The sequence below is a fragment of the Burkholderia mayonis genome (assembly GCF_001523745.2).
In the GTDB taxonomy this organism is placed as follows: Bacteria; Pseudomonadota; Gammaproteobacteria; order Burkholderiales; family Burkholderiaceae; genus Burkholderia; species Burkholderia mayonis.
The window spans coordinates 575,205-802,453 of record NZ_CP013386.1 but is presented as its reverse complement, the minus strand read 5'-3'; the positions used below and the strand labels follow the sequence as shown (position 1 = coordinate 802,453).

Below are 227,249 nucleotides of genomic sequence, written 5' to 3'. Positions count from 1 at the left end.
AGGCGCTTGCGGGCGACGCGCTGGTCTACCGCGTCGACGCGTTCGTCGAGAAGCCGGATGCGCCGACCGCCGAGCGCTTCGTCGCGGACGGCGGCTACTACTGGAACAGCGGGATGTTCATGCTGAAGGCGTCGGCGTATCTCGACGAGCTGCGCCGTCACGCACCGGACATCGCGCGCCAGGCCGAGCTCGCGCTCGACGCGGCGACGCGCGACCACGACTTCCTGCGCCTCGATCCGGGCGCGTTCGGCGCGAGCCCGAACGTGTCGATCGACTACGCGGTGATGGAGAAGACCGAGCGCGCGGCCGTCGTCGCCGCCGCGGATCTCGGCTGGACCGACATCGGCTCGTGGAGCGCGCTCGCCGACATCGCGGCCACCGACGCGCAGCGCAACGCGCTGATCGGCGACGTGTACACCGACGCGGTCGAAAACTCGTACATCCGTGCCGAGCATCGGATGGTCGCCGTGATCGGCATCGACAACATCGTGATCGTCGAAACCGCGGACGCCGTGCTCGTCGCGCATCGCGACAGGGCGCAGGACGTGAAGAAGGTCGTCGAATGGCTGAACGCGTCGGGACGGCGCGAGTCCGTCACGCATCGCCGCGTGATCCGGCCGTGGGGCTCGTACGAAGGTATCGACGAAGGCGACCGCTTCCAGGTGAAGCGCATCGTCGTCAATCCGGGCGCGCATCTGAGCCTGCAGATGCACCACCATCGCGCGGAGCACTGGATCGTCGTCAAGGGTACCGCGCTCGTCACGAACGACGGCAAGGAAATCATCCTGACCGAAAATCAGTCTACCTACATACCGCTCGGCGCGACGCACCGCCTGAAGAACCCCGGCAAGATTCCGCTCGAGCTGATCGAGGTCCAGTCGGGCTCGTATCTCGGCGAAGACGACATCGTCCGCTTCGAGGACACGTACGGACGCACGTCCGCGACGTGACGTGACGTGACGCGCGGCGTCGCGCTTCGCGCGAGCGTGAGCGCGCCGCATCGAGGCGGCTGCGCCGACGACGAGCCGCATGCACGCACATGCGGCTCGTTTCGTTTCGCGCGCAGCGGCAGACCGCGAGCCGCCGCGCGGCAGACCCGGCAGAAATCGGCTAGGCTTTGCGCATCGCAGTCTGCACGGCCGGTCTCGCCGATCACGACGACAGGCCCGCCGTGCACGTCAGACGGAGGTGCTCACGATGTGCCGCTGGCTCGCTTACACCGGCAATCCGATCCAACTCGAAACCGTGCTGTTTCGCGCGAAGCATTCGCTGATCGACCAAAGCCTGCATTCGACGATGGGCGTGACGACGACCAACGGCGACGGCTTCGGCATCGGCTGGTACGGAGAACCCGACGAGATTCCGTTCATCTACCGTTGCGTGAGCCCCGCATGGAACGATCGCAACCTGCGCGAGGCAGCGCGCGCGATCCGCTCGCCGCTCTTCATCGCGCACATTCGTTCGGCGACCGACACGCCCGTGCAGGAAACCAATTGCCATCCGTTCCGCCGCGGGCGCTGGCTGTTCGCTCACAACGGTCTCATCCGCCGCTATCACACGCTGCGGCGCGACCTGATGATGCGCATCGATCCCGCCCTCTTCCCGTCGATCGAAGGATCGACGGACTCCGAAGTGATGTTTCATCTCGCGCTCACGTTCGGGCTCGAGCACGATCCGCTGTCCGCGCTCGAACGGATGGCCGGGGCGATCGAGGATGCGGGCGCGCGTCACGGCGTCGATGCGCCGCTCAACATGACGGTCTGCGCGACGGACGGCGAGCAGGTCGTCGCGGTCCGTTACTCGAGCGAACGCGAGTCGCGCTCGCTCTTTCACAGCGCGTCGTTCCGTCATCTGCACGAGCTCTATCCGCACGATCCGCGCATCCGGGCGATCGGCGACGACGCGTTCCTCGTGCTGTCCGAGCCGCTCGTCGACCTGCACGACGCGTGGGAGAAAATTCCGGAAAGCACCGCGATCATTGCACGCCGCGGCGACGTCCGGCAGGTTCCGTTCACGCCCCGCCGCTCGACGTAGCGCGCCGCTCGCGCGGCGAAGGTTGCTCCATCGCCGCGAGTCGGTTATAAAAAGCCCCTTTCGCGTGGCTTCACGGCCGCCTCCGTTCAATTCATTTGGAGACCTCATCGTGGATCTCGCCTCCGTGCAAACCTTCATCGTCACTCGCGGCATCGACTTCGGCCTGCAGGTCATCGCGTCGATCGCACTCTGGATCATCGGACGCTGGGCGATCCGGATCCTCACGAACGTGATGGGCAGGATCATCCGCAGAAGCGGGAAAGTCGACGCGACGCTGTCGCACTATCTGACGTCGGTCATGAGCGTGCTGCTCACGGTGCTCCTCATCCTCGCGATCCTGCAGGTGTTCGGCGTGCAGACGACTTCGTTCGCTGCACTGCTCGCGGGCCTCGGCCTCGCGGTCGGCACCGCGTGGGGCGGCCTGCTCGCGCACTTCGCGGCCGGCGTGTTCATGCAGGTGCTGCGCCCGTTCAAGGTCGGCGACGTGATTTCGGCGGGCGGCGTAACGGGCACGGTCAAGGAGCTCGGCCTCTTCGGCACGACGATCGTCACGGCTGACAACGTCGTCACGCTCGTCGGCAACAACAAGATCTTCTCCGACAACATCGCGAACTACAGCGCGACGTCGACGCGCCGCGTCGATCTGACGGCGAAGATCGCGAACGGCGTCGACGCGGTCGATGCGATCGAGCGCTTGAAGGCCGCGATCGCGAAGATCCCGAACGTCGTCACGGAGCCGACGCCCGACGTCGGCGTGCTGTCGTTCACGCCGGAAGGCCCGCTCCTCTTCGTGCGTCCGTCGACGCAGCCCACGAACTACTGGCAGGTGTATTGCGACACCAACCGCGCGATTCTCGACACGTTCCGCGAAGCCGGCTATCCGACGCCGGAAACGCCGGTCGCACATCGCACGGCGTCGTGATGCGCAGGTCGCCGCGCCGCTTCTTTTCGTGGACCTGACCGATGCGCGCGCTCAGCGGCCGCCGCTCTTCCCGGTGTCCGCGTGCGACTTGGTGCGCAACAGCTTCCACATCGCGCCGATCGCGACAGGGATCACCGCCGCGCCGATCCCGACGAGCACGATCACGTTCAGGTAATGGCGAATGAACGGAATATTGCCGAAGAAGTAACCGAGGAACACGAGGAGCAGCACCCAGATCAGCGCGCCGATCATGTTGAACAGCTGAAAGCGCGCGAAGCGCATCGTCGACGCGCCCGCGACGAACGGCGCGAACGTGCGCACGACCGGGATGAAGCGCGCGAGCACGAGCGTCTTGCCGCCGTGCCGCTCGTAGAAATTGTGGGTTTTCTGCAGCGCCGCGCGGTCGAGGAAGCGTTCGAGCCCCGGAATGTGCGTGTTGAAGACCTTCGGACCGATCGCGCGGCCGATCAGATAGTTGACCGTATTGCCGCCCACCGCCGCGACGAGCAGCAGCACGATGAGGCCCGCGAGCGTCATCTCGCCCGCCGCCGCGAACGCGCCCGCGATGAAAAGCAGCGAATCGCCCGGCAGGAACGGGAAGATCACGAGCCCGGTCTCGCAGAAAACGATCAGGAACAGCACCAGATAGACCCAGGCGCCATACTGCCGGATGAAATCGCCGAGAAATGCATCGATGTGCACGACGAGACTGACGAAATGAAGCAGCGTTTCCAAATGCGTTTCCTTGTGTCCGTGACGAAGTGAGCGCGCGCCGGCCTTCCAGGGCCGGAAGCGAAAAAAACAACGCTGTCATGATACCGAAAGTACCTTGAGCGACCGTGAAATTTGGTCGACGAGCGACGTCGCGCACCGAACGCGTCGGGCGACGCGCCGCGCGGCCTCGCTATAATTCCGCCATGTCCGAATTCACCGAATCCGCCGCGGGCGCGACGCCCGACGAGTCCGCATCCGCGCCGCGACGCCCGCGCGCGATCCAGCCGCTGCCCGACCAGCTCATCAGCCAGATCGCGGCGGGCGAAGTGGTCGAGCGGCCCGCGTCCGTCATCAAGGAGCTCGTCGAGAACGCGCTCGACGCCGGCGCGAGCACGCTGCGCATCGTGCTCGACGAAGGCGGCGTCAAGCGCATCTCGATCACCGACGACGGCTGCGGGATCCCCGCGGACGAGCTGCCGCTCGCGCTGATGCGCCACGCAACGAGCAAGATCCGCTCGCTCGCCGAGCTCGAGGCGGTCGCGACGCTCGGGTTCCGCGGCGAAGCGCTCGCGTCGATCGCGTCGGTCGCCGAGATGTTCGTCACGAGCCGCACCGAGGACGCCGCGCACGCGATGCGCATCGACGCGCAGACGGGCGTGCTCGCGCCCGCCGCCGGCTCGCGCGGCACGACGATCGAAGTGCGCGAGCTGTACTTCAGCACGCCCGCGCGCCGCAAATTCCTGAAGAGCGAGCAGACCGAGTTCGGCCACTGTCTGGAGATGATTCGCCGCGCGGCGCTCGCGCGGCCGGACGTCGCAATCTCGGTGCTGCACAACGGCCGCGCGGTCGAACACTGGAACGCGAGCGAGCCTGCCGCGCGCGTCGCGAAGATCCTCGGCGAAGGCTTCGCGACCGCCCACCTGCCGCTCGACGAAAGCGCCGGGCCGCTCGCCGTCTATGGCTGCGCGGGGCTGCCGACCGCGAGCCGCGGCCGCGCGGACCAGCAATACTTCTTCGTCAACGGCCGCTTCGTGCGCGACAAGCTGCTCGCGCACGCGGTGCGCGCCGCATACGAAGACGTGCTGCACGGCGACCGCTATCCGTCGTACGTGCTGTTCCTCGATCTGCCGCCCGAAGCCGTCGACGTGAACGTCCATCCGTCGAAAATCGAAGTGCGCTTCCGCGATTCGCGCTCGATCCACCAGTTCGTGTTCCACGCGGTGCAGCGCGCGCTCGCACGGCATGCGGGCGCGTCGCCGGAGACGACGGCGGGCGGCCACGCCGCGCATCTCGCGCCGGTCGGGCCGGCGTCGCCCGAATCGTCCGCCGCGCCGAGCGCGTCGTTCGTCCGCTCGGGCCCCGCGGCAAGCGCCGGCCAGCCGACACCCGGCAACACGTGGCTGCGGCAGTCGCGGATGACGCAGGGCACGCTGCCCGTCGCGCAGCCGCTCGCGCTGTACGACGCGCTCTTCGGCCGCAAGGACACGGGCGCGGGCACGCCGCCGGGCACCACGGGCACCACGGGCGCCGCGCTCGAAGCGCACGACGCGCCGGACGCACCGCTCTTCGCGACCATGCCGGGCGGCGCCGCCGCGACGCCCGAGTTCTCGGCAACGCATGCATCCGACCCCATGATGCACGACGAGCAGCCGCTCGGCTTCGCGGTCGGCCAGATCCACGGCATCTACGTGCTCGCGCAGAACACGCGCGGCCTCGTGATCGTCGACATGCACGCGGCGCACGAGCGAATCCTGTACGAGCAGTTCAAGCGCGCGCTCGCCGACCGCGCGGTCGCCGTGCAGACGCTGCTGATTCCGGTGTCGATGACGGCGACGCCCGTCGAGGTCGGCACGGCGGAGGAGGAGCGCGAGACGCTCGACGCGCTCGGCTTCGACCTCGCGGTGCTGTCGCCGACGACGCTCGCGATCCGCGCGGTGCCCGCGCTCCTGAAGGACGCCGATCTGCAGGCGCTCGCGCGCGCGGTGCTCGCGGACCTGCACGCGTTCGGCGGCTCGCGGGTGTTGACCGAGCGCCAGCACGAGTTGCTCGGCACGCTCGCGTGCCATCACGCGGTGCGCGCGAACCGGCGCCTGACGCTCGACGAGATGAACGCGCTGCTGCGCCAGATGGAAGCGACGGAACGCGCGGACCAATGCAATCACGGCCGGCCGACCTGGTACCAATTGACGCTCGGCGACCTCGACCGGCTTTTCATGCGCGGCCAATGAACGAACGCACCGCGGCATCCGTGCAGACGGTCGCGTGCCTGCTCGGCCCGACCGCGTCCGGCAAGACGGCCACCGCGCTCGCGCTCGCCGCGCGCCGGCCGATCGAGATCGTCAGCGTCGATTCGGCGCTCGTGTATCGCGGAATGGACATCGGCACCGCGAAGCCGACGCGCGACGAGCGCGCGGCCGTGCCGCACCATCTGATCGACATCGTCGACCCGGCCGACGCGTACTCGGCCGCCGAATTCCGCGCCGACGCGCTGCGCGTCATCGCCGAGATCGCCGCGCGCGGCCGCACGCCGCTCCTCGCGGGCGGCACGATGCTGTACTACAAGGCGCTGACGCAGGGCCTGAACGACCTGCCGGCAGCCGATCCCGACGTGCGCGCGACCCTCGACGCCGAGGCCGAGCGCGATGGCTGGCCCGCGCTGCACGCGCGCCTCGCGCGCGTCGATCCGGCTACGGCCGCGCGGCTCGCGCCGAACGATTCGCAGCGGATTCAGCGCGCACTCGAGGTATATCGGCTGACGGGGCAGCCGATGTCGGCGCTTCTCGCCGCGCCGCCGCGCGAAGACGACATGGCCACGGGGCTGCGGTTCGTGCCCGTCGCGCTCGAGCCGTCGGACCGCGCGGTGCTGCATACACGTATCGCCGCGCGCTTCGACGCGATGCTGGAAGCGGGCTTCATCGACGAAGTCGAGCGCCTGCGCCGGCGCGACGACCTGCATCTCGGCCTGCCGTCGATCCGCTGCGTCGGCTACCGGCAGGCGTGGGAGTATCTCGACGGCGCCACCGACTACCGGACGATGCGCGACAAGGGCATCTTCGCGACCCGGCAGCTCTGCAAGCGGCAGCTGACGTGGCTGCGCGCGATGCCGGAACGGATCGTCGTCGACTGCTGCGCGGCGGACGCGACCGCACGCGCGGCCGATGCGCTCGAACGGGTGCTGGACGACGCGCACGCGGGCTGAGCCGGGCCCCGGCTCGACGGCGCACCGTCGAGCAACGCGCTCACGCGCGGGATTCGTACCAACGCCGCGAACGATTCACGACGCCGACGACGAGCAGCATCACCGGCACTTCGATCAACACGCCGACCACCGTCGCGAGCGCGGCGCCGGACTGGAAGCCGAACAGGCTGATCGCGGTCGCGACCGCAAGCTCGAAGAAATTGCTCGCGCCGATGAGACTCGACGGCCCGGCGACGCAGTGCGCGACACGAAAGCGCCGGTTGAGCAGATACGCGAGGCCCGAGTTGAAGAACACCTGCACGAGGATCGGGACCGCGAGCAGCGCGATGACGAGCGGTTCGTCGACGATCGCCCGCCCCTGGAACGCGAACAGCAGCACGAGCGTCGCGAGCAGCGCGCAGATCGACCACGGGCCGAGCGCCGCGACGGCGCGCTGCAGCGCGGCTTCGCCGGTCGCAAGCAGCACGCGCCGCGCGAGCTGTGCGACGATCACCGGCACGACGATGTAAAGACCGACGGACACGATGAGCGTATCCCAAGGCACCGTGATCGCGGACAGGCCGAGCAGCAGCGCGACGAGCGGCGCGAACGCGACGATCATGATCGCGTCGTTGAGCGCGACCTGCGACAGCGTGAAATACGGATCGCCCTTGCAAAGCTGCGACCAGACGAACACCATCGCCGTGCATGGCGCGGCGGCGAGCAGGATCAGGCCGGCGACGTAGCTGTCGAGCTGGTCGGCGGGCAGCCAGCGCGCGAACAGGTGACGCACGAACAGCCAGCCGAGGAACGCCATCGAGAACGGCTTGACGAGCCAGTTGACGGCGAGCGTCACGCCGATTCCGCGCCAGTGCCGGCCGACCTGCGACATCGCGCCGAAATCGATCTTGATCAGCATCGGCACGATCATCACCCAGATCAGCAGGCCGACCGGCAGATTGACCTGCGCGACCTCCATCCGGCCGATCGCCTGAAAGACGCCGGGCAGCCACTGGCCGAGCACGATGCCGGCGACGATGCAAAGCGCGACCCACGCGGTCAGATAGCGCTCGAAGAAGCCGATCGCCGGGCGCGCGGCGGCGGCGCGCCGCTCAACGCTGCTCATCGGGCGCCTCCTCGGCCGGCCGGGCGCCGATCGCGCGCATCTCACGCTGGATCGCGGCGCGGTCGAGCACGTGCAGCGGCAGATTCACGAACTGGCCGACGCGATTCAGGATCTGCCGGTACACCTTGTCGAACGCGCGACGCTTCTCGTCGTCGGCGCCCGCGACCGCCGCCGGATCCTCGAAGCCCCAATGCGCGGTCAGCGGGTGGCCGGGCCAGATCGGGCATGCCTCGCCCGCCGCTTGGTCGCAAACCGTGATCACGAAATCCATCTGAGGCGCGCCGGGGCCGCCGAACTCGTCCCAGCTCTTGCTGCGCAGTTGCGATGCGTCGTAATCGAGCGCCGCGCAGCGTTCGAGCGCGAACGGATTGACCTTGCCGCTCGGATGGCTGCCCGCGCTGTACGCGCGGAACCGGCCGCCGCCCATCGTGTTGAAGAGCGCTTCCGCCATGATGCTGCGCGCGCTGTTGCCCGTGCAGAGGATGAGGACCGAGAAGGGTTTGTCGCTCACGAGCGGCTCCGATGGAACTGAATTGCCGACACGGCGGGGGCGCAGCACGCCGATCGTGCGGCCGCGTCGTGCGGCTGGCCGAACACGGGCGCGCTGTCGAGCGTCCGGAAGGTCTCCCATGCGACGCCTTGCGGGTCGACCGTCCACACCTTGTCCGATTGCGCATAACAGCAGGTCGTCGCGGTCTGCTCGTGACTCGGCAGCCCAGCCGCCGCAAGACGCGCGTTCATCTCGTCGAGCTCGGCGTCCGTCTCGACCTGGATGCCGACGTGATCGACGCCCGGCGGCGCGCCGCGTTGCGAGATCGCGAAATTGACGGCCGGGTCCGTCAGTTCCCATTTGCAGTAGTCGTCCTTCAGGACGGTGGGCTCGGCGCCGCCGAACAGCGCACGGTAGAACCGGATGCTGTCGGCAAGATCGGCGACCGATACGTGGATGTGCATGCGTTTCATGATTGCGCCTCGGAGCAAGAAGCCGGACCACACACGCCGCACGGCGCGCCCGCGCAGCAGTTTTCGGTCAGAAAGCCGATCAGCCCGTTCATCGCGTCGAAATTGGCCATGTAGATCACGAACCTGCCTTCCTGGCGCGACTTCACGAGTTCAGCGTGCGAAAGATCCTTCAGATGGAACGACAGCCGCGACGGCGCGAGTTCGAGCCGCTGGGCGATTTCGCCCGCCGGCAGCCCGTCCGCCCCCGTGACGACGAGCAGGCGAAAGATCGCGAGGCGCGATTCGTGAGCGAGCGCGCCGAGCGCGCGGATGGCGAGAGTCGAGTCCATGCGCGCAGCATAGCGCCGTCATTTCAATATTTCAAGATTTATTGAAACAAATATCCGCTCGCGGCTTTCCGTTCGGTCCCCGCCTGCTCTCCCGGCGCACCGCGATCGGATGACGACAGACAGCGGAGCGGAACCGCGCCGGTCCAGCCGGCTTGCGAACGAAAAAAAGCCCGGCTCGCGATGAGCCGGGCTCGTGTTCGATCCGCCCTTCCCCAGCCGCTCAGGGCCGGCGAGGGACGGCGGGCGCGATGCGCTCAGACCACGACCGTCTGCGCCTCGCCTTCGCGGCTCGCGCGCACGGTGCCGATCTTCCACACCTGCTCGCCCGCGTCGGACAGCTGGCGGAGCGCTTCGTCCGCATCGGCGGCCGACACGATGACGGCCATCCCGATCCCGCAGTTGAACACGCGGTGCATCTCGGCGTCGGCGACACCGCCATGCTGCTGCAGCCACTGGAACAGCGGCGGCAGCGGCCATGCGTTCTTGTCGAGCTCGGCCGTGAGACCGTCGCGCAGCACGCGCGGAATGTTCTCGACGAGGCCGCCGCCCGTGATGTGCGCCATCCCCTTCACCGCAATTTTCTCCATCAGCGCGAGGAGCGGCTTCACGTAGATGCGGGTCGGCGCCATCAGCGCGTCCGCGAGCGAACGGCCGTGGAAATCGGCCGACAGATCCGGATTCGCGCGCTCGATGATCTTGCGCACGAGCGAGAAGCCGTTCGAGTGGATGCCGCTCGACGCGAGGCCCAGCACGACATCGCCGCCGGCGATCGTGCTGCCGTCGATGATCTTGCTCTTCTCGACCGCGCCGACCGCGAAGCCCGCGAGGTCGTATTCGCCGTCCGGGTACATGCCCGGCATCTCGGCCGTCTCGCCGCCGATCAGCGCGCACCCCGACAGCTCGCAGCCCTGCGCGATGCCCTCGACGACCTTCGCCGCCGTCTCGACGTCCAGCTTGCCGCACGCGAAATAGTCGAGGAAGAACAGCGGCTCGGCGCCCTGGACCAGGATGTCGTTGACGCTCATTGCGACGAGATCCTGCCCGACCGTGTCGTGCTTGTTCAGATGAAAGGCGAGCCTGAGCTTCGTGCCGACGCCGTCGGTGCCCGACACGAGCACCGGCTCGCGGTACTTCTTCGGCACCTCGAACAGCGCACCGAACCCGCCGATGCCGCCGAGCACGCCGTCGCGCAGCGTTTTCTTCGCAAAGGGCTTGATCTTGTCGACGAGCGCGTCGCCCGCATCGATGTCGACGCCCGCGTCACGGTAGGACAGACCCTGGGCGTCAGGAGCGGATTTCGGAGGATTCATGGGGGAATGCGAGAAGGTCGGTAAAATGCGATTTTACCCGAAGCCGGCCGGGCGGCCGGAATTCCCCGCATCGATTCATCAGGGAAAGCATCTTGCCCCATTCGTTACCGTTTTCGCCGCTCGAGCGGCTGCGCCCTCGCTTGGCCGGCGCAGCCGTACGGCACGCCGCGCGCGCCGCCCACCCGTCGCGCGCAGACGCATGCCGGGGCGGCGCGCGCAGCCGCGCACACGGGCGCTTCCCGACGATGCCGACCACGCGCCGCCGCTCTTCGGGCATGCAACACCGGACCTGATTCGCACCGTGACTGTATCCCGTCAACTGACGCTCGATCTCGGCACCCCGCCGCCCGCGACGTTCGACAACTTCTACTCGGGGACGAATGCCGAGCTCGTCACGCGCCTGCGCGAGCTCGATCTCGCGCTCGCGGCCGGCCCCGTCGCCGATCGCACGTTCTACGTGTGGGGCGAAGCGGGCAGCGGCCGCAGTCACCTGCTGCAGGCGCTCGTGCACGACACGACGTACGGCCATGCGCGCTATGTGAGCCCGCAAAGCGGGCTCGACGCGTTCGTGTTCGATCCGCGCGCGTCGCTCTACGCGGTCGACGACTGCGACGCGCTCAACGACGCGCAGCAGATCGCGCTCTTCAACCTGTTCAACGAAGTGCGCGCGCATCCGACGAGCGCGCTCGTCGCCGCGGGGCCGGCCGCGCCGCTCGCGCTCGACGTCCGCGAGGACCTGCGCACCCGCCTCGGCTGGGGTCTCGTTTTCCATCTCGCGCCGCTCACCGACGAAGGCAAGGTGGCCGTGCTCAAGCACGCGGCGAAGGAGCGCGGGATCGCGCTCGCCGACGACGTGCCGTCGTACCTCCTCACCCATTTCCGCCGCGACATGCCGAGCCTGATGGCGCTCCTCGACGCGCTCGACCGCTTTTCGCTCGAGCAGAAACGCGCGGTCACGCTGCCGCTCCTGCGCGCGATGCTGGCCGCGCCGGAGCGCGACGAGGTCGCTCCGGGCCGGTTCAAGTAGCTTCAAGTAAAATGCCCCTCCATGACTAATTTGGCACTTTTCGACCTGGATCACACACTGATCCCGACAGACAGCGACCACGAATGGGGCCGCTTCATGGTCAGGCTCGGCATCGTCGACGCGGACAGCTTCTCGCGCCAGAACGACAGCTTCTACGCCGACTACAAGGCGGGCAAGCTCGACATCCACGCGTACCTCACGGCGATGCTCTCGCCGCTCGCGAGGTATTCGCGCGCGCAGCTCGCGCAGTGGCACGACGAGTACATGCACGAGGTGATCCGGCCGGCGATGCTGCCCGCCGCGCTCGAGCTCGTGCGGCGGCACCAGGATGCGGGAGATCTCTGCTGCATCGTCACCGCGACGAACGAATTCATCACGCGTCCGATCGCGACCGCGTTCGGCGTCGACACGCTGATCGCGTGCGAAGTGGAAACCGTCGACGGCCATCCGGACTCCGCGTTCACCGGCCGACCGGCCGGCACGCCGAGCTACCGCGAGGGCAAGATCACGCGCACGGAAGCGTGGCTCGCGTCGCTCGGCAAGCGCTGGGAAAACTTCGATCGCAGCTACTTCTACAGCGATTCGCACAACGACATTCCGCTTCTCGAAAAAGTCACCGACCCGATCGCGACCAATCCCGACGACACGCTGCGCGCATACGCACGCGAACACGGCTGGCGCATCCTCGACCTCTTCCAACCGTCGTGATCAAAAAACTCATCCGCAAGCTGCTCGGGCAGGACGCCCGCGCGTCGCAAGACGCGCCGCAGGACACCGCCGCCCCGCAGGAAGCCTCGTCGGGGGACGCCTCCGCCTCGGCCGCGCCCGCTGCCCCCCGCCGCGCGAAATCCGCGCGCGGCGCCGCCAAGAAGGCCCGCAACGGCGAGCCGAACGCCGTGTCCGCGAACGTGCACGGAATCGATCCCGCGCTCATCTCGAAAAACGCGATCCGCGTCACCGACACGCTGCAACAAGCCGGCTTCCGCGCATTCATCGTCGGCGGCGCGGTGCGCGACCTGCTGCTCGGCATCGCCCCGAAGGATTTCGACGTCGCGACCGACGCGACGCCGACCCAGGTCCAGCATCTGTTCCGCCGCGCGCGGCTGATCGGCCGGCGCTTCCAGATCGTCCACGTGCAGTTCGGGCAGGAGCTGATCGAGGTGTCGACCTTCCGCGCGCTCGTCGACGCCCCGCAGGAGCCGCCCGCCGAAACCGCGCCCGCGAAGCGCCTGAAGCGCGACGAGCTCGACCGCCGCACGCACGCGGTCGACGCGAGCGGCCGCGTGCTGCGCGACAACGTGTGGGGCGAGCAGCACGAGGACGCGGCGCGCCGCGACTTCACGATCAACGCGATGTACTACGATCCCGCGACGCAAACCGTGCTCGACTATCACGACGGGATGGCCGACATGCGCGCGCGCCTGCTGCGGATGATCGGCGATCCGGCGACGCGCTTCCGCGAGGATCCGGTGCGGATGCTGCGCGTCGTGCGCTTCGCGGCGAAGCTCGGCTTCGAGATCGAGGAGAACACGCGCGCGCCGATCAAGGAGCTCGCGGATCTCATCAACAACGTGCCGGCCGCGCGCCTCTTCGACGAGATGCTGAAGCTGCTGCTGTCGGGCCACGCGCTCGCGTGCCTGAAGCAGCTCCGCAAGCAGGGGCTGCATCACGGGCTGCTGCCGCTCCTCGACGTCGTGCTCGAGCAGCCGCAGGGCGAAAAGTTCGTCACGCTCGCGCTCAACAACACCGATGCGCGCGTGCGCGCGGGCAAGCCGGTGTCGCCCGGCTTCCTGTTCGCGACGCTCCTCTGGCACGACATGCGCCAGCGCTGGGAGCAATACGCCGCGGACGGCGAGTACCCGGTCCCCGCGATCAATCACGCGATGGACGACGTGATCGACATGCAGACCGAGAAGCTCGCGATCCACAAGCGCTATTCGGCCGACATGCGCGAGATCTGGGGGCTGCAGTTGCGGCTCGAGAAGCGCTCCGGCCGCAGCGCGCTGAGGCTCCTCGAACACCAAAGATTTAGAGCGGGGTATGATTTCCTCCTGTTGCGCTGCGAATCCGGCGAGCTCGATCCCGCCGTCGGACAGTGGTGGACGGATTTCATCGACGGCGATGCCGCGACGCGCGAGGCGCTCCTCACGCAGGGCGGCAGTCGGGACAAGGCGCCTCGCAAGCGGCGCCGCCGCAGCGGTCGCAGCCGCCGCGGGGCCGAAGGTGCCGAGAGCACGGAAGGCGCCGCGCGCGGCGAGTCCGACGCGAACGACTGACGCTTGCGCCGTCGAACGACGTAGGAAGGAAAGCCATGACGGTTGCTTATCTCGGGATGGGGGCCAATCTCGGCGACGCGCGCCAGGCCTTGAAGGACGCAGTGGTCTGCCTCGCCCAGCAGCACGCCATCACGGTGCTCGGCAAGTCGAGCCTGTATCGGACGGCGCCCGTCGACGCAGGCGGCGGCGATTACTACAACTGCGTCGTGAAGATCGACACGACGCTCGCCGCGCGCGCGCTCCTCGCGCTCTGCCAGAAGATCGAGCACCACTTCGGCCGCGAGCGGCCGTACCGGAACGCACCGCGCACGCTCGACATCGACATCCTGCTCTACGGTGAACAAACGATCGACGAGCCCGACCTCGTCGTCCCGCATCCGCGCCTGACCGAACGTGCGTTCGCGCTCGTGCCGCTCGTCGAGATCGAGCCCATGCTCGCGATCCCCGCGCGCGGCCGCGCCGAGGCGTTCCTCGCGGACGTCGCGCACCAGCGCATCGAGAAGGTCCAGACTTGCCAGTGCTTGGCGATGCGGGCCGCCGCCGAAAAGAACCGCTGCCGATGAACTCGACACCGCTCACCGTCACAGCCCCCGATTGGCGGCCGCCGTGCCGCTACCTCGCGATCGAAGGACCGATCGGCGTCGGCAAGACGACGCTCGCAACGCTGCTCGCCGAACGCTGGTCGATGCGCGCGCTCCTCGAACGCCCGCAGGACAACCCGTTTCTCGAACGCTTCTATCGCGACACCGCGCGCTACGCGCTGCCGACGCAGCTCGCGTTCGCGCTGCAGCGCGAGCGCCAGGCGCGCGAGATTGCTGCCGCATACGAAGCGAACACGCCGATCGTTGCGGACTTCATGCCGCAGAAGAACGAAATCTTCGCGCGGCTCACGCTGCCCGACGACGAATGGCAGCTATATCGGTCGCTCGCCGCGCATCTCGACGCGCCCGCTCCGGCGCCCGATCTCGTCGTCTATCTGCAGGCGAGCCCCGAAGTGCTGTTCGCGCGAATCCAGAAGCGCGGCCAGCCGATGGAGCTGCAGATCGGCGACGCGTACCTGCGTTCGCTTTGCGACGCGTACAACGATTTCTTCTATCACTACGACCGCACCCCCGTGCTGACGGTCGCAGCCGAGCACCTGAATCCGCTCGACTCCCCCGACGACCTTGCCCTGCTCGTCGACCGCATCGCGTCGATGCGCGGCCGCAAGGAATTCTTCGTCAAAGGCGGCGGCGCGCGCTGACGGACGCGCGCGCGGTCGCTCGCTGCGACGCCGCCCTTTCTCTCACCATCGAATCGGACCTCCCATGACCTACCTTCAGGAATCCAGCCGACCGGCCGTGACGGTGCCCAAACTGCAGGCGATGCGTGAAGCCGGCGAGAAGATCGCGATGCTGACGTGCTACGACGCGAGCTTCGCCGCCCTCCTCGACCGCGCGAACGTCGACGTGCTGCTGATCGGCGATTCGCTCGGCAACGTGCTGCAGGGCCAGACGACGACGCTGCCCGTCACGCTCGACGACATCGCGTATCACACCGCATGCGTCGCGCGGGCGCAGCCGCGCGCGCTCGTCGTCGCAGACCTGCCGTTCGGCGCCTACGGCACGCCCGCCGATGCGTTCGCGAGCGCGGTGAAGCTGATGCGCGCGGGCGCGCAAATGGTCAAGCTCGAAGGCGGCGAATGGCTCGCCGACACGGTGCGCTTCCTCGTCGAGCGGTCGGTGCCCGTATGCGCGCACGTCGGGCTCACGCCGCAGTCGGTGCACGCATTCGGCGGCTTCAAGGTGCAGGGCAAGACGGAAGCGGGTGCCGCGCAATTGCTGCGCGACGCCCGCGCGGTCGAGGAGGCGGGCGCGCAGCTCGTCGTGCTCGAAGCGGTGCCGACGCTCGTCGCGGCCGAAGTCACGCGCGAACTGACGATTCCGACGATCGGCATCGGCGCGGGCGCGGATTGCTCAGGCCAGGTGCTCGTGCTGCACGACATGCTCGGCATCTTCTCCGGCAAGCGGCCGCGCTTCGTCAAGGACTTCATGCAAGGGCAGCCGAGCATCTTCGCGGCGATCGAGGCATTCGTGCGCGCGGTGAAGGACGGCAGCTTCCCCGGACCCGAGCATTCGTTCTGATGACGAAGTGACGGCCTGATCGTGCGCGGCGCGGCGTCGCTCGCACGCCACGCTTCGTATTCGGGCGCTGCGGCACTCGAAAAAAAGCGGCATTCGACGTGTGCGGATGCCACTTTTTCATGTCGACAGCCGAACGACGCGGCAATGCCAAGCAAGCGATATACGACAAGCGACACGTCGTCAAGCATGAGGCGCGCCCGGTTCCCCGGTTCGATGCCGGCATATCGTCTCGCCGCCGCTACGCTGCCCCGAACGAGCGGCAGCGGCCGCGCACTGCGCAGCGCGTTGGCCGGCGTCAGCGCATCGGCGCGCGACCCGCCGTCGAGCGCCAGCGCGCCTCCGCCTCCATCCTCTCGTCGTCAGGCCACCGCTGCGCCGCCTCGCACGAGCCGCGCCGGCACCGCGCCGCGCAGCGCGTTGGTCAGCATCAGCGCATCGGCGCGCAGCAGGTCGTCGAGCGTGAGCACGCGCTCGGTCGCCTGCAGCGCCGGATCGCCGAGCAGCACGCCGCGCATCACGCCCGGCAGCACGCCCGACGACAGCGGCGGTGTGAACCAACGCCCGTCGAGCTTCACGAACACATTCGTCCGCCCGCCCTCCGTCAGCTCGCCGCGCTCGTTGAAGAACAGTATGTCAAACGCATCGCGCGTCTCGGCGTCCTTCCACGCACGATCGTAGTCGGCACGGCGCGTCGTCTTGTGCGCAAGCAGCACGTCGCCCGAGTGCATCTGTGCGAAGCCGTGTTCGGGCGCGAGCAGCACGCCGACCGCGTCACGCGCGAGCGGCGCAAGCGGCGCGGCCGTGATGTCGAGCGCGCCGTCCTTCGCCAGCGCGACGCGGAAACGATGTTCGCCGTCGCCCAACTGCGCGCAGCGCTCGTCGATGCGCCGCTTCGCGGCCGCTTCGTCGAGCGCGAAGCCGAGCGCATCCGCGCTCGAACGCAGCCGCGCGAGATGGCGGTCGAGATGACGCACACCGGCATCGCGCGTCGCGTACATCGTCTCGAACAGCTGGAAGCCGGGATCGGCGTCGGTCAGGAATCGCGCCTTCAATTCGCACTCCGCGTATTCGTCGGCGGCGACGCTGTCGAGCACGATCCCCGCACCGACGCCCATCGTGCCGCATCGGTGGCCGTCGGCTGCCGGCGCGTCGAGCGTCAGCGTGCGGATCGCGACCGACAGGCAGAAGTCGCCGCAGCCGCATGCCGCACTCGGCGGGCGGACGGCCTTCGAGACGTGCCCCGAGGAGGCGTTGTCCGGGGCCGCTCTTCGGGGGAATGCCTTCGAGGCGCCCCCCAAGGAGACTTCTTCCGGAACACCCCGCCCGGGGGCTTCTTGCGAGGGGTCGCCCGATATCGCATCGAGCCAGCCGATCGCGCCCGTGTAGAGCCCGCGCGGCGTCGTCTCGATCGCGTCGATCAGTTGCATCGTCCTGTGCTTCGGCGCCCCGGTGATCGAGCCGCACGGAAAGAGCGCGCGCAGCACGTCGGCGAACGTCGCGCCGTCGACGAGGCCCGCTTCGACCGTCGACGTCATCTGCCACACTGACGCATACGGCTCGACCGAGAAGAGCGCCGGCACCGTCACCGACCCCGTTCGCGCGATGCGCGCGAGGTCGTTGCGCAGCAAATCGACGATCATCACGTTCTCCGCGCGGTTCTTCGCGTCATTCGCGAGGAACTCGGCCGCGGCTGCATCCGCGCGCGGATCGTCGGAGCGCGGCGCGGTGCCCTTCATCGGCCGCGCGCGCAGCAGCGCGCCCGACTTCTCGACGAACAGCTCCGGCGAGCACGACACGACCCACGCATCGCCCGGCAGCGCGATCAGCGCGCCGTAGCGCACCGGCTGACGCGCGCGCAGGCGGCGGTACAGCGCGAGCGGCGCGCCGAACGCATCGAAGCGCAGCCGATACGTGTAGTTGATCTGATACGAGTCGCCCGCGCGCAGCGCGTCATGGACCGCGGCGATCGCCGCGTCGAACGCGCCGCGCGTCACGCTCTTCGTCACGTGCGCGACGCCCGCGGCCGACGGCTCGGCCGCGCCGCCGTCGCGCGCAGCGAGCCACGCGTCGGCTTCGTCGCGCGAGAGCTTCGCGCATTCGGAGAACAGCAGAAACCGCAGCGCGCCGCCGCCCCGCTTCCCGAACTGCAGGTCGCGCCCGAATTCGTAGTCGCCGAGCACGACCGCGTGCAGACCTCGCCGCGCATCGTCGACAACAGCCGCGCACACCGCATCGAGCCCGGCCGGCTCGGCGCAGACGCGCTCGTGCGAGAAGCCCAAATACAAACGACTCGACCGCGCTGCCGCAGTCGAGTCGCAATCGTCGAAGAGCGCGAACACCGCGCCCGATTCGTCAGTCATCCTGCATCACCTGCGTGCTACGTGCCGCCCGTCACTCGAAGAAGCTCTTCACGCGATCGAACCAGCTCTTGCTTTGCGGGCTGTGGCGCGGGCCGCCTTCCGCGAGCGATTTCTCGAACTGCTTGAGCAAATCGCGCTGCTGCTCGGTGAGCTTCACGGGCGTCTCGACCTGCACGTGCACGTACAGATCGCCGGCGATGCTGGAACGCAGCCCCTTGATGCCCTTGCCGCGCAGACGGAACGTCTTGCCCGACTGCGTGCCTTCCGCCACCGTGAACGACGCGCGGCCGGCGAGCGTCGGCACTTCGATCTCGCCGCCGAGCGCCGCCGTCGTGAACGGAATCGGCATCTGGCAGTGCAGGTCGTCGCCGTCACGCTCGAACACCGAGTGCGGCTTGATGTGGATCTCGACGTACAGATCGCCGGACGGCCCGCCGTTGATGCCCGGCTCGCCGTTGCCGGCCGAGCGGATCCGCATGCCGTCGTCGATGCCCGCCGGAATCTTCACTTCGAGCGTCTTGGTTTCCTTCACCTTGCCGGAGCCGTGGCAGTGCACGCACGGTTCCGGGATGTAGGTGCCGGTGCCGTGGCACTTCGGGCAGGTCTGCTGGATGCTGAAGAAGCCCTGCGACATCCGCACCGTGCCCTGGCCGTGACAGGTCGGGCAGGTTTCCGGCTTCGTGCCCGGCTTCGCGCCCGAGCCGTGACAGACGCCGCACGACGCCCAGCTCGGCACGCGGATCTGCGTGTCGTAGCCGTGCGCCGCCTGCTCGAGCGTGATCTCCATGCTGTAGCGCAGGTCCGCGCCACGGTACACCTGCGGACCGCCGCGGCCGCGGCCGCCGCCCGCAGCCGCCTGGCCGAAGATATCGCCGAAGATGTCGCCGAACGCGTCGGCGAAACCGCCGAAGCCTTGCGCGCCGGCCGCTCCCACGTTCGGATCGACGCCCGCGTGGCCGTACTGGTCGTACGCCGCCCGCTTCTGGCCGTCCGACAGCATCTCATAGGCTTCCTTCGCTTCCTTGAAATGCTCTTCCGCATCCTTGCTGTCCGGATTGCGGTCGGGGTGGTACTTCATCGCGAGCTTGCGATATGCCTTCTTGATTTCGTCGTCGCCTGCATTCTTCGCGACGCCCAGAACCTCGTAGTAATCCCGTTTCGCCATATCGTTTCAATGCCGCCGCGCGAAGCGCGCGCAACGGCTCCTCTCGCTTCCGGTAAAGTCTTGCGACTGGTTGAGCGCCGCGCCGGCCGGCCCGCAGAAGCCGGTCGGCGCAGCGCTCGCCATAAAACAAATGTGCCCGGAGAGCCGCGAGGCCCGCCAGGCGCAAGTATGATCCGCCAATTCGGCAGTGAAGAAACGGACCCGGGAAGGCCGCGCCGCGCACCTCGCATGGGTGCCCGGCACGACCCGACCTCGACCCGGCTTAGTCCTTCTTTACTTCCTTGAAGTCGGCGTCGACGACGTCGTCGGCCGTCTGCGCGCCGCCCTGCGCCGCGCCTTCGGCTGCCGCACCGGCAGCGCCCGCTGCGCCGGCCTGCTGCGCCTGCATGTCGGCGTACATCTTCTCGCCGAGCTTCTGCGATGCCGTCGCGACCGCTTCGATCTTCGCATCGATCGCCGCCTTGTCGCTCGACGCGCTCTTCAGCACGTCCTCGAGCTCCTTCAGCGCGGCTTCGATCTTCTCCTTCTCGCCCGCGTCCAGCTTGTCGCCGTACTCGGCGAGCGCCTTCTTCGTGCTGTGGACGAGCGCGTCGCCCTGGTTGCGCGAATCGGCCAGCTCACGCAGACGGTGATCTTCTTCCGCGTTCGCTTCCGCGTCCTTCACCATCTTCTCGATCTCGGCTTCGGACAGCCCCGAGTTCGCCTTGATCGTGATCTTGTTTTCCTTGCCGGTCGCCTTGTCCTTCGCGCCGACGTGCAGGATGCCGTTCGCGTCGATGTCGAAGGTCACTTCGATCTGCGGCACGCCGCGCGGTGCGGGCGGGATGCCTTCCAGGTTGAACTCGCCGAGCAGCTTGTTGCCCGCCGCCATTTCGCGTTCGCCCTGGAACACCTTGATCGTCACGGCGCCCTGGTTGTCGTCCGCCGTCGAGTACACCTGGGCGTGCTTCGTCGGGATCGTGGTGTTCTTGTTGATCATCTTCGTCATCACGCCGCCGAGCGTCTCGATGCCGAGCGACAGCGGGGTCACGTCGAGCAGCAGCACGTCCTTGCGGTCGCCCGACAGCACTTGGCCCTGGATCGCCGCGCCCACCGCGACGGCTTCGTCCGGGTTCACGTCGCGGCGCGGGTCCTTGCCGAAGAATTCCTTCACCTTCTCCAAGACCTTCGGCATGCGGGTCTGGCCGCCCACCAGGATCACGTCGTCGATGTCCGATACCTTGACGCCCGCGTCCTTGATCGCGATGCGGCACGGCTCGATCGTACGCTCGACCAGCTCCTCGACCAGCGCTTCGAGCTTCGCACGCGTGATCTTCAGGTTCAAGTGCTTCGGACCCGACGCGTCCGCCGTGATGTATGGCAGGTTGATTTCGGTCTGCTGGCCCGACGACAGCTCGATCTTCGCCTTTTCGGCGGCTTCCTTCAGGCGCTGCAGCGCGAGCACGTCCTTCGACAGGTCGACGCCCTGCTCCTTCTTGAACTCGCCGATGATGTAATCGATGATGCGCTGGTCGAAGTCTTCGCCGCCGAGGAACGTGTCGCCGTTCGTCGACAGGACTTCGAATTGCATTTCGCCGTCGACATCCGCGATCTCGATGATCGACACGTCGAACGTGCCGCCGCCCAGGTCGTACACCGCGATCTTGCGGTCGCCCTTCTCGGCCTTGTCGAGGCCGAACGCGAGCGCGGCAGCCGTCGGCTCGTTGATGATCCGCTTGACTTCGAGGCCCGCGATGCGGCCCGCGTCCTTGGTTGCCTGACGCTGGCTGTCGTTGAAGTACGCCGGCACCGTGATCACGGCTTCCGTGACCGGCTCGCCGAGGTAATCCTCAGCGGTTTTCTTCATCTTGCGCAGCACTTCGGCCGAAACCTGCGGCGGCGCGAGCTTCTGGCCATGCGCTTCGACCCACGCGTCGCCGTTGTCGGCCTTGGTGATCTTGTAGGGCATCAGGCCGATGTCCTTCTGAACTTCCTTCTCTTCGAAGCGGCGGCCGATCAAGCGCTTCACCGCGAAGAGCGTGTTCTTCGGGTTCGTCACCGATTGACGCTTGGCCGGCGCGCCGACGAGGACCTCGTTGTCGTCCATGTAGGCGATGATCGACGGCGTCGTGCGCGCGCCTTCCGAGTTCTCGATGACCTTGACCTGATTGCCTTCCATCACGGCGACGCACGAGTTCGTGGTGCCGAGGTCAATACCGATGATCTTTCCCATTTTTCCTAATCTCCAGAAATCCCTGTTCGCTGCGGCGTTGGCGGGTTGCTGCCCGCTGCGCCGCGCCAAATTCGACTCTGCACTCGAAATAAGTGCGGCCGCGTCGTTTTCAAGACCCCGAAGGCGATGCGGCCATTAAATTTTTTCAATCGGCGGGACGGTCCGCTTTGCCTGCGACGGCGGCCTCCGCCTTCGCGCGCGCCGCGGCGACGGCCGCCTCGAACTGCGCGAGCCCGCGCCAGCCGGTCGCCCGGCCGAGCCGCTTGCCGCGCCGGAAGAAGAACCAGGTCGGCACGCCGTGCAGCGCGAAGCGCCGCGCAAGCTCGCGATGTTCGTAGACGTTGCTGTGAAACCATTCGAGGCCGAGCGCGCGGATCGCGTCCGGGTTCGCGAGCATCGCCTTCTTCGCGATTTCGCAGTTGAGGCAGTCGACGCCGCGAAGCAGGTCCCCTTGAGGCGCGCCCCAGAAGAAGACGACGGCGAGCGCGTCGCCTGCGCTCGCGAGTCCGGCGTCGAAGCTCTCGGCGTCCAGTTCCTGCATGTCGAACGCCGCGAACGCAGTCGCATCGACGCCCGTGCCCGCCATCGCCGCCCCTTACTTCGGTTGCGCGACCGTCACGAGCGCCGGACGCAGCACGCGGTCGGCGATCGTGTAACCCTTCTGCAGCACGGCGACGACCGTGTTCGGCTCCTGGTCGGCCGGCACCATCGAGATCGCCTGGTGCAAATGCGGATCGAATTTCTCGCCGACCGGATTGAGCGCCGCGACACGGCCCTTCTCGAGCGCGCTCTGCAGTTGGCGCAGCGTCAGCTCGACGCCTTCGCGGACCTTCGCGAGATCGCCGGACGTGTCGCCCACCGCCGCCTCGAGGCTGTCGAGCACGGGCAGCAGGTTTTCGGCGAAATTCTCGATCGCGAATTTGTGCGCCTTCGTGACGTCGTCCTGCGCACGGCGGCGCACGTTTTCGGTTTCCGCCTTCGCGCGCAGGAAGCTCTCCTGCAGCTCGGCGAGCTTGGCTTGAGCCTCGGCGAGCGCGGCTTCTGCAGCCGGCGCCGCGTTTTCCGCGGCCTGCGCCTCGCGACCGGTTTCTTCAGTCGTTTGGTCAGTCGGGTTCTCTTGCGTGTTTTCCATATCGCTAGAAAGTCGGTTTAGAGGTTAAAGCCAAAACGGCAGCCGGCTTCGCGCCTTTTTCACGCAAACGGCCGACGCCGCACAATATCGGTGCAAATGGGGCCCCAGGCAACGATTTCAAGTGGGTTTTCCGCAAGAATCGCGCCCCCGCCGGAGGCATCGCGCCGCGCCGCAGTGCGCCGCGGCCGCCGCCCCGGATTCAGTCCGAAACGGCCTGTAACAACCCTTACCGGCCGGTCGCTGGATCGCGCCAGTGCGCTGCACTACACTTCCCAAAGGCGCGTCGAGGACCATGTATACCCTGACCCGACAACGCCCGACACCGGACCAGAGGCCCTTTCACCCGTCTTCTCGAGGGGGAGTACCGTGAAACTGACCTTCGCTATTTCGGCAGTCGCGCTGGTACTCATCGCCGGCACGACGACCATCTGCCTATCGGGCGCCGTCACCGAACGCACGACGGAATACGGCAGCGCGCGCGCGACGTTCGATCAGCTATTCAGCTCCCATTCGAAAATCTGTCGATGACCCGGCGGTCCCGCTTCGTCGGCCGCCCTTGCAGCTCGGCCGCCGGCTCGCGGAAACGCCGGCGCCGGTCGAGTTCCGCGAGCCGCTTCTCCCGCCCCGCTTCCGTCTCCGCATAGAGCGTCTGCGCGACGCTCGCCGGTCCGCGCACGTCGCATACGCCGACCACGTCGACCTGCCAGACGACGCTCTCGATCGTCACGTCGACCCGATCGCCGACGCGCACTTCCTTCGCCGGCTTGACGATCGCGCCGCCGATCTTCACGCGCCCTTTTTCGACCGCGTCGGCCGCGAGCGAACGGGTCTTGAAGAAGCGCGCGGCCCAGAGCCACTTGTCGATGCGCAGCCGCGCACCGGGTTCAGTCGATATCTTGTAGTTCATCGCAGTCAGCTCACGACCTCCGGCGCCGCCGCGACGCGCACCGGCCAGCCTTGCAGGTTTTCGGCGGCGATCTCGCCGAGCGCCGCGATCCAAGCGGGCGACGCGTTCAGGCACGGAATCCGGTGAAATTCCTTGCCGCCGCCGTGCAGGAACTCGTCGCGCACCTCGATCCCAATCTCCTCGACCGTCTCGAGGCAGTCGGCGGTGAAGCCCGGGCAGAACACGTCCGCGCGGCACACGCCCGCCGTGCCCAGTTCCTTGAGCGTCGGCGCCGTATAAGGCTGCAGCCATTCGGCCTTGCCGAAGCGCGACTGGAACGTGACACGGCACTCGAACGTCGTCAGGCCGAGCGCGGACATCAGCAACGCGGCCGTCTGCTGGCATTGCTCGTGGTATGGATCGCCGAGATCGAGCGTGCGCTTCGGCACGCCGTGAAAGCTCAGCACGAGCTTGTCGCCCGAATCGAATGCCGGCCTGCCGTGCGCCGCCCAATACTGGCGGACCTGCTCGGCAAGCGCGTGGATGTAAGCGGGGTGGTCCGCGTAGTGACGCACCGTACGCACCTCCGGCTGGTTGCGCATCCGGCCGAGCGCGGCGAACGCGGCGTCGAACGCAGTGGCTGTCGTCGACGCCGAATATTGCGGATACATCGGCAGCAACAGCACCCGCTCGGCGCCCGCGCGCTTCAACTGCGAGAGCACGTCGGCGATGCTCGGCGTCCCGTAGCGCATCGCGAAATCGACGATCACCCGGTAGCCGTTCGCCGCGAAGAGCGGCCGCAAGCACTCGGCCTGGCGCTCCGTATGGACGCGCAGCGGCGAGCCCTCGGACATCCAGACGGCCGCGTACTTCTTCGCGGACGCGCGGCCGCGCAGCGGCAGGATCATCGTGCGCAGGATCACCTGCCAGACGACCTGCGGGATCTCGACGACGCGCGGGTCGGACAGGAACTGCGCAAGATAGCGGCGCACCGCGCGCGGCGTCGGCTCGTCGGGCGTGCCCAGGTTGACGAGCAGCACGGCGACGCGGTGAGCGGCCGACGCATGCGACGGCGGTTCGAGGTCAAAACGCATGGAAAGATCGTGCCGGAGCACCGAATCGAACGACACTCATTATAGCGGGGCGGCCCGGGCCCACCAGTCGGCCGTCCGGCCGATTGCGCGGCGAGCGGCGGGGCAGCACGATGCGGTGACGGACTCGATCGAGGGAAAACGGCGCAGGACGCCGCAAAAGTGTGATGAAACGGCGATGAAGCGCGTGCGGAACCGGTTACTGCTGGCTGAGCGTCAGCGACAGGAGGCGCGCGGTGATGTCGACGATCGGAATCACGCGGTTGTAGGCCATCCGCGTCGGCCCGATCACGCCGAGCGTGCCGACGATCTTGCCGTTGACCTCGTACGGGGCCGTCACGACGCTCATTTCGTCGATCGGCACGAGCGTCGATTCGCCGCCGATGAAGATCTGCACGCCCTGCGCGTGGCTCGACACGTCGAGCAGTTGCAGGAGACTCGTCTTCTGGTCGAACACGTCGAACAGCTTGCGCAGCCGCGCCATGTCGGACGAAAGATCCGCCACTTCGAGCAGGTTGCGCTCGCCGGAGATCAGCACGGTGTCCTCGTCGTCGGCCTCCTCGGTGCTCGCCGTGACGGCCGCGTGCATCAGCGCCGTCATGTCGCCGCGCAGCTCGTCGATCTCCTCGCGCAGCCGGCGGCGCACCTCGTCGAACGACAGGCCGGCGAAGTGCGCGTTGATGTAGTTCGACGCCTCGGTGAGCTGCGCGGGCGTGTAGTCGCGCTGCGTCGCGATCATGCGGTTCTGCACATCGCCTTCGGGCGTCACGATGATGAGGAGGATCCGCTTGTCCGACAGGCGCAGGAACTCGATCTGCTTGAACACGTGGCTGCGGCGCGGCGTCAGCACGACGCCCGCGAACTGCGACAGGTTCGACAGCACGCTCGCCGCGGCCGCGACGACCTTCTGCTGCGGGTCGCCCGCCTGCAGCGTGGTCTGCACGAGCCGCGTGACGGCGGCGGCGTCGATCGGCGACTCGACCGTCAGCATCGTGTCGACGAAGAGGCGGTAGCCGCGCGGCGTCGGCACGCGCCCCGCCGACGTGTGCGGGCTCGACACGAGGCCGAGCTCCTCCAGGTCGGACATCACGTTGCGGATCGTCGCCGGGCTCAGCTCGAGCCCCGAATAACGAGACAACGTGCGCGATCCGACCGGCTGACCGTCGGCGATATACCGCTCGATCAGCGTCTTGAGGAGGGTTCGTGCGCGTGGATCTAACATGACGGAAAATTTTAGCGCAACCGGGCGGCGCCCGCGAGCGTCCCGCGCGCATCGTCCGTTCCCCACCCGTTTTGCCGCCCCCGGGCCGGCGGGCGGTTCTTTTCGTCATCGAGCTATGGTGTAATGCCGGCATGAAAATCGGCCACCAATTCCATACCGTCGCGCTCGTCGGGCGCAGCAACACGCCTGGCATCGCCGAGCCGCTGACGTCGCTCGCCGCGTGCATCGCGAAGCGCGGCTTCGAAGTCGTGTTCGAGGCCGACACCGCGCAGGCGATCGGCAGCACGGGCTACCCGGCGCTCACGCCCGCCGAGATCGGCGCGCGCGCCGATCTCGCGGTCGTGCTGGGCGGCGACGGTACGATGCTCGGCATCGGCCGCCAGCTCGCGCCGTACAAGACGCCGCTCATCGGCATCAACCACGGCCGGCTCGGCTTCATCACCGACATCCCGGCGTCCGACATGCAGGACGTCGTGCCGATGATGCTCGCGGGCAGCTTCGAGCGTGAGGAGCGCACGCTGCTCGAGTCCCGCATCGTGCGCGACGGCGAGCCGATCTACCACGCGCTCGCGTTCAACGACGTCGTCGTGAACCGCAGCGGCTTTTCCGGGATGGCCGAGCTGCGCGTATCGGTCGATGGCCGCTTCATGTACAACCAGCGCTCGGACGGCCTCATCGTCGCGACGCCGACGGGCTCGACCGCGTACGCGCTGTCGTCGTCGGGGCCGATCCTGCATCCGCAGCTACAGGGATTCGTGCTCGTGCCGATCGCGCCGCACGCGCTGTCGAACCGGCCGATCGTGCTGCCGGACGATTCGAAGATCGCGATCCAGATCATCGGCGGGCGTGACGTGAACGTGAACTTCGACATGCAGTCGTTCACGGCGCTCGAGCTGAACGACACGATCGAGGTGCGCCGCTCGAAGCACACGGTGCCGTTCCTGCACCCGGTCGGCTACAGCTACTACGCGACGCTGCGCAAGAAGCTCCACTGGAACGAACACCCGTCGAGCGAAGAAGACGACGACGCATAAGTCCTGACGCCACCTTCCGACCGCCACTCATGCTCCGCCACCTCTCGATCCGCGACTTCGTCATCGTCGCCGCGCTCGACCTCGAATTCGACAGCGGCTTCTCCGTCTTCTCGGGCGAAACGGGCGCCGGCAAATCGATCCTGATCGATGCGCTCGCACTCGCGCTCGGCGAACGCGCAGACGCGAGCGTCGTGCGCACCGGCTGCGCGCGCGCCGACATCAGCGCCGAATTCACGCCGCACGACCGCGTCGCACGCTGGCTCGACGAGCATGCGTTCGACGCCGACGATACGGTGATGCTGCGGCGCGTCGTCGACGCGAACGGCCGCTCGCGCGCCTTCATCAACGGCACGAGCGCGACGCTCGCGCAACTGCGCGAAGTGGGCGAGATGCTCGTCGACATCCACGGCCAGCATGCGCACCAGCTGCTGATGCGCACGGACGCGCAGCGCGAGCTGTTCGACGCGCACGCGGGGCTCGTCGCCGACGCGGCCGCCGTCGCGCGCGGCTTTCGCGCGTGGCGCGACGCGACGCACGCGATCGAGGCCGCGCAGGCGCACGAGCGCGAGCGCCAGCTCGAACGTGAAAAGCTCGCGTGGCAGCTCGCCGAGCTCGACAAGCTCGCGCCGCAGCCGGGCGAATGGGACGAAATCAGCACCGAGCACAAGCGCCTCACGCATTCGGCGAACCTGATCGACGGCGTCCAGGGCGCGCTCGATGCGATCTCCGAATCCGACGACGCGATGCTCACGCAGCTCGGCGCGATCGTGTCGAAGCTTCGCAGCCTCGCCGAGTACGATCCGGCGCTGAACGACGCGCTCGCGTCGCTCGAGCCGGCCGAGATCCAGCTACAGGAGGCGTCGTACTCGCTGTCGCACTATGCGCAGCGGCTCGATCTCGATCCGGACCGCCTCGCACAAGTCGAATCGCGGCTCGACGCGCTGCACTCGACCGCGCGCAAGTTCCGGCTGCCGCCCGAGACGCTGCACGACGAGCACGAGGCGCGCCGCGCGCAGCTCGCCGAGCTCGACGCCGCCGCCGACCTGACCGCGCTGCAGGCGATCGCCGACAAGGCGAAGGAAGCGTATCTCAGCGACGCGAAGAAGCTGTCGAAGGCGCGCGCGCAGGCGGCGAAGGCACTCGGCGCGGCGGTGACGACGGGCATGCAGGAATTGTCGATGGCGGGCGGGAGCTTCGAAGTCGCGCTCGTGCCGCTCGCCGACGGCAGCGCGCACGGTCTCGAGCAGGTCGAATTCCGCGTCGCGGGCCATGCTGGCGTGCCGCTGCGTCCGCTCGCGAAGGTCGCGTCCGGCGGCGAGCTCGCGCGGATCAGCCTCGCGCTCGCGGTAATCGCGAGCGCGGCGAGCCCGACGCCGACGCTCATCTTCGACGAAGTCGACACGGGCATCGGCGGCGGCGTCGCCGAGGTGGTCGGGCGGCTGCTTCACCAGCTCGGGCAGATGCGGCAGGTGCTATGCGTCACGCACCTGCCGCAGGTCGCCGCGCGCGGCGATCACCATTTCCAGGTCGCGAAGGGGCAGGACGGCGACGGCGGCGCCGTATCGACGGTCGTGCCGCTCGACAAGGCGAGCCGGATCGAGGAAGTCGCGCGGATGCTCGGCGGCCTCGAAATCACCGCGACGACACGCAAGCACGCGAAGGAGATGCTGACCGCATGACGCGGCGCACGCGCGCGCCGGGTGCGGCGTTCCGCACGTCGCGGCGGCGGTCTGTCCCCGCGACGTCTCGGACCGGCGGTCTTGCCGCATCGCCCCGGCGCTCGGCGCGCCCGGTCGGATCGCGCGGCAGCCGACACACGGCGGCCCGGCAGGGCCGTCGCCCGATGTCGCGAGCGTCCGGTCGGCGGCCGACGACGGCGCGCCCGATCAAAGGTCGACGCCGTGTTCGGAAAAGGACGAGGCCAGATGAAAACGCGAAACAACCCGGTTTTCGGCTGTCGCTTTCCTCGACCCGCGCGACCGCCAAGCCAATGGGGATGATCCGAAGGGCCGCGTTTTTCGACTCGAGCGTTCGGATGCGTTCGCCCACTCCCGGACGGTTGGCGCGGCATGCCGGACGCAGCCGGCGTGCTCCGCGCCCTTCCCGCTACGCGCCGAACACCCGATTCCACAGCGCGACCACCGCATCCCGCTCGGCCGCGACCCGCTCCGGCTCGACGCGCGCCTTCTCCATGCCGTCGAGCCGCAGCCGGTGCTGCAGCTTGCGGTAGGTCCGGTAAGCCGCGCCGACCGTCTCCGCCTCGTCTTCGCTCATCAGCCCGAAGCGCGACACCTCGCGCAGCAGCGCGATATTGCCGGTGTTGCGGATCATCTCGGGATGGCGCGCTGCGTGCAGCAGCACCCAGTACTGGACGACGAACTCGATGTCGACCATTCCGCCGCGGTCGTGCTTCAGGTCGAACAGCTCGCTCGTGTTCGGATGCCCGGCGAACACCTTGTCGCGCATCCCGGCGATCTCCTTCGCGAGCACCGCCGCGTCGCGCGGCGTCGTCAGCACCTGCACGCGGATCGCCTCGAACGCCGCGCCGATCTGCGCGTCGCCCGCGCTGTAGCGCGCGCGCGTGAGCGCCTGGTGCTCCCACACCCACGCGGTGTTCGCAGCGTCGCCCTCGCGCAGCTGGTAGCGCCGGAACGCGTCGAGGTCGGTGACGAGGAGGCCCGCCTCGCCGTTCGGCCGCAGCCGCAGGTCGATGTCGAATAGCGTGCCCGCGCCCGTCGCGGTCGTGAGCCATGTGATCAGGCGCCGCGTGAACGTCGTGTAGACGTCGGCCGCGCGCTCGTCCGGATCGTCGTACAGGAAGATCAGATCGAGATCGGACGCGTAGCCGAGCTCCTTGCCGCCCAGCTTGCCGTACGCGATCACCGCGAAACGCGGCGTGTCGCGGTGGCGCTTCGCGAGCTGCGACCAGACGACGTCGATCGTCACGTCGAGCATCGCGTCGGCGAGCTCCGACAGGCGGTCGCTCACGTGCTCGACCGACAGCTTGCCGGCCAGATCGAGCAGCAGGATCCGGAACACTTCCGCGTGGTGCGCGTGGCGCAGCAGGTCCATCTGATGCTCGGCGCCGTCGGCGGCCGCGAGTCGCGTGCGCAGCGCATCCTTGAACGCCGGCCAGTCGAACGGGCTCTCGATCGCCTCGTCGTCGAGCAATTCATCGAGCAATTGCGGATGCCGGATCAGGTAGCCGCCGCCCCAGCGCGTCGCGCCGAGCACCGACAGCACGCGCCGCAGCGCCGCCGGATATTCGGTCAGGAGCGCGAGGTACGCGCCGCGCCGGCCAACCGTCTCGAGCAGGTCGAAGCAGCGCACGACGGTCTCGTCGCGATGCGCGGCGTCGATCCGCGGCGCCGCCTCGAGCGCGCGCTGCGCGACGCGGTCGAACCGCACGCGGCTCGATTCCGGCAGCCCCGTGTAGCGCGACGAGCGCCATACCGCCTGCAGCCGCGCGAGCACCGCCGCCGGATCGGCGAAACCAAGCTCGGCGAGGCGTGCGGCGAGCGCGTCGTCGGCGCCGTCGTCGGCGAGCGCGCCGCTCCAGATGCAACCTGCCGCGCCTTCGTCCGCGCGGCGCTTGCCGCCGCTCGCCTTGTCGGCGAACACCTGGTCGAACTGCGCCTCGACGAACGCGCGGTGCCGGTCGAGCTCCGTCATCAGCGCCGCATAGCCGGTGAACCCGAGCGACGCGGCGAGCGCCGCGCGCTCGGCCGGATCGACCGGCATCGCGTGCGTCTGCGCGTCGTTCCGGTATTGCAGCCGGTGCTCGAGCGTGCGCAGGAACAGATAGGCGTCGGCGAGGCCCGCGCGCACCTCTTCGGCGATCAGCCCGCTCGCGCTCGCGTGGCGCAGCACCGCGAGCGTCGGCCGCACCCGGAAGCCCGCGTCCTGGCCGCCGCGAATCAATTGAAACACCTGCGCGCTGAACTCGATCTCGCGAATCCCGCCGCGGCCGAGCTTGATGTCGTCGGCCTTGTCGGGCCGCATCGTCGCACGCCGCCGCGCCTCCTGGCTGATCTGCTCGTGCAGCGACCGGATCGCGCCGATCACGCCGAAATCGAGATAGCGCCGGTAGACGAACGGCTTGACGATCGCGTCGAGCTGCTGCGAAAGGCGCCGCGCGGCGTCGCTCGCGCGCTCGGTCACGAGCCGGCCCTTGATCCACGCGTAGCGCTCCCACTCGCGCCCCTGCACGTAGAAATATTCCTCGAGCATCCCGAGGCTGCAGACGAGCGGGCCCGAGTCGCCGTTCGGGCGCAGCCGCATGTCGACGCGAAACACGTAGCCATCGGCCGTCGCCTCGGACAGCACGCCGATCAGGCGCCGCCCGAGCCGCGTGAAGAACTCGTGCGCGGAGATCGGCGTGCGGACGCCGCCCGCCGTCTCGCCGTCGTCCTCGTAGACGAAGATCAGGTCGATGTCGGACGACACGTTCAGCTCGCGGCCGCCCAGCTTGCCCATCCCGACGACGCCGAGCGCGAGCCGCTCGCCCGACGGGCCGCGCGGCTCGCCGTACAGCGCTTCGAGTTCCGCCGACAGCAGCGCGACCGCGCGCTGGATCGCGACCTCCGCGAGGTCGCTCATCGCGCCGGTGACTTCGGCGACGTCGGCGCGCCCCGACAGATCGCGCTCGGCGACCGCGCCGAACGCCTCGATGCGCAGTTGCCGCAGCGCCTTCTTCAGCGTGTCCTCGGACAGCGGCTGGCCGCCTTCGGCGAGCAGCGCGTCGAGGCGCGCGTCGAGCGCCGCGCGCGCGACGGGCGCGGCCGCCCACGCGGCGATGCGCTCGGCGAGCGCCGGCCGCGCCGCGGCCGCGCGGGCGAGATAGTGCGAATAGGAAAGGGACAGCAGATCGGAGGCGTCGGTCATCGTCAAACGCGCGTCGCGCGGTGAAAGGCCGCGGGCCGCCGCGCGCGGGCGGCGCACGGAGCAGGCACGCGGCCGGCCGGACAGCCCGCACGAACGGCGTCGCGAAAGCCGTCTGCGGGAACCCGTGTGATACATTTGAACGTCAGTCCGCAAAACTACCATATCGCCGCCCCTTCGCCGCATGTCCGACCGTCAGGATTCCGCCGCAACGACCGAAGCCGGACCTCCGCAGCACGATCACCCGGTCTTGCGTCGCGTGTTCAAGGGCGTGCTGGCGATCGCGCTCGCCGCTTACTTCATCGCGGCCGCCCTCTTCCTCGGGCTGCGCTACCTGCTGCTGCCGCGCATCGACGAGTACCGTCCGCGGATCGAAACCTTCGTCTCGCAAAAGCTCCACGCCGAATTGCGGATCGGCCGGCTCGCGCCGCACTGGTCGGGGATGCAGCCGGGCGTCGACATCAGCGACCTGACGATCCGCGGCCGCGACGGCCGCGTCGCGCTGTCGGTCCCGCACGCGACGGCCGCGCTGTCGTGGCGCTCGCTCGCGCGCTTCGCGCCGACGCTGTCGAGCCTCGTCGTCGACAATCCCGACCTGCTGACCGAGCGCCGCGCGGACGGCTCCCTTTTCGTCGCGGGCGTCGCCGTGCCGACGACGAAGACGGGCGCCGACGACACGTTCAGCGCGTGGCTGCTGAAGCAGGAGGCGATCGTGCTGCGAGGCGGCACGCTGCGCTGGCGCGACGCGCAGCACGACGCGCCCGAGCTCGCGTTGAAGGGCATCCGCATCGCGGTGCTGAACGACGGCATCGTCCACCGGATCGCGCTGCAGGCGCCCGCGAACGGCACGCTGTTCCATGGCCCGCTCGACTTCCGCGCGCGCTTCGTCCACAAGGCGCTCGCGCCGATCGGCAAGCCGTCGAACTGGACGGGCGACGCGTACCTGTCGACGGGCCCCGTCGACCTGCCGACGCTCGCGCGCTATGCGAACATCCGTCTGACCGCGTACGCGGGCCGGATCGACAACGCGATCTGGGCGCATTTCGCCGACGGCCATCTGTACGGCGCGGGCGGCGAGCTGCGCGGCTACGACGTCGCCCTGCGCGTGCGCCCGACGCAGCCGCGGCTCGACATCCCGGTCGCGCGCTTCGGCTGGGACGTCGCGATCGACCCGAAGCGCGACTACACACTGCACCTGTCGCGGCTGCACGCGGAGCTCGGCCAGCCGCCGCTGCCCGACGGCACGCCGGTCTCCCGCGCGCTCGCGCTGCACACGCTGACGGCGCGCTACCGCGTGCCGAGCGTCGACGAAGGCCAGTTGCTGAGCGTGTCCGGCGACCGAGTCGATCTCGGGATCCTCGCCGAATTCATCCGCGGGCTGCCGCTTCCGGCGCGACTGCGCAACGAGCTCGTGCGCTTCGATCCGCGCGGGCTCGTCGCGAACTACGCGATCGAGGTCGAGCGCGCGAAGCCGGCGAGCGCCGAATTCGTCGACGAAGAACGCCAGAGCGGCACCGCGCCGATCATCCGCTACCGGTTCCAGGGCGACCTGCGGGGGATCAGCTTCGAGGCGCAGGAGCCGCCGCCCGGGCTGTCGCCGCACGGCCACCCGCGCGCGGGGATTCCGGGCGTCGAGAACCTGTGGGGCCACGTCGACGCGGACGAGAAAGGCGGCGCGGCGAGCTTCGACACAGTCGACGCGGCCGTCACGGTGCCCGGCGTGTTCGACGAGCCGCGCCTCGCGTTCGACCGGCTGCGCGGTCGCGCGAACTGGACCATCACGCCCGCGCCGGGCGAGCGGCATGCGCGGGTCGACGTCGCAGTGCCGGAGTTCCATGTCGAGAACGCCGACGCGGCGATCGCGGTCGCGGGCAGCTACGCGAACCCCGGCCACGGCCGCGGCTCGCTCGACCTGAAGGCCGACTTCGAGCGCGCGGCCGTCGCGCGCATCACCCGCTACCTGCCGACGAGCCTGTCCGACCACCTGCGCCTGTACCTCGGCCACGCGCTGCAGGCGGGCCAGGTGAAGAAAGGCGCGACGATCGTCGCGAAGGGCCCGCTCGAGACTTTCCCGTACGAGCACGATCCGAAGGCGGGCGTGTTCCACATCGTCGCGCCGTTCTCGGGCGGCAAGTTCGAGCCGACGCCGCAGCCGCCGCGCACGCTAGCGAACGGCACGCCGAACGTGTGGCCCGCGCTCGACGGGATCGACGGCGTATTCGAGCTCGAACAGAACAAGCTGCGCTTCGACATCGACCGCGCGCACTACAAGGGCGTCGCGCTCACGAAGGTGACGGGGCGAATCGACGATCTCGGCCGCCCCACGCATTCGCCGCTCGTGATCGAAGGCCGTGCGCACGGCCCGCTCGCCGATCTGCTCGACTACGCAAACCACAGCGCGGTTGCCGGGATGACGGGCCACATCGGCAACCTCGTGCGCGCGCAAGGGCCGGCGACGCTCGCGCTCAAGCTCGACATCCCGCAGCACGTTCAGCATCCGCACGTCGGCGTCGACGGCGTGCTCGGCTTCGCCGGCAACACGCTCGAAGCCGACGGCGTGCCGCCGTTGACGCGGCTGCGCGGCAACCTGCGCTTCACCCAGCACACCGCGACGGTCGACCGGCTGACCGCGCGCTTCCTCGGCGGCGACGTGCGCGCGAGCGGCTCGCTGTCGGCGAACGGCCGCTATGCGTTCGATGTCGACGGCCGTCTGTCGGTCGACGCCGCGCGCGGGCTGAACCTGCGCGGCGCGGCGGCGGCCGCGCTCGAGCGCGTCGTCGGCGAAGCGCCGTATCAGCTCGCCGTGCGCGGTGCGAAAGGCGGCCTGCCTGACATCACCGCGAGCTCCGACCTGACGGGCGTCGCGCTCGACTTCCCCGCGCCGTTCGCAAAGCCGGCCGGCACGCCGATGCCGTTCAGCTTCGCGCTCGCGCCCGAGCCGCAGGCGGGCGCCAAGCCGCTCGAGCGCGCGGACCTGAAGCTCGGCCCACTCGCCGCGACGTACCTGCTCGACGTCGAGCGCGGCCAGCCGGTGCGCGCGGTGCGCGGCGCGATCGGGATGAACCGGATGCCCGACATGCCGCAGGAAGGCGTGAGCGCGGCCATCGACGTACCCGAGCTCGATGCGGATGCGTGGCAAGCGTTCGCGCAAGGCTTCGGCAAGTCGCCCGCCGCACGCGAAAAGCCGGCCGCCGCGCCGATCGATCTCGCGAGCTTCGCGCCGAAGCGTTTCGCGCTGCACTTCGGCACGCTGAAGCTGCTCAAGCGCAACTGGGAGAACGTGATCGTCGGCGCGTCGCACATCGACGACCTGTGGCAGGCGAACATCGCGTCCAACCAAGTGTCCGGCTATCTGTCGTGGGCGCCGGGCGGCGGCCCGACGGGCGCGGGCGTGCTGAGCGCGCGGCTCGCGAAGCTCGTGATCCCGGCAAGCGCCGAGCACGATCTCGTCGGCCGCGCGATCGATTTGCCGACGCCCACCAACCATGCGATGCCGGCAATCGACCTCGTCGTCGACCAGGTCGTCGCGCGCGGCCACGACATCGGCCGGCTCGAGGTCGACGCGCGCAACATCGACGAGAACGGCATTCCCGTCTGGCAGCTCGACAAGCTCGAGCTCGCGAATCCGGCCGCGAAGCTCACCGCGACCGCGAACTGGCGCACGTCGCGGCGCGCGCTCGCGCGCGGCGTCGACGAGGACGACGCGCCGCGCCGCACCGTGTTCGACTTCACGCTCGCGATCGACGACGCGGGCGCCCTCCTCGACCGCGTCGGCCTGCCGAGGACCGTCGAGAATGGGCGCGGCACGCTGTCGGGCAAGGTCGCGTGGCGCGGCGGTCCGACCGCGATCGACTATCCGACGCTGAACGGCCGCCTGTCGCTCGATCTCGCGCACGGCCAGATCCTGAAGGTCGATCCGGGCGCGGCGAAGCTGCTCGGCGTGCTGAGCCTGCAAGGCCTCGCGCGCTTCCTGACGCTCGACTTCCGCGACGTGATCGGCAAGGGCCTGCCGTTCGAGACGATTACGGGCACGGGCAGGATCGAGAACGGCATCGCGCATACGCAGGATTTCGAAATGAAGACGCCGCCCGCGAAAGTGACGGTAACGGGGGCGGTCGACCTCGCGCACGAGACGCAGGACCTGAACGCGCACATCGCGCCGAAGGTCAGCGCGAGCGCGGCCGCGATCGGCGCGGCGATTTTCAATCCGCTCCTCGGCCTGGGCGTGCTCGCCGCGAACCTCGCGCTGTCGCAGACGCTCGCGCACGCGTTCGCGGTGAACTACGCGATCACGGGATCGTGGGCGCATCCGCACATCGAGCGTGTCGGCAACGATCGGGGTAAGATGGGCTACGCGCCCGCGGCCACCGAGCACTGACGCGGCCGCCGGGCCCGCACTTTTTTTCGGCTATCGAATCCGCCATGACCGACCGCCATGCTTTAGCCACGCCGTTTCGGGTCGCCGCGCTGCAAATGGTCAGCACGCCCGATCTCGAGCGCAACCTCGCCGAAGCCGGGCGGCTGATCGCCGACGCGGCGGCGTCGGGCGCGCGGCTCGTGCTGCTGCCCGAATATTTCTGCTTCATGGGCCACACCGACGCCGACAAGCTCGCGCTCGCCGAGCCTTACCAGGACGGCCCGATCCAGCGCTTTCTCGCCGACTGCGCGAAAGCGCACGGCGTCTGGGTGATCGGCGGCACGCTGCCGCTGAAGGCGCCCGAGCCGTCACGCGTGCTGAACACGACGCTCGTGTTCGACCCGCAGGGGCGCGAAGCGGCCCGCTACGACAAGATCCACCTGTTCAACTTCGAGAAGGGCGACGAGTCGTTCGACGAGGCGCGCACGATCCGCCCGGGCGACGCGGTGCGCACGTTCGACGCGCCGTTCGGCCGGGTCGGCCTGTCGGTCTGCTACGATCTGCGCTTTCCGGAGTTGTACCGGAAGATGGGCGACTGCGCGATGATCGTCGTGCCGTCGGCGTTTACGTACACGACGGGCCGCGCGCATTGGGAGACGCTCCTGCGCGCCCGCGCGGTCGAGAATCAATGCTACGTGCTCGCCGCCGCGCAAGGCGGCAAGCACGAAAACGGCCGCCGCACGTGGGGCCACAGCATGCTCGTCGATCCGTGGGGCGAAGTCGTCGCGGAGCGCGACGAAGGCGCGGGCGTCGTCGCGGGCGATGTCGATCCCGCGCGGATCGCCGACGTGCGGCAGAGCCTGCCCGCGTGGCGGCACCGCGTGCTCGCATGAGCGCCGGATCGCCGGACCGCCGCCATTGAAAGACGGCCGCCGCGATCCATCTAACCGGAAAGAAGGCGCGTCCGACAACCGTTTCAGAATTTGAGAATCCCCGAATCCGCATGAACATCATCGAACCCGGCATCCGCAATCTCGCACTCGCGAAGGACGTCCTGCTCACGCCGTACGGCCTCGACGAAACCCTCCTGACGCGCACGCTCGCGGACATCTTCACGCATCGCGTCGACTACGCGGACCTGTACTTCCAGGCGACCCGCAGCGAGGCATGGAGTCTCGAGGAAGGCATCGTCAAATCGGGCAGCTTCAGCATCGACCAGGGCGTCGGCGTGCGCGCGGTCGCGGGCGACCGCACCGCGTTCGCGTATTCGGACGACCTGTCGCCCGACGCGATCCTCCAGGCGGCCGCGGCGACGAAAGCGATTGCCGCCGCGGGCGGCGGCAAGCAGAAGATTCGCGCCGCGTCGTCGCTGAAAGGCATCTCGGGCCGCGACCTGTACCTGCCCTCCGATCCGCTCGCGTCGCTTGACGCGACCGCGAAAGTGAAGCTCCTCGAGCGCGTCGAGCAAATGGCGCGCGGCCGCGACCCGCGTATCACGCAGGTGATGGCGGGCCTCGCGGGCGAATACGACGTCGTGCTCGTCGCGCGCAGCGACGGCGCGCTCGCGGCGGACATCCGCCCGCTCGTGCGCGTATCGGTGACCGTGATCGCCGAGCAGAACGGCCGGCGCGAGATCGGCTCGGGCGGCGGCGGCGGCCGCTTCGACTACGACTACTTCACCGACGACGTGCTGTCGCGCTACGTCGACGACGCGGTGCACGCGGCGCTCGTGAACCTCGACGCGCGTCCCGCGCCCGCGGGCGCGATGACGGTCGTGCTCGGCCCGGGCTGGCCCGGCGTGCTGCTGCACGAAGCGATCGGCCACGGCCTCGAAGGCGACTTCAACCGCAAGGGCTCGTCGGCGTTCGCGGGCCGCATCGGCGAGCAAGTCGCGGCGAAGGGCGTGACGGTCGTCGACGACGGCACGCTGCCAAACCGCCGCGGGTCGCTGAACATCGACGACGAAGGCAACCCGACGCAATGCACGACCCTCATCGAGGACGGCATTCTGAAGGGCTACATCCAGGACACGCTGAACGCGCGGCTGATGAAGATGCCCGTCACCGGCAATGCGCGGCGCGAGTCGTATGCGGCGCTGCCGATGCCGCGGATGACGAACACGTACATGCTGAACGGCGACAAGGATCCGCAGGAGATCATCGAGTCGGTCAAGCATGGCCTCTATGCGGTGAACTTCGGCGGCGGCCAGGTCGACATCACGAACGGCAAGTTCGTGTTCTCGGCATCCGAGGCGTACATGATCGAGAACGGCAAGGTCACGTACCCCGTGAAGGGCGCGACGCTGATCGGCAGCGGCCCGGAATCGCTCAAGTACGTGAGCATGATCGGCAACGACATGAAGCTCGACACGGGCGTCGGCGTGTGCGGCAAGGAGGGGCAGAGCGTGCCCGTCGGCGTCGGCCAGCCGACGTTGCGGCTCGACAACATGACGGTCGGCGGCACTGCGTCGTAATGCGGCATTGCCGCATCTTGGCGCAGACAATTCGCGCGAATTGCCGAAATCGCGCGGATCGTCCGCATTTTTAAGGTCACAGGATTGCCAGCCGCGCGCCGACCAGGTATAAATCTCGTTCTGTTATCGCTTCATTGATGAACCGCATCTCCGCCATGTCCGCAAAGTTTTACTTTTACTTTTTTTGGCATCTCAGACCGCTGGCGGATCGAGAGGAGTGATGGCGCGCGAAGCGCAACCGAATTCCCGAAAAACCGCCGGCGAACCCGGCGGTTTTTTTTCGCCCCGCCGGTTCGCAGCAGCGGCAGACGGAACGATCCACCGGCTTTTCCGAACAACCCGATTTGTCGAATTGAATCGCTAGCCGCACCCGCGTTCGCCGGGCGGCGCCCCGAACTGGAGAACTCAAGCATGCCCCCGCACAATACCGACGACGTCCGCATCCGAGAACTCAAGGAACTGATTCCGCCTGCGCACCTGATCCGCGAATTCGCGCTGAGCGAAGCGGTGTCGGAACTCATCTACAACTCGCGCCAGGCGATGCACCGGATCCTGCACGGGATGGACGATCGCCTCATCGTCATCATCGGGCCGTGCTCGATTCACGACACCAAGGCGGCGCTCGAATACGCGGGCCGGCTCGTCAAGGAGCGCGGGCGCTTCGAGAACGAGCTCGAGATCGTGATGCGGGTGTACTTCGAGAAGCCGCGCACGACGGTCGGCTGGAAGGGGCTCATCAACGATCCGCACCTCGACAACAGCTTCAAGATCAACGACGGCCTGCGCACCGCGCGCGAGCTGCTGCTGCAGATCAACGAGATGGGGCTGCCCGCCGGCACGGAGTACCTCGACATGATCAGCCCGCAGTACATCGCCGACCTGATCTCGTGGGGCGCGATCGGCGCGCGCACGACGGAGTCGCAGGTGCACCGCGAACTCGCGTCGGGGCTGTCGTGCCCGGTCGGCTTCAAGAACGGCACCGACGGCAACGTGAAGATCGCGGTCGACGCGATCAAGGCCGCGTCGCAGCCGCACCATTTCCTGTCGGTGACGAAGGGCGGGCATTCGGCGATCGTGTCGACGGCCGGCAACGAGGACTGCCACGTGATCCTGCGCGGCGGCAAAGCGCCGAACTACGACGCGGACAGCGTGAACGCCGCATGCGCGGACATCGGCAAGGCGGGTCTCGCCGCGCGTCTGATGATCGACGCGAGCCACGCGAACAGCTCGAAGAAGCACGAGAACCAGATCCCGGTCTGTGCGGACATCGGCCGCCAGATCGCGGCGGGCGACGAGCGGATCGTCGGCGTGATGGTCGAATCGCATCTCGTCGAGGGCCGCCAGGATCTGAAGGAAGGCTGCGAGCTGACCTACGGCCAGAGCATCACCGACGCGTGCATCAACTGGGACGACAGTGTGAAGGTGCTCGAAGGCCTCGCCGAATCGGTGAAGGCGCGGCGCGTCGCGCGCGGCAGCGGCAACTGATCCCCTCGACGATCGAGCACGCCCCCGGGCACCGCCCGGGGGTTTCATATCCGATGTGGCATCACGGACCGCGTGTCCGTGCTCCGATGACAAGCCGTCCGCGACAAACGCGAGCGCGGCGAATGACCCGGCAACGGCCCGCCGCCATCTCGTGCTGCCATGAAGGAACGCGTTCTTCCGGCGTGACATCGCCCCCTTGTCTTCGGCACCATGTCGAACCGGTTCCTGCACTCCTCTGCCTATTGCAAATGATGCAAATCCCGCAGGTGCGCCGGCGCAGACGGACGCGTCACGAGGCGGCGACCGCAATCGAACACAATGAAAACAAGCGGTTAGCAACCGACCTGTCGTAACGAAAAAACTCGAAATTCGCAGATCGACATCGCCGCGGCGTTCCCCGGCTTCCAACGTATCGGAAGTGAGACGTTCCCCACCGCTTCCGAAGCATATCTTGTTTCCTGTCTGGTTCGAACGCGCCCGAACGGTTGCCGGGACACAAGTGGCACGCCGCTCGCATGGATGCCACAGTCGATTGGACTCCGTAGCGGGCACGACGCGCCCCATCGCTTCGTGCGGGTAACAATCCAGAAAACTCCCTCGGTCAACCGAATGCGCCACTGCCGCCCGGCAACGCGTTGGCCGTCTCGTGTCAGCACGTTCGTGCATCGCCCACCCGATTCCAGTCGCCCCCGAACCACACTTTGGCAAGCTGGAGGCCACCATGATCGATTTCGCCCCACTCATCAAGCAGGCATTGCACGCCGCAATAGTCGTTTCGCTCGCGACCGCGCTCAGCGGCTGCGGGGGAGGCAGCGGGAGCGACGGTGCGACTCCCGCTGCAGTCGTCCATGACTCCGTCGCGCCGGCAGCGGTGGCAAGCGTCAACATCGTCCCGCCGGACGCGATGTTCGAAGGCCAAACCTATGCCCAGTGGTCGACGGCATTCTGGCAATGGGCTCTGGCGTTGCCGCTCGCCAATCCGCCGCATCCGTTTCTCGATTGCAACAACCGTCCCATCTCAGCCGCGCAAACGGGCAATGTCTGGTTTTGGTCCGCACCCAGTCTGGCTCCCGACGGATCGCCGCTGGTCTGCAACCAGTCGGCGACGATCATTCCGGCCGGCAAAGCAATATTCCTGACCATGCTCGACATAGAAGCATCGTCGCTCGATAGTCCGCCTTTCTTCGCCACCACGGCAGTCGGCCAACAAGCAATCGCGCAAAAGTTCTTCAGCCGCATCGGCGATCTGTTCTGCACGATCGACAACGTCCCGATCAGCAATCTTCAGAATTACCACGCCCTCACGCAGCAATTCCACTTCCATGCCCCGACGCCATGGATTTTCAATAGCACTGGAGGAAACGGCACGTCGGTGGCCGATGGCTATTACCTGATGCTTCAACTGCCGCCCGGCTCGCACACGATTCATTACGGCGGAACGTTCCATTTGCTTGCCAACGATCTGTATCCGGGATCGGCGCCGGTTAACTTGCCGATGGACGTCACCTTGCTCGTCACGATGGGCAAATAGCGCTTGGCCGCATGCCCACGTGCCCGAAAATGCCACCACGAAAATTTCGTCGGTGACGCAATACGGCTGCGGGCGCGCTCGTCGTCGGCGAACGCCGAGCTATCGAGAGCGCGGTATCGACTGCCGCCTGTCAACGAAAAGCCCGGCTCGAGCCGGGCTCCAACGTCCGCAACGATCGACGGCGCTTACTCGAGCGCGCCCGAACCGAAGATCTCGGTCTGCACCCGCTCCGGCGCGACGCCGAGCGCGACGAGCGCGTCGCGCTGCTGCTTCATGAACGCGATCGGGCCGCAGACGTAGTAATCGGCATCCGGCACGAGCGCGTGACGCTCGAGCGCCGCCGTCGTGATCCGCCCTTCGCCGTCGTGATCGACGCCCGGCCGGTCGTTCGCGCCGACCTCTTCGTAGAACACCGCGCGCTTCACGTTCGGATGCGCGTCGGTCGTATCGTTCAACCAGTCGCGGAACGCGTGCACGCGCGCCGACCGGCAAGCGTGGACGAAGCGCACTTCACGCTCGCTGCCCGACGCGACGAGCGTCGTCGCCATCGACACCATCGGCGTGATCCCGACCCCGCCCGAGATCAGCACGACGGGCGTCGACGCATCGCGATTCAGCGCGAAGTCGCCCATCGGCGCGGTGACTTCGACGATCGAATCAACGTCGACGCCATCATGCATCAGCGTCGACACCTTGCCCGCCGGCACGTCCTCGCTGCGCCCCGCTTCGCGCTTGACCGAGATCCGCAGCCACTTGCCGTGCGGCGCGTCGGACAGGCTGTACTGGCGCGGCTGATCGACGCCCATGTCGCCGACGAAACGCTTCACCGAAATGTACTGACCCGGCTCGAACTCGGGCGCCGCGCCGCCGTCGGCCGGCGTCAGGCAGAACGACGTGATCTCGTCGCTCTCGCGCACTTTCTTCGCGACCTTAAACGGACGGAAGCCGCTCCATGCGGCGTTCTCGTACAGATTCGCCTCCGCGCCGATCAGGATCGTCGCGAGCTGGCCGTACGCGACGCGCCACGCTTCGAGCGTGTCAGGATCGACCGCGTCGCCGAGCACCTCGACGATCGACGCGAGCAGGTTCTCGCCGACGATCGGATAGTGCTCCGGCCGGATGTTGAGGCTCGCGTGCTTGTGCGCGATCCGCGACACCGCGCCGCCGAGCGCGCCGAGATTGTCGATGTTCGCCGCGTACGCGTAGACCGCCTTCGCGAGCGTCTCCGGCTGGCTGCCCGTCTTCTGGTGCGTCTGGTTGAAAACGTTCTTCAGCTCGGGATGGCGCCCGAACATCCGTTGATAGAAGTGCTTCGTGATCGTCGCGCCGTGCTCCGCGAGAACCGGTGCGGTCGCTTTCACTCGGGCCATCTGCTCGGCGGTCATCTGCGTCATGAAAGTATTCCTCCGTTAAACATTCTCAAACAATACATGTTTATGGGCGCGCCTCCGGCGGTCAAATTGTCGCACTTCGACACAACGGGTTAGCGATTGCAATGATGCGCATCAACGCGTTGAGCGCGCGCGCGTGCGGTCCCACAGCACGTCGGCGCCGCCCGCCGCACGGTTCAGCACGCGCGCGAGCACGAACAGCAGATCCGACAGCCGGTTCACGTAGCGGCGCGGCGGCGCGTTGAGCGCCTCGTGTGCACCGAGCGCGACGATCGAGCGCTCCGCGCGCCGGCACACGGTCCGGCACACGTGCGCGAGCGCCGCGCTGCGCGCGCCGCCCGGCAGGATGAACTCCTTCAGCGGCAACAGTTGCCCGTTGTAGTGCGCGAGCCAATCGTCGAGACGCGCGAGATGCGCGTCGGTGATCGCCGCGTGCCCCGGGATGCAGAGCTCGCCGCCCAGGTCGAACAGGTCGTGCTGGATCGTCGACAGCGCCGCGCGGATATCGCCCGGCAGCGGTTCGGCAAGCAGCACGCCAATCTGCGAATTCAATTCGTCGACGTCGCCGATCGCCGCGATCCGCGCGTCGTCCTTGCGCACGCGGCTGCCGTCGCCGAGGCCCGTCGTGCCGTCGTCGCCCGTGCGGGTCGCGATCTTGCTCAAGCGATTGCCCATTCGTGTCCCCATGGTCAGCGGCGGCGCGCGCCGCGTCGGTGAAATCGTCATTATCGCAGCCGCCTTGGCGGCGGCGCGCATGCTTTCGAGCGTAAAATGATCTGGCCGCCTCGCCGCGGCGCCTGCCATAAAGTAAAGTCCGCCCCCCAGGAGACTCGCGTGAACCACCCCGCCCCGCCGCATCGCCCGCTTCCCGCAGCGTTCGTCGACGCGCTCGCCGCCCGGTTCGCCTCGCGCATGTCGACTGCGGAAGCCGTGCGCGCCCATCACGGCCGCGACGAGTCTCCTTTCGATCCGCAACTGCCGGACGCCGTCGTGTTCGCGCACGCGGCCGACGACGTGCGCGACGCCGTCCTCCTCTGCGCGCGGCACGACGTGCCGCTGATCCCGTACGGCGTCGGCTCGTCGCTCGAAGGCCATCTGCTCGCCGTGCGCGGCGGCGTGTCGCTCGATCTGTCGGAGATGAACCGCGTGCTGTCGATCGACGCCGACGATCTGACCGCGACCGTCGAGCCCGGCGTCACGCGCCGCACGCTCAACGACGCGCTGCGCGACACCGGTCTCTTCTTTCCGATCGACCCGGGCGCAGACGCGAGCATCGGCGGAATGACCGCGACGCGCGCATCGGGCACGAACGCGGTGCGCTACGGCACGATGCGCGAGAACGTGCTCGGCCTCACCGTCGTGCTCGCGGACGGCCGCATCGTGAAGACCGGCACGCGCGCGCGCAAGTCGGCGGCGGGCTATGATCTCACGCGGCTTTTCGTCGGCTCGGAAGGCACGCTCGGCGTGATCACCGAAATCACGCTGCGATTGCATCCGCAACCCGAGGCGGTATCGGCCGCCGTGTGCGCATTCGAGTCGATGAGCGCCGCCGCGCGCACCGTGATCGAGACGATCCAGATCGGCGTGCCGATCGCGCGCGTCGAATTCGTCGACGCGCTCGCCGTGCGCGCGATCAATCGCAACGCGCATCTCGGGCTCGCCGAGGCGCCGACGCTCTTCTTCGAATTCCACGGCACGGAATCCGGCGTGCGCGAGCAGGCCCAGCAAGTCGAGGCGCTCGCCGCGCAGAACGGCGGCCAGGACTTCGAATGGGCGACGCGTCCCGAAGATCGCACGCGTCTCTGGTCCGCGCGCCATCACGCCTATTTCTCGATGCTGCAATTGAAGCCCGGCTGCCGCGCGGTGACGACCGACGTCTGCGTGCCGATCTCGCAGCTCGCCGCGTGCGTCGAGGAAACCGAGGTCGATCTGAACGCATCGTCGCTGCCGTGCCCGATCGTCGGCCACGTCGGCGACGGCAACTTCCACGTTGCGATCCTGATCGATCCTTCGAAGCCCGAAGAACTCGCCGAAGCCGAAGCGCTCAACGACCGGATCGTCGAGCGCGCGCTGCGGATGGGGGGCACCTGCACGGGCGAGCACGGCATCGGGCTGCACAAGATGCGCTTTCTCGCGGCCGAGCACGGCGAGAACGCGGTCGACGCGATGCGCGCGATCAAGCTCGCGCTTGATCCGAACAATCTGATGAATCCCGGCAAGATCTTCACGATCGACGCATGACGAAAACGAAGCCAGCGACGAGACCGGCGAACGACCTCGCGCCGTCCGTCGCGGACCAGGAGGAGACATGAACGCCCCCGCCGAACTGTCGGCCGATCTGCGCGCGCAGCGCCAGCGCGAAGTCGTGCAGGCGCTGATGGCCGTGCTGCCGACCCACTGCCTGCTGTACCGCGACGAGGACACGGCCGCGTACGAGTGCGACGCGCTTTCCGCATACCGCCGGCTGCCGCTCGCCGTCGTGCTGCCGGAGACCGAATCGCAGGTGCAGCGGATCGCGCAGATCTGCCGGCGGATGAACGTGCCGATCGTCCCGCGCGGCGCGGGCACGAGCCTGTCGGGCGGCGCGCTGCCGATCGGGCACGGCGTCGTGCTGTCGCTCGCACGCTTCACGCGGATCGTCGAAATCGATTCGTACGCGCGCACGGCGACGATCCAGCCGGGCGTGCGCAATCTAGCGATTTCCGAAGCCGCCGCACCATACGGGCTCTACTACGCACCCGATCCGTCGTCGCAGATCGCATGCACGATCGGCGGCAACGTCGCCGAAAACTCGGGCGGCGTCCATTGCCTGAAGTACGGGCTCACGTGCCACAACGTGCTGCGCGTGCGCGGCGTGACGAGCGACGGCGAGATCGTCGAGTTCGGCTCGCTCGCGCCCGACACGCCCGGCCTCGACCTGCTCGCCGTCACGATCGGCAGCGAAGGGATGTTCGTCATCGTCACCGAGGTCACGGTCAGGCTGATCCCGAAGCCGCAGGCCGCGCAACTCGTGATGGCGAGCTTCGACGACGTCGTCAAGGGCGGCGAGGCGGTCGCTGCGATCATCGCGTCGGGCATCATCCCCGCGGGCCTCGAGATGATGGACAAGCCGGCGACGCAGGCGGTCGAGGCGTTCACGCACGCGGGCTACGACCTCGACGCGGCCGCGATCCTCCTGTGCGAATCAGACGGCACGCCGGAAGAAGTCGCCGAGGAGATCGTGCGGATGACCGCGGTGCTGCGCGAGCACGGCGCGACGCGCCTCCAGATATCGCGCAGCGAGGCGGAGCGGCTGCGCTTCTGGTCGGGCCGCAAGAACGCGTTCCCGGCCGCGGGCCGCATTTCGCCCGACTATTACTGCATGGACGGCACGGTGCCGCGCCGCGCGATCGGGCCGCTCCTCGCGCGCATCGAGCAGATGGAGACGAAATACAGGCTGCGCTGCATCAACGTGTTCCATGCGGGCGACGGCAACATGCATCCGCTCATCCTGTTCAACGCGAACGATCCCGACGAGCTGCACCGCGCGGAAGCGTTCGGCGCGGACATCCTCGAGAGCTGCGTCGAATTCGGCGGCACGGTGACGGGCGAGCACGGCGTCGGCGTCGAGAAGCTGAATTCGATGTGCGTGCAGTTCTCGCGCGAGGAATGCGACGCGTTCTTCGCGGTCAAGCGCGCGTTCGATCCGCCCGAGCTGCTGAATCCGGACAAGGGGATTCCGACCCGCGCGCGCTGCGCCGAATACGGCCGGATGCACGTGCGCGGCGGGCTGCTGCCGCATCCGGACCTGCCGCGCTTCTGACGCTGCGCGCGGTCCAGGGCCTGATTGGGCGCACATGCCTTGCTGCCGCCATGCGGCCGGCAAGGCGTGTTCGCGAGCCCGTTTTTAGCGTGAACGCGCTCTAAGGGGTTCGCCCGAATGCGCGATTTCGCCACCCCGGTAAAATCGACCGAAACGAACAACGACACAGAACGCCATGGAAGAGGACGACATCGTCGCAGGCTGGGCGGCTCGCATCCGCGACGCCGCGGCGAGCGGCCGCGCGCTGCGCATACGCGGCGGCGGCACGAAGGACTGGTACGGCCAGGCGCTCGACGGGGAAATTCTCGACACGCGCGCGCATCAGGGCATCATGTCGTATGACCCGGCGGAGCTCGTCGTCACCGCGCGCGGGGGCACGCCGCTCGCCGAGCTCGAGGAAACGCTCGCCGAGCGCGGCCAGATGCTGCCGTTCGAGCCGCCGCACTTCGGGCGCGGCGCGACGATCGGCGGCGCGGTCGCGGCGGGCCTCGCCGGCCCGCGCCGCGCGACGACGGGCGCGCCGCGCGATTTCGTGCTCGGCGTGACGCTGCTGAACGGGCGCGGCGATGTCCTGCGCTTCGGCGGACAGGTCGTGAAGAACGTCGCGGGCTACGACGTGTCGCGCCTGATGGCGGGCTCGCTCGGCACGCTCGGGTTGATGCTCGATCTGTCGATCAAGGTGCTGCCCGTCCCCGCCGCCGAAGTCACGCTGAAATTCGACATGAGCGCAACCGACGCAGTCCGCAAGCTCAACGAATGGGCGGGCCGCCCGTTTCCGCTGTCGGCGAGCGCGTGGCGATACGGCACGCTCGTGCTGCGCCTGTCCGGCGCGGAGGCGGCCGTGAAGAGCGCGAAAACCGTGCTCGGCGGCGAAGTCGTCGACGCGGTCGAGGCCGAGCGCTTCTGGGACGGCGTGCGCGAGCAGAGCGATCCGTTCTTCTCGTCGCTCGCGCCGGGCCACGCGCTGTGGCGCCTGTCGCTGCCGTCGATCACTGAGCCGATGCAACTGCCCGGCACGCAGATGATGGAATGGGGCGGCGCACAGCGCTGGTGGATCACGGACGCCGACGCGCAGACGGTGCGGATGAGCGCGAAGCAGGCGGGCGGCCACGCGACGCTCTTTCGCGCGAGCGGAAGCTACGACCGCAGCGCGGGCGTGTTCACGCCGCTGCCCGCGCCGCTGATGAAAATCCACCGCGGCCTGAAGACCGCGTTCGATCCGGCGCGCATCTTCAACCGCGGCCGGCTCTACCCCGATCTCTAAAGTGCGATGCAGACGAACCTCGCCGATTTCATCCGCAATACGCCCGACGGCGACGACGCCGACGCGATCTTGCGCAAGTGCGTGCACTGCGGCTTCTGCACCGCGACCTGCCCGACCTATCAACTGCTCGGCGACGAGCTCGACGGCCCGCGCGGACGCATCTATCTGATCAAGCAGATGCTCGAAGGCGCGGACGTCACGCGCAGCACGCAGCAACATCTCGATCGCTGCCTCACGTGCCGAAGCTGCGAGACGACCTGCCCGTCCGGCGTCGAGTACGGCCGGCTCGTCGACATCGGCCGCAAGGTCGTCGAGACGAAAGTGTCGCGGCCGCTGTCGCAGCGGCTCACGCGGCGCCTGCTCGCGAGCTTCGTGCCGAACGCCGCCGTGTTCGCGCCCGTGATGCGGCTCGGCCAGCACGTGCGGCCGCTGCTGCCGAAGCGGCTGCGCGACAAGGTGCCGCCGCGCGCACGCCTCCTTGCGTGGCCGACCGCGCAGCGCGAGCGCCGCGTGCTGATGCTCGCAGGCTGCGTGCAGCCGTCGATGATGCCGAACATCAACATCGCGACCGCGCGCGTGCTCGACGCGCTCGGCATCGAAACGGTGGTCGCGCCCGAAGCCGGCTGCTGCGGCGCGATCCGGCTGCACCTCGGCTATCACGACGAAGCGCTCGACGACGCGCGCCGCAACATCGACGCATGGTGGCCGCACGTCGAGCGCGGCGTCGAGGCGATCGTGATGAACGCGTCCGGCTGCGGCGCGACGGTGCTGGAATACGCGCACCTGCTGCGCGGCGACCCGGCTTACGCGGACAAGGCGCGCCGCATCGTTGCGCTGACGAAGGATCTGTCCGAGCTGCTCGGCGGCTTCGAGGCCGAGCTGATCGCGCTCACGCGCCGGCGCGGGATCCATACGGTCGCCTATCATCCGCCGTGCACGCTGCAGCACGGCCAGCAGTTGCGCGGCAAGGTCGAGCGGCTGCTGGAAGCGCTCGGCATCGAAGTGCGCCTGCCTGCCGACAGCCATCTGTGCTGCGGCTCGGCGGGCACCTACTCGCTCACGCAGCCGTCGCTCGCGTACAAGCTGCGCAAGCAGAAGCTCGCGAAGCTGCAGGCGACCGAGCCGCAGATGATCGTCTCGGCGAACATCGGCTGCATCGCGCATCTGCAAAGCGGCACGCAAGTGCCCGTCGTGCACTGGGTGCAGCTCGTCGAAAACCTGCTGTACGGTTGACTCGGCGCGGCCGATGCGCCGCGCGCCGCTTCGCGCGCGCCGGTTGTCCGTATAATCTCCGCATCCGTCGCGCGCAGCGGCACGCCGCCCGGCGCACGCCCCACGTTTCGTCCGTCCCGACATGTCCGATCTCGCCGCCCGCCTCGCCTCCGTTCATCACCGCATCGAAGACGCCGCGCGCGCGGCCGGACGCGAGCCGCGCGCAGTCACGCTGCTCGCGGTGTCGAAGACGTTTCCCGCCGACGCGGTGCGCGCCGCGCATGCGGCCGGCCAGCGCGCGTTCGGCGAGAACTATGTGCAGGAGGCGATCGACAAGATCGATTCGCTCGCCGATCTGCGCACCGAGCTCGAATGGCATTTCATCGGTCCGCTGCAGTCGAACAAGACGCGGGCCGTCGCCGAGCGCTTCGACTGGGTGCACACGATCGACCGGCTGAAGATCGCGCAGCGCTTGTCCGAGCAGCGGCCCGCGCACCTGCCGCCTCTCGATGTCTGCGTGCAGGTGAACATCAGCGGCGAGGCGTCGAAGAGCGGCGCCGCGCCCGCGGACGCCGCCGAGCTCGCACGCGCGGTCGCCGCGCTGCCCGCGCTGCGGCTGCGCGGATTGATGACGATTCCCGAGCCGGCGCACGACCCCGATGCGAAGCGCGCGCCGCATCGCGCGCTGCATGCGCTCCTCGAACGACTGCGCGCCGACGGGCTCGCGCTCGACACGCTGTCGATGGGCATGTCGGACGATCTCGAGGCCGCCGTCGCCGAAGGCGCGACGATCGTCCGGATCGGCGCCGCGATCTTCGGCGCGCGCGACTATTCCCACTGAACCGTCACTTCTCCAAACGACCTCATCATGAAAATCGCATTCATCGGCGGCGGCAACATGGCAGCCGCGTTGATCGGCGGACTCGTCAAGCGCGGCGTTCCGGCAGGCAGCCTGCTCGCCGTCGACGTCAACGAAGATGCGCGCAAGCGTGCGGAAGCGCAGTTCGGCGTGCGCACGGCCGCCGCGATCGACAGCGCGCTCGCCGGCTACGACGCGATCGTGCTCGCCGTGAAGCCGCAGGTGCTGAAGGACGTCGCGGCCGCGCTCGCGCCGCATCTGTCGACGCAGCTCGTCGTCAGCATCGCGGCCGGGATTCGCGGCGCCGACCTGTCGCGCTGGCTCGGCGGCTACCCGCGCGTCGTGCGCACGATGCCGAACACGCCGGCGCTCGTCGGCCTCGGCGTGACCGGCCTCTCGGCGCTGCCGGACGTCGACGCGGCGGGCCGCGATCTCGCGTCGAAGGTGCTTGGCGCGGTCGGCGAGGCCGTCTGGTTCGACGACGAATCGCAGCTCGACGCCGTCACCGCGATCTCGGGCAGCGGCCCCGCATACGTGTTCTATTTCATCGAGGCGCTGCAGGAAGCGGCGCGCCAGCTCGGGATGAACGACGAGCAAGGCCGCGCGCTCGCGGTCGCGACGTTCGCGGGCGCCGCGCAGCTCGCGGTGCGGTCGGGCGAGCCAGCGAGCGTGCTGCGCGAGCGCGTGACGTCGAAGGGCGGCACGACGGCGGCTGCGCTCGCGTCGTTCGACGCACAGGGCGTGAAGGAAGCGATCGTGCGCGGCGTGCTCGCCGCGCAGGCGCGCGCGAAGGAAATGGGCGACGAGCTCGGCGCGGCGTAATCGGTGGTTCGTCGAGCTCGGGCGCGATCTACTCCGTCCGAGCTCGACCGGCGGGCGATGTCCCCGCCTTTTTCGGACGGCAAGCCCTCGGTTCGATAACGGGCGCACCGGTTCCCGCTCGCGTAACGCTTGCGATAAGCGCTCGACGCTTCCTCCTCGGTGTCTCCACTTTCCGCTTTGCTCCTGACGCGCCGGCAACGCCATACGCCTCGCGGCACCGAGCATCGTGCGGCCGTGCTGATCCTGCAGTCGATCTCGGACGCCGATCCGTCGTCACGCCGCACGCCGCCGCGCTACATGACATGACGCGCTGCCTCGCGATGTCACGCTGCTTACAGCGCCGGTAGCTCACCGCGCATCGCGACGCATCCGGAATCCGCATACTGTCTCGACGCGATTGCCCCGCAATTGCCCATCCTGCACGCGCGCGTCGACGGCTGCCGCAGCGCAACCGCGTACAGCCGGTTCCGCCACGCGTCGCGCACGCTCACAGTCGATATCGCGCATCGATTTCGCGGAAATCGGCCCGGGGTTATTCGGGTTTTCGGCAGAATTAAAATATGAATTGTCGACAATATTCGACAAATATCTTCATCAATAAACACAATCCACCTGCAAGCAATTCATTTTAAATTGAATTTTTTCCAATAAATTGTCAGCCAGAATATTCACGGAAGGCGTTACGGATCACAATCAAACACTAAATATCCTCTATCAAACATCGTCCGCGAGAACGGAACGCGACACCCATGACATCCTGTCCAGAATCACGGCAAAACTCGGCTTCGATTACTTCTTTTACGGAACGTATTCCGACATCGACAGACAGGAAAGTCCGGTCAAGACGATCTCGAATTACCCGACGGCCTGGCAAGAAAAGTACAAGTCATCCGAATACATCCGAGCCGATTCGATCGTGCAGCACTGCGGGCACTGCCTGATTCCGCTGCGGTGGCACGACGGCATCCGCCACTCCCGCGAACAGCGGAACTTCATGGAAGACGCTCTCGGTCACGGGCTCGTCGCGGGCGCGAATTTTCCGGTGCATTCGAGGCATGGCGAGGCCGGCATATTGAGTCTCGCGTCGCGCTCGGCCGGCGGAACGACGAGCCTGTCCGCGAAACATGCGCCGACGACCTTCGCGCAAAGAGCGCTCGCCGCTGCTTTCGTTCGCGAAGACATGGAGCGCATTTCGAACCGGCCGGACCATGAGCCGGCCGCGCCATTGACCCATCGCAAATTCGAATGTCTGAAATGGATCGCCGCCGGAAAATCGAGCTGGGAAATCGCAATGATACCCGGTATATCGGAGAACGGCGTGCTTTATCACATGAAGAAATTGATGGCGAAATTCGATGTTCAATCGAGGCATCTCGCCGTATTGAAAGCGATGGCCTCCGGTGTGGTGTAAATGAATTTCGACGATCGGCCGATTTCCGCCGAAAGCCCTATATCGGCAGGCCATTTGACTGAGCAGACAATCATCAATTAGAGTGAGGCGATCCCTCTCGTTGCCCCAATATCGGATCGGCGAAATGATCAGCTATGTCGGTGGATTGGTGTTGCTGGCAGCAGTGCTGCACGCGTCATGGAATGCGATTCTGCACAGCAACCGGGATCGCTTCCTGTCGATGACGTGGATGAGCATCGGAATCGCCGCCGTCGCGATCGTCTTCGTCGCGTTCCTGCCCGCTCCCGCCGCTCCGTCCTGGCCGTACATCGTCGCTTCGGGGTTCGTCCACATCGGCTACAACCTGAGCCTCGTCTATGCGTATCGGCACGGCGATCTCGGCGAGGCTTATCCGATCGCCCGCGGTTCGTCCCCGCTCCTCGTCACGCTCGGCGCGGCGCTCTTCGCCGGCGAGCGTCTCGGCACGCTTCACGTGATCGGCATCGCACTGGTTTCGGTCGGGATCATCAGTCTCGCGTGGCAGCGCAGCAAGGTGTCGTACGCGAACGCCGCAGCGGCGCTGCTGACGGGCGTCACGATCGCGCTATACACCGTCATTGACGGCATCGGCGTGCGCCTGTCCGGCGATTCGACCTCATATGTCGCGTTGACTTTCGTGTTCTATGCGTTGATGCCCGTCGTGTTCGTGATGAACCGGGGCTGGAGCGCGCTGAGGGCGCCCAGGATCGACATCGGCTCGTCGGTCGCCGGCGGGATCGTGTCGATCGTCGCGTACGGCATCGTCGTGTGGGCGATGCAATTCGGCGCGATGGGCGCGGTGTCCGCGATCCGGGAAACGAGCGTCGTGTTCGCCGTGCTGATCGGCCGGATCTTCCTGAACGAACAGGTTACCGCGAAGCGATTTGTATCCTGCATCGTGATCGCGACCGGTGCGATTTGCATTAGCGCTTGAGATTGCGCGCACGATGAAAGCCGATCAATCTCCTGGCATCCTGGCGACGCACCGCACGCCCGACGCCACGCTCGATGTCATTCGACGCGAGTTCCCGGGCCCGGTCGATCTCTCGGGCCCGCATGCAACCCTCCGCGGCGCCGGGCATGCGAAGGTCCTGCTGACCGTCGGCCGGATCGGCGCCACCCGGGACGCGACGACGCGGCTGCCGAACCTGTCTTTGATCTGCTGCTGCGGCTCGGGATTCGGACGTGTCGATCTCGCCGCCGCGCGCGATCGCGGCATTGTCGTCGCCCACTGCCCTGACGCCAATGCGCCGGCAGTCGCGAAATTCGCGATCTGCCTGCTGTTGGCATGCGTGCGACAGCTTCCCGATCTGCATCGATTCGTCGCCGGCGGGAACTGGGGAGTCGCGCGCCCGATCCCGTTCGCCGGCGGACGCGGCCTTGCCGGCGCATGCGTCGGCGTCGTCGGTTTCGGTGCGATCGGACGACGGATATCATCGCGACTCGTCGCGATGGAAGCGCAAGTCGGCTACACCGCATTGCGGGCGAAGCCCGAGTCGGCGCTCCCGTTCTTTTCCACCACGCTCGACCTCGCGCAATGGGCCGATCATCTCGTCGTCGCGTGTCGGGCGGACGAGCGCAACCGCGGCCTCGTCGTCCGTGACGTCATCGATGTGATCGGGCCGGCCGGGGCCACCGTCAACATCGCCCGCGGCTCGCTCGTCGACGAAGCCGCGCTGATCGGCGCGCTGTCCGAACAAAGACTCGGCTGGGCCGGGCTCGACGTATTCGCCGACGAGCCGAACGTCGCCGAAGGCTTGCGGCGCCTGCCGAACGTCACCCTCACGCCGCACGTTGCGGCGGAGACGCAAGAACCCCAGCATGCGGTCGCGAGGATGGCGCTCGAGAACGTCAGGCCGCATGTTGCCGGGGTGCCGGTGCCCTACCCGGTTCGATCGATCGCGGAACGCACGCGAAACTGAAGCGGATATTGCGCCATGCGCCGATGGATTCGCTCGAACGAAGGGGACCGGGCGATGCGGATGCCGGGCGAGGTCATCGCCGATCCTTGAGGCCGCGCGTATGCCGTTAAAGCGATTCTCATGGATCGCGAAGACGCAGATGCGGCATTGGACTCGAGCCTGGTCTCGGTCTCGGATGCGGATGGGAGGTGTCAGGAATTGCGTGTGCTGAGGCCGGTTAAAAATCTCAGTTGACGGCGGCAGTGAACTGCTCGCCGAACAGGATGGCGAACTGATCGACAGCTTCCTTCAGATTCGCAATCACCCTCGACACCCTTGCCGTTCGGCTAACACTTCCCCTTGCCGGGCGCATCCAAAAAAGAAAGCGGCCCAACAGAGCCGCTTTCGGACCCGTGCCGCACGGGCAAGCGCCCGCCGACGCGAGCCTACAGCACAGTCAGCGCGTAGTGCGCGACGATCCCCGCGAACAGCGCGCCGCCAAGCCAATTGTTGTGCTTGAACGCGGCGAAGCACGCCATCCGCTCGCGGTCCTTGATCAGCGTGTAGTGATAGATCGAGCAGCCGACCGCGGCCACCCAGCCCGCCCAGTACGGCCAGCCGAAATGCAGCGTCGCGCCGACCCACACGTAGATGCCGAGCATCGCCGCGTAGCAGAGCATGATCGCGAGCACGTCGTGGCGACCGAACGTGATCGCCGACGTGCGCATGCCGATCTTCAGGTCGTCGTCGCGATCGACCATCGCGTACGCGGTGTCGTACGCGACCGACCAGCAGACGTTCGCCACCAGCATCATCCATGCGATCGTCGGCACCGTATCCTGCACGGCCGCGAACGCCATCGGGATCCCAAAGCCGAACGCGATGCCAAGGTACGCCTGCGGAATCGCGAAGAAGCGCTTCATGAACGGATAGGTCGCCGCGACGAACACCGCGACGACCGATAATTCCTTCGTCAGCGTATTGAGCGGCAGGATCAGCAGGAACGACACGAGCGCGAGACCGACGGCAATCGCGATTGCCTCCCACGCGCGGATCTTGCCCGACGTGAGCGGCCGGTCGGCGGTGCGCTTCACGTGGCGGTCGAAATCGCGGTCCGCGTAGTCATTGATCGCGCAACCGGCCGAGCGCATCAGCAGCGTGCCGAGCGCGAAAATGACGACGAGCGACGGCGCCGGATGGCCGTCGGACGCGATCCACAGCGCGTTCAGCGTCGGCCAGAGCAGCAGCAGGCTGCCGATCGGCTTGTCCATCCGGATCAGCCGCAAATAGAGAGGGAAACGGGCGAGCATCGGGGCGAACGGGCGGGAGCCCGGAAACGTAACCCCGGCATTGTAGAACCGCACGGGATTTGCGGCAAAAATGCAAGCCTTGCGCTTTTGCCCCTTTTTTGCGTTCCTTTGCGCGCTGCTCGCCGGCCCCATTCGAAATGCAGGCGGCGCAAACACGTCCGCGCCGGCGGATCACTTCGTCGCTTCGTCGTTTCGGCGTTTCGGCGTTTCGGCGTTTCGGCGTTTCGGCGTTTCGGCGTTTCGGCGTTTCGGCGTTTCGGCGTTTCGGCAGCCAGCGCCTCGACCACGACGCCGACAGCGCCGCCCCATCCAGCCCCGCGCGAAAGCTACTGCTCGCCGCCCGAACCGAGTTTGTCGACGACCGCATCCTCCGGCCGCAGCACGCGGCCGCCATGCGTGCGCGGCGCCATCGCGGCCACCGGCCGGCCGCTGCGCCGCTCGACGAGGCGCAAATGACGCTCGCCCGCCGCGAACAGTTGCGACTCGCCCCACTGCCGCAGCGCGACGACGACCGGAAAGAGCGCGCGCCCCTTGTCGGTCAGCACGTACTCCTGGTACGTGGAGCCGTCGGACGCGGGCGCCGCCGCGAGCACGCCCGAATCGACGAGCGTCTTCAGCCGGTCGGCGAGCATGTTGCGCGCGATGCCAAGGTTGCGCTGGAATACGGTGAAACGGCGCACGCCGTCAAACGCGTCGCGCACGATGAGGAGCGACCAGCGATCGCCGATCGCGTCCACCGCGCGCGCGACGGGGCAGTCGTCGGCGCTCATGTCTCTACGTCGGGCCATGGCTTGCGGGAATCGGGAAAGTCTTGAAGTGCGGCGCCGAGCCGCGCGCATTGCAGACGATGAGTTGCATTCTAAAACCGTCGACGCGGCTCGCCAATCGCCGCGCGAGCGTCGGGCCACGACGCGTTCTCGCGCGTGCCGGTCCCGAATCCGGCGCGCCGCCCATGCGAAAGAGCCTCCCGCGGCCGGGCCGCGAGAGGCTCTCATCGAGTCGATCGGGATCGAAATCGGGATTCGGGCCGGCTCGGCGCCGGCCTCCCGAGCACGCGCCGCTCAGGCGAGCAGCGAGCGCAGCATCCACGCGGTCTTCTCGTGCGTCTGCAGCCGCTGCGTCAGCAGATCGGCGGTCGGCTCGTCGCTGGCCGCGTCGGCGTCCGGGAAGATCGTCCGCGCAGTGCGCACGACGGCCTCGTGCCCCTCGACGAGCTGGCGGATCATGTCCTCGGCGGCCGGCACGCCGTCCGCCTCGGGAATCGACGACAGCTTCGCGAATTCGCGATACGTGCCCGGCGCGACGACGCCGAGCGTGCGGATGCGCTCCGCGACGAGATCGACGGCGAGCCATAGCTCGTTGTACTGCTCCTCGAACATCAGGTGCAGCGTGTTGAACATCGGGCCCGTCACGTTCCAGTGGAAGTTGTGCGTCTTCAGGTACAGCGTGTACGTGTCGGCGAGCAGACGGGACAACCCTTCCGCGATCTTCTTGCGATCCTTGTCGCTGATGCCGATGTTGATTTGAGTTGCGTTGCTTTTCTTGGCCATCCTCGAGACTCCTTGTCCGATGGTTCGAACCGGCGAAAATGCATCGAAAAATCCGCATGCCGAATGCGACATGCGCGTTTGCGACATGCGCGTTTGCGACATGCGCGTTTGCGACATGCGCGTTCGGGCCGCACAAGTTTAGCTTAGATCGCGATCGGGCAATTTGCGCGAATCGGATGAGCGCTCAACCGCCCGCGACAGCCACGATGTGATGCGCGGCCTGAGCGATCAGCACGGCCGCGCCGCCGCCCGCGATCGCGAAGCCGACCAGCCGCCGCAACGCGACGGCGCGCGCGCGCCTGGCCGGCGCAGCGAGCGCCACGCGCACGTCGAGCACCATTTGCGTCATGACCGTCACTCCTTGAAACGATATCGGCGGCCCGGAGGGAGACGGCCGGTCCTGCGACCGGCCGTCTCCCGTTCCGTTGCCGCGTCAGCGGCACGATGCCGCGATCACGCGAGATCGAAGCGGTCGAGGTTCATCACCTTGTTCCAGACCGCGACGAAGTCGCGCACGAACTTCTCCTGCGCGTCCGCGCTGCCGTAGACCTCGGCCAGCGCGCGCAACTGCGAGTTCGAGCCGAACACGAGGTCGACGCGCGTGCCCGTCCACTTGACCTGCCCCGTTGCGCGGTCGCGCCCTTCGAACACGTCGTTCGCGGCCGACACGGGCTTCCACTCCGTGCCCATGTCGAGCAGGTTCGCGAAGAAGTCGTTGGTCAGCGCTCCCGGACGCGCGGTGAACACGCCGTGCTTCGCATCCCCGACGTTCGCGCCCAGCACGCGCAGGCCGCCCAGCAGCACCGTCATCTCCGGCGCGGTCAGCGTCAGCAACTGCGCCTTGTCGACCAGCAGCACCTCGGCCGGAATCGTGAACTTGCCCTTCAGGTAGTTGCGGAAACCGTCCGCAACCGGCTCGAGCACGGCCATCGCTTCGACGTCGGTCTGCTCCTGCAACGCATCCATGCGGCCCGGCGCGAACGGCACCGTCACCGCGTGGCCCGCGTTCTTCGCAGCCTGCTCGACGCCAGCCGCACCGGCCAGCACGATCAGGTCGGCGAGCGACACCTTCTTGCCGCCCGTCTGCGCATCGTTGAACGCGCTGCGGATGCCTTCGAGCGTCTCGAGCACCGTCGCGAGCCGCGCGGGCTGGTTCGCTTCCCAGTCCTTCTGCGGCGCGAGGCGAATGCGCGCGCCGTTCGCGCCGCCGCGCTTGTCGGAACTGCGGAACGTCGACGCCGACGCCCATGCCGTCGACACCAGTTGCGACACGGACAGCCCCGACGCGAGAATCTTGCCCTTCAGCGCGGCGACGTCGGCGTCGTCGATCAGCTTGTGGTCGACGGCCGGAATCGGGTCCTGCCACAGCAGTTCCTCGGCCGGCACTTCCGGGCCGAGATAGCGCGCGCGCGGCCCCATGTCGCGGTGCGTCAGCTTGAACCATGCGCGCGCGAACGCGTCGGCGAACTGGTCGGGGTTCTCGTAGAAGCGGCGCGAGATCTTCTCGTACGCAGGATCGAAGCGCAGCGACAGATCGGTCGTCAGCATCGTCGGCAAACGCTTCTTCGACGGATCGAACGGATCGGGAATCACCGCGTCGGCGCCCTTCGCGACCCATTGGTGCGCGCCGGCCGGACTCTTCGTCAGCTCCCATTCGTAGCCGAACAGATTCGCGAAGAAGCCGTTGCTCCACTGCGTCGGCGTGGTCGTCCACACGACTTCCAGCCCGCTCGTGATCGCATCCGCGCCCTTGCCCGAGCCGAAACGGCTCTTCCAGCCGAGGCCCTGCTCGTCGAGCCCGGCCGCTTCAGGCTCGGGACCGACGAGCGACGCGTCGCCCGCGCCGTGAGTCTTGCCGAACGTGTGCCCGCCCGCGATCAGCGCGACCGTTTCTTCGTCGTTCATCGCCATCCGCGCGAACGTCTCGCGAATGTCGCGCGCGGCGGCGACCGGATCGGGGTTGCCGTCCGGACCTTCGGGGTTCACGTAGATCAGGCCCATCTGCACGGCGGCGAGCGGGCTCTCGAGGTCGCGGTCGCCCGAGTAGCGGCTGTTCGGGCCGCCGCTCAGCTCCAGCCAGATCTTTTCCGAGCCCCAGTAGACGTCCTCGGGCTCCCACGTGTCCGCACGGCCGCCGGCAAAGCCGAAGGTCTTGAAGCCCATCGATTCCAGCGCGACGTTGCCGGTCAGGATCAGCAGGTCGGCCCACGAAATGTTGCGGCCGTACTTCTGCTTGATCGGCCATAGCAGCCGGCGCGCCTTGTCGAGGTTCGCGTTGTCGGGCCAACTGTTGAGCGGCGCGAAGCGCTGCTGACCTTCGCCCGCGCCGCCGCGGCCGTCGGCCGTGCGGTACGTGCCCGCGCTGTGCCACGCCATGCGGATGAACAAGCCGCCATAGTGGCCGAAGTCGGCCGGCCACCAGTCCTGCGACGTGGTCATCAGCGCATGGAGATCCTTCTTCACGGCCGCGAGGTCCAGCTTCTCGAACGCTTCCGCGTAGTCGAAATCCTTGTCCATCGGATCGGACAGGGACGAGTGCTGATGCAGGATCTTCAGGTCCAGTTGATTGGGCCACCAGTCCTGGTTCGACGTGCCGCTGCCCGCGGTGTGATGGAACGGGCACTTCGCTTCATTCGACATGCGATTTCTCCTTTGTTCGGGTACGCCCACGCGGCCCGGCGTCGAAGCCGGACACCGTTCGTGGAGCGTCATTGCGGGGCAAAAAACAGGTTGATCCCTCCTGCGTACGACGCGGCGAATGGTTCGGAAACGCGAGCCGGCATGCGGCGGCGCTCAGCCGCCATATGCGCGGTCCGCCAGGTAAGCGAACGCAATCGGACACAGGCTCCGGATGGCAGCCCTGGCACGATTGACGACCGTCATGCGCGGCGCGATGTTCCGCCGCGCGCGCTGCAATGCCGATTGCATCATGACATCCTCCTTTGACGCTTGCGCTAACCGTCCGGATCGGCCGGCGGCGCCGCGCCGATCCATGCAGAGGATTCTATATAAAACTATTGAAAATTAAAATTTAATAAATTTTATCTATTCTATAGGTAAAAATAAACGGAGCCGCAAGGCCCCGTTCATGCGCGGCGTACGACCGGTCGCACGCGCTGCGCTTCAATTCACCGTCGCCGGGATGTCGAGCTTCGATACGCCGGGCAGCTCGCACGCGGTGATCGCCTCGCTGATTGCGTCGATCGCCGGCATCCGCGTGAAGCTCTTGCGCCAGACGAGCACGACACGCCGATCCGGCACCGGGTCCTCGAACGGCACGTACGACAGCAGTTCGGCATCCGGGCCGTTCGCATGCGGCCCCACTTCGGCGACCGACATTCGCGGCAGCACCGTGATCCCGACGCCGCTCGCGACCATATGGCGGATCGTCTCGAGCGACGAACCCTCGAAAGTCTTCTGGATCCCGTCCGCGGTCTGCGAGAAGTGCATCAGTTCGGGGCACACGCCGAGCACGTGATCGCGGAAGCAATGGCCGTTGCCCAGCAACAGCATCGTCTCCTGCTTCAGGTCGGTCGCGTCGATCTTGCGGCGCGCCTCCCACGGGTGCCCGGCCGGCAGCGCGACGACGAACGGCTCGTCGTACAGCGGCCGCACCATCAGGCCCGTTTCGGGAAACGGCAGCGCCATGATCGCCGCGTCGATCTCGCCCTGCTTCAGCAATTCGAGCAGCTTGAGCGTGTAGTTCTCCTGCAGCATCAGCGGCATCTGCGGCACCCGGCGGATCATCTGCTTGACGAGCGTCGGCAGCAAATAGGGGCCGATCGTATAGATCACGCCGAGCCGGAACGGCCCGATGAGCGGGTCCTTGCCCTGCTTCGCGATCTCCTTGATCGCGAACGTCTGCTCGAGCACGCGCTGTGCCTGCGTGACGATCTGGTCGCCGATCGGCGTCACGCTCACCTCGCTCGCGCCGCGCTCGAAGATCTGCACGTTCAGCTCGTCTTCCAGCTTCTTGATCGCCACCGACAGCGTCGGCTGGCTGACAAAGCAGGCCTCGGCCGCCCGGCCGAAATGGCGTTCGCGCGCGACCGCGACGATGTACTTCAGTTCAGTAAGCGTCATTGCGGGTTAATCAATCATTTCATGACGATAGATTAAATTTATACACCGGTTGGGCCGATTCGCCAACCTTCGTCGACAAGATCTCCACTGTTGCGCCGCGCAACGAACGCCGCTCGAAAGCCGCTCGCCGCGTGCTCAGGCCTTCAGGTACTGCTCGCGCGCGCCGAGCCAGCGCGCGAGGTGCTGCGCGACGACGTCCGGGTAGCCGGCGAAGAGGCGCGCGGCCGCCTCCCGCGCCGGCTCGATCAGCCAGCCGTCGTTCTCGAGATCCGCGAAGCGCAGCATCGCCGCGCCCGACTGGCGCGCGCCGAGGAACTCGCCGGGGCCGCGGATCTCCAGGTCGCGGCGCGCGATCTCGAAGCCGTCGGTCGTCTCGCGCATCGTCTTCAGGCGTGCGCGGCCCGCGATCGACAACGGTCCGCTGTACATCAGCACGCACACCGACGCGGCGGTACCGCGCCCGACCCGCCCGCGCAGCTGGTGCAACTGCGCGAGCCCGAAGCGCTCCGCATGCTCGATCACCATCAGCGACGCGTTCGGCACGTCGACGCCGACTTCGATCACCGTCGTCGCGACGAGCAATTGCACGTCGTTGCGCGAGAACGCGTCCATCACCGCGGCCTTCTCCGCAGGCGCGAGCCGGCCGTGCACGAGTCCGACCTTCAGCTCCGGCAGCGCGGCGGCGAGCGTCTCGTAAGTCTCGACGGCTGTCTGGAGCTGCAGCGTCTCGCTTTCCTCGATGAGCGGGCATACCCAGTACACCTGGCGGCCCGCGAGCGCCGCCTCGCGCACGCGGCCGATCACCTCGTCGCGCCGCGCGTCGGCTACGAGCCGCGTCAGGATCGGCGTGCGGCCGGGCGGCAGCTCGTCGATCGTCGATACGTCGAGGTCCGCGTAGTACGTCATCGCGAGCGTGCGCGGGATCGGCGTCGCCGACATCATCAGCTGGTGCGGCTGGAAGCCCGCCGCGCCGTCGGCCGCGTTCGCCGCCTTCGCGCGCAGCGCGAGCCGCTGCTCGACGCCGAAGCGGTGCTGCTCGTCGACGATCACGAGCCCGAGCCGCGCGAACTCGACCGTGTCCTGGATCATCGCGTGCGTGCCGATCACGAGCCGCGCGGTGCCGAGCGCGGCCGCCTCGAGCGCCGCGCGCTTCTCCTTCGCCTTCAGGCTCCCGGCGAGCCACGCGACCGACACGCCGAGCGGCTCGAGCCAGCCGCGCAGCTTGCGCGCGTGCTGCTCGGCGAGGATTTCGGTCGGCGCCATCAGCGCGGCCTGGTAGCCGGCGTCGATCGCCTGCGCGGCGGCGAGCGCTGCGACGACCGTCTTGCCGCTGCCGACATCGCCTTGCAGCAGGCGCTGCATCGGGTGCGGCTGCGTGAGATCGCGCGCGATCTCGGCGACGACGCGCTCCTGCGCGGCCGTCAGCCGGAACGGCAGCGCCGCGTAGAGGCGCGCCGACAACGACGCGCCGTCGTCGCGCGCGCGGCGCGGCATCGCGGGCGCGGCGCGCGTGCGGCGCTCTTCGTGCGCGCGCTTGAGCGACAGCTGCTGCGCGAGCAGCTCGTCGAACTTGATTCGCGTCCACGCCGGGTGCGTGCCGTCGATGAGGGCCGTCTCGTCCGCGCCGACGCCGGGGTGATGAAGGAGGCGCACCGCGTCGGCGAGCGGCGGCACGTCGAGCGGCGCCAGATACGCGCGCGCGACTTCGGGCGGCAGCAGCTCGGGCAGCGGCGTGCGCGTGAGCGCGTTGTCGATCGCCTTGCGCAGATACGCCTGCGACACGCCCGCCGTGCTCGGATAAACGGGTGTCAGCGCCTGCGGCAGCGGCGCGTCCGCTTCGACGACCTTGACCGTCGGATGCACCATCTCCAGGCCGAAGAAGCCGCCGCGGACGTCGCCGCGCACGCGCAGCCGCTGACCGACCGCCATCTGCTTGACCTGCGAGCCGTAGAAGTTCAGGAAGCGAAGCACGAGTTCGGCGTCCGATTCGTCGCGCAGCTTCACGAGCAATTGGCGGCGCGGGCGATAGGCGATCTCGTTGTCGAACACGACGCCTTCCGTCTGCGCGATCTCGCCCGGCAGAAGCTCGCGGACCGGCGTGAGCGTCGTTTCGTCCTCGTAGCGCATCGGCAGATGCAGCACGAGGTCGATGTCGCCCGTGAGGCCGAGCTTCGCGAGCTTGTCGGCGGTCTTGACGGGCTTCGGTGCGGTCTTTGCGCCGGCCGCGTCGGCGGAGGATTTCGATGTGGATTTCGCCGCGCGCGTCGCAGGCTTCGCCGTTGCGGCCGGCGCGTCGTCGCGATCGGCCTGTGCCGCCTGTGCCGCCTGCGCGGCGGCCGGCACGACACGGCCGTCGGCCGTGCGGCCGCGCGGCGAGGCCGCACGCGGCCGCGATCGCGCGCCGACGGCGGCGTCGAATTCGGCCGGGGCCGCCGCGCGCGGCGCCTGCGCCACATCGGCCGCATCAGCCGCATCAGCCGCATCGCGCACGCCGTCGGCTCGCGCGGCGTCCGCCCCGCTCGACGCCCGACGACTGCCGCCCGACGCCCGCCCACCTCGCGCGGCCCCCGCGCCCTGCGCATCGCGCGTTTCACTCGCGCCCGCGCTCGTCCCGTCCCGCGCCGCGCCGCGCACGGCGGCGCCCGGCGCGGCGTCTTCGGCGAAGGCGTCGGCTTCGACTGGATCGGCAACGGAATGGCGAACGGGCACTGGCATCGGGTAGAAGGCTAGCAAGTACAATAGCGGCTTTCACGCCGCACGAACGAGCGACGCCGGCAAGCCGCGCAACCCCGCCATCATAGCGGCTCGTGCGCGCCGTGACGCGCTTCGCCCGTCAGGCCGGCCGCCCCGACCCCGTTTCGCATGCTCACGCTTTCCGATTTCGATTTCGATCTGCCGCCCGAGCTGATCGCGCAAACCGCGCTGCCCGAACGCAGCGCGAGCCGCCTGCTCGAGGTGGACAACACGAGCGAGCCCTCGCGCCTCGTCGACCGGCGCTTCGCCGAACTGCCCGCGTGTGTCGCGCCGGGCGATCTGCTTGTCTTCAACGACACCAAGGTGCTGAAGGCGCGCTTCTTCGGCCACAAGGCGAGCGGCGGCAGGATCGAAGTGCTGATCGAGCGCGTCACGGGCGCGCGCACCGCGCTCGCGCAGATCCGCGCGAGCAAGCGCCCCGCGCCCGGCACGGCGCTCACGCTCGCCGACGCGTTCGACGTGACGGTCGGCGAGCGCGTCGAGCCGTTCTTCACGCTGCACTTCCCTGAAGACTGCCTCGTGCTGATCGAGCGCTATGGCCGGCTGCCGCTGCCGCCGTACATCGAGCACACGCCCGACGCGACAGACGAGACCCGCTATCAGACGGTGTTCGCGGCGAACCCGGGCGCCGTCGCCGCGCCGACGGCCGGCCTGCACTTCGACGACGCGGTGCTCGCCGCGCTCGATGCGCGCGGCGTCGAGCGCGCGACGCTCACGCTGCACGTCGGCGCGGGCACGTTCCAGCCGGTGCGGGTCGAGAACCTCGCCGAGCACAAGATGCACAGCGAGTGGTACGAGCTGACCGACGCGCTCGTCGAGAAGATCGCCGCGACCCGCGCGCGCGGCGGCCGCGTGATCGCGGTCGGCACGACGTCGATGCGCGCGCTCGAAGCGGCCGCGCGCGACGCCGAGGCCGCCGGCCGGCCGCTTTCCGCGACGCACGCGGAAACCGACATCTTCATCACGCCGGGCTACCGTTTTCGCATCGTCGACCGGCTCGTGACGAATTTCCATCTGCCGAAGTCGACGCTCCTGATGCTCGTGTCGGCGTTCGCCGGCGTCGATACGATCCGCGCCGCGTACCGGCACGCGATCGACGCGCGCTACCGCTTCTTCAGCTACGGCGACGCGATGCTGCTCACGCGGCGCGACGACGCGCGCTGACGCATGCCGGCGCGCGGCGCCGTGCGCAGGCACGCGAAGCGACACCCGTTTTTTCCCCGCCGCCGGCTTCCCCGGCGGCGTCTTCAACATGCGCCGGACTTGTCGATCCGGAGTCAGCGCTTTAGCGCATACTCCGGTCCCATGCAAAGCTATTCCGGTGGCAAGGAGTCCCACAGATGACCGAAGGTTCATCGCACGATACGGCCGCGGGCATCCGCCCGCACGGCGGCCTCAAGTTCGAATTGCTGACGACCGACGGCCGCGCGCGCCGTGGTCGCGTGACGCTCAACCACGGCGTCGTCGAGACGCCGATCTTCATGCCGGTCGGCACGTACGGCACCGTGAAGGCGGTGCAGCCGCGCGAGCTCGACGAGATGCGCGCGCAGATCATCCTCGGCAACACGTTCCACCTGTGGCTGCGCCCCGGCCTCGAGACGATCGCCGCGCACGGCGGGCTGCATCGCTTCATGGGCTGGGACAAGCCGATCCTGACCGATTCGGGCGGCTTCCAGGTGTTCTCGCTCGGCGATCTGCGCAAGATCACCGAAGACGGCGTCACGTTCGCGTCGCCGATCAACGGCGACCGGCTGTTCCTGTCGCCGGAAGTGTCGATGCAGATCCAGAAGACGCTGAATTCCGACATCGTCATGCAGTTCGACGAATGCACGCCGTATGCGACGAACGACGTGCCGACGACGCACCAGGAAGCGGCCGACTCGATGCGGATGTCGCTGCGCTGGGCGAAGCGCTCGCTGGCCGAGTTCGATCGCCTCGGCAACCCGAACGCGCTCTTCGGGATCGTCCAGGGCGGGATGTTCGAGGACCTGCGCGACGAATCGCTCGCCGGGCTCGCCGAGCTCGGCTTCCACGGCCTCGCGATCGGCGGGCTCTCCGTCGGCGAGCCGAAGGAGGACATGATGCGCGTGCTCGAGCACGTCGCGCCGCGCCTGCCCGCCGACAAGCCGCATTACCTGATGGGCGTCGGCACGCCGGAGGATCTCGTCGCGGGCGTCGCCGCGGGCATCGACATGTTCGACTGCGTGATGCCGACCCGCAACGCGCGCAACGGCTGGCTCTTCACGCGCTTCGGCGACGTGAAGATCCGCAACGCGACGCACAAGAACTCGCTGAAGCCGCTCGACGAAACCTGCGGCTGCTACACGTGCCGGAACTTCTCGCGCGGCTACCTGCACCACCTGCACCGCGTCGGCGAGATCCTCGGCGCGCAGCTCAACACGATCCACAACCTGCACTATTACCTCGAGCTGATGCGCGAGATCCGCGAGTCGATCGAGACACACACGTTCGACGCGTTCCAGAAGCGCTTCGCGGAGGACCGCGCGCGCGGCGTCGACTGACGGGACGCGGCGCGGCGCGGCACCGCGTCGCGGGTCGCGCACCGCAAACGCCCGCCCGGCATGCGCCCGCGTCATGCCGGGCGCGCGGCGCCGGGACGCTGCCGGACGACCGCCGGTGCCGCACCTGCCCCGCAAAACCTTACAATTATCTTTCGCAACACGCGCGAACGCTGCCGGATCGAGGTTAACAGCTTGAAACCAAAGCGCATTTGCGCGGCTGTCGCGGTAAGGGCCGGTGGTAGAATAACCGGCTTATTTTTCGATCTTCCCTAACGGAGAGACCAACGTGTCGTTCATTTCCAATGCCTATGCGCAAGGCGCAGCGGGCGGCGCCGAATCGAGCCTGATGAGCTTCCTGCCGCTCATCCTGATGTTCGCGGTGCTCTACTTCATCATGATCCGTCCGCAAATGAAGCGGCAGAAGGAGCATCGCAGCATGCTCGCCGCGATGGCGAAGGGCGACGAGGTAGTGACGAGCGGCGGACTCGTCGGCAAGGTGACGAAGGTGTCGGAAGCCTACATCGGCGTCGAGATCGCCGAAGGCACCGAGATCACCGTGCAGAAGGCCGCCGTCACGACCATCCTGCCGAAGGGCACGATCAAATCGCTGTAAGCCCCGCCCCGCGTCCGGCCACCCATCGCCCGCGCCGCGAAGCGCGCGGCCGCGAGCGGCGCCGGACGCGACGCCATTCCAGCCAACCATCCCGTTCGGCCCCCTCATGAATCGTTATCCAATCTGGAAATATGTGGTGATGGTCGTGGCGCTCGCCATCGGCTTTCTGTACACATTGCCCAACTTCTTCGGCGAAGCGCCGGCGGTGCAGATATCGAGCGGCAAGGCAACGGTCAAGCTCGGCGCCGGCACGCTCGCGCAGGTCGAAGACGCGCTCAAGGCCAACCAGGTCCCGGCCGACGACGTCACGTTCGACAATTCCAGCGCCAACGCGACGATCCGCGTGCGCCTGAAGGACACCGACACGCAGTTGCGCGTGAAGGACATGCTGCAAAAGGCGCTGAACGCCGACCCGAACGATCCGCAGTTCGTCGTCGCGCTGAACCTGCAGAGCGCGTCGCCGCGCTGGCTGACCGCGCTGCACGCGCTGCCGATGTATCTCGGCCTCGACCTGCGCGGCGGCGTCCACTTCCTGCTGCAAGTCGACATGACGGGCGCGCTGACGAAGAAGCTCGACTCCGACGCATCCGACGCGCGCACGCTGCTGCGCGACAAGGGCATCCGCGACGGCGGCGTGAACCGCGTCGACCAGACGGTCGTCGCGAACTTCGCCGACCAGGACACCGCCGAGCAGGCACGCAAGCTGCTTGCTTCGTCCGTCTCCGAACTCCAGTGGGCGACGCAGCCGGGCGGCGGCGGCTATCAGGTCGTCGGCACGTTCACGCCGGCCGTCCAGAAGGCCGTCGAGGAAGCGGCGCTCAAGCAGAACCTGACGACGCTGCACAACCGCGTCAACGAGCTCGGCGTATCCGAGCCGATCCTCCAGCAGCAAGGCAACGACCGCATCGTCGTCGAGCTGCCGGGCGTGCAGGACACCGCGAAGGCAAAGGACATCATCGGCCGCACGGCGACGCTCGAAGCGCGCCTCGCCGATCCGCTCAACACGCACCCGAACCCGAACGATCCGGTGCCGCCGGGCGAAGAGCTGTTCACGCAAGGCAACCAGGCGCCCGTGCTGCTGAAGAAGCAGGTGATCTTCACCGGCGATCGCATCATCGACGCGTCGGCGGGCTTCGACGAGCATCAGCGCCCGTCCGTGAACATCCGGCTCGACGCGGCGGGCGGCCGCGCGGTGCGCGCGGTGTCGCGCGAGAACATCGGCAAGCCGATGGCGATGGTGCTGTTCGAGAAGGGCAAGGGCGAGGTGCTGACCGTCGCGACGATCCAGTCGGAGCTCGGCGACCGCTTCCAGATCACGGGCCAGCCGACCCCGCAGGCCGCCGCCGACCTCGCGCTGCTCTTGCGCGCGGGCTCGCTCGCCGCGCCGATGGACATCATCGAGGAACGCACGATCGGTCCGAGCCTCGGCGCGGACAACATCAAGATGGGCTTCCACTCGGTCGTCTGGGGCTTCGTCGCGATCGCCGTGTTCATGATCGCGTACTACATGCTGTTCGGCATCGTGTCGGTGGTCGGCCTGTCGGTGAACCTGCTGCTGCTCATCGCGATGCTGTCGCTGATGCAGGCGACGCTCACGCTGCCCGGCATCGCCGCCATCGCGCTCGCGCTCGGCATGGCGATCGACTCGAACGTGCTGATCAACGAGCGCATCCGCGAAGAGCTTCGCAACGGCGCGTCGCCGCAGATCGCGATCCAGCAGGGCTACTCGCACGCATGGGCGACGATTCTCGACTCGAACGTGACGACGCTGATCGCCGGTCTCGCGTTGCTCGCGTTCGGCTCGGGTCCGGTGCGCGGCTTCGCGATCGTGCACTGCATCGGCATCCTGACGTCGATGTTCTCCGCGGTGTTCTTCTCGCGCGGTCTCGTGAACCTCTGGTACGGCGGCCGCAAGAAGCTGCAGTCGCTCGCGATCGGCCAGGTGTGGCGCCCCGCCGCCGCCGAAGCCGCCGAAGCCGCCGCCGCCCCGCAGCTCGGCCAGGATGCGCGCGCGAACGCGCCGCAACCGGGCGCGCGCGTCGCCGCGCCGAAGCAGCCGGCCGGCGCGCCGCGCACCGGCAAGCCGGTCGCGCGCCGCCGCTCGGGGCCGGGCGTGCCGCCCAAGCAAGGCTCGTCCAATTAAGCGCCGGAGACGAACATGGAATTTTTCCGCATCCGTAAAGACATCCCGTTCATGCGGCACGCGTTGGTCTTCAACGTGATTTCGCTCGTGACGTTCCTCGCCGCCGTGTTCTTCCTGTTCCATCGCGGGCTGCATCTGTCCGTCGAGTTCACGGGAGGCACGGTGATCGAGGTCCAGTACCAGCAGGCCGCGCAGCTCGAGCCGGTGCGCGCGACGCTCGGCACGCTCGGCTACGCCGACGCGCAGGTGCAGAACTTCGGCACGTCGCGCAACGTGCTGATCCGCCTGCCGCTCAAGCAGGGCCTGACGTCCGCGCAGCAAAGCGATCAGGTGATGGGCGCGCTGAAGGCGCAAAGCGCCGACGTGACGCTGCAGCGCGTCGAGTTCGTCGGCCCGCAGGTCGGCAAGGAGCTCGCGACCGACGGCCTGCTCGCGCTCGCGTGCGTCGTGGTCGGCATCGTGATCTACCTGTCGTTCCGCTTCGAATGGAAGTACGCGGTCGCCGGCATCATCGCGAACCTGCACGACGTCGTGATCATTCTCGGCTTCTTCGCGTTCTTCCAGTGGGAGTTCTCGCTGTCGGTGCTGGCCGCCGTGCTCGCGGTGCTCGGCTACTCGGTCAACGAGTCGGTCGTCATCTTTGACCGGATCCGCGAGACGTTCCGCCGCGAGCGCAAGATGACCGTGCAGGAAGTGATCAACCACGCGATCACGAGCACGATGTCGCGGACGATCATCACGCACACGTCGACCGAAATGATGGTGCTGTCGATGTTCTTCTTCGGCGGCCCGACGCTGCACTACTTCGCGCTCGCGCTGACGGTCGGCATCATGTTCGGCATCTACTCGTCGGTGTTCGTCGCCGGCTCGCTCGCGATGTGGCTCGGCATCAAGCGCGAGGATCTCATCAAGGAGAAGAAGACCGCGCACGATCCGAACGATCCGAACGCAGGCGCGCAGGTGTAAGCGCACTGTCGCACGAAAGAGCCGGTTCCTCGCGAACCGGCTTTTTTTCGCCTGCGAATCGCGCGCGAAACGCGCCGCGCGATTCGCGCCGCCCCGCTCGCTTCCCCGGTTCGCCGCCGCGCCGACGCGTACCCGCACGCGCCCGCGCGCGCGACGCCGGACGCGAGCGCCCCGCTACCGGAACCCGAAGCGCCGCCGCAGCACGACGAGCGCCGCGACGCTCACGAGCGCGGCAAAGATCAGATAGAAGCTCGGCGCGGTGCGCGTGCCCGTCGCGCGAATCAGCCACGCGATGATGAACGGGCCGAACCCGCCGAAGATCGTCACCGCGACGTTGTATGCGAGCGACATGCCGGTCGTGCGCGTCTCGACCGGAAAGATCTCCGACAGCAGGCCCGGCAGCGCCGCGAAATAGCCGGTCATCAGGAACGCGAACACGATCTGCACGGCGATCAGCGCGCCGAACGTCGGATGCGCGGCGAGCCACGCAAACGCCGGATAGATCAGCACGAGGATCGCAAGCGCGGGCACGAACATCGTCCGCACGCGGCCGTGGCGATCGGACCAGTGTCCGACCACCGGCGCGAAGACCATCTGGATCGCGCCGACGACGAGGATCGCGGCAAACGCGGCCGACGGCGCGAGCCTCAGCTCCTTCACGCCGTAAGTCGGCATGAACAGCACGAGATAAGTCGCGACGGTGCCGAGCACGACCGCGCCGATCGCGGCGGCGAGCCGCCCCTTGTGCGCGGCGAACGTATCGCGCAGCGGGTTCGCCGTGCGCTCCGACGCGAGGAATTCGGGCGTCTCGTCGACCTTCGAGCGGATGTAGTAGGCGACCGGCCCGAGCAGCAACCCGAAGAAGAACGGCACGCGCCAGCCCCAGGACGCCATCTGCGCGGGCGTGAGCCACACGTTGAGCGATGTGCCGAAGATCGCCGCGAGGAGCGTCGTGAGCCCCTGGCTCGCGACCTGCCAGCTCGCGAAGAACCCGCGCCGCGCCGGCACGTGCTCGGCGAGGAACGCGGTCGCGCTGCCGAACTCGCCGCCCGCGGAAAAGCCCTGCATCAACCGCGCGCCGACGAGCACGAGCGGCGCCGCGATCCCGATCGTTTCGTAGGTCGGCAGCACCGCGATGACGAGCGTGCCCGCCATCATCAACAGGATCGACAGCGTGAGCGCGGCCTTGCGGCCGTTGCGGTCCGCGTACGCGCCGAGCACGATCGCGCCGAGCGGACGCATGAAGAACGACACGCCGAACGTGCCGAGCGTGACGAGCAGCGACACGGCGTCGTTGCCGGTCGGGAAGAACAGCCGGGAAATCGTGACGGCGAAGAAGCCGTAGACGACGAGATCGAACCATTCGAGCGCGTTGCCGATCGACGCGGCGACGACGGCCCGCCACACGCGCGGGGAGACGGTATCGGTCGCGGGCAAGGCCGCGTCGGCTGCGTGCATGGTGTCTCCTGATCGTTGTCGTCGATGTCCGTCGCGGGTGCGCCGGGCGCACGCGCAAAAGCGGCGCGGAATCGGCGCGGAATCGGACGACGAACGCCGACGACGAATGCGGACGATTATAGGCACGCGCCACACGCGCCAAAAAAGAAAACCGCCGCGTCCGATGCGGGACGCGGCGGTTCGTCGGCACGACGCGGCCACCGCGCATCGCACGCGGCGCGCGGCGGCTTCGCGAGCGCTTACTGCTTGACTGCTTCGGCCGTAATGAGCAGCTTCGTCTTCATCTTGAAGCCGTACTGCTTGCCGTAGTCGAGGCCGAAGTCGTCGCGGTTGAACTCGCCGACCGCGTCGACGCCGCACACTTCCTTCTTCAGCATCGGGTGCGGCATGCACTTGAACGAATCGATCTTGAGCGTCAGCGGCTTCGTGACGCCGTGCAGCGTCAGATTGCCGACGACTTCGGCCGGCTTGTCGCCTTCGAACTTGATCGTCCCCTTGTAGGTCGCTTCCGGGTATTTCGCCGCATCGAAGAAGTCCGGCGTCTGCAGGTGCTCGTCGAGCTTCTGGCTGCCGGTCGCGATCGACGCGACCTTCGTCGTCACGTCGACGGTGCCCGTCTTCGCCGCGCGGTCGAGCGTCACGGTGCCGCTCGACTGGTCGAACTTGCCGCGCCACACCGACAGGCCGCCGAAGTGATCGGCCTCGAAGCTTGGGTACGTGTGGCTCGGGTCGAACTGGTACGTCGACGGCGCCGCGTACGCCGAGAACGACAGTGCGGCAGCGAGCGCGCCCGCCGCGATCATCAGTTGCTTGTTCAAATCAATCTCCTTATGACAGCGCCGCGCTCTCGAGCGGCGCAGGGGTGGTGCGAACCGCCGCCTGCGTTATTTCGCGGCGACGATGTGAAACTTGATCTGCACTTCGTCGGCGACGACGGACGTGTCCTTCCACTCGCCCGTGCCGACGTTGAACGTCGAGCGCTTGATCGGCAGCACGCCGTCGAAAACCTGCGCCGCGCCGTTCTGCGTGATCGTCACGGGCACGGTCACGGGCACCGTCTTGCCCTTGATCGTCAGCTTGCCCGACACGTTGTACTTGTTGCCGCCCGCAGGCGCGATCGCGGTCGACACGAAGGTCGCCTGCGGATGCGCCTTCGCATCGAACCAGTCCTTGCCCGCGACCTGGTCGTTGTACATCTGGTCGCCGAGATCATAGCTCGCGACGTCGATCGTCATCTGCGCGCTGCCTTGCGCGGCCTTCGCCGGATCGAACTTGATCTGCGCGGCGAACTTCTTGAACACGCCTTCCGTCGGCACGTTCATCTGCTTCGAGACGGCCGATACCTTGCTCTTGCCGAGATCGACCTGTGCGAACGCGGCGCCCGACACGGCGACCGAAGCGGCGGCGAACGCCGCGAGCATGTAGCGGTAGAACGAGACTTTCATGACGATCCTTGTTATTTGAGGAAGGGAAGCATCCGCGTCAGCACGCCGTCGCGGTCGAACCATTGGTGTTTGACGGCCGCCGCGACGTGCGCGGCGACGAGCGCGAGCAGGCCGTAGTTGAGCGCGATGTGCGCGCTCTTCAGCACCGCCTTCAGCGCGGGATCGGGGTCGATCAGGCGCGGCAGCGGCACGAGCCCGAGATAGACGACCGGAATGTTCGCCGCCGAGCTGTACAGGTAGCCCGTCACGGGAATCGCGAACATCAGCACGTAGAGGAGCGCGTGCACCACGTGCGCGCCTGCGCGCTGCCACACGGGCATGCCGGCCGGCATCGGCGGCGGCACGTGGGTCGCGCGCCACAGCGCACGCACGATCGCGAACGCGAACACCGTGACGCCGATCCATTTGTGCCACGAATAATATTTGAGCTTCGTCGGCGTGAAGCCGGGGATGCTCGTCATCACCCAGCCGAGCGCGAAGCCGCACACGATGAGCAGCGCGATCAGCCAATGGAGCGCGATCGCGGTGCGCGTGTAAGCTGCGGGTGACGTCGAAGACGAAAACGATGCCATGAATTCCTCAGTTCAGCGAAAAGCCGCGCCGACGCTGCTGCATTCGTCCGACGCATGCCACGGCCGCCATGCTACCGCAACCGGCCGCGAATGGCAGAATCCCGGAACCGCCTGCGCGGCCGGCCGCTCCGCCGGGCAAGGCGCCCGGCGCAGTCGGCCGGTCGCCTGCACTTGACACCGCAAAAATCGCCTTTTGGTAAGATTGGCGCGGGTTCTGGCCCTGTGAACGCGTCCCTGCGATGCCGCGAACCGTCCTTCCATATGGAACGAAACACCCTGATTGCCTGTCACGAATGCGACGCACTGTTGCACAAACCGCGCCTTAGCGGCAAAGATACCGCCCGCTGTCCGCGCTGCGACGCGCTGCTCTACCGGAGCGGCTCGGCGCAGGTCGACCGCATCTGCGCGCTCACGCTCGGCGCGCTCATCACTTTCCTGATCGCGCAAGGCTTCCCGATCCTCGAAATGGACGTGAACGGGATGCGCGTGCAGACGACGCTCTTCGGCGCGCTCGAGGCGATGTGGAATCAGGGGATGCCGCTCGTCGCCGTGATGGTGTTCTGCTCGACGCTCCTCTTTCCGCTCGTCGAGATGGCCGCGCTCCTCTACGTACTCTTTCCGCTGCGCGCGGGCGCGATCCCGCCCGGCTTCAACGGCGTGCTGCGCGCGATCCAGCTCGTGCGCCCGTGGGGGATGATCGAGGTCTTCATGCTCGGCATCCTCGTCACGATCGTCAAGATGGCGAGCCTCGCGCGCGTGATCCCGGAGGCCGCCCTCTTCGCGTTCGCGGCGCTCACGCTGATGCTCGCCGTCGTCGTGATGTTCGATCCGCGCACGCTGTGGGACATCGCCGATGCGCTGCGCGGGCGAGCGGCCGGCGCGTCGCCCGGCACGACCGACGAGGCGCAGGCGCGATGAGCGAAATCGTCACTGCGTCGCGCGCCGGCATGGCGAGCTGCCACGCGTGCGGCCACGTGCAGAAGCTCACGCGTCCGTCGCCGGACTCGCTCGGCTCGCTCGGCTCGCACGAGAAGCCCGAGCACTGCGCGCGCTGCGGCGCCGCGCTGCACCTGCGCACGCCGGACAGCATCGCGCGCACCTTGGCGCTCCTGCTCGCCGCCGCGATCCTGTACATCCCGGCGAACCTCCTGCCGATCATGCGAACGGCGTCGATCGTCGGCTCGCAGGAGGACACGATCATGAGCGGCGTCGTCTATTTCTGGACGTCGGGCGAATGGCCGCTCGCCGTCGTCGTGTTCGTCGCAAGCATTCTCGTGCCAATGCTGAAGCTCGGCGTGCTCACGATCCTCGTCGTCACCGCGCAACGCCGCTCCGCGTGGCGCCCGCACGAGCGCACCCGGCTGTACCGGATCGTCGAGCGGATCGGCCGCTGGTCGATGCTCGACATCTTCGTCGTCACGCTGACGGTCGCGCTCGTCCATTTCCGCTCGCTCGCGGTGATCACGGCGGGCCCCGGCGCGCTCGCGTTCGGCTCGGTCGTGATCCTGACGATGCTCGCGTCGATGCAGTTCGACCCGCGCCTCATCTGGGACAACGTAGAAAACTCAGGGAATCCTCATGAATAGACCGCAAGGCCCGCAGCACGACCCGAACGCGGCCCCTCCGTCCCCACCCGGCGGCGAACCGCCGGTACTCCCCGATCCCGTGATCACGCGGCGCTCCGGCTGGCTGCCGTCGCTCGTGTGGCTCGTGCCGCTCGTCGCCGCGCTGATCGGCATCGGGCTCGTCGTCAAGTCGGTGCTCCAGCGCGGACCGGAGATCACGATCAGCTTCAAGAGCGCCGAGGGCCTCGAGCCCGGCAAGACGCAGGTCAAGTACAAGGACGTCGAGATCGGCATGGTCAAGACGATCACGCTGTCGAAGGACCTGTCGCACGTGCTCGTCGACGTGCAGTTGAAGAAGGAAGCCGAGGACTTCGCGGTGAAGGGCTCGCGCTTCTGGGTCGTGCGGCCGCGGGTCGGCGCGACCGGCGTGTCCGGCTTGAGCACGCTGCTGTCCGGCGCGTACATCGGCGTCGACGCGGGCCGCTCGGACGAGACCGAGAAATCGTTCACCGGGCTCGAGACGCCGCCCGCCGTCACGGGCGACCAGAAAGGCACCCAGTACGTGCTGCGCGGCGATTCGCTCGGCTCGATCGACATCGGCTCGCCGATCTACTACCGGCGCGTGCCGGTCGGCCAGGTCGTCGGCTTCTCGCTCGACAAGGACGGCACGGGCGTCACGTTCCAGGTGTTCGTCAACGCGCCGTACGATCAGTACGTCGGCCTCAACTCGCGCTGGTGGCAAGCGAGCGGCGTCGATCTGCGGCTCGATTCGAGCGGCTTCAAGCTGAACACGCAGTCGCTCGCGACCGTGATCCTCGGCGGCATCGCGTTCCAGTCGCCGCCGAACCAGTCGGCCGGCTCGCCCGCGCCGAACAACATGACGTTCCGGCTCGGCGCCGACGAAGGCGACGCGATGCGCGAGCCGGACGGCGAGCCGGTGCAGGTCGTGATGAACTTCAACCAGTCGCTGCGCGGGCTGTCCATCGGCGCGCCCATCGACTTCCGCGGCATCGTGCTCGGCCAAGTGACGAACATCGGCATCGACTACGACCCGAAGACGAAGACCTTCACGATGCCGGTGACGATGAACGTGTACCCCGACCGGCTCGGCCGGAAGTTCCGCGAGGCGGCGCAGGGCAAGGGCTCCGCGGCGCGACGCGACGTGCTGTCGCGGCTGGTCCAGCACGGGCTGCGCGGCCAGCTTCGCACGGGCAACCTGCTGACGAGCCAGCTCTACGTTGCGCTCGACTTCTTCCCGAAGGCGCCGCCCGTGAAGATCAACCTCGACCGCGAGCCGGTCGAGCTGCCGACCGTGCCGAACACGCTCGACGAACTGCAGCTGCAGGTCGCCGACATCGCAAAGAAGCTCGACAAGGTGCCGTTCGACCAGATCGGCGCGAACCTGAACAGCGCGCTCGCGAACGCGGACAAGCTGTTCAAGCGGCTCGACACCGAGGTCGCGCCCGAGGCGCGCGACACGCTGTCCGCAGCGAAGCAGACGTTCACGACTGCGGAGGCTACGCTGCAGCAGGATTCGCCGCTGCAATCGGACGTGCGCGGCGCGCTGAAGGAGCTGACGCGCACGCTGCAATCGTTGAACGCGCTCGCCGACTATCTCGAGCGGCATCCCGAATCGCTGCTGAAAGGCAAACCAGGAGATCAGAAATGACCGCACGCTCGCTCCGGCCGGCGCGCCTCGCGTGCGCCGCGCTCGCCGCCGCGGCGGCGGCCACGCTCGCGGCGTGCTCGTCGTCGCCGCCCGCGCGCTTCTACACGCTCGACGCCGCGGCCGCGACGGCCGCCACCGCGCAAAACGCGAGCGCCAATCCCGCGTTCCTGATCCAGGTGCCGTCCATCGGCGTGCCGGAGCAGGTCGCGAAGAATCAGCTGGTCGTCCAGAAGAACGCCGCGCAAGTCGACGTGCTCGAAGAAGAGCGCTGGGCGTCGCCGCCCGCCGACGAGATCCGCCGCGCGCTGTCGTCGGCGCTCACGCGGCGGCTCGACACGATCGACGTCGCCGACGCCGCGTATCCGGCGAACGTGCCCGTCTATCGGGTCAGCGTGAACATCCAGCGCTTCGAGTCGTGGCCCGGCAAGCACGCGGCGCTCGCCGCCGTCTGGAGCGTGCGCGCGCTGCCGAGCCAAGCGGTGATGACCTGCCGCACGGACGTCATCGAGCCAGTGCAGTCGGGCTACGACGCGCTCGTCGCTGGCCACCGGCAGGCGATCGGCGAGCTCGCCGACCGGATCGCGGCCGGCGTGCGCGCGATGGCGGCCGCGCGCGCGCCCGTCGCGGCGCGGGCCGCGACGAACGGTGCGGCGGCCAAGAAAGCCACGACTGCGACAAAGGATGCGGCGGCCAACGACGCGTCGTCGCTCGCGACGCCGGTCGTCCGCTGCCCGGCGAGCCCGTCCGCGGCGGACACGCAGCGCGTCGGCGACGCGCGGTGACGTATGTGGCGTGCAGAGGACCGTGGGGCGCGAGGTCGGCGAGGGGTGAGACTCGTGAAATGTGGGATTCGCAAAGCGCGAGGTCTGTGAGGCGTGAGATCTGTGAGGCGTGAGGTTCGCGAGGCGCGAGGGCCGTGAGGCGTGAGGGCCGTGAGGCGTGAGGGCCGAGAAACACGGGGGCCGCGAGGCGTAAGAGTCGAGAGACACTAGGGCCGCGAGGCGTGCGCTCCGCGAGTTGAGCCGGCCCCGGCGACCGATGCGTCCGCATTCGTCGCAACAATCGGCTCGACCGGGGAACTCGACCGCCTTTGCCAACTCGACCGAGTCAGCCGAGTCAGCCGAGTCAGCCGAGTCAGCCGAGTCAGCCGAGTCAGCCGAGTCAGCCGAGTCAGCCGAGTCAGCCGAGTCAGCCGAGTCAGCCGAGCCGCCGACCATTTGACACTGTTTGTCGATTCGCACGAGGAACCGACAGCGCCGCCGACGGTCGCCTTGCGTTTTTCGTGTCGATTGACGATCCTACGCACCTTCCGGCGAGCCGGGGGCCAGCGCGCCGTGCTGCGCCACCCCGCCGTCGCCCCGGACCGTGCCGGTCCGTCATCGCGCCGCGAACCGCGGCGCCGCGCATTCGACGAACGCCAGAACGATTGCATGACCGACCGAACCGCCGCGCGCGCCGCCTTGCGCCGCGCCGCCGGTTTGCGCAGCATCCCGACAGAACCCAGCCCTTCTGGGCGCCCGATATCCTGCTTATGTTCGAATCCCTGACGACCCTGATCAAGAAGTGGCGCGCGTCGCGCAGCGCGAGTCACCAGCTGGACGCACTCCTCGCGACAGCGGACGCCGACGCGCCGTACGCGGAACGCGCCGAATGGCTGATCGAGCTCGCGCACTGGCTGCGGCGCGACGGCGCGATGCTGGCCGCCGCGCCCGCGCAGGCCGCGTCCGGTGAACGCACGTTCACCGCGCACGCGCGGCTGCGCTACGTGTTCCACGTGCTCGACCGCAATCCCGAATGGAGGACGAACGTCGCGCGTCTGCTGCGCGGCGTGCTGCGCGAGAGCGACGGCATCTCGCTGCTGTGCGACGCCGGGATGCCCGTGCATTCGGGCTTCTTCGGCGCGCTCGTCGAGCGGATCGACTCGTCGCTGATCCCGCCCGCGCCGAACCGCCGCGAGCTCGCCGCGCTCTTCACGCTGATGTTCCCGTCGACGGCCGACGCGCAGTGGATCGACGCGCTGCCCGACGACCTGCTCGCGCGGCTCGCCGATCTGTTCGCATTCGACGTGACGGAAAAAGAGCGCCACCAGCCCGGCTCGTTCTCGCGCGACCTGCTCGCCGCGCTGCACAACCTCACCTGCCAGATCAGCTCGACGGGCCTGTCGCAGACGGTGCGAAGCCGCCTGTCGGACGAGGACGCGCGCACGCCGCTCGAAGCGCAGCCTTTCTATCGGCTGACGCGCGCGATGCTCGCCGTCGAGACCGCACACGCGGCGCTCGACGACGGCGGCGATCCGAGCAAGCTGCTGCACGAAGTCAACTATCTGCGCGTGCTGCTCGACGAGTGCCGCGTGTCGATCGACGACGTGTTCTCGCATCTGTACCGCAACGGCGTGTCGGTCGACATCGTGTTCCAGGTCGAGCGGATGCGCATGCGCATCCTGCGCGCGGAGACGCTCCTGAACGCATGGATGACGCGCGACGATCTGCGCGGCCTCGCGCACCTGACGGCCGAGCTCGTCGACGCGAACCAGAACAGCCAGAGCGTGTCGTACCTCGTGCGCAGCAACTTCGCCCTCTTCGCGCGCAAGCTCGTCGAGACGAACGCCGACACGGGCGAGCACTACATCTCGCGCGGTCGCGCCGAGTATCTGAAGATGCTGCGGATGGCGGCGGGCGGCGGTCTCGTGACGGTCGCGACCGTCTGCATCAAGTTCGGAATCACGGGCATGCATCTGCAGTCGATGCTCGAAGGACTGCTCGCCGGCATCAACTACGCGGCGAGCTTCATGCTGATGCACTTCCTGCACTACACGCTCGCGACGAAACAGCCCGCGATGACCGCGCCGACGATCGCGCGCGAGCTCGACGGCACCGGCCACGACGAAGGCGTAAAGCAGTTCGTGTCGTCGGTGATCGCGCTGATCCGCACGCAGGCGGCTGCGATCTGCGGCAACGTGCTCGTCGTGCTGCCCGTCTGCTTCGCGGTGCAGATGTTCGCGAGCAGCGTGCTGCACGCGAACGTGATCTCGCCCGAGAAGGCGCACGCGACCTTGAAATCGTTCTCGCTGTTCGGCCCGACGCCGATCTATGCTGCGCTGACGGGTGTGCTGCTGTGGGCGTCGAGCCTCCTCGCCGGCTGGGCCGACAACTGGTTCGTGCTGCATCGCGTCGGCGACGCGCTCGCGTACAACCGCCGCCTGCGGATCACGCTCGGCATCGCGGGCGCGGCGAAGCTCGCGCATTTCTGCCGGTCGAACGTCGCGGGCGTCGTCGGCAACGTCGGGCTCGGACTGATGCTCGGCCTCGTGCCGGCGATCGTCGGCGCGTTCGCGTTCTCGTTCGAAGTGCGGCACGTGACGCTGTCCGCCGGCTCGATCGGCGTCGCGCTCGGCGTGCTCGGCAAGGAAACGCTGCACTCGGCCGAGCTGTGGTGGGCGGTCGCGGGCGTCTTCAGCATGGCGATCCTGAACGTCGCGGTAAGCTTCGCGCTCGCGTTCACGATGGCGGTGCGCTCCCGGAGCCTCAGGCCGACCAAGGTGCGCGCGCTCGTCGCCGCGATCGGCCGCGCGGTGCTCGAGCGTCCGGTCAGCCTCGTCTGGCCGCCGCGCAGCAGCGGCGCGGCGAGCGAATCGCGCGCGCATTGAGCGCGGCGGCAGCGCCAGCGGGCGGCGGGCGGCGGGCGGCGGGCGGGCGGGCAACGATGCCGCAGGGCCGCCCGGCGGGCAGCCGCACGACGATGCGACGGCACTGACGGACGGCGAGCGGCAACGCGTCGCCAGGCGGCAGCCTGCCGGCTGGCGACGAGCCGAGCCGAACCAAGCTGAACCGAGCCGTCGCCGATGCAACAGCCGGCCGGCGCACGACGACACGCCCCGCCATCGATACCGACAGCAATATCGACACCGGCGACACGAACCGCCCCCGCGCGGCCCGAAGCGGCGAGCGCGCCCACCCCGCGTACAATGGCGTACTTTTGCACGCATCCGCCCGCCTTATGTCCTCGCCGACCCTATTCGACTTCTTCGCTCCCTGCCCGCGCGGGCTCGAAGCCGCGCTCGCCGCCGAGCTCGCGGAAATCGCCGCACGCCACGCGATCGCTCCGTACGACGCGGGCGCGCAGGTGCCGGGCGGCGTCCATTTCCGAGGCGGCTGGGCGGCCTGCATGGCGGCCAATCTGCATTCGCGAATCGCGAGCCGCGTGCTGCTGAAGATCGCGCACCGGCCGTACCGCAACGAGCAGGACGTCTACGCGCTCGCGCTCGAACAGCCGTGGGAGCGCTGGTTCGCGGCGGCGCAGACATTGCGCGTCGACATCACCGCGATCAAGTCGCCGCTGAAGAGCCTCGAATTCGCGACGCTGCGCGTGAAGGACGCGATCTGCGACCGCCTGCGCGACAAGACGGGCGCGCGTCCGAGCATCGACACCGCGCAGCCGGACGTCCGTGTGTTCGCGTTCCTGACGGCGGGCGACTGCACGCTCTATCTCGACACGTCCGGCGAGCCGCTCTTCAAGCGCGGCTGGCGCCTCGACAAGGGCGCCGCGCCGCTGCGCGAGAACCTCGCGGCGGGCATCCTGCGCCTGACCGGCTGGACGGCCGGCACGCCGCTCTACGATCCGATGTGCGGCAGCGGCACGTTCGTCGCGGAAGCCGCGCAGATCGCGCTCGGCGTAGCGCCAGGCATCGAGCGCCGCTTCGGCTTCGAGAAACTGAAGCAGTACGACATCACCGCGTGGCAGGCGCTGAAGGTCGCCGCGATGGACACGAAGCGCGCGGCGCGCGGCAAGCGCGACGATCTGCTGATCTTCGGCAGCGACATCTCCGGCGACATGCTCGATAAAACGCGCGCGAACCTCGAGCGCGCGGGCGTGCCGCCACTGTGGCTCAAGCAGCTCGATGCGCGCAACATGACGCCGCCCGTCGCGACGCCCGGCGTGATCGTCACGAATCCGCCGTACGGCGAGCGGATCGAGGTGCGCGGCCGCGGCCCGCGCGGCGACGCGCGCGAGACGGGCAAAAGCCGCGGCGGCGACGATGCGTTCCGCCGCACGCACACCGACGCGCCCGACGGCGAGTTCTTCCGCGCGGTCGGCGACGCGCTCAAGCAGCGCTTCACCGGCTGGCAGGCGTTCATGCTGAGCTCGGACCGCACGCTGCCGGGCCAATTGCGGCTGCGCGAATCGGCGAAGACGCCGCTCTTCAACGGCGCGCTCGAATGCCGGCTGTTCCGCTTCGACCTGATCGCGGGCAGCGTGCGGCAGCGCCCGGCAACGGCCGACGGCGAATAACGCGCGGCGCGTTCGCCGCGCAATGCACGCGCCGATTCGGCACCGCCGCGCGATCGCCTGCGCCGCGCGTCGCGCGCCCGGTCGTGGAGCGCCGCGCGTCGGCATGCGCACCGGCGCGGCACGCATCGGAAGCCGCGCGCGAGCCTCGGCCGTTCTTACACCTTGGCCGCCGCGCATGACGGCGCGGCGCGCGATCCTCACTTCTTCTCTGCGCCGTCGCCGTGCCAGCGGCGCGCCGTCATCGCGAGCGGCCGCCCCGTCTCGAGCAGCGTCTTCAGGCTCGACAGCACGACGGGCCACCCCATCCGGATCCCGCGATCCATGTCCGAATCCGGCACGAGATTCTCGTGTGTCACGGTGAGCCGCACCGCGTCGTCCATGAACGGCTCGACGGCGAACGTCACGCGCGTGTCTTCGCCGCCGGCCGGAAACCGCCACGAGATCACGAGCCGGTTCGGCGGATCGTTCTCGATCACGTCGCCGACGAGATCGATCGTGTCCGGATCGTCATAATCCTGATGCTCCCAGCGCGAGCCAGGCTTCCAGTCCGGCGACGCGTTGCGGTGCCGGCACCAGTACTCCTTCGTCAGTTCCGCGTCGGTGAGCGCGTCGAACACGCGCTCGGGCGTCGATGCGATGTACGTCACGTACACATAAGCGGGGTCAGCCATCGTCGTCTCCATCGGTGCGGGCCGCTTCGAGTCCGCGTTTCAGTTCGGCGAGCGCCTGCAGGCGGCGACGCTCGAACGTGCCGATCCGGCGCTCGGCGATCTCGTGGATCGGCACGGGGTTCAGGCAGTGCGATTTCTCGCGGCCGCGCCGCACGGTCGCGACAAGATTCGCGTCCTCGAGGCGCGCCGGATGTTCGCTGACCGCCTGGCGGCTCATCGCGAGTCCTTCGCCGAGCTCGGGCAGCGTCTCGCCGTTTCGCGCGCGCAGCAAATCGAGCAGGCGGCGGCGCGTCGCGTCCATGAGCGCTTTGAATACGAGGTCCATCGGATATCGGCCGGTATCGCTTCATTGTGCAACCTCGAAGTTGCACGTCAAGCGCCGTTACGCTGCTGACAGTACGTTGTCAGCAGACCCCGCGCACACTGCGATGCCGTCGCGCTGCGACGCGGGTTTCCGGGACGGTTTCCCCGCATATCAACGTACAAGGAGCTTGCAATGACTACCGCAAACAGCGAAAGCGTAATCGCCTGGTTCGACATCCCGTCAATCGATTTCGATCGCGCGATCCGCTTCTACGAAGCGGTGCTGCAAACGGCGTTGCAGCGAGAAGTGATCGGCGGGGTGCCGACCGCGGTCTTCGTGCATCCGGAGGCGGCCACAGGCGGCGCGGTCGTCTACGATCCGCAGCGGCTGAAGCCGGGCCCGGACGGCGCCGTCGTCTACCTGAATGCGAACGGCCCGGTGACGGCCGCGCTCGAGCGCGCGAAGCGCGCGGGCGGCATCGTGCAGGGCTCGGTGATCGAGTTGCCGAACGGCTATGGCTACATCGGCTATCTCGTCGACACCGAGGGCAATCGCGTCGGCCTGCACTCGCTCAAATGCAGCTGAGCGCGGCGACGCGGGAACGCATGCTCGCGCGTGCCGGCGCAACGGCCGCCGCGCGAACCGTGACGCGCTACGCCGCCGCGGCCGCGGCGACGGCGATTGCCGCGGCCGCGCGTCTGCCCGCGTCGCGAGCGGCGGCAGTAGCGGAGGCGGCAGTAGCGAAGACGGCGGCGGCAATAGCAGAGGCGGCATCCGCGCACGTGCAACCGTGCGCGATCGTAATCGCGCGGGCTGAGCCGACGACGAAAACCGCGCGTGCCCGCTGTCGCGCGCGGCGCTATCATCGCGGCATTCCCAATCCCGTCCCCACTCTCGGAGCCCCGCGATGACGCGTCGCGCCGACCGCCTGTTCCAGATCGCCGAATTGCTGCGCGGCCGCCGCCTGACGACCGCGCAGCAGCTCGCCGACTGGCTGTCGGTATCGCCGCGCACCGTGTACCGCGACGTGCGCGACTTGCAGCTGTCGGGCGTGCCGATCGAAGGAGAAGCCGGGATCGGCTACCGCCTGAACCGCGCGGCGAGCCTGCCGCCCCTCACGTTCACCGCGGAGGAGCTGGCCGCGCTCGCGGCGGGCGCGCGGATGCTCGAGACGTGGGGCGGCGCGCGCTTCGCGGGCGGCGCGCGTTCGGCGCTCGCGAAGATCGCGTCGGCGATGCCCGCCGACAAGCGCGCGACGCTCGACCGGCTCGCGGTATTCGCGCCGTCGTTTCACATCGACCGCGCGTTCTCGGAGAAAGTGGATGCGCTGCACGAAGCGGTCGACGGCCGCCGCATCGTGAGCTTCGCGTACTGCGACCGGCTCGGCGCGCAGACGACGCGCCGCGTATGGCCGCTCGGGCTCGTCTACTGGGGCGGGCGCTGGACGATCGGCGCATGGTGCGAGCTGCGCGAAGACTTCCGCACGTTCGACATCGCGCGAATGAACGAAGTCGCAGTGCACGCGGCGTTTCCGGATCAGGAGGGCAAGCGGCTCGCCGACTATCTGCGCAAGGCGAACGCGCCCGTGCGTTGACGCGCGGCGCGACGGCAAGCGCACGAGCGATCGTCGCGCGAACGCAACCCGAACGATCCGTGACGGCGTCGAATCGCTCGAATCGCATGTGGCGATCCGCGACGTACATGCGTCAGCCGCAGACAAAAAGAAAAACGCCGAAACGATGCGCCGCCCCGCGGGCCGCGCGCCGATCGGCGCCCTGTACGCGAACGGCGAGCGCCCCGGCCGACGCCGGCGCGCCCGCGCATCGCTTACTCGACCGACTTCACCATGTCCTCGATGACTTTCTTCGCATCGCCGAAGACCATCATCGTCTTGTCCATGTAGAAGAGCTCGTTGTCGAGGCCCGCGTAGCCCGCGGCCATCGACCGCTTGTTGACGATCACGGTGCGCGCCTTGTACGCCTCGATGATCGGCATCCCCGCGATCGGCGATTTCGGATCGTTCTTCGCAGCCGGATTCACCACGTCGTTCGCGCCGAGCACGAGCACCACGTCGACCTGCCCGAACTCGCCGTTGATGTCCTCCATCTCGTGGACGATCTCGTACGGCACTTCCGCTTCCGCGAGCAGCACATTCATGTGGCCCGGCATCCGCCCCGCGACCGGATGGATCGCATAGCGCACGTCGATGCCCTTCTCGACGAGCTTGTCGGTCAGCTCCTTCAGCGCATGCTGCGCACGCGCGACGGCAAGCCCGTAGCCCGGCACGATCACGACCGTTTCGGCGTTGCCGAGCATGAACGACGCGTCTTCCGCGGAACCCGACTTCACCGGCCGCTGCTCCTGCGAGCCGCCGCTCGCCGCCGTGCCCGGCTCGGCGCCGAAGCCGCCCAGCAGCACGTTGAAGAACGAGCGGTTCATCGCGTGGCACATGATGTACGACAGGATCGCGCCCGACGAGCCGACCAACGAGCCCGCGATGATCAGCATCGCGTTGTTCAGCGAAAAGCCGATGCCCGCCGCCGCCCAGCCCGAATACGAGTTCAGCATCGACACGACGACCGGCATGTCCGCGCCGCCGATCGGGATGATGATCAGCACGCCCAGCGCGAACGCGATCGCCGTCATGATCCCGAACGGCAGCCACGACTGCGTCACGAAGAACAGGATGCCGAAGCCGAGCATGCCGAGCGCGAGCATCAGGTTGATCAGATGCTGCCCCGGATAGACGACGGGCGCGCCCTGAAAGAGCCGGAACTTGTACTTGCCCGACAGCTTGCCGAACGCGATCACCGAGCCGGAGAACGTGATCGCGCCGACGAACGTGCCGATGAAGAGCTCGATCCGGTTGCCGAACGGAATGAAGTTCGGCGACGCCGCATCCTGCGGCACGAGCCCGAACGCCTCCGGCTCGGCCACGACCGCGACCGCGATGCACACGGCCGCGAGACCGATCAGCGAGTGCATCGCCGCGACGAGCTCCGGCATCTTCGTCATCTCGACGCGCGCGGCGATCACCGCACCGACCGCGCCGCCGATCACGAGCGCGCCGAACACGAGCCCGAGGCCGAGCGGCAGGTTCGCGCCGAGCCAGGCGGCCTGCTTGACGATCAGCGCGACGGTCGTCAGGATCGCGATCGCCATCCCGACCATTCCGAATAGATTGCCTCGTCTAGCGCTCTTCGGATTCGACAGGCCCTTCAGCGCCTGGATGAAGCACACCGACGCAACGAGGTACAGCAGCGTGACGACGTTCATGCTCATCGCGCGCCCTCCTTCGCCTTGCCGTTCGCCTGCTTCGGCTCTTTCTTCTTGAACATCTCGAGCATGCGCCTCGTCACGAGAAAGCCGCCGAACACGTTGACGGCCGCGAGCGCGACGGCGAGCGTGCCGAAGAACTTGCCGACGCCGCCCAGCGTCAGTGCGGCCGCGAGCATCGCGCCGACGATCACGATCGCCGAGATCGCGTTCGTCACCGCCATCAGCGGCGTGTGCAGCGCGGGCGTCACGTTCCAGACCACGTGGTAGCCGACGTACACCGCCAGCACGAAGATGATCACGTTGATGACCGTGTGATTGATGATCTCCATCCCGCCTCCCGTTATTTGCGCGCGACCTCGCCGTCGCGACACAGAAGCATCGCGGCGACGATGTCGTCCGAAAGATCGATGTTGAGCGCGCCTTCCTTCGTGACGATCAGCTTCAGGAAGTCGAACAGATTGCGCGCGTAGAGCGATGACGCGTCGGCGGGCACCATCGCGGCCAGGTTCGTGTAGCCGGCGATCGTCACGCCCTGATGGACGATCACCTGGTCGGCGACGGTGAGCGGGCAGTTGCCGCTCTTGCGGCCGTCGAATTCGGGGCCGCGGCCCGCCGCGAGATCGACGAGCACCGAGCCCGGCTTCATCGACTGCACGGTCTCGACGGAAATCAGCGTCGGCGCGGGACGGCCCGGAATCAGCGCGGTCGTGATGACGATGTCGGCCTGCTTCGCGCGCTCGTGCACGAGCGCCGCCTGACGCCCCAGCCACGACGCCGGCATCGGCCGCGCGTAGCCGCCGACGCCTTCGGCCGCGTCGCGCTCTTCTTGCGTTTCGTAAGGAACGTCGAGGAATTTCGCGCCGAGCGATTCGATCTGCTCCTTCACTGCGGGACGCACGTCGGACGCTTCGATGACGGCGCCGAGGCGCTTCGCGGTCGCGATCGCCTGCAGCCCTGCGACGCCCGCGCCGAGGATCAGCACGCGCGCGGCCTTCACGGTGCCCGCGGCCGTCATCAGCATCGGAAAGAAGCGCGGATACAGCGCCGCGGCGACGAGCACCGCCTTGTAGCCGGCGATGTTCGCCTGCGACGACAGCACGTCGAGGCTCTGCGCGCGCGTCGTGCGCGGCGCGGCTTCGAGCGCGAAGCCCGTGACGCCCGCCGCCGCCAGACGCGCCGCCTGCTCGGCGTTGAACGGCTCGAGCATCCCGACGAGCGTCGCGCCGCGCTTCAGCTGCGCGGCCTCCGCATCGGTGGGCGCCTGCACCTTCAGCACGATGTCCGCGCCGAACGCGGTGGCCGCGTCGGTCAGCTCGGCGCCGGCGGCCGCGTATGCGTCGTCCGGAAAGCTCGCGGCCACGCCTGCGCCGCGCTCGACCGTCACGCGGTGGCCGGCCGCCGCGTATTTCTTGACCGTCTCCGGCGTCGCCGCCACGCGCGCCTCGTTCGCCCGCGTTTCGGCAGGCACTCCGATATGCATCGTCGATCCCTCCTCTTCGTTTGTTCTACTGCGACGGCGAGCCGGACGACTGACATACCGGCTCGAAGGCAACGGCTGTTTCAGGCGCCACTTTAACCGAAAGCGGCGACGAATCAGCAATGCGACCCCTTCCCGGTCGACTGGCGTGTGCACGTGGGCAACGCCCGGAGTTGCGTCGGGGTCGGAACCGCGCTATACGCGAATCCGGCAGCAGCGCGGCGCAACCGGTAAAATGCACGGCTATGAAACCCGAAATCTGGACCCCGCACGTGACGGTCGCCGCGATCGTCGAACGCGACGGGCGCTTTCTCGTGATCGAAGAACATACGTCGTCCGGCCTGCGCATCAATCAGCCGGCGGGCCACCTCGAAGCCGGCGAGACCCTCGTCGAAGCGGTGATCCGCGAGACGCTCGAGGAAACCGCGCATCCGTTCGAGCCGGACGCGCTCGTCGGCGTGTATCTCGCGCACTACGCGCGCCCGGCGAGCGCCGGCGCGACCTACCTGCGCTTCACGTTCTGCGGCCGCGCGGGCGACGCGCTCGCCAATCACACGCTCGACGACGGCATCGTCCGCACGTTGTGGATGACGGCCGACGAACTGCGCGCCTGCGAGGATCGCCATCGGTCGCCCGCCGTGATGCGCTGCGTCGACGACTACCTCGCCGGCCGCCGCGTGCCGCTCGATTTCGTGCATACGCATTCGGTCGCGCCGTATCGCGCGGCCCCGGATCATCAGGCGGCGGGCAAATGACGAAGCGCCGAGTCGTGGTGGGCATGTCGGGCGGCGTCGATTCGTCGGTCACCGCATGGCTGCTGAAGGAACAGGGCTACGACGTCGTCGGCCTCTTCATGAAGAACTGGGAAGACGACGACGACGGCGAATACTGCTCGACGCGGCAGGACTGGATCGATGTCGTGTCGGTCGCGGACCTGATCGGCATCGACGTCGAGGCGGTGAACTTCGCTGCCGAATACAAGGACCGCGTGTTCGCCGAATTCCTGCGCGAATACTCGGCGGGCCGCACGCCGAATCCGGACGTGCTGTGCAACGCGGAGATCAAGTTCAAGGCGTTCCTCGATCACGCGATGTCGCTCGGCGCCCAGACGATCGCGACCGGCCATTACGCGCGCGTGCGCGAGCGCGACGGCCGCTTCGAGCTCCTGAAGGCGTTCGATCATACGAAAGACCAGTCGTACTTCCTGCATCGCCTCAATCAGGCGCAGTTGTCGAAGACGCTGTTCCCGCTCGGCGAAATCCCGAAGACGAAGGTGCGCGAGATCGCCGAGCAGATCGGGCTGCCGAACGCGAAGAAGAAGGATTCGACGGGCATCTGCTTCATCGGCGAGCGCCCGTTCCGCGATTTCCTGAACCGCTATCTGCCGACGAAGCCCGGCCCGATGAAGACGCCCGACGGCAAGACGGTCGGCGAGCACATCGGCCTCGCGTTCTACACGTTCGGCCAGAGGAAGGGCATCGGGCTCGGCGGCAGCAAGGACGGCAGCGGCGAGCCGTGGTTCGTCGCGGCGAAGGACATTGCGTCGAACACGCTCTACGTCGTGCAGGGCCACGATCATCCGTGGCTGCTGTCGCGCGAGCTCGTCGCGGGCAATGTCAGTTGGGTCGCGGGCGAACTGCCCATCGACGGCTTCGCGTGCGGCGCGAAGACCCGCTATCGGCAGGCCGACGCGGCTTGTATTTTCGGCCGGGCCGCGTCAGGCCGGGCCGCGTCGGGCGGCGGCGCGGCGAGCGGCGTTGCAGCCGACGCAAGCGGCGAGCGCTTCTCGCTGACGTTCGACGAGCCGCAATGGGCGGTCACGCCCGGCCAGTCGGCGGTGCTGTACGACGGCGACGTGTGCCTCGGCGGCGGCATCATCGAATCCGCGGCAACGGGACGCCCCGACGCCGCGCACGCGGGCGGCGCGCCCGCGCTCGCCGAAGCGCGCTGACCCCCGATCGGTTTAGACTTGCGGCACGCGACGGACGGCGCGCCGGCACGTCCGCGTCCGCGCCCGCCGCCGCGCCGCTCGTCGACGCATGGCGGCATCCGAAAAACGATATGGAGTCCCCATGCTTTCTCGACGTTATCTCGCGATGTGGTGCGCGGTCGCCCTCTTCGCGGCCGTCGCCGTGCTCGCGGCCCGGCATGCGATCTCGTGGCTGTGGATCGCGCCCGTCGCCGCGCTCGTCGCGCTCGGCCTGTACGACCTGAAGCAGGACCGCCACGCGATCCTGCGCAATTACCCGCTGTGGGGCCATCTGCGCTTCCTGTTCGAATTCATCCGTCCTGAAATCCGCCAGTACTTCGTCGAAGACGACACCGACGAAAAGCCGTTCTCGCGCGCGCAGCGCAGCCTCGTCTATCAGCGCGCGAAGAACGTCGCCGACAACCGGCCGTACGGCACCGAGCTCGACGTGAAGGCGGTCGCGCACGAATGGATCAGCCATTCGCTCGCGCCGACGAAGCTGGCCGGCCACGATTTCCGGGTCCGCGTCGGCGCGATGCGCCAAGCGCCGTACGACATCTCGATCTTCAACATTTCGGCGATGAGCTTCGGCGCGCTATCGGCGAACGCGATCCGCGCGCTGAACCTGGGCGCGAAGCAAGGCGGCTTCGCGCACGACACGGGCGAAGGCTCGCTGTCGAAATATCACCGCGAGCACGGCGGCGACATCATCTGGGAGATCGGCTCCGGCTACTTCGGCTGCCGCCGCGACGACGGCACGTTCGATCCGGACAAGTTCGAGAAGCAGGCGCGCGACCCGCAGGTGAAGATGATCGAGGTGAAGCTGTCGCAAGGCGCGAAGCCCGGCCACGGCGGCGTGCTGCCCGCCGCGAAGATCACGCCCGAGATCGCCGAGACGCGCGGCGTGCCGATGGGCAAGGATTGCGTGTCGCCCGCCGCGCATTCGGCGTTCTCGACGCCGCGCGGGTTGCTCGAGTTCGTCGAACGGCTGCGCGAGCTGTCGGGCGGCAAGCCGACGGGCTTCAAGCTGTGCGTCGGCCATCCGTGGGAATTCTTCGGGATCGCGAAGGCGATGCTCGAGACGGGCATCGTGCCGGACTTCATCGTCGTCGACGGCGCGGAAGGCGGCACCGGCGCGGCGCCCCTCGAATTCACCGATCACGTCGGCGTGCCGCTGCAGGAAGGGCTCCTCCTCGTGCACAACACGCTCGTCGGGATCGGGCTGCGCGATCAGGTGAAGCTCGGCGCAAGCGGCAAGATCATCACCGCGTTCGACATCGCGCGCACGCTCGCGATCGGCGCGGACTGGGTGAACTCGGCGCGCGGCTTCATGTTCGCGGTCGGCTGCATCCAGGCGCAGCACTGCCATACGGACCGCTGCCCGACGGGCGTCGCGACGCAGGACCCGGTGCGCCAGCGCGCGCTCGTCGTGCCGGACAAGGCGGAGCGCGTCCACGGCTTCCATCGCAACACGCTGCACGCGCTGCAGGAACTCGTGCAGGCGGCGGGGCTGTCGCATCCGTCCGAGCTGCGCGCGCATCACATCGTGCAGCGCGTCGCGCCGCACGAAGTGCGACTGATGTCGCAGTTGCTCAAGTATCTGGAGCCGGGTGCGCTGCTGAACGGCGACCATTGCGGCTTCTCGCTGTACGAGACATGGTGGCCCGTCGCGCGCAGCGACTCGTTCTCACTCGGCGAGAGCGGGTACGCGCGCATCGGCGGAAGCGCGCCGGCGCGCGCCTAGTTCGACAGAAAAACGCCCCTCGGAAGGGCGTTTTCTCGTAAGTCGCCGCGGCGTGGCGCACCGCGATCGCGAGCAGCCGGCGAGCTTGGCCGTCGGCTCGCGCATCGAAACGTCGCGCGCCGCCCACGCGCCGCGCGTCAAACGAAAAACGCCCCGGTAACGGGGCGTTTTGTCATCGACGCCGCGCGCGGCGTCGCGTCACTGCGGCACTGTGTCGACGAACGGCTGGCGCTGCGACAGCTTCACGAAATGCTTGTCGAGATTCGGATGGCGCTCGCGCCAGTTGATTTCGGGCATCCGGAAATCGAGGTAGCCGAGCGTGCAGCCGAGCGCGATGTCGGCAAGCGTGTAGTGATTGCCGACGCACCACATCTTGCCGCCCAGGCCCTGCGACATCGCGACGAGACCGTCGTCGATCTTGCGCTGCTGGCGCGCGATCCATGCGTCGCTGCGCTGCTGCGGCTCGCGCTGCGTGTGCTCGATACGAATTGCGACCGACGCGTCGAGCACGCCGTCGCCGAGCGCCTCCCAGCACCGCACCTCGACGCGCTCGCGTCCGGACGGCGGGATCAGCTTGCCGACGGGCGAAAGCGTGTCGACGTATTCGCAGATCACGCGCGAATCGAACACGGCGGCGCCGTCCTCCATCACGAGGCACGGCACCTTGCCGAGCGGGTTCGACGCATGGATGTCGGTGTCCGGCGCCCAGACGTTCTCGAGCTCCAGCTTGTAGTCGATCTTCTTTTCAGCGAGCACGATTCGCGCCTTGCGGACGAACGGGCTGCTGAGCGAACCGATTAATTTCATCATCTGTCTTCTGTCGGGAATACCGCCCGAGAGTATACGTTGTCGCCGATCATAACCGGCCGTTGCGTCTCCGTTGATAATCGGCCATCCGGCCTGTGGATGGTTTGCAACAATCGCGGCCGCCGCGCGGGCCGCGCGACCGGGCAAGACAGCGGAGGTTGCGCCGTGCGGTTTCGCGTTGCGGCCGTCCGGCTTTTGCCGCGGGCCCGAGCTGCCGTTTTGCGCCGGCGCGTGCCGGCCAAGCGTGATTTCCCGCGGACCGCACGGCATCGCGCCGCGCACGGTGCGTCGTTGCGTGCGCGCCGTGGCGGCCGCATCGCCGCCGCACGACCGACGGCCCGCCGCCCCCACCCGCCGCCCCCACCCGTCGCGCGCGACCCGCGCGACGGCGCTACAATCGCATGATGAATCAACCGACCGAACCCGCCATCGCCCTCGACGTCTACCGCCAGCGCCGTGACCGCGTGCTGGCATCGCTGCGCGCGCAAGGCGGCGGCGTCGCCATCGTGCCCACCGCGCCGGAAGTGCTCCGCAATCGCGACAGCGGCTATCCGTACCGGCACGACAGCTACTTCTACTACCTGACGGGCTTCACCGAGCCCGACGCGCTCCTCGTCCTCGACGCGTCGGCGACGGACGACGCGCCGCGTGCGATCCTGTTCTGCCGCGCGAAGAATCCCGAGCGCGAAATCTGGGAAGGGTTCCATTTCGGGCCCGAGGCCGCGCGGGACGCGTTCGGCTTCGACGCCGCGTTCCCATACGACGCGCTCGACGCCGAAATGCCGCGCATCGTCGCCGATGCGCACGCGCTCTTTTATCGCTTCGGCGTTTCGACCGAATTCGACGGCCGCCTGAACGGCTGGCTTGACGCGGTGCGCTCGCGCGCCCGCGCAGGCGTCGCCGCGCCAGGCGCCGCGTTCGATCTCGGGCCGCTGCTCGACGACATGCGGCTTGTCAAGGACGCGCACGAGCAAGCGATCATGCGCCGCGCGGCCGGGATTTCCGCGCTCGCGCACCTTCGCGCGATGGCCGCATGCCGACCTGGCATCCGCGAATACGAACTCGAAGCCGAGTTGCTTTACACGTTCCGCCGCCACGGCGCGCAATCGCCCGCGTACGGCTCGATCGTCGCGACGGGCGCGAACGCGTGCGTGCTCCACTACCCGGCGGGCGACGCGATCGTCGAGGACGGCGACCTGATCCTGATCGACGCGGCATGCGAGCTCGACGGCTACGCATCCGACATCACGCGCACGTTCCCGGCGAACGGCCGCTTTTCAGGCCCGCAGCGCGCGCTCTACGAGATCGTGCTCGCCGCGCAGGAAGCGGCGATCGCGGCGACGCGCGCGGGCGCCGCATTCGACGCGCCGCACGACGCCGCGGTGCGCGTGCTCGCACAGGGCATGCTCGACACCGGCCTCGTGCCGAAGACTCGCTTCGCGAGCGTCGACGACGTGATCGCCGAGCGCGCGTACACGCGCTTCTACATGCACCGCACGGGCCACTGGCTCGGGATGGACGTGCACGACTGCGGCGACTACCGCGAGCGCCGCGCGCCGCGCGACGACGACGGCGCGCTGCCGTCGCGCGTGCTGCACGCGGGGATGGCGCTCACGATCGAGCCGGGGCTGTACGTGCGTCCGGCCGACGACGTGCCGCAGGCATTCTGGGACATCGGCATCCGGATCGAGGACGACGCGTTCGTCACGCCGACGGGATGCGAGCTGATCACGCGCGACGTGCCGGTGGCCGCGGACGAGATCGAGGCGCTGATGCGCGATGCGCCGACCCAGACCGTCCGCCCGCAGCCGTGACCCGCACCCGCTGCTTCCCACCGAGACCCACGATTCACGAACGATGACGACCGCCGCCCCTTCGCCTGCTTTCGACTTCGATATCGCGATCGTCGGCGCCGGGCCGGTCGGGCTCGCGCTCGCCGGCTGGCTCGCGCGCCGCAGTGCGACCCGTGCGCTGTCCGTCGCGCTGATCGACGCACGCGATCCCGACGCGAGCGCGAACGATCCTCGCGCGATTGCCGTGTCGCACGGCAGCCGGATGCTGCTCGATACGCTCGGCTGGCCGGGCGACGCGACGCCGATCGAGCACATCCACGTGTCGCAGCGCGGCCACTTCGGCCGCACGCTGATCGATCGCGACGAGCACGACCTCGCCGCGCTCGGCTACGTCGTGCGCTACGGCTCGATCGTGCAGGCGCTCGCGCGCGCGGTGCGCGGCACGCGCGCGCACTGGTTCACGTCGACGTCCGCGCATTCGCCGACGCAGGACGCCGACGGCGCGACGATCACGCTCGACACGCTGCAAGGCACGCGCGAGTTGCGCGCGCGCGTGCTCGTCAACGCGGAGGGCGGCCTCTTCGACGACCGGAAGCGCAAGCTGACCGAGAGTGCGAAGAGCCGCGACTACGGGCAGACGGCGCTCGTCGGCACCGTCACGGTGTCGGCGCCGCGGCCGCGCGTCGCGTGGGAGCGCTTCACCGCCGAAGGCCCGCTCGCGCTGCTGCCGCTCGGCGGCCCGCGGCAGGCGGACTACGCGCTCGTCTGGTGCTGCGCGCCCGATGTCGCGCGGCGGCGCAGCGAATTGTCCGACGACGCATTCCTGCAGGAACTCGGCGCGATGTTCGGCGCGCGGATGGGACGCTTCACGCAAATCGTCGGGCGCGCGGCGTTCCCGCTCGGACTCGCTGCGGCGGAAACGCTCGTCGACAGACGGATCGCGATCGTCGGCAACGCCGCGCAAACGCTGCACCCGGTCGCGGGCCAGGGGCTCAACCTCGGGCTGCGCGACGCGCACACGCTCGCCGAGACGCTGTCCGAACACGGCGCGACACCGCTCGCGCTCGCGACGTTCAACGCGCGCCGCGCGCTCGACAGGCGCCTCACGATCGGCGCGACCGACACGCTCGCACGCCTTTTCACCGTCGACTCGCGACCGCTCGCCGTGCTGCGCGGCGCGGCGCTCACCGCGCTCGAATTCGTGCCGCCGCTCAAGACCGCGATCGCGCGGCAGATGATGTTCGGGCAGCGGCGGTGAGGCAGGTGGCGTCGACCATTCAGCGTCGAGCGGCTGGCTGACGATCGGATTGATGGCCGATTCCGTTGAAAAACGCCGTTTCCGAAACCTCGCTTGCCATTCGCGAAGAATCGACCCGTCAGGTCGCTCGACAAGCCACGCTTGGGCGCCTGCCAAGGAAGAGGGCTCTTGAGAATCTGGCTCCGCCCATGGTCAGCGCGTTTTTCGACAGAATCGGCTGACGGCTGACATCCAGATTCTCATCTCTCACCTCGCGTACGCTTTCCGCCACGCAGCCTATGCCGGCACGCACGCGGCAACGCCGCACGACGCATCGGCGCGACCGCAAAGCACGCGCGCACGGCATCGTCGGCGACATCGCTCGCATGGCCGGTTCGCGCGTCCCGAAACGACCTCCCGACGCATCGCGTGTACTCCGCTTTGCAGCCACGCACGATGCGCCATCCCACATTCACGCAATATTCATCGACGATTTAACGATTGCCGACAGTTGCCTAATTCGGCGGCACCAGCGGTTACGGTAAAATGCGCGTTTTCCCTTTCGCCTGCCCCCCGCCCGCGCCCCGCGCGGGCGCTCCCATTGCGATGCCCGTCCTAGGCTCTCACGTCCTGCGCAACAATCTGTTCGTCGCCCCGATGGCGGGCGTCACGGACCGGCCGTTCCGCCAGCTGTGCAAACGGCTCGGCGCGGGCTACGCCGTGTCCGAGATGGTCGCGTCGAACGCGCAGTTGTGGAAGAGCGAGAAGACGATGCGCCGCGCGAACCACGCGGGCGAAGTCGAACCGATCGCAGTGCAGATCGCGGGCGCCGATCCGGTGATGATGGCCGAGGCCGCGCGTCACAACGTCGCGAACGGCGCGCAGATCATCGACATCAACATGGGCTGTCCGGCGAAGAAGGTCTGCAACGTCGCCGCCGGCTCCGCGCTGCTGCAGAACGAACCGCTCGTGCAGCGAATCGTCGAGGCGGTGGTCGCCGCGGTCGGCACGGGGCCTGATGCGGTGCCCGTCACACTGAAGATCCGAACCGGCTGGGACCGCGAACACAAGAACGCGATCATGGTCGCGAAGCTCGCCGAGGCAGCCGGCATCTCGATGCTGACCGTGCACGGCAGAACCCGCGCCGATCTGTACCGCGGCGACGCCGAATACGACACGATCGCTGCCGTGAAGAGTGCGGTGCACATTCCGGTCGTCGCGAACGGCGACATTACGTCGCCGCAGAAAGCGAAGGCGGTGCTCGAAGCAACGGGCGCCGACGCGCTGATGATCGGCCGCGCGGCGCAAGGAAGGCCATGGCTTTTTCGAGAAATCGGTCATTTCCTGCAAAGCGGCGAGCTCCTGCCGCCGCCGCGCATCGACGAGATCCGCCAGGTGATGAACGAGCACCTCGAGGATCACTACGCGTTCTACGGCGAATTCACGGGAGTCCGTACTGCGCGCAAGCACATCGGCTGGTACACTCGCGGCCTTTCCGGTGCCAACGGATTCCGGCACCGGATGAATACGCTCGATTCCACGCGCGAGCAACTTGCCGCCGTCAACGAATTCTTCGACGCGCAACAGGCATTGTCCGACCGCCTCGTCTACGTGGACGAAGAAGACGGCGGCCGCGGCGAGCCGGGCGATCCTAACCAATTAGCAGCATGAGCAAGCACAACATCGAACAATGCGTCCGCGACAGCCTGGGTGGCTACTTCCGGGATCTCGACGGCTCCAATCCGCACGACGTCTACGAGATGGTGATGTCGTGCGTCGAAAAGCCTATGCTCGAAGTCGTGCTCGAACAGGCGGGCGGCAACCAGTCGCTCGCCGCGGAGTACCTCGGCATCAATCGCAACACGCTGCGCAAGAAGCTGCAGCAGCACGGCCTGCTGTAGGCGGCCGCCCCGTCCCCGTTTTCTGGCTATTGGTGGTTCCATCATGATCAAGCAAGCGCTCATTTCCGTTTCCGACAAGACCGGCATCGTCGACTTCGCAAAAGCGCTGTCCGAACTCGGCGTCAAGCTGCTGTCGACGGGCGGCACCGCGAAACTGCTCGCCGACGCGGGCCTGCCCGTCACCGAAGTGGCCGACTACACCGGCTTCCCGGAAATGCTCGATGGGCGCGTGAAGACGCTGCACCCGAAGGTGCATGGCGGCATCCTCGCTCGCCGCGACCTGCCCGAGCACATGCAGGCGCTCGAAGCGCACGGGATTCCGACGATCGATCTCCTCGTCGTGAACCTGTATCCGTTCGTCCAGACGATTGCGAAGGACGACTGCACGCTCGCCGACGCGATCGAGAACATCGACATCGGCGGCCCGACGATGCTGCGCTCGGCGGCGAAGAACCACCGCGACGTGACGGTCGTCGTCGATCCGGCCGACTACGCGGTCGTGCTCGACGAGATGAAGGCGAACGACAACACGGTCGGCTACAAGACGAACTTCCGCCTCGCGACCAAGGTGTTCGCGCACACCGCGCAGTACGACGGCGCGATCACGAACTATCTGACGAGCCTGACGGAAGACCTGCAGCACGGCTCGCGCAACCCGTACCCGGCGACGCTGAACCTCGCGTTCGACAAGGTGCAGGACCTGCGCTACGGCGAAAACCCGCACCAGAGCGCTGCGTTCTACCGCGACATCGCGACGCCGGCCGGCGCGCTCGCGAACTACCGCCAGTTGCAGGGCAAGGAACTGTCGTACAACAACATCGCCGATTCGGACGCCGCGTGGGAATGCGTGAAGACGTTCGACGCGCCCGCATGCGTGATCATCAAGCACGCGAATCCGTGTGGCGTCGCGCTCGGCGCGGATGCGGCCGAAGCGTACGCGAAGGCGTTCCAGACCGATCCGACGTCGGCGTTCGGTGGCATCATCGCGTTCAACCGCGAAGTCGACGAAGCCGCCGCGCAAGCGGTGGCGAAGCAGTTCGTCGAAGTGCTGATCGCGCCGTCGTTCTCGGATGCGGCGAAGCAGGTGCTCGCGGCGAAGCAGAACGTGCGTCTCCTCGAGATCGCGCTGGGCGACGGCCACAACGCGTTCGACCTGAAGCGCGTCGGCGGCGGCCTGCTCGTGCAGTCGCTCGATTCGAAGAACGTCCAGCCGCGCGAGCTGCGCGTCGTCACGAAGCGCCACCCGACGCCGAAGGAAATGGACGACCTGCTGTTCGCATGGCGCGTCGCGAAGTACGTGAAGTCGAACGCAATCGTGTTCTGCGGCAACGGGATGACGCTCGGCGTTGGCGCGGGCCAGATGAGCCGCGTCGATTCGGCGCGCATCGCTAGCATCAAGGCGCAGAACGCGGACCTCACGCTCGCCGGCTCGGCGGTCGCGTCGGACGCCTTCTTCCCGTTCCGCGACGGCCTCGACGTCGTCGTCACGGCGGGCGCGACCTGCGTGATCCAGCCGGGCGGCTCCGTGCGCGACGACGAAGTGATCGCCGCAGCCGACGAGCACAACATCGCGATGGTGCTGACGGGCGTGCGCCACTTCCGTCACTGATTCTCGCGACGCGTCGTTTTCAGCGAAACCCGGCGGTGTCTCACCGCCGGGTTTTTTATCGGACGTGCGATCTCGACGGGGCACGCGGTGATTTTTCGGCGCAGTGGCTTTTCGGTTCGGCGATTGCGCCCCGCCTTCGCCGAGATCCCGCGTCATTCGTGTAGTATCGGACGCAGACAGCTTTTCCGTTTTTTCATGCGAATCATCGGCATCGACCCCGGCTTGCGCGTCACGGGCTTCGGCGTGATCGACGTCAGCGGCCATCAGCTCGCGTACGTCGCAAGCGGCGTGATCAAGACCCCCACGGCCGACCTGCCCACGCGGCTCGGCACGATCTACGACGGCATCTCGACGTTGATCCGCGAGCACACCCCCGATCAGGCGGCGATCGAAAAAGTGTTCGTCAACGTCAATCCGCAATCGACGCTGCTTCTCGGCCAGGCGCGCGGCGCGGCGATCTGCGGGCTCGTGTCGGGCGGCCTGCCCGTCGCCGAATACACGGCGCTGCAGCTCAAGCAGGCGGTGGTCGGCTACGGACGCGCGACGAAAGAGCAGATGCAGGAAATGGTCGCACGCCTGCTGAGTCTGTCCGGACGGCCCGGCACCGACGCGGCCGACGCGCTCGGGATGGCGATCTGCCACGCGCACGGCGGCGACACGCTCAACACGCTCGGCGGCATCGCGCCCGCGCTCGCGAAAAAAGGGCTGCGCGTTCGGCGCGGACGGCTCGTCGGGTAACGCGGATGTCCGGCGACGCATTGCGGACGCCGGCACCGCCTCCGCTCGAATCAATCGTCGTCGATCACCCCCCATCCATTGCCTCAAACGCGCCGGACGCGCCGGCAATTCCAACACTCCCGGCAACGCCAACCACGCCTGCCGCTCGAGCCGCCCCCACGCAGCCCGGATACTCCGAACGCGCCCGGCGCACCGTCCCGTCGGCCACGCTCGCCGCACGCAACCCGCAGCCCGCTGGCGATCTTCCGGCCGTCCCGCTGCCGCGCGCGCACTGCGGTGCGCTACACTCGCGCTTTCCGTTCCGTCCCGCACTCGCCATGATCGGTCGCATCGCCGGCACCCTGCTCGAAAAGAATCCCCCGCACCTCCTCGTCGACTGCAACGGCGTCGGCTATGAAGTCGACGTACCGATGAGCACGTTCTACAACCTGCCGCACACGGGCGAGAAGGTCGCGCTGCTGACCCAACTGATCGTCCGCGAGGACGCGCACCTGCTGTACGGCTTCCTGACGCCGCAAGAGCGCTCGACGTTCCGCGAACTGCTCAAGATCACAGGCGTCGGCGCGCGGATGGCGCTCGCCGTGCTGTCCGGGATGAGCGTCGCGGAGCTGTCGCAAGCGGTCACGCTGCAGGACGCCGCGCGCCTCACACGCGTGCCCGGCATCGGCAAGAAGACGGCCGAGCGCCTGCTCCTCGAACTCAAAGGCAAGCTCGGCGCCGATCTCGGCCCGCTCGCCGGCGCGGCGTCCCCGTCCGACCACGCGACCGACATCCTCAACGCGCTCGTTGCGCTCGGCTATTCGGAAAAGGAAGCGCTCGCCGCGATCAAGAACGTGCCGGCCGGCACCGGCGTGTCCGAAGGCATCAAGCTGTCGCTCAAGGCGCTGTCGAAGGCGTAACGGCGCGTCGTTGGAAACAGCTTCTCACGCCGGTCGCCAGGCGGCGACTCGGCCGTTCGGCCAGGTTGGCCGGACCGCGCCGCGCGGTACAATGGCCGCATGATCGAAACCGACAAACTCGCCACCGAGCGGATCATCGCCGCCACGCCCGTGTCTTCGCACGAAGAAGCGTTCGAACGCGCGCTGCGCCCGCGCCAGCTCGACGAATACGTCGGCCAGGAGAAGGTGCGCGACCAGCTCGAGATCTTCATCGAGGCCGCGAAGCGCCGCTCCGAAGCGCTCGACCACGTGCTGCTGTTCGGGCCGCCCGGCCTCGGCAAGACGACGCTCGCGCACATCATCGCGCGCGAGATGGGCGTGAACCTGCGCCAGACGTCCGGCCCCGTGCTCGAGCGCGCAGGCGACCTCGCCGCGCTCCTCACGAACCTCGAAGCGAACGACGTCCTCTTCATCGACGAAATCCACCGACTGTCGCCTGTCGTCGAGGAAATCCTGTATCCGGCGCTCGAGGATTACCAGATCGACATCATGATCGGCGAAGGGCCGGCCGCGCGCAGCGTGAAGCTCGACCTGCAGCCGTTCACGCTCGTCGGCGCGACGACGCGCGCGGGCATGCTGACCAATCCGCTGCGCGACCGCTTCGGAATCGTCGCGCGACTCGAGTTCTACGACGCCGAGCAGCTATCGCGGATCGTGCGCCGCTCGGCCGCGCTCCTCAACGCGCCGATCGATCCGAACGGCGCGCTCGAAATCGCGAAACGCTCGCGCGGCACGCCGCGGATCGCGAACCGCCTGCTGCGCCGCGTGCGCGACTACGCGGAAGTGAGAGCCGACGGCAACATCACCGCTGCCGTCGCGGACGCCGCGCTCGCGATGCTCGACGTCGATCCGGTCGGCTTCGACCTGATGGACCGCAAGCTGCTCGAGGCGATCCTGCACAAATTCGACGGCGGGCCGGTCGGCGTCGACAACCTCGCCGCCGCGATCGGCGAGGAACGCGACACGATCGAGGACGTGCTCGAGCCGTACCTGATCCAGCAGGGGTTCTTGCAGCGCACGCCGCGCGGCCGCGTCGCGACGCTCCTCACGTACCGGCACTTCGGACTCTCCGCGCCGGACGCCGCGAGCGCCGTGTGCAATCTCTGGGACACGCCGGACGCTCAGCGCTGACGCCGTTCCCGTTCCGACGAGCCAATCGATGTCCGCCCCGCTACACGACCGCCCAGCACGCTCGACGATCGGCCGTCCGCTCGTCGAGCGCGTGCGCGCGCGCGTCGCAGGCGGCGTCACGCATCTGACGGCAGGCAGCGGCCCGTCGCTCGACTACTCGTCGCCGCCCGGCGACCCTGGCCTCTTCGGCCCCGACGCGGTGTGCTGGAAAGTGCACGCCGATTTCACGTCGATGATGACGGGCGGCATCTCCGCACTGCTGCTGCAAGCGCTGCAGCCGCTCGCGCTCGCGGGCGTGTGGGACCATTCGACGTTCCGCACCGACATCCTCGGCCGCCTGCGCCGCACCGCGACGTTCATCTCCGGCACGACGTACGGCAGCCGCGCCGACGCGCTGAAGCTGATCGAGCGCGTGAAGGCGATCCACGAGACCGTCACCGGCACGGGGCTCGACGGCCGCCCGTATCGCGCGAGCGACCCGGCGCTGCTGACGTGGGTGCACGTCGCCGAAGTGTCGAGCTTTCTCGCCGCGCACTTGCGCTACATGAATCCGCTGCTGTCGGGTGCCGACCAGGACCGCTACTACGCGGAAACGGCGCGCGTCGCCGAACTGCTCGGCGCGACGAACGTGCCCAAGACGCGCGCCGACGTCGCCGCGTACTTCGCCGCGATGCGCCCCGAACTGGAAGCGAGCGAACGCACGCACGAGGTGGTGCGCATCCTGACGAACGTGCCGGTGCCGAAGCCGGCGATGCGCCCCGCCGCCACGCTGCTGTTCAACGCCGGCGTCGATCTGCTGCCGACTTGGGCGCAGCAGATGCTCGGCCTGTCGGCTCTCGCTCCCGTGCGCCGCGCGCTCGTGCGGCCCGGCGTGCGGATCGTCGCGCCGGTGATCCGCTGGGCGCTCGTCAACGGCGTGTCGAAGCGCGCCCGCCGGCGCGTCGCCGCGTCGCCCCAGCAGCCCGGCCGCACCGGCAAGTAGCCAAATCCGTCGATTTCATTTCAAATACCTGTCACATCGATTCGCGATGCTGACGGGTCCGCGCACGCGCGTCAGCCGCGCGCCGCCGCCCAACCCATTGTCGACGCCATTGCCCGATGCCCCATCCGCTCTCCCGCCTCGTCGCCGTTACCGCCTTTTCGCTCATTGCCGCGATCGCCGCATGCGGCGGTGACGGCACGGCCTCCGTCGCCCCGATCGCCGCCGTCGAAGCCGGCGCAAACGGCTCCACACCAGGCAGTGCAACGGCCCCGGGGAGCGCCGGCAATCCGTCGCCATCGACGCCCGCGCCCGTGCAGGGCAAATGGAAAAGCGTGCGCACGGGCGACATGCTCGACGTGGTGCTCGGTGAGCTGCGTCCGACGCAAGGCGCGCTCGGCTACGACCAGATCTACTACAAGCTCGGTCGCTACGAGCGGCAGCCCGACAAGAAATTCGACGATTTCTGCGCAGACGAAGGGCTCGGCGGCGTCGCGTCGGACGGCTACACCGCGCAATCGATGCTGCGCGACGCCGCGAGCTACGCTTGCGCGACCGGCGCCGACGCGCGCGACCGCACGGTGCTCAATCCCGTCGTCGTCGGCCCGAACGGCGACGCGCTGTACGTGACCGACGGTCACCACGGCCTGTCGACCTATTACGAGACGCCCGACGGCGGCCCGACGCTCCACGTGCACGTCGTCGTCAAGGACAACCTCAGCGACTACTCGGGCGCGGCGTTCTGGCGGCAGATGCAAAGCCGCGGCTACACGCGCCTGAAGGACGGCGACGGGCGGCCGATCGCGCCGGATCAGTTGCCCGCCGGACTCGGGCTCACGCTCGGCATGCAGGATGACCGTTACCGGTCGCTCGTCTATTTCACGCGCGACATCGGCTACGCGAAGCCCGCGCAAGCGACCGACTACCTGGAATTCTACTGGGCCGACTGGCTGCGCGGGCAGCCGGCGACGTTCTCGCTCGCCGGCTACGACCTGGCGCGCGCGGGCGCGACTGATCCCGACCCGGCAGCGGCCGATACGGGCTACCTGAATGCGGTATGGAATGCGTCGGCGAGAATGGTCGCGTCGACCGATCCGGTGATCGACGGCAAGACAGGCGCCGACCTCGGGCGCGCCGATCAGATCAACGGCGGCAAGAAATACGGCAAAGGGGAATTCGACAAGCTGCGCCAGCCGATCACGGCCGACAAGCCCGGCAAGATCGCGTATGCGCTCGATTACAAGGCGCGCCACGGGCTGCGCTGACGCTGACGGCCGTCGCCGGCGCGCCGCGACGGCCGAACAGCCTCGCGGCCAAGCGCGCACTCGCGCACACGAGCCGCGCTACGGCGTCACAGAACCTTCCGATAGCCGTCGTCGTCGCTCGCTTCGCTTAAGTGACCGACGTCGGCCCAGCGAACGACGCGCGCGCGGCCGCCATCGTAATCGACGACGTTGACGCTCGTGTTCAGGAGCGCGTGCTTGCGCGGCGCGTCGAGCGGCAGATCGTTCGCGAACCGGTACACGCAGTCGAGCACGCCGCCGTGCGCGACGCACGCGATGCGCGCACCCGGATGGGCGGCGACGATCCGCTCGACCTCGTGCAACACGCGGTGATGGAACGCGCGGTGCGATTCGCCGCCTTCCGGCTCAAAGCCGGGATCGCGCGTCTGCCACTGCGCGAACGCGCCGGGAAAGCGCGCCTCGATCTCGGCGCTGTCATGACCCTGGAACACGCCGTACGCGCGCTCGCGCAGCCCTTCGCGCAGCACGAGCGGCAGGCCGAGCGCGTCGGCCGCCGGCTGCGCGGTTTGCTGCGCGCGCGACAGATCGCTCGAATAGATCGCGTCGATCCGCGCGCCGGCGCGTGCGTCGCGCGCGAGACGCTCGGCCAGTTGCCGCGCCTGCGCGAGCCCCGTGTCGGCGAGCGGAATGTCGATGTGGCCTTGAATCCGCTTGATGCGGTTCCAGGCTGTCTCGCCGTGGCGGATGAAGAGGATCTGCGTCGTGGCCATCGGGGCGGTCTCGAATCGAAGCATCAGGGGCGCGTCTGCAGCCAGAACGTCACAGGGCCGTCGTTCACGAGCGACACCTGCATGTCGGCGCCGAACTCGCCCGTCGCGACGATCGGATGACGCTCGCGAGCCGCGCGCGCGAAGTAGTCAAAGAGGCGCGCGCCCTCGTCGGGCGGCGCAGCGGGCGTGAAGCTCGGGCGCAGGCCGCTGTTCGTGTCGGCCGCGAGCGTGAACTGCGACACGAGCAACAGGCCGCCCGCGCCCCCCGTGCCGTCGATGTTCGACACGGGCAGGTTCATCTTGCCCGCCGCGTCGCTGAACACCCGGTAGCCGAGCACCTTCGCGAGCAGCTTGTCGGCGGCGGCCTCGGTGTCGCCGCGCTCCGCGCAGACGAGCGCGAGGAGGCCCGGGCCGATTTCGCCCGTCACGCGGTCGCCGACACGCACGTCGGCGCGCTTCACGCGCTGGATCAGCGCGATCATGTGCGCGCCTCCGCCGCACGCGCGGCGCGCAGAACGCTCAGTCGAATCGTGGGCCGCGCGCTCATGCGGTGAGCGTCACGCGCGCGAAGCGGCGCTTGCCGACCTGCACGACGAACTCGCCCGCTTCGACCTTCAGCGCCTTGTCGGACACCGTTGCGCCGTCGATCTTCACGCCGCCCTGCTCGATATTGCGCAGCGCCTCGCTCGTCGACGGCACGAGCCCCGCCTGCTTCAGCAACTGGCCGATCGCGAGCGGCGCGCCGGCGAGCGTCACCGTGGCGATGTCGTCGGGCACGCCGCCCTTCGCACGGTGATTGAAGTCTTCGAGCGCGCGCTCGGCATCGGCGCGCGAATGGAAGCGCTCAACGATCTCCTGCGCGAGCATCACCTTGAAGTCACGCGGATTGCGCCCGCCTTCGGCTTCGGCGCGGAACTGCGCGATCTCGTCGAGGCTGCGGAACGACAGCAGCTCGAAGTAGCGCCACATCAGCACGTCCGAGATGCTCATCAGCTTGCCGAACATGTCGTTCGGCTTCTCGCTGATGCCGACGTAGTTGCCCTTCGACTTCGACATCTTCTCGACGCCGTCGAGGCCTTCGAGAAGCGGCATCGTCAGGATGCACTGCTGCTCCTGCCCGTACTGCTTCTGCAGTTCGCGGCCGACGAGCAGGTTGAATTTCTGATCGGTGCCGCCGAGCTCGAGATCGGCGTTCAGCGCGACCGAGTCGTAGCCTTGCATCAGCGGGTACAGGAATTCGTGGATCGAGATCGGAATGCCGCCCTGGAAGCGCTTCGTGAAGTCCTCGCGCTCGAGCATTCGCGCGACCGTGTAGCGCGACGCGAGCTTGATCATCCCGTCCGCGCCGAGCGGCATCGACCATTCGCTGTTGTAGCGGATCTCGGTCTTCTCGCGGTCGAGCACGAGCGCCGCCTGCTCGAAGTAGGTCTTCGCGTTCGATTCGATCTGCTCGCGCGTGAGCGGCGGGCGCGTCGCGTTGCGGCCCGACGGATCGCCGATCAGCGACGTGAAGTCGCCGATCAGGAAGATCACCGTGTGGCCGAGATCCTGCAACTGGCGCATCTTGTTCAGCACGACCGTGTGGCCGATGTGGATGTCGGGCGCGGTCGGATCGAGGCCCAGCTTGATGCGCAGCGGCTTGCCCGTCGACGCGCTTTTCGCGAGCTTCTGCGCGAACTCTTCCTCGATCAGCAGTTCGTCGACGCCGCGCTTCGTGACGGCGAGCGCGTGGCGGACCTCATCGGTGATCGGGAAGGCGGGCTTGGAAGTGGGATCGGTGCTCATCGGTGCAAGAGGAAGAAATGTCGCAAAAAAAGCAATTTTCCCATAAGTTGCGCGCGGACCGCTTAACGACGCGCGCGCTTGCGCGGATAATCGGGCACGACGGCGCGCAGCAAGCCTTCCGCGCGCATCCAACCTCGATTCCGGAGCAATGACGTGGCGCCCAACCGCATGCAACCCGGCCATCCCGCGGATGGCGTGTATTTCGGCCTGATGTCGGGTACGAGCATGGACGGCGTCGACGGCGTCGCCGTCCGTTTCGAGACGGGCAAGCCGCCCGCGGTGCTGTCCGAAGCGTTCGTCGGCTTCGCCGATACGCTGCGCGACGCACTCTTCGCGCTGCAGCAGACGGGCGACGACGAGATCGAGCGCGAAGCGCTCGCCGCGAACGCACTTGCCGCGCGCTACGCGGCGTGCTGCCACGAACTGCTGCGCGCCGCGGGCCTCGCGCCCGAGAACGTACGCGCGCTCGGCGTGCACGGACAGACGGTGCGGCACCGGCCCGAGCGCGGCTACACGCGGCAGATCAACAACGCGGCGCTGCTCGCCGAGCTGACCCGCATCGACGTGATCGCGGACTTCCGCAGCCGCGACGTCGCCGCGGGTGGCCAGGGTGCGCCGCTCGTGCCGGCGTTCCACGCGACCATGTTCGGCTCGTCGAACGAAACGCGCGTCGTCTGCAATCTCGGCGGCATCAGCAACATCACGATCCTGCCCGCCGCGCGCGACGCGCGGGACGAATCGGTGCGCGGCTTCGACTGCGGCCCGGCGAACGCGCTGATCGATGCGTGGGCGGAACGCCATCTGAAGCAGCCGTTCGACGAGGGCGGGCGCTTCGCGGCGCGCGGCACGGTCGACGACGCGCTGCTCGCCGCGCTGCTCGATGAGCCGTATTTCCGCCAGAACGCGCCGAAAAGCACGGGGCGCGATCTCTTCAACACCGATTGGCTCGACACGAAGCTCGCCGGTTTCTCGCGCCTCGCGCCCGAAAACGTGCAGGCGACGCTCACCGTCCTGACCGCGGCGACCATCGCCGACGAGATCGCGCGGCATGCAAGCGACTGCCGCGCCGTCTACGTGTGCGGCGGCGGCGCACGCAATCCGGTGCTGCTCGCCGCGATCGCGGCCGCGCTCGCGGCGCGCGGGCTCGATGCGCCGGTCAACACGACGGCTGCGCTCGGCGTGCCGCCGCAGCAGGTCGAGTCGCTCGCGTTCGCGTGGCTCGCGTACCGCTTCAACGCGCGCGCGCCGGGCAACGTGTCGGCCGTCACGGGCGCGGCGGGCGAGCGCGTCTTGGGCGCGCTCTATCCGCGCTGAAGCGCCAACGGCGCGCGCCGTCGTGCGAGTCCCGTCCGGGTCGCCCGGGGACAGCCGCACGCCGAATCGCCACATCGCATCGCGCGCGCATAAAAAACGGGGCATGAAGCCCTAATGCCGTTCAGTCAATATGCGTGGTTCGCAGTGGCCTAGCCTTGCAGAACCAACGAAAAAGGCCGCTCCGGTATCAATCGGAGCGGCCTTTTTGATTCAACTGAACGACATTAGGGCATGAAGCCCCGTTTTTTTGAACGGACGACGTGCGTCCGTTCGAGCGACCGGATCGGTTCGGTCAGACCGAGAACGACGAGCCGCAGCCACAAGTCGTGGTCGCGTTCGGGTTCTTGATGACGAATTGCGCGCCGTTCAGATCGTCCTTGTAGTCGATCTCGGCGCCGACGAGGTACTGATAGCTCATCGCGTCGACGAGCAGCACGACGCCGTTCTTGTTGAGCACGGTGTCGTCCTCGTTGACTTCCTCGTCGAACGTAAAGCCGTACTGGAAGCCGGAGCAACCGCCGCCTTGCACGAATACGCGCAGTTTAAGTTCAGGGTTGCCTTCTTCGTCGATCAATTGCTTGACCTTATCGGCCGCCGCGTCGGTGAAGACGAACGGAGCCGGCATCTCGGTGGTTGCCGCGGATTCGGTGACAGCGTTCATGCGAACTCTCCAAAAAGCCATTGCCTGCTATTGTAGGGCCGATCCTTAGATCGTGCTGACGCAGGCGAAATCAAGAGGCGCGCCGGCGTTTTTCGCGCATTCGTTGCACAAACGCAAGCTGCGTTCACATAAAAAAACCGCCAGCGCGAAAACTGGCGGTTTTTCTTGCAGTGACGCCGCCCGAAAGCGGCGCGCAGCACGAGCGATTAACGCTTCGAGAACTGCTTGGCGCGGCGTGCCTTGTGGAGACCGACCTTCTTGCGCTCCACTTCACGCGCGTCACGCGTGACGAAGCCCGCGCTCGACAGCGTCGGCTTCAGCGTCGCGTCGTAGTCGATCAGCGCGCGGGTGATGCCGTGACGCACTGCGCCCGCTTGACCCGTTTCGCCACCGCCCGACACGTTCACCTTGATGTCGAACGTCTGGCTGTGGCTCGTGAGCTCCAGCGGCTGACGCACGATCATCAGCGACGTTTCGCGCGAGAAGTAGTCAGCGATGGGCTTACCGTTGACGATGATGTCGCCCTTGCCAGCCTTGATGAAGACACGAGCGACTGCGCTCTTGCGGCGGCCCGTACCGTAATTCCAGTTACCGATCATGTGGGCTCCCCTTAGATCTCGAGCGCCTTCGGCTGTTGCGCCGAATGCGGATGCGTGGCTTCAGCGTAGACCTTCAGCTTCTTGATCATCGCGTAGCCGAGCGGGCCCTTCGGCAGCATGCCCTTGACCGCCTTCTCAAGCGCGCGGCCCGGGAAGCGTTCCTGCATCTTGCCGAACGTCGTTTCATAGATGCCGCCCGGGTAGCCCGAGTGACGGTAGTACTTCTTGTCCAGCGTCTTGTTGCCCGTGACCTTCAGCTTGCTCGCGTTGATGACGATGATGAAATCACCGGTGTCGACGTGCGGGGTGAACTCGGGTTTGTGCTTGCCGCGCAGACGGCGTGCCACTTCGCTGGCGACACGGCCGAGAACCTTATCCGTCGCGTCAATCACGTACCATTCGCGCGTCACCTCATGGGCTTTTGCGGAAAACGTCTTCATGATCGATCCAAAATTGATTGCTTATGCCCAAGCGTTCTTCCCTGCTTGTCTGCTCTTGGCAGGCGCTTCGTGGCGCGATGCAGGCTCTCCCTGTTCTTTTTCCGTGGGCATGATTGCGGAAAAGCCCTGAATTATAAAGGAATTCGTTCCGGGAGGTCAAAGGAATCCGACATTCGCCGCCACACCCCGGCGCGAAGCGCGCATCGCGGGCGCGAAACCGCTGGCGAGAGGCCGCCGAAACTTGCATTGGACGAAAAAAAGCCCGAACCGCTGGTTCAGGCTTAATCCACCAAAGGAGGAGGGTGGAGGAGACATGCGGAGGTTGCCGCAGCGCGACAACCAATGATTGCCATTATACGAACCCGGTCTCGTCAGCACAAGAAAAACCGCATGGAGAAATTCATTCTCATAATACGGAAAATTACCAGACATCTCCCAACATAAATTTCCACTTTATAATCAATAAGATATGCTAACTTCTATGAGGTGACACTTTTTTCGTCTAGAGCAAAACCCCTAAAGATCGGAGGGCATTCGGTGCTGTCGGGATCACATGCGAAGCTCCGCCGGACACCGCCTTTCACTGTCTTGCAGCGCATCAGCCGACTGTTTCGGGCGGGGCTACAATGCCGGTTCACAATTGAATCAAGCAACGCTGGAGCTCGTGCATGGAATGCAAAGTAAGCTGGATGGGGCAGGATGGCATGGCATTCGCCGCCCAAACGGGCAGCGGCCACCTCGTCACGATGGACGGCGCGCCCGAAGGCGGCGGACACAATCTCGCGCCGCGTCCGATGGAGATGGTCCTCGTCGGCACGGGCGGCTGCACGGCCTATGACGTCGTGCTGATCCTCAAGAAGAGCCGCCAGGAAGTGACGGGCTGCTCGGTGACGCTGCAGGCGGAGCGCGCGAGCGAAGACCCGAAGGTATTCACGAAGGTCCACTTCCATTTCACGGTGACGGGCCGCAACCTGAATCCCGCGACCGTCGAGCGTGCGATCAATCTGTCGCACGACAAATACTGCTCGGCGTCGATCATGATCGCGAAGACGGCTGAGCTGTCGCACTCGTTCGAAATCGTCGCCGCGTAACGCGCCGCTCGCGGCGCGAGCGCGAGGCCATGCAGGGCCCGAAAGGAAAAGGCCTGCGCCGCATGCGGCGCAGGCCTTTCGTCATCGTGCGGCAAAGCGGGCCGATAAGCCGGATTCTGTGCGCGCCGCGCGCCCGAAGACACGTGGCCCGTGGCAGCCATTCCTCTAGGCGCGCCATTGCTGACGCGCTCAAGCTTCCTACCCGCAGACGAGGCGGGGGCACCGCCCTGCATCCGAGGATGCGCGTCTGCCTACTTGGAATTGCTCCGGGTGGAGGTTACCGTGCCGGTCTGCGTCGCCGCAGCCGCGGTGCGCTCTTACCGCACCGTTTCACCCTTACCTGATCCCGGCTTGCGCCGGGCCATCGGCGGTTTGCTTTCTGTTGCCCTGTTCCGCGTGTCGCCACGGATGGCCGTTAGCCATCACCCTGCCCTGTCGGAGTCCGGACTTTCCTCGCCCTTCGCGGCGAACCGCAAAGGCCGCGACTGCCTGGCCTGCTTTGCGAGCGGGATTTTAGCACCGTGGGGCGGCGGTCGCTCGGGACTCGCTGTTTTGCGGTAGCGCTTGTCGCTTGTCGCTTGTCGCTTGTCGCTTGTCGCTTGCAAATGATCGGCTGACCGCTTGATTGGACGACCGATCAGCGTCCTTCGCCTCAGCCGGCGCGGGAGCGGCGGCCGCTGCGGAACACCTGCGGATCGTCGTAGAACGACGGCGACTCGTTCGCAGGCCACCAGCCCGGTATGCCGAGCACCGGCAACGGCGCGAACGCGCGGCTCGTCGGCTCGGCCCCGGCGAGCGCCGCCGCGACACGTTCGTCGAGCCACGCGCAACGCTCGGCATCGGCCCACTCGAAATATGCGGCCGGCGCGTCGACGATCCACGCGTGCGCGGTGCAGCCCTTGTATGGATCGACGAGCTTTTCGAGCAGCGCATGGCCGACGATCCGCGCTTCGCAGCCCGCCCCCCATGCGGCGCGCGACGCGCACATCAGCGTCGGCCAGTCGAACCCGCGCAGCGCAGCCGCGAGCGCCGGATTCGATGTCGCGAAAAGCGCCGCGTTCTCGTCGAACAGCGTGAGCGCGTCGCGGACAGCACCGCGCACGGGGCCGACGCCCGTCGCGTCGATCGCCGCGGCCTGGTGCGCGTTGAGCGTCGCCTTGATGCGCGGATACGCGAACCAGACGAGCGCGTTGAAGAGGTCGTGCAGGTTGTGGCGGGTCGGGACGGCGCCCGTCTCGGCGATGTGCGTCTCGTACGCGACGCCCGCCGGCAGCGCCGCCTGTTCGATGAAGCGCAGCGGCAGGCAGCGGCCCGTCGCGATGCGCTCGGCTTGCGCGTCGTCGTTCAACATGCGCAGCCACGCCGCCTCGCCTCGCTGTGCAGCCTGCGTCCATCGCCTGCCGCGCGCGGCGAACGGCGCGAGCCACGGCGCGGACCAGTCGATTCGTTCGAAAACGGAGCACGTGGGGACCGAATCCGGCGCGCCTCGGTCGCCCGAAGCGCGCGATTCGCCCGCGCTTTCCGTGCCGCCCGCGGCGGCCGGGCGATCCGCAACCGGCAGCTCGCCGGCGCCGCGCGCATCGCTAGCGCGGCCGGCGGCGCTCGTCTCGCCCGAACGCGGCAGGCCCGCCGCGCCACACGCGCCGGCCGGCAGGTCCGCATCATTCATGCCGTCCGTATCGCCCATCTCGCTCACACCGAATCCGCCGAGCGCGGCAACCGTGCCGACCGCCGCGCTCCGCGCGTCAGGTAAGCCGCCAGCCGATCGGCTCGCCGCCGCGCAGCGGCACGACAGACGCGTCGCCCGCGCCGATCTCGCGCGGCAACTCCCACGTCTCGCGGCGCAGCGTCACCATCTCGCCGCCGCGCGGCAACCCATAGAAATCCGCGCCGAAGAAGCTCGCGAAGCCTTCGAGCTTGTCGAGCGCGCCCGCCTGGTCGAACGCCTCCGCATACAGCTCGAGCGCGTGCAGCGCCGTATAGCAGCCCGCGCAGCCGCACGCGGCCTCTTTCGCGCCCTTCACGTGCGGCGCGCTGTCGGTGCCGAGGAAGAAGCGCGGATTGCCCGACGTCGCCGCGGCAATGAGCGCGACCCGGTGCGTCTCGCGCTTCAGCACCGGCAGGCAGTAGTAATGCGGCCGGATCCCGCCAACAAACATCGCGTTGCGGTTGTACAGCAGATGATGCGCGGTGATCGTCGCGCCGAGGAGGCCGGGCGCCGCGTCGGCGTCGCGCACGTAGTCGGCCGCGTCCTTCGTCGTAATGTGCTCGAACACTACCTTGAGCCCCGGCAGCGCGCGGCGCAGCGGTTCCATTACGCGGTCGATGAACACCTTTTCGCGATCGAACAGGTCGATCGACGCGTCCGTCACCTCGCCGTGCACGAGGAGCGGCATCCCGACTTCCTGCATCGCCTCAAGCGTCTTCGCGCATTTGCCGAGCAGATCGGTCACGCCGGCGTCCGAGTTCGTCGTCGCGCCCGCCGGATACAGCTTCACGCCGTGCACGAAGCCGCTTTCGCGCGCGCGGCGGATCTCGTCGGCGGGCGTGTTGTCGGTCAGGTACAGCGTCATCAGCGGCTCGAACGTCATGCCGGCCGGCAGCGCGGCCAGGATGCGCTCGCGGTACGCCTGCGCCTGCGCGGTCGTCGTGACAGGCGGCTTCAGGTTCGGCATGATAATCGCGCGCCCGAACTGGCGGGCGGTGTGCGGCAGGACGGCCGCGAGCATCGCGCCGTCGCGCACGTGCAAGTGCCAGTCGTCGGGGCGTGCGAGGGTCAGCGTGGCGGGAGCAGGAGCATTCATGATGTCGTGGGAATGGCGCGCGGCGACGGGCGATGCGCGACGCGCCGGCCGCGCGCGGCGCCGATTGACGGCAAACCGCAACACGGAACCGCTTGCGCGCGGTTTTCGCCTTTTGCCGCTTTGGGCTCGGTGATATGCTTGAAGCCAACATTGTACCGGTTCCGTCCGGTGTACTCCTCGCCAGCCCCAGCCGCACCCGCGATATGTGCCAACTCTTCGGAATGAACTGCGCCGAGCCGACGGACGTGACGTTCTCGTTTACGGGCTTTGCGGCCCGCGGCGGGCTCACCGACCACCATGCCGACGGCTGGGGCATCGCGTTCTTCGAGGACAAGGCGTGCCGCCTCTTCATCGACCAGCAGTCGTCCGCGACGTCGCCCATCGCCGAGATGGTCAAGCGCTACCCGATCAAGTCGAAGAACACGATCGCGCACATCCGCAAGGCGACGCAGGGGCACATCCTGCTCGAGAATTGCCATCCGTTCATGCGCGAGCTGTGGGGCCGCCACTGGATCTTCGCGCACAACGGCGATCTTCAGGGCTACGCGCCCGATCTCGAAGGCGGCGTCTATCAGCCGGTTGGCACGACCGACAGCGAGAAGGCGTTCTGCAAGCTGATGCAGGGGCTGCGTGACGCGTTCCCCGGCGCGCAGCCGCCGCTGCCCGAGTTGTTCGAGCAGGTCGGCGAGCTCACGCGCGACATCACGCGACACGGTGTCTTCAACTTCCTGATGTCGAACGGGCAGGCGCTGTTCGCGCACTGCTCGACACGCCTGCATTACCTCGTGCGGCGCTGGCCGTTCTCGACCGCGCACCTGATCGACGAGGACATCTCGATCGATTTCGCGAAATACACGACGCCGGAAGACCGCGTCGCGGTGATCGCGACGCAGCCCCTCACCGACGACGAAGTGTGGACCGCGCTCGAGCCGGGCGAACTCGTGATGTTCCAGTGCGGCGACGTCGCGGCGACGATGCGCATCCCGGTGCCGGAGGCCGTGCTCGACAAGCTCAGGAATCCGGAGCTGGACGCGTCGGCGTCGGCGCCGCGCCATACGGCCGCGCTCGCGGCGGGCGGCGATCTCGGCGACGATCCGGTCGATTTCTGATTCCACATCGCTCGATTGGACACGTCAGCGGCGGCGCATGCGCTGTTGAAACCGTCCGGGTTGCCGCACGCGGCGGCGTGTCGAGCGACGCGCGCAACACGAATGCGATGTCATGATGCCGACTTGCAAGCGGCGGCCGTCGCACATCCGCGTTGCTGAGCGTAGCGCGACGGCGCGCGGCGCGCGTTCGTTCGAATGAAGGCTGCGAAGCGACTGCCAACTCCCTCTTATCTCGCACGCGAAATGTCGCGTCGATGGCGATGGCGATGGCGATGGCGATGGCGATGGCAAGCCGAACACGCCAACTACGCCGCATGCGCCTCCCTGCTCCACCTCTTGCTCCGCCGCCCGCCGCCACATAAAGATCATTCCGCTCAAACCACAGCAAGACCGGCCCGCCGATTCAGCTCGGCCACGCACCGCCATCCAGTCAACAAAAAAGCCGCCCGGCTCTCGCCGGACGGCCTTCGCATCGCGAGCGACGCGGCGGCGGCTCACGTGCGCCGCACCGCCGCCCAAGCAATCAATGCAGGATCTTCGCCAGAAAGTCCTTCGCGCGATCCGACTTCGGATTCGCAAAGAAGTCTTCCTTGCGGTCGTCCTCGACGATCAAGCCCTGGTCCATGAAGATCACGCGATGGGCGACCTTCTTCGCGAAGCCCATCTCGTGCGTGACGACCATCATCGTCATGCCTTCCTTCGCGAGCTCGACCATCACGTCGAGCACCTCGTTGATCATCTCCGGATCGAGCGCCGACGTCGGCTCGTCGAACAGCATCGCGATCGGATCCATCGACAACGCGCGCGCGATCGCGACGCGCTGCTGCTGGCCGCCCGACAACTGCCCTGGATACTTGTGCGCATGCGCCTTCAGCCCGACGCGATCGAGCAGCTTCAATCCCTTCTCGGTCGCCTCGTCCTTGCTGCGGCCGAGCACCTTGATCTGCGCGAGCGTCAGGTTCTCGGTGATCGACAGGTGCGGAAACAGTTCGAAGTGCTGAAACACCATCCCGACCTTCGAGCGCAGCTTCGACAGGTTCGTCTTCTTGTCGCCGACCGACTGCCCATTGACGAGAATCTCGCCTTCCTGGAACGGCTCGAGGCCGTTGACCGTCTTGATCAGCGTCGACTTGCCCGAGCCCGACGGCCCACACACGACCACCACTTCACCTTTATTCACTTCCGTCGTGCAGTTGGTCAGCACCTGGAACTGGCCGTACCACTTCGACACGTTCTTAATGGAAATCATCTTGTGACCTTTTTCTGGAGACCTTTGACCAACGCGGATGCGACCGAGCACACGACGAAATAGCATGCGCCCGCGAACAGGATCATCTCGACGCTCGTGCCGTCGCGATCGCCGATGTTCGCGGCCGTGCGGAAGAAGTCCGCCAGGCTGATCACGTAGACGAGCGACGTGTCCTGGAACAGCACGATCGCCTGCGTGAGCAACAGCGGCACCATCGCGCGAAACGCCTGCGGCAGGATCACGAGGCGCATCGCCTGCGCGTAGTTCATGCCGAGCGCGAACGACGCATTGACCTGCCCGCGCGGCACCGACTGAATGCCGGCCCGAATGATCTCCGAATAATACGCGGCCTCGAACAGCGAGAACGCGACCATCGCCGATGCGAGCCGGATGTCGATCGTCGGCGACAGGCCGAGCACGCCCTGCAGCACCTGCGGCACGATCAGGAAGAACCACAAGAGCACCATCACGAGCGGGATCGAGCGGAACACGGTCACGTAGCCCTGCGCGAACCACGCGAGCGGCTTGACGCCCGACAGCCGCATCAGCGCAAGCAGCGTGCCCCAGACGATCCCGACCACGATCGCGAGCAGCGTGATCTGCAGCGTGATGATCGCGCCGGTCCAGAGCGTCGGCAGCGCGCCGGGAATACTACTCCAGTCGAACTGATGCATCACTTGCCTCCGATGTAGCCGGGCAGCCGGGACTTGCTCTCGACCCAGCGCATGAACGACATGACGACGAGGTTGATGAGCACGTACGCAAGCGTGACGGCGATGAACGACTCGTAGGTCTGCGCGGTGTAGTCGACGAGCTGGCGCGCCTGCGCGGACAGGTCGAGCAGGCCGATCGTCGACGCGACCGCCGAGTTCTTGAAGATGTTCAGGAATTCCGACGTGAGCGGCGGCACGATGATCCGGTAGGCGACCGGCAGCAGCACGTAGCGATACGTCTGCCATTGCGTGAAGCCCATCGCGAGGCCGGCGGCGCGCTGGCCCTTCGGCAGCGCGTTGATGCCGGAGCGCACCTGCTCGCAGACGCGCGCGCCGGTGAAGAGGCCGAGACAGACGATCGACGCCGTGAAGAACTGCGTGCCGGGCGGCAGCTGCTTGATCCAGGTGCCGATCGACACGGGCAGCAATTCGGGTACGACGAGGTACCAGACGAAGAACTGCACGATGAGCGGGATGTTGCGGAAGATCGATACGTAGACTGTGCCGATCGCCGAGAGCCACTTGTTCGGGACGGTGCGCAGCACGCCGAACAGCGAACCGACGACGAGCGCGATCAGCCACGCGACGAGCGACACCTTGACCGTCACCCAGAATCCCGACATCAGCCAGCCGAGATAGGTCGTCGGTTCGCCCGTCGAAACGGGGCTCAGGAAGATGCCCCAGTTCCAGTGGTAAGACATAGCCAGACTCCAACAAAAAGAAACGGAAGAAGCCGTGCCTCTTCCGTTTCGTCAGCGCTTGTTAGCTCGAACCGCCGCGCGCTCAGTCGAGCGCCTTGTCGTTCGGGTTCGCGTAGAGCTTCTTCATCTCGTCGGAGAGCGGGAAGTTCAGATTCAGGCCCTTCGGCGGAATCGGATTCTCGAACCACTTCGAGTAGATCTTCGCCGCTTCGCCCGACTTCTCGACCTGGGTGATCGCGTCGTCGACGACCTTCTTGAACGCCGGATCGTCCTTGCGCATCATGCAGCCGTACGCCTCCTGCGATTGCGGCTTGCCGACGATCACCCATTCGCCCGGCTGCTTCGCCTTCGCGCGCTCGCCCGCGAGCAGCGCGTCGTCCATCATGAACGCGACCGCACGGCCCGTCTCGAGCGTCTGGAACGAATCGCCGTGATCCTTCGCGCTGATGATGTTCATCCCCATCTGATTCTTGTTGTTCATCTCGCGCAGCAGACGCTCGGACGTCGTGCCCGCCGTCGTCACGACGGTCTTGCCCTTCAGGTCGGCAAAGTCCTTGACGCCCGAATCCTTCTTCGTCATCAGGCGCGTGCCGATCACGAAGATCGTGTTCGAGAACGCCGCCTGCTTCTGGCGATCGAGGTTGTTCGTCGTCGAGCCGCACTCGATGTCGACCGTGCCGTTCTGCACGAGCGGAATGCGGTTTTGCGACGTCACCGGAATGTTCTTCACCTGCAGGTTCGGCAGATTCAGCTTCTTCTTGACCGCATCGACGACCTTCATCTGGAAGTCGCGCGAGTAGCCGACGACCTGCTGGTTCTGGTCATAGTACGAGAACGGAATCGACGATTCGCGGTGCCCCAGCGCGATCACGCCCGTGTCCTTGATTTTCTTCAGCGTGCCCGTTTCTTGAGCGATGGCGCCGCCGGCAAACGTGCTCAGCGCCGCGACCATCAGCATTGCTTTCGGGAATTTCATCGTTGTCATCTCCTTGGCGAAAACCCGCGCCAGTTTAGCAAAGTAATTTTTATGAAAGTAATGGTTGTTAACCACACTTTTGACCGGGTGGCGCGCGCATCGCCGAACGCGTGCCGCGTCCGCATGCGCACGCGGGCGGCACCGGATCCGGTGCCGCCCGCGGATAAATCACGGCGCGGTTCGTCGAGCCGCGCCGTCGATCGACCGAAACCGATCGATCAGGGGTACAGGCCGCGCATTTCGCGCGCCATCAGGATACGCTTGCACGCAACGATGAACGCCGCGGTACGCACCGACACCTTGTGCTCTTCCGCGACCGCCCACACGCCGGCGAACGCTTCGCGCATCACGCGCTCGAGACGATGGTTGATCTCGTCTTCCGTCCAGAAGAAGCTCGAGAAGTCCTGCACCCACTCGAAGTACGACACGGTCACGCCGCCCGCGTTCGCGATCACGTCGGGAATCACGAGCACGCCGTTCGCGTTCAGGATGTCGTCCGCGGCCGTCGTCGTCGGGCCGTTCGCGCCTTCGACGATGATCTTCGTGCGGATCTTCGACGCGTTCTTCTCGGTGATCTGGTTTTCGAGCGCGGCCGGGATCAGGATCTCGGTCTCGACCGTCCAGAACTCGTCGTTCGGCATCGGTTCCGCGCCTTCGAAACCGGCGACGCCGCCCGTGTTCGCGACGTGCTCGAGCAGCTTCACCGTATCGACGCCCGCCGGCCGGTAGATCGTGCCCGTGTGATCCTGAACCACGATCACCTTCGCGCCCGCTTCCTGGAACAGGCGCGCGGCGATCCCGCCGACGTTGCCGAAGCCTTGCACCGCGATGCGCGCGCCTTCGACCTCGACACCCTTCTTCTTCGCGGCTTCGCAGCCGACGACGAACACGCCGCGCCCCGTCGCTTCCTTGCGGCCGAGCGAACCGCCGAGGGAAATCGGCTTGCCGGTCACGACGCCCGTCGCGGTCTGGCCCTGGTTCATCGAGTACGTGTCCATCATCCACGCCATCACCTGTTCGTTGGTGTTGACGTCAGGCGCGGGAATATCGGTGTTCGGGCCGATGATGATGCCGATTTCGCTCGTGTAGCGGCGCGTGACGCGCTCGAGCTCGCCGCGCGACAGCTTGCGCGGGTCGACGCGGATGCCGCCCTTCGCGCCGCCGTACGGCACGTTCACGGCAGCATTCTTCACCGACATCCACGCGGACAGCGCCATGACCTCGGAGAGCGTCACGTCCTGGTGATAGCGCACGCCGCCCTTGCCCGGGCCCCGCGACACGTTGTGCTGGACGCGATAGCCCTCGAAGTGCGCGACGGTGCCGTTGTCGAGCTCGATCGGCACGTCGACGATCAGGATGCGCTTCGGGCGCTTCAGCGTTTCGAGCCACCGCGACAGCGAGCCGAGATACGGCGCGACGCGGTCGACTTGCTGCAGATAGTTGCCCCAGGGGCCGAGATCGTCTGCGTGCAGGTAAGACGGAATGGATTGCACAGCGGACGGAGACTGCGATTGCGAAGACATGGAATCTCCAACGGTCGAAGAATGCGCACATTGTCGAAAAAGCGAATTTCGAAATCCAATGCCGTTTGCTTATTCGATTATGCGTTTCGTGCATGATCGGGCTTTTGCGCGAAAAACCGTGCGTTCGCCGTTCGAACGGCGGCAATCCCGATGCGATTCGTCGGCGCAACTTTCGTACGCGCCATCACGCGCACGCGCCGAGCGGGTGCGAAGTGCGCGCCGCACCGGCCGTGCGAAGCGGTCCAATCCGCGCGCCGGCTCGCGCCGCGGCCTCGTCAGGCCGCGCCGAGCTCCTCGCGCACCACGTCCCAGAGCTCGCGCACGAGCTTCTGGCGCGGCTCGTCGCCCTGTACGGCGAGCTTGTCGCGATAGAGCCGGATTTCCATCGTCAGCGTGAACGGCTCCGCGCCGCCCTTCGCCGCGCGGCCGAGCCGGACGAGGCGCCCGCCCGCGACCGCGTCCTCGACCGCGCTGTGCGGCAGGAACGCGACGCCGTGGCCGGCGAGCGCCATCGCCTTCAGCGCCTCGGCCATGTCGGTCTCGTAGACCTTGTCGAGATAGAGCGGTGCACGAGCGTTCGCGATGATCACCTCGGTCATCCGGCCGAGATACGCGTTCGGCGTGTACGACAGATACGGCACGGGCGCGTCGGCCGCGCCGGGCAGCGAATAGCGCGCGCGGCCGCCGCGGCCGGGCGCCGAGAACGGGCTGATCGGCTCGGCGCCGAGCGTCAGCATGTCGTAGCGGGCCGGATCGAGCGCGACGGGATGGCTCGGATGGTGATAGCCCATCACGAGATCGCAGCCGCCCTCGACGAGCGACAGCACCGCGTCGTGCACGTTCAGCGCGCGCAGCCGCGTGTGGACCTGCCCCATCTTCGCCTCGATCCGCTGCAGCCAGCGCGGAAAGTACGTGAGCGACAGCGTGTGCGGCACCGCGAATTCGATCGTCGGCACCGGCGCGCCGACGTGGCCGCGCAGCAGCGTGCGCGCCTCGTGCGCCTGCGACAGCATCACGAGCGCCTGCTCGTAGAACACCTGGCCCGCCTGCGTGAGGCGGGTCGGATAAACCGAACGATCGATCAGCTCCGTCGCGAGCCACGCTTCGAGCGCCTGTATCCGGCGCGAAAACGCGGGTTGCGACACGTGCCGCAGCTCGGCCGAGCGGCTGAAGCTGCGCGTTTCCGCGAGCGACACGAAGTCTTCGAGCCATTTGAGTTCCATGCGTGCCTTTGCTGCGGGAAGCGGGTGCGGGAAAGAAGCACGCATTTTAACGGCCGGGGGCGTCGGCCGCTCCATGCGCGGGCGTGCGGCGCTCGCAGGTCGAAACCGGCGGCGCCATTCGCTCCAGCGAGCGACCCGGCGCCGCGCGGCCGCATCGCCACGTTCCTGATTCTTCACACTTTCCGCACCGCACTGCACCGCACCAACGCCGCGCCGCGCGCACAGGCGCGGTGCCGCGGGCCATCGCGCGCGCCTGCCGCCGGTGCGCGCGAGCGCGGCGCCCTTGCGTACGGCAGCCCGCCTCCCGGCTTCGCCGCTTTTACCGCGAGCCTTGCCCGGCAAGCGATCGCGCCATTTGGATGGAAACATGCATTTCATTGGCATAAAGCTTGCGGAACAGCGTGTCGGCCTGTTTCGCGCATCGCGAAACGGCTTTTCGCCCCTTTCCACCACCCGCCGTCGACCGGCATACGCGAGGCTTCACCGATGGATACTTTGCGCACCTCCCTCCGGAGCGGCAACTGGCGCTCGCTTCTGGCGTGCTTCCTCTACTTCGATACGGGCTTCACCGTCTGGGTGCTGTACGGCCCGCTCGCGCCGTTCATCAGCAAGGACATCACGATGACGGCCGCGCAACAGGGCTTTCTCGTCGCGGTGCCAGTGCTCGCGGCGGCCATCCTGCGCGTCACGCTCGGCAACCTGTATCAGTCCGCCGACGGCCGGCGCATCTCGCTGATGGGCGTGCTGCTGTCCGCCCTGCCCGCCGTCGTGCTGCCGTTCCTGCCCGGCACGCCGTCGTACACGCTGCTCCTCGTGCTCGGCGTGTTCCTCGGGATCGGCGGCGCGAGCTTCGCGGTCGCGCTGCCGATGGCGGGCAGCAGCTATCCGCCGAAGGTGCAGGGCCTCGTGCTCGGCCTCGCCGCGGCAGGCAACATCGGCGCGGTGCTCGACGGCTTCATGTTCCCGCACATCGCGGCCGCGCTCGGCTGGAAGTTCTCGACGGCGGCCGCGCTGCCCCTCCTCGCGATCGCCGGCTTTGCGCTCTTCGCGTGGGCCGACGACCGCGGCGAGAAATCGGGCAGCGCGAAGCGCGCGTTCGGCGCATTCGGGCTCACGCTCGTCGGGCTGATCGCACTCGTGCTCGCCGTGCACGAAGGCGTGTTCGGCGCGGGCAAGACGGGCGTGCTGCTGCTCCCCGTGATGGGCGCGCTCCTCGCGATCGCCGTGCTGCCCGGCCGCTACCGCGCGGTGCTCGCCGAGCGCGACACGTGGGTCATCATGCTGATCTACAGCATCACGTTCGGCGGCTTCGTCGGGATGTCGTCGTACGTGACGCTGCTCCTCACGACGCTCTACCAGATGCCGAAGATCGAAGCGGGCCTCTTCATGTCGCTGCTCGCGTTCCTGGGCGCGATCGTACGCCCGTTAGGCGGCCACCTCGCCGACCGCATCACCGGCGTGCGCGCGCTGATGGTCATCCTCGCGGCGATCGCCGCCGCCGACTTCGCGTTCGCGGCCGTGATGCCGCCGCTCGCGGGCGGAATCGCGCTCCTCGTGTGCCTGTACATCGCGTTCGGCCTCGGCAACGGCTCGACGTTCCAGCTCGTCCCACACCGCTGGAAAGGCAAGACGGGCCTGCTGTCCGGCATCGTCGGCGCGGCGGGCGGCGTCGGCGGCTTCTATCTGCCCGTCGTGATGGGCATCGCGAAGGAAAGCACGGGCAGCTATCAGCTCGGCTTCGCGACGTTCGGCGCGCTGTCGACCTGCGCGCTCGTCGCGCTCGTCATGCTGCGCGCGCAGTGGCTGCGCTGGGCGTCGCCCGAGCTCGCAGCGGCCGCCGAGCCGGCGGCCGGAACCGGGATGCCGATCGGCGGCGCGGCACGCGTCGGCGACTGAGCTTTTTCGATGACGGCGCGCGGCGGCCGGGCGGCCGCGCGCCGATGGTAAAATTCGCGGTTCTCCCCTTCACGTTTGAACCGCGGCCGCGAGCCTAAGCCCGATCATGTCCGACACCCGTCCCGATACCCTTTTCGCCCTCACCGCGCTCTCGCCCATCGACGGCCGCTACGCCAGCAAGACCGAAGCGCTGCGCGACTGGCTCTCCGAGGCCGCCTTCATGCGCCACCGCGTCACCGTCGAGGTGCACTGGCTGATCGCGCTGTCGCGCGCCGGCTTCGCCGAAGTGCCGCGCTTCTCGGAAGCCGCCGAGCAGTTCCTGCTGCAACTCGTCGAGCGCTTCACCGCGCACGACGCCGCGCGCATCAAGGAAATCGAGCGCGTGACGAATCACGACGTGAAAGCCGTCGAGTACTGGCTGAAGGAATCCGTCAAGGGCCAGGTCGAGCTAGAGAAAGCGAGCGAATTCATCCACTTCGCGTGCACGTCGGAAGACATCAACAACACGTCGCACGGGATGATGCTCGCCGGCGCGCGCCAGCACGTGATCCTGCCCGCGCTGCGCACGGTGCAAGGCCGCCTCGTCGCGCTCGCGCACGCGCACGCCGAGCAGCCGATGCTGTCGCGCACGCACGGCCAGCCGGCCAGCCCGACGACGCTCGGCAAGGAAATCGCGAACGTCGCCGCGCGTCTCGCGCGCGCGATCGAGCGGATCGAGAAGGTCGAGATCCTCGGCAAGATGAACGGCGCGGTCGGCAACTTCAACGCGCACCTGTCCGCGTATCCGGAGTTCGACTGGGAAGCGTTCTCGCGCGACGTGATCGAGAATCGCCTGAAGCTCACGTTCAATCCGTACACGATTCAGATCGAGCCGCACGACTACATGGCCGAGCTGTTCGACGCCGTCTCGCGCGCGAACACGATCCTGCTCGACCTCGACCGCGACGTCTGGGGCTATATCTCGGTCGGCTACTTCAAGCAGAAGACGAAGGCGGGCGAAATCGGCTCGTCGACGATGCCGCACAAGGTCAACCCGATCGACTTCGAGAATTCGGAAGGCAACCTCGGCCTCGCGAACGCGACGCTGCGCCACCTCGCCGACAAGCTGCCGGTGTCGCGCTGGCAGCGCGACCTCACCGATTCGACGGTGCTGCGCAACATGGGCGTCGCGCTCGGCTATTCGCTGCTCGCATATGATTCGCTGATTCGCGGCCTCGACAAGCTCGAGGTGAACCCGCAGCGCCTGAACGAAGACCTCGACAACTGCTGGGAAGTGCTCGCCGAACCGGTGCAGACGGTGATGCGCCGCTTCGGCATCGAGAACCCGTACGAGCAGTTGAAGGAACTGACGCGCGGCAAGGGCATTACGCGCGACGCGCTGCAGCAGTTCATCGGCACGCTCGCGATTCCGCAGGACGCGAAGGAGCGCCTGCTCGCGATGACGCCCGCGTCGTACGTCGGCAAGGCGGTCGAGCTCGCGAAGCGCATCGCATAACGCGTCACGCGCGTCGACGACGCGATGAAAAAGGCGCCCCGCGGGGCGCCTTTCTTTTTGGCGCGGGCTGCAGCGACCGGCCACGATGCGGCCGCACGCCGTCACTGCTGCTGTTGTTGCTGTTGTTGCTGTTGTTGCTGTTGTTGCTGTTGTTGCTGTTGTTGCTGTTGTTGCTGTTGTTGCTGTTGTTGCTGTTGTTGCTGTTGTTGCTGTTGTTGCTGTTGTTGCTGTTGTTGCTGTTGTTGCTGTTGTTGCCGCTCGCCGCCGAGCTGGCTCGTCACGCGCTCGACGATCTCGTCGGGCGTAAGCTCGATGCCGACCTCGATCGCTTCGTCCGGGCCCGGTTCCTCGAGCGTGTCGAGCTGGCTTTGCAGCAGCGACGGATCGAAGAAATGTCCGGTGCGCGACTTCAGCCGCTCGCGCAGCATGTCGAACGAACCCTTCAGGTAGACGAAACGCACGTCGCGATCGTTGCCGCGCAGGATGTCGCGATACGCGCGCTTGAGCGACGAGCACGTGAACACGGCCGTCTCGCCCGCGCGCTGCTTCGCCTCGATGGCGTCGCGAATCGACTGGAGCCACGGCCAGCGGTCCTCGTCGGTGAGCGGAATCCCGTGGTGCATCTTTTGCTTGTTGGCGGCGCTGTGAAACGCGTCGCCGTCGGTATAGCTGCACGACAGGCGTTCCGCGAGCATCTCGCCGATCCGCGACTTGCCCGCGCCCGACACGCCCATTGCGATCAGAATCATTGCCTACCCCTTGTTACAGAACCGCGCTCAGCACCAGCGTAAACGTCAGGCCGAGCAGCGAGATGATCGTTTCGAGCAGCGTCCAGGTCTTGAACGTCTGGCCCACGGTCATCCCGAAATATTCCTTGATGAGCCAGAAGCCGCCATCGTTCACGTGCGAGAAGATCAGCGACCCCGACCCCGTCGCGAGCACCAGCAGCTCCGGCTTGACCGTGACGCCCGACGCCGCCGCGATCGGCGCGACGATGCCGCAGGCAGTCGTCATCGCGACGGTGGCCGAGCCCGTCGCGAGACGGATCAGCGCCGCGACGAACCAGCCGAGCAGGAGCGGCGACAGGTTCGCGTGCGTCGCGGTCGCGACGATCTGCTGCGAGATGCCGCTGTCGCGCAGGATACCGCCAAAGCCGCCGCCTGCGCCGACGATCAGCGTGATGCCCGCGATCGGCGCGAGGCATTCGCCGCAGAACTTCTGGATCTGGTCGCGCTTGAATCCCTGCAGCTTGCCGAACGTGAAGAAGCTCACGAGCACGGCGATCAGGAGCGCGACGTCCGAGTTGCCGGCGAAGCGCAGCAGATTGTTCGGCAGCGACTTCGGCGCGAAGACGAGATCGGCCCAGCTGCCGACGAGCATCAGCGCGACGGGCAGCAGGATCGTGAACAGCGTGATGCCGAAGCCCGGCAGCTCGCGCTGCTCGCCCGGCGCGCGCGTCTCGACGAATTGCGCGGCGAGCGGGTTGTTTTCCGGCAGCTTCACGAATTTCGAGATCGTGAGCGCGAAGAGCGGACCGGCGACGATCGCGGTCGGCACGCCGACGATGAGGCCGTACGCGATCGTCTTGCCGATGTCGGCGCCGTATTGCTGGACGGCGAGGAGCGCCGCCGGGTGCGGCGGAATCAGGCCGTGCACGACGGACAGGCCCGCGACCATCGGCAGGCCGACGACGAGGAGCGACTTGCCGGTGCGCTTCGCGACGTTGAACGCGATCGGGATCAGCAGCACGAAGCCGACTTCGAAGAAGACCGGCAGGCCGACGATGATCGCGACGAACATCATCGCCCAATGAATGTTCTTCTCGCCGAACCAGTCGATCAGCGTGGTCGCGATCCGTTCGGCGCCGCCCGACTCGGCCATCATCTTGCCGAGCATCGTGCCGAGACCGACGACGATCGCGATATGGCCGAGCGTGCCGCCCGTCCCCGCTTCGAACGATTTCACGATCTTGTCCATCGGCATGCCGACCACGAGGCCGAGACCGAGCGACACGATGATGAGCACGAGGAACGGATAGACCTTGTAGCGCGCGATCATCAGGATCAGCACCGCGATCGCGATCACGGTGTAAATCAGCAGCATGCTGCCTTGGACAGCCCCCATGTAGCACTCCTCCTTGGGATTATCGGGCCGGACGCGGCGAGCCGCCGTCCGGCTATGCAGGTCTCCGAAACGAGGCGGTCGCCCGCCCGTCAGGACGCTGAATTTTACTTTTGTTTAACGGGCTGCGATAGAACCGGTTCCATAAGCAAAAACCCTCGAAAAACAACCAGATCGATTGTTTCATTCGAGGGTTTCCGCGCGCGCCCACTCGATTGCGTTCAGCGTGCGAGGCTGCTTGCGGCCTGCGCGAGGCGCGTGACCTCCGCCCAGTCCTGCGCGGCGAGCGCCGCCTTCGGCGTCAGCCACGAGCCGCCGACGCACACGACATTCGGCAGCTTCAGGAAGTTGGGCGCGGTCTCGGCGGTGATGCCGCCCGTCGGGCAGAACTTGAGCGTCGGGAACGGGCCGTGAAACGCCTGCAGCATCGGCACGCCACCCGCCTGCTGCGCGGGGAAGAACTTGACGATCTCGTAGCCGAGCTCGAGCGCGACGATGATGTCGGTCGGCGTCATCACGCCGGGCAACAGCGGCAGCCCGGCGTCGACGGCCGCCTGGTGCATCTCCCTCGTGAGGCCTGGCGACACGCCGAACTTCGCGCCCGCCTGCTTCGCGAACGCGCACTGCTCGGGCTTCGTGATCGTGCCGACGCCGACGACGATGTCGTCGGCAAGCTCGCTCGCGCGCCGGATCGCTTCGAGGCCGGCTGCCGTGCGCAGCGTGATCTCGAGCACCTTCACGCCGCCCGCGTGGAGCGCGCGCGACACTTGTTCGCCCTGTTCGGCCGAATCGAACGCGAGCACCGGAATCACCGGGCCCAGCTTCACGATCTCGCTAATCGTCTTCATCAATGCGACTCCTTTTCGCTTATACGGTGACGTGAGCCGCTTCGCCCACCAACGCGCCGAACACCGACGCGCCCTGTTCCGCCGGCGCGGCCGCCGCGCGGAACACGCCGAACAACTCGCGGCCGAAGCCGACTTCGTTTTCCGCCTGATGCGCGGGCTGCGCGACCGCGCGCGCCGCCCACTGCGCGTCGTCGATCTCGACGTCGAGCACGCCGGCTTGCGCGTCGATCACGATCGTATCGCCCGTTTGTACCTTGCCGAGCGGGCCGCTCAAGAGCGCCTCGGGCGACACGTGGATCACGGCCGGCACCTTGCCCGACGCGCCGGACATCCGGCCGTCCGTCACGAGCGCGACGCGGTAGCCCTCGTCCTGCAGCACGCCGAGCAGCGGCGTAAGCCGATGCAGCTCCGGCATCCCGTTCGCACGCGCGCCCTGGAAGCGCACCACCGCGACGAAATCGCGCGTCAATTCGCCCGCGTCGAACGCGGCCTGCACCGCTTCCTGCGAATCGAACACGATCGCCGGAGCCTTCACCTGGCGGTGCTCGGGCGCGACCGCCGAAATCTTGATCACGCCGCGGCCGAGACGCCCCTGCATCAGGCGCAGCCCGCCGTCCGGCTGGAACGGCGCGGTGATCGGCCGCAGCACCTTGTCGTCGGCGCTCGCGTCGACGCCCGGCACCCACGTCAGCTTGCCGTCGATCAGGCGCGGCTCGTTCGTGTAGTGCGCAAGGCCCTTGCCCGCGACGGTCGTCACGTCGTCGTGCAGCAAGCCGCCTTCGAGCAGGTTGCGCACGAGGAACGCGATGCCGCCCGCCGCGTGGAAGTGATTCACGTCTGCCTTGCCGTTCGGATAGATCTTCGCGAGAAGCGGCACCGCGGCCGACAGCGCGTCGAAGTCGTCCCAGTCGATCAGGATGCCCGCCGCGCGCGCGATCGCCACGAGGTGCAGCGTGTGGTTCGTCGAGCCGCCCGTCGCGAGCAGCGCGACGATCCCGTTGACGATCGCCTTCTCGTCGATCACGTGGCCGATCGGCGTGTAGTTGCCGCGCTCGACCGTGAGCTCGAGCACGCGGCGCGCGGCCTCGGCCGTCAGCGCGTCGCGCAGCGGCGTGTGCGGATGGACGAACGCCGCGCTCGGCAAATGCAGCCCCATCACTTCCATCAGCATCTGGTTGCTGTTCGCGGTGCCGTAGAACGTGCAGGTGCCGTGGCCGTGATACGCGGCCGATTCCGCTTCGAGCAGCGCGTCGCGGCCGACCTGGCCGGTCGCGAACTGCTGGCGGATCTTCGCCTTGTCGTCGTTCGACAGGCCGCTCGTCATCGGGCCCGCCGGCACGAAGATCGTCGGCAGATGGCCGAACTGCAGCGCGCCGATCAAGAGGCCCGGCACGATCTTGTCGCAGATGCCGAGACAAAGGGCCGCATCGAACATGTTGTGCGTGAGCGCGACCGCCGTGCTCATCGCGATCACTTCGCGCGAGAAGAGCGACAGCTCCATCCCCGGATTGCCCTGCGTGACGCCGTCGCACATCGCCGGCACACCGCCCGCGAATTGCGCGACGCCGCCGCGCTCGCGCGCGGCCGCCTTGATGATGTCGGGGAAGGTCTGGTACGGCGCGTGCGCGGACAGCATCTCGTTGTACGCCGACACGATGCCGATGTTCGGCTCGCGGATCGCCTTGATCGCGAACTTGTCGCTGCCCTCGAGGCCCGCGAAGCCGTGCGCGAGGTTCGCGCACGACAGCGCGCCGCGCGCCGGAAACCGGCCTTGCGCGGCGTCGATGCGAGCGAGATAGGCTTGGCGGGTCGGTCGGCTGCGCGCGATCACGCGCTCGGTGACGGACGCAAGAGTGGGGTGCAGCGTGGCCATGCTGGGCGCTCCTCACATGAGCCGGGCGAGGCCGGCAAGCTGGAATCGTGGGGACGTCCGACTCGGCGGACGAACGGCGCGAGTTTAGTAGAAAAACTACATGCTCGCAATCTCGCAGCGCAGCAAGACAATCGATAACGAAACGCTATGACCTATGAATACGGAATATATAGTTAGCGTTAACCCTGATCCGCAGCAATCTTTGCCGCTTGAATCGCTAGAAAATTCTTGTAGATTTTCTACAAAATAATCGCGATACTGGCGTCCATTCCGTCATTCCACGCGCCCTTTCGCACCATGCTTCCCCGTATCGAGGCGATCCGCGCCCAGCTCCGCCCGTCCGAGCGCAAGCTTGCCGACTTCGTGCTCGCCGCGCCGCGCGAGGTGCTCGACCTGTCGATGACCGAGCTCGCCGCCCTCGCGGGCGCGAGCCAGCCGACGATCGCGCGCTTTTGCCAGGCGCTCGGCTGCAGCGGCTTTCGCGAGTTCAAGATCCGGCTCGCGCAAAGCGTCGCGCCGGGCGTCGCGTCGGTCTATCGCGACGTCGAGCCCGACGAGCGCGCGCCCGGCATCATCGGCAAGGTGTTCGATCGCACGATCGGCGCGCTGATCGAGGTGCGCAACAGCCTGTCGGCGACGAGCGTCGCCGATGCGATCGAGCTGCTGTCGCGCGCGTCGCGGATCGAGTTCTACGGCGCGGGCGGCTCCGGCATCGCCGCACAGGACATCCAGCACAAGTTCTTCCGGCTCGGCGTGCCGAGCGTCGCGTATTCGGATCCGCATACGTTCTCGATGTCGGCGGCGCTCCTCGGCGCGAACGACGTCGTCGTCGCGATCTCGAACACCGGGCGCACGCGCGACATCGTCGACGCCGCGCGCGCGGCGCTCGCGTGCGGCGCGAAGGTCATCTCGATCACGCACAGCCACTCGCCGCTCGCGCAGCTCTCGACGGTGAGCCTCGCGTCGAACGTCGCCGAGGAAACCGACGTGTTCTCGCCGATGACATCGCGGATGTCGCATCTGGCGATCGGCGACATCCTCGCGGTCGGCGTCGCGCTGCGGCGCGGGCCCGAACTCGTCGACCGGCTCGGCCGCGCGAAGGAGGCGATCACGCGGCGGCGGATCGGCGTCGAGGCAAAAGCGGCGAAGGATGCGTCCAAGGAAGCGGTGAAGGACGCGGTAAAGACCGCGCGAGATGTCGAGGGCGTGAAAGATTAGGCGGCGCGCACACGCGAACGATTCCGACGCGCGGCCGTGAGCCGTGAGCCGACAGCCATGCGACGTGCGCCGTCGCCACTTCGCCCGACGCGATTCCCAACGAAAAAGCCCCGGCCGCTGGGACCGGGGCTGTCTAGACGGCGAATCCGCCGAAACCGTGACAGGTCAGCGACAGCGGCCGCGCCGCCCGCCGCCCGCCGCCTGCGATCAGAACGGCTTGATCACCGCGAGCGCGACGGCCGCGAGCATCCCGAGCACCGGCAGCTCGTTGAACACGCGATACCACTTGTCCGAGCGGCGGTTCTCGCCGCGCTCGAACACCTTCAGCAGATGCCCGCAGTACGCGTGATACACGATGAGCAGCAGCACGACCGCGAGCTTCGCGTGTATCCATCCCTGCCCCTGCCCGATGCCGATCACGAGCCACAGCCACAGGCCGCACGCGAGCGCCGGCACCGCGATGATCGTCATGAAGCGGAACAGCTTGCGCGCCATCGCGAGCAGACGCCGGACCGCGGCGGGATCGGTTTCCATCGCGAGGTTCACGTAGATGCGCGGCAGATAGAAGAGCCCCGCGAACCACGACGCGATCAGCACGATGTGGAAGGTCTTGACCCAGAGCATAGCCATCGATCGGTCGCCTCCGTCACTGACGCCCTTCGCCGTGCCCGAGCACCACGTACTTCAGCGACGTGAGTCCTTCGAGCCCGACCGGGCCGCGCGCGTGCAGCTTGTCGTTCGAGATGCCGATCTCCGCGCCGAGGCCGAACTCGAAGCCGTCGGCGAAGCGCGTCGACGCGTTCACCATCACGCTCGCCGAATCGACCTCGCGCAGGAAGCGCATCGCGCGGTCGTGATCTTCGGTGACGATCGCGTCGGTGTGATGGGAGCCGTAATGGTTGATGTGCTCGATTGCCGCATCGATGCCGTCGACGATCTTGATCGCGAGCACGGGCGCGAGATATTCGGTGCGCCAATCCTCCTCGGTCGCGTCGACGAGCGGGCCGACGCCCGCCGCCTCGAGCACCGCGCGCGCGTCCGGATCGACGCGCAGCTCGACGTCCTTTTCGCGATACAGCCGGCCGAGCGGCGACAGCACGGCAGGCGCGATCCCGCGCGCGACGAGCAGCGTCTCCATCGTGTTGCACGTGCCGTAGCGGTGCGTCTTCGCGTTGTCGCAGACGGTGAGCGCCTTCGTCAGGTTCGCGCGATCGTCGACGTACACATGGCAGATGCCGTCGAGATGCTTGATCATCGGCACGCGCGCCTCGTTGATCAGGCGCTCGATCAGGCTCTTGCCGCCGCGCGGCACGATCACGTCGACGTACTCGATCATCGTGATCAGCTTGCCGACCGCCGCGCGATCGGCGGTCTCGACGACCTGCACCGCGTCCTGCGGCAGCCCCGCGGCCTCGAGCCCCTCGCCGATCAGCTTCGCGAGCGCGGTGTTCGACTCGAGCGCCTCCGAGCCGCCGCGCAGGATCGTCGCGTTGCCGGACTTGAGACACAGCGCGGCCGCGTCGATCGTCACGTTCGGCCGCGATTCGTAAATGATCCCGATCACGCCGAGCGGCACGCGCATCTGGCCGACCTGGATGCCGCTCGGGCGGTACTTGAGGTTGCTGATCTCGCCGATCGGATCCGGCAGCGTCGCGACCTGGCGCAATCCTTCGATCATCGTCTTCAGCGCCTTGTCGGACAGCGTCAGGCGATCGACGAACGCCGCGTCGAGGCCCTTCTCCTTCGCACGTGCGACGTCGCGCGCGTTGGCCGCCTTCAGTGCGTCGGCGTCGCGCTCGATCGCCCGCGCGACCGCTTCGAGCGCGGCGTTCTTCGCAGCGGTGGACGCGCGCGCGATTGCGCGCGAGGCACGCCGCGCGCGGCGGCCGACGTCCGTCATGTACTGATCGATATCCATCGTGAGACTCGCAATGCAAGCCGCGTCGAGCGGCGGAAAAACGATTGTCGGAAAACCGGCCGCAGGCCGGGCGCCGGGCGCCGCGCCGGCAGCCGCGCGGCGGCACGCAGCCGCTCCATGCCGGATTGTAAGCGCCGGCGCGAAAGCGCGCTCAGGCTGGCCGGCGCGGCATGTCGCCGCCAGGTCCGGCCGCGCGCGCGACCGTCATCGCGAGCTGGAACAGGCCGTCCCACGGGTCAGGCGGCGGCTCGCCGCGCGCCGGGCCGCGCGACACCGCGGCGAGCCCCTTGACCTGCCGGTCGAGCCGCGCGGCGAATGCGAGCGCGTGCTCGAGCTCCGCTTCGGACACGCGCGAGAGCGCGGGCCCGACGAGCCGCTCGCGCGGCCCCCACACGCGGTTCTCGCGCACGAGCACGGCAAGCGGCTTGCCGGCCGCGACGCCGCGCTTGATCTTGAGCAGCGTGCGCAGTTCGTCGACGACCGCCCACAGCACGAGCACGAGCGCCTCGCCCTCGCCTTTCAGGCCGTCGATCATCCGCGCGAGCCGCGCGGCGTCGCCCGCGAGCATCGCTTCGTTGAGCTTGAACACGTCGTAGCGCGCGACGTTCAGCACCGCATCCTGGATCTGCTCGAACCTCAGCGTGCCGGCCGGATACAGCAGGCCGAGCTTCTGAATCTCCTGGTGCGCGGCAAGCAGATTGCCCTCGACGCGCTCGGCGACGAACGCGAGCGCGCGCCGTCCGTCCTCGCCCGGCGCGACCCGCTGGCCCTGCAGTGCGAGCCGCTGGCCGATCCAGTTCGGCAATTGCGCGCGGTCGACCGGATCGACCTTGAGTGCAACGCCCGCGTTCAGGAGCGCGGTGAACCACGCGGATTTCTGCGTCGCCGAATCGAGCCGCGGCAGCGTGACGAGCATCAGCACGTCCGGATTGTCCGCGCCGGCGAGCGTCTTCAGCGCGTCGGCGCCGTCCTTGCCGGGCTTGCCGGACGGAATCCGCAGCTCGACCAGTTGCCGGTCGCCGAACAGCGACATCGCCTGGCTCGCGCCGATCAGCGTGCTCCAGTCGAAGCCGCGCTCGACGGTATGCACCGAGCGCTCGGTGAAGCCCGCCGCGCGCGCGGCCGCGCGGATCCGGTCGCACGCCTCCTGCGCGAGCAGCGGCTCGTCGCCGTAGACGACGTACAGCCCGGCGAGCCCTTTCGCGAGATGCGGCTCCAGCGCGTCAAGTCGCAGTTGCATCGGTTCCTGCGTGCGTCGTTGAACAAGACATGGAAAACGCGGCGATCACAGCGGCGGCGGCGGCAGCGGCGCGCGCGGCGCGACGGCCGGCACGCCCTGGCCCGGCTCCGGATGCAGCGAGCGCACGATCGCGAGACGGCGCATCAGCTGATCGATCGCGTCGTTCTGCATGTCTGCGAACAGGATCTCGGACTCCTGCGCCTTCGCGTTCGTGTACTGCGCGCTGTACGTCATCGCGCGGTTGAGCGCGATCGTGCTCGGCGGGATCAGCGCGGTGCCGTCCTTGCCGAACAGCGTGTAGTTCAGCGAGTAGTTGAGCTGGTACTCCTGGACCGTGCCGAACCGGTCGAGCGTCAGCGTGCCCTGCCCGCGCGACTCGGACACGTTCAGCACCGCGTCCGCCTCGTCGGCCGTCTTGACGAGCTTCGTGTCGCTGCCGGCCTCGACGAGGCGCGTGAGCCGCGCCGCCGCGGCGGGCGGCGCACCGGCGATGAACAGGCGCTTGAACGCGTAGTCCTGCTGCCCGCGCAGCTTGAAACCGCACGCGGACAACAGCACCGCGCTGCCCACGAGCATCAAAAACGATCTGCGGATCACCTTCGCTCCTTGCTGATGCGTGCCTGCGCCGCCGTGCGCCGTCAGACGACGACGTTCACGAGACGACCGGGCACGACAATGATCTTCTTCGCCGGCTTGCCTTCGGCGAACTTCGCGAACATCTCGTCGGCGACCGCCGCCGCCTCGATCGCGTCGCGGCTCGCGTCCTTCGCGACCTTCAGTGCGCCGCGCACCTTGCCGTTCACCTGCAGCACGAGCTCGATCTCGGCCTGCTCGAGCGCGGCTTCGTCGACCTTCGGCCACGGTGCGTCGAGGATCGGACCGAATTCGTCCGCGTAGCCGAGCGCCTTCCACAGCTCGAACGTGATGTGCGGCACGACCGGATACAGCACGCGCAGCAGCACGCCGTAGGTCTCGCGCAGCACGGCGGGCGTCGCGCTCTTCGCGGCTTCGAGCGCGTTCAGCATCTTCATCGCGGCCGACACGACCGTGTTGTACTGCAGACGCTGGTAGTCGAAGTCGGCTTGCTTCAGCACGCCGTGGATCTCGCGGCGCAGCGTCTTGTCGGCTTCGCCGAGCTGCGCAGCGTCGAACGTCGCGCGCGCGGCAAGCGCGTCGCCGTTCGCATGCCCGAAGCCCCACGCGCGGCGCAGGAAGCGGCTCGCGCCCTCGACGCCCGCGCCCGACCATTCGAGCTGCTGCTCGGGCGGCGCCGCGAACATCGTGAAAAGACGTGCGGTGTCGGCGCCGTAATGATCGATCAGCATCTGCGGATCGACGCCGTTGTTCTTCGACTTCGACATCTTCTCGATGCCGCCGAGCACCACCGGCTGGTCGTCGGACTTCAGCACCGCGCCGATAGGCCGGCCCTTGTCGTCGAACGACACGGTGACGTCGGCCGGGTTGTACCAGGTCTTCTTGCCCGACGCGTCCTCGCGATAGAACGTCTCGTTGAGCACCATCCCTTGCGTGAGCAGGTTCTTCGCCGGCTCGCCGAATTTCACGAGGCCGAGGTCGCGCATCACCTTCGCCCAGAAGCGCGAGTACAAGAGGTGCAGGATCGCGTGCTCGATGCCGCCGATGTATTGATCCATCGGCATCCAGTAGTCGGTGCGCGCATCGACCATCGTCTCGGCATCCGGCGCCGCGTAGCGCGAGAAGTACCACGACGAGTCGACGAACGTGTCCATCGTGTCGGTTTCGCGCTTCGCGGCCGCGCCGCATGTCGGGCACGTGCAGTTCACGAATGCTTCGGACTTCGCGAGCGGGTTGCCCGTGCCGTCCGGCACGAGGTCTTCCGGCAGCACGACGGGCAGATCCTGCTCCGGCACCGGCACGTCGCCGCACGACGGGCAGTGGATGATCGGAATCGGCGTGCCCCAGTAGCGCTGGCGCGAAATGCCCCAGTCGCGCAGGCGATACGTGACCTGCTGGTCGCCGAAGCCGCCCGCCTTCAGGTCGGCCGCGATCGCGTCGACGGCCGCTTCGTATGCGAGGCCGTCGTACTTGCCGCTGTTCACGCAGACGGCGCGGGTCTTGTCGCCGTACCATTCCTGCCAGGCGTCGGTCGAGTACGCCTCGCCGGTGGCCTCGATCACCTGCTTGATCGGCAGACCGTACTTCTTCGCGAACGCGAAGTCGCGCTCGTCGTGCGCGGGCACGCCCATCACCGCGCCTTCGCCGTAGCTCATCAACACGTAGTTGCCGACCCACACCTCGACGGGCTCGCCCGTCAGCGGATGCGACACCGTGAAGCCCGTCGCGACGCCCTTCTTCTCCATCGTCGCGATGTCGGCCTCGGCGACGCCGCCGCGCTTGCATTCGTCGATGAACGCCTGCAGCTCGGGCAAATCCCGCGCGAGATGCGACGCGAGCGGATGCTCCGCCGCGATCGCGCAGAACGTGACGCCCATGATCGTGTCGGCGCGCGTCGTGAACACGCGCAGCAGCTTCTTCTCGCCGTCGAGCTCGTACGGGAAGCCGAAGTTCACGCCGAAGCTCTTGCCGATCCAGTTCTGCTGCATGATCTTCACGCGCTCGGGCCAGCCGAGGCCGTCGAGATCGTTCAGCAGCTCGTCCGCGTACTGCGTGATCCGCATGTAGTACATCGGGATCTCGCGCTTTTCGACGAGCGCGCCCGAGCGCCAGCCGCGCCCGTCGATCACCTGCTCGTTCGCGAGCACGGTCTGGTCGACCGGGTCCCAGTTCACGGTGCCCGTCTTCTTGTACGCAATGCCCTTCTCGAGCATCTTCAGGAACAGCCACTGGTTCCATTTGTAGTAGTCGGGCTTGCAGGTCGTGACCTCGCGCGACCAGTCGATCGCGAGACCCATCGACTGCATCTGCTTCTTCATGTACGCGATGTTGTCGTACGTCCACTGCGCGGGCGGCACGCCATTCGCCATCGCGGCGTTCTCGGCCGGCATCCCGAACGCGTCCCAGCCCATCGGCATCAGCGTGTTGTAGCCGTTCATCCGCAGATAGCGGTACATCACGTCGTTGATCGTGTAGTTGCGCACGTGACCCATGTGCAGCTTGCCGGACGGATAAGGCAGCATCGACACGCAGTAGAACTTCTTGCGCTCCGTGTCCTCTTTCGAACGGTAGACATCGGCTGCGCGCCAGTCGCTCTGGGCGGCGGCTTCGACGTCGGCGGGTACGTATCTTTCGTGCATGGTTATGGTTCGGGCTGGGCGTTGAGCGGCGCGCGACGCGATGAGCCGAGCGCACGCGCGCTCGAGTGGATCGAAAGTCGCGCTTCCCCGGCGGCCGGGGGCGGCGCAGGGAAAACGTCGATTATACCGTCCGCGCCGGCCGGCAAGGCCGTCCGCGCGGCGGGGGGCGGTGATCAGCGCGGCGCGGACGGCGCGAGCGGCGATTGCGGCTGCGGCGACGGCCTCGGCGACGGCCGCGCGGACGCGTCGGTGACGAAACCGATCCGTGCGATGCCCGCCCGCTGCGCCGCGCCCATCACTTGCGCGATCGTGTCGTAGCGGGTGTCGCGTGCGGCGCGTAGATGCAGCTCCGGGTCCTTGCCGCCCGCCGCCGCGTCGCGCAGCCGTGCGGCGAGCGCGTCGAACGCGACGGGCGCGTCGTTCCAGTACAGCTTGCCCGCCGCGTCGATCGACACCGTGATCGTCTCGGGCGTCTCGCGCGCGGGCGCCGCCGCGACCTTCGGCAAATCGAGCCGGATCGCGTGCGTGAGGAGCGGCGCCGTGATGATGAAGATGACGAGCAGGACGAGCATTACGTCGATGAGCGGCGTCATGTTGATGTCCGCCATCGGCTGCGATGTGTGCTGGTGATCGAGTCCGCCGAACGCCATGCCGCCCTCCTCGCTGGATCGGGATCGAAACGCCGCCTAAGCGGTGGCGGCCGAGTCGGCGGCCGGGGTGGCGGCCGGCTCGCCGCAGACGAATACGTGCAGATCGCGCGCGAAGCCGTCAAGCTCCTCGACGAGCTGGCGCACGAGCCGCCCGAGAATGTTGTACGCGAGCACCGCCGGAATCGCGACGACGAGGCCGAACGCGGTCATGATGAGCGCCTCGCCGACCGGGCCCGCGACGTTCTCGATCTGCGCCTGCCCGCTCGCCGCGATGCTGCCGAGCGCGTGATAGATCCCCCAGACCGTGCCGAGCAGGCCGACGAACGGCGCGGTGCTGCCGATCGACGCGAGCAGCACCTGGCCGAACTCGAGCCGCCGCTGCGACGTGCGCAGCGCGTGGCGCAGCGCGCGCAGCACCCGCTCGCCGCGCTCGACGCGGGCGGCGAGCGCCTGCGGCTCGGTGCGCGACGCGGCGTCGGCGTCGCGCGCGGCTTCCGCGAGCGGCGCGAACACGCGCTCCTTGTCGGTCGCGCGCAGCGCGGCGATCCCGTCGTCGAGCGTCGCCGCCCGCCAGAACGCGGCGAGCGCGGCAGGCCCCTGGCGCTTCGCGCGCACGAGCACCCACGCCTTCACGAGCAGGAAGCACCAGCTCGCGACCGACATCGCGAGGAGCACGTACGCGACCACGTGCGTGACCGCGTCGCCGCTCTCGAGGTAATGGAGGATGCCGGTCGGGGTCGCCATCGGTGCCCGCGGGGTGACGCTCAGCGCAGGCCGAGCACGTCCTGCATGTCGAAGAAGCCGGTCGCGTGGCCTGCGAGGAAGCGCGCAGCGCGCAGCGAGCCCTGCGCATACGACACGCGGCTCGCCGACTTGTGCGTGATCTCGATGCGCTCGCCGATGCCGGCGAAGAGCACCGTGTGGTCGCCGACGATGTCGCCGCCGCGGATCGCCGAGAAGCCGATCGTCGACGGATCGCGCTCGCCCGTCACGCCGTGGCGGCCGTAGACCGCGCAATCGTCGAGCGAGCGGCCGAGCGCGGACGCGATCGTCTCGCCCATCATCAGCGCGGTGCCGGATGGCGCGTCGACCTTGTGCCGATGGTGCGCCTCGATGATCTCGATGTCGTAGCCCTGCGCGAACTGCTTCGCCGCGAATTCGAGCAGCTTCGTCGTGACGTTCACGCCGACGCTCATGTTCGCCGAGAACACGAGCGCGATCTTCTCGCCCGCCGCGCGCAGATTCTCCTTCTGCGGCTCGCTGAAGCCCGTCGTGCCGATCACGAGCTTCACGTCGTGGCGCAGCGCCGCGTCCAGGTGGACGAGCGTGCCTTCGGGGCGGGTGAAGTCGATCAGGTAGTCGGCCTCGGCGCACACGCGCTCGATATCGTCGGTGAGCGCGACGCCGGTTTGCGTGCCGAGGAACGCGCCCGCGTCCTGGCCGAGCTGCGGCGAGCCCGCGCGGTCGAGCGCGCCGACGAGCGTCGCGTCGGGTGCGGCGAGCACCGCTTCGATCAGCATCCGGCCCATCCGGCCCGATGCACCAGCAATCGCAATCTTCATGGACGACATGCGCTACCTGCTACGAATGAAAGACGGGCGGCGCGTGCCGCCCCGGTTTGATTCGGACGCCGGATCAACCGCCCGTTCCCGGCACGCCGGATGCGGGCGCCGGCGCCGTGAGCGGCTGGTTCGGCAGGCTGTCGGCGCCCTGCGGGCCGACCGGCTGGCTCGCGCCGCCGGGCGTCGGCGGCGGAGGCGGACGATGGAACTGGAACTGCGGCTGGATCGCGGGAGCCGCGCCGGGCGGCAGGCCGCCCGGGGTCGGCGCGTTCGGCGCAGCCTGCGCGGACGGCGAGAAACGGCCCGCCGCGCCGCCCTGGCCCGACACCTGCGCGGTCGCGCGGTTCGCCGCGCGCGCCGCCTGCGCGTTCGCGTCGTTCTGGTCCGCCGCCTGCTCGGCTTCGGGAGCCGCCGCGGCGACTTCCGACGCGGCGGCGCTCGCGGCCACGGCGGCTGCCGCCTGCTTCGCCTTCTTGCCACGGCGATCGCCGTCGATGTCGGCGAGCAGATCGAGCTCGGACGGCAGGTTGTCGGCGCCCGACCAGCTCGCGAGGCGGTCGCCCGAGAAGTTCAGCACGAGATCGCGCTGCTGGACGACCGACGTCGAGCCGCGCTTGAAGTAGAAGATGTAATCCCAGCGATCCGCATGGAACATGTCGGTCAGAAGCGGCGTGCCGAGGAGCGTGCGCACCTGGTCCCGCGACATGCCGGCCTGTAGCTGCGAGGCCTTTTCCTGCGACACGAAATTGCCCTGGACGACGGTGATCCGATATGGCGTGATGCTCTGAGCGATCCGCTGAGTCACGCTGTCGTACGACGAACAGGCGGCCAGTCCGACCACGGCGACAGCTGCGATGACGGTGCTCCGCATGCGGCTCCTCTGAAGTTGCAAAAGAGATCTTGGAATCATTTCCCTCACCGTGCTGGCCCTTGTCCGAGGCCGCGCGAGAATGTCACAGATGACTGAAAAGGCGAAAAGCCGGTACTATTGAAGCCCTGCATTGTACTCTAGGGACGCCTAGCCATGACCAATCCCACCGATCTCAAAAACATCGGGCTCAAGGCCACCCTACCGCGCCTCAAGATTCTCGAAATTTTCCAGCAGAGCCCGGTGCGCCACCTGACGGCTGAAGACGTCTATCGCAACCTGCTGCACGAGGAACTCGACATCGGCCTCGCGACCGTCTACCGCGTGCTCACCCAGTTCGAGCAGGCGGGGCTGCTGTCGCGCAGCAACTTCGAATCCGGCAAGGCCGTGTTCGAGCTGAACGAAGGCTCGCACCACGACCACCTCGTGTGCCTCGACTGCGGCCGCGTCGAAGAGTTCTTCGACGCCGAGATCGAAACCCGTCAACAATCGATCGCAAAGGAACGCGGCTTCAAGCTGCAGGAGCATTCGCTCGCGATGTACGGCTCGTGCACGACGGAAAACTGCCCGTATCGCAAGCACTAAGCGCAACCTGAACGCTTGCGGCGCGGCACGCCCGCCGCGCATGCGAAAGGCCCGGCCGGCGCAAGCCTGACCGGGCCTTTTGCGTCGCGCGCGGCGTGCGCGTCAGGCGGCGTTCGCGTGCGCGTCGCCCGCGACGAGCCGCCAGCGCGCATCGAGCGCGATCTCGTCGCAGTTCGGCTGCGCGCCGCCACGGTCGACCACGACGAAGTCGCTGAGCGCGTCGAGCGCGAGGAGCGGATGGTGCCACACGCCCTTCGCGTAATTGACGCCTTGCCAGCCTTGCGCAAGAAACGCACACATCCGGGTCGGATCGAATTCGCCGGCCGGCGCGACGACGATCGCGTAGCGCGCGACCGCCGCGAGCGGCACGAACGCCTGGCTGCCGAGCGGATGGCGCTCCATCATGTCGATCTCGATCGGCCACGCGCGCGGCTGCGCGCGAAACAGGCTGACGAGCGGCCGCCCGCCCGCTTCGGCGACATCGATCGACGCGAGATCGTGGAAGCGCTCGGTCGTCCCACCGTTGATCAGGATGCGGCGCGCGCCGGCCAGCTCGATCACGTCGCCGAACGGCGCGAACGCTTCCCGCGTCAGGCGCTCGAGGCGCAGAGTACGCAGCGTTTCCATGCGCATCCTCCGTTACGCGAGCTCGCCCCAGAGGCGCAGCCGCGACACGCCGCCATCCGGATGGATGTTGAAGCGCACGTGCGTGACGGGGCCGAGCGCGGCGAGCTCCGCCTCGAACGTGTGCACGCTGTCCATCTTGAGCGGCTGCTCGGGAAGCAGCGTCGGCCAGAACATCGCTTGCGTGACGAGCGACGCGTCGGTGCCGCCCGCGACGCGCGCCGCCTGCAGCGAGCAGCGGTCCGGGAAATTGCCCTTGAAGTGCGCGGTATCGACTTCGACCCTGCGAATCACGCCCGGCCGCGCGAGCGCGACGATCGCCCAGTCGTTGCCGGGCTCGCGGCGGCGGCGGGTCTCCCAGCCGTCGCCCATGTTCACGCCGCGCCCGGGCATCAGCATCCGCGACGCCGGCCCGAAGTGCTCGTTGTTCGCGGCGACGAGGTACGCGCCGTTCTCGATCGCGGCGAGATCGACGCGCTCGCCGCCCGGCGCGCGGCGCCAGTCGCGCTGCGGCTGGCCGTACACGCGCAGCCGCGCGAGCCCGCCGTCCGGATACAGGTTGACGCGCAGGTGCGTATAAGCCTGCGGATTGCTCACCTCGACGTAGTGATGCTGGTTGCCCGACAGCGTCGTCGCGGACACGAGCGCCTGCCAGTCGGCGTGGTCGGGCGGCGTGGCCGCATCCGACACGCACGCGTCGATCGACGCAGCGGGCGGGAAATTGCCGGTGAAGTGGCTCGTGTCGAGATCGACGCCGTGCACGACGCCCGGCCGCGCGAGCCTCACCACGCAGAAGTCGTGGCCCGTCGTGCGCTTTCTGCGCGTCTCCCAGCCGTCCATCCACTTGCCGTGGTCGTCGTACTTGCCGGGGATGAACACGGCGGGCTCCGGATCGAGCATCCGCTCCTTCGGCGCGAAGAATTCGTCGCTCGCGAAGAGCGCCTTCGCGCCCAGGCGCGGATCGGCGAGATTCATGTAGCGGCGCGTGAACGCAGGCGCGTTCGGATCGAGAATCGGGGCGGCCATGTCGTCTCCTATTGTTGGGTGTGCATCCGAAAAGCTGAAAACCTGAAAAACGAAGCGCCGGCGCGAGCCGCCGCGCCGGCGCGCGATGCCGGGCGGCGCAGCGTCAGAGCGCGTGCGCGCCGCCGTTCGCGATCGCGCCGTTCGAGCCCTCCTCGCCCGCCGGCACGTAGCGCAGTTCCTCGTTCAGCACGCGCTTCGCGCGGACCTTGTCGATGTCGTTCTCCCACACGGCGACGACGATCGTCGCGACGCAGTTGCCGAGCAGGTTCGTGAGCGCGCGGGCGATGCCGACGAACCAGTCGACGGGCAGGATCAGCACGAGGCCGAGCACGGGCAGCGCGGGGATCGCCGACAGCGTCGCGGCGAGAATCACGATCGCCGAGCCGGGAATCCCGTGCGCGCCCTTCGACGTGATGAGCGACACGAGCAGCACGACGATCAGGTCGTGCATCGACAGCGGCGTGTTGGTCGCCTGCGCGATGAAGAGCACGGCGAGCGTCAGATAGATCGAGAAGCCGTCGAGGTTGAACGAGTAGCCGGTCGGGATCACGAGACCGACCGTCGAATCCTTCACGCCGAGCCATTCGAGCTTGCGCATCACCTGCGGCAGCACGGCGTCCGACGACGCGGTGCCGAGCACGATCAGCAGCTCTTCGCGCAGGTAGCGGATCAGCTTGAACACCGAGAAGCCCGCGAGCTTCATCACCGCGCCGAGCACGATCGCGACGAACGCGGCGCAGCTCACGTAGAACACGATCACGAGGAGCCCGAGCTGCTTGAGCGACGCGACGCCGTACTTGCCGGTCGTGAACGCGATCGCGCCAAGCACGCCGAGCGGCGCGAGCTTGATGATGAAGCCCATCACGCGGAAGAACACTTGCGCGAATTCGTCGATCAGCGTGTTCACGCGCTTCGCCTTGTCGCCGAGGAGGGACAGCGCGGAGCCGAACAACACCGAGAACACGAGGATCTGCAGGATGTCGCCCTTCGCGAACGCGTCGAACGCGGTCTCGGGGATGATCTTCAGCAGATAGCCCGCCGTATCCTTCAGGCTCTGCGCGTTCTTCGCGTAATCGGCGAGCGACGCGGGGTCGAGCGTGTGCAGATCGACGTTCATCCCGACGCCCGGCTTCGTTAGATACGCGAGCACGAGGCCGATGCCGAGCGCGAGCGTCGTCATCGCTTCGAAGTAGACGATGGCCTTCAGGCCGACGCGGCCGACCTTCTTCAGATCGCCCGCGTTCGCCATGCCGCTCACGACGACGCAAAACACGATCGGCCCGATCACCATCTTGATCAACTTCAGGAATCCGTCACCCAACGGTCGCAGCGACTGCGCGAAGTGCGGAAAAAAGGCGCCGAGCGCCACGCCGATCAAAAGCGCGATGACCACTCGACCAAACAGCGAATTGAGAAACTTCGACACGGCGTTCTCCCGTCACAACGGTTGCGGATTCGTCTGTTCATACTGGTCCGACCAGTACTGTTATGGACGATAGTAGGAAGCCGATATAGTCGAGTCAAGGACGCCAGAAATAGGGATTACCCGCGCTTTTCGGCGGTCGTTCGGCGGTCGTTTCGATACCGCGGCGCATGCCGGATCATCGCTTTCCCGGAGCCGGAGCGCGCGCCGCGGGGAGCGGTTTACAATGCCGGTCAGACCGCACAATCGATCCACTGCATGAAAAATGTTCCGCACACCGTCACCGACGCCGCCATCGCCACGATCCGCGACCGGATCGAGAGCGGCTTCTATCCCGTCGGCAGCCTGTTGCCCGCGCAACGTCAATTGTCTGAAGAACTGGAGATCAGCCGCGCGTCGCTGCGCGAGGCGCTGTCGACGCTCGAAGCGCTCGGGATGCTGCGCATCCGTCCGGGCAAAGGCGTGTACGTCGAAAGCGCGCAGGCGAACGCCGTCCACGCCTGGCGCTTCGCCGAGCAATCGTCGCTGCCCGACACCTATCAGATGCGCTACGCGCTCGAAGGCTTCGCCGCGCGGATGGCCGCGCTCGCTGTCAGCGAGCAGGATCTCGCGTGGTTCGAGGAGAACGTCGCCGCGCTGCAGGAAGCGCTCGCGAACGACGAGCTCGACTACGCGTCGCAGCTCGACTTCGACTTCCACATGCGGATCGTCAATCTTGCCGGCAATGCGGCGATCGAGTCGATCCTGCGCGGCAGCGCGGACATCATGAAGGAAAGCCAGCGGATGCCGTTCTATCGGCGCGAGCTCGTGCTGTCGACGTATCACGAGCATCGCGCGATTCTCGACGCGCTGATCGCGAAGAACCCCGCCGCGGCGGGCGCGGCGATCGAAGCGCACATCTCGAACGCCGCGCGGCGCGCGGGCGTGTTCTTTCCGACGCCGAAGGGCTGACGCGCGGCGCGCCGGCAGTTCGTGCACCAAGCGTCGTCGAAACGTGCGGCGGCGCGTTCAACGCGTACGCCTTCCTCTGCCCGTCTCTCCATAGGTCGTTCGGATTCGCGCACCGTATTCGACGGTTCGGCGCGACGTTCGACGTTCGACGTTCGACGTTCGACGTTCGACGTTCGACGTTCGACGGTCAGCGGTCGGCGGTCGGCGGTCGGCGGTCGGCGGTCGGCGGTCGGCGGTCGGCGGTCGGCGGTCGGCGGTCGGCGACAACGATGCATGCATTGCGCGATGCCTCGGCTTCCCCGTGTTTTCGTGGCGAATCGCATATCGAAACTGCGTCACCCTTCGATACCGCTTCGTCGATCGAGCCCGCCGCAAGAAGACGTCACGCACGAGGCTCCGTGCGCTTCGCGCCTACTCGTCGTCCCCCGCTGCCTCGTCGCCCCTGGACGCGCCGCCGCCCTTGCTGACTTCATGCCGCCTCGCCAACGCATAGTCGATGAACGCACGCATCGCCGCGCTTCGATAACCGCCCTTGCGCGTCAGCAGCGCGGCGGTGCGCCGCGGCAGCGGCGGCTCGAGCCGGATCGCGCACAAGTCGTCATGACGCGCGGCGATCGCCGACGGCAACACCGTCGCGATCCGGCCGCCGCGCACCATCTCGAGCATCGCACTGATCGAGTTCACCTCGATCGCGACGCGCGGCGTCACGCCGTTGCGATGGAAATACTGATCGACCTTGCTGCGCGTCGCGAACGCGCGGCTCAGTAGAATCAGCGACTCGTCGCCGGCCTCGCCGGCCGAAAGCGGCTTGCGGCGCCGCGCATATCGGTGATCGCGGCCAACGACGAGCGCGAGCGTCTCAACCCACAGCGGCGTCGCTTCGATTTCCGGCGACTGCGCCGGGTCGAACGCAATCCCGACGTCGAGCTCGTCGTCGGCGAGCAGCGGCTCGATCTGCTCCTGCGGCATCTCGCGGATCGTCAGCTTCAGGTTCGGATAGCGCGCGTTGAAGCCGTCGATCAGCCAGCCGATCAGGTATGCGGAGAAGGTCGGCGTCATCGCGAGCCGCAGCGACCCGCTCTGCAGACTCTCGACGTCGTGCACCGCACGCCGCCCAGCCTCCAGCTGCTGCAACGCGGCCCGCGCATGCCGCGCATACGCGGCGCCGAACTCGGTCAGCCGTAACGTGCGCGCCGAGCGGTCGAACAGTTGCACGCCGAGCGTGTCCTCGAGCTGACGGATCTGCTGCGACAGCGTCGGCTGCGACACGTGCAGCGCCTCGGCCGCGCGCGTGAAATTCCCCTGCTCGGCGACGGCGAGGAAATAGCGAATATGTCGGAGCAGCATCGCGTCCCATGTATTGGTTTTTCCTATACGAATAATAATAAACCGGTCTTGGACGCTATGAATCGTTTGCCTCATCCTTCGGTCATCGGCTCTCGCTATCGATCAAGGAGCACACGATGCAGGACATCATCGAAGGATTTCTGAAGTTCCAGCGCGATGCGTTTCCTCAGCGCTCCGCACTGTTCAAGCGCCTCGCCGCGAGCCAGCGGCCGCGCGCGCTCTTCATCTCGTGCTCGGATAGCCGCCTCGTGCCCGAGCTCGTCACGCAGCGCGAACCAGGCGACCTGTTCGTGATCCGCAACGCTGGCAACATTGTGCCGTCGTTCGGCCCCGAGCCGGGCGGCGTGTCGGCGTCCGTCGAATACGCGGTCGCCGTGCTCGAAGTCGCCGACGTCGTCGTGTGCGGCCACTCGGACTGCGGCGCGATGACCGCGATCGCGTCGTGCGCATGCCTCGACCATCTGCCCGCCGTGCGCGGCTGGCTGCGCTACGCGGACGCCGCGAAATGCGTGAACGAAGCGCGCGAGCATGCAGGCGAGCAGGCGCGCGTCGATTCGATGGTGCGCGAGAACGTCGTCGCGCAGCTCGCGAACCTCAACACGCACCCTTGCGTGCGGCTCGCGCTCGAGCAAGGGCGCCTCGCGCTGCACGGCTGGGTGTACGACATCGAAACCGGCTCGATCAACGCGCTCGACGGCGCGACGGGCCGCTTCGTCTCGCTCGCCGACCACCCGGACGTGCGTGCGACGCGGCCGCGGCTCAATCGCGTCGCGTGACGCAAATCACGCAACGCGCGCCGCGTCCCACGGCAGCAATCTCCGTTCCCTTACCGATCCCTTACCGCAAGGAGGCCACATGGCCCAATCGCAACACTGCCAGTCCGCGCGTCAGGCGCTCACCGATCGCATCGTCGACGCGAAGACACGCAAGAACCTCACGTTCGAGCAGATCAACGAAGGCACCGGCCTGAGCGTCGCGTTCACGACGGCCGCGCTGCTCGGCCAGCATCCGCTGCCCGCCGACGCCGCGCGCGTCGTCGCCGCGAAGCTCGACCTCGACGACGACACCGTGCGCCTGCTGCAGACGATCCCCGTGCGCGGCAGCATCCCGGGCGGCGTTCCGACCGATCCGACGATCTACCGCTTCTACGAGATCGTGCAGGTCTACGGCTCGACGCTGAAGGCGCTGATCCACGAGCAGTTCGGCGACGGCATCGTCAGCGCGATCAACTTCAAGCTCGACATCAAGAAGGTCGACGATCCGGAAGGCGGCTCGCGCGCCGTCATCACGCTCGACGGCAAATATCTGCCGACGAGACCGTTCTGATCGCCGTTCCAGCATGAAGCGCGCCGCGGCGAGCCGGCTTCACGCGGCCCGCCGCGCGCGCCGCTCGCTTCGGTTTCGTTCGTCTCTCCCGGCTCCGTCCTTCTTCGCTACGCGCCCCATGAATCCCGTCACCGCCACCCCGCCCGCGCTGACGCGCGGAATGACGCTGCTGTTCGCGTGCGCTTGCGGCATCGTCATCGGCAACCTCTACTACTCGCAGCCGCTCCTCGCGGCGATCGCATCGAGCTTCGGGCGCAAGCCGGCCGAGCTCGGCTATCTCGTCACGCTGACCCAACTCGGCTATGCGTGCAGCCTGCTCGTCGTCGTGCCGCTCGGCGACGTCGTCAATCGCCACGCGCTGATCGTGCGGCTGCTATGCGCGAACGTCGTCGCGCTCGTCGCGGTCGCGTCGAGCACGAGCTACGGCTTCTTCATCGCGGCGAACGTATGTGTCGGCTTCGTTACGTGCTCGACGCAGTTGCTCGTGCCGTTCGCCGCATCGCTCGCCGACGACGCATCGCGCGGCCGCGCGGTCGGCGCCGTGATGAGCGGCCTCTTGCTCGGCATCCTGCTCGCGCGCGTCGTGTCGGGCGCGATCGCCGACTGGCTCGGCTGGCGCGCCGTCTATGCGATCGCGGCAGCGCTCGTGCTCGCGCTCGCCGGCGTGCTCGCGACGAAGCTGCCGAAGGATCGCCGCACCGCGCGCCTCGATTATCGAAAGCTGATGGGCTCGCTCGCGACGCTCGTGCGCAGCGAGCCAACGCTCGCGCTGCGCTCCGCCTACGGCGCGCTCGTGTTCGCGTGCTTCAGCCTGCTGTGGACGGGCCTCACGTTCCTCTTGAGCGCGCCGCCCTATCGCTTCAGCGAAGGCGCAATCGGTCTGTTCGGCGTCGTCGGCGCGATGGGCGCGCTCGCGGCGGGCGCGGCGGGCCGGCTCGTCGACCGCGGCCACGCCCATGCGGCGACGGGCCTCTTCGCAGCCGCCGTGCTCGTGTCGTTCGCGTTCATCGCGGCGGGCACGCAGTCGCTCGTCGCGCTCGTCGTGGGCATTCTGCTGCTCGACGTCGGCGTGCAAGGGCTGCACATCTCGAACCAGAGCGTCATCTATGCGCTCGCCACCGACGCGCGCAGCCGCATCACGACCGTCTATCTGACGAGCTACTTCATCGGCGGCGCGCTCGGGTCGGCCGTCGCGAGCGCCGCGTACCGCTTCGACGGCTGGCGCGGCGTGTGCACCGCGGGCGGCGCGCTGTCGAGCATGCTCGTCGCGCTGTGGTGCGTGACGCATGGCATGCGCGTGAGGCGCGCCGCCCGCTGACGGGTGGGTCCGGGTATCGGGCCCGGACGCCGAGCACTTGGCGTTGGGCGTTGGGCGTTGGGCGTTGGGCGTCGGGCATCGGGCATCGGGCATCGGGCATCGGGCATCGGGCATCGGGCATCGGGCATCGGGCATCGGGCATCGGGCATCGGGCATCGGATTGTCGTTGCCCGCGTGGAACACGATGCACGTGCCGGAAACAGCGTGACGACGATCGCCACGCCCAGCGCCGCCGAACAGCAACACCGCTCGACGAAAAAAAACCGCGCCGGTGAAAACTGATCGGCGCGGTTCGTTCGAGCCGCCGCTTCCGGCGCGCCGTCGGCGCGCGGAAACGGGCATCGCTCGACGGGCTTACTTCGCGTTCGCGAGTGCGATCGCCGTATCCAGCATGCGGTTCGAGAAGCCCCACTCGTTGTCGTACCAGCTCGACACCTTGACGAGACGGCCCGACACCTTCGTCAGCGTCGCGTCGAACGTCGACGAAGCCGGGTTGTGGTTGAAGTCGATCGAGACCAGCGGCGCATCGTTGTAGCCGAGGATGCCCTTCAGCGCGCCTTCCGACGCTTCCTTCATGATCGCGTTGACTTCCTCGACCGTCGTGTCGCGCTTCGCGATGAACGACAGGTCGACGATCGACACGTTGATGGTCGGGACGCGGATCGCGTAGCCGTCGAGCTTGCCGTTCAGTTCCGGCAGCACGAGGCCGACGGCGGCGGCCGCCCCCGTCTTCGTCGGGATCTGGCTGTGCGTCGCCGAGCGCGCGCGGCGCAGGTCTTCGTGATAGACGTCCGTCAGCACCTGGTCGTTCGTGTACGCGTGGATCGTCGTCATCAGACCGGTTTCGAGGCCGATCTTGTCGTTCAGCGGCTTGACGAGCGGAGCCAGGCAGTTCGTCGTGCACGATGCGTTCGAGATCACCGTGTGCTCGGCTTTCAGCACGTCGTGGTTCACGCCGTAGACGATCGTCGCGTCGACGTCCTTGCCGCCCGGCGCCGAGATGATCACCTTCTTCGCGCCGCCCTTCAGGTGCGCGCTCGCCTTTTCCTTCGTCGTGAAGAAGCCCGTGCATTCCATCACGACGTCGACGCCCAGCTCGCCCCACGGCAGCTCGGCCGGATTGCGGTTCGCGAGCACGCGGATCTTGTCGCCGTTGACGACGAGGTAGTCGCCGTCGACCTTCACTTCGCCCGGGAACTTGCCATGCGCCGTGTCGTACTGCGTCAGGTGCGCGTTGGTCTTCGCGTCGCCCAGATCGTTGATCGCAACGATCTCGAGATCGTGCTTCTTGCCGTTTTCGTAGAAAGCGCGCAGCGTGTTGCGGCCGATGCGGCCGTAACCGTTGATTGCAACGCGAATCGTCATGATGTATCTCCTGATGGCTGAAAAAATACTTCGTGCAGCTTCACGCGCGCCCGGCCGACGCGGGGCGCGGCCGTCCGGGCGTGGAATGGATTACGCGAGCACCGCCTTCGCCGTTTCGACCACGTGCTCGACGGTGAAGCCGAAATGCTTGAACAACACGCCAGCCGGAGCCGACTCGCCGAACGTGTCGATGCCGACCACGCCGCCCTCGAGGCCCACGTACTTGCGCCAGAATCCGGTGACGCCCGCTTCGATCGCGACGCGGCGCACGCCATGCGGCAGCACGCGCTCGCGGTATTCGGCGTCCTGCCGGTCGAACACGGTCGTCGACGGCATCGACACGACGCGCGCGGCGATCCCCTGCTGCGCGAGCGGCTCGACCGCCTTCATCGCGAGCTCGACTTCGGAGCCCGTCGCGATCAGGATGATCTTGCGCGCGACGATCTCTTCGTTCCAGTCGCGCAGCACGTAGCCGCCTTTCCCGACGTTCGCGATCTGCGCGTCGGTGCGCGCGTTGAACGCCAGGTTCTGGCGGCTGAAAATCAGGCACGACGGGTTCTGGTGCGACACCGCGTGGGTCCACGCGACGGCCGTCTCGACCGTATCGGCCGGACGCCAGACGTCGAGGTTCGGGATCAGGCGCAGGCTCGCGACATGCTCGACCGACTGGTGCGTCGGGCCGTCTTCGCCGAGGCCGATCGAATCGTGCGTGAACACGAAGATCGACGGCGCCTTCATCAGCGCGGCGACGCGCAGCGCGTTGCGGCTGTAGTCGGAGAACGTCAGGAACGTGCCGCCGAACGGCTTGTGGCCGCCGTGCAGCACGAGGCCGTTAATCGCGGCGCTCATGCCGAACTCGCGCACGCCGTAGTTGATGTGGTTGCCCCACGCGACGCCCGGGCCGTCCTGGTTCGCGCGCACCGCTTGCGACGCCTTCCAGTTCGTGAGGTTCGAGCCCGTCAGGTCGGCCGAGCCACCGAGCAGCTCGGGCAGCACGGCCGCGAGCCCTTCGATCGTCTGCTGCGACGCCTTGCGCGTCGCGACCGTCTCGGCGCGTTCGTTCGCACCGGCGACGATCGCCGCAGCCTTCGCCGTCCAGTCGGCGGGCAGCTTGCCCGCCATCCGGCGCTCGAATTCGGCCGCTTCCTGCGGGTACTTCGCGCGATACTGCGCGAACGCCGCGTCCCAGTCGCCTTCGCTGCGCTTGCCCGCTTCCTTCGCGTCCCACGCCGCGTAGACTTCCTGCGGAATCACGAACGGCGCCCACTTCCAGCCGAGCGCCTCGCGCGTCTTCGCGATTTCCTCCGCACCGAGCGGCGCGCCGTGCACGTCGTGACCGCCCGCCTTCGTCGCCGCGCCGTTGCCGATGCGCGTCTTGCAGCAGATGAGGGTCGGCTTGTCCGATTGCTTCGCCTCCGCGATCGCCGCGTCGATCGCGTCGACGTCATGGCCGTGCACGTCCGGAATCACGTTCCAGCCGTATGCCTCGAAGCGCTTCGGCGTGTCGTCGCGGAACCAGTTGACGACGTCGCCGTCGATCGAGATCCCGTTGTCGTCGTACAGCGCAATCAGCTTGTTCAGCTTCAGCGTGCCGGCAAGCGAGCAGGCTTCGTGCGAGATGCCTTCCATCAGGCAACCGTCGCCGAGGAATACGTACGTGTGGTGATCGACGATCTTCGCGTCGTCGCGATTGAATTCGGCCGCCATCAGCGCCTCGCCGAGCGCCATGCCGACCGCGTTCGCAAGCCCCTGGCCGAGCGGGCCTGTCGTCGTCTCGACGCCCGGCGTGATCCCGTATTCCGGGTGGCCCGGCGTCTTCGAGTGCAGTTGGCGAAAGTTCTTGAGCTCCTCGATCGGCAGCGCGTAGCCCGTCAGGTGCAGGAGCGCGTACAGCAGCATCGAGCCGTGGCCGTTCGACAGCACGAAGCGGTCGCGGTCGGCCCAGTGCGGGTTCGCCGGATTGTGTTTCAGATGGCGCGACCAAAGCGCGACGCCGATCTCGGCCATGCCCATCGGCATGCCGGGGTGGCCGGAGTTCGCTTGCTGAACGGCGTCCATCGCGAGCGCACGGATCGCGTTGGCCATCAAAGTGGTGGGAGCGGGAGACGAAGTCGTCATGTCGAGTCCGGAGAACGAGTCGAGAAAACGGGGCACGGGCGGCATCCGGAAGCTCGCGGGCCAACCGTTCCCGGCGCGTGATGCGGCGCCGGCAGGACGCGAAGCGGACGAGCAAACGGACGAGGCTGCAAAGCTCGTCATTTTAACAGATGCCCTCCGTCCAAGCCTTGTCCGAATCCGACGGTCCGTGCGGTTTCTCGTCCGTCTTCCCACCCTCTATAATTCTCACCATCGAACCGCCCCGCCAGCTGCACCCGCCGCCTTGAGCTCCACCCTCCTCTTCCATCCGACCCCCGACGCCGCCTACGGCTTTCCGAACGCCCGGCGGCTCGCGCGCATCGCATCCGAGCATCAGGAAATCGAGGTGTGGGAGACGTCGCTGCTCGGACGGCTCTTCACGCTCGACGGCAGGCCGATGACGTCGGTCGGCGACGAATTCGTCTATCACGAGTGCATGACGCACCCGGCCGCGCTCGCGCACCCGGCGCCCAGGAAAGCGCTCGTGCTGGGCGGCGGCGACGGCGGCGCCGCGCGCCAGTTGCTCAAGCATCCGTGCATCGAGCGAATCGTCGTCGCGGAGCTCGATCCGGCCGTCGTCGACATGGCGCGCCACTTTCTCGGCGACGTCCATCAGGGCGCGCTCGACGATCCGCGCGTCGAGCTCGTGATCGGCGACGCCGCGCGCTACGTCGACCACGCATGCGAGCACTTCGACCTCGCCGTGTTCGACCTGACGCCGCCCGACTCCCCCGCCGCGAGCCTCTATACGCCTGAGTTCTACGCGCGCTTGAAGCGCATCCTGACGCCGCAAGGCGCGGTGTCGCTGCACCTCGGCTCGCCGCTCTTCCACGGGGCGCGCATCAAGGCGCTGCTCGCCGCGCTGCGCACGCGCTTCGCGGTCGTCGCGCCGCTGTGCGCGCATGTGCCGCTGTACGGCTCGCCATGGCTGATGGCGATCGCGAGCGACGCGCTCGACGCGGCGTCGCTGTTCTCGCACGACGTCGAAGAGCGGCTCGCCGAACGGCGCATCGACGGATTGCGTTTCTACGACGCGAAGCTGCATCCCGCACTCTTCACGCTGCCGCGCGCGCTGCGCGATACTCTCGGCATACATCGCTAAGTTCGGCGAAGCCCCAACTTTCCCGCAGGAGAACCCGTATGACCGACCCACGGCCGGCCTACGTGCCATGGTTGACCCCCTATCTGACGGTGCGCAACGCGCAGGCGTCGATTCAATTTTTCAGCGATGCATTCGGCTTCGAAAAGCGTGACTTGATCGACGAAGACGGCGCGATCATGCACGTCGAGATGTCGTACCGCGGCCAGTTGATCGTGATGTTCGCGCCCGAGGGCGCGTTCGGCTCGACGGCCCGCACGCCGAAAAATTCGGGCGCGACCGCGCCGCAGTCGTTTTATCTGTATGTCGACGACGTCGATGCGACCTACGGGCGCGCGCTCGACGCGGGCGCGAAATCACTGACCGCGCCGCAAGATCAGTTCTGGGGCGATCGCTTCGCGCAGATCGAGGATCTCGACGGGTACCGCTGGGCGCTCGCGCGGCGCATTGCCGCATGACGGCCAGCACGTCCGCCATTCCGCGCTTTTTCGTCGACGCCGAGTTGCAAAGCGACGCGACGCTCGCGCTGCCCGCCGACGTCGCGCGGCACGTCCAGGTGTTGCGCCTCGCGACGGGCGATGCGATCACGCTCTTCAACGGCGCGGGCGGCCAGTACCGGGCGGAAGTCGTCGAGCTCGACAAGCGCGCGGCGCTGGTGCGCATCGGCGCGTTCGCGCTCGCCGACGTCGAGGCGCCGTACCGGATCACGCTCGCGCAGGGCATCGCGGGCGGCGACAAGATGGATTGGCTGATCGAGAAGGCGGTCGAGCTCGGCGCGGCGGCGATCGCGCCGCTGTCGACCGCGCGTGGCGTCGTGCGCCTGTCCGGCGAGCGCGCGCAAAAGCGCATCGCGCATTGGCAGGGCGTCGTGCGCGCGTCGTGCGAGCAATGCGGACGCAATCGCGTGCCGAACGTCGCGCCCGTCCGCGATTTCCACACGTGGCTCGCCGCCCTGCCCGCCGCGCCGGCGCCCGACGAGCTGCGCCTGATGCTGTCGCCGCGCGCGAGCGTCGGCTTCGCCGATCTGCCGGGCGCGCCGCCTGCGGGCGGCGTCACGCTGCTGATCGGCCCGGAGGGCGGACTCGCGCCGGACGAAGAGGAGGCCGCGCGCGAGCGCGGCTTCGCGTCGATCCTGCTCGGCCCGCGCGTGCTGCGCACCGAAACGGCCGGGATCGCGATGCTCGCCGCGCTCGCCGCGCGCTGGGGCGGGTGGTGATGCGAAGCTGCCGCCGCGCGTCACGGCTCGGATAACGACAAAACCCAAAGAAAAGGCCCGCTGGATGCGAGCCTTCGCGCGTCTTGCGGGCTGAACCCGGCTGCCGCGCCGGCTCAGGCGAACGAGTAAAAGACGCGGAACGCGACCTTGCGCTCGGCCCAGAATTCCGCCGCCTCGCGGAACACGTCGAGCAGCGTCTCGCGCCCCTCCTTGTCGAACTTGTGCGCGATCGGCAGCGCTTCGAGCACGATCACGAAACCCGGCTGCGTGCCCGCCTTGTGGACGAGGTCTGTCAGGCAGTCGTACAGCGCGTCGTAGTTCTTGCCGAAGTGCTTCGGGAACAGGAACGATGTCGCGATCGTTTCCAGCACTTCCTGCTTCGATTGGGCATTCCCGCAGTACGCATACAGGAAATGCTGGCCGAGCTGATTCGCTTCGTCAGCGAGATCCTGCACGCGAAATGCACGGATCGACTGCACGAGATTCGGTCGCACGGTCGTAAAAAGGCTCATAGGCTCCTCGATGGATGAAAGCCCGGGGCTGGCCGCGCCGTCAGGCGCTCCGCCGGCGTGCGCCGCCATGCGCATCTGCATGACGCGCTGAAACAGGTTACCGCCGCCGGCCGCGAAAAGATCCGCCGCAGCCGTCGTCTCGTGCGCGTAGATGTTGTCGCTCATGCCGCTCATCCCGAAGTCAATCAACGATACGTTTGAAACTGTTGTAGTGGTCGCCGGTGTAATAACAATTGTCGACGCGCCTCAAGGGACCGCCACAGACGATGCGCCGTGCGCCGCGGTTGCGGGCCCTCGGCATCGGCACGGTGTACTCGTGGTAATAGCCGCGCCGCATCTTCGGCAAAATTCGTTCGTAATTGCCGAATACCGCACCGTCCTTCTCGTACGGATAGGGGCCGCCTGCGGCGATCAGGCTCAGCGTGGTCACTGCCTCGCGCGGCAACCGGGACGCGGGGACCGTGTCGATCTGCGCTGCCGCCCCATTTACCACGGCGGCTTCCCGTGCATATGCGGCGGAAACCAGACTGTCCGGCGAAACGCCGATGTTGCCTATCGCGACAACCGCGACGATCGCGAAGACGGACGCGAGCGCGCCGTTGCGGAGCCACTTGCGTGCCATAAACGAAGGTTCCCGCTGTTAAATCAATAAGTTGACGACCAAGAAAGGCGTAAGCGTAGCGCTAATGCACGCGGGAATCAATGCTCGTTAGGCAGATGAAAGGATGGAATGGCGCTCGTTGTCGTTATTTTTATCTTCCATAAGGTAAAGATAACTTATATAGGGTAAAATTACCGAGACGGCGTCAGCTGCGGCGGGTTTCTGCCTCCTCGCCGCCTCTTGCGGCCCAAGGGTGGCGTCGTCGGCTTCGGGAAGGCGCTATCTCCGCCATGCCCGTCGGCGCGCCCGCAATGGGCGCGCCGTTTTTTTATCTATTGATAACTTCGCTCAACGCGCGGCGTTCACGTCGGCAACCAACAGCGCCGTCATGTTGACGATCCGGCGCACGGTCGCCGATTCGGTCAGCACGTGCACCGGCTGCGCCGCGCCGAGCAGGATCGGCCCGATTGCGATGTTGTTGCCGGCGGCCGTCTTCAGCAGGTTGTACGCGATGTTCGCCGCGTCGATGTTCGGCAGCACGAGCAGGTTCGCTTCGCCCTCGAGCGTCGATTCCGGCAGGATCTCCTTGCGCAGCGCCGCGTCGAGCGCGACGTCGCCGTGCATCTCGCCGTCAACGTGCAGTTCCGGCGCCCGTTCGTGCAGGATCGCGAGCGTATCGCGCATCTTCTGAGCGGAAGGCGCGTTGCTCGTGCCGAAGTTCGAGTGCGACAGCAGCGCGACCTTCGGCTCGATGCCGAACCGGCGCACTTCTTCCGCCGCCATGATCGTGATCTCGGCCAGTTGCTCCGGGGTCGGATCGACGTTCACGTGCGTATCGACGAGGAAAATCTGGCGACCCGGCAGCACGAGCGCATTCATCGCGCCGTACACGCTGCAGCCCTCGCGCTTGCCGATCACCTGGTCGATGAAGTGCAGATGGCGGTGCGTCGTGCTGATCGTCCCGCAGATCATCCCGTCCGCTTCGCCCTTCTTGACGAGCATCGAGCCGATCAGCGTCGTGCGGCGGCGCATTTCGACGCGCGCGAGCTGCTCGCTGATGCCCTTGCGGGACATCATCTTGAAGTAGGTCTGCCAGAAATCGCGGTAGCGCTCGTCGTGCTCGGTGTTGACGATCGTGAAATCGACGCCAGGCGTGAGACGCAGGCCGTAGCGCTGGATCCGGTGCTCGATCACGGTCGGCCGGCCGATCAGGATCGGCTTCGCGAGCTTCTCGTCGACGGCGATCTGCACCGCGCGCAGCACGCGCTCTTCCTCGCCCTCCGCGAACACGACCCGCTTCTTCTCGGCGGGCGCGCTGCGCGCGAGCTGGAACACCGGCTTCATCGTCGTGCCGCTGTGATAGACGAACTGCTGCAGGTGGACCTTGTACGCTTCCATGTCCTCGATCGGACGCGTCGCGACGCCGCCGTCCATCGCCGCCTGCGCGACGGCCGGCGCGATCTTCACGATGAGGCGCGGATCGAACGGCTTCGGAATCAGATATTCGGGACCGAACGACAGATCCTGGATCCCGTAAGCGGTCGCGACGATGTCGCTCTGCTCCTGCTGCGCGAGCCCGGCGATCGCATTGACGGCGGCGATCTCCATCTCGCGCGTGATCGTCGTCGCGCCGACGTCGAGCGCGCCGCGGAAGATGAACGGGAAGCACAGGACGTTGTTGACCTGGTTCGGATAGTCGGTGCGGCCCGTCGCGAGCACCGCGTCCGGCCGCACTTCGAGCGCGACTTCCGGCAGGATTTCCGGGGTCGGATTCGCGAGCGCGAGGATCAGCGGCCGCTCGGCCATCACCTTCACCATGTCGGCCTTCAGCACGCCGCCCGCCGACAGGCCGAGGAAGATGTCCGCGCCGCCGACCACGTCCGACAGCGTGCGCCCCTCGGTTTCGCGCGCGAAACGCTCCTTGTCCGGATCCATCAGCTCGGTGCGGCCCTTGTAGACGACGCCCGCCAGGTCCGTGACCGTGATGTTCTCGATCGGCAGGCCGAGGTCGACGAGCAGGTCGAGACACGCGAGCGCCGCGGCGCCCGCGCCCGACGCGACGAGCTTCACTTCCTTGATGCTCTTGCCGACGACCTTCAGTCCGTTCGTGACCGCCGCCGCGACGACGATCGCGGTGCCGTGCTGGTCGTCGTGGAACACGGGAATCTTCATCCGCTTGCGGCATTCGCGCTCGACGATGAAGCAGTCCGGCGCCTTGATGTCCTCCAAGTTGATGCCGCCGAACGTCGGTTCGAGCGCGGCGATCACGTCGACGAGCTTGTGCGGATCGGACTCGTTGAGCTCGATGTCGAACACGTCGATCCCGGCGAACTTCTTGAAGAGGACCGCCTTGCCTTCCATCACCGGCTTCGACGCGAGCGGGCCGATGTTGCCGAGGCCGAGCACCGCGGTGCCGTTCGTCACGACGCCGACGAGGTTGCTGCGCGCGGTGAAGCGCGCGGCGCTCAGCGGATTCTCGACGATCTCCTCGCACGCGAACGCGACGCCCGGCGAATAGGCGAGCGCGAGATCGCGCTGGTTGATCATCTGCTTGGTTGGCGCGATCGCAACTTTGCCCGGCGTCGGGAATTCGTGGTAGTCGAGGGCGGCTTCGCGGAGCTTTTCTTTGGAAGAGGAGGACGTGGTGGACATGTGTCTCTACGGAGGGGCTGCGGATTAGAATACCTGTTCGACGCATTGTAGCGCCAATCCCACAGCCAAAATCGCCGATTAGGGTTCGACTGCCGCGACCGAAACGTCACGAATCCGCCGCGCGCGGGCCGCCGCCCCGCCGGACGCCGACGCGAAGCGCCTTACAATGGGCGTCATCTCAACGCTCGGACACCCGCGCCCGTGGCCCATCCCCCCCTTTCGGAATTCTCGTTGATCGATCGCTTCTTCGCGCGCCGCGCGAAGGGTCCGCATGCGCGCGCCGCGCTCGGCATCGGCGACGACTGCGCGCTGCTTGCACCACAACCGGGCAAGATGCTGGCGATTTCGACGGACATGCTGGTCGAAGGCCGGCACTTTCTCGCCGACGTCGATCCGCGCGCGCTCGGCCACAAGACGCTCGCCGTCAATTTGTCCGACCTGGCCGCGATGGGCGCGGCGCCGCGCGCGTTCACGCTCGCGTGCGCGTTGCCGCGCGCCGACGCCGGCTGGCTCGAGGCGTTTGCCGACGGCCTCTTCGCGCTCGCGGACCGCCACGGCTGCGAGCTGATCGGCGGCGACACGACGAGCGGGCCCCTCAACCTGTGCGTCACCGTGTTCGGCGACGTCGAAGCCGACGCCGCGCTGCGTCGCGACGCCGCACGCGACGGCGACGACGTGTGGGTGTCCGGCACGCTCGGCGACGCGCGCGCGGGCCTCGGCGTGATCCGCGGCGAGTGGCGCGCGGGCGAGCGCGAGGCGGCCGCGTTCCGCCACGCGCTCGAGCGGCCGGAGCCGCGCGTCGCGCTCGGCGTCGCGCTCGCGGGCATCGCGCACGCGGCGCTCGACGTGTCGGACGGCCTCGCGGGCGATCTGCCGCACATCCTCGAGCGCTCGAACGTGTGCGCGGACGTGAACGTCGACGCGGTGCCGCGCTCGGCCGCGCTCGCGACGCTGCCCGCCGACGTGCAGCGCCGCTGCATGCTCGAAGGCGGCGACGACTACGAGCTGTGCTTCACGGCCGCGCCGTCCGCGCGCACCGCGATCGAGGCCGCCGGCGCGCGCGCGGGCGTGTCCGTCACGCGGATCGGTACAATACGCGGCTTGTCCGCGCCGACGGACGCGCGCGCCGTGATCTGGCGCGACGCGTCGGGCGCGCCGCTTTCGCTCACGCTGCACGGTTTCGATCATTTCCATGCCAACTGACCCGACGCCCCGTCCCGCCGGCTCCGCCGGCCAGCCCGGCCCGGCGCCCGCGCCCGCGCCCATGCCCGCGCCGCAGCAGGAGCAGCAGAAGATCGCGCGCCGCCGCGCGACCGTGCGCTTCATGTTCTCGCACCCGGTCCACATCGTGTCGCTCGGCTTCGGCAGCGGCCTTGCACCGTTCATGCCCGGCACGTTCGGCACGCTGTTCGGCTGGCTCACGTTCGTCGCGCTGAACCGCTACCTGACCGTGCCCGAATGGTGGGCGCTCATCACCGTCGGCTTCGTCGCCGGCATCTGGATGACGGGCTTCACCGCGAAGAAGATGGGCATCGCCGACCCGGGCCCCGCGGTCTGGGACGAGATCGTCGCGATCTGGCTCGTGATGCTGTTCGTCACGCCCGCGACGTTCGTCGAGCAGTTGTGGGCATTCGTCGTGTTCCGCTTCTTCGACATGGTGAAGCCGCCGCCCATCCGCTACTTCGACCGGAATTTGAAAGGCGGCTTTGGCATCATGTTCGACGACCTGATCGCCGCGCTGATGACGCTCTTCGTGATCGCGCTGTGGCGCTCGTTCGTCCAGTGACGCCGCCTCGCTCTCGTTTACTCCCGTTCGCACCGGATCTTCCCGCATGCCAACCGATTCCGTCGTCCATCAGCTCGCGATCCGCATCGGCAACAAGCTGCGCGACGGGCACCTGACGCTCGCCACCGCCGAGTCCTGCACGGGCGGCATGATCGCGACCGCGATCACCGACATCTCCGGCAGCAGCGGCTGGTTCGAGCGCGGTTTCGTCACCTATTCGAATCTCGCGAAGACCGAGATGATCGGCGTGCCCGCCGATCTGATCGACAAGCACGGCGCGGTCAGCGAGCCCGTCGCGCGCGCGATGGTCGAAGGCGCGCTGCGCAACAGCCGCGCGCAGGTCGCGCTCGCCGTCACCGGCATCGCCGGGCCGGGCGGCGGCTCCGAGCACAAGCCCGTCGGCACCGTGTCGTTCGGCTGGAGCAACCGGCTGCACACGTCGGTCGAAACGCTCGTGTTCAAGGGCGACCGCGAGCAGATCCGCGTGCAGGCGGCCACGCATGCGCTGCGCGGCCTCATCAAGCTGCTCGACGAACAGGAGCGCTGAAGCGTCGCCGCCAGCGCGGCGGGCGTCGCCATTACCGGATCGCGTGCGGCTTGACGACGATCCCGTTGCGATTCACTCGCGGGCGCGGGCTGCCCGAGCGCCTCTTGCCGCGCGGCGGATTCGTCGGACCACGCGCGGGTCTCCTTCAACGGCAGGTCCTTCTTGCCGCCCCTCACGCGCATGCCGCCGTGCTCGATGTCGGTCGCGTCGAGCGGCATGTCGCCGCCGGACTTCGGCGTGTCGCTCTTGATGAGCACGGGCTTCTTCCACGGGGCGATCCAGCCGGCGATCGAGCCGAGCCGGCCTTCGCGCCACGTCATCGGATTCGTCAGGAATGGCGTGATCACGAATTTGTCGCAGGATTTGCGATTTCCCGGCGCGCGGCATGCCCCGAAGCGGCGTCGATTTGTTCGCGCGCGGCGCATGCCGTGCGGGATGCGCCGCGCGCGATGCGTATCGGCGTGAAAGCGCGCCGCACCTGCGCCGACGCCCGGCATCGCGCGCCGGACATCGACAGGTGCGGCTGCGACGCTCAGCGATGCGCGTTGATCGTGTCGCGGGTCTGTTGCGCGGCGCGCGCGGCCGCGTCGGCGAAGTCGTCGTCGCGGCTCGCGTACAGGATCGCGCGCGACGAGTTGATCATCATCCCGGTGCCGTCGGCCGTGCGGCCCGCGGCGACGGTCGCCGCGACATCGCCGCCCTGCGCGCCGATGCCGGGGATCAGGAGCGGCATGTCGCCGACGAGCCCGCGCACCATCTCGATCTCCTTCGGGAACGTCGCGCCGACGACGAGCGCGAGCTGGCCCGTCTTCGCGTTCCACTTGTTCGCCGCGAGATCGGCGACGACCTGGTAGAGCGGCCGGCCGCCCGTCTCGAGGAACTGCAGGTCCGAGCCGCCCGGATTCGACGTGCGGCACAGCACGATCACGCCCTTGTCCTCGTACGCGAGATACGGCTCGATCGAATCGAAGCCCATGTACGGATTGACCGTCACCGCGTCCGCCCGATAGCGCTCGAACGCCTCGCGCGCATACTGCTCGGCGGTGCTGCCGATGTCGCCGCGCTTCGCGTCGAGGATCACGGGCAGGCCGGGATGCTGCAGATGGATGTGCGCGATCAGCCGCTCGAGCTGATCTTCCGCGCGATGCGCGGCGAAGTACGCGATCTGCGGCTTGAACGCGCTCGCGAACGGCGCGGTCGCGTCGACGATCTCGCGGCAGAAATCGAAGATCGCATCGGGCTGGTTCTCGAACCGCGCGGGAAACTTCGTCGGCTCCGGATCGAGACCGACGCACAGCAGCGAATTCGTGCGCCGCCAGGCGGCGCGCAGCGATTCGATGAAGGTAGGCGTGGAAGACATGGCGCTCACTCACGGCTAAGCGGTTGGGAAGGCGCGTATTTTACCTGCGCCGGGATGGGGAAGCGTGCGGGCGGGCTCGCGCCGGGTGCGCCGGCGTCGCACGCAGGCGTGTCATGCAACGCCGCGGCGCGGATTCGCACGGTCGGATCGAAGTCGGGCGAAATTGAATCGAGGCCGGATGCGCGGCGGATCGGGTTCCGCGCGATCGATCGAATCGCGTAAGCCCTGTCGCATCAGTTCGCGTCCGAACCGGCCACCCGCTCGGCGTCGATCCGCGCTGCGTTCGCCTCGCTCTCGGGCACGCGTGCGCCGACAACATCGGCCTTTTCTATGCGATTGAACGCCGCTTCGACTCGCGCGCCGCAGGCGCCGCACGCGCATCGGTGCGCGCGACCGTGAAACGGAAACGCCGCGTCAGACGCTCGCCCGGCGCAAGCAGCGTCATCCCGTGCGCGGCCGCGCCGCCTGGCAGGTTCACCGCGTCGATCGGATGATCGACAGGCTCGAAGCAGAAGAACGGCTCGCCGGGCGGCGTATACAGCACGTAGCAATCGGCGTCGGACGTGACCGTCAGCGCGAGACGGCGCTGCGGCCATGCGATCGTCGCGCCGCCGCCCCAGCCGGTGAACGCGTGATTGACGAGCGCGTCCGGCAGCGGATACGCAATGCCGAAGCGCCACGCCGCCGGCGCGCCGACATGGCGCGACGGCAGCCAATCGGGCGTCGACAGCCACAGCCCGCTCGCGGCGGCCGCGAGCTCGGTCGACGCATCACGCACGATGAACGGATGCACGCCGAGCCCGAACGGCAAGCGCGCCGCGCCCGTGTTCTCGATTGCGAGCGCGATCGTCAGCGTCGCACCGTCGAGCGCGTAGACCTGCGTCGCGCGATAGGCGTACGGCGCGCCTTCGCTGCGATCGAGCGACAGGCACAATTGCGTGTCGGCCGCATCGTCGAGCCGCCAGCGCGCGAGCCAGCCGTCGCCGTGGATCGGCAGCGGCTCGGTCGTGCGATTGCGCGGCACGCGCACGAGCCGCCCGTCGCACTCGAAGCGCCCGCCGCCGATCCGGTTCGAATACGGCAGCAGCGGATAGCACGCGAGCTCGTTCGGATCGGTGCGCGCACATGGCGCGTCGCAGCGGCGGAAAATCGGCGTGAGCACGCCGTCGCCGCGCCAGTCGAAGCGCGTGACGCCCCCGCCCAGATGCGGCGCGACGTCGAGCCGCAACACGTCGTTCGCGAGCGTCGCGATCTCCGCATCGGCCACGCCCGCGCCGCGCGCGATCCGCGAAGTCTGCGGTCCCGGGCTCACCAGATGTGCGGCGGCCGCGCGCCGCGCAGCGCGCGTCTGTAAAGTCTGCACCGTATCGGCAGCCAAGGGGCGAGAGTGCGTCACCGTCATAATTCAGTCCTCCTGCTTCCGTCGAACTTCGTCATCCGAACGATTGTTACGCCCACCCGCCGTCGACGACGACATCCTGCGCGGTGATCATCCGGCTGTCGTCCGCGGCGAGAAAGAGCGCCATCCGCGCGAGATCGCCGGGCAGCAGCTCGGCGTCGATGCACTGCCCCGCCTTGATCGCCGCACGGCCCGCATCGTCGAGCCACAGCCGGCGCTGCTTGTCGGTCATGACCCAGCCGGGCACGAGCGAATTCACGCGAATGCGGAACGGCCCGAGCTCGCGCGCAAGCGCGCGCGTCAGCCCCTGCACCGCCGCCTTCGCGGTCGCGTAGACCGGATAGCCCGCGTTCTTCAGCATCCAGCTGATCGAGCCGAGATTGACGATCGAGCCGCCGCCCAACTGCTTCATGTCGTCGATCACCGCCTGCGCCGCGAAGAACTGGTGGCGCAGGTTCACCGCGATGCCGGCGTCGAACGATTCGGGCGTCACGTCCTCGATTGCGTGGCGAACGTCGTTCGCCGCGTTGTTGACGAGCACCGCGATCGGGCCGATGTGCGCGCGGATCGTGTCGATCGCGCCACGCAGCGCCGCGACGTCGGTGAGATCGCACGCGACGAACACGGGCGCGTGCGCCGCATCGGCCAATCGCGCGGCGAGCGCTTCGCCCGCTCGCGCATCGAGGTCGACGAACGCGACGCGCGCATCCTGCCGCGCGAAGTGCTCGACGAACGACGCGCCGATGCCGGTCGCGCCGCCCGTGATCAGCACCGTGCGGCCGGCGAGGCTCGGATAGCATGCGTAACGCATATCCTGCACGTCCTGCGCATCGTGTGCGCCGCTCGATTCGTGATGCGAAGAAATTTCACTCATCTGTCCATTCCCGAAAAAACGGTCGATGCAATCAATCGCGTGCGCCGCGATTCTTCAGTTGATCGAGCAGCACGGCGGCGAGCAGGATCGCGCCGCGCACGAGATATTGATAGAACGCGTCGATGTTGAGCAGGTTCATCACGTTCTCGACGGTGCCCATGATCAGCACGCCGATCACGACACCCGAGATCGACGCGCGTCCGCCCGCGAGCGACACGCCGCCCAGCACGCATGCGGAGATCACGTTCAGCTCGAAGCCTTGCGCTGCGTTAGGCTGGCCCGACGTGATCCGCGACGCGAGGATCACGCCCGCGAGCGCGGTCACCGCGCCCTGGATCAGGAAGATGTAGACACGCGTGCGCTCGACGTTGATCCCGGCGAGCCGCGACGCTTCCGGATTGCCGCCGATCGCGAGCGTGTTGCGGCCATACACGGTCTGATTGAGCAGCACGCCGAACACGACGAAGCACACGAGCGTCACCCAGATCGGCAGCGACACGCCGAGAAACGACAGGCCGCCCAGCGAAATGAACGTCTCCGACGACACGCCGACCGCCTGCCCCTTTGACACGATGAAGCCGAGCCCGCGCACGATCTCCATCGTCGCGAGCGTCGTGATCAGCGCGTTGATCCGCAGATACGCGATCACCGCGCCGTTGACGAAGCCGATGACCGCGCCCGCCGCGACGGCCGCGGCGATCGCGACGAACGTGTTGTCGGTCGCGTTGAGCACCATCGCGCACAGCACGCCGGCGAACGCGACTGTCGAGCCGATCGACAGGTCGAAATCGCGCGATGCGAGGCAGAACATCATCGTGCACGCGACCATCCCGATCTGCGAGATCGACAGCGCGAGGCCGAGCATGTTGTCGATCGAGAAAAAATGATCGACCGTCAGCGACATCGCGGCGAACATCACCGCGAAGATCGCAACGAGGCTGTAGTCGGCGATGTGCTGCCGCCAGCGCTGCCGGTCTTCGGCCGGCGCAACCGCCGCGCGCGCCGCGGCTTGTGGAAGATTCTCTCTCGCTTGCATGTCGTTTGCTCCTCTGCCGGGTGGCGCTGCCGCCCGTGTCTCCGTTTCTTGAATCAGTCGTCCCACCCGCCGCGAGCCGTTGCGCGCCGATCGCGCGCCGCCCGTCACGCGGCGTGCGCGGTCGCGCCCTGCGGCAGCGCGAGATTGAGCACCGCCTCTTCGTTCGCTTCGCCGCGCGCGAGCTCGCCCGCGATCCGCCCTTCGCGCATCACGACGATGCGGTCCGATACGCCGAGCACTTCCGGCAACTCGGACGACACCATCACGATCGCGCAGCCGCGTTGCGCGAGCGCGTAGATCACGCCGTAGATCTCGTGTTTCGCGCCGACGTCGATGCCGCGCGTCGGCTCGTCGAGGATCACGACCTTCAGATCCGGCTCGGCGAGCCAGCGCGCGAGAATCGCCTTCTGCTGATTGCCGCCCGACAGGAAGCGGATCTTCTGCCGACGGTTGGGCGTCTTGATCTTCAGCAGCTTGATGAAGCGCTCGGCGGTCTCCGCCTCGCGCTTGCGATCGAGGAAGAGGCCCGCGCGCAGCGCATGGCGGCGGCAGCTGATGTTGATGTTCTCGGCGACCGACGCATGCGCGACGATCCCCTCTTCCTTGCGATCCTCGGGACACAGGACGATCCCGTGACGAATCGCGTCGCGCGTCGAGCGGATGTCGAGCCGCTTGCCGTCGAGCGTGAGCGCGCCGCCCGTCCGGCGGTCCGCGCCGTAGATCACGCGCATCAGTTCGCTGCGCCCCGCGCCGACGAGCCCGAAGAAGCCGACGATCTCGCCCGCGCGCACGTCGAAGCTCGCGCCCGCGCGCAGCGCGTCGCCTTCGAGCGCGCGCGCCGACAGACGCACGTCGCCGAGCGCGCGCGGCGCGTAGTGATAGATGTCGCTGATCTCGCGGCCGACCATCTGGCGCACGAGCGTCTCGCGCGGCACGTTCGCGAGCGACGCGTGCGACGCGACTTGCCGGCCGTCGCGAAAGATCGTGCACGCATCGCAGAGCCGATAGATCTCGTCCATCCGGTGCGAAATGTAGATGAGCGCGCGGCCGTCGCGCCGCAGATCGTCGACGAGCTTGAAGAGCACCTCCGTCTCGCGGTGCGACAGCGAGCTCGTCGGCTCGTCGAGCGCGATCACGCGCGCGTTGCGCAGCAGCGCCTTGCAGATCTCGACCATCTGGCGCTGCGCGATCGACAGGCTGCGCAGCTTCGCCTGCGGATCGAGATCGACGCCCATCGCGGCGAGCCGCTCGCGCACGAAGCGCTGCGCCTCGCGCTTCCTGACCCAGCCGAGCGCGCTCGGCAGCCGGCCGAGCAGCAGGTTCTCGGCGACCGTCAGGTCGGGCACGTACTGCAGCTCCTGATGAATCACCGCGATGCCCGCCGCGATCGACACGGCGGCGCTCGGAAACCGCATCGCCTGCCCGCCGACGAGCACGCTGCCCGAATCGGGCTGATATTCGCCGCCGAGAATCTTGAGCAGCGTCGACTTGCCCGCGCCGTTCTCGCCCATCAGGCCGTGCACCTGCCCCGCGTGCACGTCGAATGAAATGCCGTCGAGCGCGCGCACGCCGGGAAAGACCTTGCCGATATTGTCAAAACGCAGTGCCGCAGCCACGTCGCCTCCGTCTCCCGCCATCCGTATTGCCATTTCGTCGCATCGCTGCGTTCGTCGCTGCGTTCTCCGCCACGTTCTCCGCTGCGAGCGCCGCGTCGCGCGACGCCCGCATCGCGGGCACGGCGAACGCCGCTCACTTCGCCGCGAGGCCCATCGTCTCGCGTACGCGGCCGACGTTGTCGCGCGTCGCGAGCATGCCGGTCGTCAACGTGAGAGGCGGCGGCGCCTTGCCTTGCGCGATCCACGTGTACATCAGCTCGGACGTCTCTTCGCCGTGCCGCTTCGGGCTGATGATCACGGTGCCGAAGAAGCCCGTCGGCTGCGGCTTCTTGAACTCGTTGAGCGCCGAGTCCGAGCCGCCGATGCCGATGCCGATCATGTCGGCCACCTTGAAGCCGCGCCCTTCCGCCGCGCGCACCGCGCCGAGCACCGCTTCGTCGTTGAGGCCATACGCGACCCAGTGCTTGAACCTCGGATTCTTCGTGAGCGCGATGTTCGCCGCATTGAACGCGTTCTCGGTGTCGGTCTTCGCCTGCGGCGCGACGATCACGTTCGCCTTCGGAAAGCCGGCGGCGACGAGCGCGTCGGTTGCGCCCGTCGTGCGATCGTGCGCGGTCGGCAACTGCTCGTACGTGATGTCGATCGCGCCGACTTCGTTGATGTTCCAGCCGCGCTTCTTGATCTCGGCCGCAATCCCGCTGCCGACCTGCTTGCCGATGTCGTACGCGGAGATGCCCATGTGCGGGACCGATTCGATCGGCTTGCCCGCGCCGTCGACGAGCCGGTCGTCCACTGTCATCATCTTCAAGCCGTGCGACTTCGCCTTCGCGACGATGCCTGGCCCGAGCTTCACGTCGGGCGTGCAGATGATGAAGCCTTGCGCTTTCTGCGCGGCGAGATTGTCGATCGCGCTCATCACCTTCTCGCCGGACGGCGCGCCGATCTTCACGAGCGTGAAGCCCTTCTCCTTCGCGGCCATCTCGGCGAATTTCCATTCGTCCTGGAACCACGGCTCCTCGGGCTGCTTGACGAGGAAGCCGATCTTCACGGGCTCGGCCGCGTGCGCGGGCAGGCCCGCCGCCGCGACCGTCGCCGCTGCCGCCAGCGTGATGAACATTCTGCGTTTCATGTTGCTTGTCTCCTTGTTGTCTCCGTCACCGGATCTGTCGGCCGCTTCGTCGTCTCGACGCGGCGCGTGCGACCGTCGCGCGCCGCCTTCGCACGTCGTGCATCCCTGACGGGACGACCGCGCGAGTGAATCAGTCGTGGTACAGCACCGATCGGCCGCCGTCGATCGTGATGCAGCTCGCGTTGATGAACGGCGCCTCGTCCGAAGCGAGGAACACCGCGGTCATCGCGACTTCGTCCGGCTGCCCGATCCGCTTCATCGGCTGCAGCGCGAGCGTCTCGCGCCGCGCGGCCTGCGGGTCGGGCTGCGCGTTCCACCAGTCGTGCGTCGCCTGCGTCTCGATGTAGCCCGGCGCGATCGCATTCACGCGCACGTTGCGCGGCGCGTATTCGATGCCGAGCGCGCGCGTCAGGCCCAGCACGGCGTGCTTCGCGACCGGGTACGGAAAGCAGCCGGGAATGATCTTGAACGCATGCGTCGACGCGATGTTCACGATGCTGCCGCGTCCGCGCTCGACCATCCCCGGCAGCACCGCGCGACAGCCGTTCCAGACGCCGTCGAGATCGACTGCGAAGCAGCGCCGCCAATCGTCGTCGGTGAGCGCGAGCGGATCGCGAAACACGTTGATGCCGGCGTTGTTGACGAGCACGTCGAGCGGGCCGAATGCGCGCGCCGCCTGCGCAACCGCGGCCGACATCGATTCGGCTTGCGTGACGTCCGTCTGTATCGCGAGCACGCGCGCATCGGCGATGTCGCGCCCGATCGCGTCGGCCGTCTCTTCGGCGAGCGCGGCATCGAGCTCCGCGAGCGCGACGGCCGCGCCTTCGCGCACGAACGCGCGCGCGATGGCAGCGCCGATGCCGCGTCCAGCGCCCGTCACGAGCGCGACCTTGCCCGCGAGCCGGCTCACCGCGCCGCTCCCTTGCGCGCGATCCGCAGCCCCTTGACGAACGCCTGCGCGTGCGAAGCGGTGACGGCGGGCGCCTGTCCGGGCGCATACAGCGCCGAGCCGAGGCCGAAGCCGTTCGCGCCCGCCGCGAGATACGGGCCCATGTTCTCGGGCGTGATCCCGCCGACCGGCACGAGCGGCACCCGCGCGTCGATCACCGCGCGCCACGCCTTCACGGCGGACTGGCCGAGCTGCTCGGCGGGAAACATCTTCAGCACGTCCGCGCCGTTCGCGAGCGCGGCGAACGCCTCGGTCGGCGTCGCGACGCCGGGCGCGCATGCGATGCCGAGCGTCTTCGCGCGGCGCACGACGTCGCCGTCCGCATGCGGCATCACGATCAGCTCGCCGCCCGCGCGCACCACTTCGTCGGCGTATTCGGCGCGCAGCACCGTGCCCGCACCGACGATCGCATCGGCGGGCAACGCAGCGCGCAATGCGGCGATGCTGTCGAACGGATCGGGTGAATTGAGCGGCACCTCGACGATGCGAAAGCCCGCTTCGTACAGCGCAGCGCCGTGCGCCGCCGCGTCGGCGGGCGTGAGCCCGCGCAGGATCGCGATCAGCGGACACGCGTCGAACGCGCGCATCAGTCCGCGATGCGGCGCATACGGCGCGGGAAAACGGAGTGCTTCTGCATCCATCGGCATCCTCTCCTCCAGCAACTTCGTGTCGAGACGCGTTTCGCGTCTATTGCGGCGCGCAGACGGCGCCGCCTGCCGCGCCGACGAGCCCCGCCTGCGTCGCGATGCGCCACAGGCCGCGCTCGGAAGCACGTTCGACGATGCGCGCATCGCCGCAACCGAATTCGGCGAGCGCGCGCCGGTAGCGATCGCACAACGCGCCGTCGCCGACGAGGCGCGGCGCCAGCGCCGCGAGCGATGCGCGGTGGCTGTCCAGCAACGCATCGAGCGCGTTCAGCTCATGACCGATCAGCAGTCCAGACAAATAGTCGCCCTGCGCCTGCGGCGCAAGCTGACCGGTCAGCCCGAGCGTGCGGGTGCTGAACAGCGTCGCGAGCAATCCTTCGCTGCGCTTGCGTCGTGCGATCCGCACGCCGCGCGCGAACGCCGCCCAGTCCGACGCATCGCTCGGCTGCATCGTGCGGCCGAGAATCGTGTGCCCGCGTAGCGCGGCGAACAACTCGCCCGTCATGTACGTGCGAAACCACTCGATGCGGCCGTCGCGCACCCACGCCCATTTCGCGTGCGTGCCGGGCAAGCCGATCAGCACGCCTGCACGTTCGCGCGCAAGCGACGGCTCGGCGGCGAGCGTGCCGACGATCTGCGTTTCCTCGCCGCGCATCACGTCCGGCAGCTCGCCCGGCTCGAGCGCGCCCGGCACGATCGCGAGCGCCGAACCGCGCGCGGTGCGAAGCCGCACGAGGCTCGACGCGAACGCATCGGCAGCGGCCGGCATCGTCACGTAGGGCGCCTCGCGCCAGCCCTGCGCGCTGCCGACCATCCCCGACGCGAGCGCCGGCACGTGCGGCGTGCGGTCGAGCCATGCGCCGCAAGCGTGCTCGAACGCGGCATCGAACGCCTGCGACGGCGACGCGCCTGTCGCGCCGGGCAAGCTCATCACGCCGGCCGCGAACGCGCGCGTGTCGAGCACCGAGCCGTCGGCGGCGAACAGGTATGCACGCAGCGACGTCGTCCCCCAGTCGAGCCCGATCAGCGCGGGCGTGGTCGCGTGCGCCGTCATCGCTTGATCCTGCGCGTCGCCTGCGGCGCGCTCCAGCCGAGGTCGGCCGAAATCGCGCGCGCGCCGCGCTGCACGAGCGGCACGAGTTCGTTCATCCGGTCGAGCGACATGTAGGGAATCGTGCTCGCGACCGACAGCGCGGCGACGATCGCGCCCGACGCGTCGCGCACCGGCGCGGCGACGCAGCGAATCGACGTTTCGTTCTCCTCGAGATCGAACGTGTAGCCGCCCGCCGCGTAGTGCGCCATCCGCTGCAGGAACGTGCCGACGTCCGGACGGCGATCCGGCTTGAAATTCACGCCCGCGAGCGCGCGCTTCGACGCGTCGAACAGCGAGCGCCACCTGTCCGGATCGAGGTCGAGCATCATCGCCTTGCCGATTCCCGTCGACGCGAGCGGCATCCGGTGGCCGATTCGCGAGCGCATCTCGAGGCCGCGCGTACCGGGAATCTTGTCGATGTAGAGCACGTCGTCGCCGTCGCGCACGCCGAGGTGGATCGTGTCGAGCGTCGCTTGCGCGAGCGCTTCGAGATGCGGGCGCGCGACCGCCGTGAGCGGCATCTGCTCGAGCGCGATCGTGCCGAGCTCGATCAGCTTCGGACCGAGCAGATAGCCGCCTTGCACCTGGCGCAGATAACGTGCCTGCACGAGGCTGCTGACGAGACGGTGCGTCGTGCTGCGCGTCGTGCCGAGCGCGGCGCCGATCGCGCGCATGTCGCGGGCGCCGCCCGCGACCGCCTCGAGGATCGCAAGACCGCGCAGCAGCGTTTGCGTGCCCGCCTGCTGCGCGGCGAGATCGAGCGGCGTGCTCGTCGCACCGATGCTGTCGGCGAGCGTCGCGTCGGACATATCGGACGTGTCGGGATGGATGGCTGTCGCGCCGTTCAAGGCAAGCGTCATAGGCGTTTTGCTCATGGTGCGATGAACTCCGGCAAGTCAGACACGCGAGCCGTCGGGTTTGCGACGACTGCGCATCTGCCGAAGCGTGTCGATGTGCTTCGGATTGTAGGGGGGCGTGCCGCCATCTCCAATATTTGAGTGCAACGCCCATATATTGGGAATTCTAATCGTTCCGTTCCCGCGAGCCGGTCGCGCGCATGAAAAAACGGGCTGAGCCGAATGTCCGGCTGAGCCCGTTCGATGCGCACCCCGTGGTCCTCGTGGGGGTAAGCGATGCGCGACTTGCTTACTTCTGCGTCGCGCTCTGCGATTGGATGTAGCGCTGCACGTCGGAGAACGACACGCGTCCCGCATGGTTCGCGTCGATCTGCTTGAAGTTCTTCGCGACGTAGCCGAGGCCCGCTGCCTTCGCCTGCGCTTCGGTCAGGCCCGTGTTGTTCACGTCGGCCGCCGCGAACTGGCGCTGCAGCTTGCGCACGACCTGCGCATGCAGCGCGGCGCCCGATGTCTGCGTGCCGGCCGTCGGCTTGCGCGCGGCGGGCGGCACGTACGGATCACCGAGCTGCGCCTGCGTGTGGCGATCGGGTTGCGCGTCGCTCGCCGCCTCCTGCGCGAACGCCGCTTGCGTAAACACGAGGCCCGCGGCGAACAGCGCCGACCAGGCGAATGCCGATTGGATTTTCATGTCAGCTCCGATGAGAAATGGGGTCGTCATGGCCCGTCGCGCGCGGCGCATCATGCGCGCAGCGCGACGGACGGTGAAGCATCGTTCGACGTCATTGCGTGACGGGCGTCGCACCATAGAACATCACCAGATCGGCTTTCTCCTGCGGCCGCGACGTATCGTCCAGATAAACCATGTGCCCGCCCTGATAGTCCTTGATCGTCAGATTGGGCTGCGCGCCGAGACGGGCGAGATCGAGTTCCGTCTGATAAAACGGCGTCGCGATGTCGTGATAGCCGTTCAACGACAGTACCTTCAGCGAAGGATTGAGCGTGAGCGCCGTGGCCAGATCCGGAATCGTATCGGGCAGGTCAAGGCCGTCGTGACTCCAGTCCCATGTGTAGATCGCATTGCTCCCTACAGCATAGGCCGACTTCGCCGAGTACTTCAGCACGTTCGGCAAATAGGCGCCGATCGTGTCGGTGAACGGCTTCGTGATGAAGCTGCTCGACGGATCGCCGCCCGATGCGAGCGGGCTGTTCGTCGGCACGTTCACGCGCGCGTCGTAGCGGCCGATCAGCGTGCCCGGGATCAGGGCCAGCTGATAGCTGTTGTCGTACATAGTCGGCAGCAGGTTGAAGTTCGCGCGCCACAGCGAAGGGGTCGCGCCCGTCGAATTCGACATCGTCGTCACGAGGCTCTGCGGCGGCGGCGTATTGCTCGCGAGATAGGCGTTCACGGCCGGCGAATACGTGCCCGCCGTCAGCAGACGCATCTGGTCGGCATACTGCGGCAGGTCCGCCGGATTCGGATTGTCGAGCCGATAGTACGCGCCGACCGCGCCGTAACTCGGCACGAAGCCTGCGCAGCTGATCGTGCTCGACCCGTTGTTCGAATTGCCGACATTGTTGCTCGCCATGTCGCAGTTGCTGTTGTAGTTGAGGATCGACGACTGCAGCACGATCCCGTCGAGCTTCACGCCGGCCGTCTCGAGCAGGTTCGCGAGCACGTCGGTGCGCGGCGTGCCGTACGATTCGCCGAACAGGTACTTCGGCGAATCGTTGCGCTGATTCACCTGCAGATAGCGGATCACGAAATCGCGAAATGCTCCGCCGTCCTGATCGACGCCCCAGAATGTCTGATTCGTGTTCGGCGCGATCGCTTCCGAAAAGCCCGTGCCGATCGCGTCGACGAACACGAGATCGGTCGTATCGAGGAGCGTTTCCTGATTGTCGACGAACGGGAACGGCGTCGGACTGTTCGCGTTCGGGTCGCCCGTCACGAGGCGCTTCGGCCCGAACGAGCCGAGGTGCAGCCAGACCGTCGACGAGCCGGGGCCGCCGTTGTAGAAGAACGTGACGGGACGTTTGCCGAGCGGCTGGTTGTCCGCCGTGTACGCGACGTAGAAGAACGACGCCTCGGCCGCGCCCGTCTGCGGGTTGCGCGCAGTCAGGTGGCCCGCGGTCGCTGTGTAGTTGATCGTCTTGCCGTTCAACGTGATCTGGTGATGCGTGATCGCGGCGTTCTCGGTCGCGGCGGAAGCCGACAGCGATGCGCTTGCGCTCGACGAATAACGGTTGGGATCTTGATACGGCTTGTCCGCGCCGGATGAGGTGTCGGTGCTGCTCGAACTGTTCTCGCTCGCGGCGGCGCCCGCGGCGGGATTCGCATCATCTCCGTTGCACGCTGCGAGGAGCAGCGAAGAGAATACTGCGGCTAATAGCAGCTTCGTCTTACGTGCTGGCATAGTCGTTTTCCTTCTCTCATGTTGTTTTTTTCAGAGCGGCCGGATAGACGCCCCCACCTTGCTCGTTCGGCCCGATAGACCGAGGCGTGGGCCAATATACGCGACAAGATTCGATTTGAAAAATAGCGAAACATTTGAAAGAAACAAGGTTTACTTTATTCTTTCAAATTCGATTTTTCATTTGAACAAAATCGATACGGAATCAGGCTTTCGAGCGGCATTTTGTCAATTCGATCGAGACAGAATCGACGGTAGAGCGGATTTTTTATTGCTGCATTCGCACTGCGCGGCGGAATTAATTTGGCAATCGAAATAAATCGAGTAATTACCCGAATGCCCGACGTATCGGTTTTGAAAGATTTGTGGAAGCGCAGATATTGGGATGGTGCACCGCAAAGGGCGCGCTGATCTCCTGCATGAAGAAGCGCCGTCGTTCGACAGAAGCGCGCGTCGGCAAGCGATCGCGCTGCGGCCCATCCGCGCTCACTGCGACGCGGGCAATTCCGCCGCGCCCATCCGTCGCGCGATCACGCCCGCGCGCTGCGCAAGGTAAGACGAGCCACGATGCGCGTCGAAATACTTCGGATTCGGCAGCATCACCGCGAGGCGCGCCGATTGCCACGCGGAAAGCCGGCTCGCGGGAATCCGGAAGTAGTACTGCGCGGCGGCTTCCGCGCCGTACACCCCGCGGCCGAATTCGACCGAGTTCAGGTAGATCTCGAAGATGCGCTCCTTGTCGAGCAGCGTTTCGAGCATCCACGTAATGATGAGCTCCTGCCCCTTGCGGATGTAACTCTTCTCACTGGACAGGAACAGATTGCGCGCGAGCTGCTGCGTGATCGTCGAGCCGCCCGACACGATCCGGCCGTGCGCGCGGTTCTTTTCCCACGCCTGCAGAATCGCGTCCACTTCGTAGCCCGAATTGTTCGCGAAATCGGCGTCTTCGGATGCGATCACCGCGCGCTTCAGGTTCCGCGAGATCCGCTCGTACGGCGCCCACTGATGCCGGATCGTCACGGCGGGCCGCGCGGCCGACAGGCGCCACGCGTCAGCGCGCATGAACGCGCTCGACCCCGGATCGACCGCCGTCCACATCGCGATCTGCGCAAAGTAATAGAGCTGCGTCGCGAGCCACGCGCCGGCGAATACGCCGCCCGCATACGCGAACCAGTGCGCGAGACCGCGCTTGCGCGCGCCGGTCGCACCGCGCGCGGGCGCGAAGCCCGGGCCGGGCGAAACGGGACTGTTCCGCATCCCGCAGCGCCTCTTGCGTTCAGTGCGCCGCCGACGCCGCGAGCGCGGCGCGCAGCGCGGCGAGCACAGGCGCGCTGTCGGGCCGCACGCCTCGCCATACGTAGAACGATTCCGCCGCCTGCTCGACGAGCATCCCGAGCCCGTCCGCCGCGCGCGCGCCGAGCGCCGCCGCGTGCTCCATGAAGACGGTCGGCCGCGCGCCGTACATCATGTCGTACGCGAGCGTCGCCGGGCCGAACGCCACGGCGTCGCATTCGGGCAGCGCCGCGTCGAGGCTGCCCGCCGTCGCGTTGACGATCACGTCGTAAGGCTCGCGCGCGATCCGCTCGGAACCGCCGCCCGCGAGCACGCAGCCCGCATCGTGCGCGGCTTGCGTGAACTGGCCGACGAGCTCTTCCGCCTTGCTCGCCGTCCGGTTGACGATCGTGAGCGACGTGGGTGCGCGCTCGAGGATCGGCAGCACGACGCCGCGCGCCGCACCACCCGCGCCGAGCAGCAGAATCCGCGCGCCCGCCAGGCTCACGCCGAGATTCGTTTCGATGTCGCGCACGAGACCGACGCCATCGGTGTTGTCGCCGAAGATGCCGTTCTCGTCGAAGCGCAGCGTGTTCACCGCGCCCGCCGCCGCCGCGCGCGGCGACAGCGTGTCGGCGAGCGCATAGGCTTCGAGCTTGAACGGCACCGTGACGTTCACGCCGCGGCCGCCCTGCGCGACGAATTCACGCACCGCGGCCGTGAAGCCGTCGAGCGGCGCGAGCAAATACGTGTACGCGATCGTCTCGCCCGTCTGCTCGGCAAAGCGCGTGTGAATGAACGGCGACTTGCTGTGCGCGATCGGATTGCCGATCACCGCGTAGCGATCGCGCGCGCCCGCAGCGGGTTCGACGGTCGTGCTCATTTCGGCTGCTCCTCGCCGTTCGCGGACGCGTCGCCCTCGCCGCCCGCCGCGCCGCCCGCCTCGGCGAGCGCTTCCGCTTCGCTTTCGGCCGACTCGTCGGCGGCGTCGAGCGGCACGTCGTCGGCCGCTTCGGCCTCCTCTTCGTCCTCGGCCGGCTCGCCGCCCGACACCGTCGGCGCGTCGAGCACGCTCAAGAGCCGCACCGACGCCTCGATCGTCAGTTCGTCGACCGACATCACGTCGAGCAGCACGCGCGTGCCGCGCGCGTGCACGCCGAGCGCGGGCACGTGCAGCAGCAGGGGCACTTCGTCGAGACGCACGAGCTCGCCCTTCACGACAGTCGCGCTCACCTGCTTGCGGCCTTCCTGCTTGATCCAGCGCAGGCACCAGAAATACTCCATCCGGCGCTGATGATCGGCGTATGCGGCGTACGTATCGTCGAAGCCCTGCACGACCGCGTACAGATCCGCGTCCTTCTGCTTGAACGGCGCGGCGAGCTTCGCGGTCACGCCGTGCTGCACGCACGCGAGCAGTTGCCATTGATTGACGAGGTCGACGTAGCGGCGCAGCGGCGACGTGCTCCACGCATACTGCGGCACGCCGAGCCCTTCGTGCGGCGCGGCGCTCGTCTGCATCCGCGTGCGCTTCGGCCCGCTCGGCATGCCGAACGCGCGCTGCGTGCGATAGATGCCCGGCACGCTATGGTCATGCAGGAACGCGCCCCACGTCGAGTTCGCGAGGATCGCGAGTTCGGACACGATCAGATCGAGCGGCGAACCGCGCCGGCGAGGCGTGATCGTCACGTGCTCGCCTTCGACGTAGAAGTTGTAATCGGTATTGCGCTGCACTTCGCGCCTGAGCCCGTAGCCCGCGCGCGCGACCTGGCGCTTCTCGAAGAGCGCCTGCGCGAGCGGCCAGAGCACCGCGATGTCGTCCTTGTGCGGATAGTCGCCCGTGCCGGCCGCGAGCGCATCCTCGGTGACGAGCTCGTCGAGCGTGTTGTGGCGCAGGTTGCTCTTCACATAGACGTATTCGGCGCGCGTCTCGTTCGCGACGATCTCCTGCGTGTCGCGCTTCACGATGATGTACAGCGACAGCGCCGGGCGGTAGTCGCCCTCCTTCAGCGTGAATACGTCGACGACGTCGTCCGGCAGCATCGTGATCTTGTCGCCCGGCATGTAGACGGTCGACAGCCGCGCACGCGCGACCGCGTCGACCGCGTCGCCGCGCGCGACGCCGAGCGCGGGCGCCGCGATGTGCACGCCGATCCGCACGCGCCCGTCGGTCAGATGCTCGACCGAGAATGCATCGTCGATCTCGGTCGTCGTGATGTCGTCGATCGAAAACGCACCGACGTCCGCGCGCGGCAAGTCGTCGGGCAGCTTGCCGACCGTGATGGACGGAAAGCCCGTGCCGTGCGGGAAGTACTCGGCGAGAAAGCGCGCTTCGTGCAACGCGCGCGCAGACGGAATGCCGCCGCAGTCGAGCATCAGCCGCGCGGGCGACACGCCGCGTGCGAGCGCCGCCGCGTCGAGCGCCTTGTATTCGATCGAATTCTTGTCCGGCTTCGTCAGAAGGTTGAGCGCCTTGCCGGCGAACACGTCGGGCAGCTTGCCCGCCTTCAGCTCGTCTTCGTAGCCGGCCTGCACGAGCGCCTGCTGACGCTTGCGCTCCAGCGCGGCGAGCGCCATCTTCAGTTGCTCTTCGGGCGCGCGCTGATACTGGCCGCGCCCCTTGCGGCGGAAATAGACGGGCGAGCCGTGCAGGCGCAGCACGAGCGCCGCGCGCTCGACCGGGCCATAGCTCGCGCCGAAATACTCGTCGGCGAGCGCCGCGTACGCGAATTCCTCGGCGGGCGCGCATTCCCACAGAAAATCCAGATCGATCTGCTGCGCGGCCTCGTCCGCCTGCTGCATCAACTCGCTCGCGGCGGGTTTCTCGAATTCGATCAGCACATCCTTCGCGCGCACCTTCGCGCGCCGGCCGCCCGGCAATTCGACCTGAAACGCGTCGCCCTGGCGCGACAGCACGCTGCCCGCCTTGAAACTGCCCGATTCCTCGAAGAAAACGTTCACTCAGTACTCTCGTCTTTCGTTCAGACTTCCGCGCGCCGCGCTTCGCTTCGGAAGCAGGCGACGCCGCGTGTGGTGTGTAAGGCGCCATGCGCCGGACCTCGCATCCGGCACCGGCCTATCCGGCGTCGCAAAATGCGAGAACGTCGTCGATGTAGTCGGCAAATTCGCTGATCCCGTGATCGCTGCCTTCGATGACGCAGGTTCGCGCGCCCGGATAGCGCGCGAGCATTTCGCGATAGTCGAGCACTTCGTCGCCCGTCGCCGCGAACAAATAGTAGCGCTCGGGCCGCGTGACCGCCGCGACGCGCAACACGTTCAGCTCGTCCAGATGATGCGGCTCGACGACGATCGTGCCGCCGCCGTGCCAGAGCGGCTGCTCGCCGAGATAGCGACGCAGGTCGCGCTGCGGCTGCGTCGCCGGATTGAGCAGCACCGCGCGCCAGCCGTGCGTTTCCGCAAGCCAGGTCGCATAGTAGCCGCCGAGTGAGCTGCCGATCACGGTGACGTCGCGCGCGGGCACGCCGGCGACTTCCGCCTCGGCCGCCGTGATCGCGTCGAGCGGCGCCACCGACAACGTCGGGCAGCGCCACTCGTCCGCGCGTCCGAGATCGGCGAGCCGGGCGGCAAGCGCGCGCGCCTTGAACGACTGCGGCGACGAGCGAAAGCCGTGCAGATACAGGATCACGCGCCGCTCCGGGCCGACGCCGCGTCGCCGCGAGCCGACAGCGCGTCGAGCAGCTTCTGGTGCACGCCGCCGAAGCCGCCGTTGCTCATTACGAGCACGTGATCGCCCGGCTGCGCCGCCGCCGTCACCGCCTTCACGAGCGCGTGCAGGTCGTCGAACGCGTGCGCCTTGTCGCCGAGCGGTGCGAGGGCATCGGGAAGGCTCCAGCCGAGCGCGTCTCGGCCCGTCGGCGCGCCGTAGCCGAACACGAGATCGGCGTCGGCGAGGCTCGCCGACAGTTGCGCCTTCATCGCGCCGAGCTTCATCGTGTTCGAGCGCGGCTCCAGCACGGCGAGGATTCGGGTGTTTTCGCTGCCGATGCGAGCTCGAAGACCGGCAATCGTCGTTTCGATCGCAGTCGGATGATGTGCAAAGTCGTCATAGACGGTCACGCCGTCGACGCTGCCGCGCACTTCCATCCGGCGCTTCACGTTGCGGAACGTCGCCAGCGCGGCGGCCGCCTGCGCAGGCGGCGCGCCGACATGGCGCGCGGCCGCGATCGCGGCGAGCGCGTTCATCCGGTTGTGCTCGCCCTGAACCTGCCAGTCGACGACGCCGACGCGCTCGCTGCGCCAATACACGGCGAAGCGCTCGTCGACCGGCACGCCGTCCTCGGCGGGCAGCGCCTGCCAGCCGCCGTCGACGCCGAAACGCTCGACGTCGCTCCAGCAGCCGCGCGACAGCACGCGTTCGAGCGCGTCCTCGCGGCCGTTCGTCACGAGCCGGCCGACACTCGGTACCGTACGCACGAGGTGATGGAATTGCGTTTCGATCGCGGCGAGATCCGGGAAAATGTCGGCATGATCGAACTCTAGATTGTTCAGGATCGCGGTGCGCGGCCGGTAGTGGACGAATTTCGAGCGCTTGTCGAAGAACGCGGTGTCGTATTCGTCCGCTTCGATCACGAAGAAGCTCGAATCGGTGAGGCGCGCGGACACACCGAAGTTCAGCGGCACACCGCCGATCAGGAAGCCGGGATTCAGGCCCGCGTCTTCCAGGATCCACGCGAGCATCGAGCTCGTCGTCGTCTTGCCATGCGTGCCGGCGACAGCGAGCACCCACTTGCCCGTCAGCACGTGTTCGCCGAGCCACTGCGGACCGGACACGTACGGCAACCCGCGATCGAGGATCGCCTCCATCAGCGGATTGCCGCGCGACACCACGTTGCCGATCACGAACAGATCGGGCTTCAGATCGATCTGCTCGGCGCCGTAGCCCTCGATCAGCCGAATGCCCTGCGCCTCGAGCTGCGTGCTCATCGGCGGATAGACGCCCGCGTCACAGCCGGTCACGGTGTGGCCCGCCGCGCGGGCGAGCACGGCGAGACCGCCCATGAAGGTGCCGCAGATGCCGAGAATGTGGATATGCATAAAGCTTCGCGCCGCGTGGGCGTAGTCGAATCGGAGGCCGGCCGCGCATCGCGCCGGTTGCCGGGGAAACACGTGCGACGTGGCGCTCGCGCCGCCGCGCAAAGGGGGCTATTGTAACTGACGGCCCCGACGCGAACGACGGTTGACGCAACCGCCGAGTCGCTCGGCACCGATCTAGTATGATTGCCGGATCATGTCTCGCAAAACCCTACTCGACCCGCGGCGCGTACGCGACGAAATCGCGCTCGCCGCGGCGCGCCTGATCGCCGAAGACGGGCTCGACTACGCCGGCGCGAAGCGCAAAGCCGCGCGCCAAGTGCTCGGCGACAGCCGAATTGCCGGCGAATGGCTGCCAGATAACGATCAGATCGAAGAAGAACTGCACGAATACCTCGCGCTGTTCCAAGGCGAAACGCAGCCCGCCGAACTGCGCCGGCTGCGTCTCGTCGCGCTCGCGTGGATGGAGCGGCTCGCGCCGTTCAATCCGTACATCGCGGGCGCGGTGCTGAACGGCACGGCGAACGCGCATTCCGACGTCCATCTGCAGGTCTTCTGCGACAACCAGAAGGACGTTGCGATCTATCTGCTGAACCAGAACATCCAGTACGACGTGTCCGAGACCCGCCACTTCGCGGGACGCGGCGACGTCGAGACGCTCAGCTTCCTGTGGCGTGAAGCGCGCGGCGCGGAGCCCGTCGGCATCCACGTCGCACTGTATACAAGCGACGACCTGCGCGGCGCCGTGAAGGCGGACGCCCGCGGCCGTCTGTCGCGAGCCGACGCGCAAGCGCTGCGCGCGCTCGTCGAAGCGTCGCCCTCCTCACCAACCCAATCTTGAACCGATGAACAGCAAAGGGATTTTCGCAGGCATCGTGATCGCAGCCATCGCGATCGCAGGCGGCCTCGCCGCCGGCCACTGGGTGCGCGGCGGCAGCTCGGCCGACGGCAGCGCGCCGACGAGCATGCCCACCGCGAGCAATATGGGCAACGCAGTCGACGCGCTGTGGGCCGCTTCGTATCCGGACGTCGACGGCAAGCCGCAAGGGCTCGCCGCCTTCAAGGGACAGAAAGTGGTCGTCAATTTCTGGGCGTCCTGGTGCGGTCCATGCATCGAAGAGATGCCGGAGCTCGTGAAGCTGTCGCGCGAATACGAGAAGAAGGGCGTGCGTTTTGTCGGGATTGGCGTCGATTCCGAGCAGAACGTGAAGAATTTCCTGAAGAAAGTGCCGGTCGACTATCCGATCGTCGTCAGCGGCTACGCCGGGGCCGATCTGGCCCGCAACTTCGGAAATACGGCCGGCGCACTGCCTTTTACCATCGTCATCGACGAAACCGGCAAGGTTCGCGAGACAAAATTGGGGCAAATCCACCCGGGCGAACTGAAACGCACGCTCGACACACTCTGATCCAGGCCGCCCGACTGCCGGCGCGTTGTCGATATTTGGGATCGGTTAGCGTCAATTTACACGAAATTGACCGATTCTGACTTCAGCGGCGCGCGAATTCGCGTTCGCCAAGGCAATAGTCCTTTCAGCAAAACTAGACAAATTTCTCTAATTGGCTATAAAGTTCGCGCAATTCCGCAGAAAAAGAAGCGACCATGACACGATTGCTGGTACTGCACGGCCCTAACCTGAACCTTCTCGGCACCCGGGAACCGGAGGTGTACGGCCGCGTGACCCTCGCGCAGATCGATCAGGCGCTGGCCGCACGGGCGCAGGACGCGGGCGTCGAACTCGAGTCGTTCCAGAGCAACCACGAGGGCGCGCTCGTCGACCGCGTCCAGGCTGCGAGAAATGACGGCACCGAGTTCATCCTGATCAATCCGGCTGCGCATACGCATACGAGCGTTGCGATCCGGGATGCGCTCGCGGGCGTCGGCATTCCGTTCGTCGAGATTCATCTGTCGAACGTGCACCGCCGCGAGCCGTTCAGGCATCACTCTTATTTCTCCGATCAGGCCGAAGGCGTGATCTGCGGCCTCGGTTGGAAAGGTTATCTGTACGCGCTCGAATACGCGCTCGACAAGCTGCAAAGCGCGTCGCGCGGCTGATTTTCAAGAACTCGATTCAGCGCCGGTCCCGAACCGGCGTTTCACGTATTGAAAGGGGAACTCCCGATGGACCTTCGCAAGCTGAAAACTCTGATCGACCTCGTCTCCGAATCCGGCATCTCCGAGCTGGAAGTCACCGAAGGCGAAGGCAAGGTGCGCATCGTCAAGAACGCGCCGCCGGTCTATGTGCAGCAGCCGGGCGGCTATGCACCGCAGGTGAGCGCCCCCCCTCCCGCCATGACGCTGCAGGCTGAAGGCGCGAGCGCCCCGGCATCCGCCGCCGCGCCCGCCGTGAGCGCGCCGCAGGGCCACGTCGTGACGTCGCCGATGGTGGGCACCTTCTACCGCGCGCCGTCGCCGGGCGCCGATCCGTTCGTCCAGGTCGGCGACACCGTGAAGGAAGGCCAGACGCTTTGCATCATCGAAGCGATGAAGCTCCTGAACGAAATCGAGTCCGACAAGGCAGGCGTCATCAAGGAAATCCTCGCCGAAAACGGCCAGGCCGTCGAATACGGCCAGCCGCTCTTCGTGATCGGCTAAGACCCGCCGCGCGGCGCGCCCGTCAGCGACGCCGCTCCTCTCAAGGCGCGCGCTCGCGCGCCCATCGAAGAGACGAATACTCGCTATGTTTGAAAAAATCCTCATTGCCAATCGCGGGGAAATCGCGCTGCGCATTCAGCGCGCGTGCCGCGAGCTCGGCGTCAAGACGGTGGTCGTCTATTCCGAGGCCGACAAGGAAGCCAAGTATGTAAAGTTAGCCGACGAAGCGGTCTGTATTGGCCCGGCTCCGTCGAATCTGAGCTACCTGAACATGCCGGCCCTCATCAGCGCGGCCGAAGTCACCGACGCGGAAGCGATCCACCCGGGCTACGGCTTCCTGTCGGAAAACGCCGATTTCGCCGAGCGCGTCGAGCAATCGGGCTTCACCTTCATCGGCCCGCGTCCGGACACGATCCGCATGATGGGCGACAAAGTCACCGCGAAGCAGACGATGATCCGCACCGGCGTGCCCTGCGTGCCGGGTTCGGACGGCGCGTTGCCGGACGATCCGAAGGAGATCGTGAAAATTGCGCGCTCGGTCGGCTATCCGGTGATCATCAAGGCTGCCGGCGGCGGCGGCGGACGCGGAATGCGCGTCGTCCACACCGAGGCGGCGCTCGTGAACGCGGTCAATATGACGCGCGAGGAAGCGGGCCGCGCGTTCGGCAATCCGCAGGTCTATATGGAGAAGTTTCTCGAGAATCCGCGCCACATCGAGATCCAGGTGCTTGCCGACTCGCACAAGAACGCGGTCTGGCTCGGTGAGCGCGACTGTTCGATGCAGCGCCGTCACCAGAAGGTGATCGAGGAAGCGCCCGCACCCGGCATCGCGCGCCGCCTGATCGACCGGATCGGCGATCGCTGCGCGGACGCGTGCAAGAAGATGGGCTACCTCGGCGCGGGCACGTTCGAGTTCCTGTACGAGAACAACGAGTTCTACTTCATCGAGATGAACACGCGCGTCCAGGTCGAGCATCCGGTGACGGAGCTGATCACGGGCGTCGACATCGTCCAGGAGCAGATCCGGATCGCCGCGGGCGAAAAGCTGTCGTTCCGCCAGCGCGACATCCAGTTCCGCGGCCACGCGATCGAATGCCGGATCAACGCCGAAGATCCGTTCAAGTTCACGCCGTCGCCGGGCCGGATCACGTCGTGGCACACGCCGGGCGGCCCGGGCATCCGCGTCGATTCGCACGCGTACAATGGTTATTTCGTCCCGCCCAACTACGATTCGATGATCGGCAAGCTGATCGCCTACGGCGCGACGCGCGAACAGGCAATCAGCCGGATGCGCATCGCGCTGTCGGAAATGGTGGTCGAAGGCATTCTGACCAACATCCCGCTGCATCGCGAGCTGATGCTCGATTCGAAGTTCGTCGAAGGCGGCACGAGCATTCACTACCTCGAAAACCGGCTCGCGCAGAAACAGCAGGCCGCGCCGGAAGAAGCGTAATCATGAGCTATCGGGAACTCGTCGCCGAACTGCCGCGCGAGCACGCGGAGGCACTGTCCGACGCGCTCGTCGAGCTGGGCGCATTGTCGGTGTCCGTCGAGGACGCCGACGCCGACACGCCGGACGAGCAGCCGCTCTTCGGCGAACCGGGTCTAACGCCCGAGCGCACCGCGTGGCAGCATTCGCGCGTGATCGCGCTCGTCGACGCGACGCAGGATCCCGCGGTGCTGCTCGCCGCCGCCGCGAACGAAGCCGGCCTCGCCGAAACGCCGCGCTTCGCGCTGCGCGAAGTCGAGGAGCAGGACTGGGTGCGGCTCACGCAATCGCAATTCGACCCGATCCACATCGGCGAGAAGATCTGGGTCGTGCCGTCGTGGCACGATGCGCCGGAGCCCGACGCGCTCGTGCTCGAACTCGATCCGGGCCTCGCGTTCGGCACGGGCAGCCACCCGACGACGCGCCTTTGCATGGAATGGCTCGAGCAGACCGTGCAGCCCGGCCAGACGGTGCTCGACTACGGCTGCGGCTCCGGCATCCTCGCGATCCTCGCGAAGAAGTGCGGCGCGGGCAGCGTGACCGGCATCGACATCGATCTGCAAGCGGTCGAAGCGGCGCGCCATAACAGCGAGCGCAATCGCGCGGACGTCGCGTACGGCCGGCCCGGCGACTGCCCCGACGGCGAATTCGACATCGTCGTCGCGAACATCCTGTCGAATCCGCTGAAGCTGATGGCATCGATGCTCGCATCGAAAGTGAAGCCGGGCGGGCGCATCGCGCTGTCGGGCGTGCTCGCGCGGCAGGCGGACGAAGTCGCGAGCGTCTACGCCCGCTATATCGATATCGCCGTCTGGCGTGAACACGAAGGTTGGGTATGCCTTGCCGGAACGCGGCGGGAAAGCCATTAGAATAAGCGCTGTCCTTCACCTCAGGCCCCGCTGGCTGCCCAGCTGACCATGCTCCTTGCGACGCGCTGCCCTCATTGTGAAACCGTCTTCCGGCTGCAACAGGAACAACTCGCGCTGCACGACGGTCTCGTGCGCTGCGGCCACTGCCAGCAGGTGTTCGACGCGGCGCACGCGCTCGTGCCCGCCGAGCCGGACGCGGCCTCTGCGCAAGCGGCGCCGCACGCGCCACTGCAGCAGCCGGCGCCGCAGCGTCTGTTCGACGCGACGTCGCCCGATCTTCGTCCGCTCGAAGCCGGCCACCGCGATTTCGCGCCGGGCGCATGGGACATGTGGGCGCCATGGCTCGACGGCACGGTCGATCCGAAGCTGCAAGTGACGAGCGCGAGCGTCGGCGCCGCGACGAACGGTACGGCCGCGACGCGCGTTCCTGCAGACGAATCGCACGAATCCGCATCCGACGCGTCGACGCACGAAGTGCCCGAAGCCCTCGAAACGCCCCGAACGCATCCGGCAAAAACGTCCGTGCTCGCAGAACAAGCTGCTCGCACGCAGCACGCAGCCGACACCGACACGCATGCCGCCCAAACGTCCGACGCCGACGTGCCCGCCGTCGGCGTCCGCAAATTCCCCCCGCCGCCAAGCCCGACGCTCGATGTCGTTCGCACGGATGCCGAGCGCGAGCCCGAAGCCGCGCGCTCCCCTGCGCCCGGCCCCCTGACGCACGATGCGGCCGAACCCGCGCTCGCGTCGCCCGCGGCCGCCGCGCTCGCCGATGCCGCCCACGATCACGAGCCGCGCTTCGGCGCTGCGGCGTCGCCCCGATCCGACGCCGAGCCGTTCGCGACGTCGCCCGAACCCGACAATCGCGAACATTTCGCGATGACCCGCGAAACGCGGACGAGCGCGGCGGGCGGCGGCTTCACGCGTGCGCTCGGCGTGCTGGCCGCGCTGGCGCTCGCCGCGCTCCTCGCCGCACAGCTCGCATGGTGGCAGCGAGAGACGATCACGATCCACTGGCCGTCGACGGAGCCGCTTTTCAAGCAGGCGTGCGCGAAGCTCGGCTGCGCGGTCACGCCGCCACGCGCGATCGACGGCCTGCGGCTCGACGCCTCGGATCTGCGCCAGCTCGACGGCCCGCGCCTCCTCGAGCTGAAGGTGCCGCTCACGAACCGCTACCGCGTCGCGCTCGCGTATCCGTCGATCGAGCTCACGCTGCTCGACGAAGCCAACAACATCACCGCGCGCCGCGTGCTCGCGCCGCGCGATTACATGCGCCCCGGCACGCGCGTCGAAGCGGGCATGCCCGCCGGCGCGACGGAGACGATGATCGTCAGAATCGAGACCGACGGCATCGCCGCGTCGAATTTCCGCGTCCAGATCTTTTATCCGTAACGCGCCGCGATGCGGCGCGTGGCCTCAACCCGTGCGCCGCATAGGCGCACACATTTGGAGCACGAACATGAGCAAAGTCACGCTGGGTGGCAACCCGATCGAAATCGCCGGCACGTTCCCGATCATCGGCTCGCAAGCTCCCGATTTCAAGCTGGTCGGCAAGGACCTCGCCGACCTCTCGCTGGCGAGCTTCGCCGGCAAGCGCAAGGTGCTGAACATCGTCCCGAGCCTAGACACGCCGACCTGCGCGACGTCGACCCGTAAGTTCAACGAAGCGGCGAGCAAGCTCGACAACACGGTCGTCATCGTCGTGTCGGCCGACCTGCCGTTCGCGGCAACCCGCTTCTGCACGACGGAAGGCCTCGCGAACGTCGTCACCGCGTCGACGTTCCGCGGCGGCCGCGCATTCGCCGACGCATACGGCGTGAACGTGACGAGCGGCCCGCTCGACGGACTGACTGCGCGCGCGGTCGTCGTGATCGACGAGAACGACAAAGTCACGCACACCGAGCTCGTCGGCGAAATCAAGGACGAGCCGAACTACGACGACGCCCTCGCCGCACTGAAGTAAGCCGCACCAAGCGGCAGCGCCGCGCGGCGCTGCCGCCCTCTCAACTTCTCTACAGGAACGCACACCTTGGCTACGCTGATTTGCGGTTCGATCGCCTACGACAACATCATGACCTTCGAAGGGCGCTTTCGCGAGCACATCCTGCCCGACCAGGTGCACCTCATCAATCTGAGCTTCCTCGTGCCGACGATGCGCCGCGAATTCGGCGGCTGCGCGGGCAACATCGCGTATGCACTGAAGCTGCTGGGCGGCGACGCGCGGATGATGGGCACGCTCGGCGCGATCGACGCGCAGCCGTACCTCGACCGCCTCGACGCACTGGACCTGTCGCGCGAATACGTTCGCGTGCTGCCCGACACGTACTCGGCACAGGCGATGATCACGACCGATCTGGACAACAACCAGATCGCCGCATTCCACCCGGGCGCGATGATGCAGTCGCACGTGAACCACGCGGGCGAAGCGCAGGGCGTCAAGCTCGCGATCGTCGCGCCGGACGGCTTCCAGGGGATGGTCCAGCATACCGAGGAACTCGCGCAGGCGGGCGTGCCGTTCATCTTCGATCCGGGCCAGGGTTTGCCCCTGTTCGACGGCGCTACCTTGCGCCGCAGCATTGAACTTGCGACTTACATTGCTGTCAACGACTACGAAGCCAAGCTGGTGTGCGACAAGACGGGTTGGTCCGAAGACGAAATCGCCAGCCGGGTTCAGGCGCTTATCATCACGCGCGGCGAGCACGGTGCAACGATCCGCCATCGTGACGGCGAGGAACAGATTCCCGCCGTTCGTGCGGAGCGGATCGTCGATCCGACCGGCTGCGGCGACGCGTTCCGCGGCGGCTTGCTGTACGGGATCGAGCACGGCTTCGACTGGGCGACGACAGGGCGCCTCGCGAGCCTGATGGGTTCGCTGAAGATCGCGCACCAGGGTCCGCAGACTTACGCACCGACCCGCGCGGAAATCGATGCTCGCTTCGAGACCGCGTTCGGCTACAGTCCGAAGTGAATCTTGTTTGGAGAAGATGAAACATGTTGACCAGGAAAACCCTCACGCTGGCCGCGATGCTGACCGCGACGGTGACGCTCGCCGGCTGCTTCACGCCGCCGGGTTCCGCCGACGTCTATAGCGTCGGCCAGGCGCAGCGCGAACAGACCGTGCGGATGGGCACGGTCGAGAGCGTCCGCGCAGTGCGGATTCAGGGCGACGGCGGTGGCAGCGCGCTCGGCACGCTCGGCGGCGGCGCGCTCGGCGCAGTCGCCGGCAGTGCGATCGGCGGCGGCCGCGGCTCGGTGCTGACCGCGATCGCGGGCGGCATTGCCGGTGCGGTCGCCGGCAATGCAGTCGGCCAAGGCGTCAGCTCGGCGAACGGCGTCGAAATCACCGTGCGCCTCGACAACGGTGACCTGCGCTCGATTACGCAGGCGGCGACGCCCGAAGTGTTCCGTGCGGGCGAGCGCGTGCGACTGCTGTCGAGCGGCGGCGTGACCCGCGTCACGCACTGATCGACATCGGCACGCCGGCAAGCACATCCGGCGCATTGAAGCACGACGCGGCGCGAGCCGCACGATATCGAAAACGCATGCGCATCTCGCGCATGCGTTTTTTTGCGCCCGCCCAAGAGCACACCCGTGCCGCGACCGGCAATAAAAAAATCCCGCCATCGGCAAGCCGATGACGGGATCTCGATCGAGTAGGGCTACTCGATTCAGGACACGGCGAATGTGTCCGTCTTGGCGCAGCGAGTCTTTACGGACGGCTGCCGGTCGGGAACGGCCATGCCGATGCCGGGTTGAGCGCGGTCTTCGCACCCGATGCCGGAGCAACCGATGCCGTCGACGCCGTCGACGCCGGCGCGGCCTTCTTCACGACCGCCTTCTTCGGCGCAGCCGCCTTCTTCGCAGGTGCGGCCTTCTTCGCGGGCGCAGCCTTCTTCGCAGCCGCCTTCTTCGCAGGTGCGGCCTTCTTCGCGGCAGCCTTCTTCGCCGGCGCCTTCTTTGCGGCGGCCTTCTTCGCCGCGACCTTCTTCACGGCAACTTTCTTCGCCGGCGCCTTCTTCGCTGCGACCTTCTTCGCTGCGACCTTCTTCGCTGCGACCTTCTTCGCTGCGACCTTCTTCACGGCGACTTTCTTCGCAGCAACCTTCTTTGCTGCGACCTTCTTCACCGCAACCTTCTTGGCGGCGACCTTCTTCGCTGCGACCTTCTTCGCCGGCGCCGCCTTCTTGGCAGCGACCTTCTTCACGGCGACCTTCTTCGCAGCAACCTTCTTCACCGCTGCCTTCTTCGCCGGTGCGGCCTTCTTGGCAGCGACCTTCTTCGCGGCGACCTTCTTGGCGGCCGGTTTCTTTTTGGCAAGTGCCATCATTTTCTCCTTCAGGTTCAGATGAGAGTCAGTTCAAACTACACCCTTCGTCAAAACCCGCTTCCCACGGACGTTTATCAGGACGTGCGCTGCGAAGCGGGCTATTCATCGGCGTACGCGGATGACGCATGCTTACGCTAATGAATACGGTATGGCGCGCCGTGCCCCTTGGCACCGCGCGCCAAATCAAGTCGGCGGCCGGCGCGCCCTGCGCCGCCGCCCCTAATCGCTTGATCGAGCCGGCAGCCGTTCGGCCGCCCGCCTTTTCCGGAGGGAAGTTTGCCCATCCCACTGAAGGGTTCGCAAAGTGCCTGTCGTGTACTTGGGCCCTTGAGGCACCGGACATGCTTTGCATCAGGCGTTCTTGCTCCTAAACCTTGCGCCGGGCCCAGTGCCCGGCATGAACATCGTTACTCGTCGACTGCGCGTCGGATCATTCCCACGACAGCGCGCCGCCCGTCTGATACTCGATCACCCGCGTCTCGAAGAAGTTGCGCTCCTTCTTCAAGTCGATCATCTCGCTCATCCACGGGAACGGGTTTTCCTCGTTCGGGAACAGCGGATCGAGGCCGATCTGCTGGCAGCGGCGGTTGCTGATGAAGCGCAGGTAGCTCTTGAACATCGACGCGTTCAGGCCCAGCACGCCGCGCGGCATCGTGTCTTCCGCGTAGCGGTACTCGAGATCGACGGCGTGCTTGAACAGCTCGCGGATCTCGGCGCGGAACTCGGCCGTCCACAGGTGCGGGTTCTCGAGCTTGATCTGGTTGATCAGGTCGATCCCGAAATTGCAGTGCATCGACTCGTCGCGGAGGATGTACTGGTATTGCTCCGCCGCGCCCGTCATCTTGTTCTGCCGGCCGAGCGCGAGAATCTGCGTGAAGCCGACATAGAAGAACAGGCCTTCCATGATGCACGCGAACACGATCAGCGACTTCAGCAGCTTCTGATCGGCTTCCAGCGTGCCCGTCTTGAAGGCCGGGTCGGTCAGCGTATGGATGAACGGAATCAGGAACTCGTCCTTCGCGCGGATCGACGCCACCTCGTGGTACGCGTTGAAGATCTCGCCTTCGTCGAGGCCGAGCGATTCGACAATATATTGATACGCGTGCGTGTGGATCGCCTCTTCGAACGCCTGGCGCAGCAGGAACTGCCGGCACTCCGGCGCCGTGATGTGGCGGTAGGTGCCGAGCACGATGTTGTTCGCGGCGAGCGAATCGGCAGTCACGAAGAAGCCGAGGTTGCGCTTGACGATCCGGCGCTCGTCCTCGGTCAGGCCGTTCGGGTCCTTCCACAGCGCGATGTCGCGGGACATGTTGATTTCCTGCGGCATCCAGTGATTCGCGCAACCGGCCAGGTACTTCTCCCACGCCCACTTGTACTTGAACGGGACGAGCTGGTTGACGTCGGTCTGGCCGTTGATGATGCGCTTGTCGGCGACGTTGACCCGCGCTTCCGACGCGACCGCTGCGGACGCATGCGGCGCCACGGCGAAATCGCCTGCGAAGATGTCCCGCGCCGACGAAGCTTGATGAGCGGCAGGCACCGCGGCCTGCAATCCGACAGCCATTCCTGCGGGGTCGCGCAGCGCGTTGTGCTGCGCTCCGCTCGCGGGAGTTACGGCAGTCTTCTCGTCATCCCAGTTGAGCATAAATTCTCACCATCAATTTAGATCGGTTTGTACCATCTTTTCCTGAGCGATAAAAGGGTTCGCTCATGAAAAATCCTTTTTTCGATTCGCGTTGCGACCTCGATACAACACTTTGAGCAACGCATCGTCATTCATGCAGCGCGCGATGTGTGCCGCGCGTGATTTGCGAGGTGCGCTCGACGCATCGAACGCGGATCGAAACGCGACGTCGTCGGGGATGTTTCGATCACGCTTCTTGCTTCTTGCTGCCTGCAACGCGTTCGCTGCGTTACAGATTCCTTATCATTTTTTTAGTAGAGAGCGGCGCGCACTTCAACCTTTATCGGTCTTCGTCGCGCGCCGCTCGCATTCGTCGAGCGCTACGCGCGCCGCATCACTGGCACGCTTCGCACTCTTCGAAGCCCGGATCGCCCGGACGCATCGTGCACACCGGACCGTCCGCTTCGATCGGCGCCGCGTTCATCGCGCCCGACTGCGCATCGCCACCCGCCGCGCCGAAGCCGCCTGCCGCGCCTTGCACGCCGCCCGCCGCACCGCCGCTCGAGCCGCCGGAAGTCGGCACCGCATTCAGCGCGCCGTGCGCGACCGTCGACTTCTCGACGTGCGTCGCCGCCATCGTGCGCAGGTAGTAAGTGGTCTTCAGGCCGCGCAGCCACGCGAGCTTGTAGACCTCGTCTAGCTTCTTGCCCGACGCGCCTCCCATGTAGATGTTCAGCGACTGCGCCTGGTCGATCCACTTCTGACGACGCGACGCCGCCTCGACGAGCCACTTCGGATCGACTTCGAACGCGGTCGCGTAAATTGCACGCAGGTCGGCCGGGACGCGGTCGATGCGCGACAGCATGCCGTCGAAGTACTTCAGGTCGGCGACCATCACCTCGTCCCACAGGCCGCGCTCCTTCAAGTCGCGCACCAGGTACTCGTTGACCACCGTGAATTCACCCGACAGGTTCGACTTCACGTACAGGTTCTGGAAGGTCGGCTCGATGCACGCGGACACGCCGATGATGTTCGAGATCGTCGCCGTCGGCGCGATCGCGACGCAGTTCGAGTTGCGCATGCCGAACGAGTCGATCCGCGCGCGCAGCACCGGCCAGTCGAGCGTCGCGCTCGTGTCGACTTCGACGTAGCCGCCGCGGGCTTCCGTCAGCAGCTTCAGCGTGTCCTGCGGGAGGATGCCGCGATCCCACAGCGAGCCGCGGTAGCTCGAGTAGCGGCCGCGCTCTTCGGCGAGCTCGGTCGACGCGTAGTACGCGTAGTAGCAGACCGCTTCCATCGAGCGATCGGCGAACTCGACCGCCGCCTCCGACGCGTACGGCGTGCGCAGCAGGTGCAGGCAGTCCTGGAAGCCCATGATGCCGAGGCCGACCGGACGGTGCTTCAGGTTCGAGTTGCGCGCCTTCGCGACCGCGTAGTAGTTGATGTCGATGACGTTGTCGAGCATCCGCATCGCGACGCGGACCGTGCGCTTCAGCTTCTCCTGGTCGAGCGCGTAGCCGCCGTCGGCCTGCTTTGCGAGGTGCGCAACGAGGTTCACCGAGCCCAGGTTGCAGACGGCGATCTCGGTGTCGCTCGTGTTCAGCGTGATTTCCGTGCACAGGTTCGACGAGTGGACGACGCCGACGTGCTGTTGCGGCGAGCGCACATTGCACGGATCCTTGAACGTGATCCACGGATGGCCAGTCTCGAACAGCATGCCGAGCATCTTGCGCCAGAGCTGCTGTGCCGGAATCTTCTTGAACAGCTTGATCTCGCCGCGCGCGACCTTCTCTTCATAGCCGACGTACGCCGTCTCGAACTCGGCGCCGAACTTGTCGTGCAGATCCGGGCAGGTCGACGGCGAGAACAGCGTCCAGTCGGCGCCTTCCATCACGCGCTTCATGAACAGGTCGGGAATCCAGTTCGCCGTGTTCATGTCGTGCGTGCGGCGACGGTCGTCGCCCGTGTTCTTGCGCAGCTCGAGGAATTCCTCGATGTCGAGGTGCCACGACTCCAGGTACGCACACACCGCGCCCTTGCGCTTGCCGCCCTGGTTCACCGCGACCGCCGTGTCGTTGACGACCTTCAGGAACGGGACCACGCCTTGCGACTTGCCGTTCGTGCCCTTGATATGCGAGCCGAGCGCACGCACGCGGGTCCAGTCGTTGCCGAGGCCGCCGGCGAATTTCGACAGCAGCGCGTTGTCCTTCAGCGCTTCGTAGATGCCGTCGAGGTCGTCCGCGACCGTCGTCAGGTAGCACGACGACAGCTGCGAGCGGCGCGTGCCCGAGTTGAAGAGCGTCGGCGTCGAGCTCATGAAGTCGAAGCTCGACAGCACGTTGTAAAACTCGATCGCGCGCGCTTCGCGGTCGATCTCGTTCAGCGCGAGGCCCATCGCGACACGCATGAAGAACGCCTGCGGCATCTCGATGCGGGCGCCATCGACGTGCAGGAAGTAGCGGTCGTACAGCGTCTGCAGGCCGAGATAGCCGAACTGCAGGTCGCGGCTCGCGTCGAGCGCATCGCCCAGGCGCTTCAGGTCGAACTGCAGCAGCTTGTCGTCGAGCAGCTCGGCTTCGACGCCGCGTTTCAGGAACTGCGGGAAGTATTCGGCGTAGCGCGTCGACATTTCCGCCTGCGTCACTTCCTCGCCGAGGATCTCGCGGCGGATCGTGTGCAGCAGGATGCGCGCCGTGACCTGGCTGTACGCCGGGTCCTTCTCGATCATCGTGCGCGCGGCCAGGATCGCCGAATCGTAGACCTGGGTCATCGGCACGCCATCGTACAGGTTCTTCACCGTTTCCGAGACGATCGGCTCCGGGCTCACTGCGTCGCCGAGCCCCTCGCATGCCGACACGATCAGCGCGTGCAGCGCACTCATGTCGAGCGGACGCGTGACGCCGTTGTCCGTCACGTTGATGCCGCCGCCCGTCGACGTTTCGACGTCCGCCGCCTCGCCCGCGTGGACGCGCTCGAGGTGACGCTTCTCGCGGTACAGCACGTACGCGCGTGCGACGTTGTGCTCGCCGCCGCGCATCAGCGCGAGCTCGACCTGATCCTGAATGTCTTCAATATGGAACGTGCCGCCGTTCGGGCGGCTGCGCACGAGCGCGCGCACGACGTTCTGCGTCAGTTGCTCGACGAGCTCGCGCACACGGGCCGACGCGGCGCCCTGGCCGCCGTTGACGGCCAGGAACGCCTTCGTCACCGCGATCGCGATCTTCGACGGTTCGAACGACACCACGCTGCCGTTGCGGCGGATCACCTTGTAGTCGGCGTACGTCGTCTGCGACGCAAGTGCCGGCGCGCCTTGTGCGCCACCGGCGAGCGGGCGGCTCGCCGCGCTCTCGAATTGGGACGTCGCGTTATCGGTGGTTTGCATGGGCAAAACTCCTGGTGTTGGGTGATGCGGAAGGGACCGCGGATTAATACGGACGGTGCGCCACGACGTGCGCGAGCGGTAAGACGCGGAAGAAGCGGCTGCCTTGCCGGTTGGGCCCACGTGACGCGCTCGATTCGACATTGGTCTTCGTCATGCGCATCGCGCCCCTGGCTACACTTTTCCACGCGGGTCGCAGCGCGCCGGACCGCTGGCCGGATGCGCCGCACTGAGAATGTCGTGCTCCGGCGATGACGCCGGAAACCGCGGTCGGGAACGGAAAATGCCCCCGATCGACACACTATATGTAGTGCCGAACTGCTCGATTGGCCCAAAGTATAGTGGAGCCTTGCGGAAGCGCCAAAGGAAAAATTTGCTCGAAGTCTATTGACAAGCGCGATACGTCGACACGACAAGGCACGCCCGGCGAAACAATGCGGTGCGCGTCAAAAAGACCTCGCGCTCAGTGCTTCCGGTAAGGAAAGTATCGAGCCGGAAAACCGGCGTCGTCAGAGAAACGTTGCCAATCGAAGTGCGGACCGGGATCGGTCTTGCGTCCGGGCGCGACGTGCTCGTGGCCCGCGAACGCATCGATCGGGTAATGCGCGGCAAGCGCGCGCGCAAGCGCGGCGAGCGTCGCATATTGCGGCGCGTCGAATGCGACGTCGTCCGCGCCTTCGAGCTCGATGCCGATCGAGAAATCGTTGCAGCGCTCGCGGCCGAAGAAGCTCGACGCGCCCGCGTGCCATGCGCGCACGTCGCACGACACGAACTGGATCAGCACGCCGTCGCGCCGGATCAGGAAATGCGCGGATACTCGCACGCCGCGCAGGTGCGCGTCGTAGTACGGATGCGCGTCGCAGTCGAGGCGATTCTGGAATAGCTCGACGATCGCATCGCCGCCGAACTCGCCGGGCGGCAGGCTGATGTTGTGGATCACGACGAGCGAAGGCGCGAGGCCTTCCGGCCGCGCTTCGAAATTCGGCGACGGCTCGCGCAGCGCGCCGTCGACCCAGCCGCCGGCATCGACGGCGAAGCGCTTCACGCCGCTCATCGCTCGCTGCGGCTGCCCGAATGCGCGGCGTGACGCGCCGCGTGCTCCGGACTACAGAAATACTCGCCGCCCGCCGCGATCGCATCGCTCTTCGGCGCATGCACGCCACATTCCGCGCAGCGGACCATCGGCTCGGGCAGCGCGCCGCCGTCGCCCACGCGGCCCGCACCGCCCTGGTCGGACGCGGGGCCTGCGGCGCGCCCCGCTCCGCCGCCTGCAAACGGCCCGTCGCCGCGCGCCTGCGCCTGGCGGATCTTTCTCGCGAGCCACGAGCTCGCGAAGAACAACACGATAAGGAGAAAGATTTGTCGCATCGAGATCAGGTATTCAAACCACGGAGCGGTGCAGCAGCACCTCGAGAACGAAGCGGCTGCCGACGTACGCGAGCAGCAGCGCGACGAACGACGCGAGCACCCAGCGCGCGACGCCGCGGCCGCGCCAGCCGGACGCCTTGTGCGCGACCAGGAGCCCGCCGAACATCAGCCAGGACAGGATCGCGAACACGGTCTTGTGATCAAGCTTGAGCGCGCGCGCGTCGATCTGCTCGCTGAACAGGATGCCCGTTGCGAGCGTCAGCGTGAGCAGCACGAAGCCCGCGCCGATCAGGCGGAACAGCAGCTTCTCGAGCGTGAGGAGCGGCGGCAGCGTATCGAGCCAGCCGGCGACCCAGCTCGACGACTCGCGCAGCCCGTCGTGCCGCAGCGCGTGCAGACGCCGCTCGACCATCAGCATCAACACCGCGTGCAGCGCCGCGATCGCGAAGAGCCCGTACGCGATGTTCGCGATCAGGAAGTGCAACTTGAAGAGCGGCGCGGCCGCATACGGCAGCACGTGCACGCCGCCGAACGCCAGCGGCAGGAGCGACGCGCCGCACGCCAGCGGCAACACGAGGAGCCGCATGCCGTCGAGCGGGAAGAAGAAGCTCTCGATCCAGTAGATGCCGGCGCCGAGCCAGAACATCGCCGACAGCGCGAACGCAAAGCCGAACACCATCGCGTCGTGCGGGAAGATCGTCATGTGCAGCAGCACCCCATGCGCGAGCAGCGCGGCGCAGAGGATCGTGCGCCCAAGCCCCCCCATCCCGGCCGAGACGGATTCGCGCGCGTGCGGGACGGCCGGCACGCTCGCGACGAGCGGCCGCGCCGCGCCGACGCGGCGCGTGCGCCAGCTGGCGACGGCGAGGCCGCCATATAAGAGCGCAGTGAGGGCATACAGTACAATATCCATGTTCGAAGTTTACACTAGGCCCCCTACCCGCGACGGCCGGCTTTTTGTCCCACTCGCGCCTGCGGGCTTCACTGTCCATCGCTCCCCATGCTCGACAATCTCACCCAACGGATGGCGCGCGTCGTCAAGACGCTGCGCGGCGAGGCCCGGCTCACCGAGGCGAACACCCAGGAGATGCTCCGTGAGGTGCGGCTTGCGCTCCTCGAAGCCGACGTCGCGCTGCCCGTCGTCCGCGATTTCATCGCGAAGGTCAAGGAAAAAGCGCTCGGCGAGGACGTGGTCGGCAGCCTGTCGCCCGGTCAAGCGCTCGTCGGCGTGGTCCAGAAGGAACTGACCGCCGTGATTGGCGGCGACTACGAAGGCAAGGCGGCCGAGCTGAACCTCGCCGTCACGCCGCCCGCGATCATCCTGATGGCCGGCCTGCAGGGCGCCGGCAAGACGACGACCGTCGGCAAGCTCGCGAAGCTGCTGCGCGAGAAGTACAAGAAGAAGGTGCTCACCGTCTCGTGCGACGTCTACCGCCCGGCCGCGATCGCGCAGCTGAAAACGGTGAGCGAGCAGGTCGGCGCCGAGTTCTTCCCGTCGACGCCCGACCAGAAGCCCGTCGACATCGCGAACGCGGCCGTCGACTGGGCAAAGCGCCACTATCACGATGTGCTGCTCGTCGATACCGCAGGCCGCCTCGGCATCGACGAAGCGATGATGCAGGAGATCACCGCGCTGCACGCGGCGCTCAAGCCAGTCGAGACGCTCTTCGTCGTCGACGCGATGCTCGGCCAGGACGCCGTCAACACCGCGAAGGCGTTCAACGACGCGCTGCCGCTCACGGGCGTCGTGCTGACGAAACTCGATGGCGACTCGCGCGGCGGCGCCGCGCTGTCGGTGCGCCATGTGACGGGCAAGCCGATCAAGTTCGTCGGCGTCGCCGAGAAGCTCGACGGCCTCGAGATCTTCCACCCGGACCGGATGGCAAACCGGATCCTCGGGATGGGCGACATCCTCGCGCTCGTTGAGGAAGCGCAGCGCGGCGTCGACATCAAGGCAGCGGAGAAACTGGCCAACAAGGTCAAGAAAGGCGGCGATTTCGACCTGAACGATTTCCGCGCGCAGATCTCGCAGATGAAGAACATGGGCGGGCTGTCGTCGCTGATGGACAAGCTGCCCGCGCAGTTCCAGCAGGCCGCGGCGGGCGCCGACATGAGCCAGGCCGAAAAGCAGATCCGCCGGATGGAAGGCATCATCAATTCGATGACGCCCGCGGAGCGCGCGAAGCCCGAGATCATCAAGGCGACGCGCAAACGCCGGATCGCGGCGGGCGCGGGCGTCCCGGTGCAGGAAGTCAACCGGATGCTGAATCAGTACGACCAGATGCGCACGATGATGAAGAAGCTGAAGGGCGGCAACCTGCAGAAGATGATGCGCGGCATTAAGGGCATGATGCCCGGCATGCGCTGATTCGCCGCGGCGCCGCGCACGGGTATATGCTGTAGCGCGTGGCGCCGCATTGTTTCATTCTTATTGGTATCCCAGACGAGACCGCTCGCCAGACCTCATGAATCGAGAAGAAGCCCTCCACATTTTCCAACACTCCGAAGAGATCGTCTCCGCCGACGAAGTCAACGCATCGATCGGTCGGATGGCTGCAGAGATCCGCGACCAGATCGGCGAGGAGTTCCCGCTCGTGCTGTCGGTGATGGGCGGTGCGGCGGTGTTCACCGGCATGCTGCTGCCGCACCTCGATTTCCCGCTCGAGTTCGACTACATCCACCTGACCCGCTATCGCAACACGACGAAGGGCAGCCCCGAGATGCATTGGCGCGTCGCGCCGCGCGAATCGGTGAAGGACCGCATCGTGCTCGTGCTCGACGACATCCTCGACGAAGGCGAAACGATGGCTGCGATCCGCGACCGCATCCTCGAGATGGGCGCGAAGCGCTTCCTGTCCGCGGTGCTGTGCGAGAAGACGCTCGCGAAGGCGAAGCCGCTGCACCCGGACTTCTGCGGGTTCGCGGTACCGGACCGCTACGTGTTCGGCTGCGGGATGGACGCGAAGGGCTACTGGCGCAACCTGCCGACGATCCGCGCGCTGACGGCGGACGTCTGACGCCGGCACGGCGGCACGGCGGCACCGGCCCGGCGCACCAAAGACATCATGGAAAAGCGGCTCGCGTGTAATGCGCGGGCCGCTTTTTCTTGCTTGGCGATCGAAGATCCCGCAGCGCCGCAGTCGGTCAGCCCATCACAACTGGTGAACGAACGCGCGAACGCCCGCCATCATCATCTCGACCGAGATCGCGACGAGCACGAGCCCCATCAGCCGCTCGAACGCGAGCACCGTGCGCTCGCCGAGCCACTGCTGAATCCGTTCGGCGAGCACGAGCGTCACCGCACACACGAGCATCGTCACCGTCAGCGCGCCCGCCCATTCGAACATCTTGCCGGGCGCCTGCGACGTGAGCAGCATCACCGTCGCGAGCGCCGACGGCCCGGCGAGCGCCGGAATCGCGAGCGGCACGATGAACGGCTCGCCGCCCGCGCGCGGATCGCTGCCGAGCGCGCCGTCCGGATGCGGAAAGATCATCCGGAGCGCAATCAGGAACAGCACGATTCCCCCGCCGATCCGCAGCGACACATCGGTCAGGCTCATCATCCGCAGGAAGCGGTCGCCGACGACCATGAAGAACAGCAGGATCACGAACGCGATCGCCACTTCGCGCAGGATCACCTTCACGCGCCGTTCGCCCGGCACGTCCCGCAGCGCCGCGATGACGAGCGGGATGTTGCCGAGCGGATCGGTGATGAGGATGAGGAGCACCGTCGCCGACAGGAAATTCGACTCCAACGCGCGCCCCCGTTTCGCCGACGATCAGCGGCCGAGCACCGCGCGAACCTTCTCGGCGATCGCCGCCGCGGCCGAATCGGCGGGCAGCAGCGTCGCTTCGACGTCGCGGCGCCCCTGGTACTCGACCATGCCGTCCTTCAGGCCGCGCTCGCCGATCACGAGGCGATGCGGCACGCCGATCAGTTCCCAGTCCGCGAACATCACGCCCGGACGCTCGCCGCGATCGTCGAGGATCACGTCGACGCCCGCCGCGGCGAGATCCGCGTAGAGCTTGTCGGCCGCTTCGCGCACCGCATCGCTGCGGTCATAGCCCATCGGGCACAGCACGACCTCGAACGGCGCGATCGCCTCGGGCCAGATGATCCCCTTGTCGTCGAAGTTCTGCTCGATCGCCGCGCCGAGGATCCGCGTAACGCCGATCCCGTAGCACCCCATCACCATCGGCTGCGCCTTGCCCGATTCGTCGATGAACGTCGCGCCCATCGCCTCCGAATACTTCGCGCCGAGCTGGAACACGTGGCCGACTTCGATGCCGCGGCAGATGTCGAGCGTGCCCTTGCCGTCCGGCGACGGATCGCCCGCCTTCACGTTGCGGATGTCGGCGATCACGGGCTCCGGCAAGTCGCGGCCCCAGTTCACGCCGGCGACGTGGTAATCGACTTCGTTCGCGCCGACGACGAAGTCGCTCATGTTCGCGACCGTGCGATCGGCGATCACGCGCACCGGCTTCTTCGTGCCAATCGGGCCGAGGTAGCCGGGCGGCGTGCCGAACCACTCGACGATCTCCGTCTCGGTCGCGAAGCGGTAGCCGGCCAGGCCCGGCAGCTTCGCCGTCTTGATTTCGTTCAGGTCGTGGTCGCCGCGCAGCATCAGCAGCCAGATCGACGGCTCGGCGCCGTCGTTGTCGGTCGCGAGCACGATCGACTTGATCGTGCGCTCGAGCGGGATGCTCAGAAGCTCGGCGACCGCCTCGCACTTCGCCTTGCCGGGCGTCGCGACCTTCTGCATCGCCTCGGCGGGCGCCGCACGGCTCGCGAACAGCGGCAGCGCCTCGGCCGCCTCGACGTTCGCCGCGAAGTCGGACGTCGGGCAGTAGGCGATCGCGTCCTCGCCGGTGTCGGCGATCACATGGAATTCGTGCGAACCGCTGCCGCCGATCGAGCCGTTGTCGGCCGCGACCGGACGGAATTCGAGGCCGATCCGCGTAAAGACCCGCACGTATGCGTCATACATTTTCCTGTACGACTCCTTGAGGCCTTCGTGATCCCTGTCGAACGAGTACGCGTCCTTCATGATGAACTCACGGCCGCGCATCACGCCGAAGCGCGGGCGGATCTCGTCGCGGAACTTCGTCTGGATCTGATAGAAGTTCACCGGCATCTGCCGATAGCTCTTGATCTGGTTGCGCGCGATGTCGGTGATCACCTCTTCGTGAGTCGGTCCGATCACGAAGTCGTTCTGCTTGCGATCCTTGAAGCGCAGCAGCTCGGGGCCGTACTGCTCCCAGCGCCCCGACTCCTGCCACAGCTCGGCGGGCTGCACGGCGGGCATCAGCAGCTCGATCGCGCCCGCCCGGTTCATCTCTTCGCGCACGATCGCCTCGACCTTGCGAATCGAGCGCAAGCCGATCGGCAGATAGTTATAGATGCCGCCGGCAACGCGGCGGATCATGCCGGCTCGCACCATCAGCTTGTGGCTGACGATCTCGGCGTCGGCGGGTGCTTCCTTCAGGGTGCCGATAAAGAAACGAGAGGCTTTCATGCGAACGGTTCCATTAGCGGCGGCCAACGCGGGCCGCCCGAAAAAAGTCTAAAGGTGAATTAACGGCTGCGCGGTGGCGTGCGGCGCAGGTGACATACCAGACAAATCGGGGACAGTGTAGATGACGCACCTCGCCCGGATTCGCTCCGTTCCGGTGCGCGGCGCCCGTTATCTGTTTATAATCAAAGCAATTTTAAAGGATTCGAAGGTGGTTGTATGCTGGATCGTGAAGGCTTTCGCCCGAACGTCGGCATCATCCTCTTGAACGCGCGCAACGAGGTGTTTTGGGGCAAGCGGCTCCGCGAGCATTCCTGGCAGTTTCCGCAAGGGGGCATCAAGTACGGCGAGACCCCGATGCAGGCAATGTACCGGGAACTGCACGAGGAAACCGGGCTGCTGCCGGAACACGTCAAGATCATCGGCCGCACTCGCGACTGGTTGCGTTATGAGGTGCCAGACAAGTTCATCAAGCGCGAAGTGCGCGGACATTATCGCGGCCAGAAGCAGATCTGGTTCCTGCTGCGAATGGTCGGGCGCGATTGCGACATCTGCCTGCGCGCGACGGATCATCCGGAGTTCGACGCATGGCGCTGGAACGAATACTGGGTGCCACTCGACGCGGTGATCGAGTTCAAGCGGGATGTGTATCAGTTGGCGTTGACCGAATTGTCGCGTTTCCTGCGCCGCCCGGCGCAGCGTTCCGACAAGCCGCGCGGTCCGCGCGCGTCGCGCTTTCCGCGCGTTGCGAACGGACACGAGATCGCGGAAACACCAGCAGCGATCGACATGTCGGCAGTCTGTTCGGAAGTCGAGCCGGGCGCGAGCGCGCTCGACGAAAACCCTCCCCGCCTGACCTTGCGCGATTGACGCACGAGCTCGTCCGACGGGAATGAAAAACGCATGACCGGGCGCGGCATTGAAGGATGCCGCGCTTTTTTACGAGGTACGCATATTGAAATCGATTGCTCTTGCCGCTGCGTCGATCGTCGCGGCCGCCGCGCTGGCCGGCTGCGCCCATTCGAACACTCCGACCAACAAGGACGACAGCGCATTCACCTACCTGCTCGACCGTCAGCCGCAATGGACTGAAAACAAGGTCGAGACGCTGCCGCCGCTGCCGCAGACGAGCGATCTGCTGTCGTTCAACGTGTCGCAGAACACGCCGCTCAAGTTCTCCGTCGATTCGAAGTCGCTCGACGTCGGCACGGACGGCGTCGTCCGCTACATTGTCGTCGTCACGAGCCCCGCGGGCGCGCGCAACGTCAACTACGAAGGAATTCGCTGCGACACGTACGAATGGCGCCAGTACGCGGGTCTGAACGCGGATCACGACGGCTGGGACCGCACGGTCGCAACCGACTGGCAGCGGATCGAGAACGGCGAACTGAACGCGTACCACGCGGCGCTCTATCAGGACTTCTTCTGCGCGAACAAGATGCCGACGGGCAAGCGCTCGGCGATCATCGAGAACATCCGCTACAACCGGACGACGCTCAATCAGATCCGCTGATCCGGCGCGGCCGGTGCGTGCCGATCGAGGCACGCCGGCGCACCAACGCGCGGATGCAACCGGCCGCGCGGGCCGCACAACTGCGTGCCGGACAGGATGGCGAAAACAAAAATGCCCGCTTGCGCGGTATTTTTGTTTGTCGGCTTCGCTCGAAGCCCCGCGCCACAACGGCGCCGCGTCAGACGAGCACGAGGTTGTCCCGATGGATCAGCTCGGGCTCGAGCATGTAGCCGAGCACCGCTTCGATCTCGCCGCTCGGCTTGCGCTGGATCAGCTTCGTCTCGGCGCTGCTGTAATTGGTAATGCCGCGTGCGACTTCGCGGCCCGTGTCGTCGACGCACGCGATGACTTCGCCGCGCGCGAACACGCCCTGCACCGCGACGACACCGATCGGCAGCAGGCTCTTGCCGCCCGCCGTCAGCTTGTCGACCGCGCCTGCATCGATGACGACGTGGCCGCGCACCTGCAAGTGGTCCGCCATCCACTGCTTGCGCGCCGCCATCCGCGCGGTGCGTGCGATCAGCTGCGTGCCGACCGTCTCGCCCGACGCAAGCCGCACGAGCACTTCATGCTCACGGCCGCTCGCGATCACGGTGTTCGCACCGCTGTGCGCGGCGCGCTTCGCCGCGAGAATCTTCGTCAGCATGCCGCCGCGGCCGATGCTCGACCCCGCGCCGCCCGCCATCGCCTCGAGTTCGGGCGCGCCGGCGCTCGCCTCGCCGACGAGCGTCGCGCTCGGATCCTTGCGCGGATCGGCCGTAAAGAGCCCCTGCTGGTCAGTAAGGATGATGAGCGCGTCGCCTTCGATCAGGTTCGCGACGAGCGCACCGAGCGTATCGTTGTCGCCGAACTTGATTTCGTCGGTGACGACGGTGTCGTTCTCGTTGATGATCGGCACGACGCCGAGCCGCAGCAGCGTGAGAAGCGTCGAGCGTGCATTCAGGTAGCGTTCGCGGTCGGCGAGGTCCGCGTGCGTGAGGAGAATCTGCGCGGTGCGGATGCCGTGCTCGGCGAAGCGGCTCTCGTACACCTGCGCGAGCCCCATCTGCCCGACGGCCGCAGCCGCCTGCAATTCGTCAATTTCCCGCGGCCGCTTGCTCCAGCCGAGGCGCTGCATCCCTTCCGCGATCGCGCCCGAGCTGACGAGCACCACTTCCTTGCCCGCGCCGCGCAGCGCGGCGATCTGGGCAGCCCATCGGCCGATAGCGTCATGGTCGAGCCCGCGGCCATCGTTGGTGACGAGGCTCGAGCCGACCTTCACTACCAAGCGTTTCGAATCGGCGATGATCGAACGCATCGTGCGCTGCCTCCTGTGAGTGATGCGCGAATATCTCGCGCGCCGTGCGGACCGCGCGGCGCGGCTTGCGGTGCCGCGGCGGCGCTTACGGCGCGTCGGCTTCGCGCTCGCGCGGTTCGCCGGCGGCGGACGGCACGTCGCGGAAGCGCACGTCCGACGCCAGATCCTCGGCGATCTCGGCGCGATGCGCATCCGAATGCACGGAGAGATAGTCGTAGATCGCGTAGACGAGGCCTTCGCAGCCCTGCCCCGTCAGCGCGGAAATCTCGAATACGGGGCCAGCCCAGCCGAAGCGCTCGATGAAGTCGGCGACGCGCGCGCCGCGCTCGCCCTCCGACACCATGTCGAGCTTGTTCAAGACGAGCCAGCGCGGCTTCTCGTACAGCGATTCGTCGTACTTGCGCAGCTCGCCGACGATCGCCTTCGCCTCGGCGACGGGATCGACGTTTTCGTCGAACGGCGCGAGATCGACGAGATGCAGCAGGATACCGGTGCGCTGCAGATGCCGCAGGAACTGATGGCCGAGGCCCGCGCCTTCCGCCGCACCTTCGATCAGGCCCGGAATGTCGGCGATCACGAAGCTCTTGCCCGGCCCGACGCGCACGACGCCGAGATTCGGCGCGAGCGTCGTGAACGGATAGTCGGCGATCTTCGGCTTCGCGTTCGACACCGACGCGATGAACGTCGACTTGCCGGCGTTCGGCATCCCGAGGAGGCCGACGTCCGCAAGCACCTTCAACTCGAGCTTCAGCATGCGCCGCTCGCCCGGCTTGCCGTCCGTCTTCTGGCGCGGCGCGCGGTTCGTGCTCGACTTGAAATGCAGGTTGCCGAGGCCGCCCGCGCCGCCCTTCACGACGAGCACCTTCTGGTCGTGCTCAGTCAGATCGGCGATCAGCTCGCCCGTGTCCATGTCGTTGATGACAGTGCCGACCGGCATGCGCAGCGTGATGTCGTCGCCGCCCTTGCCGTAGCAATCGGAGCCGCGGCCGTTCTCGCCGTTGCGCGCCATGTGCTTCTTCGCGTATCGGTAGTCGATCAGCGTGTTGATGTTGCGATCCGCGATCACGTATACGCTGCCGCCGCGGCCGCCGTCGCCGCCGTCCGGCCCGCCGAACGGAACGAATTTCTCGCGGCGCATCGACGCGCTGCCATCGCCCCCGTCGCCGGCGATGACTTCGATTCGCGCTTCGTCAATGAACTTCATCCGTCACTCCGTCCAGTATTTGCTGCTATTCCCGCTATTGTGCCGTGCGGCGCCGCGCTTGACCAATCGGCCGAACAGCCGATGCGCGCGGCGAATGCCTGCGCGCAAAATTCGCGCACAAAATAAAAAAGGCCCCGCTGTTACCGCGGGGCCTTTCTTGGCTACGAAGCCCGTCGCGCCTGAACTCAGGCAGCGGCCGGGACGACGACGACCGTGTGCTTCTTGGCGGCGCCCTTCGTCGTGAACTTCACATGGCCGTCGACCAGCGCGAAGAGCGTGTGGTCCTTGCCCATGCCGACGTTTTCGCCTGCGTGCATGCGCGTGCCGCGCTGACGCACGATGATGCCGCCCGCGTTGATCGCCTGGCCGCCATACACCTTGACGCCGAGACGCTTCGACTCGGAGTCGCGGCCGTTCCGGGACGAGCCGCCTGCTTTTTTGTGTGCCATCTGATTGCTCCTTTACCGAGGGAGGCGCTTACGCGTTGATCGCGTCGATGCGCAGCTCGGTGTAGTTCTGGCGGTGGCCGCCGTGCTTTTGGTAGTGCTTCCGGCGACGCATCTTGAAGATGGTGACCTTGGCATGACGACCGTGCGATATGACGGTGGCCTTGACGGAAGCCCCACTGACCAGCGGCGTACCGAACTTAATCGATTCGCCTTCGCCCACTGCGAGAACCTGGTCGAGCGTGATTTCTGCGTCAATGTCTGCCGGCATCTGTTCTACTTTCAGTTTTTCGCCAACGGCAACCTTGTACTGCTTGCCGCCGGTTTTTATGACCGCGTACATTGAGAACCTCACTCTGGATCCATTTTTCCGTGCACCGTGCGCGGAAAACGCGTGATTATACATGGAGTTAGCGCTTCGGTCAAAGTCCATCCGCGTCTGCCGCGCCCGATCGTGGCGCGAACATCGGCCGAGCGGCCGAAAAACGCATGAAGAAGTCGCACGACAGCCCGGCTCGCGGGCGATTCGCCTTATAATCCGCGGCACTACCCATTTCCATGATCATGTCGTCGACTGCCACCCCCTCCCTCAGCGCCGCCCACCTGCTCGCCCCGATCGCAAGCGATATGGAGCAGGTGAATCGCGTCATTCGGCAAAGCCTCGCGTCCGACGTGCTGCTGATCAACCAGATCGCCGAGTACATTATCGGCGCGGGCGGCAAGCGGCTGCGACCGGCGCTTCTCCTTCTCGTCGCGGGCGCGCTCGGCGAAAACACGAGCCAGAAGCACGTGCTCGCGGCCGTCGTCGAGTTCATCCATACGGCGACGCTGCTGCACGACGACGTCGTCGACGAATCGGAGCTGCGGCGCGGCCGCAAGACCGCGAACGCACTGTTCGGCAACGCGGCGAGCGTGCTCGTCGGCGATTACCTCTACTCGCGCTCGTTCGAAATGATGGTGGGCGTCGGCAAGATGCGCGTGATGGAGATCCTGTCGGAAGCGACGACGATCATCTCCGAGGGCGAAGTGCTGCAGCTCCTGAACATGCACGACGCCGACGTCGACGAAACCCGCTACATGCAGGTGATCCGCTACAAGACCGCGAAGCTGTTCGAGGCCTCGGCGCGCCTTGGCGCGGTACTGGCGGGCGCCGACGCGCCGACCGAGGCCGCCGCCGCCGAATATGGCCGCCGGATCGGCACTGCGTTCCAGATCATGGACGACTGGCTCGACTACGCGGGCACCGCCGAGTCAATGGGCAAGAACGCCGGCGACGACCTGCGCGAAGGCAAGCCGACGCTGCCGCTCATCTATCTGATCGAACGCGGCACGCCCGAGCAGTCGGCGCTCGCGCGCGAAGCGATCGAGCAAGGCGGCACCGACCGCTTCGACACGATCTTCGACGCAATCACGCGTTCGGGCGCGCTCGATCACACGCTCGAATGCGCTCGCCAAGAGGCCGAGGCTGCGGCCGCAGCAATTTCTTCATTTCCCGCTTCCATTTTCAAAGAGAGCCTGCTAGAATTATCTTCTTACTCGACGTCACGCCAGTCTTGAACTAGACTGAAGCGACGAAAGAGTCCAAATCGGGGTGTAGCTTAGCCTGGTAGAGCGCTACGTTCGGGACGTAGAGGCCGGAGGTTCGAATCCTCTCACCCCGACCAATCTAACTTGTTGATTGGTTGGAAAAATCAGCAAGATCAATGGCTTACGGAGCGGTAGCAGCCGGTGTAACATACACCTACTGTTCCGTAAGCCATGACAAATCATCTCCTCAAGCGCGGCACCCGGTATTACATTCGCCGCAAAATTCCACTTGATCTAATCTCGCACTATCGCGGCCGCAAAGAGATAGTCAAAGCTCTTGGCACGTCCGAACCCGCCAAAGCGCGCGAGCGCGTCCGGGAGGAAAGTTACCGTCTCGATCAAGAATTTGCCGCGCTTCGACAGCCGACCGGAGATGTGTCGCAAACCGTCGAACTGCGGGAACTCATTCTTGATCCCGTTACGTCCGAGAGTGTACCGACTGGCCGCACCGCAAAAGTTGACCCGCGCCGCCCCGGCTCTTACGTCATCTGCGACTGCGACGGCGAGCAAGTGGCCGTGCTGTGGCCCAAAGATGCCGACGACGCCTACCACAAGCAGCGCCTCAAGCACGCCCGCACATTCGCACACGGGGTCTTGATCGCCCGCGCATCCGGTACACCTCCCGCGCTGACAGCCTCCGTACCTCCGCAGATAGCATCCCCAGAAACACGCGGCGGCGCGTCATCGGGCCATCTTGCCGCGCTCGTTGAGAAATGGGCCGGGGAGCGCAAGCCCGAGTCTCGAACGGTACGCAAGGCGGAATTGATCGTAGAGCGGTTCTACTCACATGTGGGGCGCGTCCCGGTCGCGGGGATCACACGCGCACATGTCATCGCCTTTAAGGACAAGCTTCTCGAAACCGGTCAAACATCTGTCAACACAAACAAGCAACTGGAACTGCTCGGGACGCTGCTGAACTACGCAAAAGATAATCTGCTGGTCTCGGAGAACGCCGCGCATCGCGTCCGTGTTCAGGTCAAAGGCACTGTGAGAGGCAAAACCCGCATCTCGTTTGATGTACCCGCCCTCACCGCGATCTTTTCCAGTCCCGTCTACACACGGAATTTGCGCCCGGTTGGCGGCGCGGGAGAGGCAGCATATTGGTTGCCGCTACTCGGCTTGTTCACAGGCGCACGGCTAGAGGAACTGGCCCAATTGCGCCCCGACGACATTTACACCGAGAGTTACCACACCTCAGACAGCAGCGTGAAATCTTCCGCCGTGCTGCGCATCACGGATGCCGGGGATGGCCAGACCGTCAAAAACGCGGGCAGCGTGCGACGCATTCCCATCCACCCGGAACTACTTGCGCGCGGGTTCGTAGAGTATGTGCACGCCCAGCGCGGAAAGCCTCGCATTTTCTCAGCACTCGTCGCCAACAAGCACGGGGAGGAGTCCGCGCAATGGTCAAAGTGGTTCGGTAAATACCTGCGCGGGGTCTGCAAGATCACCGATTCGCGTATGGTCTACCATTCGTTCCGGCACGGCTTCAAGGACATGTGCCGCGACTCCGGCGTGCCGAAAGAGGTCGCGGACGCATTGCAAGGTCACAACGATGGCGATGCGTCGGGTGGATATGGCGCTGAATTTTACCCGCTCCGCCCACTCGTAGAGGCTATGGGCCGTATCCGTGTCCCCGGCCTAACCCTCCCCGCGCCGCCGCCAAGCCTTCCGGTAGCCGACCCGCAAACACTCTGATAAATTCGTCAGACGGTAATTGATGGGCGGCAGGCACACTGCCGTCCGCTTTCTGCGGAGCGCGCCGAATGGCTTCAGTGACTATCGACATGGGTTCTGGGAAGCGCGCTACGCTGACCAGTGCGGGAAACTCAACCGGAATGCGCCCATCGGTCGGTCAACGTAGCGCCGTCTCGGAATTGATGCTGCACTGGCCGAAGTATTCGGGGCTGACGACAGGTGCAGCAGGATACCTTCGGAAACTGGGGATTGGTGCATTCCATAGCGATCCAGTCGCTGCGCTTAGGTCCGCCATAGAGGACGGGCGGGTATCGGTGTCCATCGATCAACCCGTGGCCCGTGGTGGTTCTGCCGGAGGTTCGCCCTCAACCCCGCCATTTCCACGGGCTAACAGGCTCGCCAGCGTGCCGGGAGTGGCCGCGTTGCCAGTAGACAAGCCGCTCCCGAGTTGGGCGACGCCCAGCAATGTGACGGCGGATGAACTAATAAGCTATCTGGAAAGCGTTGTCGCTGGTACTGGTAGTAGCTTGGCCAGTAATGATATCGGAGGTGCGTCGTCGCTTCTTGGTGAGGCCGCTCCGTTCGAACTTGCTGCCGACGTGCCAGACGACGGGAGTTTTATTTTAGCGGGCACGCCTAACACGGGGCCGGCGGGGTCGTGGTATACGAATCCCGGCTCGGGGCAAATGCGTTTATTCGGAAATAACGGCCTACCCGTCGTAGACTTTGATTTCGATCACGACCACGGGCAGGGGATACCTCATGCGCACAATTGGGATGACGTGGGCGGGGGATTCCCGGTTCGTGGTCCCGGCGTGAGTTTCTCTCCGCTGCCCTGAGAACTAACAACCGACTGCCGCTATGAAAAATTACCACGACGCTGAATTCATCGGTTGCGAGTATTCGCGTTCCGCTTCCGCCCTTTCGTTGAGCTTCGAGTGTGCAGACGGAAAAATGTCGAAATTGCTGCTATCCGGCGTCCGGGCGGTGCGCATTAACGACTTCACCCGTCAAAACGTTGTGGCGCGGCTTCTGATTTCCCCGAAATACCAATTCACGTTGGATGAGGTTGCAACCTACGTAAATTGGGCGAGCAGCCAGCACGACTACCGGGCGCAAGCTAGTGCCGAGAAAATTCAGGCGGTTCACGCTGACATTGCATCAGGAAAGTGTCTGCTGTTCGTGATGGAGCAATCCGCCGGTGCCGAGGCTGTCGTGTTGTGCGACACCCTGCAAGAGACGCCGCTATAAATGCGTGCCCTCACGCCGCACAGGCCCGCTTGACCGTAGCCGTACTCACGCCGAAGCGCTCCGCCGTTGCCGAGATGGTTGCGCCGTTCTCGGCCCGCCAGCCCTTAATTTCGGCGTAGTCGGCGGCGCGCTGGCGTCCCGTGTACTTCCCTTCGGCCTTGGCAATCGCTACGCCTCGCCGCTGCATCTCCACCCGGTTCTTGTAGTCTGCTTCGCCCTGCGCGGCCATGAATGCCAGTACAGCGTCTCGCGTGGCTTTCTCAATCGGATCCGTCGCGCCGCCATCGAATACCATGCCGTTCAACGTGCATTCGACGCGAACGCCCATATCCATCAAGCGGCGCATCGTGCGGTGCAATTCGTCGTATCGGCGGCTGATCCGGTCGAGCCAGCGGACAATCAGCACGCCGCCGTGCCGCAAGTCGTGTTCTACGCGTTGCCATTGCTGGCGTTGATCCGGCGCAACGTGATACCCGCTCACGCCTTCGTCAACGAACACGTCTTTTTCCTTGACCCCGTGCGCTTTCGCGTCGGCGTACTGGCTGACTGCTGATTGTCCGTCCGTGGTGGAAATGCGCCCGTAGTAGAGTTTCCGCATGGCTCGCTAGCTCAATTAGATTGATAGCTCAATGGTAGCTACTGGCTCACACACTGTCAATCCTATTGAGCCATATTTTCAATGACTCACGTTTGGCTCAGTCAGGTATACCCTATTGATCCGATTCGAACACTGTTTCCGCCCGGCATTCCGAATGAGCACGTAATACGACTCACGGCGAATTATTTTCGACGTGGGACGGCGCTTCCCGTAGATTACGGCGGTTCGTATTCGCCCAACTTTCCGCAGACTTTTTACGTCGCTTTTCGCGGCCGTCCGGGGCGCTTCGGCGGGTCCACTTGCCGGGGTATCATCCAATCTGGCGCACTCCCTGTTGCCAGCGTCATAACCTGTATCGCCGTCATTTGATCGGGGCGCGTCGGCAATCCCTCGAAGACCTGCCGCAGCCTCTGGTTACGCCCTTGCGAATGATTGCTGTCGCGCGGCTCATCGACCCTTGGCAATGCGCGCGGCTTGCCCTTCTTCCCACCCGTCTGTGGCCGCATCCAAACCGGCCATGCCGCTATGCCAGGCCGCGTGTCCCGCCAGCACGCATACACGATGCTCCGCCATACCGCCGCCTCTCTCCAGCGGTATTCCTGCACGCGCCATGCAGCCCGAATATCCTCGCGGCGCGCCCACGGGTGGATGTCAGCGGCTTCGGCGGCTCTTTGGGTTCGGTCAGCTTGCTGGCGCATGGCGTCCTGTACGGCCATTTCAGCCAACCGTTTATGCTCATTCGCCCGCCATTCCATCCATTTCCAATATGTGTGATTCCGTGCGTTCGCACCCTTCGGCCATTCGGCTTTCTCGGGCGGCGTCTTCCCGGCAAAGTGTTTCCGCCACGACACCTTATCCGCCATGCGCTTCTGTACGGACCATTGCTGCTGTAGGCTGTCTATCGCGATCATGCAGCCCCATAGCCCATCGTGCGGGTTCCGTAACCACTGCTGTACCGCGCTCTTTGCCAGCCGATTCACGGCGCCCATTACAACCGTTGCTGGTGGCTCGGTCGGCATCGCCGCGCCGCCCCAGTCCTCTCGATGCCATTGCAGCCACTCTTCAGCCCGTAGCCTTTTGCCTGCCGATCGCATCGCCTTACTCGCCCCGGCCCGTCAGATCGCGGTGCTTGGCGTGGCCACCACTGTTACTACCGGCAACTACCTTGCGTTCATCCATTCATTAACCTCGTTGCGCGCACAACCAATTTAAGCACGCCTGTACCGCTCGTGATTCACGGGTACACGCCCCCTAACCCGACACCCAGCCCCTACCACAGCGCTATACGCGCGCGACAAAGGTACACGCGCCACGCCCAGCCCCAGTGTTAGCGCCGGTGTAAAAGCGCCGTTAAACGACGGCACAAGGTTGAGCGAAACAGTCAACGACAAAGGGGCCACGCGGGCCCCTTTGTTTTGAATGTCGCCGATCAGAACGGCGGGTCGTGCTCGGTGAGCGGCAGTTCACGTTGCCGACGATCGCCACGAAGGACACGCTGCATGTCGGGCAGATAGCGTGCGCAGATGAGTTCGCGCAAGTCGTCGAGCAGTTCGAACACGGCGAGCGCCTGCTCGGGCGTCCAGTCGTCGGGCACGACGAAGTTCAAGCCGCGCGTGAGGCCTGAGGGCAATGGCACGGCTGTCATGATGACTCGCCTCCTTTGGCCGATTTGCTCGGGCCACGCTGCCGGGCGCGCTTGTCGGCCCGCTCGCGGGCTTCCTTCAGGCGGTACGATTCGCCTTCGATCGAGATGACCTCGGCGAGATGCACAAGGCGATCGACGAGCGACACGACGCAGGCGGCGTTCGGGAACACTTCTGACCATTCTGCAAACGGTCGATTCGATGTCACGATGGTGCTGTTGTTCTGGTATCTCCGGCTGATCAACTCGAACAGCAGATCGGCGTGGCGATTCGAGTAGGAGAGATATCCGACCTCATCGATCACAAGGACGTCGGGCGCAGCATAGCGACGCAAGCGCCGGCGCAGCGTTGAATCGCTATCGAGCGCAGCCAGTTCGCCCAGCATATTGCCGGCGGTGGTGAACAGCACCGTGTGCCCATGCACGAGCGCCTGATGCGCGACGTTCTTCGCCAGCGTCGACTTGCCCACGCCGTTGGGGCCGATGAGCACGACGTTGGCGGCGTCCTTCATGAACCCGAGCGTCATCAGTTCTTCGATGGCACCGCGATCACACCGTGACGGCCAACCCCAGTCAAAGTCGCACAAGGCTTTGAAGCCGCCCAGATGTGATTCCTTGATGCGCCGCTCGAGCGAGCGACGGGCTCGCTCGTCTTCTTCCCACTGCACGAGCGGCGCGACCCACGGCTCCTGCGCAACCTCGGGCCAGTGGGCCAGCAGCCCGTGCAAACGCAATTCCTGCGCGCGTGTGCGCAATGATTCAAGCGAGCTCATCCGTGCCTCCGGCAAGTTGATCGTAGGTATCGAGCCGGTGGGGTTGGACCGGCGTGTCCTTCTGGCGTACGTGTGGCGGCAGACACACGGCAAGCGGTGGTGGCAGTTCAAGCGCTTCGCGGCGGCGCTCCAGCGCCAGGCGCACGGCGTTCGGGTGCGGCACGCCGCTTTGTAGCGCATCGCCGATCGCGGCCTGCAATTGCGCAGCGCCGTAGCGTTCGAGCAGCCGCAGCAGCGCCGCCGTGATGGTGCCCAGATTCGCATTGCGTTCAGCCGCGCGGCGCAGCAGATCCTGACTGGCGGGGGCAGCCTTGGCCAAGCGATCCATGCCGCGATGATGACGGGCCTCGCGTTTGACGCCGACCAGTGTCTCGATGTGAACGGGCTCTTCGATTTGCGCGCCGCGGTCGTAACTGCGAGCGTGGCGCGCAAGGATCTCGGCACCGTCCAGCACGCGTACCTGCTCGAGATCGGCCCGTACCGTGAGCGTGCGCCGCACGTGCGTGTGCGGGATCGAGTAGTCGTTCAGATCGAAGCGTACATAGGGCGTCTTGCCGACTTTGACGGCGAGCGTTTCCTCGACGGGATAGGGATTCTCCGGTAGCGCAAGCAGCGTAGGCTGCTCCTGGGCGAACGCCTGGCGCACACTGATCATGCGATCCTCCGGGCACGGGCGATCCGCCGCCTGCGTGCGGCACCAGTGTTCGGCTTGCGCATTCAGGTCATCCAGATCGGTGAACTGTCTGGCCGCGAAGAACGCGTCGCGGACGTGACGAATGGCGCGCTCCACGCGGCCCTTCTCGTTACCACGCGCGATGGCTACGGGTCTGGGTTCGAACCGATAGTGTGCGGCGAAGGCGAGCAGCGTCGGGTGGAAACGAATGGCGTCGCCCTGGCGTTCAAGGACGGCGCTCTTCAGGTTGTCGTAGAGGACGACCCTACCGAGGCCGCCCCAGCGCGTGAAGGCGCCGATATGGCCGCGCAGGAAGTTCTCCATACGCGCATCGAGGAAAAAGCGCAGATACAGTTCGCGCGAGTACGAGAGCACCATCACGAAGGCCATCAAGGGCCGGCGCGCACGGCCGATATGCAAGTGACCGAAGTGCCCCCAGTCGCATTGCATCTGTTCGCCGGGCAACGTGCGCAGCCGCAGGTACGCTTCGGCAGGCGGGCGTGGCCGGTGCAGAGAGATCAGATGTCGGAAGTGCGTGGGCCGGCCCTGATAGCCGCGCTCGCGCACCATGCCGTAAAGGCGGCTGGCGGTGAGCGTGGGATACTTCTCCAGCGTTTGGCGAATGAATGGCAGGTATGGCTCGATCATCGAAGGCCGCGGCGCCGGTCCATGACGCGGCAGACCAGCTTGTGCGAGCACCCGTTTGACGGTGCCGCGATGCACGTGCAATTGCTGCGCGATCGTGCCGCAGCGCCACTTCTCGACGTGGTAGAGCCGCAGGATATGGGCTTCGAGTTCAGCGTCAATCGTCACCTTTAGAGCCTCCTCGGAATCGGTAGATGCAGTGAGGAACTCGACGGCGCAACGGGCCAAGGCGCACGAATGGCGAACAGGCGCAGCCGCATCGATGGCAATGCGTTGTCGCCGGCGCCGATGCCGCGACACGACTGTGAGTGACAGCGGCGCGCATCGAGTCCGCTGGCAGTAGAGCACTGGGCCCCGTCGCAGGTGAACCGTGATGCGTCACTTTATTGTGTCGCGCTCGATAACGACGGGCGCGCTGCGCATGGGCAAGACGCCCGCGGCGAGAACTCTGGTAACGCTGAGCCGCTTCGCGCAAGCTCGCGCGCCGGGCCGCTTGCGCACAGCCGCCGGCGCAATAGATCTGGCCTCGATCGCAGCGGCGGCAAATGAACACCTGCGCCCGGCAGCGGGCGCACAGGAAGAAGCGGCCCGTGGGCAGCATCGGCGGTCCCCGTGGAACGCCGATGGCAGGTCGATATCGACAGGGTCCGCCCAGCCGTGGAATACTGCGGCTGCACGTGTCCCTGTGCTTGGCCCCGTGGCCCCGCACCTGTGTCCAGTGTGGCGCGACCCCGGGGTGAACTTGGCGGTTTGACCGGTGTCGCGCCGGTTGTTTCTTCGGCGGTGTGCCTTTCTACCGCAACCGATCCGCGCCGTCATCCCTCAACGCGCTTTGCGCGTCTGCACTCGCCCTACGGGCTCCCTCCGACGCGCAAAGCGTCAGGCATCCGCAGCGTCGCTACCCCGCAAACATCATCTTCCAAGCACGGCCACTTCAAACGCTCAATTCCAGAACGCCGTCGTTTAGTGTCGGATTTGGACCGGCGTTCACACCCAGTGGGGGTGTTTGAATTGCGCGACCTTCGATCCCCGACACCGACCGGTTCGTCGGTTCAAAACGCAAACTGCAATAATTCTTGTCGATTGCGCGCGAAAACCGAGGCCGTTGTGTGTGCGCACGCGTGTACGCGCGTAGCCCAAATATGGGTAAATCAGTTATCCCGCCACCGATAGCCAATCAATTCCACGGCGGTGCAGCGCTATCACGGACTTATGGCATGCCGTAAATCCGTATTGAGCACGTTAAACAATGCGCGCAATTCGTCTTTCGTCTTGTCGCTCAACATTGCAAATGCTTCGCTCCCGTCGCCATGCATAAAATCAGTCAAAGCCGCCACCTGACCCAAGATACGAATAATGCGAGACTGCGGCGCTGGTTGCCATGTGCGTCTAAATTTTTCAGCCATGCAGCACCTCCGGGCAATTCTTCGCTCTGAGTTCATGAAGCGCGCTGCGAACTGCGGTGAGCGTAACGCCGTAAAGGTCGAAGATCGCTTTTTGCTCGTCCAAATCCGAACCGGAAAATAACGCTACGCCATCCTTGGCTGAGAGCAACCTCGATAAAGCGGACAGGTTATCGACACCGACGAGCGCGATATCGACTAGGGTAGGTTCCGAGAGTTCTGAACAAGCGGGGGGTTGATGCACGTCGGGCCTCCTATGAAAACGTAAGACCCGCTCTCCCATCGCCAAATGGGCGGGCGGGCACAAGGCAGGGTTGGCGAACCGGCATAGGAGGCAACCGGCAGACCCGAAGGTCTCCCTGCCAAGGCCCACCCATTGATCGCATAGGCGCACAAAGGCATGCAGACGAAAAAGCCGCACATGCGGCGGCTCGTCCGCCTCCTAATAATCGGGTCGCCAAACCCGGCCACGGTGTCTCCGTGACGGCCTCAACAGTAGCCAAATTTTGGGGTATGGTCAAATTGAGTGGGAATCTGCTACACTCTCATGTTCTAGCGGCTACGCGCTCGATTGTAACCTATTGATTTGATTGGGTGAACTAGGTTCGAATCCTCTCACCCCGACCAGATTTGCAGAAAACCGCGCAAACGATGCGCGGTTTTTTTTTGCGCAACGGCGGCGTCGCCCCGCGGGGCGACGCCATACGCGAACCAACCGCGCCCCTCTGCTATAGTCTTTCCCATTCCTGTCATTCACCGACTCTCCGACGCGTGGACCAAATTCCCTTATGGGCGCAAATCGGCGCCATCTTCCTGCTTCTTCTCTGCTCCAGCTTCTTCTCCATTTCTGAAACCGCGATGATGGCGCTCAACCGCCATCGGCTCAAACACCTCGCGGGCCAAGGCGCGCTCGGCGCGAAAACGACGCAGAGGCTCCTCGCGCGGACCGATCAGCTGCTGAGCGTGATCCTGATCGGCAACAACCTCTTCAACACGATCATCCCGGTGCTGACGACGTCGATCGCGCTGCGCACGTTCGGCCACGACAATTTCGTGCTGTCGATCGCGACCGGCATCGTCGCGTTTCTCATCATCGTGTTCGCCGAAATCACGCCGAAGATCGTCGGCGCGACGTTCCCCGAACGGATCGCGCTGCCGGCGAGCGTCGTGATCGCGCCGCTGATGCGCGTGATGATGCCCATCGTGTGGTTCGTCAATACGCTGTCGGGCTCGATCCTCGCGGCGCTGCGGATCAACACGAAGGGGGCGCGCGACCAGCGGCTGTCGACCGAGGAGTTGCGCTCGCTCGTGCTCGAATCGGGCAGCTTCATGCCGACCAAGCACCGCAGCATCCTGCTCAACCTGTTCGATCTCGAGAACATCACCGTCGACGACGTGATGATCCCGCGCCGCCAGATCGAGGCGCTCAACATCCTTGCGCCGCTCGACGACGTGCTGCATCAGCTCGAGACCTGCTATCACAACCGGCTCGTCGTCTACGAAGGCGACATCGACCGCGTGCTCGGCGTGCTGCACGTCCGCAAGACGCTCGCCGCGCTCCACAACCAGGATTTCGACCGCGGCACGCTGCGCGAGCTGCTCACGGAACCGTACTACGTGCCGTCCGGCACGCCCGTGTTCCAGCAATTGCAGTACTTCCAGGAAAGCCGGCAGCGCACGGCGCTCGTCGTCAACGAGTACGGCGAGTTGCAGGGGCTCGTCACGCCCGAGGACATCATCGAGGAGCTGATCGGCGAATTCACGACGACGATGCCGAGAAGCGAGAATTCGAAGAGCGGCTGGGACGCGAACGGCGAATGCATCGTCGCGGGCAGCATGCCGCTGCGCGAGCTGAACCGCTGGCTGCACCTGAACCTGCCGACCAAGGGACCCAAGACGCTCAACGGCCTGATCCTCGAAATGCTCGAGGAGATTCCCGAAGGTGACGTCTGCCTGAAGATCAGCGACGTGATGATCGAAGTGATGCGCAGCGACGATCAGGGCGTGCGCACGGTCAAGCTGTTCAAGCCGCGCACGTCGCGCGGGGGACGCGCGCTGAGCGTTTGACGCGCGGCGCGGTTGGCCGATCGACCGACTGGCGGCCGCCCTGCGCGACGCGCGATGATCGCTCCATCGTGTCGAGCAGGCGGCCACGAGGCCGAGTCCGATGTCCGCAACGCCATCTTCCCCTTCTTTTTCTTCCGCGTGGCCGACGACGCCGCTTCCGCCCGCGGCGGCCGCCCCGCCCCGTCACCGCGCCGCCGAACTCGCCGACGACGCGCCCGCGGTCGGTATCGTCGCCGACATGCTGCGCGCCGCGCACGAGCGCGACGCGTCCGACATTCACATCGAGCCAGGCGAATCGGGCTGGCGCGTGCGCCTGCGGATCGACGGCGTGCTGCACGAATTCGCCCGGCCGCCCGCCCATCTGCGCGACGCATGCGTGACGCGCATCAAGGTGCTCGCGCGGATGGACATCGCCGAGCGTCGCGTGCCGCAAGACGGCCGGCTGCGGCTCGCGCTTGCGCCAGGGCGCGCGGGCGACTACCGGGTCAGCTCGCTGCCGACGCTGCACGGCGAAAAGCTCGTGCTGCGGCGTCTCGAGACGCTTCCCGCCGATCTGTCGCTCGGCGCACTCGGCTTCGACGCCGCGCAGGCGCACCGCGTCGAGGCGGCGATCGGCGCGCCGCACGGCCTCGTCCTCGTCACGGGACCGACGGGCAGCGGCAAGACGCTGTCGCTGTACTGCTTCCTGCAAATGCTGAACGACGTATCGCGAAACGTCTGCACGGTCGAAGATCCGGCCGAAATCGAACTCGACGGGATCAATCAGGTTGGCGTGCGCGAGAAGGCGGGCCTGACCTTCGCGGTCGCGCTGCGCGCGTTCCTGCGCCAGGATCCTGACGTCATCATGGTCGGCGAGATACGCGACGCAGAAACTGCCGACGTTGCGCTGAAATCTGCGCAAACTGGCCACCTCGTGCTGTCGACACTGCATACGAACGACGCGCCCGCAGCGGTTGCTCGATTGCTCGACATCGGCGTCGCGCCGTACAACCTCGCGGCCGCCCTGCGACTCGTGACGGCCCAGCGGCTCGTGCGCCGCCTCTGCGCCGCGTGCCGCGCGCCGTCCGGCGCGGCGCCCGATGCGCTGCGCGCGGCGGGCCTCGACGCCGCTTCGCTCGACGCCGGCTGGCGCCCTTATGCGGCGACGGGCTGCGCCGCGTGCCACGGAATCGGCTATCGGGGACGTATCGGCATTCATCAGGTGATGCCGCTGTCTGCCGCGCAACGCAACCTGATCGTTGCACGCGCGAGCAGCGCCGAACTCGCGCGGCAGGCGCACGTCGAAGGCATGACGAGCTTGCGCGATGCGGCGCTCGCACGCGTGCGCGATGGCACGACGAGCCTGGACGAAGCGCTCGGCGCGACGGAGGCTGAATGAGCGGACACAGCCCGGCCACGCCGATCGAGGCCCGTTACCGCTGGGCGGGCGTGACGACCGATGGCGCGCGACGCCGCGGCACGCTGATCGCCGTCAATCCGTCCGCCGCACGCACGGCGCTCAAACGCATGGGCGTCACGGTGCTGCATATCGAAGCGCGCGGCACGGCGCCGCAGCCCGGCGTGCATGCACGCGACGTCACACGTTTCGCGCGTCAACTCGCAGGACTTCTGCACGCGGGGCTCGCGCTCGCGCCGTCGCTCGAACTGCTCGCGCAAGCGACGCAGCGAAGCGAAATGCCCCGCATCGCGGCGGGGCTCGCGCGGGAAATCATCGCAGGACGGCAGTTCTCCGCCGCCCTGCGCCGCTACCCTCGCCAGTTCGATCCGCTCTTCTGCCAACTGGTCGCGGTCGGCGAAACGGCGGGCGCGCTCGCCGCGGTGCTCGCGCGGCTCGCCGACGATCGAGAACGCGCGGCTGCCCAGTATGCACGGGTCAGGGGCGCGCTCGCTTATCCGCTCGCCGTGCTGCTGTTCGCGCTCGCGATCACAGCGGCCCTGCTGATTTGGGTCGTGCCGACGTTCGAACAGATTTTCGCGGGCTTTGGCGCCGCACTGCCTGCGCCGACCCGCTTCATCCTGACGCTTTCTGCCAGCGTGACACGCTGGAGCGCGCCTGCCGCCGCGGTCGCATTGCTCGTCTGCTTCACCGCCCGCTACGCAGCACATCGCTCCGAAGCCGCGCGCCTTGCACTCGCGCAGGCGCTGCTGCGCACGCCGTTCGCCGGACCGCTCGTGCGCGCGCTCGCCGCTGCGCGCTGGAGCCGCGCGCTCGGCACGCTGCTCGCTGCCGGCACGCCGCTCACCGACGCGTTCGCCGCGCTGTCGAACGCGACCGGCAACGCGTGCTTCGATCGCGCGACGGCCGGCATCGCCGCACGCCTGCAGCATGGCGAGCGGCTCGCTCGCGCGATGCGCGCCGAAGACTGTTTTCCGGACGACGTCGTGCAGCCGATCGCCGTCGCCGAGGAATCGGGAACGCTCGATACGATGCTCATCGACGTCGCGACGCTCTGCGATCGCCGCATCGACGAACAGATCGGCGTGCTTGCGAACCTGTGCGAGCCCGTCGTGATCGTCGTGCTGGGCGCACTGATCGGCGCACTCGTGATCGCGATGTACTTGCCAATCGTCCAGCTCGGCAACGTGGTGTAGCATCGCAGCCGAATCCGACTCCATTTACGATGCCAACCGCCTCGATGACGCCCAATCCGTTCCTTCCCGATCCGGCCGCGCACGCTGCCGCCGGGCCGCTCGCCGCGTTCACGACGCTCCCCGCGGGAATGCAGCTTGCGTTCGCGATCGTGTTCGGCCTAGTCGTCGGCAGCTTCATCAACGTCGTCGTCCATCGGCTACCGATCATGATGAAACGCGCGTGGCTCGCGGAAATCGCCGAAGCGACGGACGAGCCGCCCGCCGACGACGGCCTGCCGCCGCGCTACAACCTCTGCGTGCCGCGCAGCGCGTGCCCGCACTGCGGCCATGTGCTCCGCGCGTGGGAGAACATTCCGGTCCTCAGCTACGTCGCGTTGCGCGGTCGCTGCCGCGGCTGCCGTGCGCCGATCGGCGTCCGCTATCCGCTCATCGAACTCGCGAGCGGCGCGCTCGCCGCCGGCGCGCTCGCGCTCTTCGGGCCGAGCGGCGCTGCGCTCGCCGCGTTCGGCCTGTGCGCGGCGCTCCTCGCCATGAGCGCGATCGACATGCAGACCGGCTTCCTGCCCGATTCGCTGACGCTGCCGCTCTTGTGGGCGGGCCTGTGCGTCAATCTGTGTGATACGTTCGTGAGCCTGCGCACTGCGGTGATCGGCGCAATCGCAGGCTACCTGTTCCTCTGGTGCATTCTGTGGCTGTTCAAATTGCTGCGCGGCATCGAAGGGATCGGCTATGGGGACCTGAAGCTCCTCGCCGCGCTCGGCGCGTGGCTCGGCTGGGAAGCGTTGCCGCAAATCGTGCTGATCGCCGCCGTCGCGGGCGCGGCGATCGGTCTCGTCGCGACCTGGCGCGGCCGCATGCGCTTCGAGGAACCGCTGCCGTTCGGCCCGTTCCTCGCGGCAGGCGGCGCGGCGACCCTCTTTTTCGGCACGCCGTTCTACCTGCTGCTCGGAGGCTGATCTATGTTTTCGGTGGGATTGACGGGGGGAATCGGCAGCGGCAAGACGACCGTCGCGAATCTGTTCGGCGAGCTCGGCGCATCGATCGTCGATACCGATCTGATCGCGCACCGCATCACCGCGCCGCACGGCCTCGCGATGCCGCTCATCGAGCGCGAGTTCGGCGCGGAGTTCATCGCAGCCGACGGTTCGCTCGATCGCGCGAAGATGCGCGCGCTGATCTTCAGCGACGAATTCGCGCGCAAGCGACTCGAAACGATCACCCATCCGCTGATCCGCGAAGAGACCGAGCGCGAGGCTATCGCGGCGCGAGGTGCGTACGTCGTCTTCGTCGTGCCGCTCCTCGTCGAATCGGGAGCGTGGAAGGCGCGTGTGAACCGCGTGCTCGCCGTCGATTGCGACGTCGAGACGCAAATCGCGCGCGTGATGCGCCGCAACGGCTTCAGCCGCGAGCAAGTGGAGGCGATCGTCGCACGACAGGCGTCGCGCGACGCACGGCTTGCCGCCGCCGACGACGTGATCGTCAACGACAATGCGTCGCACGACGAACTCGCAGCCAACGTTGCCGCACTGCACCAACGCTATCTCGCATACGCAGCCGCGGCGAAGAATTGACGAGCCTGCGGCGCATACGTCGCATCCGATGCACGGAACTGCAACACGCCGTCATGCGTCCCGAAAAATGGCGCGATTGCTAGGGTAGGCAGTGAGCATTAGAATGTCCCTGCAATTTTGGTCACCCCCTACGCGAGAGGCGAGCGCGCTTGATTCTTTACGAGTATCCGTTCAACGAGCGAATCCGCACGCTGTTGCGTCTCGAAGATTTGTTCGAACGCTTCACGTTCTTCGTGGCTCAAGAGGACGCGAGAGAGCATCATGTCGCGCTGACGACGCTGTTCGAAATCTCCGAAGTCGCGGGCCGCGCAGATCTGAAATCGGATCTGATGAAGGAACTCGAGCGCCAGCGGCAGACGCTCGCGCCGTTTCGCGGCAATCCCGGCATCGAGCAGAATGCGCTTGAAGCGGTGCTCGGCGAAATCGAGCAGACGCTCGCGAACCTCGCGCAGATGCAAGGCAAGACCGGCCAGCATCTGATCGACAACGAATGGCTCGCAAGCATCCGTAGCCGCGCGGTCATCCCCGGCGGCACCTGCAAATTCGATCTCCCATCGTACTACGCGTGGCAGCAGTGGCCCGCCGAGCAGCGCCGCCGGGACATCGCCAAATGGGCAATGCCGCTCTTGCCGCTGCGCGACGCCGCGATGATCGTGCTGCGCCTCGCGCGCGAATCCGGGCAAGCCTCGAAGGTGATGGCGATGCAGGGCAGCTATCAGCAGATGCTGTCCGGACGCACGTATCAGCTGATGCAGGTGCGCATCCCCCCCGAGTTGCACGTGATTCCCGAGGCGAGCGCAAACAAGTACATGCTGTGGGTGCGCTTCACCGCGCAGGACGGCGACGTCCGGCCGCGCGCGGTCGACATCGACGTACCGTTCCAGCTCACGCTCTGCAATCTGTAACGGCGGCCTCGCGCCGCATCAATCATTCCATCCGTATGGTTACCGTCGTGAAATGCCCGTCTTGCGGCAAGGAAGTCCGCTGGACGCCCGAAAACCGTTTCCGCCCGTTCTGTTCCGCCCGCTGCAAGCAGCTCGATCTCGGTGCCTGGGCAGCCGAGAAGTACAGGATCGGCGGAACGGATGACGAAGCGCCGTCCGACGACGACGCAGGCCATCGGGAAGACGGCGGCCGCGGCTGACCGCCGGCCGCATCGAACAGCCGAGGCCGGATGCGGCAGGCGCCGCAGGCTGCGTCCCCCAAAAGCCGTGACTGGATGGAAGGAAAGCCGGCGGACCAAGGGCCCGCGCACGTTTATTGCTGCTCGCCGCCCTGCTCGCGCGCGAGCAGTTCGAGCACGGGCAGCGCCGCGGGCAGCAGCGGCGCGACGTCGACGGGCAGACGCTGCCAGACGAACGCCTGCCCTTCGCGGCTATGCGGCTCGCCCGTCCAGCCCGTCACCTTGCAGAAATACAGGCGAACGTACGCGTGCGGATAGTCGTGCTCAAGCGTATGCCAGCGATGGCATTCGGTCACGACGATGCCGAGCTCCTCGTGCAGTTCGCGGGCGAGCGCCGCTTCGACGCTCTCGCCCGCCTCGAGCTTGCCGCCCGGGAACTCCCAGTAACCCTCATAAGGCTTGCCGAGCAGACGCTGCGCGAGCAGATAGCGGCCGTCCGGCTGCACCAGCACGCCGACCGCGACCTCGGTCACCTTGCGGGCGGCGCCGGCCGGCGCCGCGTCGTTCGATACTTCGATACTCATGCGTTCTCCTTGCGGCCCGCGCGATCGCGCGCGAACTGCCATGCGACCCGGCCGGAGCGCGAGCCGCGCTCGAGCGCCCAGACGAGCGCGTCGCCGCGCGCCGTATCGATCTCGGCGTCGTCGCAGCCGAAATGCTTGAGCCAGTGGCCGACGATCGTCAGATAGTCGTCCTGCTTGAACGGATAGAAGCTGACCCACAGGCCGAAGCGTTCCGACAGCGAGATCTTCTCCTCGACGACCTCGCCCGGATGGATCTCGCCGTCCGGCAGATGCTTGTACGTCTCGTTGTCGCTCATGTACTCGGGCAGCAGATGGCGGCGGTTCGACGTCGCATAGATCAGCACGTTGTCGGACTGCGCGGCGACCGACCCGTCGAGCGCGACCTTGAGCGCCTTGTAGCCCGATTCGCCCTCTTCGAACGACAGATCGTCGCAGAACACGATGAAGCGCTCGGGACGCGCGGAGATCAGCTCGACGATGTCGCCCAGATCGTGCAGATCTTCCTTGTCGACTTCGATGAGCCGCAGCCCGTCCGCCGCGTAGGCGTTCAGGCACGCCTTGATCAGCGACGACTTGCCGGTGCCGCGCGCGCCCGTCAGCAGCACGTTGTTCGCGGGCTTCCTGTTCACGAACTGACGCGTGTTCTGCTCGATCAGCGCCTTCTGCCGATCGATGTTCCGCAGATCGTCGAGCGCGATCATCGAACGCGCGGCGACCGGCTGCAGATAGCCGCGTCCCTGGCGCTTGCGCCAGCGAAACGCGAACGCGGACGTCCAGTCGATTGCCGACGGCGGCGGCGGAAGAATCGCTTCGAGGCGCCCAAGCAGCGCTTCGGCGCGGATGAGGAACTGCTCGAGTGGGTCCATGATGTCGTGCCCCGTATGACTTACGAACGATAGTCGGCGTTGATGCTCACGTAATCGTGCGACAAATCGCAAGTCCAGATCGTCGCTTGCGCGTCGCCGCGGCCGAGCAGCACGCGGATCGCAATCTCGCTTTGCTTCATCACGCGCTGGCCGTCCTCTTCCAGATACGCGGGATTGCGGCCGCCCGCCTTCGCGACGAGCACGTCGTCGAGATACAGATCGATCTTGCCGACGTCGAGGTCCGCGACGCCCGCGTAGCCGATCGCCGCGAGAATCCGGCCGAGGTTCGGGTCCGACGCGTAGAACGCCGTCTTCACGAGCGGGGAGTGGCCGATCGCGTACGCGATCTGGCGGCACTCGGCGACGCTCTTGCCGCCTTCGACCTTCACCGTCATGAATTTCGTCGCGCCTTCGCCGTCGCGCACGATCAGTTGCGCGAGCGTCTGGGCGACTGCGGTCACCGCGTCGCGCAGCGCCGCGTAGGCGGGCGAATCGGCCGACGCAATCTCGGGCAGGCTCGCCTTGCCCGACGCGATCAGGATGAACGAGTCGTTGGTCGACGTGTCGCCGTCGACCGTGATGCAATTGAACGAGCGGTCCGCGACGTCCTTCACGAGCGCGTCGAGCACCGGCTGCGCGACCTTCGCGTCGAACGCGAGGAAGCCGAGCATCGTCGCCATGTTCGGCTTGATCATCCCGGCGCCCTTGCTGATGCCCGTCAGCGTGATCGTGTGGCCGTCGATCGTCACCTGGCGCGATGCCGCCTTCGGCAGCGTGTCCGTCGTCATGATCGACTGCGCGGCGTCGTACCAGTGCGCGGCCGCGCGGTTCGCGAGCGCGGCGGGGAGGCCGGCCTTCAGGCGGTCGATCGGCAGCGGCTCGAGGATCACGCCCGTCGAGAACGGCAGCACCTGCTCGGGCGCGATGCCCGCAAGGCTCGCGAGCGCCACGCAGGTCTCGCGCGCATGCGCGAGACCCGGCTCGCCCGTGCCTGCGTTCGCGTTGCCCGTGTTGACGACGAGCGCGCGAATGCCTGCGCCGCCCGCGCGCACCTTCGCCAGATGCTCGCGGCAGACCGTCACGGGCGCCGCGCAGAAACGGTTCTCGGTGAACACGCCCGACACGGTCGCGCCTTCGTCGACGGAGACGACGAGCACATCCTTGCGGTTCGGCTTGCGAATGTTCGCCTCCGCCCAGCCGAGCGTCACGCCGGCGACGGAATGCAACTGCGCGGGATCGATCGAGGGAAAATTGACAGCCATCTGAAGCACCTGCCCCGAAGGAAAATGCCGGCGTTCGAGCCGGCATCGATTGGATTGAAGAACCGGCGGCCGCTCGCGCGCGCCGCCGCGCATCACACCTCAAAAATCTTGCGCACAGACGATGCGGCGCGCTCATCGCGCGCCGCCTTCGATCACGTCAGTTCAGCTTGCCGTGACAGTGCTTGTACTTCTTGCCGCTGCCGCACGGGCACGGATCGTTGCGGCCGACCCGCGGCACTTCGCCCGCCGGGCCGCTGTGGCTCATCGCGTGGCCGACCATCTCGGCCGCCGCATCCGCGACCGCCACGCCGCCCGCGCCCGCCGCTGCCGCGAAATCGGCGTGCTGGAATTCGACGTTCTCGAGATGACCACCCTGCTCCTCTATCTGCTCGGCCGCTTCCTCCAGCTGCTCGGGCGACTGGATCTGCACGTTCATCACGATCCGCGTGACTTCCTGCTTCACCGCGTCGAGCATCGCCGCGAATAGTTCGAACGCCTCGCGCTTGTATTCCTGCTTCGGGTTCTTCTGCGCGTAGCCGCGCAGGTGGATGCCCTGGCGCAGATGATCGAGCGCCGCGAGATGCTCGCGCCACAGGCGGTCGAGCGTCTGCAGCATGATCGAGCGCTCGAACGCGCTGAACGACTCGCGGCCGACCAGCGCGACCTTCGCTTCGTAGTGCTCGTCGGCCGCCGTCGTGACGGCGTCGAGAATCTCGTCCGCATTGATCGACGACGACTCGTTCACCATTTCCTGGATCGCGAGATCGAGCTGCCAGTCGTTGCGCAGCGCCTCTTCGAGCTCCGGAAGATCCCACTGCTCTTCGATGCTGCCCGCCGGCACGAACTGGCGAACCACTTCCGACATCACGCCGTGCCGCATCGCGCCGATCGTCTCGGCGATGTCGTGCGCCTCGAGCAGCTCGTTGCGTTGC

207 protein-coding genes, 1 tRNA gene, 1 other RNA gene and 2 pseudogenes (2 of these 211 cut by a window edge) are annotated in these 227,249 nt (G+C 67.1%); 98 read left to right on the top strand and 113 right to left on the bottom strand.

What is annotated here, in order from left to right:
- From WS70_RS04070 to WS70_RS04060, 3 genes are all read left to right on the top strand, one after another.
- Nucleotides 1-950 carry the 3' portion of a mannose-1-phosphate guanylyltransferase/mannose-6-phosphate isomerase gene (locus WS70_RS04070; RefSeq protein WP_059470852.1) on the top strand. Its footprint begins 481 nt before the window's first position, so the window shows 950 of its 1,431 coding nt (coding positions 482-1,431); its start codon lies beyond the left edge, outside the window; it ends in the stop codon at nt 948-950.
- Between the two features lie 247 nt (nt 951-1,197).
- Nucleotides 1,198-2,034 carry a class II glutamine amidotransferase gene (locus WS70_RS04065; RefSeq protein WP_059470905.1) on the top strand — a complete coding sequence of 279 codons (837 nt, stop codon included), beginning with the start codon at nt 1,198-1,200 and terminating at the stop codon, nt 2,032-2,034.
- Nucleotides 2,035-2,143: 109 nt separating this feature from the next.
- Complete coding sequence (locus WS70_RS04060) at nt 2,144-2,956, top strand: mechanosensitive ion channel family protein (RefSeq protein ID WP_059470851.1); 813 nt, start codon at nt 2,144-2,146, stop codon at nt 2,954-2,956.
- A 51-nt stretch (nt 2,957-3,007) separates the two neighbouring features.
- Here the strand turns inward: WS70_RS04060 and WS70_RS04055 are convergent, their stop codons facing one another.
- Entirely contained in the window at nt 3,008-3,691 is a 684-nt protein-coding gene (locus tag WS70_RS04055) for a VTT domain-containing protein (RefSeq protein WP_059596372.1), read from the bottom strand.
- 182 nt (nt 3,692-3,873) lie between these two features.
- Here WS70_RS04055 and mutL point away from each other — a divergent pair, with 182 nt between their 5' ends.
- Entirely contained in the window at nt 3,874-5,898 is a 2,025-nt protein-coding gene (gene mutL / locus WS70_RS04050; RefSeq protein WP_059596371.1) for a DNA mismatch repair endonuclease MutL, read from the top strand.
- A complete protein-coding gene (gene miaA, locus WS70_RS04045) occupies nt 5,895-6,869 on the top strand; it encodes a tRNA (adenosine(37)-N6)-dimethylallyltransferase MiaA (RefSeq protein ID WP_059470848.1) in 975 nt (324 codons plus the stop codon). Before mutL ends, miaA begins: the two co-directional genes overlap by 4 nt.
- Before the next feature lie 40 nt (nt 6,870-6,909).
- On the opposite strand, the gene arsB is transcribed toward miaA, so the two are convergent.
- The 5 genes from arsB to purM all read right to left on the bottom strand — a co-directional run bounded on the left by arsB (nt 6,910) and on the right by purM (nt 10,576).
- A complete protein-coding gene (gene arsB / locus WS70_RS04040) occupies nt 6,910-7,974 on the bottom strand; it encodes an ACR3 family arsenite efflux transporter (protein ID WP_059470847.1) in 1,065 nt (354 codons plus the stop codon).
- Complete coding sequence (locus tag WS70_RS04035) at nt 7,961-8,485, bottom strand: arsenate reductase ArsC (protein ID WP_059596370.1); 525 nt, start codon at nt 8,483-8,485, stop codon at nt 7,961-7,963. The genes arsB and WS70_RS04035 overlap by 14 nt, the downstream gene beginning before the upstream one ends.
- Nucleotides 8,482-8,937 carry an ArsI/CadI family heavy metal resistance metalloenzyme gene (locus WS70_RS04030; RefSeq protein WP_059470845.1) on the bottom strand — a complete coding sequence of 152 codons (456 nt, stop codon included), beginning with the start codon at nt 8,935-8,937 and terminating at the stop codon, nt 8,482-8,484. The genes WS70_RS04035 and WS70_RS04030 overlap by 4 nt, the downstream gene beginning before the upstream one ends.
- Nucleotides 8,934-9,266 (bottom strand): ArsR/SmtB family transcription factor, encoded by a 333-nt coding sequence (locus WS70_RS04025; RefSeq protein WP_059470844.1) that lies wholly within the window; start codon nt 9,264-9,266, stop codon nt 8,934-8,936. The genes WS70_RS04030 and WS70_RS04025 overlap by 4 nt, the downstream gene beginning before the upstream one ends.
- 254 nt (nt 9,267-9,520) lie before the next feature.
- Nucleotides 9,521-10,576, bottom strand: a complete 1,056-nt coding sequence (gene purM, locus WS70_RS04020) for a phosphoribosylformylglycinamidine cyclo-ligase (protein WP_059596369.1) — start codon at nt 10,574-10,576, stop codon at nt 9,521-9,523.
- A 301-nt stretch (nt 10,577-10,877) separates the two neighbouring features.
- On the opposite strand from purM, the gene hda reads away from it, so the two are divergent.
- The 6 genes from hda (at nt 10,878) to panB (ending at nt 16,002) form a co-directional block, all read left to right on the top strand.
- On the top strand, nt 10,878-11,603 hold the full coding sequence (gene hda, locus WS70_RS04010; RefSeq protein WP_059470904.1) for a DnaA regulatory inactivator Hda: 726 nt from the start codon (nt 10,878-10,880) through the stop codon (nt 11,601-11,603).
- A gap of 21 nt (nt 11,604-11,624) precedes the next feature.
- Entirely contained in the window at nt 11,625-12,311 is a 687-nt protein-coding gene (locus WS70_RS04005; protein WP_059470842.1) for a histidinol-phosphatase, read from the top strand.
- A complete protein-coding gene (gene pcnB, locus WS70_RS04000) occupies nt 12,308-13,879 on the top strand; it encodes a polynucleotide adenylyltransferase PcnB (RefSeq protein WP_059470841.1) in 1,572 nt (523 codons plus the stop codon). Before WS70_RS04005 ends, pcnB begins: the two co-directional genes overlap by 4 nt.
- A gap of 35 nt (nt 13,880-13,914) precedes the next feature.
- Nucleotides 13,915-14,442 carry a 2-amino-4-hydroxy-6-hydroxymethyldihydropteridine diphosphokinase gene (folK, locus tag WS70_RS03995; protein ID WP_059470840.1) on the top strand — a complete coding sequence of 176 codons (528 nt, stop codon included), beginning with the start codon at nt 13,915-13,917 and terminating at the stop codon, nt 14,440-14,442.
- Entirely contained in the window at nt 14,439-15,122 is a 684-nt protein-coding gene (locus tag WS70_RS03990) for a deoxynucleoside kinase (RefSeq protein WP_059596407.1), read from the top strand. The genes folK and WS70_RS03990 overlap by 4 nt, the downstream gene beginning before the upstream one ends.
- Nucleotides 15,123-15,186: 64 nt before the next feature.
- On the top strand, nt 15,187-16,002 hold the full coding sequence (gene panB, locus WS70_RS03985; RefSeq protein ID WP_059470839.1) for a 3-methyl-2-oxobutanoate hydroxymethyltransferase: 816 nt from the start codon (nt 15,187-15,189) through the stop codon (nt 16,000-16,002).
- A 359-nt stretch (nt 16,003-16,361) separates the two neighbouring features.
- Here the strand turns inward: panB and WS70_RS03980 are convergent, their stop codons facing one another.
- The 5 genes from WS70_RS03980 to grpE all read right to left on the bottom strand — a co-directional run bounded on the left by WS70_RS03980 (nt 16,362) and on the right by grpE (nt 22,871).
- A complete protein-coding gene (locus WS70_RS03980; protein ID WP_059596368.1) occupies nt 16,362-18,362 on the bottom strand; it encodes a chorismate-binding protein in 2,001 nt (666 codons plus the stop codon).
- Between the two features lie 31 nt (nt 18,363-18,393).
- The gene (dnaJ, locus tag WS70_RS03975; protein ID WP_059470837.1) at nt 18,394-19,527 is read right to left on the bottom strand and encodes a molecular chaperone DnaJ; all 1,134 of its coding nucleotides are present in this window, start codon (nt 19,525-19,527) and stop codon (nt 18,394-18,396) included.
- A 262-nt stretch (nt 19,528-19,789) separates the two neighbouring features.
- Nucleotides 19,790-21,739, bottom strand: a complete 1,950-nt coding sequence (gene dnaK, locus WS70_RS03970; RefSeq protein ID WP_059470836.1) for a molecular chaperone DnaK — start codon at nt 21,737-21,739, stop codon at nt 19,790-19,792.
- Between the two features lie 145 nt (nt 21,740-21,884).
- Nucleotides 21,885-22,325 (bottom strand): YbbN family protein, encoded by a 441-nt coding sequence (locus WS70_RS03965; protein WP_059596367.1) that lies wholly within the window; start codon nt 22,323-22,325, stop codon nt 21,885-21,887.
- Between the two features lie 9 nt (nt 22,326-22,334).
- The gene (gene grpE, locus WS70_RS03960; RefSeq protein WP_059470834.1) at nt 22,335-22,871 is read right to left on the bottom strand and encodes a nucleotide exchange factor GrpE; all 537 of its coding nucleotides are present in this window, start codon (nt 22,869-22,871) and stop codon (nt 22,335-22,337) included.
- Nucleotides 22,872-23,237: 366 nt separating this feature from the next.
- Between grpE and WS70_RS32295 the strand changes: the two genes are divergently transcribed.
- Nucleotides 23,238-23,399 (top strand): hypothetical protein, encoded by a 162-nt coding sequence (locus tag WS70_RS32295; protein WP_162836178.1) that lies wholly within the window; start codon nt 23,238-23,240, stop codon nt 23,397-23,399.
- Here the strand turns inward: WS70_RS32295 and WS70_RS03955 are convergent.
- The 3 genes from WS70_RS03955 to hrcA all read right to left on the bottom strand — a co-directional run bounded on the left by WS70_RS03955 (nt 23,371) and on the right by hrcA (nt 26,070).
- On the bottom strand, nt 23,371-23,778 hold the full coding sequence (locus WS70_RS03955) for an RNA-binding S4 domain-containing protein (protein ID WP_059470833.1): 408 nt from the start codon (nt 23,776-23,778) through the stop codon (nt 23,371-23,373). The two genes, WS70_RS32295 and WS70_RS03955, sit on opposite strands and share 29 nt — an antisense overlap.
- Before the next feature lie 5 nt (nt 23,779-23,783).
- Nucleotides 23,784-24,851 carry a ferrochelatase gene (gene hemH, locus WS70_RS03950; RefSeq protein WP_059596366.1) on the bottom strand — a complete coding sequence of 356 codons (1,068 nt, stop codon included), beginning with the start codon at nt 24,849-24,851 and terminating at the stop codon, nt 23,784-23,786.
- Nucleotides 24,852-25,047: 196 nt separating this feature from the next.
- A complete protein-coding gene (gene hrcA, locus WS70_RS03945; RefSeq protein WP_059470831.1) occupies nt 25,048-26,070 on the bottom strand; it encodes a heat-inducible transcriptional repressor HrcA in 1,023 nt (340 codons plus the stop codon).
- 131 nt (nt 26,071-26,201) lie between these two features.
- On the opposite strand from hrcA, the gene WS70_RS03940 reads away from it, so the two are divergent.
- Both WS70_RS03940 and recN read left to right on the top strand, forming a co-directional pair.
- Nucleotides 26,202-27,104 carry an NAD kinase gene (locus WS70_RS03940; RefSeq protein WP_059470830.1) on the top strand — a complete coding sequence of 301 codons (903 nt, stop codon included), beginning with the start codon at nt 26,202-26,204 and terminating at the stop codon, nt 27,102-27,104.
- Between the two features lie 29 nt (nt 27,105-27,133).
- On the top strand, nt 27,134-28,783 hold the full coding sequence (gene recN, locus WS70_RS03935; protein WP_059470829.1) for a DNA repair protein RecN: 1,650 nt from the start codon (nt 27,134-27,136) through the stop codon (nt 28,781-28,783).
- 427 nt (nt 28,784-29,210) lie between these two features.
- Here the strand turns inward: recN and glnE are convergent, their stop codons facing one another.
- Nucleotides 29,211-31,988, bottom strand: a complete 2,778-nt coding sequence (glnE, locus tag WS70_RS03930; protein ID WP_059596406.1) for a bifunctional [glutamate--ammonia ligase]-adenylyl-L-tyrosine phosphorylase/[glutamate--ammonia-ligase] adenylyltransferase — start codon at nt 31,986-31,988, stop codon at nt 29,211-29,213.
- A 181-nt stretch (nt 31,989-32,169) separates the two neighbouring features.
- On the opposite strand from glnE, the gene WS70_RS03925 reads away from it, so the two are divergent.
- The 5 genes from WS70_RS03925 (at nt 32,170) to WS70_RS03900 (ending at nt 41,831) form a co-directional block, all read left to right on the top strand.
- On the top strand, nt 32,170-36,363 hold the full coding sequence (locus WS70_RS03925) for a YhdP family protein (RefSeq protein ID WP_059596365.1): 4,194 nt from the start codon (nt 32,170-32,172) through the stop codon (nt 36,361-36,363).
- 44 nt (nt 36,364-36,407) lie between these two features.
- On the top strand, nt 36,408-37,235 hold the full coding sequence (locus tag WS70_RS03920) for a carbon-nitrogen hydrolase family protein (protein ID WP_059596364.1): 828 nt from the start codon (nt 36,408-36,410) through the stop codon (nt 37,233-37,235).
- A 110-nt stretch (nt 37,236-37,345) separates the two neighbouring features.
- The gene (gene tldD / locus WS70_RS03915) at nt 37,346-38,815 is read left to right on the top strand and encodes a metalloprotease TldD (RefSeq protein ID WP_059596363.1); all 1,470 of its coding nucleotides are present in this window, start codon (nt 37,346-37,348) and stop codon (nt 38,813-38,815) included.
- Between the two features lie 411 nt (nt 38,816-39,226).
- On the top strand, nt 39,227-40,300 hold the full coding sequence (gene aroG / locus WS70_RS03905) for a 3-deoxy-7-phosphoheptulonate synthase AroG (RefSeq protein ID WP_059470825.1): 1,074 nt from the start codon (nt 39,227-39,229) through the stop codon (nt 40,298-40,300).
- 721 nt (nt 40,301-41,021) lie between these two features.
- Nucleotides 41,022-41,831: a hypothetical protein gene (locus tag WS70_RS03900; RefSeq protein ID WP_059596362.1), complete on the top strand. Its 810-nt coding sequence runs from the start codon at nt 41,022-41,024 to the stop codon at nt 41,829-41,831.
- Between the two features lie 185 nt (nt 41,832-42,016).
- Here WS70_RS03900 and hmpA read toward each other — a convergent pair whose 3' ends face one another.
- Both hmpA and WS70_RS03890 read right to left on the bottom strand, forming a co-directional pair.
- A complete protein-coding gene (gene hmpA, locus WS70_RS03895) occupies nt 42,017-43,225 on the bottom strand; it encodes an NO-inducible flavohemoprotein (RefSeq protein ID WP_059470824.1) in 1,209 nt (402 codons plus the stop codon).
- Nucleotides 43,226-43,336: 111 nt separating this feature from the next.
- On the bottom strand, nt 43,337-43,897 hold the full coding sequence (locus tag WS70_RS03890) for a cob(I)yrinic acid a,c-diamide adenosyltransferase (protein WP_059596405.1): 561 nt from the start codon (nt 43,895-43,897) through the stop codon (nt 43,337-43,339).
- Between the two features lie 159 nt (nt 43,898-44,056).
- Between WS70_RS03890 and WS70_RS03885 the strand changes: the two genes are divergently transcribed.
- The 9 genes from WS70_RS03885 to WS70_RS03845 all read left to right on the top strand — a co-directional run bounded on the left by WS70_RS03885 (nt 44,057) and on the right by WS70_RS03845 (nt 54,532).
- On the top strand, nt 44,057-45,463 hold the full coding sequence (locus WS70_RS03885) for an FAD-binding oxidoreductase (protein ID WP_059470822.1): 1,407 nt from the start codon (nt 44,057-44,059) through the stop codon (nt 45,461-45,463).
- A 67-nt stretch (nt 45,464-45,530) separates the two neighbouring features.
- Nucleotides 45,531-47,024, top strand: coding sequence for an FAD-linked oxidase C-terminal domain-containing protein (locus tag WS70_RS03880; RefSeq protein WP_059470821.1), 1,494 nt, complete (start codon nt 45,531-45,533; stop codon nt 47,022-47,024).
- Between the two features lie 175 nt (nt 47,025-47,199).
- Nucleotides 47,200-48,288, top strand: coding sequence for a glycolate oxidase subunit GlcE (gene glcE / locus WS70_RS03875; RefSeq protein WP_059470820.1), 1,089 nt, complete (start codon nt 47,200-47,202; stop codon nt 48,286-48,288).
- 6 nt (nt 48,289-48,294) lie between these two features.
- Nucleotides 48,295-49,521 (top strand): glycolate oxidase subunit GlcF, encoded by a 1,227-nt coding sequence (gene glcF, locus WS70_RS03870; RefSeq protein WP_059470819.1) that lies wholly within the window; start codon nt 48,295-48,297, stop codon nt 49,519-49,521.
- Nucleotides 49,522-49,642: 121 nt separating this feature from the next.
- On the top strand, nt 49,643-50,341 hold the full coding sequence (locus tag WS70_RS03865; RefSeq protein WP_059596361.1) for a YggS family pyridoxal phosphate-dependent enzyme: 699 nt from the start codon (nt 49,643-49,645) through the stop codon (nt 50,339-50,341).
- A 27-nt stretch (nt 50,342-50,368) separates the two neighbouring features.
- Nucleotides 50,369-51,181, top strand: coding sequence for a pyrroline-5-carboxylate reductase (gene proC, locus WS70_RS03860; RefSeq protein WP_059470817.1), 813 nt, complete (start codon nt 50,369-50,371; stop codon nt 51,179-51,181).
- 652 nt (nt 51,182-51,833) lie between these two features.
- Nucleotides 51,834-52,592 carry a helix-turn-helix transcriptional regulator gene (locus tag WS70_RS03855; protein WP_226382806.1) on the top strand — a complete coding sequence of 253 codons (759 nt, stop codon included), beginning with the start codon at nt 51,834-51,836 and terminating at the stop codon, nt 52,590-52,592.
- A 124-nt stretch (nt 52,593-52,716) separates the two neighbouring features.
- Nucleotides 52,717-53,544, top strand: coding sequence for a DMT family transporter (locus WS70_RS03850; protein WP_059470901.1), 828 nt, complete (start codon nt 52,717-52,719; stop codon nt 53,542-53,544).
- A gap of 13 nt (nt 53,545-53,557) precedes the next feature.
- Nucleotides 53,558-54,532, top strand: a complete 975-nt coding sequence (locus tag WS70_RS03845) for an NAD(P)-dependent oxidoreductase (protein ID WP_059596360.1) — start codon at nt 53,558-53,560, stop codon at nt 54,530-54,532.
- A 425-nt stretch (nt 54,533-54,957) separates the two neighbouring features.
- On the opposite strand, the gene ubiA is transcribed toward WS70_RS03845, so the two are convergent.
- From ubiA to recG, 8 genes are all read right to left on the bottom strand, one after another.
- A complete protein-coding gene (gene ubiA, locus WS70_RS03840) occupies nt 54,958-55,821 on the bottom strand; it encodes a 4-hydroxybenzoate octaprenyltransferase (protein ID WP_059470815.1) in 864 nt (287 codons plus the stop codon).
- A 326-nt stretch (nt 55,822-56,147) separates the two neighbouring features.
- The gene (locus WS70_RS03830; protein WP_059470814.1) at nt 56,148-56,609 is read right to left on the bottom strand and encodes a winged helix-turn-helix transcriptional regulator; all 462 of its coding nucleotides are present in this window, start codon (nt 56,607-56,609) and stop codon (nt 56,148-56,150) included.
- A 273-nt stretch (nt 56,610-56,882) separates the two neighbouring features.
- Complete coding sequence (gene dpsA, locus WS70_RS03825) at nt 56,883-57,371, bottom strand: non-specific DNA-binding protein DpsA (protein WP_059470900.1); 489 nt, start codon at nt 57,369-57,371, stop codon at nt 56,883-56,885.
- Between the two features lie 184 nt (nt 57,372-57,555).
- Complete coding sequence (locus tag WS70_RS32290) at nt 57,556-57,720, bottom strand: hypothetical protein (RefSeq protein ID WP_082716107.1); 165 nt, start codon at nt 57,718-57,720, stop codon at nt 57,556-57,558.
- Between the two features lie 104 nt (nt 57,721-57,824).
- Nucleotides 57,825-60,011, bottom strand: coding sequence for a catalase/peroxidase HPI (katG, locus tag WS70_RS03820; RefSeq protein WP_059596359.1), 2,187 nt, complete (start codon nt 60,009-60,011; stop codon nt 57,825-57,827).
- 153 nt (nt 60,012-60,164) lie between these two features.
- Entirely contained in the window at nt 60,165-60,302 is a 138-nt protein-coding gene (locus tag WS70_RS32285) for a hypothetical protein (RefSeq protein ID WP_197419239.1), read from the bottom strand.
- Between the two features lie 192 nt (nt 60,303-60,494).
- Nucleotides 60,495-61,454, bottom strand: coding sequence for a hydrogen peroxide-inducible genes activator (locus WS70_RS03810; protein WP_059470811.1), 960 nt, complete (start codon nt 61,452-61,454; stop codon nt 60,495-60,497).
- A 135-nt stretch (nt 61,455-61,589) separates the two neighbouring features.
- Nucleotides 61,590-64,169, bottom strand: coding sequence for an ATP-dependent DNA helicase RecG (gene recG, locus WS70_RS03805; RefSeq protein ID WP_059470810.1), 2,580 nt, complete (start codon nt 64,167-64,169; stop codon nt 61,590-61,592).
- Between the two features lie 147 nt (nt 64,170-64,316).
- On the opposite strand from recG, the gene queA reads away from it, so the two are divergent.
- The 5 genes from queA (at nt 64,317) to secF (ending at nt 70,452) form a co-directional block, all read left to right on the top strand.
- A complete protein-coding gene (gene queA / locus WS70_RS03800) occupies nt 64,317-65,372 on the top strand; it encodes a tRNA preQ1(34) S-adenosylmethionine ribosyltransferase-isomerase QueA (protein ID WP_059596357.1) in 1,056 nt (351 codons plus the stop codon).
- A gap of 176 nt (nt 65,373-65,548) precedes the next feature.
- Nucleotides 65,549-66,730 (top strand): tRNA guanosine(34) transglycosylase Tgt, encoded by a 1,182-nt coding sequence (gene tgt / locus WS70_RS03795; protein ID WP_059470808.1) that lies wholly within the window; start codon nt 65,549-65,551, stop codon nt 66,728-66,730.
- 286 nt (nt 66,731-67,016) lie between these two features.
- Nucleotides 67,017-67,343, top strand: coding sequence for a preprotein translocase subunit YajC (gene yajC / locus WS70_RS03785; RefSeq protein WP_010106295.1), 327 nt, complete (start codon nt 67,017-67,019; stop codon nt 67,341-67,343).
- A 106-nt stretch (nt 67,344-67,449) separates the two neighbouring features.
- A complete protein-coding gene (secD, locus tag WS70_RS03780) occupies nt 67,450-69,486 on the top strand; it encodes a protein translocase subunit SecD (protein WP_059470807.1) in 2,037 nt (678 codons plus the stop codon).
- Between the two features lie 15 nt (nt 69,487-69,501).
- On the top strand, nt 69,502-70,452 hold the full coding sequence (gene secF / locus WS70_RS03775) for a protein translocase subunit SecF (RefSeq protein WP_059470806.1): 951 nt from the start codon (nt 69,502-69,504) through the stop codon (nt 70,450-70,452).
- A 174-nt stretch (nt 70,453-70,626) separates the two neighbouring features.
- On the opposite strand, the gene WS70_RS03770 is transcribed toward secF, so the two are convergent.
- From WS70_RS03770 to WS70_RS03750, 4 genes are all read right to left on the bottom strand, one after another.
- Nucleotides 70,627-71,910 (bottom strand): MFS transporter, encoded by a 1,284-nt coding sequence (locus WS70_RS03770; protein WP_059596356.1) that lies wholly within the window; start codon nt 71,908-71,910, stop codon nt 70,627-70,629.
- A gap of 239 nt (nt 71,911-72,149) precedes the next feature.
- The gene (locus WS70_RS03760; RefSeq protein WP_059470804.1) at nt 72,150-72,728 is read right to left on the bottom strand and encodes a YceI family protein; all 579 of its coding nucleotides are present in this window, start codon (nt 72,726-72,728) and stop codon (nt 72,150-72,152) included.
- 66 nt (nt 72,729-72,794) lie between these two features.
- The gene (locus tag WS70_RS03755) at nt 72,795-73,355 is read right to left on the bottom strand and encodes a YceI family protein (protein ID WP_059470803.1); all 561 of its coding nucleotides are present in this window, start codon (nt 73,353-73,355) and stop codon (nt 72,795-72,797) included.
- An 11-nt stretch (nt 73,356-73,366) separates the two neighbouring features.
- Nucleotides 73,367-73,927 carry a cytochrome b gene (locus WS70_RS03750; protein ID WP_059470802.1) on the bottom strand — a complete coding sequence of 187 codons (561 nt, stop codon included), beginning with the start codon at nt 73,925-73,927 and terminating at the stop codon, nt 73,367-73,369.
- Between the two features lie 261 nt (nt 73,928-74,188).
- Between WS70_RS03750 and WS70_RS03740 the strand changes: the two genes are divergently transcribed.
- The 6 genes from WS70_RS03740 (at nt 74,189) to WS70_RS03710 (ending at nt 82,450) form a co-directional block, all read left to right on the top strand.
- On the top strand, nt 74,189-74,845 hold the full coding sequence (locus WS70_RS03740) for a paraquat-inducible protein A (protein ID WP_059470801.1): 657 nt from the start codon (nt 74,189-74,191) through the stop codon (nt 74,843-74,845).
- Nucleotides 74,842-75,513 carry a paraquat-inducible protein A gene (locus WS70_RS03735; RefSeq protein WP_059470800.1) on the top strand — a complete coding sequence of 224 codons (672 nt, stop codon included), beginning with the start codon at nt 74,842-74,844 and terminating at the stop codon, nt 75,511-75,513. The genes WS70_RS03740 and WS70_RS03735 overlap by 4 nt, the downstream gene beginning before the upstream one ends.
- The gene (locus tag WS70_RS03730) at nt 75,506-77,161 is read left to right on the top strand and encodes a PqiB family protein (protein ID WP_059470799.1); all 1,656 of its coding nucleotides are present in this window, start codon (nt 75,506-75,508) and stop codon (nt 77,159-77,161) included. Before WS70_RS03735 ends, WS70_RS03730 begins: the two co-directional genes overlap by 8 nt.
- Complete coding sequence (locus WS70_RS03725; RefSeq protein WP_059470798.1) at nt 77,158-77,943, top strand: PqiC family protein; 786 nt, start codon at nt 77,158-77,160, stop codon at nt 77,941-77,943. The genes WS70_RS03730 and WS70_RS03725 overlap by 4 nt, the downstream gene beginning before the upstream one ends.
- 749 nt (nt 77,944-78,692) lie before the next feature.
- Nucleotides 78,693-80,807, top strand: coding sequence for a site-specific recombinase (locus tag WS70_RS03715; RefSeq protein WP_059596355.1), 2,115 nt, complete (start codon nt 78,693-78,695; stop codon nt 80,805-80,807).
- A gap of 350 nt (nt 80,808-81,157) precedes the next feature.
- Nucleotides 81,158-82,450 carry a THUMP domain-containing class I SAM-dependent RNA methyltransferase gene (locus WS70_RS03710; protein WP_059470796.1) on the top strand — a complete coding sequence of 431 codons (1,293 nt, stop codon included), beginning with the start codon at nt 81,158-81,160 and terminating at the stop codon, nt 82,448-82,450.
- A gap of 197 nt (nt 82,451-82,647) precedes the next feature.
- Here the strand turns inward: WS70_RS03710 and WS70_RS03705 are convergent, their stop codons facing one another.
- Together WS70_RS03705 and WS70_RS03700 are read right to left on the bottom strand one after the other, a co-directional pair.
- Entirely contained in the window at nt 82,648-83,121 is a 474-nt protein-coding gene (locus tag WS70_RS03705; protein WP_059596403.1) for an SRPBCC family protein, read from the bottom strand.
- Nucleotides 83,114-83,446: an ArsR/SmtB family transcription factor gene (locus WS70_RS03700; RefSeq protein WP_059596354.1), complete on the bottom strand. Its 333-nt coding sequence runs from the start codon at nt 83,444-83,446 to the stop codon at nt 83,114-83,116. The genes WS70_RS03705 and WS70_RS03700 overlap by 8 nt, the downstream gene beginning before the upstream one ends.
- 171 nt (nt 83,447-83,617) lie before the next feature.
- On the opposite strand from WS70_RS03700, the gene WS70_RS03695 reads away from it, so the two are divergent.
- Entirely contained in the window at nt 83,618-84,010 is a 393-nt protein-coding gene (locus tag WS70_RS03695; RefSeq protein ID WP_059470794.1) for a VOC family protein, read from the top strand.
- Nucleotides 84,011-84,332: 322 nt separating this feature from the next.
- The gene (locus WS70_RS03685; RefSeq protein WP_059470792.1) at nt 84,333-85,019 is read left to right on the top strand and encodes a helix-turn-helix transcriptional regulator; all 687 of its coding nucleotides are present in this window, start codon (nt 84,333-84,335) and stop codon (nt 85,017-85,019) included.
- A gap of 233 nt (nt 85,020-85,252) precedes the next feature.
- Here the strand turns inward: WS70_RS03685 and WS70_RS03680 are convergent, their stop codons facing one another.
- Genes WS70_RS03680 through WS70_RS03670 form a run of 3 tightly spaced genes read right to left on the bottom strand, consistent with a single transcriptional unit; the run spans nt 85,253 to nt 88,184 of the window.
- Entirely contained in the window at nt 85,253-86,707 is a 1,455-nt protein-coding gene (locus WS70_RS03680; protein WP_059470791.1) for an NAD(P)(+) transhydrogenase (Re/Si-specific) subunit beta, read from the bottom strand.
- The gene (locus WS70_RS03675; RefSeq protein WP_059470790.1) at nt 86,704-87,033 is read right to left on the bottom strand and encodes an NAD(P) transhydrogenase subunit alpha part 2; all 330 of its coding nucleotides are present in this window, start codon (nt 87,031-87,033) and stop codon (nt 86,704-86,706) included. Before WS70_RS03675 ends, WS70_RS03680 begins: the two co-directional genes overlap by 4 nt.
- Nucleotides 87,034-87,044: 11 nt before the next feature.
- On the bottom strand, nt 87,045-88,184 hold the full coding sequence (locus WS70_RS03670; RefSeq protein WP_059470789.1) for a Re/Si-specific NAD(P)(+) transhydrogenase subunit alpha: 1,140 nt from the start codon (nt 88,182-88,184) through the stop codon (nt 87,045-87,047).
- A 242-nt stretch (nt 88,185-88,426) separates the two neighbouring features.
- On the opposite strand from WS70_RS03670, the gene WS70_RS03665 reads away from it, so the two are divergent.
- From WS70_RS03665 to WS70_RS03655, 3 genes are all read left to right on the top strand, one after another.
- On the top strand, nt 88,427-88,936 hold the full coding sequence (locus tag WS70_RS03665; protein WP_059470788.1) for an NUDIX hydrolase: 510 nt from the start codon (nt 88,427-88,429) through the stop codon (nt 88,934-88,936).
- Entirely contained in the window at nt 88,933-90,132 is a 1,200-nt protein-coding gene (mnmA, locus tag WS70_RS03660; protein ID WP_059596352.1) for a tRNA 2-thiouridine(34) synthase MnmA, read from the top strand. The genes WS70_RS03665 and mnmA overlap by 4 nt, the downstream gene beginning before the upstream one ends.
- Nucleotides 90,133-90,253: 121 nt before the next feature.
- Nucleotides 90,254-91,894, top strand: coding sequence for an FMN-binding glutamate synthase family protein (locus WS70_RS03655; protein ID WP_059596351.1), 1,641 nt, complete (start codon nt 90,254-90,256; stop codon nt 91,892-91,894).
- A 198-nt stretch (nt 91,895-92,092) separates the two neighbouring features.
- Here the strand turns inward: WS70_RS03655 and WS70_RS03650 are convergent, their stop codons facing one another.
- Complete coding sequence (locus WS70_RS03650) at nt 92,093-92,704, bottom strand: glutathione S-transferase family protein (protein WP_059470785.1); 612 nt, start codon at nt 92,702-92,704, stop codon at nt 92,093-92,095.
- A 401-nt stretch (nt 92,705-93,105) separates the two neighbouring features.
- On the opposite strand from WS70_RS03650, the gene WS70_RS03640 reads away from it, so the two are divergent.
- The 10 genes from WS70_RS03640 to WS70_RS03595 all read left to right on the top strand — a co-directional run bounded on the left by WS70_RS03640 (nt 93,106) and on the right by WS70_RS03595 (nt 104,292).
- Nucleotides 93,106-94,515 (top strand): aminopeptidase P N-terminal domain-containing protein, encoded by a 1,410-nt coding sequence (locus tag WS70_RS03640; protein WP_059470784.1) that lies wholly within the window; start codon nt 93,106-93,108, stop codon nt 94,513-94,515.
- 43 nt (nt 94,516-94,558) lie between these two features.
- Nucleotides 94,559-95,752, top strand: a complete 1,194-nt coding sequence (locus tag WS70_RS03635; protein WP_059470783.1) for a UbiH/UbiF/VisC/COQ6 family ubiquinone biosynthesis hydroxylase — start codon at nt 94,559-94,561, stop codon at nt 95,750-95,752.
- 585 nt (nt 95,753-96,337) lie between these two features.
- Nucleotides 96,338-97,402, top strand: coding sequence for a tRNA dihydrouridine synthase DusB (dusB, locus tag WS70_RS03630; protein ID WP_059596350.1), 1,065 nt, complete (start codon nt 96,338-96,340; stop codon nt 97,400-97,402).
- Entirely contained in the window at nt 97,399-97,632 is a 234-nt protein-coding gene (locus WS70_RS03625; protein ID WP_059470781.1) for a Fis family transcriptional regulator, read from the top strand. The genes dusB and WS70_RS03625 overlap by 4 nt, the downstream gene beginning before the upstream one ends.
- Before the next feature lie 43 nt (nt 97,633-97,675).
- Nucleotides 97,676-99,241, top strand: a complete 1,566-nt coding sequence (gene purH / locus WS70_RS03620) for a bifunctional phosphoribosylaminoimidazolecarboxamide formyltransferase/IMP cyclohydrolase (RefSeq protein ID WP_059596349.1) — start codon at nt 97,676-97,678, stop codon at nt 99,239-99,241.
- A 195-nt stretch (nt 99,242-99,436) separates the two neighbouring features.
- Nucleotides 99,437-99,979 carry a crossover junction endodeoxyribonuclease RuvC gene (gene ruvC, locus WS70_RS03615; protein WP_059470779.1) on the top strand — a complete coding sequence of 181 codons (543 nt, stop codon included), beginning with the start codon at nt 99,437-99,439 and terminating at the stop codon, nt 99,977-99,979.
- 317 nt (nt 99,980-100,296) lie between these two features.
- On the top strand, nt 100,297-100,878 hold the full coding sequence (gene ruvA, locus WS70_RS03610; protein WP_059596348.1) for a Holliday junction branch migration protein RuvA: 582 nt from the start codon (nt 100,297-100,299) through the stop codon (nt 100,876-100,878).
- Nucleotides 100,879-100,977: 99 nt separating this feature from the next.
- Complete coding sequence (gene ruvB / locus WS70_RS03605; RefSeq protein ID WP_059596347.1) at nt 100,978-102,048, top strand: Holliday junction branch migration DNA helicase RuvB; 1,071 nt, start codon at nt 100,978-100,980, stop codon at nt 102,046-102,048.
- 28 nt (nt 102,049-102,076) lie between these two features.
- On the top strand, nt 102,077-103,030 hold the full coding sequence (locus WS70_RS03600) for an oxygenase MpaB family protein (RefSeq protein WP_059596346.1): 954 nt from the start codon (nt 102,077-102,079) through the stop codon (nt 103,028-103,030).
- 116 nt (nt 103,031-103,146) lie between these two features.
- Nucleotides 103,147-104,292 carry a ParB/Srx family N-terminal domain-containing protein gene (locus tag WS70_RS03595; protein ID WP_059596345.1) on the top strand — a complete coding sequence of 382 codons (1,146 nt, stop codon included), beginning with the start codon at nt 103,147-103,149 and terminating at the stop codon, nt 104,290-104,292.
- 86 nt (nt 104,293-104,378) lie between these two features.
- On the opposite strand, the gene WS70_RS03590 is transcribed toward WS70_RS03595, so the two are convergent.
- From WS70_RS03590 to tyrS, 3 genes are all read right to left on the bottom strand, one after another.
- Nucleotides 104,379-105,041 carry a histidine phosphatase family protein gene (locus WS70_RS03590; RefSeq protein ID WP_059470774.1) on the bottom strand — a complete coding sequence of 221 codons (663 nt, stop codon included), beginning with the start codon at nt 105,039-105,041 and terminating at the stop codon, nt 104,379-104,381.
- 23 nt (nt 105,042-105,064) lie between these two features.
- Complete coding sequence (gene dtd, locus WS70_RS03585) at nt 105,065-105,523, bottom strand: D-aminoacyl-tRNA deacylase (protein ID WP_059470773.1); 459 nt, start codon at nt 105,521-105,523, stop codon at nt 105,065-105,067.
- 61 nt (nt 105,524-105,584) lie between these two features.
- Nucleotides 105,585-106,826: a tyrosine--tRNA ligase gene (gene tyrS / locus WS70_RS03580; RefSeq protein ID WP_059470772.1), complete on the bottom strand. Its 1,242-nt coding sequence runs from the start codon at nt 106,824-106,826 to the stop codon at nt 105,585-105,587.
- A gap of 168 nt (nt 106,827-106,994) precedes the next feature.
- Between tyrS and WS70_RS03570 the strand changes: the two genes are divergently transcribed.
- Complete coding sequence (locus tag WS70_RS03570; RefSeq protein WP_059596344.1) at nt 106,995-108,140, top strand: anhydro-N-acetylmuramic acid kinase; 1,146 nt, start codon at nt 106,995-106,997, stop codon at nt 108,138-108,140.
- 292 nt (nt 108,141-108,432) lie between these two features.
- Here the strand turns inward: WS70_RS03570 and erpA are convergent, their stop codons facing one another.
- The 3 genes from erpA to rplM all read right to left on the bottom strand — a co-directional run bounded on the left by erpA (nt 108,433) and on the right by rplM (nt 109,840).
- Nucleotides 108,433-108,801, bottom strand: a complete 369-nt coding sequence (gene erpA / locus WS70_RS03565) for an iron-sulfur cluster insertion protein ErpA (RefSeq protein ID WP_059470770.1) — start codon at nt 108,799-108,801, stop codon at nt 108,433-108,435.
- Between the two features lie 206 nt (nt 108,802-109,007).
- Nucleotides 109,008-109,400, bottom strand: a complete 393-nt coding sequence (rpsI, locus tag WS70_RS03560) for a 30S ribosomal protein S9 (protein WP_010106367.1) — start codon at nt 109,398-109,400, stop codon at nt 109,008-109,010.
- Nucleotides 109,401-109,411: 11 nt separating this feature from the next.
- Nucleotides 109,412-109,840, bottom strand: a complete 429-nt coding sequence (rplM, locus tag WS70_RS03555) for a 50S ribosomal protein L13 (RefSeq protein WP_004522094.1) — start codon at nt 109,838-109,840, stop codon at nt 109,412-109,414.
- On the opposite strand from rplM, the gene WS70_RS33435 reads away from it, so the two are divergent.
- Nucleotides 109,839-109,970: a hypothetical protein gene (locus WS70_RS33435; RefSeq protein WP_257791889.1), complete on the top strand. Its 132-nt coding sequence runs from the start codon at nt 109,839-109,841 to the stop codon at nt 109,968-109,970. The genes rplM and WS70_RS33435 overlap by 2 nt on opposite strands.
- 538 nt (nt 109,971-110,508) lie before the next feature.
- The gene (locus tag WS70_RS03550) at nt 110,509-110,931 is read left to right on the top strand and encodes an OsmC family protein (protein ID WP_059470769.1); all 423 of its coding nucleotides are present in this window, start codon (nt 110,509-110,511) and stop codon (nt 110,929-110,931) included.
- An 89-nt stretch (nt 110,932-111,020) separates the two neighbouring features.
- On the opposite strand, the gene rnpB is transcribed toward WS70_RS03550, so the two are convergent.
- The 3 genes from rnpB to pyrC form a co-directional block, all read right to left on the bottom strand.
- Nucleotides 111,021-111,432, bottom strand: an RNA gene (rnpB, locus tag WS70_RS03545) — RNase P RNA component class A.
- A gap of 151 nt (nt 111,433-111,583) precedes the next feature.
- Nucleotides 111,584-112,627: a DUF3025 domain-containing protein gene (locus WS70_RS03540; RefSeq protein WP_418230144.1), complete on the bottom strand. Its 1,044-nt coding sequence runs from the start codon at nt 112,625-112,627 to the stop codon at nt 111,584-111,586.
- Nucleotides 112,628-112,676: 49 nt separating this feature from the next.
- Entirely contained in the window at nt 112,677-113,735 is a 1,059-nt protein-coding gene (pyrC, locus tag WS70_RS03535; protein ID WP_059470897.1) for a dihydroorotase, read from the bottom strand.
- A gap of 203 nt (nt 113,736-113,938) precedes the next feature.
- Here pyrC and WS70_RS03525 point away from each other — a divergent pair, with 203 nt between their 5' ends.
- On the top strand, nt 113,939-114,844 hold the full coding sequence (locus WS70_RS03525) for a class II glutamine amidotransferase (protein WP_059470768.1): 906 nt from the start codon (nt 113,939-113,941) through the stop codon (nt 114,842-114,844).
- 523 nt (nt 114,845-115,367) lie between these two features.
- Here WS70_RS03525 and WS70_RS03520 read toward each other — a convergent pair.
- The 6 genes from WS70_RS03520 to WS70_RS03495 form a co-directional block, all read right to left on the bottom strand.
- A complete protein-coding gene (locus WS70_RS03520) occupies nt 115,368-116,093 on the bottom strand; it encodes an amino acid ABC transporter ATP-binding protein (RefSeq protein WP_059596343.1) in 726 nt (241 codons plus the stop codon).
- On the bottom strand, nt 116,090-116,767 hold the full coding sequence (gltK, locus tag WS70_RS03515; protein WP_059470766.1) for a glutamate/aspartate ABC transporter permease GltK: 678 nt from the start codon (nt 116,765-116,767) through the stop codon (nt 116,090-116,092). Before gltK ends, WS70_RS03520 begins: the two co-directional genes overlap by 4 nt.
- Nucleotides 116,767-117,507, bottom strand: a complete 741-nt coding sequence (locus tag WS70_RS03510; RefSeq protein ID WP_059470765.1) for an amino acid ABC transporter permease — start codon at nt 117,505-117,507, stop codon at nt 116,767-116,769. The genes gltK and WS70_RS03510 overlap by 1 nt, the downstream gene beginning before the upstream one ends.
- 82 nt (nt 117,508-117,589) lie before the next feature.
- A complete protein-coding gene (locus WS70_RS03505) occupies nt 117,590-118,483 on the bottom strand; it encodes a glutamate/aspartate ABC transporter substrate-binding protein (RefSeq protein ID WP_059596401.1) in 894 nt (297 codons plus the stop codon).
- Nucleotides 118,484-118,701: 218 nt separating this feature from the next.
- Complete coding sequence (locus WS70_RS03500; protein WP_059470764.1) at nt 118,702-120,006, bottom strand: Glu/Leu/Phe/Val family dehydrogenase; 1,305 nt, start codon at nt 120,004-120,006, stop codon at nt 118,702-118,704.
- Nucleotides 120,007-120,281: 275 nt separating this feature from the next.
- Nucleotides 120,282-121,229, bottom strand: a complete 948-nt coding sequence (locus WS70_RS03495) for a LysR substrate-binding domain-containing protein (RefSeq protein WP_059470763.1) — start codon at nt 121,227-121,229, stop codon at nt 120,282-120,284.
- 486 nt (nt 121,230-121,715) lie between these two features.
- Between WS70_RS03495 and WS70_RS03490 the strand changes: the two genes are divergently transcribed.
- Nucleotides 121,716-123,125: an MFS transporter gene (locus WS70_RS03490; RefSeq protein WP_059470762.1), complete on the top strand. Its 1,410-nt coding sequence runs from the start codon at nt 121,716-121,718 to the stop codon at nt 123,123-123,125.
- Between the two features lie 106 nt (nt 123,126-123,231).
- On the top strand, nt 123,232-124,620 hold the full coding sequence (purB, locus tag WS70_RS03485; RefSeq protein ID WP_059596342.1) for an adenylosuccinate lyase: 1,389 nt from the start codon (nt 123,232-123,234) through the stop codon (nt 124,618-124,620).
- A 233-nt stretch (nt 124,621-124,853) separates the two neighbouring features.
- Here the strand turns inward: purB and WS70_RS03480 are convergent.
- From WS70_RS03480 to edd, 4 genes and pseudogenes are all read right to left on the bottom strand, one after another.
- A pseudogene (locus WS70_RS03480) lies at nt 124,854-125,369 on the bottom strand (gluconokinase); the annotation flags it as partial.
- 13 nt (nt 125,370-125,382) lie between these two features.
- Nucleotides 125,383-126,744, bottom strand: a complete 1,362-nt coding sequence (locus tag WS70_RS03475) for a GntP family permease (RefSeq protein WP_059470759.1) — start codon at nt 126,742-126,744, stop codon at nt 125,383-125,385.
- A gap of 218 nt (nt 126,745-126,962) precedes the next feature.
- Nucleotides 126,963-127,589, bottom strand: coding sequence for a bifunctional 4-hydroxy-2-oxoglutarate aldolase/2-dehydro-3-deoxy-phosphogluconate aldolase (gene eda / locus WS70_RS03470; protein WP_059470758.1), 627 nt, complete (start codon nt 127,587-127,589; stop codon nt 126,963-126,965).
- A gap of 19 nt (nt 127,590-127,608) precedes the next feature.
- Entirely contained in the window at nt 127,609-129,462 is a 1,854-nt protein-coding gene (gene edd, locus WS70_RS03465; RefSeq protein ID WP_059470757.1) for a phosphogluconate dehydratase, read from the bottom strand.
- Nucleotides 129,463-129,759: 297 nt separating this feature from the next.
- On the opposite strand from edd, the gene WS70_RS03460 reads away from it, so the two are divergent.
- Nucleotides 129,760-130,680, top strand: a complete 921-nt coding sequence (locus WS70_RS03460) for a MurR/RpiR family transcriptional regulator (protein ID WP_059470756.1) — start codon at nt 129,760-129,762, stop codon at nt 130,678-130,680.
- Between the two features lie 207 nt (nt 130,681-130,887).
- On the opposite strand, the gene WS70_RS03455 is transcribed toward WS70_RS03460, so the two are convergent.
- The 9 genes from WS70_RS03455 to WS70_RS03415 form a co-directional block, all read right to left on the bottom strand.
- Nucleotides 130,888-131,310 carry a CopD family protein gene (locus tag WS70_RS03455; protein ID WP_082716100.1) on the bottom strand — a complete coding sequence of 141 codons (423 nt, stop codon included), beginning with the start codon at nt 131,308-131,310 and terminating at the stop codon, nt 130,888-130,890.
- A gap of 16 nt (nt 131,311-131,326) precedes the next feature.
- Nucleotides 131,327-132,598 (bottom strand): glutamate-5-semialdehyde dehydrogenase, encoded by a 1,272-nt coding sequence (locus WS70_RS03450; RefSeq protein ID WP_059470895.1) that lies wholly within the window; start codon nt 132,596-132,598, stop codon nt 131,327-131,329.
- Nucleotides 132,599-132,749: 151 nt separating this feature from the next.
- Nucleotides 132,750-133,838, bottom strand: a complete 1,089-nt coding sequence (gene holA / locus WS70_RS03445; RefSeq protein ID WP_059470754.1) for a DNA polymerase III subunit delta — start codon at nt 133,836-133,838, stop codon at nt 132,750-132,752.
- Between the two features lie 45 nt (nt 133,839-133,883).
- Nucleotides 133,884-134,435: an LPS-assembly lipoprotein LptE gene (locus tag WS70_RS03440; protein ID WP_059470753.1), complete on the bottom strand. Its 552-nt coding sequence runs from the start codon at nt 134,433-134,435 to the stop codon at nt 133,884-133,886.
- Between the two features lie 41 nt (nt 134,436-134,476).
- Nucleotides 134,477-137,071, bottom strand: coding sequence for a leucine--tRNA ligase (gene leuS / locus WS70_RS03435; RefSeq protein ID WP_059470752.1), 2,595 nt, complete (start codon nt 137,069-137,071; stop codon nt 134,477-134,479).
- A 173-nt stretch (nt 137,072-137,244) separates the two neighbouring features.
- Nucleotides 137,245-137,721, bottom strand: coding sequence for an ExbD/TolR family protein (locus WS70_RS03430; protein WP_059470751.1), 477 nt, complete (start codon nt 137,719-137,721; stop codon nt 137,245-137,247).
- Nucleotides 137,722-137,757: 36 nt separating this feature from the next.
- The gene (locus WS70_RS03425; RefSeq protein ID WP_059470750.1) at nt 137,758-138,465 is read right to left on the bottom strand and encodes a MotA/TolQ/ExbB proton channel family protein; all 708 of its coding nucleotides are present in this window, start codon (nt 138,463-138,465) and stop codon (nt 137,758-137,760) included.
- A gap of 20 nt (nt 138,466-138,485) precedes the next feature.
- The gene (gene dapB, locus WS70_RS03420) at nt 138,486-139,283 is read right to left on the bottom strand and encodes a 4-hydroxy-tetrahydrodipicolinate reductase (RefSeq protein WP_059470749.1); all 798 of its coding nucleotides are present in this window, start codon (nt 139,281-139,283) and stop codon (nt 138,486-138,488) included.
- A 73-nt stretch (nt 139,284-139,356) separates the two neighbouring features.
- Complete coding sequence (locus WS70_RS03415; protein ID WP_059596340.1) at nt 139,357-140,154, bottom strand: outer membrane protein assembly factor BamE; 798 nt, start codon at nt 140,152-140,154, stop codon at nt 139,357-139,359.
- Nucleotides 140,155-140,307: 153 nt separating this feature from the next.
- Between WS70_RS03415 and fur the strand changes: the two genes are divergently transcribed.
- Entirely contained in the window at nt 140,308-140,736 is a 429-nt protein-coding gene (fur, locus tag WS70_RS03410) for a ferric iron uptake transcriptional regulator (protein ID WP_010106437.1), read from the top strand.
- A 102-nt stretch (nt 140,737-140,838) separates the two neighbouring features.
- On the opposite strand, the gene WS70_RS03405 is transcribed toward fur, so the two are convergent.
- From WS70_RS03405 to WS70_RS03395, 3 genes are all read right to left on the bottom strand, one after another.
- Nucleotides 140,839-141,363 (bottom strand): ureidoglycolate lyase, encoded by a 525-nt coding sequence (locus tag WS70_RS03405; RefSeq protein WP_059596339.1) that lies wholly within the window; start codon nt 141,361-141,363, stop codon nt 140,839-140,841.
- A 12-nt stretch (nt 141,364-141,375) separates the two neighbouring features.
- Nucleotides 141,376-142,386, bottom strand: coding sequence for an allantoicase (gene alc / locus WS70_RS03400; RefSeq protein ID WP_059470746.1), 1,011 nt, complete (start codon nt 142,384-142,386; stop codon nt 141,376-141,378).
- A 103-nt stretch (nt 142,387-142,489) separates the two neighbouring features.
- The gene (locus WS70_RS03395) at nt 142,490-143,812 is read right to left on the bottom strand and encodes a C4-dicarboxylate transporter DctA (protein WP_059596338.1); all 1,323 of its coding nucleotides are present in this window, start codon (nt 143,810-143,812) and stop codon (nt 142,490-142,492) included.
- A 255-nt stretch (nt 143,813-144,067) separates the two neighbouring features.
- Between WS70_RS03395 and WS70_RS03390 the strand changes: the two genes are divergently transcribed.
- Entirely contained in the window at nt 144,068-144,760 is a 693-nt protein-coding gene (locus tag WS70_RS03390) for a FadR/GntR family transcriptional regulator (protein ID WP_059470744.1), read from the top strand.
- A gap of 411 nt (nt 144,761-145,171) precedes the next feature.
- Here WS70_RS03390 and cynR read toward each other — a convergent pair whose 3' ends face one another.
- Entirely contained in the window at nt 145,172-146,107 is a 936-nt protein-coding gene (gene cynR, locus WS70_RS03380) for a transcriptional regulator CynR (protein ID WP_059470743.1), read from the bottom strand.
- A gap of 116 nt (nt 146,108-146,223) precedes the next feature.
- Between cynR and WS70_RS03375 the strand changes: the two genes are divergently transcribed.
- The 3 genes from WS70_RS03375 to WS70_RS03365 all read left to right on the top strand — a co-directional run bounded on the left by WS70_RS03375 (nt 146,224) and on the right by WS70_RS03365 (nt 148,751).
- Nucleotides 146,224-146,883, top strand: coding sequence for a carbonic anhydrase (locus WS70_RS03375; protein WP_059596337.1), 660 nt, complete (start codon nt 146,224-146,226; stop codon nt 146,881-146,883).
- A gap of 79 nt (nt 146,884-146,962) precedes the next feature.
- Nucleotides 146,963-147,433 (top strand): cyanase, encoded by a 471-nt coding sequence (gene cynS / locus WS70_RS03370; protein ID WP_059596336.1) that lies wholly within the window; start codon nt 146,963-146,965, stop codon nt 147,431-147,433.
- A 118-nt stretch (nt 147,434-147,551) separates the two neighbouring features.
- A complete protein-coding gene (locus WS70_RS03365; RefSeq protein WP_059596335.1) occupies nt 147,552-148,751 on the top strand; it encodes an MFS transporter in 1,200 nt (399 codons plus the stop codon).
- 354 nt (nt 148,752-149,105) lie between these two features.
- On the opposite strand, the gene gap is transcribed toward WS70_RS03365, so the two are convergent.
- Together gap and tkt are read right to left on the bottom strand one after the other, a co-directional pair.
- Nucleotides 149,106-150,116, bottom strand: coding sequence for a type I glyceraldehyde-3-phosphate dehydrogenase (gene gap / locus WS70_RS03355; protein WP_059596334.1), 1,011 nt, complete (start codon nt 150,114-150,116; stop codon nt 149,106-149,108).
- 90 nt (nt 150,117-150,206) lie between these two features.
- Nucleotides 150,207-152,279, bottom strand: a complete 2,073-nt coding sequence (gene tkt / locus WS70_RS03350; RefSeq protein WP_059470739.1) for a transketolase — start codon at nt 152,277-152,279, stop codon at nt 150,207-150,209.
- 217 nt (nt 152,280-152,496) lie between these two features.
- Here tkt and speE point away from each other — a divergent pair, with 217 nt between their 5' ends.
- Genes speE through WS70_RS03335 form a run of 3 tightly spaced genes read left to right on the top strand, consistent with a single transcriptional unit; the run spans nt 152,497 to nt 154,567 of the window.
- On the top strand, nt 152,497-153,354 hold the full coding sequence (speE, locus tag WS70_RS03345) for a polyamine aminopropyltransferase (protein WP_059470738.1): 858 nt from the start codon (nt 152,497-152,499) through the stop codon (nt 153,352-153,354).
- A gap of 38 nt (nt 153,355-153,392) precedes the next feature.
- Entirely contained in the window at nt 153,393-153,809 is a 417-nt protein-coding gene (locus WS70_RS03340) for a VOC family protein (RefSeq protein WP_059596333.1), read from the top strand.
- A complete protein-coding gene (locus WS70_RS03335; protein WP_059596332.1) occupies nt 153,806-154,567 on the top strand; it encodes a 16S rRNA (uracil(1498)-N(3))-methyltransferase in 762 nt (253 codons plus the stop codon). The genes WS70_RS03340 and WS70_RS03335 overlap by 4 nt, the downstream gene beginning before the upstream one ends.
- Nucleotides 154,568-154,680: 113 nt before the next feature.
- On the opposite strand, the gene WS70_RS03330 is transcribed toward WS70_RS03335, so the two are convergent.
- The 3 genes from WS70_RS03330 to WS70_RS03320 form a co-directional block, all read right to left on the bottom strand.
- Nucleotides 154,681-155,244: a barstar family protein gene (locus tag WS70_RS03330; RefSeq protein ID WP_059596400.1), complete on the bottom strand. Its 564-nt coding sequence runs from the start codon at nt 155,242-155,244 to the stop codon at nt 154,681-154,683.
- A 16-nt stretch (nt 155,245-155,260) separates the two neighbouring features.
- Nucleotides 155,261-155,701, bottom strand: a complete 441-nt coding sequence (locus WS70_RS03325) for a ribonuclease (RefSeq protein ID WP_059596331.1) — start codon at nt 155,699-155,701, stop codon at nt 155,261-155,263.
- A 327-nt stretch (nt 155,702-156,028) separates the two neighbouring features.
- On the bottom strand, nt 156,029-158,332 hold the full coding sequence (locus WS70_RS03320) for an NADP-dependent malic enzyme (RefSeq protein WP_059470734.1): 2,304 nt from the start codon (nt 158,330-158,332) through the stop codon (nt 156,029-156,031).
- Nucleotides 158,333-158,533: 201 nt separating this feature from the next.
- Here WS70_RS03320 and thiL point away from each other — a divergent pair, with 201 nt between their 5' ends.
- Genes thiL through WS70_RS03305 form a run of 3 tightly spaced genes read left to right on the top strand, consistent with a single transcriptional unit; the run spans nt 158,534 to nt 160,665 of the window.
- Nucleotides 158,534-159,535: a thiamine-phosphate kinase gene (gene thiL, locus WS70_RS03315; RefSeq protein WP_059470733.1), complete on the top strand. Its 1,002-nt coding sequence runs from the start codon at nt 158,534-158,536 to the stop codon at nt 159,533-159,535.
- Nucleotides 159,525-160,118, top strand: coding sequence for a phosphatidylglycerophosphatase A family protein (locus WS70_RS03310; RefSeq protein WP_059470732.1), 594 nt, complete (start codon nt 159,525-159,527; stop codon nt 160,116-160,118). Before thiL ends, WS70_RS03310 begins: the two co-directional genes overlap by 11 nt.
- 46 nt (nt 160,119-160,164) lie before the next feature.
- On the top strand, nt 160,165-160,665 hold the full coding sequence (locus WS70_RS03305; RefSeq protein ID WP_059470731.1) for a CinA family protein: 501 nt from the start codon (nt 160,165-160,167) through the stop codon (nt 160,663-160,665).
- A gap of 532 nt (nt 160,666-161,197) precedes the next feature.
- Here WS70_RS03305 and pyrF read toward each other — a convergent pair.
- From pyrF to mpl, 17 genes are all read right to left on the bottom strand, one after another.
- Nucleotides 161,198-162,025, bottom strand: a complete 828-nt coding sequence (gene pyrF / locus WS70_RS03295) for an orotidine-5'-phosphate decarboxylase (RefSeq protein WP_059470729.1) — start codon at nt 162,023-162,025, stop codon at nt 161,198-161,200.
- A gap of 328 nt (nt 162,026-162,353) precedes the next feature.
- Complete coding sequence (locus tag WS70_RS03290; RefSeq protein ID WP_059596329.1) at nt 162,354-163,427, bottom strand: aldose 1-epimerase; 1,074 nt, start codon at nt 163,425-163,427, stop codon at nt 162,354-162,356.
- A 46-nt stretch (nt 163,428-163,473) separates the two neighbouring features.
- Nucleotides 163,474-164,298 carry an SDR family NAD(P)-dependent oxidoreductase gene (locus tag WS70_RS03285; protein WP_418230143.1) on the bottom strand — a complete coding sequence of 275 codons (825 nt, stop codon included), beginning with the start codon at nt 164,296-164,298 and terminating at the stop codon, nt 163,474-163,476.
- A 31-nt stretch (nt 164,299-164,329) separates the two neighbouring features.
- Complete coding sequence (gene araH, locus WS70_RS03280; protein WP_059470727.1) at nt 164,330-165,334, bottom strand: L-arabinose ABC transporter permease AraH; 1,005 nt, start codon at nt 165,332-165,334, stop codon at nt 164,330-164,332.
- A 104-nt stretch (nt 165,335-165,438) separates the two neighbouring features.
- A complete protein-coding gene (gene araG, locus WS70_RS03275; RefSeq protein WP_059470892.1) occupies nt 165,439-166,950 on the bottom strand; it encodes an L-arabinose ABC transporter ATP-binding protein AraG in 1,512 nt (503 codons plus the stop codon).
- A 133-nt stretch (nt 166,951-167,083) separates the two neighbouring features.
- Entirely contained in the window at nt 167,084-168,079 is a 996-nt protein-coding gene (locus WS70_RS03270) for an arabinose ABC transporter substrate-binding protein (RefSeq protein ID WP_059470726.1), read from the bottom strand.
- 130 nt (nt 168,080-168,209) lie between these two features.
- The gene (locus tag WS70_RS03265) at nt 168,210-168,989 is read right to left on the bottom strand and encodes an SDR family oxidoreductase (protein WP_059596328.1); all 780 of its coding nucleotides are present in this window, start codon (nt 168,987-168,989) and stop codon (nt 168,210-168,212) included.
- Nucleotides 168,986-169,675, bottom strand: coding sequence for a 2-dehydro-3-deoxy-6-phosphogalactonate aldolase (locus tag WS70_RS03260; RefSeq protein WP_059596327.1), 690 nt, complete (start codon nt 169,673-169,675; stop codon nt 168,986-168,988). Before WS70_RS03260 ends, WS70_RS03265 begins: the two co-directional genes overlap by 4 nt.
- 40 nt (nt 169,676-169,715) lie before the next feature.
- Nucleotides 169,716-170,729, bottom strand: coding sequence for a 2-dehydro-3-deoxygalactonokinase (locus WS70_RS03255; RefSeq protein WP_059470723.1), 1,014 nt, complete (start codon nt 170,727-170,729; stop codon nt 169,716-169,718).
- Nucleotides 170,726-171,643, bottom strand: a complete 918-nt coding sequence (locus WS70_RS03250; protein WP_059596326.1) for an IclR family transcriptional regulator — start codon at nt 171,641-171,643, stop codon at nt 170,726-170,728. The genes WS70_RS03255 and WS70_RS03250 overlap by 4 nt, the downstream gene beginning before the upstream one ends.
- Before the next feature lie 271 nt (nt 171,644-171,914).
- Nucleotides 171,915-172,313 (bottom strand): EF-hand domain-containing protein, encoded by a 399-nt coding sequence (locus tag WS70_RS03245; protein WP_059470721.1) that lies wholly within the window; start codon nt 172,311-172,313, stop codon nt 171,915-171,917.
- Nucleotides 172,314-172,404: 91 nt separating this feature from the next.
- Nucleotides 172,405-174,039 (bottom strand): S10 family peptidase, encoded by a 1,635-nt coding sequence (locus tag WS70_RS03240; RefSeq protein ID WP_059596325.1) that lies wholly within the window; start codon nt 174,037-174,039, stop codon nt 172,405-172,407.
- 483 nt (nt 174,040-174,522) lie between these two features.
- Complete coding sequence (gene mtgA / locus WS70_RS03225; protein WP_059470719.1) at nt 174,523-175,293, bottom strand: monofunctional biosynthetic peptidoglycan transglycosylase; 771 nt, start codon at nt 175,291-175,293, stop codon at nt 174,523-174,525.
- 19 nt (nt 175,294-175,312) lie between these two features.
- Nucleotides 175,313-176,191 carry a shikimate dehydrogenase gene (aroE, locus tag WS70_RS03220; protein WP_059470718.1) on the bottom strand — a complete coding sequence of 293 codons (879 nt, stop codon included), beginning with the start codon at nt 176,189-176,191 and terminating at the stop codon, nt 175,313-175,315.
- Nucleotides 176,188-178,266, bottom strand: a complete 2,079-nt coding sequence (locus tag WS70_RS03215) for a ribonuclease catalytic domain-containing protein (RefSeq protein WP_059470717.1) — start codon at nt 178,264-178,266, stop codon at nt 176,188-176,190. Before WS70_RS03215 ends, aroE begins: the two co-directional genes overlap by 4 nt.
- A 115-nt stretch (nt 178,267-178,381) precedes the next feature.
- Entirely contained in the window at nt 178,382-178,951 is a 570-nt protein-coding gene (locus WS70_RS03210) for a YqiA/YcfP family alpha/beta fold hydrolase (RefSeq protein WP_059470716.1), read from the bottom strand.
- Nucleotides 178,948-180,360 (bottom strand): UDP-N-acetylmuramate:L-alanyl-gamma-D-glutamyl-meso-diaminopimelate ligase, encoded by a 1,413-nt coding sequence (gene mpl, locus WS70_RS03205; protein ID WP_082716094.1) that lies wholly within the window; start codon nt 180,358-180,360, stop codon nt 178,948-178,950. Before mpl ends, WS70_RS03210 begins: the two co-directional genes overlap by 4 nt.
- Before the next feature lie 193 nt (nt 180,361-180,553).
- Here mpl and WS70_RS03200 point away from each other — a divergent pair, with 193 nt between their 5' ends.
- The 10 genes from WS70_RS03200 to WS70_RS03155 all read left to right on the top strand — a co-directional run bounded on the left by WS70_RS03200 (nt 180,554) and on the right by WS70_RS03155 (nt 188,776).
- Entirely contained in the window at nt 180,554-181,198 is a 645-nt protein-coding gene (locus tag WS70_RS03200) for a hypothetical protein (RefSeq protein WP_059470714.1), read from the top strand.
- Between the two features lie 4 nt (nt 181,199-181,202).
- Nucleotides 181,203-181,766, top strand: a complete 564-nt coding sequence (locus tag WS70_RS03195) for a TlpA family protein disulfide reductase (protein WP_059470713.1) — start codon at nt 181,203-181,205, stop codon at nt 181,764-181,766.
- 194 nt (nt 181,767-181,960) lie between these two features.
- Entirely contained in the window at nt 181,961-182,413 is a 453-nt protein-coding gene (gene aroQ, locus WS70_RS03190) for a type II 3-dehydroquinate dehydratase (RefSeq protein WP_059470712.1), read from the top strand.
- A 66-nt stretch (nt 182,414-182,479) separates the two neighbouring features.
- Complete coding sequence (accB, locus tag WS70_RS03185) at nt 182,480-182,953, top strand: acetyl-CoA carboxylase biotin carboxyl carrier protein (protein WP_059470711.1); 474 nt, start codon at nt 182,480-182,482, stop codon at nt 182,951-182,953.
- 85 nt (nt 182,954-183,038) lie between these two features.
- Entirely contained in the window at nt 183,039-184,406 is a 1,368-nt protein-coding gene (gene accC / locus WS70_RS03180; protein WP_010106529.1) for an acetyl-CoA carboxylase biotin carboxylase subunit, read from the top strand.
- A 2-nt stretch (nt 184,407-184,408) separates the two neighbouring features.
- A complete protein-coding gene (prmA, locus tag WS70_RS03175; protein WP_059596323.1) occupies nt 184,409-185,311 on the top strand; it encodes a 50S ribosomal protein L11 methyltransferase in 903 nt (300 codons plus the stop codon).
- A gap of 48 nt (nt 185,312-185,359) precedes the next feature.
- A complete protein-coding gene (locus tag WS70_RS03170) occupies nt 185,360-186,703 on the top strand; it encodes a DUF3426 domain-containing protein (RefSeq protein WP_059596322.1) in 1,344 nt (447 codons plus the stop codon).
- Between the two features lie 67 nt (nt 186,704-186,770).
- Entirely contained in the window at nt 186,771-187,274 is a 504-nt protein-coding gene (tpx, locus tag WS70_RS03165; protein ID WP_059470708.1) for a thiol peroxidase, read from the top strand.
- Between the two features lie 66 nt (nt 187,275-187,340).
- Complete coding sequence (locus tag WS70_RS03160; protein WP_059470707.1) at nt 187,341-188,279, top strand: carbohydrate kinase family protein; 939 nt, start codon at nt 187,341-187,343, stop codon at nt 188,277-188,279.
- 23 nt (nt 188,280-188,302) lie between these two features.
- The gene (locus WS70_RS03155; RefSeq protein ID WP_059470706.1) at nt 188,303-188,776 is read left to right on the top strand and encodes an outer membrane lipoprotein; all 474 of its coding nucleotides are present in this window, start codon (nt 188,303-188,305) and stop codon (nt 188,774-188,776) included.
- Between the two features lie 244 nt (nt 188,777-189,020).
- Here the strand turns inward: WS70_RS03155 and WS70_RS03150 are convergent, their stop codons facing one another.
- The 4 genes from WS70_RS03150 to WS70_RS03130 all read right to left on the bottom strand — a co-directional run bounded on the left by WS70_RS03150 (nt 189,021) and on the right by WS70_RS03130 (nt 194,644).
- A complete protein-coding gene (locus WS70_RS03150) occupies nt 189,021-189,635 on the bottom strand; it encodes a histone H1-like DNA-binding protein (RefSeq protein WP_059596321.1) in 615 nt (204 codons plus the stop codon).
- A 28-nt stretch (nt 189,636-189,663) separates the two neighbouring features.
- The gene (locus WS70_RS03145; RefSeq protein ID WP_082716093.1) at nt 189,664-189,990 is read right to left on the bottom strand and encodes a hypothetical protein; all 327 of its coding nucleotides are present in this window, start codon (nt 189,988-189,990) and stop codon (nt 189,664-189,666) included.
- A gap of 78 nt (nt 189,991-190,068) precedes the next feature.
- The gene (locus tag WS70_RS03140) at nt 190,069-191,283 is read right to left on the bottom strand and encodes a ribonucleotide-diphosphate reductase subunit beta (protein WP_059470704.1); all 1,215 of its coding nucleotides are present in this window, start codon (nt 191,281-191,283) and stop codon (nt 190,069-190,071) included.
- 373 nt (nt 191,284-191,656) lie between these two features.
- A complete protein-coding gene (locus tag WS70_RS03130) occupies nt 191,657-194,644 on the bottom strand; it encodes a ribonucleoside-diphosphate reductase subunit alpha (protein WP_059470703.1) in 2,988 nt (995 codons plus the stop codon).
- Between the two features lie 24 nt (nt 194,645-194,668).
- On the opposite strand from WS70_RS03130, the pseudogene WS70_RS33555 reads away from it, so the two are divergent.
- A pseudogene (locus WS70_RS33555) lies at nt 194,669-194,952 on the top strand (hypothetical protein).
- Nucleotides 194,953-195,104: 152 nt separating this feature from the next.
- Here WS70_RS33555 and ampD read toward each other — a convergent pair.
- From ampD to WS70_RS03110, 3 genes are read right to left on the bottom strand one after another with little or no spacing between them, the layout of a single operon-like run.
- The gene (gene ampD, locus WS70_RS03120) at nt 195,105-195,695 is read right to left on the bottom strand and encodes a 1,6-anhydro-N-acetylmuramyl-L-alanine amidase AmpD (RefSeq protein ID WP_059596320.1); all 591 of its coding nucleotides are present in this window, start codon (nt 195,693-195,695) and stop codon (nt 195,105-195,107) included.
- Entirely contained in the window at nt 195,692-196,009 is a 318-nt protein-coding gene (locus WS70_RS03115; protein ID WP_059596319.1) for a PP0621 family protein, read from the bottom strand. Before WS70_RS03115 ends, ampD begins: the two co-directional genes overlap by 4 nt.
- A gap of 13 nt (nt 196,010-196,022) precedes the next feature.
- On the bottom strand, nt 196,023-196,922 hold the full coding sequence (locus WS70_RS03110) for a cytochrome C assembly family protein (protein ID WP_059470700.1): 900 nt from the start codon (nt 196,920-196,922) through the stop codon (nt 196,023-196,025).
- A gap of 87 nt (nt 196,923-197,009) precedes the next feature.
- Between WS70_RS03110 and ffh the strand changes: the two genes are divergently transcribed.
- Nucleotides 197,010-198,377 carry a signal recognition particle protein gene (ffh, locus tag WS70_RS03105; RefSeq protein ID WP_059596318.1) on the top strand — a complete coding sequence of 456 codons (1,368 nt, stop codon included), beginning with the start codon at nt 197,010-197,012 and terminating at the stop codon, nt 198,375-198,377.
- Between the two features lie 97 nt (nt 198,378-198,474).
- The gene (locus WS70_RS03100; protein WP_059470698.1) at nt 198,475-199,026 is read left to right on the top strand and encodes a hypoxanthine-guanine phosphoribosyltransferase; all 552 of its coding nucleotides are present in this window, start codon (nt 198,475-198,477) and stop codon (nt 199,024-199,026) included.
- Nucleotides 199,027-199,161: 135 nt separating this feature from the next.
- On the opposite strand, the gene WS70_RS03095 is transcribed toward WS70_RS03100, so the two are convergent.
- Both WS70_RS03095 and WS70_RS03090 read right to left on the bottom strand, forming a co-directional pair.
- Nucleotides 199,162-199,764: a MarC family protein gene (locus tag WS70_RS03095; RefSeq protein ID WP_059470697.1), complete on the bottom strand. Its 603-nt coding sequence runs from the start codon at nt 199,762-199,764 to the stop codon at nt 199,162-199,164.
- A 24-nt stretch (nt 199,765-199,788) separates the two neighbouring features.
- Nucleotides 199,789-201,525 (bottom strand): proline--tRNA ligase, encoded by a 1,737-nt coding sequence (locus tag WS70_RS03090; RefSeq protein ID WP_059596317.1) that lies wholly within the window; start codon nt 201,523-201,525, stop codon nt 199,789-199,791.
- 216 nt (nt 201,526-201,741) lie between these two features.
- Here WS70_RS03090 and WS70_RS03080 point away from each other — a divergent pair, with 216 nt between their 5' ends.
- Both WS70_RS03080 and WS70_RS03075 read left to right on the top strand, forming a co-directional pair.
- Nucleotides 201,742-202,392: an RNA pyrophosphohydrolase gene (locus WS70_RS03080; protein WP_059470695.1), complete on the top strand. Its 651-nt coding sequence runs from the start codon at nt 201,742-201,744 to the stop codon at nt 202,390-202,392.
- Nucleotides 202,393-202,477: 85 nt separating this feature from the next.
- On the top strand, nt 202,478-203,035 hold the full coding sequence (locus tag WS70_RS03075) for a CNP1-like family protein (protein WP_059470694.1): 558 nt from the start codon (nt 202,478-202,480) through the stop codon (nt 203,033-203,035).
- A gap of 178 nt (nt 203,036-203,213) precedes the next feature.
- On the opposite strand, the gene proB is transcribed toward WS70_RS03075, so the two are convergent.
- The 4 genes from proB to rplU all read right to left on the bottom strand — a co-directional run bounded on the left by proB (nt 203,214) and on the right by rplU (nt 206,325).
- The gene (proB, locus tag WS70_RS03070) at nt 203,214-204,332 is read right to left on the bottom strand and encodes a glutamate 5-kinase (protein ID WP_059470693.1); all 1,119 of its coding nucleotides are present in this window, start codon (nt 204,330-204,332) and stop codon (nt 203,214-203,216) included.
- Nucleotides 204,333-204,417: 85 nt separating this feature from the next.
- Entirely contained in the window at nt 204,418-205,536 is a 1,119-nt protein-coding gene (gene cgtA, locus WS70_RS03065) for an Obg family GTPase CgtA (protein ID WP_059596316.1), read from the bottom strand.
- A gap of 185 nt (nt 205,537-205,721) precedes the next feature.
- Nucleotides 205,722-205,985 carry a 50S ribosomal protein L27 gene (gene rpmA, locus WS70_RS03055; RefSeq protein ID WP_004194025.1) on the bottom strand — a complete coding sequence of 88 codons (264 nt, stop codon included), beginning with the start codon at nt 205,983-205,985 and terminating at the stop codon, nt 205,722-205,724.
- Nucleotides 205,986-206,013: 28 nt separating this feature from the next.
- Entirely contained in the window at nt 206,014-206,325 is a 312-nt protein-coding gene (gene rplU, locus WS70_RS03050; RefSeq protein WP_059470690.1) for a 50S ribosomal protein L21, read from the bottom strand.
- A 221-nt stretch (nt 206,326-206,546) separates the two neighbouring features.
- On the opposite strand from rplU, the gene WS70_RS03040 reads away from it, so the two are divergent.
- From WS70_RS03040 to WS70_RS03020, 4 genes are all read left to right on the top strand, one after another.
- The gene (locus tag WS70_RS03040) at nt 206,547-207,539 is read left to right on the top strand and encodes a polyprenyl synthetase family protein (RefSeq protein ID WP_059596398.1); all 993 of its coding nucleotides are present in this window, start codon (nt 206,547-206,549) and stop codon (nt 207,537-207,539) included.
- 30 nt (nt 207,540-207,569) lie between these two features.
- Nucleotides 207,570-207,646 (top strand) — tRNA-Pro (locus WS70_RS03035).
- Between the two features lie 94 nt (nt 207,647-207,740).
- Complete coding sequence (locus tag WS70_RS32110; RefSeq protein ID WP_162498957.1) at nt 207,741-209,267, top strand: site-specific integrase; 1,527 nt, start codon at nt 207,741-207,743, stop codon at nt 209,265-209,267.
- Nucleotides 209,268-210,128: 861 nt separating this feature from the next.
- On the top strand, nt 210,129-210,518 hold the full coding sequence (locus tag WS70_RS03020; RefSeq protein WP_226382805.1) for a hypothetical protein: 390 nt from the start codon (nt 210,129-210,131) through the stop codon (nt 210,516-210,518).
- Between the two features lie 10 nt (nt 210,519-210,528).
- Here the strand turns inward: WS70_RS03020 and WS70_RS03015 are convergent, their stop codons facing one another.
- The 7 genes from WS70_RS03015 to WS70_RS02990 form a co-directional block, all read right to left on the bottom strand.
- Complete coding sequence (locus WS70_RS03015; protein WP_038774583.1) at nt 210,529-211,116, bottom strand: recombinase family protein; 588 nt, start codon at nt 211,114-211,116, stop codon at nt 210,529-210,531.
- Between the two features lie 254 nt (nt 211,117-211,370).
- The gene (locus WS70_RS03010; protein ID WP_159082857.1) at nt 211,371-212,210 is read right to left on the bottom strand and encodes a hypothetical protein; all 840 of its coding nucleotides are present in this window, start codon (nt 212,208-212,210) and stop codon (nt 211,371-211,373) included.
- 335 nt (nt 212,211-212,545) lie between these two features.
- Nucleotides 212,546-212,761 (bottom strand): hypothetical protein, encoded by a 216-nt coding sequence (locus tag WS70_RS03005; protein WP_059472649.1) that lies wholly within the window; start codon nt 212,759-212,761, stop codon nt 212,546-212,548.
- Complete coding sequence (gene istB / locus WS70_RS03000) at nt 212,758-213,531, bottom strand: IS21-like element helper ATPase IstB (RefSeq protein ID WP_059596311.1); 774 nt, start codon at nt 213,529-213,531, stop codon at nt 212,758-212,760. Before istB ends, WS70_RS03005 begins: the two co-directional genes overlap by 4 nt.
- Complete coding sequence (gene istA, locus WS70_RS02995) at nt 213,518-215,017, bottom strand: IS21 family transposase (protein ID WP_108033957.1); 1,500 nt, start codon at nt 215,015-215,017, stop codon at nt 213,518-213,520. Before istA ends, istB begins: the two co-directional genes overlap by 14 nt.
- Nucleotides 215,018-216,051: 1,034 nt before the next feature.
- Entirely contained in the window at nt 216,052-216,255 is a 204-nt protein-coding gene (locus tag WS70_RS31340) for a hypothetical protein (protein ID WP_144411913.1), read from the bottom strand.
- Nucleotides 216,248-216,496, bottom strand: a complete 249-nt coding sequence (locus WS70_RS02990; RefSeq protein ID WP_059598093.1) for a hypothetical protein — start codon at nt 216,494-216,496, stop codon at nt 216,248-216,250. The genes WS70_RS31340 and WS70_RS02990 overlap by 8 nt, the downstream gene beginning before the upstream one ends.
- Before the next feature lie 614 nt (nt 216,497-217,110).
- Between WS70_RS02990 and WS70_RS02985 the strand changes: the two genes are divergently transcribed.
- The 7 genes from WS70_RS02985 to WS70_RS02955 all read left to right on the top strand — a co-directional run bounded on the left by WS70_RS02985 (nt 217,111) and on the right by WS70_RS02955 (nt 223,626).
- Nucleotides 217,111-218,319 carry an HlyC/CorC family transporter gene (locus tag WS70_RS02985; protein WP_236861870.1) on the top strand — a complete coding sequence of 403 codons (1,209 nt, stop codon included), beginning with the start codon at nt 217,111-217,113 and terminating at the stop codon, nt 218,317-218,319.
- A 100-nt stretch (nt 218,320-218,419) separates the two neighbouring features.
- A complete protein-coding gene (locus tag WS70_RS02980; RefSeq protein ID WP_059470687.1) occupies nt 218,420-219,697 on the top strand; it encodes a GspE/PulE family protein in 1,278 nt (425 codons plus the stop codon).
- Nucleotides 219,694-220,911 (top strand): type II secretion system F family protein, encoded by a 1,218-nt coding sequence (locus WS70_RS02975; RefSeq protein ID WP_059470686.1) that lies wholly within the window; start codon nt 219,694-219,696, stop codon nt 220,909-220,911. Before WS70_RS02980 ends, WS70_RS02975 begins: the two co-directional genes overlap by 4 nt.
- A gap of 44 nt (nt 220,912-220,955) precedes the next feature.
- On the top strand, nt 220,956-221,867 hold the full coding sequence (locus tag WS70_RS02970; RefSeq protein ID WP_059598089.1) for a prepilin peptidase: 912 nt from the start codon (nt 220,956-220,958) through the stop codon (nt 221,865-221,867).
- A gap of 3 nt (nt 221,868-221,870) precedes the next feature.
- Complete coding sequence (coaE, locus tag WS70_RS02965) at nt 221,871-222,482, top strand: dephospho-CoA kinase (RefSeq protein WP_059470684.1); 612 nt, start codon at nt 221,871-221,873, stop codon at nt 222,480-222,482.
- Nucleotides 222,483-222,631: 149 nt separating this feature from the next.
- Nucleotides 222,632-223,387 (top strand): cell division protein ZapD, encoded by a 756-nt coding sequence (gene zapD / locus WS70_RS02960; RefSeq protein ID WP_059470683.1) that lies wholly within the window; start codon nt 222,632-222,634, stop codon nt 223,385-223,387.
- Nucleotides 223,388-223,422: 35 nt separating this feature from the next.
- A complete protein-coding gene (locus WS70_RS02955) occupies nt 223,423-223,626 on the top strand; it encodes a DNA gyrase inhibitor YacG (RefSeq protein ID WP_059470682.1) in 204 nt (67 codons plus the stop codon).
- Nucleotides 223,627-223,739: 113 nt separating this feature from the next.
- On the opposite strand, the gene WS70_RS02950 is transcribed toward WS70_RS02955, so the two are convergent.
- From WS70_RS02950 to secA, 4 genes are all read right to left on the bottom strand, one after another.
- Entirely contained in the window at nt 223,740-224,189 is a 450-nt protein-coding gene (locus tag WS70_RS02950; protein ID WP_059598088.1) for an NUDIX domain-containing protein, read from the bottom strand.
- Nucleotides 224,186-225,055: an ATP-binding protein gene (locus WS70_RS02945; RefSeq protein ID WP_059470680.1), complete on the bottom strand. Its 870-nt coding sequence runs from the start codon at nt 225,053-225,055 to the stop codon at nt 224,186-224,188. Before WS70_RS02945 ends, WS70_RS02950 begins: the two co-directional genes overlap by 4 nt.
- Nucleotides 225,056-225,075: 20 nt before the next feature.
- Nucleotides 225,076-226,317: a bifunctional glutamate N-acetyltransferase/amino-acid acetyltransferase ArgJ gene (gene argJ / locus WS70_RS02940; protein WP_059598092.1), complete on the bottom strand. Its 1,242-nt coding sequence runs from the start codon at nt 226,315-226,317 to the stop codon at nt 225,076-225,078.
- Nucleotides 226,318-226,474: 157 nt separating this feature from the next.
- A protein-coding gene (gene secA, locus WS70_RS02935) for a preprotein translocase subunit SecA (protein ID WP_059470679.1) crosses the window boundary here: on the bottom strand, nt 226,475-227,249 show its 3' portion. Its footprint extends 2,012 nt past the window's final position; 775 of the gene's 2,787 nt are visible here — the last part of the coding sequence; the start codon falls outside the window, past its right edge — the gene reads right to left on this strand; its stop codon occupies nt 226,475-226,477.

What these genes read in the sequence shown, in the direction of transcription:
- WS70_RS04065 (WP_059470905.1), top strand. Translation starts at nt 1,198, where the DNA reads ATGTGCCGCTGGCTCGCTTACACCGGCAATCCGATCCAACTCGAAACC.
- mutL (WP_059596371.1), top strand. Translation starts at nt 3,874, where the DNA reads ATGTCCGAATTCACCGAATCCGCCGCGGGCGCGACGCCCGACGAGTCC.
- miaA (WP_059470848.1), top strand. Translation starts at nt 5,895, where the DNA reads ATGAACGAACGCACCGCGGCATCCGTGCAGACGGTCGCGTGCCTGCTC.
- arsB (WP_059470847.1), bottom strand. Translation starts at nt 7,974, where the DNA reads ATGAGCAGCGTTGAGCGGCGCGCCGCCGCCGCGCGCCCGGCGATCGGC.
- WS70_RS04030 (WP_059470845.1), bottom strand. Translation starts at nt 8,937, where the DNA reads ATGAAACGCATGCACATCCACGTATCGGTCGCCGATCTTGCCGACAGC.
- WS70_RS04025 (WP_059470844.1), bottom strand. Translation starts at nt 9,266, where the DNA reads ATGGACTCGACTCTCGCCATCCGCGCGCTCGGCGCGCTCGCTCACGAA.
- purM (WP_059596369.1), bottom strand. Translation starts at nt 10,576, where the DNA reads ATGAATCCTCCGAAATCCGCTCCTGACGCCCAGGGTCTGTCCTACCGT.
- WS70_RS04005 (WP_059470842.1), top strand. Translation starts at nt 11,625, where the DNA reads ATGACTAATTTGGCACTTTTCGACCTGGATCACACACTGATCCCGACA.
- folK (WP_059470840.1), top strand. Translation starts at nt 13,915, where the DNA reads ATGACGGTTGCTTATCTCGGGATGGGGGCCAATCTCGGCGACGCGCGC.
- WS70_RS03990 (WP_059596407.1), top strand. Translation starts at nt 14,439, where the DNA reads ATGAACTCGACACCGCTCACCGTCACAGCCCCCGATTGGCGGCCGCCG.
- panB (WP_059470839.1), top strand. Translation starts at nt 15,187, where the DNA reads ATGACCTACCTTCAGGAATCCAGCCGACCGGCCGTGACGGTGCCCAAA.
- WS70_RS03980 (WP_059596368.1), bottom strand. Translation starts at nt 18,362, where the DNA reads ATGACTGACGAATCGGGCGCGGTGTTCGCGCTCTTCGACGATTGCGAC.
- dnaJ (WP_059470837.1), bottom strand. Translation starts at nt 19,527, where the DNA reads ATGGCGAAACGGGATTACTACGAGGTTCTGGGCGTCGCGAAGAATGCA.
- dnaK (WP_059470836.1), bottom strand. Translation starts at nt 21,739, where the DNA reads ATGGGAAAGATCATCGGTATTGACCTCGGCACCACGAACTCGTGCGTC.
- WS70_RS03965 (WP_059596367.1), bottom strand. Translation starts at nt 22,325, where the DNA reads ATGGCGGGCACGGGCGTCGATGCGACTGCGTTCGCGGCGTTCGACATG.
- grpE (WP_059470834.1), bottom strand. Translation starts at nt 22,871, where the DNA reads ATGGAAAACACGCAAGAGAACCCGACTGACCAAACGACTGAAGAAACC.
- WS70_RS03955 (WP_059470833.1), bottom strand. Translation starts at nt 23,778, where the DNA reads ATGAACTACAAGATATCGACTGAACCCGGTGCGCGGCTGCGCATCGAC.
- hemH (WP_059596366.1), bottom strand. Translation starts at nt 24,851, where the DNA reads ATGCGTTTTGACCTCGAACCGCCGTCGCATGCGTCGGCCGCTCACCGC.
- hrcA (WP_059470831.1), bottom strand. Translation starts at nt 26,070, where the DNA reads ATGTTAGATCCACGCGCACGAACCCTCCTCAAGACGCTGATCGAGCGG.
- WS70_RS03940 (WP_059470830.1), top strand. Translation starts at nt 26,202, where the DNA reads ATGAAAATCGGCCACCAATTCCATACCGTCGCGCTCGTCGGGCGCAGC.
- recN (WP_059470829.1), top strand. Translation starts at nt 27,134, where the DNA reads ATGCTCCGCCACCTCTCGATCCGCGACTTCGTCATCGTCGCCGCGCTC.
- glnE (WP_059596406.1), bottom strand. Translation starts at nt 31,988, where the DNA reads ATGACCGACGCCTCCGATCTGCTGTCCCTTTCCTATTCGCACTATCTC.
- WS70_RS03925 (WP_059596365.1), top strand. Translation starts at nt 32,170, where the DNA reads ATGTCCGACCGTCAGGATTCCGCCGCAACGACCGAAGCCGGACCTCCG.
- WS70_RS03920 (WP_059596364.1), top strand. Translation starts at nt 36,408, where the DNA reads ATGACCGACCGCCATGCTTTAGCCACGCCGTTTCGGGTCGCCGCGCTG.
- tldD (WP_059596363.1), top strand. Translation starts at nt 37,346, where the DNA reads ATGAACATCATCGAACCCGGCATCCGCAATCTCGCACTCGCGAAGGAC.
- aroG (WP_059470825.1), top strand. Translation starts at nt 39,227, where the DNA reads ATGCCCCCGCACAATACCGACGACGTCCGCATCCGAGAACTCAAGGAA.
- WS70_RS03900 (WP_059596362.1), top strand. Translation starts at nt 41,022, where the DNA reads ATGATCGATTTCGCCCCACTCATCAAGCAGGCATTGCACGCCGCAATA.
- hmpA (WP_059470824.1), bottom strand. Translation starts at nt 43,225, where the DNA reads ATGACGCAGATGACCGCCGAGCAGATGGCCCGAGTGAAAGCGACCGCA.
- WS70_RS03890 (WP_059596405.1), bottom strand. Translation starts at nt 43,897, where the DNA reads ATGGGCAATCGCTTGAGCAAGATCGCGACCCGCACGGGCGACGACGGC.
- WS70_RS03880 (WP_059470821.1), top strand. Translation starts at nt 45,531, where the DNA reads ATGAACGCCCCCGCCGAACTGTCGGCCGATCTGCGCGCGCAGCGCCAG.
- glcE (WP_059470820.1), top strand. Translation starts at nt 47,200, where the DNA reads ATGGAAGAGGACGACATCGTCGCAGGCTGGGCGGCTCGCATCCGCGAC.
- glcF (WP_059470819.1), top strand. Translation starts at nt 48,295, where the DNA reads ATGCAGACGAACCTCGCCGATTTCATCCGCAATACGCCCGACGGCGAC.
- WS70_RS03865 (WP_059596361.1), top strand. Translation starts at nt 49,643, where the DNA reads ATGTCCGATCTCGCCGCCCGCCTCGCCTCCGTTCATCACCGCATCGAA.
- proC (WP_059470817.1), top strand. Translation starts at nt 50,369, where the DNA reads ATGAAAATCGCATTCATCGGCGGCGGCAACATGGCAGCCGCGTTGATC.
- WS70_RS03850 (WP_059470901.1), top strand. Translation starts at nt 52,717, where the DNA reads ATGATCAGCTATGTCGGTGGATTGGTGTTGCTGGCAGCAGTGCTGCAC.
- WS70_RS03845 (WP_059596360.1), top strand. Translation starts at nt 53,558, where the DNA reads ATGAAAGCCGATCAATCTCCTGGCATCCTGGCGACGCACCGCACGCCC.
- ubiA (WP_059470815.1), bottom strand. Translation starts at nt 55,821, where the DNA reads ATGCTCGCCCGTTTCCCTCTCTATTTGCGGCTGATCCGGATGGACAAG.
- WS70_RS03830 (WP_059470814.1), bottom strand. Translation starts at nt 56,609, where the DNA reads ATGGCCCGACGTAGAGACATGAGCGCCGACGACTGCCCCGTCGCGCGC.
- dpsA (WP_059470900.1), bottom strand. Translation starts at nt 57,371, where the DNA reads ATGGCCAAGAAAAGCAACGCAACTCAAATCAACATCGGCATCAGCGAC.
- WS70_RS32290 (WP_082716107.1), bottom strand. Translation starts at nt 57,720, where the DNA reads ATGACGCAAATGGTGCTCGACGTGCGCGTGGCGCTCGCTGCGCCGGCC.
- katG (WP_059596359.1), bottom strand. Translation starts at nt 60,011, where the DNA reads ATGTCGAATGAAGCGAAGTGCCCGTTCCATCACACCGCGGGCAGCGGC.
- WS70_RS32285 (WP_197419239.1), bottom strand. Translation starts at nt 60,302, where the DNA reads ATGATGCAATCGGCATTGCAGCGCGCGCGGCGGAACATCGCGCCGCGC.
- WS70_RS03810 (WP_059470811.1), bottom strand. Translation starts at nt 61,454, where the DNA reads ATGACGCTTACTGAACTGAAGTACATCGTCGCGGTCGCGCGCGAACGC.
- recG (WP_059470810.1), bottom strand. Translation starts at nt 64,169, where the DNA reads ATGCCAGTGCCCGTTCGCCATTCCGTTGCCGATCCAGTCGAAGCCGAC.
- queA (WP_059596357.1), top strand. Translation starts at nt 64,317, where the DNA reads ATGCTCACGCTTTCCGATTTCGATTTCGATCTGCCGCCCGAGCTGATC.
- tgt (WP_059470808.1), top strand. Translation starts at nt 65,549, where the DNA reads ATGACCGAAGGTTCATCGCACGATACGGCCGCGGGCATCCGCCCGCAC.
- secD (WP_059470807.1), top strand. Translation starts at nt 67,450, where the DNA reads ATGAATCGTTATCCAATCTGGAAATATGTGGTGATGGTCGTGGCGCTC.
- secF (WP_059470806.1), top strand. Translation starts at nt 69,502, where the DNA reads ATGGAATTTTTCCGCATCCGTAAAGACATCCCGTTCATGCGGCACGCG.
- WS70_RS03770 (WP_059596356.1), bottom strand. Translation starts at nt 71,910, where the DNA reads ATGCACGCAGCCGACGCGGCCTTGCCCGCGACCGATACCGTCTCCCCG.
- WS70_RS03755 (WP_059470803.1), bottom strand. Translation starts at nt 73,355, where the DNA reads ATGAAAGTCTCGTTCTACCGCTACATGCTCGCGGCGTTCGCCGCCGCT.
- WS70_RS03750 (WP_059470802.1), bottom strand. Translation starts at nt 73,927, where the DNA reads ATGGCATCGTTTTCGTCTTCGACGTCACCCGCAGCTTACACGCGCACC.
- WS70_RS03740 (WP_059470801.1), top strand. Translation starts at nt 74,189, where the DNA reads ATGGAACGAAACACCCTGATTGCCTGTCACGAATGCGACGCACTGTTG.
- WS70_RS03735 (WP_059470800.1), top strand. Translation starts at nt 74,842, where the DNA reads ATGAGCGAAATCGTCACTGCGTCGCGCGCCGGCATGGCGAGCTGCCAC.
- WS70_RS03730 (WP_059470799.1), top strand. Translation starts at nt 75,506, where the DNA reads ATGAATAGACCGCAAGGCCCGCAGCACGACCCGAACGCGGCCCCTCCG.
- WS70_RS03725 (WP_059470798.1), top strand. Translation starts at nt 77,158, where the DNA reads ATGACCGCACGCTCGCTCCGGCCGGCGCGCCTCGCGTGCGCCGCGCTC.
- WS70_RS03715 (WP_059596355.1), top strand. Translation starts at nt 78,693, where the DNA reads ATGTTCGAATCCCTGACGACCCTGATCAAGAAGTGGCGCGCGTCGCGC.
- WS70_RS03710 (WP_059470796.1), top strand. Translation starts at nt 81,158, where the DNA reads ATGTCCTCGCCGACCCTATTCGACTTCTTCGCTCCCTGCCCGCGCGGG.
- WS70_RS03705 (WP_059596403.1), bottom strand. Translation starts at nt 83,121, where the DNA reads ATGGCTGACCCCGCTTATGTGTACGTGACGTACATCGCATCGACGCCC.
- WS70_RS03700 (WP_059596354.1), bottom strand. Translation starts at nt 83,446, where the DNA reads ATGGACCTCGTATTCAAAGCGCTCATGGACGCGACGCGCCGCCGCCTG.
- WS70_RS03695 (WP_059470794.1), top strand. Translation starts at nt 83,618, where the DNA reads ATGACTACCGCAAACAGCGAAAGCGTAATCGCCTGGTTCGACATCCCG.
- WS70_RS03685 (WP_059470792.1), top strand. Translation starts at nt 84,333, where the DNA reads ATGACGCGTCGCGCCGACCGCCTGTTCCAGATCGCCGAATTGCTGCGC.
- WS70_RS03680 (WP_059470791.1), bottom strand. Translation starts at nt 86,707, where the DNA reads ATGAGCATGAACGTCGTCACGCTGCTGTACCTCGTTGCGTCGGTGTGC.
- WS70_RS03675 (WP_059470790.1), bottom strand. Translation starts at nt 87,033, where the DNA reads ATGGAGATCATCAATCACACGGTCATCAACGTGATCATCTTCGTGCTG.
- WS70_RS03670 (WP_059470789.1), bottom strand. Translation starts at nt 88,184, where the DNA reads ATGCATATCGGAGTGCCTGCCGAAACGCGGGCGAACGAGGCGCGCGTG.
- WS70_RS03665 (WP_059470788.1), top strand. Translation starts at nt 88,427, where the DNA reads ATGAAACCCGAAATCTGGACCCCGCACGTGACGGTCGCCGCGATCGTC.
- mnmA (WP_059596352.1), top strand. Translation starts at nt 88,933, where the DNA reads ATGACGAAGCGCCGAGTCGTGGTGGGCATGTCGGGCGGCGTCGATTCG.
- WS70_RS03655 (WP_059596351.1), top strand. Translation starts at nt 90,254, where the DNA reads ATGCTTTCTCGACGTTATCTCGCGATGTGGTGCGCGGTCGCCCTCTTC.
- WS70_RS03650 (WP_059470785.1), bottom strand. Translation starts at nt 92,704, where the DNA reads ATGATGAAATTAATCGGTTCGCTCAGCAGCCCGTTCGTCCGCAAGGCG.
- WS70_RS03640 (WP_059470784.1), top strand. Translation starts at nt 93,106, where the DNA reads ATGAATCAACCGACCGAACCCGCCATCGCCCTCGACGTCTACCGCCAG.
- WS70_RS03635 (WP_059470783.1), top strand. Translation starts at nt 94,559, where the DNA reads ATGACGACCGCCGCCCCTTCGCCTGCTTTCGACTTCGATATCGCGATC.
- dusB (WP_059596350.1), top strand. Translation starts at nt 96,338, where the DNA reads ATGCCCGTCCTAGGCTCTCACGTCCTGCGCAACAATCTGTTCGTCGCC.
- WS70_RS03625 (WP_059470781.1), top strand. Translation starts at nt 97,399, where the DNA reads ATGAGCAAGCACAACATCGAACAATGCGTCCGCGACAGCCTGGGTGGC.
- purH (WP_059596349.1), top strand. Translation starts at nt 97,676, where the DNA reads ATGATCAAGCAAGCGCTCATTTCCGTTTCCGACAAGACCGGCATCGTC.
- ruvC (WP_059470779.1), top strand. Translation starts at nt 99,437, where the DNA reads ATGCGAATCATCGGCATCGACCCCGGCTTGCGCGTCACGGGCTTCGGC.
- ruvA (WP_059596348.1), top strand. Translation starts at nt 100,297, where the DNA reads ATGATCGGTCGCATCGCCGGCACCCTGCTCGAAAAGAATCCCCCGCAC.
- ruvB (WP_059596347.1), top strand. Translation starts at nt 100,978, where the DNA reads ATGATCGAAACCGACAAACTCGCCACCGAGCGGATCATCGCCGCCACG.
- WS70_RS03600 (WP_059596346.1), top strand. Translation starts at nt 102,077, where the DNA reads ATGTCCGCCCCGCTACACGACCGCCCAGCACGCTCGACGATCGGCCGT.
- WS70_RS03595 (WP_059596345.1), top strand. Translation starts at nt 103,147, where the DNA reads ATGCCCCATCCGCTCTCCCGCCTCGTCGCCGTTACCGCCTTTTCGCTC.
- WS70_RS03590 (WP_059470774.1), bottom strand. Translation starts at nt 105,041, where the DNA reads ATGGCCACGACGCAGATCCTCTTCATCCGCCACGGCGAGACAGCCTGG.
- dtd (WP_059470773.1), bottom strand. Translation starts at nt 105,523, where the DNA reads ATGATCGCGCTGATCCAGCGCGTGAAGCGCGCCGACGTGCGTGTCGGC.
- tyrS (WP_059470772.1), bottom strand. Translation starts at nt 106,826, where the DNA reads ATGAGCACCGATCCCACTTCCAAGCCCGCCTTCCCGATCACCGATGAG.
- WS70_RS03570 (WP_059596344.1), top strand. Translation starts at nt 106,995, where the DNA reads ATGCAACCCGGCCATCCCGCGGATGGCGTGTATTTCGGCCTGATGTCG.
- erpA (WP_059470770.1), bottom strand. Translation starts at nt 108,801, where the DNA reads ATGAACGCTGTCACCGAATCCGCGGCAACCACCGAGATGCCGGCTCCG.
- rpsI (WP_010106367.1), bottom strand. Translation starts at nt 109,400, where the DNA reads ATGATCGGTAACTGGAATTACGGTACGGGCCGCCGCAAGAGCGCAGTC.
- WS70_RS33435 (WP_257791889.1), top strand. Translation starts at nt 109,839, where the DNA reads ATGATCGATCCAAAATTGATTGCTTATGCCCAAGCGTTCTTCCCTGCT.
- rplM (WP_004522094.1), bottom strand. Translation starts at nt 109,840, where the DNA reads ATGAAGACGTTTTCCGCAAAAGCCCATGAGGTGACGCGCGAATGGTAC.
- WS70_RS03550 (WP_059470769.1), top strand. Translation starts at nt 110,509, where the DNA reads ATGGAATGCAAAGTAAGCTGGATGGGGCAGGATGGCATGGCATTCGCC.
- pyrC (WP_059470897.1), bottom strand. Translation starts at nt 113,735, where the DNA reads ATGAATGCTCCTGCTCCCGCCACGCTGACCCTCGCACGCCCCGACGAC.
- WS70_RS03525 (WP_059470768.1), top strand. Translation starts at nt 113,939, where the DNA reads ATGTGCCAACTCTTCGGAATGAACTGCGCCGAGCCGACGGACGTGACG.
- WS70_RS03520 (WP_059596343.1), bottom strand. Translation starts at nt 116,093, where the DNA reads ATGATTTCCATTAAGAACGTGTCGAAGTGGTACGGCCAGTTCCAGGTG.
- gltK (WP_059470766.1), bottom strand. Translation starts at nt 116,767, where the DNA reads ATGCATCAGTTCGACTGGAGTAGTATTCCCGGCGCGCTGCCGACGCTC.
- WS70_RS03510 (WP_059470765.1), bottom strand. Translation starts at nt 117,507, where the DNA reads ATGTCTTACCACTGGAACTGGGGCATCTTCCTGAGCCCCGTTTCGACG.
- WS70_RS03505 (WP_059596401.1), bottom strand. Translation starts at nt 118,483, where the DNA reads ATGAAATTCCCGAAAGCAATGCTGATGGTCGCGGCGCTGAGCACGTTT.
- WS70_RS03500 (WP_059470764.1), bottom strand. Translation starts at nt 120,006, where the DNA reads ATGTCTTCGCAATCGCAGTCTCCGTCCGCTGTGCAATCCATTCCGTCT.
- WS70_RS03495 (WP_059470763.1), bottom strand. Translation starts at nt 121,229, where the DNA reads ATGGAACTCAAATGGCTCGAAGACTTCGTGTCGCTCGCGGAAACGCGC.
- WS70_RS03490 (WP_059470762.1), top strand. Translation starts at nt 121,716, where the DNA reads ATGGATACTTTGCGCACCTCCCTCCGGAGCGGCAACTGGCGCTCGCTT.
- purB (WP_059596342.1), top strand. Translation starts at nt 123,232, where the DNA reads ATGTCCGACACCCGTCCCGATACCCTTTTCGCCCTCACCGCGCTCTCG.
- WS70_RS03475 (WP_059470759.1), bottom strand. Translation starts at nt 126,744, where the DNA reads ATGGGGGCTGTCCAAGGCAGCATGCTGCTGATTTACACCGTGATCGCG.
- eda (WP_059470758.1), bottom strand. Translation starts at nt 127,589, where the DNA reads ATGAAGACGATTAGCGAGATCGTGAAGCTGGGCCCGGTGATTCCGGTG.
- edd (WP_059470757.1), bottom strand. Translation starts at nt 129,462, where the DNA reads ATGGCCACGCTGCACCCCACTCTTGCGTCCGTCACCGAGCGCGTGATC.
- WS70_RS03460 (WP_059470756.1), top strand. Translation starts at nt 129,760, where the DNA reads ATGCTTCCCCGTATCGAGGCGATCCGCGCCCAGCTCCGCCCGTCCGAG.
- WS70_RS03455 (WP_082716100.1), bottom strand. Translation starts at nt 131,310, where the DNA reads ATGGCTATGCTCTGGGTCAAGACCTTCCACATCGTGCTGATCGCGTCG.
- WS70_RS03450 (WP_059470895.1), bottom strand. Translation starts at nt 132,598, where the DNA reads ATGGATATCGATCAGTACATGACGGACGTCGGCCGCCGCGCGCGGCGT.
- holA (WP_059470754.1), bottom strand. Translation starts at nt 133,838, where the DNA reads ATGCAACTGCGACTTGACGCGCTGGAGCCGCATCTCGCGAAAGGGCTC.
- leuS (WP_059470752.1), bottom strand. Translation starts at nt 137,071, where the DNA reads ATGCACGAAAGATACGTACCCGCCGACGTCGAAGCCGCCGCCCAGAGC.
- WS70_RS03430 (WP_059470751.1), bottom strand. Translation starts at nt 137,721, where the DNA reads ATGGCGTTCGGCGGACTCGATCACCAGCACACATCGCAGCCGATGGCG.
- WS70_RS03425 (WP_059470750.1), bottom strand. Translation starts at nt 138,465, where the DNA reads ATGGCGACCCCGACCGGCATCCTCCATTACCTCGAGAGCGGCGACGCG.
- dapB (WP_059470749.1), bottom strand. Translation starts at nt 139,283, where the DNA reads ATGAAGATTGCGATTGCTGGTGCATCGGGCCGGATGGGCCGGATGCTG.
- WS70_RS03415 (WP_059596340.1), bottom strand. Translation starts at nt 140,154, where the DNA reads ATGCGGAGCACCGTCATCGCAGCTGTCGCCGTGGTCGGACTGGCCGCC.
- fur (WP_010106437.1), top strand. Translation starts at nt 140,308, where the DNA reads ATGACCAATCCCACCGATCTCAAAAACATCGGGCTCAAGGCCACCCTA.
- WS70_RS03405 (WP_059596339.1), bottom strand. Translation starts at nt 141,363, where the DNA reads ATGGAAACGCTGCGTACTCTGCGCCTCGAGCGCCTGACGCGGGAAGCG.
- alc (WP_059470746.1), bottom strand. Translation starts at nt 142,386, where the DNA reads ATGGCCGCCCCGATTCTCGATCCGAACGCGCCTGCGTTCACGCGCCGC.
- WS70_RS03390 (WP_059470744.1), top strand. Translation starts at nt 144,068, where the DNA reads ATGAAAAATGTTCCGCACACCGTCACCGACGCCGCCATCGCCACGATC.
- cynR (WP_059470743.1), bottom strand. Translation starts at nt 146,107, where the DNA reads ATGCTGCTCCGACATATTCGCTATTTCCTCGCCGTCGCCGAGCAGGGG.
- WS70_RS03375 (WP_059596337.1), top strand. Translation starts at nt 146,224, where the DNA reads ATGCAGGACATCATCGAAGGATTTCTGAAGTTCCAGCGCGATGCGTTT.
- cynS (WP_059596336.1), top strand. Translation starts at nt 146,963, where the DNA reads ATGGCCCAATCGCAACACTGCCAGTCCGCGCGTCAGGCGCTCACCGAT.
- WS70_RS03365 (WP_059596335.1), top strand. Translation starts at nt 147,552, where the DNA reads ATGAATCCCGTCACCGCCACCCCGCCCGCGCTGACGCGCGGAATGACG.
- gap (WP_059596334.1), bottom strand. Translation starts at nt 150,116, where the DNA reads ATGACGATTCGCGTTGCAATCAACGGTTACGGCCGCATCGGCCGCAAC.
- tkt (WP_059470739.1), bottom strand. Translation starts at nt 152,279, where the DNA reads ATGCCGCCCGTGCCCCGTTTTCTCGACTCGTTCTCCGGACTCGACATG.
- WS70_RS03340 (WP_059596333.1), top strand. Translation starts at nt 153,393, where the DNA reads ATGACCGACCCACGGCCGGCCTACGTGCCATGGTTGACCCCCTATCTG.
- WS70_RS03335 (WP_059596332.1), top strand. Translation starts at nt 153,806, where the DNA reads ATGACGGCCAGCACGTCCGCCATTCCGCGCTTTTTCGTCGACGCCGAG.
- WS70_RS03330 (WP_059596400.1), bottom strand. Translation starts at nt 155,244, where the DNA reads ATGAGCGACAACATCTACGCGCACGAGACGACGGCTGCGGCGGATCTT.
- WS70_RS03325 (WP_059596331.1), bottom strand. Translation starts at nt 155,701, where the DNA reads ATGGCACGCAAGTGGCTCCGCAACGGCGCGCTCGCGTCCGTCTTCGCG.
- WS70_RS03320 (WP_059470734.1), bottom strand. Translation starts at nt 158,332, where the DNA reads ATGTCCACCACGTCCTCCTCTTCCAAAGAAAAGCTCCGCGAAGCCGCC.
- WS70_RS03310 (WP_059470732.1), top strand. Translation starts at nt 159,525, where the DNA reads ATGCCAACTGACCCGACGCCCCGTCCCGCCGGCTCCGCCGGCCAGCCC.
- WS70_RS03305 (WP_059470731.1), top strand. Translation starts at nt 160,165, where the DNA reads ATGCCAACCGATTCCGTCGTCCATCAGCTCGCGATCCGCATCGGCAAC.
- pyrF (WP_059470729.1), bottom strand. Translation starts at nt 162,025, where the DNA reads ATGTCTTCCACGCCTACCTTCATCGAATCGCTGCGCGCCGCCTGGCGG.
- WS70_RS03290 (WP_059596329.1), bottom strand. Translation starts at nt 163,427, where the DNA reads ATGACGGTGACGCACTCTCGCCCCTTGGCTGCCGATACGGTGCAGACT.
- WS70_RS03285 (WP_418230143.1), bottom strand. Translation starts at nt 164,298, where the DNA reads ATGAGTGAAATTTCTTCGCATCACGAATCGAGCGGCGCACACGATGCG.
- araH (WP_059470727.1), bottom strand. Translation starts at nt 165,334, where the DNA reads ATGCAAGCGAGAGAGAATCTTCCACAAGCCGCGGCGCGCGCGGCGGTT.
- WS70_RS03270 (WP_059470726.1), bottom strand. Translation starts at nt 168,079, where the DNA reads ATGAAACGCAGAATGTTCATCACGCTGGCGGCAGCGGCGACGGTCGCG.
- WS70_RS03260 (WP_059596327.1), bottom strand. Translation starts at nt 169,675, where the DNA reads ATGCCGATGGATGCAGAAGCACTCCGTTTTCCCGCGCCGTATGCGCCG.
- WS70_RS03255 (WP_059470723.1), bottom strand. Translation starts at nt 170,729, where the DNA reads ATGACGGCGCACGCGACCACGCCCGCGCTGATCGGGCTCGACTGGGGG.
- WS70_RS03250 (WP_059596326.1), bottom strand. Translation starts at nt 171,643, where the DNA reads ATGAGCAAAACGCCTATGACGCTTGCCTTGAACGGCGCGACAGCCATC.
- WS70_RS03245 (WP_059470721.1), bottom strand. Translation starts at nt 172,313, where the DNA reads ATGAAAATCCAATCGGCATTCGCCTGGTCGGCGCTGTTCGCCGCGGGC.
- WS70_RS03240 (WP_059596325.1), bottom strand. Translation starts at nt 174,039, where the DNA reads ATGCCAGCACGTAAGACGAAGCTGCTATTAGCCGCAGTATTCTCTTCG.
- mtgA (WP_059470719.1), bottom strand. Translation starts at nt 175,293, where the DNA reads ATGCGGAACAGTCCCGTTTCGCCCGGCCCGGGCTTCGCGCCCGCGCGC.
- aroE (WP_059470718.1), bottom strand. Translation starts at nt 176,191, where the DNA reads ATGAGCACGACCGTCGAACCCGCTGCGGGCGCGCGCGATCGCTACGCG.
- mpl (WP_082716094.1), bottom strand. Translation starts at nt 180,360, where the DNA reads ATGCATATCCACATTCTCGGCATCTGCGGCACCTTCATGGGCGGTCTC.
- WS70_RS03200 (WP_059470714.1), top strand. Translation starts at nt 180,554, where the DNA reads ATGTCTCGCAAAACCCTACTCGACCCGCGGCGCGTACGCGACGAAATC.
- WS70_RS03195 (WP_059470713.1), top strand. Translation starts at nt 181,203, where the DNA reads ATGAACAGCAAAGGGATTTTCGCAGGCATCGTGATCGCAGCCATCGCG.
- aroQ (WP_059470712.1), top strand. Translation starts at nt 181,961, where the DNA reads ATGACACGATTGCTGGTACTGCACGGCCCTAACCTGAACCTTCTCGGC.
- accB (WP_059470711.1), top strand. Translation starts at nt 182,480, where the DNA reads ATGGACCTTCGCAAGCTGAAAACTCTGATCGACCTCGTCTCCGAATCC.
- accC (WP_010106529.1), top strand. Translation starts at nt 183,039, where the DNA reads ATGTTTGAAAAAATCCTCATTGCCAATCGCGGGGAAATCGCGCTGCGC.
- prmA (WP_059596323.1), top strand. Translation starts at nt 184,409, where the DNA reads ATGAGCTATCGGGAACTCGTCGCCGAACTGCCGCGCGAGCACGCGGAG.
- WS70_RS03170 (WP_059596322.1), top strand. Translation starts at nt 185,360, where the DNA reads ATGCTCCTTGCGACGCGCTGCCCTCATTGTGAAACCGTCTTCCGGCTG.
- tpx (WP_059470708.1), top strand. Translation starts at nt 186,771, where the DNA reads ATGAGCAAAGTCACGCTGGGTGGCAACCCGATCGAAATCGCCGGCACG.
- WS70_RS03155 (WP_059470706.1), top strand. Translation starts at nt 188,303, where the DNA reads ATGTTGACCAGGAAAACCCTCACGCTGGCCGCGATGCTGACCGCGACG.
- WS70_RS03150 (WP_059596321.1), bottom strand. Translation starts at nt 189,635, where the DNA reads ATGGCACTTGCCAAAAAGAAACCGGCCGCCAAGAAGGTCGCCGCGAAG.
- WS70_RS03145 (WP_082716093.1), bottom strand. Translation starts at nt 189,990, where the DNA reads ATGCAAAGCATGTCCGGTGCCTCAAGGGCCCAAGTACACGACAGGCAC.
- WS70_RS03140 (WP_059470704.1), bottom strand. Translation starts at nt 191,283, where the DNA reads ATGCTCAACTGGGATGACGAGAAGACTGCCGTAACTCCCGCGAGCGGA.
- WS70_RS03130 (WP_059470703.1), bottom strand. Translation starts at nt 194,644, where the DNA reads ATGCAAACCACCGATAACGCGACGTCCCAATTCGAGAGCGCGGCGAGC.
- ampD (WP_059596320.1), bottom strand. Translation starts at nt 195,695, where the DNA reads ATGAGCGGCGTGAAGCGCTTCGCCGTCGATGCCGGCGGCTGGGTCGAC.
- WS70_RS03115 (WP_059596319.1), bottom strand. Translation starts at nt 196,009, where the DNA reads ATGCGACAAATCTTTCTCCTTATCGTGTTGTTCTTCGCGAGCTCGTGG.
- WS70_RS03110 (WP_059470700.1), bottom strand. Translation starts at nt 196,922, where the DNA reads ATGGATATTGTACTGTATGCCCTCACTGCGCTCTTATATGGCGGCCTC.
- ffh (WP_059596318.1), top strand. Translation starts at nt 197,010, where the DNA reads ATGCTCGACAATCTCACCCAACGGATGGCGCGCGTCGTCAAGACGCTG.
- WS70_RS03100 (WP_059470698.1), top strand. Translation starts at nt 198,475, where the DNA reads ATGAATCGAGAAGAAGCCCTCCACATTTTCCAACACTCCGAAGAGATC.
- WS70_RS03090 (WP_059596317.1), bottom strand. Translation starts at nt 201,525, where the DNA reads ATGAAAGCCTCTCGTTTCTTTATCGGCACCCTGAAGGAAGCACCCGCC.
- WS70_RS03080 (WP_059470695.1), top strand. Translation starts at nt 201,742, where the DNA reads ATGCTGGATCGTGAAGGCTTTCGCCCGAACGTCGGCATCATCCTCTTG.
- proB (WP_059470693.1), bottom strand. Translation starts at nt 204,332, where the DNA reads ATGCGTTCGATCATCGCCGATTCGAAACGCTTGGTAGTGAAGGTCGGC.
- cgtA (WP_059596316.1), bottom strand. Translation starts at nt 205,536, where the DNA reads ATGAAGTTCATTGACGAAGCGCGAATCGAAGTCATCGCCGGCGACGGG.
- rpmA (WP_004194025.1), bottom strand. Translation starts at nt 205,985, where the DNA reads ATGGCACACAAAAAAGCAGGCGGCTCGTCCCGGAACGGCCGCGACTCC.
- rplU (WP_059470690.1), bottom strand. Translation starts at nt 206,325, where the DNA reads ATGTACGCGGTCATAAAAACCGGCGGCAAGCAGTACAAGGTTGCCGTT.
- WS70_RS03040 (WP_059596398.1), top strand. Translation starts at nt 206,547, where the DNA reads ATGTCGTCGACTGCCACCCCCTCCCTCAGCGCCGCCCACCTGCTCGCC.
- WS70_RS32110 (WP_162498957.1), top strand. Translation starts at nt 207,741, where the DNA reads ATGACAAATCATCTCCTCAAGCGCGGCACCCGGTATTACATTCGCCGC.
- WS70_RS03020 (WP_226382805.1), top strand. Translation starts at nt 210,129, where the DNA reads ATGAAAAATTACCACGACGCTGAATTCATCGGTTGCGAGTATTCGCGT.
- WS70_RS03015 (WP_038774583.1), bottom strand. Translation starts at nt 211,116, where the DNA reads ATGCGGAAACTCTACTACGGGCGCATTTCCACCACGGACGGACAATCA.
- WS70_RS03010 (WP_159082857.1), bottom strand. Translation starts at nt 212,210, where the DNA reads ATGCGATCGGCAGGCAAAAGGCTACGGGCTGAAGAGTGGCTGCAATGG.
- WS70_RS03005 (WP_059472649.1), bottom strand. Translation starts at nt 212,761, where the DNA reads ATGACAGCCGTGCCATTGCCCTCAGGCCTCACGCGCGGCTTGAACTTC.
- istB (WP_059596311.1), bottom strand. Translation starts at nt 213,531, where the DNA reads ATGAGCTCGCTTGAATCATTGCGCACACGCGCGCAGGAATTGCGTTTG.
- WS70_RS31340 (WP_144411913.1), bottom strand. Translation starts at nt 216,255, where the DNA reads ATGGCTGAAAAATTTAGACGCACATGGCAACCAGCGCCGCAGTCTCGC.
- WS70_RS02985 (WP_236861870.1), top strand. Translation starts at nt 217,111, where the DNA reads ATGATGGCGCTCAACCGCCATCGGCTCAAACACCTCGCGGGCCAAGGC.
- WS70_RS02980 (WP_059470687.1), top strand. Translation starts at nt 218,420, where the DNA reads ATGTCCGCAACGCCATCTTCCCCTTCTTTTTCTTCCGCGTGGCCGACG.
- WS70_RS02975 (WP_059470686.1), top strand. Translation starts at nt 219,694, where the DNA reads ATGAGCGGACACAGCCCGGCCACGCCGATCGAGGCCCGTTACCGCTGG.
- WS70_RS02970 (WP_059598089.1), top strand. Translation starts at nt 220,956, where the DNA reads ATGACGCCCAATCCGTTCCTTCCCGATCCGGCCGCGCACGCTGCCGCC.
- coaE (WP_059470684.1), top strand. Translation starts at nt 221,871, where the DNA reads ATGTTTTCGGTGGGATTGACGGGGGGAATCGGCAGCGGCAAGACGACC.
- WS70_RS02955 (WP_059470682.1), top strand. Translation starts at nt 223,423, where the DNA reads ATGGTTACCGTCGTGAAATGCCCGTCTTGCGGCAAGGAAGTCCGCTGG.
- WS70_RS02950 (WP_059598088.1), bottom strand. Translation starts at nt 224,189, where the DNA reads ATGAGTATCGAAGTATCGAACGACGCGGCGCCGGCCGGCGCCGCCCGC.
- WS70_RS02945 (WP_059470680.1), bottom strand. Translation starts at nt 225,055, where the DNA reads ATGGACCCACTCGAGCAGTTCCTCATCCGCGCCGAAGCGCTGCTTGGG.
- argJ (WP_059598092.1), bottom strand. Translation starts at nt 226,317, where the DNA reads ATGGCTGTCAATTTTCCCTCGATCGATCCCGCGCAGTTGCATTCCGTC.